Raw genomic sequence first — 230,686 nt, forward strand, 5'->3', positions numbered from 1 at the left:
CATGTTTTGGTTTAATAGCTATAATGAAATTATTCGGATAAATATTTTATAAAGAAAGTTGGTCTTAGATTGGGAAATCAAGTTGTTATCATTACAGGCGCAGGAAGTGGATTAGGAGCGTCATTAGCTAAAAAGTATTCTGAAAATGGAGCTCACATTTGTTTGTTAGGAAGAACTGAAAATAAACTTAGAGAAATTGGTAAACAATTACCTAACAATTATTCAATACATACTGTAGATGTTTCAGAACATGAAGATGTAAAAAGAGTCTTCGATACAATCATTCAAACATATGGAAAAGTTGATTTATTATTTAATAATGCAGGAGTTGGAATTTTTGATCTTGCAGAAGAATTAACTGATGAAGCAGTACATAAGATGATTGACATTAACCTAAAGGGAACTATTTTCTGTTCACAAGAAGTTTTAAAACAAATGAAAAAACAAGATAGTGGAACAATCGTCAATATTGTTTCTACTGCAGGTCTTATTGGAAAAGCAACAGAATCAGTTTATTGCGCAAGTAAGTTCGGAGTTAAAGGCTTTACCGAAAGTTTGGTGGTCGAATTAACAGGAACACCAATTTCAGTATTTGCAGCATATATGGGTGGAATGAATACAGACTTTTGGGACGGTATTTTTGATGAGGATAAAACTTCAAAAATGATGAATCCAGATGATATAGCTGAAATCATAATTGAAAATATAAAACCTCGTAAAAATCTATCCATTCCTGAAATTATCATAAAAAACATAAAATAAGTATTAACCAGGCCGTCTTTTACACAAACTAAAGCCAAATCATTAAGGATTAAGTGAGGTATAAAAGATGAGCAAATCAAAAAAGAACAAATCAATTGAGTCGAATCAAAATAATTTTGACGAATTATTACTTGAAGATCTTAATTCTGCAGATGATATACCAATTGATTGGTTACCAAAAAGTGAACCGATTACGGAAAAAATGTCATATAAAAATGGAGAAGATTAATTAGACTATGGTTTAAAAAGACTTATCGTTTGTTTGCAATAGGATGAGTAGGCTTAGCGACCTGAAACATAAGCGTTTTCAATTAGTCTTATTGACATGTTTTTTTGACTTTGTCCTCAAACTGTAAAGAATAGCCATTTTGGCTATTTTTTTTTATTTTGATATGGTATTATTATTGAAGCGTTTTATATTAGAGCCAATTCCTGGCAATAAAATACATAAACAAATGAAAAACAAGATATAGTTAGGAGAATTTTTGATGGAAAAAGTACTAGTTTTTGGTCACAAAAACCCAGACACAGATACAATTTGCTCTGCAATTGCATATGCAGAATTAAAAAAGGCTTTAGGTGAAAATGCTGAAGCAATTCGTTTAGGTGACGTAAGTGCAGAAACACAATTTGCACTTGATACATTTAAATCTGAAGCACCACGTTTAGTAGAAAAAGTTGCAGCTGAAACAAATAATGTAATTTTAGTTGACCATAATGAGCGTCAACAAAGTGCTGATGATATCGAACAAGTTCGTGTACTTGAAGTTATCGATCATCACCGTATTGCTAATTTTGAAACTAGCGATCCTTTATACTACCGTTGTGAGCCAGTTGGATGTACTGCTACAATTTTAAACAAATTGTATAAAGAAAATAATATCGAAATTAAGAAAGAAGTTGCTGGTCTAATGCTTTCAGCAATTATTTCTGATACATTATTATTCAAATCTCCAACTTGTACTGATCAAGATGTTGCTGCTGCAAAAGAACTTGCAGAAATCGCTGGTGTAAATGCAGAAGAATATGGTCTTGAAATGTTAAAAGCAGGTGCAAATCTAGCAGATAAATCAATTGAGTCTTTAGTTTCACTTGATGCTAAAGAATTCCAAATGGGTAACTATAAAGTAGAAATCGCACAAGTAAACGCAGTTGATACAAATGACGTACTTTCTCGTCAAGCTGAATTAGAAAATGTACTTGAAGGCATCGTTGCTAATAAAGGATTAGACTTATTCTTATTCGTTGTAACTGATATTTTAACAAATGACTCAATCGCAGTTGCAAAAGGTACTGCTACTAAAGCGGTAGAAAAAGCATACAATGTAACGTTAGAAAACAACACTGCTTTATTAAAAGGTGTTGTATCTCGTAAAAAACAAATCGTTCCAGTATTAACTGAAACATTTAATACACTTTAATTCGTAATTTAACAACAAAGTCTTTTGTAAGGCTTTGTTGTTTTTTTATAAATAGCTATTAAATGGGGGATTTGAAATGGAAAATTTAAAATATCCGATTGGCAGATTTACCTTGCCTTCAGATTACACTCATCAACAACGTAAAGAATTTATTAAAATACTAAAAAATGCTCCGTTTAAATTTAAAGAAGCAATCACATCACTTACAGAAGAACAATTAAACACACCTTATCGTGATGGTGGTTGGACACCAAAACAAGTTATTCATCATGTTGCTGATAGCCATATGAATAGCCTTATGAGAGTTAAACTAGCTTTAACTGAAGAAAATCCTACAATCAAAGCGTATGATGAAAATGCATGGATTTCATTAAGTGATTCGAATTTTGATTTTCATAGTTCATTAAAAATAATCGAAGGTATTCACGAACGTTACGTAGTTTTACTTGAATCACTAACAGAGGAAGAGTTTAATCGCACTTGTTATCACCCTGAGCTTAAAATTAATATTAGTATAGATTTCATCTTAGCTTTATACGCATGGCATAGCGAACATCATTTGGCTCATATTTATTTAGTGAAAAACAATTAATAGTAAGGTGTGAAGAACAATTAAATTATTATTTATTTGTAGTAAAAATCAATGGAGAAGTCCTACAGCAGAAAAAATTTTCCACTTATATAATGGTTATCAAGCAAGATCAGCAGGGACTGAAACTGGTGCCAGAATTAAAGTGACAGAGGGACATATTGGTTGGGCAGATATTATTTTTGTAATGGAGAAAAAACATTTAAGAAGAATTCGTGATAAATTCGGAGATTTACTCAATGAAAAAAAGATTGTCAATCTAGATATAGCTGATGACTATCAGTTTATGGACAAAGAACTAATTGAAATTCTCCAAAATAGAGTATCGGAAATAATTTAAGGTAAATGAGAAAGAAGCGAAAAAAATTTAAAAATTTATAAGATTTTAAGGAACCCACTCAACGAAAAGAGTGGGTTTAGTTCTTTTTACCTTATGAACGGTTAGGAATCTAAGTACTTCCTCATGATTATAAAAAATTTCCAAAATAATCCAATTTGTAACAGTGTCAAAGTCCATGTAGTACACATAAAAATAAAAATAGAGCAAAATAAGAAAAAGGTGTGAGCATGTACTACAAATTATTAAAGCAATATATTAAAAATTCAAATTTAAGTTTGACTGAAATAGCCAAAGAATTAAATAAATTAGGCTTTTCAAAAGATAAGAGCTATTTAAGCAAATTACAAAATGCGAAATTGACTCCACCTGAAGAAAAATTAACTAGAGCGATTGCAAAAGTTACTGGTGGAAATGCTGATGATTTAATTTGGTGTACTTATATTATTAATGCACCTGAAAGATTGAAAACTCCTTTACGAAATTTATCAGAAGAAGTATTCAATAGTTCACAGATAGAAATGAATAGTAGTCTAAAATTTGATGTGGTCTATAAAGAGCAAAATATTGAGAATCGTTCAAAAATGTTTGCTGAATTTATTAGACAGTTACGATTACAAAAAAATCTATCAATAAAGTGCCTTGCAACAAAAGCAAATGTATCCCATTCATATATTTCACAAATTGAAAATGGCAAAAGAGGTATTCCGTCAACAGAAATTATTCGAAAGTTGGCAGAACCACTCGGTGTTCCTGTTATTCAGTTGTACCAATTAGCTGGATATGTACCAATAGATGAAAATGATTGGATAGAAGGTATAAACCTCATAAGTAAAGCTAATTCAATGCTAAACAATGAAGAAAAAGAGAAATTATTGAGGTTAATAGAAGCTTTTCTAACATTGTCTTCTTTACGCTTTTTCTAATTATATAGAAAAAATAAAAATGCAGGATTCAGGACTACTCCTTTAACCTGCATTTTTTTATCACTCTATTATGCCTTTAATTAAGTAAACAACAATACACCAAATTATGATAGCCGATATTTTATTAACAACCAACATAAATTTTCCAGATTGATCAAGTTTTCCTGCCATTCTTCCTGCTATAGCGAGTGAGAAAAACCAGTTCCACGAAACTGCAATACAAGTTACCGAGAAAGCAATTTTTTGAATTCCGTCATATAGAAGAGAATTTGTTCCAATTCTCCTATATCAATTTTGAGTTGCACCTTGGTGAAAAATAAAGACGTTTTGTACTCCTAAAGGAAGAATTAATCCAAAAGATAATAAAGAAGCGTGTAAAATAGTTTGAATCATAGAACCACCTAACTAATCATATTTAAGTACATTTCAATTCTTTTTACGAATCATGACTAAATTTGTAAATTTTAGGAAAGGATAGTAAGAAACTGTAAAAGGAAGTGAAGAGTATGTCACAACAATTTGACAATATACCTGATTATGAATTATTAGCGAATAATCCAGCATTATCTTTACATGAATTGTCATATCACTATGATATGAGTTTTAATGATATTGCTGAAATTAGAGGAATCTCGGTAGAGGATTTAGTAAATTACTATCAGACAAATACTTCTCACGATTCATTATTTTATTTTGAATAAACTATCCATAAAGCTGAGCCAATATATATATTGGAATCGGCTTTTTTTGTAAACAAATCATCTTCTTATTTTATTGAAAAAATTGTGAGGATACTAGAATTATAGACCAAGTTACCATTGGGAAATAGTTTTAAAAAAAGTTAAGCCATTTTTAGACTTAACTTCATTTTTTCTTCTTTATCTTTAGTCGCCAATTATTACATACCATAAATTTACCTATTGGATATTCAAAATTACATTTTTTAATAAACTTGAAATTTAATTTTTCACATATTTTATTAGATGGAATGTTATTAGTAGAAGGAAAAGCGTGAATGTATTTATGCTTCGATTCTTTTTGGGCCTTCTTAATAGCTTTTTTTACTGCGATTGTTGCTATACCTTTTCGTTGAAATTGAGGTAAAATGCTCCAACCAATTTCATAAACAAGTTTACCATCCCATATGCGATCCCAGTAGCCAACAGTTCCTATTTTTGTTCTATACGGAAGCAAAATGATTACAAACATTTGTCCTGTACCTATTCGACTTATTTCAAGATAATGCTTGTGGCGACTCATAATTTGATTTAAACTTTCTAGACCACCAAGATATTTCATCATAATATTCGTATTCGATGACAGAAGTAAATTAAGATCTGCTTCGTTCCAAGGCTCAATTAGAATGTTTGATTCATCTATTTTTGACAATTAATACACTCCAAATTTATATTAAAAAGAATCATAATAAGATAGTATTCTGAAGTGAAGATGATATCTCTAATTAAATAACACAAATTAAATAGGTGAGATTCTTATCGCGATAACCTTTTATAGCAAATAATCATTTAAGTAAATAGAAAAGTTTAATAGGGTTGTTTGAAGTTGGAAAACTTCGATCAGCCCTTTTAATTATGTATTTTTAATTGAAAAATTAATCTGCTCAGTAATCTTTTAATATTTTGTCGATTTTAAAATTTCTTTACCGAAGATTTACATCACTTCTACAAGGCCTTAAAAAAACGTTTATATAATGTTTTTGTAAAGTCATTGTCCAATTATAATGAACTTTCAAAAAAGTTGAAGGCCTGCAACTTTTTGAAAACAGTTACAAAAAATTACTAGATTAAAAGAGCGGAGAGATAGAAGTTGAAAAAAATAAAATTAGTAGGTTACAGTTTAACACTAGCTTTAGCGTCATCAATTTTATCTAATAATGCTTTTGCTCAAGCAAAGGTTAATAATGGAGTGGAATTTCAACAACAACAAGAGACTGCACATGTTAACAATCATGGACTACTAAATGCAAAAGTAGTGAGAACTCAAGAAGGAAAATTGAATATTTCATGGGACGGTTCACTTAAAAATGATAAAATTCGCATCTTTTGGTCTACTTCTCCAGACAAAATCGGTAAATTACTTGTTAAAGTAAATTCAGGTACATCAATTACAATTGATGATCCAAGCCCAAATACTAGACCATATTTCCATCTAATTGGTGAAAATGGTAAACATACAACAGTTGCAGAAAGGAAAATAACATTGCAAGGAACTTTTAACTTCCGAGATATGGGTGGATATGAAACCGTAGATGGCAGAACAATTAAGTGGGGAAAACTGTACCGTTCAGATGCACTAGGAGGTTTAACTAAACACGATATTTCATACTTACAAAATACAGGTTTAAAAACGATTCTTGATTATCGTAGTGAGGATGAAATCACGAAAAGTCCAGATCCACTAATACCTGGTGTAAATAATGTCAATGATCCAGTCATAAAATCTGGGAGTACTAGTTTAGATATCTTTAATCTAGATATGGCAGGATTAGATAAAACTTTCCAACAGATGCAAAAAGAAATGGTCGAGGATCCAGATGTAGAAGCGTATCGAACGTTATTTCAGTTGCTTTTGAATTCAAAAAATGAAGCTGTTTTACAGCATTGTACAGCGGGCAAAGATCGAACTGGAGTTGGGTCGGCCCTAGTTTTATTAGCACTAGGAGTACCCGAAAACACTGTGCTTGATGATTACTTGCTAAGTAATAACCAAGCTTATATTGAGAAACAATTGGCTACCATGGAACCATTATTGAAAACAGATGAACAAAGACAAGTTGTTGCTGCAATATTCGGTGTGAAAAAAGAATGGCTACAAGCTTCATTGAATCAAATTAAAGAAAATTATGGATCATATGATAATTATTTCAAAAAAGTTATTGGATTGACTGCAAAAGATCGTCTAAAATTAAAGGATATGTATTTAAGTTAATACGAAAGATTGTACTAAAAGAATATAATAATTAAACCAAAAGGGCTGTTTGAAGTTAGAAAAAACTTCGGACAGCCCGATTAAATTTAATAAAGAGTAGTAAATAAGATTTAAATTTTCATTTGATAAGCTCTGACGATAATCCCATCATTTGCTGGTTCAAAGTCAAACTTTGGTAAACGTTTAAATCCAATTCTTTCATATAAACTTATGGCATTTTTCATAAATTCACCGGTATGTAATCCGATTGCATCGAATCCTTTTTCCTTCGTGCGATTAAAACATTCTGAAATTAGCGCAGAAGCAATTCCTTGACCGCGACAGTCTGATTCTACAGCAAGCATTCGGATCTCTGGATAATCAAGTTCGTCGATATAATCACCATAGGCATTTATTTTGGCTGGGAATAAAGCGACGCTACCAACAATTTTTCCTAAAACCGTGGCAACAATTAATTCTACCCCTTCTTGTTCATCAACATTCGATAAGAGGGACCTCTTTAAAGCATTCCAATGTTTTTCTGGTAACAAGTTGACGTATTCATAATAAGCGTTAATTCTTTGTTCTCGAATTAACTGAAACATCTCTTTTTCAGCATTACAAATTTCTATTTTTACCATTTAAATACATCTCCTTATGCCTTAATGAATGAGGAACTTTTCTTTTTGTCTACTTAAATCTTCGCGATTGTGCTTCGAATTCCAAATCGTAAGTTCTGGACCTTTTGGTAAGACTTTTGGTTCTTCTTTATCGGGTGATATGGTAATCGATAAATGGTAATGTCTCTTAATCGCATCAAAATCTGTCGTATCCCCAAAGCCTGGCGTTTGATATAAATCTCGTACATAGCCCCATAAGTTTTTAAACTCACGTATTAAATTTCGATTCGTATTAAATGCTGTAAAGTAAGCAGCATCGAACCGTACGAGTGTTGTATATAACCTAACATCAGTATCAGTAATTTTATCACCAAATAAAAAACGTTGTTTAGATAAGCGATGCTCTAGCTCATCTAATCTATTAAATAATGTTTCATAAGCGACTTCATAAGCATTCTGAGATTGTGCAAAACCACATTTGTATACACCATTGTTTACATCAGTAAATATGATTTCGTTTAGCGCATCAATTTCTTGTCGGATGGAAACTGGGTATAAATCTGGTGCCTTCTTTTTATGGTACGGCTTCCAAACTGTTTCGAAATAATTTGTTAACCTAAAATAGTCATTATTGACAACCTTACCAGAACTAATATCGATAATTGCGGGAACTGTCGGACGTCCTGAATAGTTTTTATCTGATTTATGATAGATTTCGCTCATATAACGAACGCCTAATATTGGATCAACTCCTCCTGAATCCAAAGAAAATTCCCAATCCACGTGAGGCAATCTTGGACGCATTGGACTGACGGTTCCTAAACTGATTGCATTTTCTAAGCCTAAAACTTTTCGTACAATAACAGACCGATGGGCCCATGGACATGCAGCTGACCAAATGAGACGATATCGACCTGCTTCAACAGGGAGTTCTCCTGGTTTATTTCCAAATGGTGTAGAAAAACGATTTAATTGACGTCTAAAGAAACCATCAACTGTTACTTCAGTTGGTTTAGTTTTATTCATACTTAAACTTCCTTTCTCACTACTTTGGATAATATTTTTTTGAAAAGAATTGTTGAAGGTGAACATAGGAGAAATTCTAATACTCTATTATACTCTTAAAATTCAGAAAATGTATTTTTTTCTAGTCATACTTAAGATAATAATACAATCTATTTAATTGCTTTAAACTACTTTGTTAGAAATTATCTCGAATTTGAGGTATATTTAAAATGTTTAATAAATATAGCAGCAGAACCTTATAAATCTACTCAAAATTTTCTTTAAAATTACAGAAATTCGGAGGAATAGTTTAATGGAAATAGGAATTAGTACTTTTGTAGAAACAACGCCTGATGCTAAGTCAGGAGATGTAATAAGCCATGCAGAACGATTACGTGAAGTGGTTGAAGAGATTATTCTGGCAGATCAAATTGGATTAGATGTATTTGGAGTAGGGGAACATCATCGTAATGATTTTGCAGCATCATCTCCAGCTGTCGTACTAGCAGCTGCTGCATCACAAACAAATCGTATTCGGCTAACAAGTGCCGTAACTGTCCTTTCATCAGCAGATCCAGTACGAGTATTTCAAGATTTTGCTACGCTTGATGGTATTTCGAATGGTCGAGCGGAAATCATGGCGGGACGTGGTTCATTCATCGAATCATTTCCTTTATTCGGCTATAATTTAAACGACTATGATGAACTTTTTGAAGAAAAACTGGATTTACTGTTAACCTTGCAAAAATCTGAATTCATAACATGGAGTGGAAAACATCGACCAGCCATTAATAATATAGGTATCTATCCACGTCCAGTTCAGGAGCCATTGCCAATTTGGATTGGAAGTGGCGGAAACAGTGAGTCAGTCGTTCGAGCTGGACTATTAGGACTTCCACTAGTACTTGCAATTATAGGTGGACGGCCAATTCAGTTCGCACCACTTGTCGAGCTTTATAAAAAAGCAGCAGCTCATGCCGGTCATGATGTAAACAAACTACAGGTTGCATCCCATTCACATGGGTTCATCGCAGAGGATACAATGACTGCAGCTGATAAATTTTTCCCATCAACACAGCAAGTTATGAATAAGCTTGGAAAGGAACGTGGTTGGGGAACTTATGACCGAGCTGCATTCGATGCGGCACGAAGCTTTGAAGGTGCACTTTATGTTGGTGATTCTGAAACTGTAGCACAAAAAATCATCCACCTTCGAAAAAATGTAGGTATTACAAGATTTATGCTACATGTACCAGTTGGTTCGATGCCACATGCAGACGTAATGAAAGCAATCGAACTATTAGGTAAGGAAGTTGCACCAATCGTTCGAGAAGAAATCAAAAAGTGGGAAGCAAATCAATAACTTGAAATAATGAAAAGCTGTTTTCTAAAAGAAGACAGCTTTTTTATATGATCAAATAAAAAAAATCGTGATAATATTCCATCAATTGGAAAAGAATATTGCATAGGAAAGGAGGGAATGCGAGTGTTAATAAAAAATTGGCTATCAGGACTAATTGTTTTTTTAGCAACGATTGTGTTAATGGCAGCACCAGGTAATTTCAAAGCTTTTGCTGAATCTGAGGTTTCAGATGCATATGATCGTGCACAAACAATCGTAGTAGAGTTGAATGATGATTACTTTAACCCGAAAAACATCACAATTCCAAATGGAACAAAAACAACTTTATTATTAAAAAATAAAGGGAGTAAACCACATACTTTTACAGTGAAAATGCTCAATATTGATGTAGAAGTTCAACCAAGAACTGAAAAAACCATTTCAGTGTTACCAAATCAAGCAAATACATATGATCTTACATGTAAATACCATTTTAATGTAGGTATGGTAGGAAAAGTAATCGTAAAATAAAGTCAAGGCCATTGAGCCTTGACTTTATTTATGTATTGATAATATTCCACAGTAAAGAAATGCGATCTGAAATTCTAACTTATAATGGTATTTCATTACTTTTTAGCAAAACCTCCTCATACAATTAGAATGAGGAGGGATATGGATGGAGAACATCGATTTTCATATACTTCAATGGTTTTTTGGTAGTACACCGATTCTAGGTTTAGCTTTAATGATGTTTATTGCTTCGTCGCTTGGGAAACGATTGACTATACCAATTATTACAGTTATCGTAACATCATGCTTGTGGTTTATTTGGAAAACGCTACCAAACGATATTTGGCATCGTATGGGAGCAGACGGTAATGTTGGGCTGTACCCACATATAACCTTTGCTCTAATCCTTGGTTTTGCCACATCAAGCATTCTCGGAATGTTGCAAAAAACTCGTCACGCTAAATAAGATTATCATAAGATATATGAACATTTTTAAAAATTTTATATAGACGGAAACTATGTATCAACTATGAGCTTCTCTAAAAAGAGGCTTTTTTTTATTTCACAGAAATAGATTAAAAACCTTATTTTAATAAAGAAAGCGAATTCATAAAAAAAGAATCAAAAATGATAAAAAAACTAATTGACTCTCCCCTCGGAGGAGGCTTTACATTATGTTTTGTAGAGTTTTAAAAGGAGTTGAATTAAGATGAAAAAACAAAACATAATGTTATCTTTAGTATTAATGAATTTATTCATTATTTTTTTAGGAATTGGGTTAGTTATTCCAGTCACACCTTCAATTATGAATGAGTTAAATATATCGGGTACGATTGTAGGCTATATGGTAGCTGCATTTGCTATTACACAATTATTTTTTTCACCAATTGCAGGTCGCTGGGTAGACCAGTTCGGACGTAAAAAAATGATTATAACTGGATTATTAATCTTTAGTATCTCAGAGTTTTTATTCGGAATGGGTAAAACAATTGAGGTTCTTTTTATTTCACGTATGCTAGGCGGAATAAGTGCGGCATTCATAATGCCAGCTGTAACAGCATTTATAGCAGATGTTACAACGGTCGATACAAGAGCAAAAGCACTCGGCTATATGTCGGCAGCAATTTCAACAGGTTTTATTGTTGGACCAGGTGTTGGAGGTTTTTTAGCAGAATATGGCCCACGCATACCATTTTTCTCCGCAGCTGGATTGGCGATTTTCGCAGGCGTTTTATCTATTACAGTCCTTCCTGAGCCAGAACGAAATCAAGAAAGTATTGAGAACAAAGGACAAAAACCAGGATTTAAACGTATTTTTGCTCCGATGTATTTTATCTCGTTTATGGTTATATTGATCTCACAATTTGGCTTGTCAGCTTTTGAATCACTATTTTCATTGTTCACTAATCATAAATTTGGTTTTACACCGAAAGACATAGCAATCATGATTACTGGCGGAGGGATTGTTGGCGCGATTGCTCAAGTAGCATTGTTTGATCGTTTAACAAAATGGATGGGAGAAATTCGATTAATTCGATATAGTTTAATCCTTTCAACTATACTGGTGTTTATGATGACAATTGTGAACTCATATTTTATGATTTTACTAGTGACGATTACAGTATTTTTAGGCTTTGATTTAATGCGTCCAGCTGTAACAACCTATTTATCTAAAATTGCAGGTAATGAACAAGGCTTTGTAGGTGGAATGAATTCAATGTTTACTAGTTTTGGGAATGTAATAGGACCAATAATAGGTGGAATCCTATTTGATATCGACTTAAACTATCCATTTTATTTTGCAACAGTCTTATTAGCGAGTGGTGTTGGTTTAACAATTGCTTGGAAAATGCCAGTATATCGAACAGCATAATAATTCAAAAAAGCATATTCTATATTTTCGAATAAAGAATATGCTTCTTTTGCTAAAATAAGAATGTGGAGGTGATTGAAGTGAAGGAAAAACTTTATACAATAGGTGAGGTATCTAAATTAGTTAATATTTCGATTAAAGCACTCCGATATTATGATAAAATCAACTTATTTAAACCAGCGTATGTCGATCCAGATACGAATTATCGATATTACAAAGACTCACAAATTCATCTTCTCGATTTAATCAAATCACTCAAATATATTGGTACTCCATTAGAAGAGATGAAAGAAGTACAGGGGCTACACAGAGATGAATTTTTCTCCTTTTTAACAGAACAAGAAAAAATTGTCAGAGAAAAAATAGATTCATTAATCGAAATTGAAAAAATCATCGCAAATGCAAAAAGGGGATTACAAAAACAAAAGGATTATCCACAATTTGGTGAAGTGTTTTTTTCGTATGAAGAAGAAATGCAAATCATTCAGACGAAAGCTAATGGGATCGATCCGAAAAATATTTTAAATGCTTCATACAGTAAATTGAAGAAATTTGCGGCATCTACAGAAGGTTTTAGGAACAATGGTTATGGAGCCATAGTGCCATATAAGTCTTATAAACATGTTAGTGAAGTAACCTATCAATATTTATTTACACCCGTTTTAACAAAAAAACAAACTACACTACTATTACCGGGTACCGAGCTTTCAACCATCCAAGAAGGAAAATACATATGCATTACTTATAAAAGCGTATCATCTGATGATTATTTTACAAACTTACAAAGACTTATTAATTATATAGACAAACATCAAATAACGATTAAAAGCGATATATATGAATCATTAATACATAATAATTATTCACCGAATCAAAAAGAAGAATTTTTGATTGAAATGAGAGTATTGGTCGATAATGAAAAAGAATAGGCAGAAAATATGATACTTTAAAGCTCATAGAAGATTTTAGAAAGACTCCTTAAAGGGTCTTTTTTTATTTTTATGATCCAAGAATAAATTTATTTAATATACAAATTGAATTATTGAATAAAAAGATAAATATTTATATGGAAATTAAACTTTACCGTTCTTCGAATCAATATATTTAATATAAATATTTAATAATTTAATTAAAATATAAATTTTTATAAATAAATTTAAATTTTTGTTTGAAAAATTAAATATATAGTGTATGATATGATTAAATAAAAGAAAGGAGAACAGTATGTCGTATCCTTTACTCACTAATTGCCCTGTTTGCAGCAAGGCACTTAAAATTACTAAGCTACATTGTAATCATTGTCAGACAACGATTGAAAATGAATTTGAAGTATCAAGATTAGCAGCTCTTGGACAAGAACAACTCCATTTTATTGAGATTTTTCTTAAATGCCGTGGAAATATCAAAGAGGTCGAAAAGGAACTTGGAATATCTTATCCGACAGTCAGAGGAAAATTAGATGAAATTATCTCTACACTTGGATATTCCACTCAAAAGAAACCAGAAATAGATAAATCAAAAATTGTTACAATGTTAGAAAAAGGCGAAATTTCGGCTGAGAAAGCCATTCAATTATTAAAAGAGGGGGACTTATAATGAAGGATGAGATTTCAAGAATCTTAACGTTGATGGAAGAAGGAAAGATTGATAAGGATAAGGCAAGTGAATTAATTAATATTTTACAAGATAAAGATCAGCCGGAACGCGTATCTTTAAAAAAAGAACCGTATGGAAATAAAATATTAAAAATTCGTGTGAACTCTGAAGTAGGAGATAATGTTAATGTAAATGTACCGATTAATCTTGTAAAAGCACTTTTAAAAGTAGGTACAAATATTGCTGAAAAAATTCCTGAGGCAGAAAAATATGTAAAAGATATTAACGTTGATTTGCTAATCGAAGCAATCGAAAACGAAATGGTCGGACAAATCGTTGATATCACTTCATCAAACGGTGATAAAGTTTTTGTTGTGATTGAGTAGATTATGTTAAAGGTCAAGGTGAAAATAGAAGGGAAACGATTCTCCATTCCTGTTCCTTATGCGGTTTTAAATTTAGCTAGTTTGATCATCACATCAAAATTGCTTAATCGTTTAATAAATAAAGCAATAAAAAAAAATGGCAGTAACTTCATTTTCCCTGAAATTGAAAGAAAGGATTTGAAGCCGTTAATACATGGACTTTCAAAAAACAGTGGACTAATCCTTGTTGATACAAAATTAAAAGATGGAACAGAGGTAGTAGTAAAGCTTTAAAGTTCAATCTTTTAGATACGGATTTATATTTTCCTATTTTCCAAATTGTTTCAAGTGGATTGCTTATAATAATATTATGTAAACTGATTATAAATATAAAAAAAACCCCTATTTTAAAAAATGGGGTTTTTCTTATTAATAATTTTCATCATCCCAAACATTACTTGCATTTTGAGTTCGATTCATCATTTTAGCTAAATAAAGTTCAGTCGTTTGAATACTTTCATGACCTAAACTTCGACTAACTTGATAAATGCTCGCACCTTTTTCAATTGAACGACATGCATAATGATGTCGAAAGAAGTGAGGACTAATATTATTCGATCGATTATGTTCTTTTACAAAAGGTAACTCCGAATCTTTTATCATTCCAATTACATATTTTGATAAATATTTAAACGAGTAATGTTGATTCAGTTTATTTGGAAAGAATGGACTTGAATCTGTTTTCGAAATGAGATTTGATAGACCACGTCGACTCCTTAGTTTACATAAATCTACAAATACATGATTTAATAATTTAACTTCACGTTTTTTATTTCCTTTTCCAACAATCTCTAGCCAATAACCGTTTGAATCCTTTGTAACTTTGCCCCAATTTGCCTCTGCTAGTTCCCGAATTCGCATACCAGTTGTAGCTAATAATTTGATTATAGTCGCTTTTAAAATATTTCCATTATAAAAATTCAGTAATGCTTTAACTTCACTCTCTTCTAAATCGCGATTTGGTAAATCATCCTTTGTAATTTTTGCATTCAGCATTCGAGTATACAAAGGTACTTGAACATAATGACTATCAAATAAAAACTTGAAAAAGCTTTTTAATATGACAAGTTTTCTCGAAAGAGTTGTAACACGATATTGTTGCTTGTTCGAACCATATTGATAAGTAGATAGCCATTGTTGATATGAATCGATATGTCTTTGTTTTAAATTTTTGAAAAATGAAGTTTCTATATAAGAGCCTACATCCTGTCGCAAAAACTCTTCACTCTTAATCAAGTATCGAAAAAACTGCATTAACTCTCGTATGTATTCCATCTTTGTACTATCTTTTCGTTGTTTCGATTTTTGTATATCTTTTCTCTGATGGACAAAGTAGTAGATCATATCCAAATCAGAAAACCCTTCATAAATCATTCGATGATTTTTTTCATTTTCAAATTTTGTTTGTAGAAGAATAGGAAAGTATGTTTCATCTATTAAATACTCAATTATGTTGGATTCATTTAGATTCGTACTTGGTAAATGCACTGAATTTGTAATAAGTAGGCTTGATTTTACTAACATATTACTCACCTCTTAATCTATTATACATAAATCATTCTATTTATAGTAATAATTCGGATACTTTTTCCAGTTAAATATTTAACTTTCATTTTTTATATATATTAAATTGCATAAATTGATTAAGGTAGAAAAATACACTATTATTCTACTTTAAACAAATTATGTATAATTTATTATTTATAAATAAATTGATTTAATTGTATCAGTTTAATTACTTTTTAACAATTTGTTGGAAATAATTATGATATAATAGGTCTATAAAACAATAAAAAAGGAAGAATTAAAATGTTAGAACAAGATCATAAAATGAAAGAGATTGTTACAACAAATGAGGCTGTAGAACTGTTAGGTGTTTCTAAACAAACGATCTATAATTATGTAAAGACTGGGAAACTGAATCTTGTTTATGAAGATTGGCAAATCGATGGGACAATGAGGTTTTATCTTGAGGATCTTAATCAGTTAAAGTCCCAAACTGTAAAACCGGTAGGACTAACTGTTCTTGAAACAGCTAATTTATTAGGAGTATCGAAAGCAACAATTCATCAATATATAAAAAATGGGAAAATTAACGCAAATAAAGTAAATTTTAAAGGTAGACTAACTGTATTTATTCCAGAAGAAGAAATTGAAAATCTAAAATTCTCACAAAAAAATGCATCAAGAAAAAAGTCTTTTTTTACAAAAGACTTAGAGTTTTACCTATTCGGACTTTATGAAATTCCAAACTCAAACGAAAAAGCCCGAATTATCGAACTTGATGAGAACTCTGAAATCGTAGCAAAAACGAATATGGGTGAACTTTTAAATAAAGAAGAACTTACAAGCCGTGGTTTTAGAAAAGCTTATGAAATGAAGAAAGCCAGTCATAGTACGAAAAGAGGTATGATTTCATTTCAATTTCCAATCCCTCAGTCAATTAGTGCTCCGATTTTTGGCATTATCGATTCTTTTTATAAACACATTGGACATCAAAATATGAATCTATATATTATGAACAACTCAATTAAGATCGACATAAAGCCAATTAAACTACCATATCTTGATGCTCAAATTGAACAAGATTTTGAAATTTTACAAAACTGTTTAATTGATGGTAAGCTTTCTACTAGACCAGGTTTTATTGTGTTTACGAGTAATCAAGAACAACTGACTATTTTTGTAAAAGATTCAATAAAAGAAAAGATTAAACAAATTGCAGTAGAACATCATACTGGAATTGAGGATATTACTGAGAAACTTTTGCTCATGGGTTTAAAGGAATTTGAAAAAAACAACACATTTAATGACTAAATTCACCCGCCAATTTCCGACAACGAGATGGATACTTGTATTAGAAACCAAATCTCGATGCGTCTATTAAACTAGTTTAGATAATTCTGAAAACAGTAAAAAAGGGGAATGAAAATGAAGTTTATTGATTTAAGAAGTGACACTGTAACAAATCCTACAGATGAAATGAGACAAGCCATGTTTTTAGCCGAAGTCGGCGATGATGTTTATGGGGATGACCCAACTGTACAAAAATTAGAAAGTCTAGCTGCTTCTATGGTTGGGAAAGAAGCAGCATTATTTGTACCAAGTGGAACATTTGGTAACCAGCTTGCTTTGTTTACACATTGTGATCGTGGTACTGAAGTTATACTTGGAGAGGATTGTCATATTTTCGAACATGAAGTAGGAGCAGCTTCAATTATTGCCGGGGTTCACTTAAGAACATTACAAACAACTCATGGCATGATGGATATTAAACGAATCAAACATTCGATCCGACCTGATGACATCCATTACCCAGAAACTTCATTAATCTGTTTAGAAAATGCTTATTCAAATGGTTCTGTAGTTGATATCGACTATATGAAGCAAGTATATAGCATTGCAAAAGATGCAAATATTCCTGTGCATTTAGATGGCGCAAGAATTTTCAATGCTGCAACTTATTTAAAAACAGACGTTAAAGAATTATCTCAATATAGTGACTCATTAATGTTTTGTTTATCAAAAGGGCTTTGTGCACCTGTAGGTTCAATACTTGCTGGAAGTAAAGAATTTATTGAAAAAGCAAAAAAGAAACGTAAATTACTAGGTGGAGGCTGGAGACAATCTGGATTTTTAGCAGCCGCTGGTCTAATCGCATTAGAAAAAATGACGAAACGATTACATGAAGATCATGAAAATGCTCAATATTTAGCTAATAGACTTAGTGAAATCCCTGGAATTCATCTTGACACATCTCAGCTTCATATTAATTTAGTATTCTTCCAAATGACTGAAATGAGAAGAAGTCCTGAAGAAATTGAACAAATTTTTAAAGAGAACGGAATTATCATCTTTGCCCCAGAAGAAGACGGCATGATGCGTTTTGCTATACATTATTGGATTACGAAAAATGATATTGAAAAAGTAATTGAAGTGATGAAAGCAATATAAATTTCGGGTGTGAAATTTAAAAAAGAGGAAAATTCCTCTTTTTTATTTTGGAGACTTATAAAGAAGAGCTGTAACCTCCTGTGAAGATAGAGAAAGTTAAGTACATGAATTATATTACATCTCTTTATAAAACTTTAAACGGTAATAACTGTTATATCCAAGGAAAAACATATATGCAATAACTAATAGTAACAACATTGTTAAATCTATATCCATCAAGGAAAATGATAAAATTAAGGCTCCAAATACAATAACCATCATGTCATATGCTTTCGCCTTTGCTTGATTAGCGATTGCCAAATTACGTTCATCTTTTTGGTCAATCTCTAGCCGCTTTGCTGCGACAGGATTTTTCTTCATAGCCAAACGGGTTAATATTTCTCCCATACCATGACCAAAAATACTACAGCCAAGGCCAACACAGATATAAGGCAACACTCGCAACAAACCTTGTGGATTTCCATTAGTTTTGATGAAGTATATACCAACTACTAGTAGTACTAAGGCTACTACGGTCAGATAATAAATCGAATTATTTTTTTTCATATACTTTCATCCTCCTCATAAATAAAGATTTCTTCGATGCTCATACCGAAAAAACGAGCAATCTTAAACGCTAAAAGAATGGATGGGTTATAACGCCCGTTTTCTAATGAACCGATAGTTTGCCTTGACACTTCAAGAGCTGTTGCTAATTCCTCTTGCTTAATTCCGCGTTGTTTGCGGATTTCTTCTAAACGGTTTAGCAACGTGTTCCCCCCTTTTTTATGGAAAGTTAACTTTCCGTAGAGTAAGTTTATCGTGCAACAAAAGTAATGTCAAGCATACTTTCCATTTGAGGGAAGCTTTTAATTCACACTGGTAAAAATTGTGTTTCTCTTCTAAAAGAGAGTAATTGTCGGCTATCTTTGTGAAGTAATTACTGAATCGGGTATTAATAAAAACTGATATTCTTATTACACTACCCATGCCATAGTTGATCAACCTTTAAGCTGTTCAGGTACCTTTTCTTTGACAAGTAAATAGCAGTTTAGTTTATGAAGGATTTATATATGCATTAATAGAATATTGATATAAAAAGTTGAACTCTAGGAGAATGTGAAATGGAATCATTTAACACTAAAGCTAGAAAAGAGTAGCTAGGTCTATAGTATAAAACGGAAACTCTCTTCGACTGAACAAATATATATCTTTTCCTTGGGGGGAATCTCATGAAAAAAATCATTCTATCTTTCTTGTTCGTTGTCTTACTAAGCGGCTGTAATCATCATGCTGCAGAAGACAAACTATTCGGAAAGTGGTCTTACCATACAAAAACAACGAAATCGAATGAAGACGTTGATTATCTGATTGAATTTAAAGAAGACAAAAAAACGCATGTAGTTCTTATGCGGTACACTACGAAAATGGGTTCTTTCAACCAAACGCTCGAACGACACTACAAAATCGTCTCGTCAACCGACAAACAAGTGAAGCTGAAAATAAAAGGGACATCAAACATTTTAACGGTGAAGGTGACAGACAAAACCATAACGTTTTTGAATCAAACATTTAACCGAGTTGACGAATAAGTGTAAAGGAACAGGAGATCGTTAAGCTTTTTTAACAAATTCCACTTCAATAAGCATGCATTAGTTGAGCAACATGATCGGCTGTTTAGTCGAGTTTTCATTGAAATAAAAGGTAGTTTAGGTGGATAAGAATTACCTAAATTAGTATGATATATTAATAATAAAACTAAATTTTGAGGGATCATTATGGATGCAGAATTATTTGAAAGTGCTCTAAAATTAAAAGAAGAATTAGTTAAATCTGAACCAATTAGTGAAGAAACACTAAGGTTTTTTACTGAATTTCAAATACCAAAAGACATATTGTTATTTATGTCTAAATTTTCTTTTTCACAAAACCTAATAATTAATCACGTATATTTTGATAAAGTCAATGACATTCCAGACAATAATATATGGGAAGAAAATAAAAGATGTATTGATGAAGGACTTCTAATAATTGGTTCAGGCTTAAATGGCGATTTTATTGTAATTGATGTACATACGTTAAAAGTCGGTTATGTTTTTCATGATGAAATCTGGGAAGATGAAGATGCAATAGTAAGAGGAAATTATATCAATTTGAATTGGTCAATCGGTCAGTTCTATTATAATGCTCTTACTTTGCAAGAATTTCCAGTTGATGGCTATCAAGCAGAAGAGTACCTGGAACAGATGTAATCACTTATTCAAATAACGCATAGTGTTAGTTGAACTACATGAGTTGTTTTGGCAGCTCATTTTTTTATTAACAAAATGGCAGATTAGTTCAGCAAGGAATGTTATTATTGGAATAGACGAGAATGATTTAAAAAGGAGTTTTTATGGATATAAAGGAGTTCAAAAAATTAGTTGATGAAGCTCTTTTAGCTAAAGGAATGAAAAAAAGAAGAAGTGATTATTACTATGTCAATGAAGAAATTATTTCTGTATTAGGTTTACAAAAAACAAGTTATACAAACGGATATTATCTTAATTTGGGCTATTTTATTAAAGATTTGAACACTAAGGAATTCCCTAAATACACGGACGGAAATATACGACTCCGTTTCGAATTTAAAATTAATAGAAAGTTAACTGATCTTATCGACTTTCATAATGTGGATAAAGAACGATTAATTGAGCAATTTCAAATGAATATTAACAATTACATACTTCCGATAAAGAGAATATCAGATTTACAAAAGTTACTTAAAAAAGAACCTAAACTCTTATTACAAACTACACTTGAAACCAAAAAATTCCTAAATATTGATTAATTCTTATTCAAAACCAAGTAAAAACGAATATTTCTTTCATCCACTGTTGTGAATCCTGGATTCAAGGTTGGCTAACGTATGCTTTATTTAAATTACTTATTTTGAGGTGAACCTTACCAAAAGTAAATGAGGTTTATAATCTTAGGCATTGATATCACTTATCTAGGGCTATATATTATTTAAAATAGTGTTTTTTTAAATTCAATCACTTTAACGAAAAAATACTGAAAAATTTGTGGAGGTAAAAATGGGACTGTTTAATATTTTTAAAATAAAGGAAAATAATTATCATTTAACATTGCAACTTAATGCACGATTACTACCCATTGACCGTGGCGAGTTTTATGAGGAGCCTATTAGCGAAGCTTTAGAGGCAAGTAAATGCGGAACCACAGACGGAGGCGGGACGATGCAACAGGCAACAGGAGAAATAGAGTTCTGTGATATAGAAATACTTCTTAAAGATAACAAAATGGAAAACGTTGATAAACTACTACAAATTATTGATGGAATTGGTGTACCAAAGGGTTCCATTCTAAGAGCCGATGGTTTCGAACAATCTGTTGGAACTCTTGAAGGTCTAGCACTTTATTTAAATGGTACAGAATTGTCAGAAGAAGTTTATCAAAACTGTGATATAAATTATGTGATCGAAAAAATTGATGAAATGCTTGATGGTACCGGACGATTTTATAGCTATTGGGAAGGTCCTGAAAAGACAGCTTTATATTATTACGGTATTTCATTTGGGGAAATGAAGCAAAGAATGATTTCTTTTTTATCTGAATATCCACTTTGTCAAAAGTGTAAAGTAGAACAAATTGCTTAGTAAAAAAATCATTAATTTATTCTGGAAGAATGTCCTGACTGGAAGGAAATTTGTTGAACTAACGTATACTATATTGATATTTTGCCCTAAAAACGATACTTGGTTCAATTATTTTTAATTTAATATCGTAAAATTATAATTTTATAAGTAAGTGATGTAATAGAAAAAAGAAGTACTAACAAAAAAGTTTTGTTAGTACTTTTTTTATTTTAAAGCCGTATTTTTTAATTTAATTCTTCAAGTATTTGAAGTGTTATTTTATTAAGCTTTTGAGCAAGTTCTTTATCAAAAGTTTTCATTGTTAGACTCACTTCTTTATCCATTTTAAAAGCGGCAAAAGAAGCTTTTGGCGGATTTTCTAATAATTTTATGATTGGCTTAATTCCTTCTTCTACCGGTTTTCCAATTATTTTATAAGATAATTTCATCAAATTTTTCATCAAACGATTTTCAACCATGTCAAAAACTCCAGAAGTTTGTACAGCCCAAGGATTATAAAGAACATATTTTATTTTACCAAAAGGATCATTTTCAGCAAATGCAACGCCTAACAAATCGTTTAAACGGCTGCCATGAAATGAAACATTTTTATAGCTTTTTTTATGCTGTAAGTCCTCCCAATTTACTTCTCCCTTCATCCCGGGTGCACAAACATTTATTATTACAGGATTTTCAGATGATTCTAAATACTCTTTCAACCCATAGCTGAGAATAAATCTACTCAAATAATACAGCGCAAAAGTAAGTTCAAATCCCTCTTGTGTTTCAATATAAGTGTTATTATGTTTTGTCGCACATAAGACTACCAAATCCAATGAATTAAACCGCTCTTTTATTACTTGGATTATTCGCAGATTTTCTTGCACCAAGCTTAGATTTGCTTGTAGAAAAATTGCTCTTTCTTCTGCACCTAACTGTTTAGCTTCATTATTGAAAATTTCGCCTTTTACAGTTGAACTACCCACAACAATTACTCGGTCTCCTTTTTTTAAGTAATGCATAGCAACACCTTTTCCGATTCCATCTGTTCCACCAGTTACCAGTATTGTTTTCATTTGTCACCATTCTCCTCAAGTACTATATTTAAAAAATCTTTTGATTTTAAATTATTAATTACAGATATATACTAAATCCACAGACACAATAATAAAAGTAGGCATTTTTATATGACATAGTCACAAAAATAGTACCATTATGAAAGAGAGGTAATTAAAATTAATGGCTCGATTTAATTTTCAAGAAGATCATCCTCCTGAAGAACAAGATGTAGTTTGTCCATTGACACTTACTCAAAATGTAATAGCTGGAAGATGGAAAATCATAATACTATGGCACTTAAGCCAGCGTACAAGAAGGTTTAACGAACTCCAAAGGTTGTTACCGGGTATTTCAAAAGGAATATTGACGAGACAACTGAGAGAATTAGAAGAGGATGGAATGGTTCACAGAGAAGTCTATAAGGAAATTCCACCTAAAGTGGAATACTCTCTGACAGAACTAGGTAAAAAATTTAACACTGTACTCGATGCTATGAAGGATTGGGGGACGGGATTTATGAAGAAAAAAATAGAGGAGCATAACTATACTATACAAGATGAAGAATTATAGAAAAACGTATGAAGGACTTCTAAACAAGTATGGCGGTTTAGCCGTAAATAGATTGCCAGTTACGCATGATCGTTTTACCGTTATTCAAGATATACCTGGTCATTTCACTACTTATTCTCATTTCTGTAATGATTACCGAACTTTAGATGGTGTGGATTATGGCGACGGAAAGACGTTAAGTTACCCAAATGAAATAGAAGACGCAGTTGCCGGGGACATAAACAAAGATAACGTCATTGATATAAAAGATGCTTTCGTAGCTGCAGAAAGCTTTGGAGCTCAAGTAGCCGATCAAAAATTCAACCGTAATGCAGATATCAACTGGGATGGTGTAATCGATTCGAAAGATTTTGCTAATGTTGAAGAAAATTTCGGTATGCAGAACCCAACCGTTATAAACTCTCCAAAACCAGTGAATCAATTGAAAGGAAAAACTTTTGACGATATTAAGAAAGAAATAGGATTGTAAGAACTATTTGCCGGCAGCAATTTTCGCTGACGGCATTTTTAAGTGTAAAAATGATTTTGATCTTCCTATTTTAGACTAATCATTTTGTGTTGCTTTTCCTCTTGAGCGGAAAAATTGGAGAATTAATCGGGAATGAAGGATATATAAATAACATAGTTATTCAAAATGCTAAACATTATTTTTTTGTTGATTAGGGGATGAATTCAATTTTTGAAACCATAAAGTGCATTAGGAAAAATGCCTAAAGCTATTAAAGAACTACTTGAATCGATGAATCGTAGTTGGCATTTCCAATAATTGAAATGAGGTGAAATTGTGGAATTAATAGAAAAGCTGATTAATAGATTGAAAAAGTATAGCGGACAAAGCTTTTGGATTACTTTCGAAACAAGTAAAGGTTTTTTATCTCATTCAGTAATTGAATGCGGTGACGTTTATGTACGAGAAGAAATAAAAAATCTCGATGAAGATTGTGTTTATTTTCTTGATGATGTAATTAATATTGTTCGTAGAGATACAATGCTTTCTTTTATTTTAAAAGATAAAGGGATAAAATCAGTTAAAGATTATCCAGATATAATAGAAGATGCAGAATGTCTTGATAAATTTGATATTGAATATGAAAGTGGAATAACAATCAGTATTGTAATTTTAGAATATTATGATTTAAACGAGGAAACAGTTAACGACGAAACAGATCGTGAGGAAGTACAAACTGACCAATTTAATCGAAATGAATATATAAAGGAATTGCTTTTAAGAAATTACTTTGAAAAGGATAACGAAACATTGATTAATGTCTTGACCACATTAAAAAGTCTTGAAGGTAAAGATTTATTCATTGAACATTCGGGTAATATTTTTAGTTACAATAATGAAATTCATGATATGGTTTTTGAAGAAGTAATTGGTAAGGATATTTTTTCAGATGGGATAAAATTAAAGGATTTAAATTACTTAAATGGTATTTGTATTAATGAAAAAAAAATAGTAGGTTTCAACACTTTTGATAATTCTCTAACTGAAGAAGCAAATATAAGATATGAGATTGAATTTGATGATGGTTCAGTTACAATTATTAAAATATTTAATGATATTTTAATTTCTGGAATAACAACAATATCTTCTCCACTTGTTACTAAATATAGTGCGGTGTCAGATTTTTATGAGCCGAACCAAATCAAAAAATTTGAGGAACAGTTATCAAAATATTTAATTGAATACGGCTTAAAGGAAGATAAATTTATATTTGACTGGTCAAATAGTTTTGCCGCATCGAGAAGAACATATGATAATATAAATTTGATAGATTTCTCATATATTAAAGTACTTAATGTGAGCAATAAAATTATTGCAGAAGGTTGGATGGAAACTATTCATGACAACAGTGAGAACTTCATAATTGCTTTTTGGGAGTTTTTATCTTTCAACATTGACGGTAAAGAAGTAAGCGCAAAAAAGGAATGTGGCGTACCAAAATATGTATTAAATAAGTTACCATTATCTACACGAGAGAAAATAGAAAAATATTTAACTTAAGAAAAGCAATTATTCTATAATTTATACATTCTTCTTTAGATAAACAATTGTAACTAAAAATATTAGCCCTCCAAATATCGGGTGCTTTAATAGAACAAATCTAGGAGTCGATGATAATCGACTCCTTTTTAATTATTTGGAAGGCTAGTGGAAAACAAGGTAAAATATACTTATTCTAATATATTGAGTGGCAAATTATAAAATGATTAACTACCCATGTAATTGTTGAACAAACTTTTAAACTGCTCAGATAGTTTTATATTTTTTCTTATTCAATTAAATAATGCAATGTTGATGAAGAAGAACATATATAAATGACAGAGGAGATCATCAGATGAAAAATACAGAAGATTTATATTTAGAGATGTCTGATAAAATCAATGAAAAAGAAAGCATAAAAGGATTTGAAGAATTAAGTCAAAATATAAGAAATTTTTATTTAGTCGATAGTCTCATAATGGAATTGAATAACGGTGGATTTGATTAATATTTCTTAAATTGGACTGGCGAACATTGGCAAGAAACTGTTGCGATTTTAGATAAATTAGGAATAAGTTTCTTATCTAATTTAGTTAACAAAGCTAATGAAATCTATCGAAGTAATAAATCAGAAGATGATATTCTTGATGAACTTAATGAATTAAATAATAAATTTTATAATAATTTGAACTATGAAGATACTTATGAAAAAGTAATGAAATTGTTCAACTAATTTAATCCGAAAAATGAAATTATCTATAATACAAAAAGAAGTTGCTCCGCCAGTAATTCTCTGTGTACATAATTTTTAGTTAATTGTAAGCTTGAAAAGTATTACTCTACTTTAAAAGTATAGTTAATATTAACGGAATTATCAGGTAACTATTGTACATAAGTAAGACCTTGTATATATTTAAAGTACAATATGACCGAACGATTGTTCATATTATGATGAATTTTATTTAAAAACTTTTTAAGGAGGATGAATGATGGAAGAAGTAATTGAAAAAGCAATTCAAGATATCTATCCTGATGATTTCGCTTGGTGTTATGGATGTGGTCGATTAAATAAAGATGGTCATCATCTTCGCACTGGATGGCAAGGTGATAAAACAGTTACAATCTTTACACCTGAATCAAAGTACATGGGAATTCCGGGTTTTATTTATGGTGGATTAATAGCTTCGTTAATTGATTGTCATGGGACAGGTTCTGCCTCACTCGCTTTACACCGTAAGAATGGAAACGAAGTAGGAGATGGCTCAGTACCTCCTAGATTTGTAACCGCTTCCCTTAATGTGGAATATCTTAAACCAACTCCACAAGAGGTTCCACTAAAAGCAATCGGCTCTGTTGAAGAAATCCATCCTAAAAAATGGAAAGTTCATACAGAATTATTCGCAAATGATATTCTTTGCGCTCGTGGAGAGGTAGTTCTTGTTGTAATGCCTAGCACATTTTTAAAATAAAATCTTTAAATAAATATCTACTTCGTTCCAAGTCTAAGAGAAAATTTCTTAGCCATTTTAAGTAGGTGATTTAATGTGTAAAGAAATAAAGAAATATGAAGTTATGAATTTATTAATCCATGCATGTCCTTCTTATAAAAAAAGATGGGAAAATTACCTTAAAAACAATTATGAGGAAAATGAAGATCAATTATTATATAATGATTTATCAGATTTTGCTCGTCATTTGGCGGATTTGTATTCTAAAGGAAATTTTGAAGAATTCCCTAAAGTATTTGATGTTATCGAACGATTACATACAGACGGAGACGAATACGTGCAAGAAGCAGCAACGATCGGGTTATTGGAAGACCTTCAAAATCTTGGAATAAACCCAAACCCAGTTGGAATGAAGAAGTATTTACATTCTGTATCTTTAAAGTGGTGGAATGACTTAGAAGATTTTTGGAATGGATACACTGAATATGTTGGTGGTCCCAAAAAATAGTTCTTAAACAAATTTAACTAAAATGTCGATTAGTATGTTTAGTAGTGTTATTTTTGGTAATATAAAGGATATTGAATTAACTGCCGAATTGATTTTACTCAAGGTACAGATAAAGATCTCAAAATGAAGGAAACTCGCCAGTATTGTAGCGAGTTCCCTTCATTTTTATATGCCAATTGCTATGTCAAAACGGGGTTTAAATATCTGAAGAGCACTTCAAAAAAAACCCTTAGGTCTCAACATATTTTATCAACAGACTCTTTTATTTAGGCTCTTTAAGTATTTTGCTAATTCCTCTTTTTGTAGGCTTATCTCTGCTTATCAACCAGCGTACTAATGGAACTGCAACCAGCAACATGATAAAAAGACGGAATGTTTGCATCTCAAATATTAAAGTTGTATCGGCTCCGCTACCAAAGGCGATGGCCAACACAGTTGCTTAAAGTAAAAAATTTTAGAAAAAGCTTCCGAACACTCAAATGTTGTGTTCGGAAGCTTTTTTCTATGGCCTATATTCAATTTCATATACACATTTTTTCATGGTCAATCAGTTAACCACTAAGTTTTGAGATTTTTTATTAACTTTTTCTTTATTGTGCAAGAAAGATTCCATTGCTTGATCCACATAAACCCATCCCTTTAAACTTAAATGAAGTGAATCTCTGAAAAAATATTTATCATATTCATGGTTCGATAAGTCTTCAACTTCGAATCCAGAATCACGAATTTCTTTAGATACTTTTTTATAATACAAAGTACGCTCTTCTTTTTTAAAACCAACGTAATCATAAAAGTACCCATTTACTGGAATAGATATGAAAAGTGGTTTTGCGCCAGCACTTTTTAATAAATCTAATTCCAGTTGTAGGTCCTTATATTCAGGTGATTCTTTATAGGAAGCTGTGGATCTAGAGTTCTTTAATTGATTAATTTTATTAGCAAAATGCAATGTATAAATACTGTTTCTAATATAAAATGGATTATTGGTTGCTGTTTTCTTTCCTTCTTTTTCTGCAATTGCCATCAGTTCTTTATATGATTTATTTTTTGAAGTTGAGTAATAATTTCTTTCAAAATTACTGATAAAATTAAATTTCGATGTAAGAACATCTTGTTTATTAATAATTGATAAATAAGGATTGACTAAATTATTAGTAATTAGTTTATTAGTTAGTTTTTCTGTTTTCATTCCAAGTGCCTGGCTCATCAAAGTCGCAAGCATTTTGTCATTTCTTACTATTGAATAATCAAGTAATCGATTAATTGCTCTTTCTTTTATATCCATAGGGATTTTATTATTTTTTGCAAATTCAATTGCTTGTAACTTCGAAAAATTTGGGTCAAAACGTTGTTCATCTAATCCTCTTTTATTAAACCATTGTGGTGAAATTATAAAAATTATCTGTTTCCCTTTTAAACTTGAATAGTTAGCAGATAAACTTAGGAAATGTATTAAAGATTGAGTTCCTCCTCTTCCAATAAGGAAAGGTGTATATTTTGGATCATATGCCTTAAAAAAATTTGAAGGATGAAACTGATCAAATCTTGAAAGTTCAGACGAACCATAGATTGGTATAATGGTAGGATCTTTCATAACTTGTTTTTGTACTGTAATACCTTGGAAGATAGCAGGACTAAGTGAGCTAGATTGATGCCTAGCTGTTTGATTTGTAACTAGTGGAGTTAACCATTGCTTTGGAATGGTAATTATTAATATAACAACTATAACAGCCAAAAACATTGGACCGAAAGTAGTTTTTTTCATATCTAATCCCTCATTTGATGTCTAATTATTTGTTTTAGAATAATGTTCCTGAAAAAATTAAAAAACCAAAACAAATAAAGTGAAATGTAATAATTATTGAAAGTATATCAGTGAATTTTGTTCGCGGAATTAATTTCTTTTCTTTGTTTTTCCTTTCAAATAGATCGTAACAAATAATTAAAATAGCATGGTAAATACCATAAACAATGAAATGCAATGCAAGTCCATGCCAAAGACCCATTAAAAAAAATAAGGTAAAGTAAGAAATATACGAAATAACATATCGATTTTTTATTATTTTCTTTTTTTGTAAGAAAAAAACTAGCCTCATATAAACATAATCTCTAAACCAAAAAGACAATGTCATATGCCAACGATTCCAAAAATCTTTAATATTTCTACTCAAAAATGGTTTATTAAAGTTCTGTGGTGTTTGAACACCTAATAAATAGCTAACTCCGACTGCAAAAGCACTATAACCTGCAAAATCAAAGAACAAATAAAAACTGTATGCATACATGTATAGAAGTTTTAAGACAAATAGGTCTTCATGTAAATAGACATTTGAAATAATATACAAATTGATAGCATGGGCAATAATATACTTGTAAAGAAAACCTCGAAAAATTAAGTTTATACCATTAAATAAAAGAACTTTATATTCCCCAGGTTCAAAGCTATTCTTGAAATCCTTCTCAAATCTTCGATATCGATCAATCGGACCAGACGTAAAAGTTGGGAAGAATAAAAAGAACTGTAGAAACTCAAATACTGTTAACGTTTTGATTAATCCATCCCTTATTTCGATTAGTAATTGGATTGATTTGAAAGTTACATAGGAAATACCCAAAAATCCAATTATTGAATTTGGTATAAAAAGTGGCTGAACCTTAGTTAAAATTAACGGAAATAACGTTAATACTATTAAAAAATAAAAAACACGAGGATTATTGTATTTCTCACGATACTTTCTATAGTTAATGACCAATACTGATTGGAAAATAGTAAAACATATAAAAAATAACAACTGTTTTATATCGTCTTTAAAAATAAGTAAAATAAGTGTCCAGCCAACAAGCGTATTGTAAAATGTTATCTTTTTTCCATTTAACCCAAAAATAATAATTGGTAGGAATAATAACATCAATAATAAAAAATATAGTAAATTTTCGTATGGTGTCATTTGAATACCTCTATAAATATTAGTTAATAAAATTAAAATTCATTATAAATAAATGTTGATGAGCCAGAGGAATTACAAATGTAAAAATATATTAGTAATATGATGATCATCAAATAATAACTTGTTTTTAAAAACCATTGAAAAATCATTACATTTTTATAAACTAGTTTTGTTTTCTTTTCTTTCATAGTTAATTCTCCCTTTAATTTCTAAGTTTAAAATTGAATGTTTAATTTGTTTATAAGTACGTGAAATGTATAGCATTGCTATATAATAGCACAGTAAAAAAGCAAAAAAGATTATATTTTTTTAATCAATTTCACTATAATTTAATGATTGACTATAAAATTCATTATTGGTTTTTTTTAGGCATTTTTTTGATTGTATAATTGGTTATTAATTAAATTGTTTTAATGAAATTTATAGTGAATTTTCATAATAGAATCTGCGAAATTTAACATAATCAGGCAAGAAGTTTCCTTTCTCAAGCGTGTAAAGACTTTACTCTAACGGTAGGTGGGAGATGAATTGCCTTTTATCGATAGAACTTGAAAAGTCATATTATTAATTTAGAATGAAAATATCTCTAATGAATTTATATAAAGGTCTTAGTTCTCAGTTAATCGTAAACGATATTTTTGAAGGAATATCATAATATTAAGCAAATGAAAAAGAGAGAGTAACGGTACTCTCTCTTTTTTGTTTGCTTAATAAAAGGCTTCTTTAATCAATCTGAACAAATTTAAAATTCCTTTTTTTACTATAAGTAATAAAATCTTCAAGCGCATTGTTTTCGTTCATATTGCTTTTCTTTATAACGCTGATAATACCAAATTGCAATACTAATCCAAAATCCTCCAGTAAAGTAGCCAGCAATTACATCGCTTGGAAAATGAACACCTAAATAAATTCTGCTTATACCAATTAAAAGAATCATTATTAAACTTATTAATATCAATAGAGAACGTCCAGATTTTGTACGAATATTTCTCCACAATATAAATGCTAGGATTCCATAAACTGTCATAGCGTTGGTTGCATGTCCACTCGGAAAACTAAATCCACTTATTTCAATTAAACGGTGTAAATCAGGTCTCGCCCTATGAAAGAAGAGTTTTAATAAAATACAAAGAATATTTGAGCCAATAAGAGCGGCAATAAATAATATTAATTCAGAACGGTGATCTAAAACTTTATAAAGAAAATATAGAATACTTATAGAAAGTAGAATTATAAATACGCTTGAACCTAAAAAAGTTATTAATTTCATAAAAGATGTCATGACGGGTGATTCAAACCCTTGTATAAAGTTAATAACTGTACTATCAAAATGATATATACTATGATTGCTTACTAGTAATGCCATGAGTCCGAAACCAAAAAGTGACAAAAGACTAATTAAAAAAGCAATCGACAAAAAATACTTTAAATTCATTTAAAATACCTCAAATTTACAAAGTTGAAATTGGATCTTACTAACGATAAAGGAAAATATTTGGAGTTCTTTTAATACTCTTTCGTAACACTCAGCTAATGTTAGTAGAATGAAATATTTCATTGAATGATTATATAAAAATATAGATTATAAATCCATCATAGCACTCCGATCCATATTAAATTAATATTATTTCTTGTTGTCTAAATGGTGCGTTTGTTTGGAAATGGCTTATATTGTTGTATGAGACGAAGTATTTCAAGTAGTAATAAGTTTAAAAATAACCATGCTGCTCCAAATGTGTATCCTGCTATAAGGTCACTTGGAATTTGAATTGAGAAATAAATATTTGCTACACCAATTAATATTAAAAGAAATAAAAGTATAATTGGAGAGATCAATTTGATTCGAGTAAAGATATCGTTTTTTAAATGGCGTATCAATACAAAAACAAAATAACCATAGACGACAATTGACATATAAGATTGTTCATTTGGAAACTCAAAGTGTAATAAAGAGCCGGCATTAGGTTTTAAATAATGAAATACATGCGTAATAATTTCTTTGAATATCACACCACCAACAATAGATGTTATAAAAAATAAGAATTCCAATATTAAGTTTCTCTTATTAACAAATAGTAAGATTAATGAAACCATTGAAATAACAAGCAAAATTAAAGGTATTTGAAGAACAAGTAATCCCTTCATTATGAAACTCCAGTTGTCTCCAAAGAGTTCATTTATGATATATATACTAACTTCATTTAACTCTTTAAACTCATTATGTAAATATTGTTCACTCAATCCTAAAGTAAAAATAAGCATACTTAAAAACAAAACAGCAAGGCAAATAATAAAAATTTCAATTCTTTTTAATGATAAAAAAAACGAGTTGAAAATGAAGTTATATAATTATTTAAAAAGTATTTTAAGGATGTTTTGTATCTCCTTAACAAGAATAAAATTACAATAAAGCTTAAAAGACCAACTATTCCTATTCCAAGGTATTTACTTGCAGAATGATGAAATTTCTCCCACTGAGGACCAAGAACCTTACCAAGAGTGACAAAGGTAATAGACCAAAGAATCGCACCAATATATACATTTCGTGCAAATATTTTAAAAGGTAATCGGGAAATCCCACTAAAATACCCGGTAAAATGGCGAATTCCAGGTATAAAAAAAGCAAATACCAAGAGTTTATTACCATGATGATCAAACCATTTTGCGGTTTTATTATATCTTTCGGGACCAAAGTGTATATATTTTCCGTACTTTAGAATAAGATTATAACCGAATCTATTACCAATTAAATAAGATACAGTAATTCCAATAACAGCACCCAAAGTTGCTAAGAAAATAGAAAGTATATAACTCATTTTACCTTGGTATATTAGATACCCCGTATAACTCATAGTGATTTCTCCTGAAATAGGTAATGCAATAAGTTCAAGTAGATTCACTGAAAATAATAATAGATAACGATGGTGTACTATTAAGGTAAGGAGTATGGACAAAGTATTTTTCCTTTCTAATTATATAAGTATTTATTTATACTCGTTGCTATATAGAAGTTCTTGATTATTAGAAACTATACAAATATTAGAAATGAAAACTATAATATAAATCAATTTTGTTTTGGTTTTCAAGCATTCTCATTTTTATTACAACTATATTAGTATGGTTAAGATATAAACTTAAGTCCGTGAATATCTATATTTAGGTTAACCAAAATGAGATATTAAATGTACTGGTTACATTAGTTTCAATTGTTTTAATCAAGTGTATATGGTAAATTAAGGTCATCAACTTATTAAAGGCGTTTAATAAGTTTTTTAAGGCGGTGAATTTAGTGAATGAATTTTTAGCAACTCCAAGCAATATGAAGAAAATGGTTCTTTGTGGTATTCGTACAACGCTCTTAAAATTAGGCAGTGCAACTAAAGTTGAATTAAGTCAAAGGTTAGAAATTAGTTTTCCGACAATTAGTAAGTTTCTAACAGAAATGGAAAAAGAAGGAGAAGTTCTTTTAGTCGGATTAGATCATTCTAGTGGTGGAAGAAGGGCAAAAAGATACTCTTACAATCCTGAACATATGTTAGGTTTAGTAATATTCTTAGAGGGAACTGAAACGAACTATATCATTTTTAATTGTGTTGGTGAAGTAAAGGAACAAGGCAAAGCACCGAGTGCATTAATAGATAAAAGTTTGCATTTTTTAACGATGACCATTGAAAAGATCATAACTAAATATCCAAAAATCAGTTCAATGTCGATTGGAGTACCAGCGGCGGTTGATAATGGAAAAATCTTTTATATCCCAGGATACGAACAGTTTCAAAACATTAATTTAAAAGAATATTATGAAGAACATTTTTCGATTCCTGTCATAGTAGAGAACGATATGAATGCAGCTGTTTTAGGTTTTCACAATAATAGAGGGATAAAGGATAAACAATCCCTTGTTTATTTGTATTCAGGTCAAAACGGTCCAGGTGCAGGAATTATGGTAAATGGAGATGTTGTAAGAGGAAGTACATTTTTCTCAGGTGAGGTTTCATTCGTACCTCAATATGATGAAAGAAATTTTGGACAGGCATTAGAAATTAGAAGAGGACTTAAAAACCTAATAATAAGTGAGGACTATGAAATTGATGCAATCAGCAGATTAGTCGCCTCATTTGTAGCGATCATTAATCCTCATATCATCATTTTTTGTAAAGATGAAGTTGAAAACGAAATATTAGATAAAATTAGAATTGCTAGCTCAAATTATATTCCGTCCGAACATCTTCCTGTGCTTTCGACGAGTGATTGGAAAAAAGACTATTTAATTGGATTACAGAGTCTTTGTCTTAAACTTATGATCGATTGAATAATAAAAAGATATTAATATATGGTGGTGATCTTCATTTAACATAAAATTTTAGAAGAAAATACGATTGGGGAGGATAAAAATAAATGAAAATTGAACATGTTGCTATATGGGTTAAGGATTTGGAAAGGATGAGGGAGTTTTACGAAACATTTTTTAATTGTAAGTCTAACAATAAATATCATAATAGCGAAAAGAAATTTGAATCTTATTTTCTTACCTTTGAATCTGGCGTACGATTAGAAATTATGCGTAAAGAGGGTATTGTTAAGAGTAATCCCGGTGATCAATTTGGTTGGGCTCATATAGCAATCTCCTTAGGAAGTGAAGACGCTGTCAATCAGATGAGTGCCAAAATTAAAAATAGTGGTTATTCCCTCGTTAATGGTCCTCGTTTGACTGGTGATGGGTACTATGAGAGTGTTATAAAAGACCCTGAAGGAAACTTGATTGAGTTGACTGTATAATTAATACCGCTAGAATGTTGGAAAAAATGACAACAATATTCGATTAAGTATTATGAAAGAGTTTGAATAAGTAAGTGATTCGATACTTATTAAACACCTTTAATAAGTATGTCTCACTTCACTTTTTAAACATATTTAAAAAGTTTTGAAACTAAAACTAGGAGGTCAAGTATGCACTATTCATTAACTAGCCGTCAAATTCAACTATGGCGGGTCGCCATTTATTTCATTTTTGCTCTGACCGGATTTGCATTCGCATCATGGGTATCTCGTACGCCTGCAATTAGGGATGCACTAGGTTCTACAACAGCAGAGATGGGTGTAATCATTTTTGGGCTTTCGGTAGGATCAATAATCGGACTGATAAGTGCCAGTATGCTTATTGCTCAAAAGGGCGGACGTTTTGTTATGGTTTTTGGGCTATCTGTGGTTTCTATTGGACTCTTAATTGTTGGAATCAGTGGTTCATGGCTGACAAATAGTATTATGGTATTTTTAGGGCTTGTCATTTTTGGTTTTGGGCAAGGAATATGTGATGTAGCGATGAATGTAGAAGGAACCACAGTTGAGAGAGCAACAAAAAAGTCGCTCTTAACCGGTTTTCATGCAGCGTTCAGTTTGGGTACGCTTCTTGGAGCATTGGTTGGTTCGACATTGACTAAGTCGGGAATCTCTGTACCTATTCACTTGTCACTTACAGCCTTGGTTATCGTTTTGACTGTTTTTTCTTTATACCGTTTCATACCTGCTGACACAGGTAAAGAAGTTGCTAGTGACGCTGTTAAAGTAAATAGAACGAAGGAATATATGGCTGTATGGAAAGAACGACGCACAATCATGATCGGTATTATTGTACTTGGAATGGCTTTCGTTGAAGGATCAGCAAATGACTGGTTACCACTTATTATGGTTGATGGTTATAATGTTACCCCAGCTATGGGTTCCATTGCATATGGGATATTTGTAGGTTCAATGACTATTGGACGTGCAATAGGAGATAAAATATTAGACCGTTTCGGTAGAGTGATTGTTTTGCGTTCATCTGCACTTTTGGCTTTTGTAGGACTGATTATTGTTATATTGAGCCAAAGTTTTGAGATAGCAACGATTGGTATTGTATTTTGGGGACTTGGGGCGGCATTTGGTTTTCCAGTTGGACTGTCCGCTGCAGGAGACGATCCAAACAGAGTAGCTGCAAGAGTAAGTGCAGTATCCACGGCCGGTTACCTAGCATTCCTAGTAGGACCACCATTTTTAGGAATTATCGGTGAACATATAGGGTTACTTCGTGCTCTAATTTTCGTACTTATTGCTGTAACGATCTCTGGACTGCTTTCAAAAGCTGCGAAACCAATTCGAAACCATAATAATTTAGAAATGGAATCTAAAGTATCTAATTCCCTAAAATTGTAGTTTTGAAAGTATTGTTCTACCAATCTGAAATATTTAAACAACGTGTAGAGGATAATCATTAAACGATTATCCTCTATTTCTTTTGATTAGTTAAAGTAGGGAAATTCTATTAAAAAGGTTGAAAATTCCCCTAACCATTAAGCAAAATAGGGAAGATATTTTTTTAAAACTTAACTCTAAGAATTCAAAATTTTAACCAATCATTTTTTGAAATAGTGACCCATTTCAAGATTCGAAATCAAACTTGATTGTGTTGGTCGCCATCCTAATAGTTCTTGAGTCTTTTCGCTTGACCTTGGAATATCTTGCGAAGCGATCATACCTAGAAAACCAAAGTGCTCGAATGCTTTTTCTTTAGGAATGCTGACAATAGGCAAATTAAGGTGCTTACCGATGACACTCGCTATGTCATGAAACGGTACTGCTTCATCTGCGACACCATCTAAATATGAAGCAGCAGGAGCTTTTTCCAAAGCAAGGCGGTACAATTTTGCAGCGTCAAGTCGATGTATTGCCGTCCAGCGGTTAGAACCTTCATCAATATATGCAGAAAAACCTTTTTCACGTGCAATATTTATGAGTGCCGGAACAAAGCCCTTATCACCAGGCCCATGCACAGATGGAGCAAGCGACACAATTGAAGTTCGAACTCCACGTTGCCCAAGTTCTATTACTGCGTTATCAGATGCTGTTCCATTGTAGTGAGCAGTGGTCACAAATGGCTTACCAGTTCCTTCCAAAGCTCTACCAATCGTCTCGATGACGTTTAAATCGGTTTTTAATGAGTTCGCAAAATCAGAGAAGTCATTATTAAACGCTAGATGGATAACGCCGTCAGCAGCCTTTGTACCATTATATATACTCTCGAGTTCATTAAGATTTCCTAGATGTACTTCAGCCCCGACTTCTCTTAGTTTCTCAGCACTACTGTCAGAGCGAGTAAGCCCGATTACTTTATGTTCTGCATTAATGAGTTCTTGCACTACGGCAGTACCTACATAACCAGTTGCACCTGTTACAAATATTCGCATAATTTTATCCTCCTGAAACTGTTTAATTGTTTAGTTGCTTGAACAATTGTAGTATAAACTATAGAGTTGACTCTAAGGCAATGCGTTTTAGGAGGAATTTTTTTGAAGATTAATGAGTTAGCGAAAAAGATGGGTTTATCAGTCCACACTATTCGCTTTTATGAAAAAGAAGGCTTGTTGGACAGTCGTCACGTTCAAAGAGAGGAAAATAACTATCGTAACTATTCAGAAGAAGCGGTTGAACGCCTGAAACTCATCAAAAAATTTCAGGACATAGGATGTTCTTTAACTGAACTAAAAGAGATCTTAGAAGACAAAGACAAAAATACCCGAACTAATCAACAGGTAATTGAATGGATTTCTCAAAAAATGACTGAAATCGAACGGATGAGAAATGAATATGATCAAATGCTTGTAACTCTTAAAATCATGTTAGAATACAGGAAGACATTAGATAATGATTAATTTACTAACGATTTTCTTTTAGTAGAAATTTGTATATCCATTTTTTATAAGCTATAATACTTTAAACCATTTCTTTACCTGAGCTCCACGATTAAATTTCCCCCTATTCTTAAATGAATAGGGGGTTTTTTTTTATTAGATAAAAAAAGTCAGATTCTAATATTAGAATCCGACTTTTTAATTTTTTTATTATGCTTTTTTAACGTTAGTTGCTTGTGGTCCGCGTTGTCCTTGTTCTACATCAAATGTAACTGCTTGACCTTCATCTAAAGATTTAAATCCGTCAGTTTGAATTGCTGAGAAGTGAACGAACACATCATCACCATTTTCACGCTCGATGAATCCGAAACCTTTTTCTGCATTAAACCATTTTACTTTACCTTGTTCCATTCTTGTTTCCTCCTAGTGCGCTTTACACACATTGTAATAATTCAATCATAACATTAAATGTAAAGATAATCAAATTCACCTATATATTGGTGAATAACATATTTATTATGATCAATCTTTACTTAATTCTTAGTCATAAATTTTAAAAATAAAAACACTAGCTAAAAAAATCCATTTACTTATTGACATGTCTTATTTATTACTGGTAAAATATTTGTTTTGACAAAAAAACGATAAATGTTATGCTTATATATGTTCATAATTAAATGGGGGTGTAGATAATGTTTGAAGTTGGTGATAACATCTTTTATCCAATGCAAGGAGCAGGTGTAATCGAATCTATTCAAGAAAAAGAAGTACAAGGTGAAATACAGCAGTATTTTATTATAAAATTACTAATTAAAGAGATGGAAGTAATGATTCCAATTTCAAAAATGAGTAATTCAAGAATTCGAATGGTCGTTGATTCAAATACACTCGACAATATATTAATAAATTTTCATAATGGTGAATCTGATCGTTCTCTATCATACAAACAAAGATTTAAGCTAAATACTGAGAAAATGAAAACAGGTAATATTGAAGAAGGCGCAGAAGTAGTACGTGATTTAATGCGTATAGATAATGAAAAATCTCTTAATTCAAGTGAAAAACAAATGTTAGGTAACGCAATTAAAATTTTTATAAGCGAACTTGAATTAGTTAGAGGGATATCAGAAAGCCAAGCCAAAGAACTATTATTCGGGTAAAAAATCTTTAACTCAACTTACAAAGGAAGATTACACAGAATTTCAAATTTTCAAATCATGTATGAAACGAAACCCCTTATATAAGACAATAGCCCCGTTCAATTTATGCTATTGTTCCTACTTTTAAATTCCATTTAGAATATAATGTTGCTAATTTAAAATTAATCCATTATATATTGAAAAACTGAAATCGAGTATCTATTTCGTATATAATTTGTTCAACGATAAAAAAACATCCAATTTATTTGGATGCATATTTAAGTATTCCGCTTAAAAAGAGTGAATCTTCTAACTGTGTGCACTCTTTTAGTTTGATTAATCCATCTAGTTCTAGTTCCTTAGCTAGTTTTTCAATTATATTTGTATCATTTTCCAAGGAATTTTTAATGTCGATTATAAAGAAATTTCCTCTTGTTGCAAGTCGAAGGTTCTTTAATAGATTTTCCTTACTCATTTTCACATCTCCCTTCTAAATTATATAATTCGACACAGAAGAGGTGTTGTCCTGTAAATTCAATTAAGATACAAATTATTTGTAGGATGATATTTTATCTTAAGAGTATAACATTAATAATTATCCTACACTTTCAATATACAAAAACACATAGTATTTAGAATAAAATTAGCTTTATAAAGGTATAAAATGAATGTTGTGTATTCATTTTTTATAAGCTATAATACTCTAAACCATTTCTTTACCCGATTTCCACGTTTATAAAACCCCCTATTCAATGAATAGGGGGTTTTTATTTTATTTGATAAAAAAAAGTCAGATTCTACAATAGAATCCGACTTTTTTAATTATGCTTTTTTAACATTAGTAGCTTGTGGTCCGCGTTGTCCTTGTTCTACATCAAAAGTAACTGCTTGACCTTCATCTAATGATTTGAATCCTTCAGATTGAATTGCTGAGAAGTGAACGAATACGTCATCACCATTTTCACGCTCGATGAAACCAAAACCTTTTTCTGCATTAAACCATTTTACTTTACCATGTTCCATTTTCTATTTCCTCCTTATGTGCTTGAACACATTTAATGTTTATATAATAACAATTTAAATTAAGATAATCAAATTGTTTTACTAAAAAATAGGTCTTTTCACTTATTTAATTGGAAATTATAGGATTTTCTTTAATTTTTAATTAGAAATCATTAATTTAGATCCAGTTGAATTTACGAGAGTTTGTATTGAAACTGCAAAAGAAGCAGGTCTTTTTTAAGGATACTTACTTGAAATCGAGTGACTAAAATTATATAGAGTAAATAAACAATAATAAAAAGCAAATGGACAGTTCAACCCAGATCCGTTTGCTTTTTTATTTCATTCTCTTTTTTCAACAGCTACGTCACGAATTTTGTTTAGGGAGTACTGCGAGCATCGGATAATATTCCGTAGTCATAATCCTAGCTATCACGGCTGGATCTTCTTCGATAAGTTTTGGGACTTGCGCTTCATTTTCAACTTCAATTATTGCAATTCCATGAGGTGAAGAAGGATTTCGAACCGGTCCAAACACTAGAGCTATTCCCTGGTTTTGTTTTTCTGTCCAATAAGCAATATGTTTTCCCATAATATTCCGTTCTTCATCTGTCATGTCCTGTTGAAATGTTGTTCTTGGGGGAATAGATTTTAGCATAAAGTGTATCTTTACTGAATCATTAATTAATGTGTTATCTGCCATCCTTATTTTACCTCCATTCATTCTGATGATCTTTACCTTTAATTATTTCACAAATCCCTTTTGAATACACTTTACAATTTAAGATAAATGAAACTGCTGAATAATTTAAGAGATGCAGTAGAAAATATCCTATTGTCTTTTTTATTAATAATTTTTAATTGTACAAATGAACAATAAAGATTTATTATTAGTTTACAATGTAAACAGTTTATAAAGTAAACTAATGTAAGGGGTGATATGATGCCAGATTTTCAACAAGCAATAGATTTAACAAATTCGTTTATTTCAATTGCGCGCCAACTAAAAAGAATAAACTTACAAACTGCAACTAAACTTGGGATAACCTTCCAACAGTTAATTATCCTCAATTCAATTCGAAATAAAGAAGGGCTATCACAAAAAGAACTAACTGAACGAATTAGAACTGCTAAAAGCAGAGTGAGTCTTAGTATTGATGAGTTGGAGAAGAAAAATTATGTAAAAAGAGAAACGTCAGTTATTGATCGCAGAGAAACTCAATTATTTTTAACGCCCGATGGTGAAGAATTATGTCAACGCTATCGCGAGGAATCAGAAGCATATAAGAGTTTAGCAAATTCACTGGAACAATTTACTCAGGATGAGCTTAATATACTTATAGACATGCAAAAAAAAATTTTAACTGATTTATCAAATGAACAAACTAATTGTTCGAAATAAGGAGGACGTTTAATTATGTCAGGATGGGGTGGTGGACCTCCGATGGGTCCCCATGGTTTTGGGCGAATGAAATATGATAAAAACGCACAAAAACCTAATATATCAAAGGCAATACTACTTAGAATTGCAAAATATTTTATTCCGTATTGGAAGCAAACAACACTTGTTGTGCTTATTTTATTAGTTACTTCAGTACTAGGCATTTTACCGCCTATCATCATTCAACATATTGTTGATACAGCCTTACCAAATAAAGATTTAAGTCTCCTAATCTATCTCGTACTTGCCTCACTTAGTACTACGATTATTTCAGAGTTATTGGGTGTGTGGCAAAATTATTTAAATGCATATGTTGCCCAAAAAATTATTTACGATATGAGAAACCAAATGTATCTTCATTTACAACAAATGCCATACCAATTTTATTCGAACGTAAAGCAAGGTGAAGTAATCACCCGAATGACGGCTGATATTTCTGGTGTTAAAGCTGTTTTTGATAGTACGATTGTGAGTTTCGCTAATAATCTATTCATTCTTATTTCTACCGCTACCACATTGTTAATAGTGAACTGGAGGCTTGGAATACTAGGATTAATCATTGTACCATTATTTATTCTACCGACTCGTAAAATGGGGAATGTTCGTTGGAGTATTGCAAAACAGACACAGGAAAAAACAAGTGAGCAAAATCATATTATACAAGAAACATTAAATATTAGTGGTTATTTATTAATGAAGCTTTTTACAAAGGAACAAAGGGAATTTAAAAATTTTGATGACATTAATGTACAGGCTACTAAACTTAAAATAAAGGAATCTATGGCAGGCCGCTGGTTTATGATGATTTTATCAACCTTTACTAGCATCGGCCCAATGCTCATCTATTTATATGGTGGATATTTATTTATTCACGATCAGATTACAATTGGGGCTATTATTAGCTTTGTTGCTTTACTTGGCCGTTTATACGGGCCAGTTGGACAATTAACAAATCTTTATGTAAATATTACAAGTTCGATCGCTTTATTCGAACGTATTTTTGAATATTTCGATATGAAATTAACGATAAAAGATCGTGATGATGCGACTGAAATGAATGTTACTCATTTAGATATTGAATTTAACGATGTATCATTTTCTTATCAGAAAGATAAAACGGCTTTACAAAATATTTCCTTTATTGCCCCATCCGGTACAATGACTGCATTAGTTGGACCTAGTGGCGCTGGTAAAACAACCATTACCAATTTAATTCCTCGTTTGTATGATTTCACTTCAGGTTCAATCAAAATTGGCGGACGTGATATTAGAGAATTTACCCTAGAATCATTACGGTCTCATATTGGACTTGTTACACAGGATAGCTATTTATTTAATGGAACGATTAAAGAAAATTTATTATATGCAAGCCCTGATGCTTCAGATGAAGAAATTACGAATGCTTGTAAGGCAGCATATATTCATGATTTCATAATGGACTTACCAAATGGTTATGAGACAATTGTAGGAAATCGAGGTATCAAACTTTCAGGAGGGGAAAAACAAAGAATTTCAATCGCCCGTGTATTATTGAAAAATCCTGAAATCATTATTCTTGATGAAGCAACTTCCTCATTAGATACTTTATCTGAATTTTATATTCAAAGTGCAATACAAGGATTATTAAAAAATAAAACGTCCATTGTAATTGCTCACAGACTTTCAACTATTATGGCTGCGGATCACATCATTGTGTTAAAGGATGGTCAAATTGTTGAGGAAGGCAAAAATGAAGAATTGTTAATGCAAAATGGGTTATATAAAGAATTGTATAATAAACAGTTTGGTAGAAAACCAATCGCATCTATTGAATAGAAAAAAAGCACAGATTAATTTCTGTGCTTTTTTCATTATATATAGTAGTTAATACATTTTTTGTTGATTCGGTTTTGTTACATATTCTTCCTAATTTAATTATACCATAAAAAAAATGCTCAAAATAGACTTTATCTTCTTATTTTCTACTGATAAAATCAATAGACATTAAAGGTTAGGAGAGATGTGGAATGAATTCTTTAGTTCTCGATTTCCAGGAGATTGATAAAAACCAACTTTTACTCGTTGGCGGAAAAGGGGGAAATTTAGGTGAATTATCAAAAATTCAAGATATAAAAGTACCAGAAGGATTTTGTATCACAACAGAGGCATTTCAAAATGCCATCGAACAAAATCAATCCTATCATGCTTTATTAGATCAACTAACAATGTTAAATATACAAGATCGAGATCAAATTCGTGAGATTAGCAGAAAGATTCGAGACATTATTTTGGAAGTAGTAATCCCTACCGATGTTGTAAATGCAGTTTCTAACTATCTCTCCAAATTCGGCGAAGAACTTGCATATGCTGTGCGTTCTAGTGCAACTGCTGAAGATTTGCCCCATGCCTCTTTTGCGGGCCAACAAGACACCTATTTAAATATTATTGGAAAAGAAAATATTTTGAAACATATTAGTAAATGTTGGGCTTCTTTATTTACGGATCGTGCGGTTATCTACCGAATGCAAAATGAATTTGATCATAGTCAAGTTTATTTATCCGTTGTAATTCAAAAAATGGTTTTCCCACACGCTTCTGGAATATTATTTACTGCTGATCCCATTACTTCTAATCGAAAGGTACTATCAATCGATGCAAGTTTCGGACTTGGAGAAGCTCTAGTTTCTGGTTTAGTATCGGCCGATTGTTATAAGGTACAAGGTAATGAAATCGTCGATAAAAGAATCGCAACAAAAAAATTAGCTATTTATGGTCGAAAAGAAGGCGGAACAGAGTCTCAGCAAATTGATCCCCAAAAACAAATCACTCAAACACTTTCTGAACAACAAATTTTACAACTCGCACAAATTGGCAGACATATAGAAGCTTATTTCCGTTGTCCACAAGATATCGAATGGTGTTTAGTAGAAGATACATTTTATATTGTCCAAAGTCGTCCAATCACAACTTTATATCCGATTCCTGAAGTGGATGACAAAGAAAATCACGTCTATCTATCTGTCGGCCACCAACAAATGATGACCGATCCAATCAAACCGTTGGGATTGTCGTTTTGGATGTTAACGTCTAGGGCACCTATGCGAAAAGCTGGAGGAAGATTATTTGTTGATATCTCACAAAATCTTGCTTCACCTGACAGCAGAAAAATGTTTATAGAGGCTATAGGAAAATCCGATCCGCTCTTAAAAGACGCTCTTTTAAAGGTTGTAGGACGAGAAGATTTTATGGAATCACCTGTGAATCAAGCACCGACCCCAACTCGAAATGATCAAACACAATCGTCGTCGAGTTTTAAAGCACTGATCGAAAACGATCCAACAATTGTATCTGAATTGATTAAGAAAAACGAAACATCAATTGAAGAATTAAAACAAACCATTCAAATGAAATCAGGATCAGATTTAATGGATTTTATTTTAGAAGATCTTCAAAAATTACGAGAGTTATTATTTGACCCGCGAAGTTCGGCAGTGTTTATGTCTGCTATGAATGCTACAGAATGGATCAATGAAAGAATATACGAATGGTTAGATGAAAAGAATGTAGGAGATACACTTTCGCAATCTGTACCAAATAATATTACTTCAGAAATGGGTCTAGAACTTCTGGATGTCGCCGATGTAATTCGCCCTTATCCAGAAGTAATAGAATTTTTACAACAAGTAGAAGATGATAACTTTTTGGATGAATTGATTAAATTTGAGGGTGGACAGGAAACTAAAGACGTAATCGATGATTATCTGAGAAAATATGGAATGCGATGTACTGGTGAAATTGATCTAACTAGAACTCGTTGGAGCGAAAAACCATCTACACTCTTACCAATGATTCTTAGTAACATCAAAAACTTTAAGCCGCATGAAAGTAGACGGAAATTTGAGCAAGGGCTAGAAAAAGCATTGCAAAAAGAACAAGAGCTTGTAGAACGATTATTGGAATTACCAGATGGTAAACAAAAAGCGGAAGAGATAAAGGAAGTAATTAATCTAATCAGGAATTTCATTGGATACCGTGAATATCCAAAGTATGGAATGATTAGTCGCTATTATGTGTATAAGCTAGCTTTATTGAAAGAAGCTGAACAACTCGTTAAAACGAATGTCATTTTTGAAGTGGAAGATCTATTCTATCTCACATTCGAAGAACTTCAAAAAGTCGTTCGCACAAAAAAACTAGATTACCAAATCATTAACAAACGAAAAGACGAGTACAAATTATATCATAAACTAACTCCTCCACGAGTTATAACATCTGATGGTGAAATTATTGTAGGTGAATACAAACGGGAAAAACTTCCACCTGAAGCGATTGTAGGTTTAGCTGTTTCTTCAGGTGTAATCGAAGGAAGAGCACGTGTTATTTTAAATATGGAAGATGCAAATCTAGCAGAAGGTGACATATTAGTTACTTCATTTACTGACCCAAGCTGGACACCATTATTTGTAGCAATAAAAGGACTGGTCACTGAAGTTGGTGGACTGATGACACACGGAGCGGTTATTGCTCGAGAATATGGCTTACCAGCAGTTGTCGGTGTAGAGAATGCTACAAAACTGATAAAAGATGGGCAAAGAATTCGTGTACACGGTACTGATGGGTATATTGAAATATTATAATTGTTGAATGCATAGGCCGTTTTTCCAAATGTGGAAAGCGGCTTATTTTTTATTGAAATATATAATAGTTTAGGCAATTACTGCAAAATATTGTTGTATAATAGTCTAAATATAAAGTAACGAGAGAGGAGATGAACATCATGCTTTCATTTATTTTAGTTGTATTAACGCTATTTTTAATACCGGGACCCGCTGTACTTTTAACATTATCCCAAACAATGAAAGGTGGGAAATGGAATGGTATCTTAACAGGCATTGGTATTGCTGTCGGTGATTTAATTCACACATGTGCATCTGTATTTGGACTTTCTGCAATTTTAATGACTTCAGCATTTGCTTTTGAAATCGTTAAATATTTAGGTGCAGCTTATTTATTTTATTTAGGAATCATGGCAATCATTAAAAAATCAAAAAACAGTAAAAAATCAACTGATCAAAAAGAAGTAAATAGTAAACTTTCATTCCGTCAAGCAGTGCTGATCGAAGTATTAAACCCTAAAACTGCACTATTTTTCTTAGCTCTTTTACCTCAATTTGTTCAACATAATGGACATCCGGTATTCCTTCAACTTTTAACTCTTGGTTTGACATTTGTATTACTTAGTATTTTGTACACAACTTTATTAGTACTTTTATCAAGTGTAATCGGTAAAAAAATCTTTAGTAAAAAAACAAAAGGAACAAAATGGATGGGGAAAGCGATTGGGTTAGTCTACATTGGGTTAGGTTTAAGAGTTGCTCTTCAAACGCAATCATAATAGTTAAATATTATTCTATATTAAAAAAAGGAGGCCGACTGGCATCCTTTTTTATTGTTCTTATATTAGTGAAGTTCCAAATTTTGTATTCTTATCAATTCACTTAAAATACAAATGGTAATGGTTTTTACACCCTGGATTAAAGTCAGATTCACATTTAGGACATTTGTAGTGACAATCTTGATATTCTTGAATTGTTAATTCCTCATGACAGTTACCACAAAGAATTGCTTTTGTTTGCCATTCATCTTTGCCCCAGACTTTTGGTTCATGGTTAGTACTTTCCTCATGGCAAAAATAACATCCATAGTATGTATCACAACACTTGAATTTGATGGCAATGATATCTCTTGATGTATGGTAATGTTGACAGCGTGTATGCTTGTCGATTGAACCGATTACTTTCATATTTTTACCTCTCTTTATACTTCTTACTACTTTATGATTTATTAATTTTGTTTTACGATTTCGAATAAGACAGCTAATCCAATTCCACCACCACTTCCAATTGCAGCCAAAACATAATTTGATTCAAAGTTTTTTCTTCTTTGAACTTCATAAAAAAGTCTCGTGACCATGATACTTCCAGATGCTCCATACGGATGGCCGATCGTTAATGCTCCACCACAACTATTTAACTTGGAAGTAGGGATGGAAAGCTCCTTAGAACAGGCTAGTACTTTTGAAGAAAAAGCCTCATTTATTTCAAAAAGTTCAATATCTGCAACTGTTAGTTTGTTTCTATTTAATAATTCTTGAATAGCAGGGATCGGTGCCGCACCTGGATAATTAGGATGAACACCAGAAACTTGACTATCCACAAATCGTAAAACTGGTTTTAAACCGTATTTTATTGCTTCATTTTCTTCCATGATTAGAACAGCAGAGGCTCCATCATGAATTCCACAACTATTTGCAACAGTGACTGTACCGTTCTTTTTAAATACAGGTTTTGCTCTTTTTAAAAGTTCGTCCATTTTCCTTTTTTTGAAAAATACTTCATCTTGGCCGAAATCTCCAACTGGAATAATTTCTTGATTGAAGAGTCCATTTTGTTGAGAGTCCCAGCTTCGAGTATAACTTAATAAAGCATATTGATCTTGAGCTTCTTTTGAGATACTGTATTTTTCAGCTACATTTTCCGCTGCAATTCCCATTTCAGGATCACCAATTTTGCTAGGTGCAAATCTAGCTCTAGCAGGAAATGGGGAAGTACTAGTACTTTCAACTCCTCCAGCAAGATAACAATTTCCAGCACCACCTTGAACTAAGTAACAAGCCATTCGAATCGCTTCTAATCCAGCGCTACATTGGCGATCAATTGTGATTCCTGGGATTTTAAGAGGTAGATCCGCTTCTAACGCGGAAACTCGAGCGACATTTCCACCTGGTCCTACAACATTGCCTAAAATGATGTCCTCAATTTTGTCTTCTAAACCATTTGCCAAATGCTTGAGCAATGGGGCAGCAAGCTCATGCGGTTGAAAATCTCGTAAAATTCCACCTTTTTTTCCGATAGGTGTTCGCTTTGCTTTGACAATGACAGCTCTCTTAATTTTTAGTCACCTGCATTTCAATTTGTTTAATTAGCTCTGCCCGTGCGATTTTTCCACTAGTCGTATACGGCATTTCATTTTGAAAAAACCATTTACGAGGTATTTTATAAGCTGATAAGTGTGTCTTACAAAATCTTTTTAAGTCAAACGAATTAGATTTACCTTTGACCACTGCTGCAACAATCTGACCCCAGTACGGGTTTGAAAGACCAACAACTGCAACTTCCTCAACATCTGGATGAAGAGAAATAACCTTTTCGATTTCTTCAGGAAATATATTAATACCTCCGTATAGAATCATATTTTTTTCACGTCCGTTTATTGTTAAAAAACCGTCTTCATCAATAAAGCCCATATCATGAACTGTAGCCCAGCCGTCATCATCTTGAATTGAATGAATGGTTTTTTCATTTTCTTCAAAGTAACCATTTATTAAATACTTACTTTTCACATATATTTTTCCAGTTTCATTCGGTTTAGCTAACTCTTGGTCTGGTCGACGAATTTGTAACTCCACACCATAACAAGGTTTTCCGACAGTTTTTGCCTTATGGACACCATCTTTATCCGACAAAACGGTAATGAAGCTTAATTCACTAGCCCCAAAAAATTCGTAAATCGTCATAGCAGGAAACAAATGACGAAATTCGATTTTAGATTTTTCGGTCCACTTTGCACCAGACGAAAGTATTTTCATCGCATGATCGACTTGAATACCTTCTTTAATTAATGCTTCAATCATTGTCGGAACAACATAAATTGTCGTAATAGGAAAAGAATTGATTCGTGATATTACGTTTATAGGAGAAAACTTTTCTAAAAGAATAACTGTTCCACCTAAATATAATGTACTAATTGCACCATATAAAAAATGTGAATGGATCAAAGCTCCAGGTATAAGAGTTTGATCTGCTTCATCTAATCCAAAGTCAAAGCGATTGCAATCAAAGCTAGCAACCCATGAATCTTGAGAACGGATAAATGCTTTCGGGCTACCGGTTGTACCTGAAGTAAATCCGACATAGAATGGTAGGTTCTCATTTATCTCCATTGAAGATAATGTAGCAAATTGAGCAATTTCTAGTAAGATATCATCTAAAACCTTCACATTTGGATGGATCGAATAAATCTTATTGTACATTTCTTTTGTTGTAACAATAATCGAAGGATTCGAAAGTCTTACCCTTTTTTCCAAATCCGCTAGATTCCATTTCATATCATATGGAACAGCAATCCAACCTGCTTTAGAAGCTCCCGTAAACATCTGCAAGAACGAGATACCATTCGGTAAAAGAATACCAATTGTTTTCGAATTTGATCGATAAGAGTGTAGCCAATTAGCCGTTTGATTAATTAATTGATTCCATTCCTTATAACTGATTTGTTCATTACTCGTATGTATCGCAATTTTGTCAGGCGACAATATAGCGTTTTTCTGATAGGTTTCTGTAATATTTGCCATTTTAAATCACCTCTATAAAAAAGAGACACAACAAGCGTGTCCCAAAGATTTACATATTTTCTGTTGATTGATTTGAATAGTTTTTTGTCAATGTGCTTGAAAAAACTGGTTGCTGTCTTAGTTTGAAAACTAAAATTGAAGCAAGAATCGCTTTTAATACATCTCCTGGAATATAAACTAAACTTAATTTAGCCGCTGTCAAAACTGGAATTCCCATCATTACCGCTTGAATTGGGATACCGATTAAGTAGATTAATAGAATTCCAACAGTCAAGTTAATCATTAAGACATGTTTTAATTTTAACGTTTTAAAACGAGATAATAAAAACCCAATTACAAAAGCCGTGATAGGCCATGAAATTAAATAACCAACACTTGGTCCTGCAAATACACTAAAACCGCCACGACCACCAGATAGAAGCGGCATTCCAACTGCAACTAGTAATAAAAAGATAGTTTGGCTTAGTGCACCTAATCTTGCACCTAAAACACCACCGGTTAGAAGAACACCAAGAGTTTGTAAAGTAATTGGAACTGGTGTAAAGGATAACATAATCGGAGGAACTTGTCCAAGGACACCCATAACTGCTGCAAACATTGCTACAAATGTAATTTCTTTGATTTTCATTTTAATTCTCCTACTGTCAATTTTCTAATAACTTCTTTCATATTAATGAAACTTAAAATATATGTCAACTAAATATTTTAGTTGGTTAACATATGTTATAGTAAGATAGAAAACTAGAAAAAACGAAGAAGACAGACTTAAAGTTGAGAGTAGAAATTGGAAGTCTTTATAGATGGGTGGAGTAACTAAAATTATAGTAATTGATTCACAGGGAGCGTGTAATTCTACTTTTGCTAAAAATTTAGAAAACACGCTATAAATAGATGTAATAAGACTTCATCAAGTATCAGATAGTAACCTTGTAGTTATTTTAAAATCTCCGAAAGAAGTTAAACGATATTTACAGGAAAGTAGATAATTAATGTAACTGATGATTATGGGGCGCTTTTGGTGGCTCCTTTTTTTGTAGTCAAGCATAATAGTTTACCAAAAAATAACCATAGTAATTTAAACGAATTTTCGACATTTTATTCAAAACTGTTCCAAATTTGTAATAAATTGTTAGGATTTGAAGTGTTATATTAATAAAAACAGAAGGAGAGGTTATTTAATGAAAAATCTAAAATCGATATTTTTTTCAACAATAGCTGTATCATTTTTGAGTCTTGTTTTTATTATTCCTGCATTTGCTAGTACAAGTATCTTCAATCTCAAGATGAATAAAGTTTATTTAGATGGAAGAGTGGATGGCGCTTATCATAAATTGGATGCAGGTAAGGTATTAATTAATGGTTCTACTTATGTTTACAGTAAAGATGCAGGTGCTAAAAACACCCCAACTCAATTATTGTTTAGTCTTTGGAATTCAACTTCTGGTAACAGCTTTGGATCTGTTCAAGCAAAAGTAGGTAGTAATTTTTCAGGAACGTTTAAAACAGTAGGTGGAGGAACTAAATATTATTTAATAATAACAAGAGTGGATGGAAAAGACGATGGGAATAATATCAAAGGTTCTGGAACACTAAAAAATTAGAAATATAAATTTAAAATTATTAAAATAACACAAAAATATGTCTTTTGTAGGTTTGATTTTGATTTGAAGGAGATTTTCTTATATGGAAAAGGCGTTTTTTTTTAATGGCTGGATATTATATGGATCTATAATTATATTATTATTGATGTTAATTGTTTTAAAGATAAAATTCAAAAAAGATATAGTGCATTTATTCTTTTTCACTATTATGTATATCTATTTATGCTTTGTTCTTAATTATACTCAATTTCCAATCTATGTATCCCAGACTTTCAGGAACATGATTGGACTACATACATGGAAAAACTTGAATCTAGTTCCTCTTGTTAACCTTACAATGCAGGACCTTGAGACTTCTTTATTGAATGTTTTAATGACAATACCATTTGGCTTTGGACTTCCTTTTATCACAAAATGTACATTTAAAAAAATAGTCATAGCTGGATTAATAATCGGAGTCATAATTGAGTCTTTGCAAGGGGGTATTGGACTACTTAATGGTTACACCTTTAGAGTTGTTGATATAAATGACATCATATTTAATTTTACAGGAACGTTAATTGGATATAGTATATTTAAATTGTTTTCTTATTTATTTAAGTTAACAGTTAAAAAAAGTAATGTAAAATTAAACTCGCTATTAAAACATATATTTGATGCTTAAGAAATGATTTAATTTGAAAAAAGACTAGAATGTTTTTACCAACTTTCTAAAGGTATTCACTTAGAAGTTGACGCCCTAAAGCAACCTAGTTGTAATCAAAAAGACAGCAAGCTAGTAATAGCCAACTGTCTTTTATTTTTTACTACATTCGTTATTTTTTAATTGAGTTATTCTATCGATCAATATCCTGGAATATTTACTTTCTGGCCAATTCTCTCAATTACATCATCCAATTCGTCCGGTTTCAAAAACTCAATCGGAGAAAAACCCTTCTCAAATTGCAATACATCAGCTTCTAAAATTACGACATATCGACCGTTTACTTTCGCAATATGGAGGTTATCACCGAAATCAGCTAGTAAACCTTTAACTGAAAAGTGATCCGCTTTAAATGATAATTCAATTTCTGGTGTATGTTCCACGATTTGTGCCGCTGCTTCGATTACTTCATTGGGTGTAAAATGCTCTTGAATTTCACGTTTAGGACTTGCTGCCCAGACTTCCATTGCTGCATCGAATTGTTGTCTTTCAACGCTTTCCTCTTCAAATACATCTTCAATTTTGTCATATACCATTTCCATTACTTGAGATTTTACAATTTCAGGCATTGATTCAGAATAGGAAACAAATTTTAAAAAGTCTTCAAAATATCTTGCGTGAGATGCTTGATGGATTTTTAATTCACTTTCTGAGATCATCCCTAATTCTTCCATATAAGGGTATTGAATCGATTTCATATTTTTCGTTGTAATTGCCATTTCAACTGTTTTAATGAGAGTAGATTCATCTGAAATGGAGGCAACTTTTGGTTCAAAATCGCATTTTAGTACAAATAAGAAGGGATCATCAAAATATTTCCTTAGTTTCGCTTGAATAACTAGAAATGCTCCTCCGCGAACGGCACTAGTATCAATGTAATTAATGACTAAAGTTTCATTTTCAGCTTTAAAATCTTCAATTGATTTAGCATCACGTATACGCTGGAATAAATTATAATTTGGATTTGAGTCTAAGGAGTGGCCTTCTTCGACAATAAAGTGACCTAATTTTGTAGGTACAGAATCAGATTTTGGATGTTTTTCAACTTTTCGATTTACAATTCTTTCAAGTTCACCTTCTAAAAAACCTTTCAATGCGCTTTCTTCAAACATTGATTCATCTAATGTTTGGAAATGTTTATATCGTTTATCGGATTGTTCACCTTTACCTTCAACAGTAACAACATAAAACGATAAATATGTAATTTCAAAATCCATCCAATCACCTTTTCCTATTTTTCTGTATTTAAGTATATTGATGAGGATTCGTTGAGTCAATCAAGAACTAATCAAGTTTTGGGCAAAATTTCCATAAAAACTATCATAAGATAGAGAAATTTTACAGTTATGAGACAAATTCATTACACACTATGATAAAATAAAGATATAATTTAATGTGGAACCAATAAAATTTAAAGTACTTGGATGTGGGAATATCACATCTTTTTTTCGTTAAGTGGGAATAAATTGGCAGCAATGAAGTGATTTCAACGTAGTCGCCAATTAGGCTCGTCAATCAACGAGTTTTCTTTACTTGCAATTTTATGGGACCAACTTATATGGAGAGGGGATGAGAGACCTGAGAATAGATAGAATAGCTACCATCTCATTAATTATCGTAACATTACTTTGGGGTACAACATTTGTAGTAGTCCAAAATGCGATTGCTTACGTTGAACCGTTTGCATTTAACGCATTTCGATTTATCCTCGCAACTTTAGTCCTTTTGCCATTTTTAGTTAAAAGAAAACAAAAAACTAAATTAACGGTTAAACAAATCGTTATTACTAGTGGTATTGGATTCATGTTGTTTTTAGGGTATTTACTACAAACATTTGGATTGAAGTATACAACTTCATCAAAATCAGGTTTTATTACTGGTCTATGTGTTGTATTAGTACCTGTTCTTTTATATTTAGTCTATAAAGAACGGTCCAACTGGTCTACCGTAATCGCATGTTTAATTGCATTACTAGGATTAAGTTTCTTAACTTTAGGTGATTCATTTTCTGTAAATCTTGGAGATGTTCTTACACTAATTGGGTCGGTTGCATTTGCATTCCATATTATTTTATCAGGAAAGTATACGAAGCAAATGGATCCAATTACCTTTACAACGATTCAACTAGCAACAGTCGGCATTAGTAGTACGATTTTCTCCCTAATTTTTGAAGATACTTCCGTTTCTTTTTCTAAGGAACTTTGGGTCAACCCGACATTCATTTTTGCAGTGATTGTGACTGCAGTATTCTGTACGAGTATCGCATTTTGGGTCCAAATGTTTGCTCAACAACATATTTCTTCAACGAAAGCTGCATTAATTTTTATTTTTGAACCTGTTTTTGCCGCATTTACTGCTGTACTTTTTGCAAATGAAACATTATCGATCGAAACAATTATCGGTGGGACATTTATTGTAGGTGGCATGTTGTTATCTGAAATACCTTTACCAAAGAAACGAGCAAAAGAAGTAAAAAATGAGGTAATATAGTAAGAAATGTAAGAAATTTTAAAAAAATGGTTATACTACACATTGACAGATACTATTTGTTCACGTATTATAACTTTAAATTAATAAACGACTTAGAAAAGGAATAGTAAGTTTATAAGCTTTTAAGAGAGGGAATGGTCGGTGCAAATTCCTAAAGCAAGTATTCTGAACCAGCCTTGGAGTCTCTGTACCGAAATTATAGTAGGCTACAGCGGTTTTCCCGTTAAAGATGTTAAGAGATTATGTAGAGCTTTTACATAATAAGTAGGGTGGTAACGCCATGAATGGTCCCTTTTGATCATTCATGGCGTTTTTTTGTTTATAATCCGCTTATTTTGTTTTTCTATATAGTAATTAGGGTGGTAACGCCGAGAATGGTCCCTTATAGATTATTCTCGCGCGTTTTTTATTTTCTAAAAAATGATTAGGAGTAGAGAAAATGACTACAAAAAAATTTGTTGAAGCAATTACAGATATGGATGTTGATTTTGCACAATGGTACACAGATATCGTAAAAAAAGCAGAATTAGTCGATTACTCAAGTGTTAAAGGTTGTATGATTTTAAGACCTTATGGTTATGCATTATGGGAAAATATCCAAAAAGAATTAGATTTTCAATTCAAACAAACAGAACATGAAAACGTATATATGCCATTATTTATCCCTAAATCTTTATTACAAAAAGAAGCAGAACATGTAGAAGGATTTGCACCTGAAGTTGCTTGGGTAACACATGGTGGACATGACGAATTAGCTGAACCATTAGCTATACGTCCAACATCAGAAACACTATTTTGTGAGCATTTTTCTAAAACAGTTGAAAGTTATAATGACCTACCAAAATTATATAATCAATGGTGCTCAGTAGTTCGTTGGGAAAAAACAACAAGACCATTCTTAAGAACGACTGAATTCTTATGGCAAGAAGGTCATACAGCTCATGCAACCGCTGAAGAAGCACAAGCAGAAACGATTCAAATGCTAAATGTTTATGCTAATTTCTTAGAAGACTTCTTAGCAATTCCTGTTATTAAAGGGCAAAAAACAGAAAAAGAAAAATTCGCAGGTGCAAAAGCTACTTATACAATTGAAAGCTTAATGCACGATGGGAAAGCATTACAAAGTGGTACATCTCATAACTTTGGGGATGGATTTGCAAGAGCATTTGATATTCAATACACAGATAAAAACTCTAAAAGACAATATGTACATCAAACTTCTTGGGGTATGACAACAAGAGTAATCGGCGCTTTAATTATGGTTCACGGTGATAACAGCGGATTAGTATTACCTCCAAAAGTGGCACCAACTCAAGTCATGGTCATTCCAATTGCTCAACATAAAGAAGGCGTCATCCAAAAGGCTACTGAATTAAAAAATCGTATTTCAAAGATTGCTCGAGTTAAAATTGATACTTCTGATAAAATGCCAGGCTGGAAATTTAACGAATATGAAATGAAAGGAATTCCAGTTCGTGTTGAAATTGGGCCAAAAGATATTGAAAAAAATCAAGCAGTTTTAGTAAGACGTGACACGCGAGAAAAAACGATTGTTTCATTAGACGTTTTAGAAGAAAATATTACAAAATTACTTGAAGAAATCCAAACATCTCTTTATGAAAAGGCATTAAACAATCGTACAGAAAAAACATATGAAGCTACTTCAATGGAAGAGCTAAAACAAATCAGTGACGAAAAACAAGGCTTTATTAAAGCAATGTGGTGTCAGGATCTAGCTTGTGAAGAACAAATTAAAGAAGAAGCTGGCTTAACTTCAAGATGTATCCCATTTGAACAAGAACAACTTGCTGATACATGTGTATGTTGTGGAAAGAAAACGGATGTAATGGTCTATTGGGGTAAAGCATACTAAATTAAAATCAATCTAAATAAAACTAAGAGGGTGAACGAATGATGGAAAGTTTAGAATTTTTAAAAGAGCATCTTTGTATGTTAGAAGAAAAATTACTTAGACCAGAAATTCGTACCTCACAAATTGAATTAAAAAACCTACTAGCCGATGAATTTTTTGAATTTGGGAGTTCAGGTAGGGTTTTATATAAAGATGATCAATTCGAAAATGGAATTGGAATCGTAAAAATGACTTTAAGTGATTTTGAAATACATCCATTATCAGACGAAATTACACTAGTGACCTATCGAATATTTAATGAAATTAAAAAACAACATTCCTTACGTAGTTCCATTTGGAAGTTTAAAGATGGTCAATGGAAAATGTGTTTTCACCAAGGCACACCAACAGAGTTTTAGGTAATTGTATAAGTATAACAAACAAAAGAACATATTCAAAAAATAGTAAGATAATGTAAGAATGAGTAGGTAAGGAGAACAAAATGTATTTAACAATTAAAGAAACAGCGGAATACTTAGATCTTGATGAATCCTATATTAACCAATTAATTCAAGAACGAAAAATAAGAGCAGTCCATGATGGTGAACAATATTTAATCTACAAAGAGCAATTTAATAATCATCTAGAACAAATGGAAAAAGCAAAAAAAATGATTGCTGATTACTATAACGAACCAATTCCTGAAGATATAGATGTAAAGGACGAAGACTAAATAAAATCAGATTATAATAGGTTGCTATAACGGAGGGATAAAATGGATTCGCAAGTACTCATATCAATTTCAATTTACTTTATTTTTATGTTAGCTATAGGTTTTTACGCTTATAAAAAATCTACTGATAGTTTATCCGAGTATATGCTTGGTGATCGTGGTCTTGGACCTGCAGTTACTGCTCTTTCAGCTGGTGCAGCCGATATGAGCGGATGGATGTTAATGGGATTACCTGGTGCAATGTACGCAACTGGTATCTCATCTGCATGGATTGCTATTGGATTAACGCTTGGAGCATATTTAAACTATTTACTTTTAGCACCCCGACTACGTGTATTTACTGAAGTAGCCGATAATTCAATCACAATACCAAATTTCTTTGAAAAAAGATTCCAAGATTCAACTCGAATTTTAAGAATTACTTCAGCTGTTGTTATTATCATTTTCTTTACACTTTATTGCTCAGCTGGTTTTGTATCTGGAGGTACATTATTTGAATCAGCTTTCGGGATCGATTATAAAGTAGGATTAATTATTACAGCTGCGGTTGTAATTGCCTATACATTATTTGGTGGGTTCTTAGCTGTAAGTTTAACAGATTTCGTTCAAGGTCTAATTATGTTTATTGCATTAATTTTGGTACCACTTGTTGCTTTTACAGATGTAGGTGGAGTAAAGCCTGCTTTCGATGAAATTAAAAATATAGACCCTAAGTTATTAAATATATTTACTGGAACTTCATTTATTGGAATTGTTTCTTTACTTGCTTGGGGATTAGGTTATTTTGGACAACCTCATATTATTGTTCGATTTATGGCGATTTCAACTGTAAAGGAATTAAAGCCAGCGCGTCGTATTGGAATGGGATGGATGATTTTTACGATTGTTGGTGCAACATTAACAGGACTAGTTGGAATTGCATACATTTCAGTTAACAACTTAACATTAGATGATCCAGAAACAATTTTTATCTATTTCTCAGAAACATTATTTCATCCACTAATTACTGGATTCTTGTTATCTGCTATACTTGCTGCGATTATGAGTACTATTTCATCTCAACTTTTAGTAACTGCGAGTGCTTTAACAGAAGATCTTTATCGTATATTTGGTAAAAAGAATGCATCTGATAAAGAGCTTGTTCGTATTGGTAGAATAGCTGTATTAGTCGTTGCGCTCGTATCATTACTTTTATCGTTAACACCGAATGATACGATTCTAAATCTTGTTGGTAATGCCTGGGCAGGCTTTGGTGCTGCATTTGGTCCAGCTATATTATTAAGTTTATTCTGGAAAAGAATGACTAGCTGGGGTGCACTTGCAGGCATGGTAGTAGGGGCATCAACTGTTATCATTTGGATCAGCTTCGATGCGATTAAAGAAGCGATTAACTTATATGAAATGGTTCCAGGTTTCTTTTTCAGCTTACTAGCAGTTATTGTAGTTAGTCTATTAACTTCAAATTCAAATCCAAAAGTAGAAAAGCAATTTGAGGAAATGGAAAAAAGAATAGCATAAAAATAAAAATACATTTTCTAAATGTTTAATCAGTAGAAATAGGGGCGTGCTATGCACACTCCTTTTTTTTTTTGACTATTTGCAAATATGTCACTTAAAACCAGACGATGCAAATTAGTAAATATCTTCAGGTTCAAGTTTTTAAAGATTAAAATAAAATCAGATTGTAGTGGTTGCTAAAGCAAGCTACTTCTTACAATCTGATTTTTTATATAGTTCAAAATAATAATTCTTATTGGAAATAATTCACAATTGAATAATACATACACATTGTATACAATTTCTATATAAGTTAGAAAATTAAAAATCAAATGTGACGTTAAGGGGTGTTGTATATATGAAAAAGGAAGTAATGATTATAGTCCCCATCCTTATTATTATATCAGTTGCATTAAGCATGAATAATGCTTATCACCAGATGGTTTTTACAGGTGTAGGAGAAGGTTTTACTGATTTTTTGAAATATATTGTTCATGGACTTTTCTAATAGTTTTTATAAAGACAATATCGTAAAAAACCCCTGTCTCCTTATTTGGATACAGGGGTTTTTTAATCAAATAAAATAGGATAGAGGTATTCAAACTCGTAAATTAGCACTTAGAAAAAATGATGTAGTTAATTTTATAGAACCTTACGCAATACATTTCCTAATTTTTCTATGTGCATTGTAATATCAGAAACTTTTTCTATATTAAAATTTGTCGGTCATCATCATTAAATTGTATAGCTTTTTTTTGACAAAGTAAGTTTAATCCATTAACGTTTATTCAAATTCTCCTGCGCCATTCTAACTAATTCTTTTACCATATTCCCACCGATCCGGCCTCCAACTTTACCGTTTTGATGAGACGTTAAATTGCCATTATATCCTTTCGTTAAAGGAACTCCAACTTCCTCAGCAGCTTCGAATTTAGCATCTTCAGGATTTGTTGTATGCATGACTTTAGCTTTTAGAGCATCGAGTGCTTTTCTAGATTCAGGAACTAAGATTTTATTCTTTCTACTCATCAAACCCACTCCTTTTAGTTGTAGATTTCCCGTTTATTGATTTTTTTAATTATGGAAATAATTGCTATAAAATAGGGAATGTTACATAATGAAGACATGCGTTGATCAATCGATATAAAAGGAGAATGATGATGAAATCTTTTAATGTAACATTTCACAAAGAAGATAATGTAGATAATATGTTAATCCAAAAATTGAATGACGAGGAATACCATAAGTCAACTGAAGGTGGAACTAGACATTTATTCGAAATCGATACGAATATAGGCTTTTTTGTGTTTTTAGATTCAGAGGATAATGAAGGAAATGTATCTCATTTAGTCCTTCAATATAATGAAGAAGATGAAGAACCAGTTGCTTGCTATTCATTTGCAATGAAAGATTTTTATGAATTCATGGCTTTATATTTAAATGATTTAGAATTCGTTGATGAAACATCTGAAGAAGAGGAAGTTGAACTGGATGCTTCTAGTTCAATTCATCATTTAGTTCATCTATTATTCCATGTAATTGAAGAAGGCGAAGATTTAGAAGTATAAATTACCAAATAAATGTATATTCTTCCAAAAATACCGGGTTTATATCTTGGGAATTGGATATTTATTCAAAAAATGGAAGTTTCACTAATTTAGTTTGATTATCAATTTAAGACAATGATTTCAGAAAAGCTCTTGATATTTTATCGGGAGCTTTTTTTATTTTAAAGATTCTACTTTGTCTATCATAAATAACTTTCGACTCAATAGAATTTATACAAGGATATTTACAGAGGAGCTAGTTTTAAAAAAATAAAAAGTAGAATAGGAGTCGATATATTGAACTTGCCACAGTCTGTATTTATAAAAGAAATTGGACCTCGTATTAATTTTCAATATGGATCACGATTATCTATCGACCAAAAATTACAATGGATTAACCATCTAATTGATAGTGGATTAAATCATATCGAAGTATCCACGTTAATGAATTTTCCGAATAAACAACAGTTTAGTGAAGCTACCGAATTAGTATTGAAGTTAAAGAGAGAACATCACATAACATATGGAGTATTAGTACCAAATAAAAGAAGTCTAATGAGAGCATTTGTTGTAGATGCAGATGAAATTAACTTTTTTATCTCAACAAGTGAGTCATATAATTTTAAAGTTAAAAATTGCTCGATCAATCAATCATTGAAAGATATAAAGGAGATGACAAAAGTAACGAAAGATTATGAAAAGCAAACGCGTGCTTATATTACAACGGTATTTGGCTGTCACGATGAAAAAGTAAGTCATCAAAAAGGAATCGACTTGGCATCGCAATTATTAGATGATGGAGTAGATGAGATATCATTTGTTGATACGCTAGGCAAAGTAACGCCTCTTCAAGTTAAGTTATTTTTGGAGGATTTATTAATAAAAATACCTAAAGAGCGTTGTTCAATGCAATTTTATAATACTTTTGGGAATGGCATTTCTAATATCTATACATCACTTTCATATGGGATTCAGCGGTTTGAATCAGCAAATGGAGGGTTCGGAGGTTGTTTTCCATCTAATGAGCAAAATAGAATGATTGAAACGGAAGATTTAATTTCATTTTTACATCGACTTGAGATTACTACTGATGTCGACGAAGTAAAACTACTAGCCGCTACAAACTATATTTCAAAACAATTAAATGAAAAGGCTACTAGTAAGTTATTTTCAAGATTACCATCCAAAAAGCATCTAACATGATGCTTTTTTATATTGTTTTAAATAAATTGGACAAGAATTGCATTTTTTTGAATATAATTTACTAATTTGAATGAAAGGAGAATTGATTATGTCTAACTTTGAAGCAATAATACTAGGCATCATTCAAGGGTTAACTGAATTTCTCCCTATCAGTAGTACCGGCCATTTATATATTGGTAGACATTTATTCGGCTTAGATGAGGCAGGCTTATTATTAGATACGTTAATGCATATTGGTACTTTATTAGCGGTGTTTGTTTTTTACAGTAAAGAATGGAAAGGTTTGATCAAAAAACCTTTTTCCAAATTAACCTTATTACTTTTTGTAGGAACATTACCCGCTGTCATTGTAGGCTTATTATTTAAAGATTTTTTCGATGAGATATCTGTTTCGGGTAAGACGATTGGGTGGGAGTTTATTTTTACTGGTATTATTTTATTTATTGCTGATAAAAGGAGAAAAGGGAAGAAAACAATGGAGGAGCTAACATGGGTCGATGCGTTATTCATCGGCTCATTTCAAGCCCTTGCTATATTTCCAGCGGTTTCCCGTTCAGGATTAACAATCGCTGCAGCATTATTTAAAGGAATGGAGCGAAAAAGCGCTGCTTATTTTTCATTCTTATTATCTACCCCTGCAATTTTAGGTGGAATCGTATTCCAAGGAAAAGATCTCCTTGGTGGAAACACGGAACAAATTGCATTTTTCCCGCTATTTCTTGGTACATTAGCCGCAGCTTTATTCGGTTATTTAGCTATTAGTTGGATGATCAATTTATTAAAAAAACAATCACTAAATATTTTTGGCTATTATGTTATTTTTTTAGGGGTTAGTATCGTAGTTCTACAATATTTGAAGATATTTTAATACAATTCATTTATAAACTAACTTAAAAAAGCACAGGTAATAATTAACCTGTGCTTTTTTTTAATTTCTTACAGTTTTTTAACTTTTTCTTCATCACCAGTCGTTGAATTAATAAAGATATCATATGTATCGTGATTATATGTACCTAAAAATTCATACGTCAGGACTTCTTTATTAAAATCATTTAAGATGACCGCTAGACGTTCTTCCTCAACTTTAACATTTTTATTAAGCTTTGCTCTTGCTTGCTCAAGTGTAAGCTTAGGAGTAGGGACTTTACGTACGTGGTTTGAAGTAATATAGTTTTTAGCATTAAATCCGATGATTTGACCGTTATCTAATGCAACCTTTAATTGAATTGCTTCTGGATAGATGCGTACGTCATCAATTGATTTAACCATTTGAAGTACGCCAATCGTATCGTATTGTGAACTATCATATAACTCCATGTTCTTATAGTTTTTTGAATTTAAATAACTTAAACCTTTTTTCACTGCATCGTCTAAACTGATTTGCTGTTTAGCTATTGGTCTATTTGTAATAAAGAAGATAGGCAATCCAGCAGTTTCAGTTATTTCCATATACGTATCAGCTACTGGGTTATTGTGTGCCATAGTAACTGAGTAAAAAGGTTCAAATCGATCATTATCGCTTTTACTTCTAGTAACTTGAATTTTCGTAACGTTTTTGAGCGGTACAGCGTCTTCAGCAATTTTTTTAGCTTCATTTTCATTAATTTTTTTACCGGTTAACTTCTTTAAGCCTTTAGATTCTTCTTGACCATTCGAAAACGTAGGACCAAAATCATTATCTGTAGTTGCTTTTACTTGTTCAATATGTTTAAAACCATCCACAATACTATTGTCTCGTGGTGCTTTTTTTTCTTCGGACATTTGGCCAACATCCATCCATGTTAAGTTTTTATTCATGATGTTTGTTTGTACATTCCGTAGTCCATCTTGAATTTTTTCAGCTGTTGAATATATATTACGTAAATTACTATATTCCTTTGCAGTTAAGGGTTCTTTATTTAAATCACGGACTGCAGTTTTATAGCTAAAGTTTCCAACTCCAGTTAAAAAAGCCTGTGTTTTGTCAAAAGGCACAAATTTTAGTGGAAGCTGTGCAATGTCAGATTTAGCTTGAATCGAAAGACGCCAAACATCTGCTAAAGCAGGGGAGAGAGACGTTCTTGAATTCATTGCTAATGTCGTACCGATTTTATCGTGTAATAAGTCCATATCAAATGTTAGTTCATTGAAAGCTCTTTGATAATTATTTTCTGCTTTTAAATTCATTTCTTTCAGATCGCGATTTTGCGTATAACCCCAATAACCAGTTCCGATTAGAGCGGCTGCTAAAGCACCTGCAACAATCCAACTACCTTTCATAATTACACCTCACTACAATTATTTACAAAAAATATGTTGACCAATTGTAAGAATAATAGGGCGACCACGAATCCATTGGTTTGTTGCTGTTTTAGGATTGTAATAATAAATACATCCAGTGGTTGGATCCCAGCCATTTATTGCATCAATTACGGCTTTTTTAGCCTGAGCATTAGGTGTTAAATTAATTTGCCCGTCAGCTACTGCCGTAAAAGCACCTGGTTGATAAATAACACCAGCGATTGAATTTGGAAAAGACGCATTTGTTAAACGGTTTAAAATGACTGCTGCAACAGCAACTTGACCGATATATGGTTCACCACGTGATTCTCCATAAACAGCATTTGCCATTAATTTAATGTCGTTATCTGTATAACCGTTTGGTGCGTTTGCAATCGGTTTATTATTTGGTTTTGCATTCGAATTATTAGGTTTATTTGTATTTGGTTTTGCCGGCTTATTGTTGTTATTAGAAGTATTATTATTTGCCGTATTATTGGATGTGCTACCCTTATAATTCTTAGTTGCTTTTGTCAGCTTTTCTTTTAATTTTGTTCCTGCGACACCATCAACCTTCATACCAAATTCCTTTTGAAAATTACGAAGAGCCCAGTAAGTATTCCAGCCGAAAACGCCATCAGCTTTATCATCTAGAAAACCTATAAATATAAGTCGTTCTTGAAGTTCCTTAACATCCTGACCTGTTGAACCACGGCTAAGCACTTGACTACTAAATGCATCAACTTGTTTTTTAGGTAAGTAAATATTTAAAGTAATCAGCGAAATACTTATTATGCATAAGATAACAAATGCAGTTTTATAGTAAAAATTTTTTTGCAAAATAAATCCTCCTTAATCAAATACATATAGGATTACTATTTGTAAAAAATTTCTTTTTATTAGTAAAAAGCGTAAAAACTGATATAAATTGCACAAACAAGAAGCGGATAGATTGAGTAGAGAGGTCGAATAGTAAGGATAGGAGCAAAAAGGAGGAGGTATTTTGAAAAGAACATACAGAGCCATTTTCATTTTCTCATTCTTATTTTGTATTTTTTGCAATGTAAACCCAGCTGCTTCAGAACCTGTTTATGAGCCTCCATATGCAAAATGGGGGAAAATTGCAGTTGAAAAAACAATCCAAAGATACCCACAATCGGATGTTATAGATTATTTACACATAGGAAGAGAACAAAAAACTCCAACTGTATCAGTAGAAAAATTCAAGTTATGGTTAAGATTAAAAGATGGAAGTAGGGAATTCGGTGTATATGTAAATGTTGAATTTGAACCAAGAACTGAAAGGTACCTAGGAATTACATATACTGAGACGGATCGATAAGAAACTAACTTTAAAAAACATCGCTTAAAACGTGATGTTTTTTATTGAGATCTATATTGTGAGGGAAATCACATGAGGAGAATATTAGTTTGAAATATGATTTTAAAAATAGAATATATTGGGTTTAAACATTGATTTTTAATGATGGAACGGTAATTGAAATCAAATAAAAAAATTAGCTAAATCAGTAAGTGTAATTAAACAAAATGAAATTTGAATTTTTGTAGAACCTTAAACAAATTAATAAACACATTTAAACTTTTTTATTGGAGAATTTTTATTAATTTTTATTACTCAAGTTTTAATTGATTAGATTACTATATAAATTTGAGTTTTATTAAATTAGTTAATATTTAAACTGAATTGATTTTTTTGATCTAATTATTCAAATTGATGATTTTTTCCGTTTTATCTCAAAACACTAAGAATACTTGCTAATTGAGACGGATTATAGTGATTTCACTTCAACTTCCTATAATATATATTATGTAAACTAGCGAATGAACATAATCATAAGTAGCTTCATTGTACTGTGTTGACATAAAAAATGCTATGGTCAACTTCTCTTTTTTTTGTTGACTATAATAATTAATTTACCAATTTTTTTAGGAGGTTTTTATATTGAACTTAATCGATGTTTTTGATGAGTTTCTATTATATTTACAAGTTGAAAGGAATTACATATGTACTATAGATAGTTACCACCATGATTTTAAATGTTTATTACATTTCTTGAATGCAAATAGCCGCTCTACTAAGCTCGAAGATATGTCTCCTGCATTATTACGTCGCTTTATTCAAGATCAAGTAACTCGCCATAATGTGAAACCTAGAACTGTTCAAAGACGGATTTCAAGCTTGAAGTCATTTAATCGTTTTTGTTTAAAAGTTCAATTTACTACGAAGGATTTTACCGCTGGAATCGAAGCGCCAAAACATGATAAATTACTTCCTGTTTACATGTCGTTAAATGAATTGAAAATGCTTTTTAAATATTTAGAAGATGATGTTCGCCCTTCCTCTTTAAGAAATGAATTAATATTTAAGCTTTTTGCAACTAGTGGGATGAGACGCCAGGAATTGGTTGAACTTACGTGGCAGCAGATTGATTTTCATCATCAAACAATAAGAATCTTTGGTAAGGGTAAAAAAGAGCGTCTTCTCCCCCTTCACCCAATTGTCATTCCGCTTATATCTAAATATCGTGATATTTTAAACGAAATTGAATTGCACGGTTCCGAGCCAATTTTTTTAAATTCAAGAAAAGAAAAATTTAATCCTCGTGGTTTACACATATTGTTCAAAAGATCTCTAGAAGCCGCTGGTCTACCGCCTTCTCGATTTTCACTTCATCATTTAAGACACCCTGTATTACATGTTTTGTAGGAATTCGTTTATCCTCAGATTCATATATTTTATCTTCAAATACCAGACAAATATTATTATTTAATCTCCACCATGGATCAGGTGCAGTATTACCTTCAGAATTTCCTGATTGATATCCTAATAGTAAACCAAGTTTTTCATGTCCTTTTTCAAATTCGTTACCATCAGATGAATTTAAATTTGTTAAGATTTCTGAAACAGCTTTTTCAAATTTTCTATTTGACTGAAGACCTAATGAATTTAACGAGTTCTCTAATCCTTCAATTAATAACGATAAATAATTATCTTCTTGAAAATCTGCGTTTTCAGTTGAAATTACTGCTAACTTATTTAACCAAGCAATTGTATTAGTACATCTAACCGCATTTAAATAATTTGAAAATATTTGATCTCTAAAAACAATTAGTCCACTTTTCAAAGCCAACCATGCAGTACTTCCTGCTAAATAATACCAAAAACTTCTAAAACCCTTTACATCATCCCCAGATAAACATCTTGTTATATCCTGAATACTCTTCATAGCTACGGAGTAATCTTGATTCCAAATAGAATATATGTATTTAATTTCATAATTCACCGATTCGAATAGCTTTGTCGATGCTGGCAACTGTTCTTGGAACGTTTTATCAAATATAAACAAATAATCCTTTGTTTCACTTTAATAACAAAATACTAAACAAATTGATATACCAATAATTTGAAAATCTCCCCATTTTATTGAGTTTTAATAATAACAATCAATCCTTATCGTTAATGTTATACCTTCTAACTTCAGACGATTTTCCCTTTTCTGTCATACCCTTCCAAACTGTTTTATTGTAACGATCAATTCCTATTCGTTCCCACTTTTTATTTTCTTTTGACATTCCAATAGTAGCTTTTGAATGTTCTTCAAATTTTTTTCTAGTAACTTTTGCTTGTTCTGTTTCTTCTTTTTCGTTGTTTAATGCTTTTAATTCTTTTTCTTTATTTAGAAGATTTCTAGCCTTCAATTTTTCTTGTCGCTGTGCTACTTTTCTAGCTTTTTTCTGTCTTAATCTTTCCATTGTTATTTTATCTTTTTTATGTTTCTTTCGTTTTTCTTCTTTTTTCTTGCGACCTTCATCAAATGAATTAGTTGCTTTCCGTCTAAAATCCATTTAATTTCCCCCTACCAATTAAGATCACTATATTTACCTTCAATAAATTCTTTTAATTCACGATCAATTTTTGTTTTAGGTGCAGGATTCACTTTTGCTATACTTTTATATGATCCATCAATTAATAACTGAGGTGTTCCAAATGAATACCCTTACCCACTTTTAAAAACCCTGCATTCCTGTATTTCAAATTTAAGTCCGTAACTATCTTTAAAAATCATATTAAAATAACCTATATAACTGAATTATATTTTTTTAGGATTAGCTTTCAATATTTTTACATCTGATAATAAAAAAATTTAATTAATCCTTTTTTTTAATTGATTTTATATTTAGAATTATATTATAAATAATATTTTTATGAGGTGAGTTAAATGAAGAATTTTAAAATTAACTATTTAAGTATCAAAACTGGTAATGAAGTACCTTGTATCATTTCTATTGAATATGATTATGAAACTAATATTTGTCATATTCTTGATATGTACAATGACCAAACGCTTTCATGTACATTGACAACTACAGTAAATGACGAAATTTTAAAAAAGATTATTGAAAAAATTGATTTTGATGATATCACATATATTAGTTATGATGACATTGTAAAAGATATGAAATTTTGGCTATATGGTACAGATGGAGTTGTTTCTTCTTATAATAATGATACCTTTAAAAATATCCCATTAAGTGATAAAATGCCAAAAGATTTTCATTTTGAAATGAAAAAACGATTGGATTTTTATAGCACTTTAAACGGTTAATAAAGAGTTACTAATCCTGAGATTTAGCAATGGAGGGGTTTAAAAATGATTGGTTCTCCGAATAAAACAAATGATTATTTTTATAGTTTATTTAAAACAGCTAGAGCAAGAGAAATGGCAAAAGAAATAAATGACTATCTTACGAAAGATAGTCCCTTTAACGATGAAGTTGAGGATTACCATGACAAATTCAAAAATGGTGTAAGAACAGATTGCATAGGGTATGTGAGTAGTCAATGCAAATATAAATTTGCAACCATGACGATGGTTAGGAAGGTCTGTTTTGTATTACATCTTGGAGCAAAATTACATAAAAATAATGCAGTAGCCATGCAAAATGAAATTGACAAGATGTTAAAACGAAACTATAAAGATACAGATCATACGAAACTTACTCCTGGAGAAGTTTATGTTCGATTAGAGTGGGTTGATAATTTAGATCAAATAAAACCATTTATTAATGAAGCTTATTATTTAAGAAAAAAAAAATAATAGAATATCTCTCGTATTAATTTGGAATGAGTAAACACACCCACTCATCAGATTATATATTGAGTGGGTGTGTATTTTCTTCTAGTGATATACTTGATCTTATTTGTAATGACACTCGAATCCATTGCCAAACTAACAATCTTTTAATCTAATAAAAAAGTGCAAGAAATTTTTACATCCCTACACTTTTCTTAATTGATTAATTATTTTTGTGATACAGTTATTGTTTTTGGACTTATCGTAACTTTAAAGCCTTGTTTACTAACCACTTCGGCTGATACTGTGTTCGTACCATTAGGGTGGTATTGTAAAAGGCTACCTTTTTTTACACATATTAGGCTTTTATTTTTGATGAAGATTCATATAAATCTACCGCTTCATTTACTGTGAATCCTTTATGAACGATAGAATGTATCGCTTGGATCATTGCAAGAGGATGCTGAGATTGCCAAATATTTCTTCCCATATCCACACCAGCTGCACCTTGCTCCATAGCATTATACGTAATTTCTAGTGCTTCACGAATTGTATCAAATTTTGGGCCACCTGCAATAACTATTGGAACCGGGCACTTACTCGTTACCTGTTCAAAGTTGTCACAGTAATAAGTCTTAACAATATCGGTTCCCATTTCAGCTAGAACTCTTGAAGCTAATGCTAAGAACCTGGCATCCCGTTTTTCAAGCTCTTTTCCGACTGCGGTAATTCCAAGTACAGGTATTCCGTAATCATGTGCATCAGTTACAACTTGAGCTAGATTCGTTACTGTTTGAGTTTCATAGTCAGAACCGATAAATACCGAAACCCCTACACCAACAACATTATGACGAATTGCTTCTTTTATTGAAGTAACAATCCTTTCATTCGCTAGATCCTTCCCTAACGTTGTAGGACCGCCTGAAACACGAAGTACCATTGGTTTTTCCGTATTTTTCGGAATACATGCTGCAAGTGTACCTCTTGTTAAATATAGCGAATCCGTGTATGGAAGTAAGTCTCTGACAGTTTCCTCAGGCTTTTCTAAACCTCTTATTGGCCCTAAGAAATAGCCATGATCTATCGCAAGCATTACTGCCCTCTTATTTGGTAATATTTTGTTTAATCGATTTTGAAATCCCCAGCTCACTATCTATTCACTCCTTAACTTGATTTCTGGATTCTTTATATTAACAACATCTCTTTCCAAAATATGCGGAGATTTAATGAAGAGGGCTTTAAAGGTTTTGTCAGTTTGATTGATAAGGTAATGAGTATCGCCTGGTCGGCATTGTATCATATCACCTGGTATTGTAGGAACTTTATTACCATTAATATAGAAATCTATCTGCCCTTCGAGGATATAGAAAATTTCTTCGCAGACTGTATGATAATGGTTTTGGAAGTCTTGACCTGGTTTCAATACAACCACACCAAGATCTACGTTCGGACCTTTTGTTAAATATTTCGGCCCGTTGTCGCCAAACCGATAAACGAAGTCATTTTCGTGAACTTTCTTCATCCCTTCACTCCCTTTCACATTATTCCAAACCAGGTGCCTTCCACATATGAGTCGTTATACCACGATCAGCAAGTTGAAGCTGTTCTAGATATACACTTCTCCATTTTTCATAGATTTCTAGGTATTGGTTATGGTTTTCATTGTTAGGTATATGTGTCCTATCCCACTTTACAACTTGGTTAACTGCTTGATGGATATTCTCATAAATTCCTATACCAATCCCCGCAAATAATGCGGTGCCCAGTGCTGCTGCTTCTTTAACTACAGGTACTTTCACTGGTACTCCAAGGACATCTGCAAGGGTTTGACTCCAAAGCTTTCCTTTCGAAGCACCACCTGTGAAAATAACTTCACTAGGATAATAACCAGTTTCTTCTTCTATAATCTTTAAGTTTCCTAGTGTAATAAGTGCAGCATTTTCTTGAATAGATTTAAACATTTCTTTTTTACCAGTCATTAGTGGGTCTAGAGTGAGGTTAATAAAAGACGGAGATGCGTGGCGCCAAGCGCTATAATTCATCGTATCTGAAAATATAGAAATAATCCCATTTGCCCCGATTGGAACATTTTTTGACTTTTCCTCTAAAATTTCATACGGGTCTCTACCGGTCACTATTGCCTCTGCTTTTTCCAAATCACAAAATGCATCACGAAACCATCTCATTACAAGCCCAGGGAAAAAAGCAATGGTTTCTATCTGCCATAATTCAGGCACGGCATGGCAGTTAACCCGGATACGGCCACTTTTGTCAACTAAAGGCTGTCTCACATTGACTTCCTGCTGCCAAAATGATCCACCTGACACAACAGTCTGCCCCGCTTTTACCGCACCGACGCCAACAGAAGCCATTTGAGCATCTCCGCCTCCACAAATAACCGGAGTTCCTGAATTCAAACCTGTATACGCTGCTACTCCATCCGTCACGTAACCGATAACGGTACCAGCTTCATTTACCGGTGGAAATAAAATATTTTTTAGTCCGCACATTTTTGCTACATCACTTTCCCATTTCCTTTTCTCAATATCAAATATCCCTGTAGTACATCCATTTGAAGGATCCACTTGTAGTTTCCCTGACAATTTATAAAGAATCCAATCATTAATCATAGTCATGTCCGTAGCTTTTTCATAAATCCCCGGTAAATGATTTTTTATCCACAAAAGCCTAGGCAATGCCCCTAATGCAAACATTTGACCTGATAACCTATAAATCTTGTATTCTAATTCAGGATCTAGTTCCTTTAAAGCTTTGACCTCATCCGAAGCTCGAGCATCTACATTTGCACAAGCCCAGATTTCCTTACCCGTTTCATCATAAAGGACAATTCCTTCCCTCATACTCGTAGCACTTATCGCTTTTATTTTTTTTGCGTCAACTCCTGTTTCTTCAATAACAGACTTTACACACTGAACGACTAACCTCCAGTTTGTTTCCCAATCAAAATCCATAGATCCTGGATACTTTTCATTTGATAAATGGTTCCATTCTATTTGTGAAAACCCAACTTGATTTCCTAATTGATCAAACAAAACAGCGCGAATACTACCAGTACCAGCATCAAATGCTAGAATGTACGCCATTAATTTATTTCACCTCCATATTGTGTAATGAAATAGCTGTAGCTTCATCAGTTATTAACGTCGTAATATACTTACCTTTTAAAGCTCCGTAGATGGCATCAATTTTTTTCTCTCCACCGGCCACGGCTATAACATTTAAGACCTTTAGACTCTTCAAGTCCGTTCCGATTAACATTTTATGATTTATAAAACATCAGAATGCAGTCGGCGATATTTTAGGTCAATTTTACGATCGAAATGGCAAAATTATTGATTTGCCACCCGCTCCAGCATTCTAACAACCTTGGACCTTGACAATTCTAGTAAATCAGCTATCTCATTTTGAGTTAAGTTCTCTTTATAGTAGTACCAGGCTACTTTCATCAGCATATTTTCCGTATAATGATCTTGGCTCATCTACTACTACACCCCTTAACAAAAGTTCCCCATGAAAAAAATTGTTCACCTTCATATTAGAAATATATCCGTAATTTAAATAATAAGACCTGACAAAATAAGTTTCCGAACATTCAAAATTTCATTTCCGACTGGTAATACTTTTGTAATTTTTACTGTAATAATTAACTACAGTTGTCTTCAAATATTGAAGAATTAAATCGTAATTTTTTTCGGATAGTTTGTAAACGTTTCTGAACTTTTTATTGGGGTGGTGACAAAAGTCCAATGAATCGCACCGAAGTGACTCTACTAGAATTAGATCAGGTAAATGAAATAGGAGCTGATCAATTGATCAGCTCCTAAATACTTATTTAATTAAAGAACTGCGTTAGTTCAACTACTCTCCTCTATGATCTGCCACACCTTGGTCCATAGTAAAATAACTCCATAAAATCATAAATGCCAAGAACACTAAAATAGTTTGAATACATATTCCTACAATGGTTAAAGTCTTACCTGATATAGCTAACGATCTTCATTTTTGATTTGAATTGTCAATTTTTTCATGCTTTTAGATGATAAAACAGTACCTATAATGCCGATTATTAAACCTATATAAGGTATAAAAACTCTTTCAATTACGCAATAATTGTTACCCTAATCAAAACAATATCGTTTATAAAGGTAAAAGAAATATATAACCGTTTATAAAATCTTTCAAAGACATTTATAGAATTGATTTTTCCCAGTTCGGGATTTCGACTCGATGGACTGGATGAGGTTGGTAGGTACCATTTTGAAGGGATTGTTTTAGTTCATCCCAGTGATTGACGATATACGAACGCAGGTCTTTGGTCGACATATTGTCTACACCATGACTCCCCTTATTCCTTTCAACTCTTTTCAGAGCGCTTAAATAGCCGCTCTACATCATTAAAAAGACCATCCCCTATCTCTTCAATTCCTTTCTTTATCCTTTTTAAATTGAATTACAAATGAATTAATACATCATTATATAAAATATTTCAGTTTCTTCATATTTTAATTAACTTCCTAAAGTAAAATGCATTCTTAAATTATTTACAACTTTGAAACAAGTTGTGCCTAAATTTGAAACATCCAGTTCTTATCATTCTCTTATATAGTTCGAGTTTTTTAGACAATAATATGAGGGAGATTTAAAAATGAGCAAGATTTTTATCATACATCCACTGAGTAGTAGACAAAGCCTTATCTGGGGGTACTTTCTTTTATGAAATATTTAGTTCTTTCAATTATGATTAGCTTACTATTATCTTTAAGTAGTTGTTTTTCAAAAAACCAAAATCATAATGATTCTAGTGCAAAAAAAGAGAATCACCAAATAAATATAGAAAACGCTAATAAAAAGAAAAACGCAACATCAGATGTACCTGAAAATGTAATTAATAAAACTAAGCAAAGTAATTCAATTAGAACGGTTTCACACCCTGATGTAATTACAGTTTTAGTAAACAAAAAATATTTTTTACCTAAAAATTATGTTCCAAAGGATCTAGTTTTTCCGAATGTTTCATTCATTTTTAAGGAAAAGCTTGAAAAACGAAAAATGAGAAAAGAAGCAGCGATAGCATTAAAGAAATTATTTGCTGGAGCAAAAAAAGATCATATATATTTAAGTGGTGTTTCAGGATATCGCTCTTATGCGACTCAGAAAGTTATTTTTAATCGATATGTAAAAGAAGATGGCTATGTTAATGCAAGAAAGTATAGTGCATTACCCGGTTCAAGTGAACACCAATCAGGATTAGCAATTGATGTAAGTAGTAGCACTGGAAAGTGTGCGGCTACAAGTTGTTTTGCTAATACAAAAGAAGCCAAATGGCTTGATAAAAATAGCTCTAATTATGGTTTTATTATTCGATATCCAAAAGGTAAAGAGCAGATCACAGGTTACAAATACGAACCTTGGCATATTCGGTATGTTGGCGTAACAACAGCAAAACAAATAAAAAAAAGAAACTTAACCTTAGAAGAATATTTAAACGTCTATCCAGTTTCAAAATAAAAAAATCTAAGAACTCTAAGAACATAGTATCTCTTATTGATAAAAGGCTATGATTAAAATACATAGCCTCTTTATGTATTCATTTTTATTAATTCTTTCGTTAATTAGTTTAGAATACTATTTTGTCTGAATTAATCTCAATTAATAACTTCCGTTCATTTAAAATGAGCTATTTGCTTTAACATTAGTCTCCTCACAATTATTCAGATAATCTTCTACTGCGAGTTGGCCGTCCCTTTGTAATTTTTAGTCCTTAATGTCTTTTAAAATAGATTAGGTTTACCTACATTATTTTCATTTATTATCGATGTTACAATGTGTAGTGAATCCCATTCTCCACCTGAAAATTTTATAATTGGGTATCTTTTTGGAAATAGCTTATTACGGATAATTTCAGCTGAATTCCCTTCTTTATGTAAAGTTAATACTTTATGTTTAATAGCTAATAAATAGTCTTGTTTTCGTTCAAGCGCTGCACGACCATCTTCTACAAACCCTGCATGGCTGCAAAATACATCTTGAAAATCATAAGTTAATACTCGCTCTAATGAGTTAATAATTGAAGGGATACATTCTTCTGCTAATACGACTTTTGTCCGTTCACTTACAAATAAATCTCCCGTAAATAATTGACCAGTCTCCTGATTTAATAATGCTTTATGATCAAAAGCATGACCAGGTGTATCGATTACTGTCCATGTCGCATTTCTGGACTTAACCGTTTCAGGCATAGCCTTAGCATGAAACGGTTTTCTCCTCCCCCAAAAGAGTTGCCTATATAAAGGATAATCTGCACGTCGTGCGCAATAATCAATTGTTTTTTCACTTAAATAAATTGGTAGATTCTTTGTTTTTTCAATATAAGCAGCACAACCTGAATGATCTTCATGAGAATGAGTTATCATTACTTGATCAAAATCTGCTTGGTCAATAAAAGATTCGAAATATCTATGTAAGGACTGCGATCCTGTATCAATTAATACTCCATCTACTAAATAACTGTAAACATTTAATGAAACACTTAGAAATTTAACTTCTCCATTCAAGTAAGAGACACCATTTTTCTCTCCTAAGTTTGATTTTTTCTTTAAAAACATCACCTTTCATCTCCTTAGTATTAAATAGTAAAGATATATAATACGTAAAAAATTTTTATACTTTAAATATTCTGATTTTAAATTTTATCATTTAAATGAATGAATAGCCACTCATTTTTTGTTTTGAATTGAACTGTCATTTAGTGTATTAAAAAAGGACTTGAATTAGCTCATTGCTAATTCGGGGTATTTTCAAAAAAATGAAGATTATAAATTTATGACAAGCCCCAAGAGGGCTTGTCATGTATCTACTCCTAACCTCAGATTTCTTTCCCCATAACTCGCGGCATTGGATAAAGCATAGGTTGGTGTGAAATAAAGATAAAGTTTTTAGACTGATTCATTATAAAGAAACTGCGTTAGTTAACGATCTTAAAAAGAAAGTCCTAGACTGACGCTGTTTCAACCTATTATAAATTCAAATTCAATCCGCTTCAGCCGAACGGTCTAACCACGTATTGACCTCTTCAAGACGCTTGTTATAAGCTTCTCGGATTGTATATGCAGCATGTGAACCAACAGGAAGTCGCAGTGGTACATTATCGCTTTTTATAACGGAAATGATATATTGCACCGCTTTTGTTGGGTCACCAATCTTGATGTTCGTCATACCTTGCTCAATTGCTTCATACAAAGGAGTATATTCTTGTTTCTTTTCAGCATGTTGCATAGACCCGCCTAAAAACTCTGTTGCATACACGGAAGGTTCAACAATCGTCGTCTTGATTCCAAAGCTTGCGAACTCTTGAGCGAACGCTTCAGAAAAGCCTTCAACTGCAAACTTAGATGCAGCGTACAGACTGTATGGAGGCATTGACCAATTTCCGAAAAAGGATGAAAAATTAACGTAATGTCCAGAACCTTGACGTTTAAAGACAGGTAATGTCTCTCGAATAACATCTAGTACACCGAACACGTTGACGTCAAACTGATTTCGGATTTGTTCATCAGTGTACTCCTCTAGCATACCGAAAAGTCCATATCCGGCATTATTCACGACAATATCAATTTTCCCGAAAACGTTAACGGCTTCTTGGACAGCAGATTGGATTTGCTCCTTGTTTGTCACGTCTAAAGCAGCAAGGTGAACACGATCCGGTGCCAGTTCTTTAAAATCCTGTATAGCATTAAGATTTCGCGCTGTAGCGACCACTTTGTCTCCTGCATCTAGCAGCTGTTGCACAAATTCTCTACCGAATCCTGTCGAAGTTCCTGTAATAAACCATACTTTACTCATCTTTATCATTTCTCCCTTTTTTTTTATTCGGATCTGATCCTCTGCTTTATAACAAAACTTGACAGTGATCGATCAATAACCTATCTTAATTTGATACTTTTTAATAGAATCCCTCAAAAATTTTCTATTTATATGAAACTTTTAAGTTGATAGCAAAATCATATTAGGGATTCTCCTTCTATAAGACCATATTTGCAGTTGCTTTGATCGCAACTAATAGCTGAAGAAATTATTTAAGAACATTCATTCTCAAATATTCAAATAAAAATTAAAGTTTAATTTGCCCCTTTCAGTTCTTTACTACATATCATCTTGATGCTCCTTGATTTGGAACTGCTGTACTATATGTCTCACGTTTAAATTTTACTGAATACAAAAATATATAGGCAACAATTATCGTTGCAAACAAATTAAGAAATACAAGTGCTAAGTTTAAATTGAAAAATTTTGTAAGTACTCCTACTCCTATAACAGGAACAATAAATCCAATATAAGCAACAAAATAAAAAGCTGAAATTACACGAGGTCTAGACTCAGGTTCTGGCAATTTACCTGCAAAAAATAACGCATTCTGAAAAGTCCATCCGCCACCTAGAGCTTGTGTGAATACACCTATCCAGAGCAATGCTAAACTTGATGTTTGACCAGAGATGACAATTAGCCACGTACCAACAAGTAGAAACAATATACCTAATCTAATTCGAGTAATTGGATGATTCGGTCTAGGTATGAACTGAGCAGTTGCTGATCCACTTAATAGTACGAAAAATATTAAACCTGCAATAAAGTGATTAGACGTATGAATTATATTTTTGACAAAAGTAGGAATTAGTGCAAACGCAATCCCTTGTAACGTGAAAACTGTAAAAATAGGAAGTGCTGACATTGCCCAAAAATGTGAACGAATCTTTTTGGGAACACCTAGTGATATCTTGTTTTTAGCACGCTTTTGCTCAGGTGAAACAATATCTTTTGACAAAGTTTCAAGGGTTAAAATTGATATGATTAAGAAAACAATCAGAATGTAAAAAGGTAATTTTAACGGTTGAACTGGGATATATTGCAACATGAAAGCAGCAATTAATGGTCCAAGTCCAAAACCAACGAGAACTGTAACTCCTGATAGTTTGAGTGCTGTACTTGTGTCTTTTGGAGAAGTATGTCTCATTAAGAAAGCAACTGCAGTACCTGTAAAGGCACCGTATGCAATTCCTTCTAATATTCTTCCAGCATATAACATCCACACTCCAGTATTACTTAGCAATAAAATAGTAGAAACAATGGAAAACAGGATACTAATACGGATTACTTTCTTTAATCCCCAAACGTTCCCTTTTGCTCCTACAATAAGTAAAGTTGGTAATAGAAAAACAGCATAAATAGCAAATAAAATTGTAATTTGCAAACTACTTAATTGATAATATTCGCTATACAATGAAAACATTGGAGTAACAAAAGTTGCACCACATGACATCAATAATATAATTAATAACATTCTTTTCATGTTTACATTCCTTTCATTTTTTTACTGTTCGTTCTCAAAAAGCCATAAAGATAGTTGTGCTAAACGTTATCGTGTTCAAAGATTTGTATAAGCACAAACATTTTATCTGTTTCTCTTTTGAGAATGTTCGTTCTAGAATGAGCTGTCCCTCCTCCTATATTAATAAAAATGGATGATCTTAGTTATGTTCTATGATTACAAATAAAGCAATTATTTCTACCTCGCGAATATATTTATAACATATTGAGAACGAACGGTAAATAATTATTTTTTACCATTCGTTCTCAAATGGTCATCAAAATTTAACCACTTTAAATAATTAACTATTATTACTCTCTCCTTTCGCAGTAAAATTAAATAGTTAATCTAATATAGAAAGTGTTATATCAACAATATTTTTTAGCTTATTTTTATCATTAGTTGTTTTTGCTAATACTCGTAATCCTATAAAAGAATTATGAATAAACTGAGATAATTTTTCTATATCATGGTGCTTTGGGATTTCACCTGAATTTTGTCCACGCTCTAGTAGTTCAAATATAATTTCTTCTGTTTTAGAAAAAATTTGTTCAATTTTTTCGGCTACATTTTCATCATGTAAAGACAATTCAACTGCACTATTCACTGTTAAACAACCAACTGATTTTTTATTATCTTTAGAAATAGGCATTTCTAATATACTTCTAATAGTATCCTTCACAGATAATGATTTCTTAGCTTGTAAATTCATTTCTTTTTTCATTTTGTTATCATAAAGTTCTAATGATTTTATAAACAAAGAATGTTTGACACCAAATGTATCATATAAACTTCTTCTATGAATCCCCATATGAGAAACAAGATCCTGCAATGAAGTTTTTTCGTATCCTTGATACCTAAAAAGTTCCATCGCTTTTTGTAACACTTCTTTTTCATCATATTCTTTATGTCTAGCCACTGTTATTCCCTCCTTATAAAAGATTATAGCATTAAAAAGGGACTGAAGATAACTTACTTCAATCCCTCTTTTCTTCTCTATCTAGTTTTTTAAAATTAAAATTGCTAAAAATATATTTAGTTTCTATACAAAATTTCTTAAACTGTTACTGACTTCTTTGTTACGTATTTTACATATTCAGCAGCATTTTGAGCCAATTGCTCATCGGTTATGTTACTAACCCCGTTCAAAATAAACGGCGTCATAAATGACTCAAATAAAGGTGCATATTTTAAATTCATGAAATCTTTTCTCCTCATTCGATTAATTATGCATTCTATGCTTGCATTGATATTAATTCAACTAAGACTGATTTTGGTTTTGAATCCTCAATCCATGATGAAGCGTTGTCAACATCAAGATAATTTAACAAAAATCACATAATTTCTTTTACTTTCACTTTTCTTTTACTACCTGAATATTTTCTATGGATAAAATTAGCAATTAATCGAGCTAATAGATTAAATAATAGGACCATAACGATTAACACTGCAGCCGACTTTGCAGCAATTTCGTGAGCGTCTGGAACAATACCTTCAGAATTCAGTTTCCAAATATGAACTGCTAATGTTTCCGCAGGCCGGAAAATATTAAATGGATTCATTTGACTATTTATTGGAGCAACCGAATTTAATACCGGAGATGTTAATCCTGCAGTATAGATAAGAGCTGCTGCTTCTCCAAATATTCTGCCTGCTGATAGAATAATCCCAGTGATGAGTTGTGGAATTGCTGTAGGAATACTTATTTTAACAATTGTTTGCCATTTTGTGGCCCCTAAACCAAAACTACCTTCTTTAATATTTTTCGGAACATCTAGTAGTGCTGTTTCTGATACACGAGTAAGACTTGGTAGATTTAAAATTGTAATTGCTAGAGAACCTCCAATTAATGAATAGCCCCAACCAGTCATTGTAACAAATACAAGTAATCCGAATAATCCAACTACAATTGATGGTAAAGAAGCTAAAGTTTCTATACAAAGTCTGACAAAACTTAGAAATTTACCTGGCTTTGCATATTCTGCCAAATAAATTCCTGATCCTAACCCTAGAGGTATAGAAATAAGCAATGTTAATACTAAAATATAAAATGAATTAAATAATTGAGGACCAATGCCACCCCCTGCTTGGATATTGCTTGGTCTTCCAAATAAAAAATTTGGGTCCCAAAATCCCCATCCTTTTGAAATTATTTCCCATAGTAGATAAATAAGTAGTAAAACAACTAATAATGAAACGGTATAGAGAATCATCGTCCATATTTTATCAATACTTCGAGCATTCATTATGTTTGTCGCCCCCTATCTTTTACCTATTAATCGAATAATTAAAATAAAGAAAAATGAAATGAATAGTAAAATCATTGCCAATGACCATAATGCATTGTTCCATGGGGTTCCATTCATCGTATTCGCCATATCCATTGTTAATATACCAGTTAATGTGACCGTGGGATCAAAGATGCTTTTAGGGAATTGAAGTGTATTACCAATAACCATCTGAACTGCTAAAGCTTCGCCAAAAGCTCTAGCTAAACCTAGTACTACACCAGTCAATACATTAGTAATAGCAGCAGGAACAATAGCTTTGCTAATTGCTTGCCACCTAGTGGAACCTAAGCCATATGAAGCCTCTAAATAATCTTTTGGAACTGCTCTAATAGCATCCGATGCTATGCTTGCAATTGTTGGAAGAATCATGATACTCAAAACTATTATTCCTGCAATTAAACTAAAACCAACTCCACCAATATAATTACGAATAATCGGAACTAGAATTGTTACACCCAGAAATCCGTAGACAACTGAAGGGATACCTACTAGTATTTCTAAAACAGGTTTTAATATTTTATCTCCAAAAATTGGTGAAATATAATTCATAAAAATAGCTAAAGCAATTGCAATTGGTGCTGCAATAATAACTGCCCCAATTGATACCACGATTGAACCAGTAATAAATTTTAATGCTCCAAACCTAGGATTTTGTGCGTCATTTGGGCTCCAATTAGGAGAAAATAACATTTCAAATAATGAAATATTACTATGAATAAATGATTGTATTCCTTTACCTACAATAAAAATAATAATCAAAATCGTGGTAAGTACCATTAAAATACCGCAAAATGTTACTAATGTTCTTCCTAAGTATTCGTTTGCAAAGTAATTTTTTTTTCTTGTTTTCATAAATAACTCCTAATAATAATTTAAGTGCTAATAAAGGGTGCCTAATCAAACTTAATTTGAAATAGTACACCCTTTAGAGTTAGATCATTATTTTAAATTACCCATTTTAGACATCGGTATATATCCCATTTCTTCGACTTTCGCCGAAAAATCATCGCCTTTAACAAAATCTATATAACTTTTCCCTGGTTCCTTTAAATCACCTTTTGTAATCATGTATTCATATGAGTAAAATGGATATTTTCCAGATGTAATATTATCTATTGAAGAATCATTTCCATCAATTTGAACAATTGTTAAAGCATTCTTTTTATCTCCAACAAGATATGAATTTGCTAAATAAGAAATCGTCCCTGGAGTACTGTTAATTGCTTGTTCTACAGCTCCATTTGAATCTTGAACTGTACCCACTGAATCGTTTATTTTTACACCACTCATAACTGTTTTTTCGAAAGCTGCTCTTGTTCCAGAAGCAGCTGGACGATTAATCACATTTATTTTCTCGTCTTTGCCGCCAACATCTTTCCAATTTGTGACTGCCCCTGAGAAGATATCTTGAATTTGTTTTAACGTTAATGAAGTAACAGTAACATCTTTATTAACAATAATCGAATACCCGATACCTGCAACTTTTGTTTCAACTAAATCCTTGGCAAGAGCTGGATCACTAAGTTTTTCAGCAGCTGGTACATCAGAATTCCCGATTTGAACTGCTCCTGATGTTACTTGGTTCACCCCAGTTCCACTTCCACCACCTTGAATAGTAATCGAAACACTTGGATTATTACTCATGAATTCTGTAGCAGCTTCCTCGGCTAAAGGTTGCAATGCAGTTGAACCAGCCGCTGTAATCGTACCGCTTAATTTTCCGCCGCTAGTTTGATTCTTTTTATTCGTATTTTTTTGAGTGTTACATCCTACTAAAATGACTGCTACTAAAAAAAATGCAAAAATCAGTTTAATATTACGTTTCATCAAATACCTCCAAAGTAAAAATAGTTGACCTTTATACTATTGCAATTTAAGTTTACAAAAATAGTTTGTGCCAAATATAAACTGCTATGCAATGTAGATTCATTCGCATCATAGATTCAGTTTTCATAATTTTTATTAGTTCACTTTTATTGATTCAAGAAATAATGTTTACCTTTTACAAGATAATAAATATTTTCAGCAATATTTGTTGCATAGTCTGCAATTCTTTCTAGATATCTGCAAATAAATGCCATCTGCATTAAATTTGTAACGTGATCAGGTGAATCGGCGATACTATTCATTAAAAATTTAACAGTTTCTCCATATAAATCATCTACTTGATCATCGATTTCACCAATTTCTTTAGCCGCATATAAATCCTCTGAGCGATAAGCATCCACCGCTCTAGATAACATATCAATTCCTAGTTCATGCATTTTTTCAATATTTTCTAATGGTAAATTTTCTTGTCGATCACGTATCCTTATCGTCGACTTCGCGATATTTACAGCGTAATCGGCAACCCGTTCTAGGTCATGTGAAATTTTAATTGCTGTTAAATTCCTTCTTAAGTCTACGGCTACAGGTTGCTGTCTAGTAATGATTACAACGATTAGTTCGTTTATCTCTTCTTCTAATTTATTAATGCGCTCATCTTCATCAATTACTTCTAAAGCTTTTTCAATATCTTCAGCTCGAAATGCATCCATACTTTTAATTACAGCCTTTTTTGTTTTCTCAGCTAATTCGATGATTAATTCTTGTAAGGTTCTTAAATCTTCTTCAAATTTATGTCTCATCAATGATCACCTCTAAATTCTTCTATTAACCGAAACGCCCAGTGATATAATCCTCGGTACGTTTATCTTTTGGTGTAGAAAATAATTTATTTGTATCAGAGTATTCAACTACTTCACCACTTAAGAAAAAAGCAGTTCGATCAGATACACGAGCAGCCTGTTGCATATTGTGAGTAACGATAATAATACTGAATTCTTCTTTCAGATGATGAATAAGCTCTTCTACTTTTAATGTAGATATAGGATCTAATGCAGATGTTGGCTCATCCATTAAAATAACGTCTGGTTCAATTGCTAAACATCGTGCTATACATAATCGTTGCTGTTGACCTCCTGAAAGACCAAATGCATTTTCATGTATACGATCCTTCACCTCTTCCCAAATCGCAGCACCCTTTAAACTTTTCTCAACTATTTGATTTAGCTCTTTTTTATCTTTAATACCTTGAATTTTTGGTCCATAAGCTACATTTTCCCAAATTGATTTAGGAAAGACGTTTGGTTTTTGAAATACCATACCAACATGGGTTCGTAATTCTTCAACTGGGTAATTTTTATCAAAAATATTTTGATCTCGATAAAATATCTTTCCCTCAGTTCTAACGGTTGGTACTAATTCAACCATTCTATTTAACGTTTTTAAATAGGTGGATTTACCACAACCACTTGGTCCGATGATTGCTGTCACTTCATTTTCATATATACTTAAATTGATATCTTTTAACGCTTTATCTTGACCATACCAAAGAGATAAATTCTGTGTATCATAAACAATTAAATTTTTAAAATCAGAATGCGCTTCGATCTTATCATTTATTTTATGTTTTTCTTTAATCATTGTATTAGTCATTTATTTCGAAACCCTTCCATTTTGAAGTTTAAACAAGATTCTTAATTCAACTCTTAAATACCATATCTCCTCCAGTCACTAATGTCATTTATTTTTACTACATTCATTTTAATAACTTCATCTTGACTTATTGCTTAACAAGCGTTAATTCTATAAACCTATAAATATTACTTAGATTCCCCTATTAACGAAGTATCATTCAAGTCAGAATTGTAAAGAATCCCTCACTACACTAGTTGTTACAGGAAGTGCAAAGAGGCAGCGCCTTATTCGAGCAATCTGCCAATTTCATTTTTATTATCTTAATTAGGAAAAAATAATGAGTTAAAATCCAAAATTTGCTATTAATATAGGAGCTAATCGGCTCTTATATTTTGAGTTTTATACAAAATAATCGGACAGTTATCTAATTGATTGATTTCCAATCTTACTACCTTTTATGTTCTCCTTTTCCTTCAATGAAACGATAGAAACCTAAGTGACTTGATTGTTTTGTGTGCCATTGTAATATAATTATAAAATAATCGGTAATTTGTTTATGTTATTAATTCTTTGATAAGTAGATACTAAAATATGCAGCATTAGTCCAGCTGCATATTTTTATATTTTGAAAATACTTTTGGATTTGTTATTATCTAGTAAAAAAACTATAGTGTTTTACATACTTTGCCCCTGGTTATATGTCAACTCATGATGAAGAGGCGATGAAAACCCAAAGTACAGTCCCGACCGCAACGCCTGTATTTTGATCTTGGACCGATTTCTTTCAAATTCAATCCCCTTCAGGAACTAATAGAGTAATTGTTTCTACTTCCTTCGGCGACAAACGAATGTTGGTAGCTGCAAGATTCTCTTTAAGGTGCTCGATACTTGTTGTCCCAGGAATCGGCAGCATCCGCGGAGAACGATGCAACTGCCATGCTAGAGCGAGTTGTTGGATTGTGACGTGATGTTTCTCCGCAATCGGGACAAGAACATCTCGGAATTTTTTGCCTTCCTCGCCCGACGGCACAGCAGCTGGGTGCCAAGGTGAGTATATTATACCTGCTTCATCTGCCACTTTGAGCAACGCTGCACCGAGTCGGTTTCCGATGTTGTATTGAGCTGTTACAGCGGCGATCTCGGTAATACTCATTGCAATTCGAAGCTGATCTGCACTAACATTGGACAGTCCAATATGTCGGATTAAACCATGTTTTCGCATGCCTGCTAGTGTTTCGATAACCTCCTCGAAAGGCACGTCGGTCATCGTCGGCGTGTGCAAATAGTAGAGGTCGATGTGGTCGACACCTAAACGTCGCATACTCATATAAGCACATTGGCGTAAGTAAGATCGATTACCCACAGCGCTCATGTCGGTGAATTCAGGACCGCCCCGAACGAAACCACCCTTGGTAGCGATCACCTGATCCTCACCATAAGGGTGAAGAGCTTCGCGGATTAATTCTTCGTTTGAATGCGGACCGTATACGTCGGCGGTATCAATGAAGTTGACCCCTTGATCAATTACCTCGCGCAGCAACACGATCCCTTTATTGTGGTCAGGATATTCACCCCAGACCTTTGGACCAGTCAATTGCATTGCGCCGTATCCGATTCTGTTTACAGTAAGCTCACCACCGATCGTGACCGTAGTGGGGATCTCATTAAATGCTGTTTTCATAGCTCATCTTCCTTTCAAAAAATCTTGATATTTGTAGACTCCTTCGTACACCGAATATCTAATTGTAGCGATATTATAATGAAAATCTATTGATAAAGAGTTTAATCGATCATTTGTTGAGCAGTGACATCATGCCTTCTGAATAACGTTCACCCGATGCGACTCCGGCAGGGGCTACTTTGTCGAGCTTGGCTAGCTCATCTTTCGACAGAATAATCTCCGTTGCAGCAACATTTTCTTCGAGATAAACAATCCGTCTAGTGCCGGGGATTGGGACGCCACCCTGTGCCATGGTCCAAGCCAATGCCAGTTGGGAAGGCTTAACTCCTTTCTCTTTAGCGATGCAGCTGATCGCCTCGACGATATGCAAGTTGGCCTCTAAATTCTTTCCACCTAGCCGAGGGTCATAGTTACGAAAGTCAGTAGGATCGAGCTGATCGACCTTAAGCTGACCAGTCAGGAACCCGCGTCCTAGCGGTGAGTAAGGAACAAAGCCAATGCCCAACTCGAGAACCGTCTCTAATACGCCGTTTAACTCGACACCACGCTCGAACAGTGAATACTCAGTCTGAACAGCAGTGATAGGGTGAACAGCGTGAGCACGTCGGATTGTGTCAGCTGATGCTTCGGACAGACCAATGTGGCCTATCTTACCGCCCATGACCAATTTACTCATCGCCACGATTGTTTCTTCGATAGGTACCGTAGGATCGATTCGGTGAAGATATACAAGATCGATGTAATCCGTCTTCAACCTTCTCAGTGACCCTTCGATTGACTTGACGATATGCTCTGGTCTACCATCCACGACAGGTTTGCCGTCAACGATTTTGAGCTGGCCGTCATCCGTGAAGCCGAATCCGACCTTAGTTGAAATGACTACTTGGTCACGATAGCTTGCGAATGCGCGTCCAAGCAGTTCCTCGTTGTGGAAAGGCCCATAAGTTTGTGCTGTGTCGAAGTACGTGATACCGAGCTCGATGGCACGACGAAGCGTAGCTAAACTCTCCTCGTCGTTACTCGGGCCATAGGTAGTACTCATGCCCATGCAGCCTAAGCCTTCTACGGTCACTTTTAGTCCCTGTGATCCTAATTCGACTGTTTTCATATTTAGTTCCCTCCATCTACTAATTTTAATTTTCCACTTACACATTTTAGACGATATTCATAAAATGTCTACGTGTCCATAATATACAGTTAGACATTTATCGTCAAGTGTCTAAAGTTGATATATGCACAATAAATGAACGTCTCTAAATGCAGGAAATAATATCGTAAAAATGAGGAAATCCACAATTGGGTCGCGTCTTTTGGTTAAAATAAAGTTAGACAATATTAAAAAAACATCTACCTGTCTATAGTGTGTATATAGACATTAGGTATAAATATGTATAAAATGGGGATATAGACGATATGAAGAATCTACATATTATTTCGGCGACACTAGTGTTGTTCTTCAAGTACGGTTATAAACGAAATTGCAGAGGCTACAGACATTTCGCGCGCCGGGCTCTATCTGTATTTTAAAAATAAGGAGGAATGAAAATTATGGACGATAAAAAGAAGCTGCATATTGTTTCTACTGCACTAGAGATGTTCTACAAGTATGGATACAAACGGGTGTCTATGAACGATATTGCAGAGGCAGCAGGCATTTCGCGCGCCGGTCTCTATCTATATTTTAAAAATAAAGAGGAAATTTTTAATGCCGCGATTGTTCACCACGGTATCATGCTTATAGATGAGATTAAGAATGGTTTGTTGTCCCATAAAACGACTGAAGACAAAATTTCATACGCCTTCGAAGTGTGGGCGATCCGTAATTTCGACGATTCACTAAACTCACCGGAACATAAAGAAATAACGGAGAGCTCTTATCAGTTTGCCCAAGAGGCAATCAACACGTGTTTTGGAAAATTTGAGACCTTGCTTGCCGCCTTACTGGAAGTACACCCAGGGGCCACAAAGAGTGGTATTTCTCCAGTAAGATTAGCACAACTGATTACAGGCGCGTTACGCGGCTATAAAATTGTAGCCAAAAGTTCGGACGAGCTTCGCCATATGATTCAAGACATACTCCAGATTGTCTTTGCCAGTCAATAGGAGATAGTAATAATAGGAAAATCATGAACTTGATATCCATCGATTTAATTCATTTCAGTCTCTACATTCAATAATTTCCCTGTATTCTAAAATAAAAATATGGACCAAACATCTGGTCCATATCAACATCTTAGTATTTAGGTGTAAATGGTTGGTATAGGTGTTGCTTTACCGACCCTTATTGAACTACCCTGCAATTATGTTTAATTAGAACTTTGAGATTTTACTTAAATAGCAACGCTATTTCAAATATTTTATAGTTTATTGACCACCTGTTACCTATAAACCTATATACTTTCCTGCTTTAAAGCATCAATAATATTTTCTTTCTTTATCTTTGCACTAGAGTATAGCATTGCCGAACTTACAATGATAAACACAGTAGCAATACAATAGAAGATATTCATCCATGGCAGTGTAAAGTCATAACTAAAGGTATTCATCATGGCTAGATGAATTAAATACATGATGACGATGCTAATAGGAAGACCAAAAAGCAAGGACTTAATCCCATAGAAGATGCTTTCGTAATGAATCATTTTATTAAAGCCTTTTGGTGTCATGCCAACAGACTTCAGCATGGCAAATTCCCGTTTTCGCAGAGAGACAGATGTTGAAATTGTATTAAAAATATTGGCAACGGATATCAGAGTAATGAGCGTAATAAATCCATACGTAAAAATCGTCATCAGCATGAGCAGCTGTTCTTGCTGTTGTCTCGTTTGAAATCGATTATTAACCTGCATTTTACTGGATTTCATATTCTCAATATCCTGCTGAGTTTTCATTGGGTCCTTGCTTTTTAGGTAATAATACAAGTTGACTTCACCATTAGGATAAAGCGAAATAAGTTTATTCATTACAGGTTCAGAGACAATTAAATTTAAGCCTCCTAACCCTACTGACGATACACCTGTTGGAAAGTGATCAGTTAAATTCGCAATGGTAACATTGGTTAATGCATTTTCTTTGCCTGAACCAGAATCTGTATAGACTAGTTCTAAACTTTGACCGGGCTTTTTATAAATAGTCTTCATTTCTGTAATCTTATGTGATTTTGGATTCTTACTGATGTACCTGTCAATCACAATACCATTTAATTTCTCCGCGTTCATCAGCTGTTTATAATCTGCACCAATTGCTTCTGAATATTTTTTTAAGCTTGTCGAGTCTAAAGAATAGACATTTATATAGTAAGACATTTTCCCATTTTTAAAATTACCTTTAGAAACATCTTCCTTTAATTCATCTGCGACTGCTTCTTTTTCAATCCAGGATTGCAACGATAAAGTTCTTTCCTCGGTCGTATCAGTGACATCACCAACCTTCTTAAATGATTTTAGAAGCCCGTTTAAATCATCACTTTTTTGGCCATTAATCCTTACTTGTAAATCATAATTTGCCTGATCCTGCGTAAGTAAAAGTGATTTCTTTAAGTTAGTAGTGAAAAATGTTACAGATAAAAATAAAACAATACTAATAACAAGTGAAAATACAGTTGATTGATAGCGGCGTTTGTTTCTTTTTAAATTCTTCAATCCAATTTCCGCCTCAAATCCGAAAATCTTTCGGACTAACTTTGAAGTTTTTACCGTTTTGCTTGTAAGTTTCACTTCGGTTGACTGGCGGATCGCGTCAATGGCTGAAATTTTTGATGCTTTTATTGCCGGAATATAGGTTGAAATGAATATGGTCAGCATTGAAACCATACAGGTAACAATGATGGATAATGGTGTAACCATCAAGACCAACTGCTCTTCAAGCCCTAATGCACTTTTTAGGATTGAATTAATAAACAGTAAGGTTATTCTAATGCCGCCTAGCCCGCATAGAATGCCGATTGGGATACTAATGAGACCGATGATGACACCTTCAAAAAACACAGAGTTCCGCTTCTGCCTCTTTGTTGCTCCGACACTAACCAGCATCCCCAAATGACGAGAACGTTCGGATACGGATATCGCAAAGGCATTATAAATAAGTGAAACAGAACCGATTATGATAACCGCTATAATGATGACTGATAACCAAAAAAATGTACTGCTAAGACCAGCATTACTGGTTACACCATAATAGCGTAACAAAGCACTATTAAATTGAAACTGTTTAATTTTATTTATTTTCGCTAAATTCTTCGCATGATTGTAAAGGTTATTGTTAGCCTTATTTAAAACAACCGATGCATTTACCCGATCATTTGAACCCATCTTATTTTCATCTAAAAAACTAAGAACCGTATACCAAGAAGCCCATGATGGTTCCCATTTAGGGCGTTTAATAAAACCTACCACCGTATAAGTTTTCTTCCCTTTACTGATTAATGTTTCGGAAATCTTACCATTTTCCTCTTGTAACGGAGTGTTCTTGTCAAATGTAAACAACTGTCCGAGGTTATTTTTCAATGTCCGTTCTCCAACCTCGAGGTTTAAACGGTCACCTATTTTGTAGTTTACCCCTCCATTTTTAGTAATCTCTTCGGAGAGAACAACTTCATTCTCGGATTTTGGTAGTCGCCCTTTAATCAATTCAATAGGGAAATTCTTAAAACCCTGTTTATTATAATCCTTGATAAATAAATACGGTTTATAATCATTTTTACTGTTCTCTAGAAAGGCATAGCCAACATCCCTTGAAATTACAACCTCTTTTGTATCTTTATCATTTTTAATTGCACTCAGTTGTTCCTTATTCACATCGTTATAAAGAACATGCCATTTTCCACCTTGGTCAATTTCTTTTCTTTGCATTAAATCCAGAAAAGAAACAAATAGAGTTGCAACTGCTGTTACCATTGCAACGGAAATAATCACACCTATTATGGTCACAAGTGTCCGGTGCTTGTTTTGCTTCAAATGGCTAATAGTCAACTTATTGACGATATTCACGGACGAATCACCTCATCCTTGGCAATTCTTCCATCTTCAATGACAATTACCCTGTCCGCTTGCAGCGCTATTCTTTCATCATGAGTGATGACAATTAACGTCTGTTGTAAAGTTTTATTAAATAGCTTTAATAAATCAATAATTTCACTACTATTCTTACTATCTAAATTACCAGTCGGTTCATCTGCAAGCATGATTGCAGGGTTTGAAATTAATGCCCTTCCGATGGATACCCTTTGCTGCTGTCCACCGGAAAGCTGATTCGGCAGATGGTTTAATCGGTTTTCCAGGTTTAGTGCTCTGACAATATCCGCAAATTGTTTTTTATTCACTTTATGCCCATCCAATAAAAGGGGAAGAGTAATATTTTCCTCCACAGTTAAAACAGGAATCAAATTGTAAAATTGATAGATTAAGCCAATTTGCCTGCGCCGAAAGATGGCTAATTGCGTTTCATTTAAGTTATAGATGCTTGTGTTATCAACAATTACTTTTCCGCTTGTAGGTTGGTCCACTCCGCCAATCATATGAAGAAGTGTAGACTTGCCAGAACCAGAAGGACCAATAATGGCTACAAATTCGCCCTTATTCACAGAAAACGAAACATTATCCAGTGCGTTAACTGTTGTTTCCCCTTTGCCGTACACTTTAGACAGATGTTCAATTTTTAAAATTTCCAATAGAAAAACCTCCATTTAATGTTAATAATGATAGTTTATCTGCCTAAAATGACTTGTCAGTGACTGTAAAGTGACAATTTAGTCATAAAGTATTAAAACACTTGTTTGTAAAACTTAATTCGAAACTGTGTTCCTTCACCCAGCTTACTTTTGACCTCGATTGTCCCATTTTGGTTTTTGATAATACTATAAGACATTGCAAGACCAATACCGATGCTCCCTTCGCTGGCATTTTTCCCTTTATAAAAGCGTTTAAAAATATAACGTAAATCATCGTTTGCAATGCCGATCCCATTATCCGTAATTACAATTTCCGTAAATAGCGGATTTTCAGAAAGAAAAATTTCAATTTGACCGCCATTAGGAGTATGCTCCACACAGTTTTTCAAAATATTTATTAAAGCCTCGGTTGTCCAATTGAAATCACCCCAAAAAGAGATATTTTCATCTTTATGAATCGAAACGTTTAGATCCTTAATATCAATTGGAATCAGTAAAGGCTCAAGAGCTTTTTGGATCAGTTTGTTTAAAATAACTGGCTCCTGTTTGAACAGTTCCGTCCCCGCATCGATTTTTGAAAGCTTTAATAAAGACGAAACAAGCCAATCAATTCGTTCAAGTTGAAGTCTAATATTATTAGTAAACTCCGATCTTTTATCCATTGGAAGCCTGTCTTCGCTTAACAAATCAGACATGATCATCATCGAAGTAAGCGGCGTTTTAAGCTGATGAGATATATCCGATATTGCATTAGTCAGCTTTATTTTATCTTTTTTTAATAGCTCACTCTGCTCAGATAGTTTAATGGTTACTTTATAAATTTCGTTTTTTAAAATACTAAGTTCACCTTCACGATTTTCCCTGACATCGAGCGAAAAATTACCTGCACTAATTCTCCTCAAGTATTCTGATAGCTTTTCAATCTGGCTATATCTCCATTTTGTATAAATGAAGCAACTACTTATTAATAATGTGGATACTAGAATTGTCAGGACAAGTGCAGTTGGCGCGACGAATATGGCTACGGTGGCAACTGTCAAACTAATAAAAACCATCGTGAAGAGGAGAATTTGAATTTCTCGATTTCGGAGCATGTTTAATCACCAACCTTATAGCCCAAACCTCGAATAGTTTTAATGATTGTTGGATTTTGCGGTGTATCTTCCACCTTTTCCCTCAACCGCTTAATGTACACCGTTAAAGTATTATCATTAACAAAGTCCCCAGCTACATCCCACATTTGCTCTAAAAGCTGATTTCTAGATAGAACCTGTCCGATATGATTAGCAAAAATAAGGAATAGACGGTACTCCATTGCTGTTAATAGAATTTCTTCTCCGTTTTTATACACCTTTCCCTCAAGGGTATTAATCAAAATGTTTTTGATTTCTATATTTACTTTTAATGACTGTTTTTGATAGCGTCTTAGAACAGTCTTAATCCTGGAAATGAGTTCACGTATACGAAAGGGCTTTGTAATATAATCATCTGCCCCCATATCAAGTCCCATCACCACATTCACCTCATCGTCAATCGCTGTTAAAAAAATGACAGGGATATCTTTTTGAGCTTTAACTAGCCGGCACAAATCATAACCACTTCCATCAGGTAGTGATAAATCAAATAAACATAAATCAATCTGAGCCATTTGTTCTTGCAGTATCTTTTTCGCAGACGATACATCATAGCAGAGAATGGTCGAAAATTGTTCGTTCTGAAGCGAATACTCAAGTCCTGTGGCGATTATTTTATCATCTTCTACTAGCAAAATTTTCATCTATGGAACTCACCAACCTTGTTTTCTATAAAACCAATAACTAATTACCCTTTTTGCTACACTGTTGTATAATTAGTTAAACAATTCATTTTATATAATGAATCATTTTACCAATCTATTTAAAAATCATAGGATACTGTGCATCTTCAAATAATTATTTTGAGCAAGAAAAGAGACTGTCAAATTGACAGTCCTTAAAGAAATCTTTATAACTAATGAAGAACACGAAAAAAATTTCCATTTTTTGAGATAACTTACAATTACAGTGTATGAAATTAAAAACAAAAATTTTGTGACTTTTTCATTTATGCTTAAACGATATTTAATCTAAAATAGATAATGTCATAACAAGTATGTTTTTAAGTTTATTTTTATCATTAGTTGTTTGTGTTAATACTCGTAAACCTACAAAAGAATTAAGAATAAACTGGGATAATTTTTCTATATCAATATGTTTAGAAATTTCACCTGAATTTTGTCCAAATTCTAATAATTCGAATATAATTTTTTCAGTTTTAGAAAAATTTAGTTTGATTTTTTCGGCTACATCTTGATTCTCTAAATACAACTCAATTGCACTATTCACAGTTAAACAATCACTTGATTTTTTATTATCTTCTGAAATAGCCATTTTTAATATACTTCTAATAGTATCTTTCACAAATTCATTTTTTCTCATAATTATAGTTACTCACTTCTGAAAAATACTTTATTAGATGATTCCTCGGGAATTTTTTAATACTCCTGTTTCTGTTTCATCCTGTTATTCTAAAAGACCAATATTATTATTCAACAGCTAAATAACATATACAATTTATATTCGGCCATCGATACATGGTTAGTTACATTAAATAATTTTATAAAAGTATTCTTTAATATTTAATGGAATTATAGTTTGGATTTTCAGAAAAAATTTGAACAGCTGAGCTAGTACCAATTCTTGTTGCCCCTGCTTCCACCATAGCTTTTATATCATCAATGCTGCGAACACCACCAGACGCTTTAACTCCAACCGATTCTCCAACCGTTTCTCTCATTAGGGCAACATCTTTAAGTGTTGCTCCATGTAAAGAAAAGCCCGTAGATGTTTTTACATAGTCAGCCCCTGCTTTTACAGATAATTCACATGCTAATTGTATTTCTTTATCTGTTAAAAGACACGCTTCTATAATAACTTTGACTAAAGCTTTTCCACTTGCAGCTTCCACTACAGCGTTAATATCTTTTTCGACTAGATCATAATTTTCACTTTTCAAAGCACCAATATTTATGACCATATCTACTTCTATAGCACCATTTTCAATAGCATTTTTAGTTTCAAATATTTTGGTTTCGATTGTATTAGCACCTAATGGAAATCCGATAACAGTACATACGTTAACATCAGATTGTCTTACTAGTTTTGAGGCTAATTTTACCCAAGTAGGATTTACTACTACTGAAGCAAATCCGAATTCCATCGCTTCATTACATAACTTGATAATAGCTACATCATCAGTCTCTGGCGATAATAATGTGTGATCAATAATATTTGCATATTCCATGTTTTACTCCACCTTATAAATTATTTTGTGTTAAACTCTATGCTGATTCCATTGAATCTGCTAAATTTTTGAAACTTTATATCGACTTCATTTTTTTAGTATGTTAGAAAGTGAAAGATAATTGTGAATCAATTCACTCAATAATATATCTTGTACCGTTATGAATTCGTGGATTGTTTCCACCTATTCATTATAAAAAATCTGTAAAAAATTAAACCATCCATTGTAGTACTTTTTACCCCATCCACTTAAAAAATGAATGAAAAAGGTATCATGATTAGTACATGATTACTAGTTCATATCGATTTTAGTGCTTTAGAAAATCTTTTTATCCCTTCATCTATTGACTCTTCGTCTTCTCTTGCAAAGGTAAAACGAACATACCCTTTTTTAGACCCCATTGTTGAACCCGGTGCAAATATTACCCCTCTTTTAATTGATTCTTCTAGTAATTGTACTTCATTAACATCTCTTTTTAATTTGCACCAAATATGGATACCTCCTTGTGGCTGAGTAAATTCTACCTGATCCATTAAATAAAATTGAAGACTTTTAACAATTTGATTTCTTCTTTTTTCTAGTTGCTTCACTAAATTTTTAATATGCAAATGAAAATCTTCTGCTTCTAAAAAATCATTTGCAATCCACTGTGTAAATCCAGAGTGACCAAAATCAATTTGTTGTTTAGCATCAGATAATCTCTCAATTACAGGTTTTGGACCAATAATCCAACCAATTCTTAATCCAGAAGCTACAATCTTTGACAATGAACTTATATATAATACATTTCCATTTTCATCTAATGATTTTAATGTAGAGATCGTTTCTCCATTATAAGACGTCAAACTATACGGATCGTCTTCAATAACTGGAATTCCAAGTTCTGAAGAAATATCTAATACGGCCTTACGACGTTCATGGCTAAGATTGGTTCCTGTTGGGTTTTGATAGGTCGGATTTAAGAATACCATTCTAATTCTATGTTTTTTATGTAATTCGATAATATCGGTCGGGTTTACTCCATTATTATCTACTGTTAATAAATAGGTCTTGATTCCTGCTGATTTAAAAATTGGTAGATTGTATGCATATGAAGGGTCTTCAATAGCTACTGAATCTCCAGGGTTTAGCAAACATTGAACAACTAAATATAAAGCTTGTTGAGCACCAGATGTGATTAAAATTGATGAAAAATCCGTTTCAATTTTTCGATATTGTTTAACATGCTTTGCGATCGTTTCTCTTAATATTTTGTAACCTTGTGGATGATCATATCCAAGACTTCCAATAAATGATCTAGTTGAAGTAATTTCTCGTAATGATTTTATCGGAAAAAGATCTTCCGACAACTCTCCACTCGCTAAATTAATTAGCTTATCTTCAGCGGTCTTTTGACGAATTCTTTGAGTAACAGGTAAGTTTGGTAGAAAAGAGCCAGCTTCAACATACCTGTTCCAACTTGGTATTCGCTTTTTAGTTATCCCCCAAATATCTTTACTTATTGTGGTTCCGCTTCCTCTATTTCTTTCAATTAGCCCATTTGATTCCAATTCATCATAAGCAGCAACTACTGTGCTTCGATTAATGTTAAATTCTTTTGCTAAATGCCTTTCGGAAGGAAGCGGTTTATCTAGTGGAAAAGTACCGTTAACGATTCCTTCTTCTATGTACTCGGCAAGTTGTTTATAGATAGCTTTTTTCGCTTCACGATCGGGTTTCCATTCCATTGACAATATTCCTCGCATTAAAGTTATATTTAATTCTTATTTTTAAACTATTATGTTATCTATTTAAACGAATTATTAATAATAAAATAATTCATCTATTATAGATTAATTCTCTTCTTTCCTACTCATCCAATTACCCAATAGTTTTACCATCCACTTCACAAAAAAACAAAATTCCCATCAAAAATTGTTACTTAAACGTTCTGCAGAAAGCCAGAATTATCAACTGATGATAAGTGATTTTGAAAACAAAAATCACTTCAAATACTAGTAAATTAACTTTTTTTTTATTGTGAACATTTATTGACAGAATTTCTGATTTCGTTGACTTTCAAAATTTATGGCTCTATATTTTAACCAATTGTGAATCAAATTTACTCAATAAATACGTTATGAAAATAAAAATTGAAAAGGATTTTGTTTATGAAGATTAAATGGACCTTACAAACTTTTTTAATTTCTATTCTCTTTTTGTTATCAGGGTGCGAACCACTAAAGGTGTTGGATCCTAAAGGACCACAAGCTCAGACTCAAGCTAAAGATATTATGTTATCTATTTGGATTATGTCTTTTATAGTCTTAGTCGTTTTCCTTATTTTAGGTTTTATGCTATTTAAATATCGTTCATCTAAGCAAAGTAGTGATTATGAACCTCCTAAGATTAAAGGTAGTGTATTGGTTGAATTAATTTGTGTCGGGATTCCAGTATTAATCATTATTTTTCTTTCAATCGTTTCGGTTCAAAGCAACAATAAGGTCGAGTCTGCCCCGACTGGATATGCAAATAAGAAACCATTAATAATTTACGCTACATCATCTAATTGGAAATGGCATTTCAGCTATCCTGAAGAAGATATTGAGACCGTAAACTATTTATATATTCCTACAAATAGACCATTGGAATTTAAATTATATTCAGACGGACCAATCACAAGTTTTTGGATTCCACAATTGGGGGGACAAAAATACGCGATGTCAGACATGGTCAATACTTTATACTTAGCTGCTGATGTTCCAGGTGAATATATGGGACGTAATGCAAATTTCAGTGGTAAAGGATTTGCAGAAAATACGTTTAATGTCGAAGCGGTACCTGAAAACAAATTTAATGAATGGGTCAAAGATGTTAAGAAAACCGCTTCACCTCTAACGAAAGAAAAGTTCACACAGTTGTTAAAACCAGGTCACCTTGGAGAATTAACGTTTACTGGAACTCATTTGGAGTACTTACCACCAAATGAAGGAGGTCATAAACATCACTCTAGTGAAAATGAAATGGACTCTGAAATGGATATGCATTCAAAACACTCTAGTCATTAATCTTTCGGTCATTTTCAAATTTAAATGTAGTTAAAGGAGTTCATATATTATGGAATTTTTCGATCGATTTGCGATTCCACATCCAAACCCTGCTATTTATGCATCGATGATCGCTATTGGGGTAACAGTAATTGCTATTGTAGCTGGTTTAACCTATTTCAAAAAATGGGGTTATTTATGGAGAGAATGGTTAACAACTGTTGATCATAAACGAATTGGGATTATGTACCTACTATCTGCCCTGCTAATGCTTTTCCGTGGTGGTGTCGATGCCATTTTGATGCGGGCTCAGACGGCCGTTCCCGAAAATACGCTATTAGATGCACAGCATTATAATGAAATATTTACGACTCATGGCCTTGTCATGATTATTTTTATGGCTATGCCATTTATCTATGCTCTTATGAACTTTGTTGTACCGCTTCAAATTGGTGCACGTGATGTAGCATTCCCACGATTAAATGCACTAAGCTTTTGGTTGTTTTTTATGGGGGCGATGTTATTAAACATCTCATTTGTAATTGGTGGCTCTCCGGATGCAGGATGGACATCATATTTCCCACTAGCTGGAAATGAACTGAGTAAATCCGTTGGTACAAACTATTATATGATTGCACTGCAAATTGCTGGACTTGGTACTTTACTATCTGGAATTAATTTTGTCACAACGATTTTAAAAATGAGAGCACCCGGTATTACACTCTTTAAAATGCCAATTTTCACTTGGTCTGCTCTAACGACAAATGTGATTGTAATATTTGCATTTCCTGTTTTAACAGTGGCTCTTTTGATGGGTACGATGGACAGACTATTCGGTACAAATTTCTTTACAACGACAAATGGTGGCATGGACATGCTTTGGGCAAATCTTTTTTGGATATGGGGACACCCAGAAGTATACATCCTAGTTTTACCCGCTTTTGGTGTCTATAGTGAAATCATCTCCACATTTGCACGTCGAAATTTGTACGGATACAAATCAATGGTCTATTCCATGATAATTATCTCGTTTCTATCATTCTTAGTTTGGACTCATCACTTCTTTACAATGGGTCAAGGTGCATTAACGAATAGTATATTTTCGATTACAACAATGGCAATTGCCATTCCAACTGGAATTAAAATCTTTAATTGGCTGTTTACCCTTTGGAGAGGTAAAATCGTTTTTACTGTTCCAATGTTATATTCAGTAGGTTTCATTCCGATCTTCACGATTGGTGGTGTTACTGGCGTAATGCTAGGGATGTCTGCTGCAGATTACCAATACCATAATACGATGTTTTTAGTAGCACACTTCCATTACACGATCATTCCCGGTGTCGTTTTTGCCATGATTGCTGGACTTACCTACTGGTGGCCTAAAATGTTTGGTTTTATGTTAAATGAACGAATTGGAAAATGGGCATTCTGGTTTATCGCTATTAGCTTTAACGTAACATTTTTCCCAATGTTCTTTACAGGATTAAATGGGCAAGCTCGTCGTATGTATACTTATTCAGAGTCTACAGGATTTGGTCCATTGAATTTATTATCTTTTATCGGAGCAATCGGTTTGGCAATAGGGTTTATCTTACTAGTGTATAACATTTATTACAGTATTCGTTATGCATCAAGAAATATTAGCTCAGACCCATGGGATGCTCGTACTTTAGAATGGGCTACTCATAGTCCTGTTCCTTCTTATAACTTTGCCATTACCCCTGAAGTACATTCAATTGAAGCGTTTTGGGATGCGAAGAAATTAGGAATACCGATCTTTAAAGGGAACTATGATAAAATTCATATGCCAAATAATAGTGGCGTACCTTTTATTATGAGCTGCATCATATTTGTTTTTGGATTTTCATTTATCTTTTCATTGTGGATTCCAGTTATTGTTTCTGCAATAGGAATATTTGTTTTAATGGGGTATCGATCTTTTGAAATTGATAAGGGCCACTATATTCCTGTAGAAACAATTAAAGAAAACGAAAATGAATATAGAGGTGCCTAAACGATGAAACTAATAAAATCACTTCCATTAGAATATAGTACTGAGCAAAATCAAATAAACATATTAGGTTTTTGGATCTTTTTAGGTGCAGAAATCATGCTTTTCGGAACTCTTTTTGCATCTTATTTTACATTAGTCAATCGTACAGGGCATGGACCTACTGGTGCAGAAATTTTCGAGATTACACCGGTATTAATCGAAACATTGGTTCTTTTATCTAGTAGCTTTGTTATAGGACTAGCTATTCATGCGATGCGTATTGGTCGAAAAACAGCAGTAATCTCATTTATGGCGATTACTCTGATTCTTGGTTTAGTATTTTTAAGTTTTGAGATTTCAGAGTTCGTTCATTATGTGCATATAGGTGCAGGATTACAAACAAGTGCATTTACTGCAATTTTATTAACAACTTTAGGTACACATGGAGCCCATGTAACACTTGGATTTTTTTGGGGATTGTTTATCATATTACAAATTCGAAAAAGAGGAATCACTCCAGAAATTGCTAATAAAGCATTTATCTTTTCGCTTTATTGGCATTTCTTAGACGTAGTATGGATCTTCATTTTTAGCTTTGTTTATCTGAAAGGATTGATGTAATATGAAAGAATTATTTCCTCTTAAACAAGTTAAAGGCTTTGCTTTTTCAATGATTCTAACTGGCATTGCACTTGTAGTATACTTCTTTAACTTGTCCTTTGCAGTTGGAATGACAATATTGCTAGTAACAGCATTTATACAAGCAGGTCTTCAATTAGTAGTGTTTATGCATGCAGGTGAAACAAGAGAAAAAGGAGCTATTTATACAAATATCTTTTACGCATTATCAATCGCACTAGTTACCGTATTCGGTACCTTACTCTGTATGGTTTGGGGATATGCCTAATACATTATAAATGATTAATTATCTGGAGCGTTTAAATAAACTTGGAGGTAATTTTATGTCAATGACAGCTGTATATGTTATAGGTGGAATCATTATTTTTGTTGTATTCGGTGCTTTTGTTTTGACAGTAAATAAAGGTTATGGGGTAAAACACAAAGTCGATAAAATTGATGATATAAATATTAATAACATTAATAAAGATAAAAATAATAAATAATTATAACCAATAAATGAGAGTATTTGTTTGATGTTTTCTATTCAACAGTTCGATCATAACTAGAATATAATTGAATAATGCTTTTAATAAAGAAAAAGGTTTGATTTAACTAAGATTATTTCAAACCTTTTTCTTTATTTTTTAAAATGTTTATTTCGGTAAGATTTAGTTTTATTATCACTGAAATAATTGAATCATTTTGTAATAAATCCCCTTTATATCTTTTTAAAGAAATACAATTTTTCATCTCCTTTAGTTTAAGCTTCTATCAATTATTTCTTTTTAGACTAATTATGCTTATACCTATTTTTATAATTATAAAAACGTAAAATATCCATACTAACTTTAAGAGAAACTTTTAGAGGTGTTTATTTTGTTTCGATTAATATATCAAGTCATCTTAATCGGTTTATGCTCCATACTTTTTGGATTTGCCTATAACACTTTTCTGATCCCTCATAAATTGGCATCCGGTGGAGTTACCGGGATTGCATTTATGATTCATCATTTTTTACATGTAAATACGGGTTGGATTGTTTTCATTATTAATATTCCTTTATTCATATTAGGTATTAAAAATCTTGGAAAAAGATTTATCCTATTTACGATCTATTCAGTTGCTGTTTTATCTTTTAGTTTAAAAATAATACCTATCCATGCAATAACAAATGATATCTTACTTTCTTCTATTATAGGAGGCGCTCTTTATGGAATTTCTGTCGGACTGATCATCAAGCATGGTGGTTCAACAGGTGGGACGGATATAGTTAGCCTGATTCTTTCTCAAAAAAAGAATATGCAGGTAGGATTTTTGAGTGCATGTATGAATTTAATTGTAGTTTGTGCTTCTGGGTTTATATTTGGATGGAATATCACTTTATATACCATTATCACTATCTATGTAGCTGGTCGTGCAGTCGATATGGTCTATACAACACAAAACAAATTAACCTTAAGAATTGTCACTGAGAAGGGAGACGAATTAATAGACGCCCTAATCCATTTACATCTAAGAGGGATTACAGTACATAATGCTGAAGGTGCCTACTCACATAAACCAAAAAAAGTCCTTACAACTGTCATTACAAGATTCGAATTGAATGAAACAAAACATGCCATCAGAATGATTGATCCAAATGCTTTTGTAAACATTTCACAAACCCTTGAAGTGATGGGACGGTTCAGGAAAACATAAGGATTGTTTCTCCTATTTCAGTAAATTTGGAGAGTGTAATACAGCAAAATAAAAGAAAATTTTTCAAAATGAGAGTAGTAAAAATAATAAAATCCATTTGAAAAAGACGGAGATTACGAAAAAGGAACTGATTAATCATCAGCTCCTTTACTTTATTTAACTTTTGTAAGATTACCGAATTGATTAAGCTCCCTTACCTACTGTAATATCTTGATTGCCTACCTTTTTATTTAAGAAGCGTGATAATCCAAATGTTGTAAAACTTGCAAATACAACACTTACTGCACTAAACCAAACAATTGAAGATAATGATATTTGCCCCACAATTACTCCACCTAAACCTGCACCAACGGCAAAACCTAATTGCATCATTGATTGATTAAGACCTAACATCACATCTGATGATTCAGGTGAGATTGTTGCTAAATTATATTGTTGAGTTGCACCTAATGACCAGCCTGAAAATGACCATACTATCAATAGTATTAATACTACGATAATTGAATGTGAAACGAATGAAAGAGCTACTAATGATGCTATGTTTACAAGTAACCCTCTTTTTAAGGTGAATATTACCCCCCTTTTATCTGCACTTAAACCACCTATTTTAGAACCAAATAAGCTTGCAACTCCAAGAACCAATAAAGTAATGCTTAAAAGATGTTCACTCATTCCTACTGTTTTTACAAGGTATGGTGATAAATAAGTAAAAATAATTCCGTAGCCTGTCATATTGAAAAAGGTGATTGATAATGCTAAAGCATTTTTTGGTTTTTTGAACAATGCAATTTGTTTCGTTAATGGGATTGTAACACCACCATTCATTTTTGGTATTGTATTTAAAACAATAAGAATAACAAGTAAAACTAATAATGCGATACCAATAAATACAAATTTCCATCCATAAGTTGATGCAATAAAACGTCCGATAGGAACACCAATGATTAATGACGCTGTAAATCCCATGACAACTGTTGCAATTGAACTTGCTTTCTTATTAGAGGGTGCAATCTTTGCAGCAATACTTAATACTGTAACGACCGCTACTCCTGTACTTAATGCCATAATAATGCGAGCAATCATAAATAACCAATAACCTGGAACAATGACTGAAAGTAAATTCCCTACGATAAAAACTAATAATGTATAAATCAGTAATTTACGTCTTTCCATTTTTGCTGTTAATACCATTAAGATAGGCGTACCGATTGCATATGCTAATGAATAAACAGTTATTAATTGACCAGCTGCACCAATTGACACACCTAGAGCATCAGCCATTTTATCCAAAATACCTGAAATAATATATTGAGAAGTTCCAACTAAAAAACTTATTAATGCTAAAATATAAACTTTTGCTGTATTCGACATGCAATATTTCCTCCTAAATATTATTAATTTATATATTTCTATAAACACCGAAATAATACTCAAAATGAAAGAAGCCATTTAAGCTCCTTTCTATTTTAATACTTAATAATAGTTTTTCTGTATTTCTATAAATACTGAAATTATAATTATACAACTTTAAATTAAATCGACAGATATTGTTATTTTACCCTCGCTTTTTCAGATAGATTACTCCTTAAAGTCTCGGACTGACGGACGGGTATGACGTATAAAAGAAGAGTGAATAACGAGATAATGCATACTACAATTAAAACGCCATATACATTCTCATAGTTACTGACCAGCGGATTCTTTTTTTGAAACGCGATTAACATACCGGAAACCGCAACTGAAAAAGCACCTCCAAAAAACTGCATCAACTGCATGAGTCCCATGCCAGAACCGATCAACTTAGAAGGCAAAATACGTGTCGTTTCGTAGTTTAACGATGCTAACGTAATAGAAAGCGCTGGCGAGAAAAATAAATACCCAAACAAGATGACAGTCGGTGATTGACCGAGGTCCGCCCAAAAGATTATTAATACAAGTGCTAAAATGCCATGGCCGAGAAATAAAAACCGTAGGCTTCCGAACTTGTCGATCCAGCGTCCGACGAAGAGCATGAGTAAAGCTGATAAAACGGCTCCGGGTGCGATTGTAAGTCCGATAGCCAACGGAGTTTTTCCAAATAAGTTAGCAAGTGCCAGAGGCATTAAAAACAAGTTACCAAGATTTAGAACCAGAATGCTGAAACCAACAATAAGTAGTTTTCGGTACGTTGGCTTTGTAAAAAGTTCCGAATTGATAAATGATTCTTTCTTGTGTTTAAGGTGCCAGGTATGGGTGGCGATGGATATCAATCCGGTTATCAACCAAGTAGTTGAGCGCTGCGTAACAGCGGTCAGAAGAGACACCGCATTAACGACTGTCAGGCTAGCACCAGTCAAGTCAAACTGGAACGGTTTTTGCTCCTCTTTAGGGATAAGGCGAAACAAAATTGGGAGAAGAAGAAATACAATACAAGAAACAGTAAATAACTCGTTCCATCCGATGTACTCGCTTATCAACCCACCGACAATTGGCCCTAGTCCAAATGCCATTGCAGATCCAGCCGAAATCATTGATATTGCTCTGCCTCGCTTTTCAAAAGGAATATACCTGCTAACTATAACAAGTCCAAGTCCTGGCATTACACCGGCTCCGGCGGACTGAACAATCCGAACAATAAGCAAAGCTTGAAAATTTGTTGCGAAGATGCCGAAGATGGATGAAAGTCCCATTATCATGAGACCTACTGTCAGCATCTTTCGAATGGTCAATACATCTGATAGCCTGCTGTAAATCAGTGTTGATAATGCATATCCTATTGAGTAACTTGAAACAATCCAAGATCCAAGAGACGTCGAAACCCCGATATCGTTAATTATGCTTGGAACAGAGACGTTAAACATTGTTGTGTTCATAACGACGATGAACAATCCAAACGTCCATAACGGCATTACGATTTTGTCTTTCATGGTGTTAACTCCTATCCAAGGCTATGCTCCAATCATTGTTAGATTGGTGGTCTAAGCCCATTAATTTTACAGTATTAGTCTGATTTCATATCTGCTTCGTTACAACCGACCACTAAACGTCCCTTTGCAGTTCAAAAGAAATTTGATTCAAATAATCTTTTGCGTTTTACTCTCATATTCGAAGACTTACCAATGCTTATTTATTGTTTAAATAATTGTGGGTATATCGCTTTTACACCACCAGATAAATTTTGCTGTACCATGTGACTTAATTCATCTGCTAAAATTTCATATTTATCAGCTTCTATACCGTCTATGGCTATCTTTGCAATTTTAATAGGATTAGCCTTTGGTACCTTTATGTTCGCTGTCATGTCTGTATCCATATACGCTACATGCAACCCAGAAACATGTATATTTTTAGGAGCTAAGACCAAGCGGAATGTATTCGTCATACTCCATTCTGCAGATTTCGCTGCTTGATAAGCTCCTCCTCCGTTCAAGCTCAACCAAGATAAAACGGATAGAATATTAAGAATTGTTCCTCCTCCATTCTTCTCCATTTTCGGAGCAAATGCTCTTATCATCGAAAGAGTGCCGAAAAAATGAGTGTCCATCTCTAATCGAATTTTATCCATTGACCCATCTAGTAATGTACCCTCAGTATTCGATCCAGCATTATTGATTAGTAATGTAACATCATTAGCAATTTCAGCTGCTGCAGCGATTGATTTTTCATCAGTAATATCGATCTGTATTGGAATGACTCCAGGAAGATTAATTAATTCAGGATTTCTAGCCGCTGCATAAACCTTTGCTCCTCTACCTAGTAATTCCTGTGCAAGATGACGCCCTAGGCCCCTATTTGCTCCTGTAATTAATGCTATTTGTTTCGAAATTTCCATTTTTGTAATCTCCTCATTTTGTATTTTTGTTTAGATAGTAATAATTAATTTTATCTATTTAAGAACAATCATTCTCAAATAAACAAAAAAATAAAATTAAATTAAATTAAATTTAATTAAATAGTTTGTTTGATTCTAACAACTCTAAAATAAGCGATAATCTATATTTTTCTAAACGTTATAATTTATTTTCTACTCATGTATATAAAGATAACATATTGAGAACGAACGATAAATAATCATTTTTTACCATTCGTTCTAAAATTTTCATTGCAAACTGAATAATGAAAAAGAATTAACTTGCGATTAGTTAACTCTTTTTATACACTTTTAAATTTGAGAATTAATCTAATATAGATAGTGTTATATCAATTATATTTTTCAACTTATTTTTATCCTTAGTTGTTTTTGTTAATACTCTTAATCCCACAAAAGAATTATGAATAAACTGAGATAATTTTTCTAAATCATGATGTTTAGCTATTTCACCTGAATTTTGTCCAAGAACTAGTAAATCAAAAAAAATTTCTTCAGTTTTAGAAAAATTTTGTTCTATAATTTCAGCTACAACTTGATCATGTAAGCACAACTCAACTGCACTATTCACTGTTAAACAACCTACAGAATTTTTATCATCTTTAGTAATTACTATTTCTAATATACTTCTAATAGCATCTTTAACAGATAATGATTCCTTAACCTGTAAATTCATATTTTTCATTACATTGTTATTATAAAGTTCTAATGCTTTGATAAACAATGTATGTTTATCACCAAATGTATCATATAAACTTCTTCTATGAATCCCCATATGAGAAACAAGATCTTGCAATGAGGTTTTTTCGTAACCTTGATACCTAAATAGCTCCATTGCTTTTTGTAAAACTTCTTTTTCGTCATATTCTCTATGTCTGGCCACGTTCGTACCTCCTTTTGGAAGATTATAACATATTTTAAAATAATCTTTGTCTATTCAATAAAACCATATTTAATTTTTATAACTAATTACTAATTGTTTTTTAGTAAAATGCTTACTATTTTTGATAATACTAGATGAAAATACATGATGTAAGTGGAAATATCTTAAATAAAAACTTAGACAAAAGTAACATGTAAATCTTAATCAGTCAATTAGCACTTATTCTTATGTGAATAAAAAATTGAATTTAGAAAAAAGAACTTTAATTAAAAAGTTCTTCACTAAAATATTTATCATCAATTTATAAAAATTTTATCGAATCCAAAATTCATTTAATAATATTTTTTCTGTTGTGGCATTGTTATCCCTATATGCCAGCACCCTAATCCAGCCAATTTAAAATTTTTTACTAGCTGAAATTTTGCAAGTAAACTTCGAGGATCTTCAAACCATACTACATGTTGTGTTCCTTTATTATCCATATAACGAAATGCCGGTGCCGATGCATCTTGATCATAGTAGACTTGGCTTTCATATTTCTTATATATATTTATCGCGTTTTGTGTGGAAATCGCGCTCCCTGTTCGTATGTCACCTGTTATTGGCCAATCGTATGCATATTGAGGAATTCCAAGTAATAATTTTGACCTTGGAACAACACTTATAGTGTATTGTAGAGATTTTCTCACATTTTGTATCGGAGCTATAGGACCGGATGTACTGCTTGACCAATGCCAGTTATACGCCATTATAAACATCTTATCAACATATTTTCCAAATGTTTTGTAATCATAAGCATTATAATAACTTGGAATATTATCTGCTTCTTTTGGAGGCATCGCTATCAGAGGTTCCATTTTAGAACGATGCAGCTTAACTGATAATTCTTTGATAAATTGATTAAGGTATACTCGGTCATAAGGTTTAACCATTTCTAAATCTAAATTGATTCCTTTAAGATCATTTCGATCTAATAATGTATAGATATTTGAAATTAGATTTTTACGTAAAGTTTTATTACTTAAGATTATGTAATAAATTTGGATCAAAACCTTTATCGCTAATATTAGTAAAGGTCGCATAAGGTGTTACACCTTTTTTCCAAGCTTGCTTAATCGCACCATTTTCTTTTACTTTTATCAAATTACCTTGTTTAGTTGAATGATATTCAAAAATAAAAATACTAGTTAACGTTTTTTTATAATGGTCCAGCATCCAATTATTCGTTTTTTTATTTTTGGGTATAAAAAAAGTTCCTGTCCATATTTTCTTTTTAGTACTTGATGGAATAAACAATTTTTGTCCAGGATTTATTACATCATTTGTTAACTTATTTTTGGATTTCAATAATTGAACACTAATCGAATGTATTTCGCTATAAAATTTTTTTTGATAAGAAAAATAAAAGAGTTATTCGATAGCTTATCGAATAGCTCTTTTGCCTACGTTCATTCTAGTGACCTGAATACTATTAAATTATAATAATGATTACTTATCTACTATAACCTCTTGTTCTATATTAAAAAGTTTTCTTAATAAATTGATATCCACATTGGACTCTTTTGAGGAAGCTAAATCTTTCATTCCTCTAATTGGGGCCTTTAAAAATTGATTTATAATACTACCTAAATGTTTATTTATTACTTTTAAGTCATGTTCCGATAGATTTGGAAGTTTATTCTTAATACTTTCTTGAATTTCCAATTGAATAAACGATGCTTTTTTGTTTAGTGCTGAAATAATAGGAACAATTTCTAATAAATTGACCCAATTTTTATGTTCATTGATTTCTCCCTCTATCATGTTCATAATTTTTTTGGTAGCTTTTTTCCGTTCCATAATATTTGAATTAACAATATTTTGAAGATCATCAATGTTATATAAAAAAATATTTGCGAATTCACATATTGTAGGATTAATATTTCGTGGTACAGAGATATCAATAAAGTATAAAGGCTTCACTTTTCGAAACTTATTAACCTCAATAATCATCTCTCGTGTAATCACATATTCCTCTGCAGAAGTTGTGCTAATTATTAAATCAGATTCCAACATTGTATTCAGTAATTCATCCCATGGCTTAACTTCAACAGAATAACGATTTGCTAGTAGTTTAGCATTTTCAAATGAGCGGTTAATAACGGTAACTCTGTTTGCACCATTACCTTGTAGATTTTTACATGCTAGCTCCGCCATATGTCCAGCCCCAAGAATTAAAATCGATGTATTATTAAGACCCTTAAAAATCTTCTTTGCTAATTCTACTGCGGCATAGCTAACAGATACCGCTTTCGATCCAATTTCTGTTTCAGTATGGGCTCGTTTTCCAAGTGTAACTGCTTTTTTAAAAGAATGATTAAATATCATACCCGTTGTATTTTCTCTTTGAGCTAACAAAAAACTCGTACGGACCTGTCCTAAAATCTGAGTTTCACCTAAGATTAAGGAGTCTAAGCCGCATGTTACTTTAAATAGATGTTCAATCGCTACATCTTGTTCATAAAAAAACAAACAAGAAAGTAGTTCGTTTTTTTCTATGTTAAACCATTCCGCAATAAATTCTGTCACTTCATTTTTTCCGGAATTCAATTCACTAACTACCGCGTATATTTCAGTACGGTTGCAAGTTGATAAAATAACATTTTCAATGATACTTGACTTTTCTTGTAAAGATTTCATTGCAATTGCGGAATCTGAAGGATTAAACGTAAGTTTTTCCCTAATTTCAATAGGAGCTGTTCGATAGTTTAAACTAACAACTAAAATATGCATTGTTATCCCCTTTTTATATGCTTTCGTTAATTGCTATGAGATTACCAATAGTTTAATAAGAATTAAAGAAGAGCGATTCTTTCATGGTTAAACATGATCCGCCGCTCTTCCATATCTATTATTGATTTGCTTTTTTAACCCATTCAGCTACAGTAATTGTGCGTTTTGCCTGATGTTTTACAGCGGCTTCTACATCCTCAATCATTTTTCCATCTTGGCCGACAGTTACACTAGTTCCATATGGATTACCGCCTGCTCCAAATGTTACAGGATCAGTGTATCCAGGAGCAGCGACAATTGCACCCCAATGATACATTGTTGTATAAAGTGATAGAATTGTTGCTTCTTGACCTCCATGTGGATTTTGAGCAGAAGTCATTGCACTTACAACCTTATTAACAAGTTTTCCATTAAACCATAACCCACCAGTTGTATCTAAAAACTGTTTCATTTGTGCTGGCATATTACCAAATCTAGTAGGTACACTAAAAATAATCGCGTCTGCCCATTCTAAATCATCTAACTTTACTTCTTGTACATCTTTAGTAGCCTCAACATGGGCTTTCCATGCTGCATTGCCTTCAATAACTGATTGAGGAGCAAGTTCTGGAACTTTTAAAACTCTTACTTCTGCCCCGACTTCTCTAGCTGCTTCTTCAGCCCATTTCGAAAGTTGATAATTTGTACCACCCATACTGTAATAAATCACTGCTAATTTTACATTCGTCATTTCTTTAGTCTCCTTTTCAGATGAATTTCCAAATAATTTGGTTAATAAACCCATTTTTACATCACCTATTCTTTCTTTTTTTTTAAGCTACATTCATTTATTTGAATTTAATTTCTGATACCAACTTGCCGCAGCCTCGACTTCTTTCATTGTTAATTGATGACCTCTATCTTCCCAATGAACTTCAACATTTGCATTAGCCTTTTCTAATAGTGATTGTAATTCATTCGATTCCATTGGTGAGCAAATCGGATCATTTGTTCCAGCAGCTATAAATACTGACTTACCTGACAAGTCCGGAAGTTCAATTCCTCTTCTTGGAACCATTGGATGATGAAGAATTGCACCTTTTAAAGCATTTTGATAATGGAACAATAAACTTGCAGCTATATTCGCTCCGTTTGAGTATCCTATTGCGATAATATTATCTCGATCGAAACCATACTTTTTTGCTGCATCATCAAGAAACTCATTTAATTCTTTTGTACGGAAGATAAGGTCTTCTTCATCAAAAACCCCTTCTGCTAATCTTCTAAAAAATCTTGGCATTCCATTTTCTAAGATGTTCCCACGAACACTTAGCACTGAAGCTTCGTCGTCGATTCTTCCAGCTAGTGGTAATAAGTTTAATTCATTACCACCAGTACCATGAAGCATTAAAAATGTTGGTTTTGTAGAATCTTGGCCTTTATTGAATATATGTTTCATCGGATATCCTCCTTAAGATTACGAACCTCTACATGTGGTAAGGTTGCTTTTAATTTTTCTCTTTTTGACTCTAATCAAGATATCAGGATAAGTTTTTTTCCAAGTTCGTCAATTGATTATCAACCGTAAATCCTTATGAATCTGTTGCGATTTCAGAGAGCTTTGAAATAGGTCTAGGAATAATGCTACCGATTAGAAATTTATAATTTTTTCATTGAGACAATGAATCTGTATCGATAGGTAGCAAAATCATTTCTTTTTATAGTATTAGTCAAGCTCTTTTACCTGTATTGGGATTAAAAATTGCTCTATTTTTTCTCTATGAACTTCATACTGTGATGGCAACATCAATTTTTCACCCATCGTTTCCTGTGATTCATCATGATCAAATCCAGGAGGATCAGTCGCGATTTCAAAGAGAATTTCTCCATGTTCTCTAAAGTAAATAGCATTAAAATAATTTCGGTCTTGTACAGGAGTGACACCATATCCGTTTAAAGCTACGTATTTTTGCCATTCCAATTGATCATTGTCATCAATAGCTCTCCATGCAATGTGATGAACTGTACCAACTCCCATTTTTCCACGTCCGATAGAAGTTAATTTCACATCGATAATATTTCCAATATCCGCAGTTGAACGGTATCGAGCAAAATCTCCTTCTTTTCCGACTAATTCAAGTCCCATTACCTTTTCTAATAATTCAGTTGTTTTGTCAGGTTGGGTCGATAATAAAGTTGCACCACCAAAACCTTTGATAGCAACCTCAGGTGTTACCTCACCTATTGACCATGAATTGATTTCTCCTTCTTCCCTTTCAACAATTTCCAAGTGAAGACCGTGTGGATCATCAAATTCTACAAACTGTTCTCCAAAGCGTTCCATGGTTGTATAAGGAATATTGAATTTTTCTAATCTTTTTTTCCAAAAATCCATAGCGCCTTTTGGAACTACATATGAAGTAACTCCGACTTGACCATCTCCTATAGTTCCTTTAAAAGCTCCTGGCCATGGAAAGAATGTAATGATTGTTCCAGGTTTTCCACCTTCATTACCAAAATAAAGATGATAGGTACCTGGATCATCAAAATTGACTGTTTTTTTTACTAAACGTAAACCTAAGACGCCAGCATAAAAATCTAAATTTTCTTGAGGATGGCCAACTATCGCTGTAATATGGTGTATTCCCATTGTTTTCTTACTCATTTTCAACACTCCTATTTATATTTTTTAATTAAAAATGATTCATTTTTTTAATTTTTAAACGAATAGTTATTTAAAATATACGAAAATCCATTATCTTGAATTCGAGATATTATATAAAAAAAATAAAGGTAATTTAGACTTTACTTTTTACTTTTCTCAAGAGTTTTACGAATGTCTCGTTTTCATTAAAATCTAGTGAATCAAACATATTTTTAATTAATTCATTGTATTTTGGCATGATTTCATTCATAAAATTATTTCCATCATCAGTTAATGACACATGGATCGCTCGACGGTCATTTGGACAATCACTTCGGCATAATAAACCTCTTTGTTCTAGCTTATCAATAACATAAGTCATCGAACCACTTGAGACCAAAATGCTATTTCCAATTTGTTGAATTGTTTGTTTCCCTTTTTGATACAGTACCTCTAAAACCGAAAATTCCGTAATACCTAACTTGTATTTTGACATTTCTTCCTTTATTCGATCATGAATTGCTTTTGATGTTTGCATTAATATAAGAAAAGGCAAATTTTCGCATTTTTTCTCCAATAATATCAACTCCCAAAAATTTCAAATTGAAATATCTTGAATATGAGATAACATTAATACTAATAAGTTTTATTGTCAATAACCTTCTTTATTTAATTTCTCTCACTTAATTAGACTAACTTTCTAATTTAAATGTGTATATATAGAGTTAATTAATCCCTTTATTCTTTATGATTATTCAGTTTGCAATTAAAATTCAAGAACGAGTGGTAAAAAATAATTATTTATCGTTCATTCTCAATATGTTATATATATGAGGAGGAAATAAATTAATAACGAATAGAAAAATAGAGATTATCGCTTTTTTTATAGAGGAGTTAGGGAAGATTCCCTATTTTATAACGAATATTCTCAAAAATCTATAGAATAGCTAAATTAGCTAAATTAGCTAAATTAGGGGTTCGTTTATTTGATCGCTTAGGTAAAAAATTGCCTCTACTGAAGCGAGAAAAATTAAAGTGAAGAATCCGATAAAATATTTTCCAATTTAAAGTTTAACTATATCATTTGTCTACAATGGATATTGTTGAATTTGAAAAGATCAATGACATTCCAATTGTTTTATGTCCTAAGAACTACAATCGCCGAATATAAGTGGATGGGGTAAAAAGTTCTAAAATGGATGTTTTAAATTTTCACATCATTTTTATAATGAAAATGTGGAAACCATCTACGAATTCATAACGTTATATGACGGTTTATCGAATGTGTATCTTGAATATGAGATAGAAATACTAGTAAGTTTATTGTCAATAACCTACTTCGTTTTTTCTTTCACTTTATTTTAGAAATATTTATAAAACCTAATACATTAAAAAACTAATGAGGAGTAAATTAATGGAATTAAGGGAAATAGAATACTTTTTGGCTATTTGTGATGAATTACATTTTACAAGAGCAGCAGAAAAATTAGGAATATCACAACCTGCTTTAAGCCGTCAAATGAGAGCCCTTGAAGATAAATTAGGTGTTCGTTTATTTGATCGCTTAGGTAAAAAAATTGCTATTACTGAAGCGGGAAAAATTCTAAAAGAAGAATCCGATAAAATATTTTCCAATATAGAATTTATCTATGAACAAATTGGAGAGCTTCAAAAAGTAAAAAGAGGAAAATTGGTTGTCGGAGTAATGTCTGGGGAGTTAAGTAAGTTGGCTTCTCTAGTATTCTTAGAGCTTCACAGAATGTATCCTTATTTACAAATGAAGATCATTAAGTTAGATAATATTGAAGAAAAAGTTATTCAAAATGAAATCGATATAGCTTTGACATTCTTGCCTTTAGAGAATGAACAGTTAAAAAGTATTCCTTTATATAATGAAGAATTATATTTAGCAGTTTCTTTTGACCATCATTTGGCAAAAAGGGATATTGTTGAATTTGAAGAAATCAAAGACATTCCACTTGTTTTATGTCCAAATAACTACAATTGCCGAAGATTTATTGATGAACTCGCTACGTCTAAAGGATTTGACATTCAGCCAATCATAGAATTAAATGATGCTCATTCTATATTGAGTATAGTGAAAGAAGGTATTGGAGCTACCATACTTCCTAATACTCTTCTCGCTTCGGAGAATACTGATTCACTTAAAGTTATTAAAATAGTAAATCCTATAATTAATAAGGAAGTTGCTATTGTACATCATAAAGAAAAGTATATTGGAGCTGCAGCTAGAAATTTTATAGACATGTTGCTTTCACATGTGAATGAGAAAAGTCTGTATGTAGGGGAAACTGAAGATTCCTTAATATATTCATGATTAGCTTATACAAAAAAACATTCCCCACTTCATGAAGAGAATGGGGAATGTTTTTTAATGTATTTTCTTAATGTTGATTTTTTGGTAATTTCAATCTCTGAACACTGCCACCTTGTGTGCCGACAAATAAATATTCCTCGTCAGGAGAAAGTTGAAGTGATATAGCATTTCTATTCTCGAGATCTTTGGAAAGATTTGTCCAAGTTTTTCCTCCATCTATGCTTGTTAACACACCTCGTCCACCCTTAAGTAGTCCTGATTCATAAAAAGAACCTGAGGCTGCATAAACAATATTATGGTGAGTAGGTGAAACGATGATATCGTTTACATACATGTTGAGTTCAGCAGTACCCGCACCCTTTGCCATTTCTAAAGTTTTTCCACCGTCATTACTAATATATAGATGGTTTCCTCCGAGCAATAGATGGTTTGGATTGTGTGAATCAATTGCAATACTGCTTACAGGAACGTTTTGAATTTTTTCGAATGTTTGACCCATATCTTTAGACAAGTATAGACCATCGTTTCCGCCTGCCCAAATTTGGTTAGGATCCTGTGGATTAGCAGATGCTAAAGCTGTAAATTTGTGTTCCTGCTTAATATTTTTCCAATTCTCCCCAGCATCTTTACTAATATAGATCCCTTTTTCATTAGTTCCTGGAATGGTATAAGAGATCACGATTTGGTTAGAGTCTGCCGGGTTAATCAGCAAAGCAGTCGGGACTCCACTATTTTCAAATTTTTGATCCCATTTCTCTCCGCCATCTTTACTTTGATATACAAACATAGTCCCAATCGCACTAGAGCGTATTTTGTAAACTACATTAGATTCTGTTGGAGAAGTAGCAATTTTAAACACTTGTTCTCCAAATCTACCTTCTCCTTCTGCCGCACCCCATTCTAAAGCCCGTGAATCAATCTTGTTTTGAAGAGGTAATGCTGTCATGTACGTGTTGGAGTCAGTTCCAGCAAGTAACTGATATCCTTTAGAATTCCGCGTAATAGCCAAGTCATAAACCGTTGCCCCAGGAATACCGATTCGTTTATATGATTCACCTTTATCCTGAGTTCCATATATCCCTGCTTGTTCAGAAGATACATAAATTGGTCGGATACCTTTAGGAGAAGATTTACCACCTAACGCAAAATCGATTTCGAATGAGTTATACCCAGGAAGAGGTTTTTTCCATGTTTCCCAAGTTTTTCCTTTATCGTGACTAACCAATATTCCATCATAGGCTGTCCCTACATAAATATCACCCTCAAGAATTTCTAAACGAGATACATTATTAAATGGTAGATCGGAGTGTGTTAGTTCCTTCCAATCTTTCCCATTATTATATGAAGCATACAATCCACCACCGAAAGTACTAGTAACTAAGAGATTTCCATCTCCTACTATCTCTTTTGTAGTTCTATAAGGAAATGGTGGCTGATACAATAGTTCAGATGTAGCTGAACCAGAGAATACATCTTTAAATACGTAAAGCCCTTCATAACCTGCTGAAATATATAAGTCGTTATTTAGAAGTTTTGCTTTAGTAAGAAATCCCCACCATCCAGGTAGCTGCACCCAATTTAATCCTTTGTCCGTGCTGACATAAACTTCATTACGCGAAATAGCAACTAATTTCTGCCCACTATTATCAATAGCTAAATCGGAAATCTCTATGTTCGGAAATGATAAGCTCTTCCATGTTTTTCCACCGTCTTTGCTAGCCACTATCTTACCAATATAAGTTGGATCTTGATCTGTAGAATTAATTGCCACAAATATATTTTTTTCATCTGTTGGGTCAGCCACTATATCAGTTGCTCTCCCTGCAGCAACAGGGAAATTCCGATACTCATGCCAAGTTTCTGCCCTATCTTCAGACCGGAAAAATGATAAAGTCGATGACGGTAAAACTGTCATGTTCTTAGAATTTTTCGAGTCAAAATTCATCATTCCTGCATTAGAGTATGGCCCAATAGATTTCCAATTTGAAGCGTTTTCATTTTCTGTTGGTAATTTTTCAAAAAAACCAGAACCTATTATTGTCGATTCGTCATTAGTGGAATTTTTGACAATTGTACTTGCTTCAATCCGATATAATCCTACTTCACTTGTTTGAACGTTTGCCTTCCACCAACGATCATGATCTAAAACAGCTGTCACTTCATTTGTTTTCCCACTTGGAGTTTTTACTGTGACTTTAGGAGCCTGTGTCAGATTAACTGGGCTATAAATAAAAGCTGTTGTATTATCAACCGTAGATCCAACTGGATCAGGTGATGCAGTAATTCGGAAATGTCTAGCAATTAACTTGTAAGGCACGCGTATATGCTGTGATCCTTTTGCAGATTGGATATTTCCTTCTACCCAACCTAAGATATTTGTATCTTGATCCGGACGCTTCATATTAATATTCACCTCAACATTAACATGTTGACCTGGTTCAATATGAATATGAGAAGGATTTACAGTTACGGTTGCTCCGGATTTTGTATCTTGTTTAATGGAGAAATCCATATCAACTGGTACATCTCCTGGATTATTTAAAGTTAATGAAGCGTTTCTATTAATCTCCGAATCTTTTAAATCAGCTAATCCCAAATTTAAAACATTAGGAGAGGCTATTACATTGGTTTCCGCTGCCGCCTTTACATCCAGTCTTCCTGTCCCTTGTGTAAGCACATCATATGATGCAAGTGGCTTAGCAGTCTCTTTTAATGCGTTGGAAATTTCACTAGCATTCCATGACGGTTTAAGTTGTTTCAGAAGTGCAGCTGCACCCGCCACATGAGGAGCTGCCATACTTGTCCCGCTTAATCTTGTATAACCCGAATCATTACTATCAGTCTTAATGTAAGTCGAGTTGATTTCGACGCCTGGAGCTACTAAATCAGGTTTAGCTCGTAATTCAGAATCTCCGCGCGAACTAAAGTTTGCAATTTGATCCGTTATGTCTTTTCCTGAAATCGTAATTTTAACAGGTCCTTTTGCCAAATATGACTTTAATTCACCAGCTTTTGTTCCATCAATTTTCATAGCAACTAACGATTCTAACTGACCGTCTACACTTGAACTTGTAAGAAATTGATGTTGTGCTTGTAACTCTTCATAAGAGTTTGATGTATATTGAGCTGGAATTGTATCTCCTAATTTAAAAACAGGCCCAACTTGCTCGGGTTGGAAAAAGATCGCAGCGGCTGCCCCTTTTTCTTGTGCAGTAATCGCTTCTGTACGTCCATCTGAACCTAGTGGTGGTTGAATTAAGACAATCTTTCCTTTTACATCTAACCCATTATAATTTTCGGTTCCACCATCTCCAACATCTATCAAATCACTTGTAATTGCTGTTTCAGGTGGATTAGCTGTAAACCCAAGGCGAGTTACGGATAAATTCTCGTCAATTGGTGTTACCATCTTCGCATCAGGTACTTTGATACCACTTACACTTGCACCAACAGCAAGTACACCTTCAGCCATTGCTGGGGCACCTATAGTTCCATATTCAGGTCCTGCATTCCCTGCTGCAGCGACAACAACTACACCGGCATCAACAGCATTTTGAGCAGCTTGTGAGATTGGATCACTTCCATCACCAGGTCCACTTAAGCTCATATTAATGACATCAGCCGGATATGGATTGTCGGGTGATATAGCAGCTTCAATTCCTGCAATAATATTGGATGTAGTTCCAGATCCGTTATTGTCTAAGACTTTATATGCTGTAATCGAGGCGTCAGGTGCCACACCCTTCAATTTTCCATTCGCAGCAATGATGCCTGCGACATGGGTACCATGTCCGTAGTCGTCCATAGGATCATTATCATTATTGACAAAATCATATCCACCAACTACTTTATGCCCTAGACCAAACGCTCCGCCAAGGTCTGGATGATCATAGTCCACACCTGTGTCAATCACAGCGACTGTGACACCTTTTCCAGTAACTTCTTGATTATTCTGGTCGTGCTTGGACCAAACATCAGGAGCACCAATCAAAGGGACACTTTTGGCTAAGTCTGCGTGATATTGTTGATCCTGATATACTGCTTTTACTCCAGGAAGCGTACGCAATTTATCAATTTTGTTTTTAGGTACTTGTAACGAAACTCCATTGAATGTGAACGTATAGTCGTTAGTCTTTTTGAATGGAATCATTTTTTCCTTTATTTCGTCTAACACTTTCCCATGTGACTGTTTTAAACTTTCAATTTGATCTTTTAACTTTCTTTCTGTTGTTCTGGATAAAGCGCTTATATGATCTGATTTCTGCATAATTTGAATCGCAGGGGTACCTTCCATTTCAACTATAACGCGTGTCATCGCATCATCTGGATTAGTCTCTTGCGCCTTACCGATTTTAGGATCAAAAGCAAATTGGGAATTTAGGACTAATAAAGCGGAAGCAAAAATACAAGTTGAAGTTCTTACCTTAAACGACCTAGTTCTTTGTTTCATCGATTGCATCACCTCTAACAAAAATTTCATTTTAGGATAGCGGAATTAAACCTATAAAAAATAGGGGAATTTAGACTATTTAAAATGTTAAGATAATTATATAGTGATATATTTTTATGGTAAATGACATTATCGTTATCATAATGATTCATTTTAGTTATCAATAAATAGGAAGGAACGGCAATAAAACTATTTCAGTAAAACAAAAAAATCTGCTCCGATTTAGGAACAGATTTAAAGATTGTTAGTTTTATATGAAAATTGAGATTTAGTTACTCATATTATTATTAACATTTTTTGGATTATAAATCGAATAATGATCCAATACGATTTGTTTTTTTAAAGGAAAAACAAACTTAAGCTTATTTGATCCTATTGAATAAGTTATTATTTTTTCTTTATTTGAAGTAGTAATTTCTGAACTAGGTGAACCAAAATAATATTTTATATTATTAATAGATAAAGATTTTAACTGAGGATCAAAAGAGCGTAATTCAAATATTATATGGCCTTTTTGATATCCAACTACTACATTTCTCTTTGTATATGTGTTGTATGTTCCTTTAGCAGCCGCCACATATACACTTCTGTCTTCTTTTCCCCATTTTTCTCTTACCTGGTCAATATTGGAATTCATTACATTAAATTCTGCATTGATTATTTTTCCTCCATTAGCCTTCGTCGAAATATTTTTTAAAAGTAAGTACTGCTTATTACTAGTTTCATTGTTATAAGTAACAGCTTTCTTAATTTGTTTATTTAAATTTGTCACATTTACAGTTTGAACTTTATTATTGTTAAGTTTATATTTTTGTTTTAAAGATAGAATTTTATAGACACTTTTATTGATTGTGTCTTCTGATATTTTATGATTTTTAACGGCTGTATAGATGCTATTGTAAATGGTTTTAACATTTTCATTTCCATGTCCTATCAATATAATATTACTTCCGGCATTAATAGAAGTTACTGCTGCATTACTTAAGTTATAGTGTTTAGCTATAGCGCCCATTGACATATCATCAGTTATGACAACCCCATTATAACCATATTGTTTTCGTAACAGATCAGTTATCACCGATTTTGACATAGAAGCTGGATACTTAGAGTCTACTTTCTTTACTAATATATGAGCTACCATCACCATATCTGCATGATTTTTGATAGCATTATTGAATGGAATTAACTCAAACTTTTTTAAACTTGCTAGGTCTTTATTCACTATTGGAAGTTCTAAATGAGAATCTACTGAAGTATCCCCATGCCCAGGAAAATGTTTAATAACAGGAATTGTGTTTCCTTTATGAATTCCATCCATCATTCCAATACCAATGTTTGAAACGACACTTGAATTTGTACCAAAAGAACGGTCTCCAATTACTGTATTTTTAGGATTACTTTGTATATCGAATACAGGTGAAAAATCAGTATTGAATCCAAAGGATGATAACTCTTTGGAAATCATATTACCTATATTATATGCGTATTGCATATTATTTTTATTTCCAATCGTTCTGGCAGAAGGTGTATTTAAAACCACTGAAGGCATTCGATTTACCCTACCGCCTTCTTGATCGACAGAGATAAATAAAGGAACCTTGTTATTTTTATTGTAAGTTTTTATTCCATTTGTTAAATTAACTAACTGACTTGGACTTTTTATATTCGTTCCAAATAGTATTACGCCGCCTAATTTATAATTTTTTAAAAGAGTATCTGCATTACTTGATGTTGTTCCGTCAAAACCAGCGATAATCATTTGTCCAATTTTTTCTTTAAGAGTTAGTTTATTTAGTTCATTAAGTATAGGATCAGATTTTGAAACATTTACAGTGTTCTTTATATTAGATATGGTATTATTATTATCAGTGATCATATTGTTATTAACTTTAGATACTGTATTATTATTATTTGCAGTGGTCACATTGTTCTTAATTGATACAGTATTATCATGATTTTTAATGGCTGTACTATCATTATTATTAGCTTTAACTTCAATACAACCAGATAATAATATGAAACTACTAATAGCAATCACCGATAATTTTTTAATATTGTTTTTCAAAATTTCACCTCTAAGTTTTTTTATTTAAATGTCAATATTGTCTTCGAAAAAATAATAGATATGTTTTAAAACTATAAACAATAAATATCAAATATACTGATTTAATCTAAGTTTAATATTAAGTAGTTATGAGGTTTTTCTTATTCCGGTTAAAATAACTAGGTTTTTAAAAATTTTTATGACGGTAAAGAAGTGAAAAAGATACACCACTTAAATTAAGATTGTACTTACAAACTGGTTGATAACGATTATAAGTATTAAAGCGGAAATAAGAGATTCGACATTCTTTTTGAGCAATATTCAAGAATGTTCATTCTTGAAAAATTATTTCTTGGCTATTTTAAGTATAATTAATACTTCCTCACCACCTCTCGCATACATTTATAACACATTGAGAACGAACGGTAAATAATTATTTTTTACCGTTCGTTCTTATATAAGAATATCGAAAATTCAATATCTTGAATGCAAGATAAGGTTAATACTGATTAACTATATAGTCAATAACATTTACCTATATAAAATAGATAGTAATGATATTATTAACGAAGTGAAATAAAATTTACACTTTTTTTACTTTTGATTATTTTTAACTAATCCCCTCACTCAACTATATTTTAGTTCACAAAAGTTTATGTGAAGGGATTGTATTCATAGTAAAAAATTAAACAAATAAAAATTCATTATTCTTTTTCTTCTCGATCAGTGACTGTAATTTTTACTTTAATAGTACCTAAAGAATCGGACGTTAGTGGAAATTTATTATTTTTTTTAATTGATTTCCAGGATTTATAGTTATTTCTAAACATTTCTTCTTCTAAATGAAATACATCTAAATCCTTACTTAATCCTTTCAAATAAGTCGTACGGATTTCCTTTTTAATTTCATTTTCAGCTTTATTTTGTAGTGCTCTATTGCTGATTTTGGAATTTAACTGAGATACAGATGCATGAGCTTTAATAGTCAAATTAAACTTTGGAACACCTGATTTGCTAACTTTAGACTGAATCTTTATATTTGGCTTCTTAATTGGAAGCAATGCTTTTAGTTTTCCGTTATTTTCATTTAAAGAGAGTGGCGTCATCACAGTATTCTGATCAATCCAACGTAAACCTATCAAATCGTCTTTTGAAATCCATTGTGTTTTTTTGGCATTATGAAACACAAAAGCTCCATTTACATTCAACATCGGCATTTTTTCGTCATCTTTTTTCCACAATTCTTCATTTAGCCCAACTGTTGGAACGATAATTGATGAACTAGGTTCATTATAAAGTGCAGCGAATTCGACCATTTTCATCGGTGAAATGATTGAATGTTCTTCATAATTTACATTAGGTAAATGTAATAAGGTCATAATTGGTGAACTTGGTAACATTGGTTGTACTGCAAAAATTTTATCAATTGGTTCTTTTGTTGTGTAAATCCAAGGTGTAATTCTTGCATCTATAAACCTCTCAAATGTATCTAATGATTCGTCTATTTGTTCTTTACCCAAGGCAGAATCCTTAAACACAACCGAACTAATTTGACCAAATAATGTCCCTTGTTGGATACTATTATACAAGTCGTTCCAGGCCAGTGAAAATGTTGTTCCTTTTCCTTTACCGACCCAAATGTTAGGGCCTTCTGCTCCACTACTTCCTTGCTCAGATTTACCAATTGTTGAAAAATCCAATACTTGGACATATAAAACATATTCATTATTTACATAATCTACTCCTAAAGCTGAGACAAATGTTACTTGATTTATTTGTTTTTGATCCCAACATCCGGTTAAAAGTAAGATTGGAACAATTAGTAAAATAAGCTTCAGTTTCAATTTGACTCTTCTCCTTGTTTTCGCGCATGTTTCGTATATAAAAATTTTGGTGTCTTTCTCATAAATGGTTTGGGCAGTTGAATAATATCTTTTAAGTAGTCACTGTCACTTGGATTTTTATATGACGACATGATTGATACTCCGAAAGATTTTAAAGTGGAGAGATAGATTAATATGATAAAAAGAGCAAGCATTAAACCAGGCAATCCTAATAAACACGCCATTAAAATACATATACCTCTCATTAAAATAACAGCACTTCCAAAAGTCTGGTTTACAATTAAGAATTGAGCCATCAGTGTAATTGCAACAACAACAACTACATTCGGAGATGCAAGTCCTGATCGAATCATTGTATCTCCTACTATTAACCCACCTACCACCGTAACAGTTTGGCCTGTTGATTTTGGCAAGCGCAAACCTGCCTCACGAAGTATTTCAAAAAGAATGACCAATAAAATTAACTCCATCCCTGGAGAAAATGGTATACCAATACAATTTAGTGAAATTGTTGCAAGGGCTGGAAAAGGAATCTGGTCTAAATGATAAGTAGTCATTGCAATGTAAATACCAGGTAGTAATACTGAAATTAACAATCCAAAATATCTTAATATTCTTTGAAGTGTAACAAAGTAATAAGGCATGTAAATATCTTCAGCAGATTTTAGTAAAAAATTTAAATTAATTGGCGCAATCAATGCTGCTGGAGCACCATCTATTAAGATACAAAACCGTCCTCTTTGGAGTGACTCGATGATCATATCTGGTCTAGTACTATATGTTAAAGATGGAATAAATGTATATGGCGAGTCTGATAGCAATTCTTCAAGAGGAGAAACTCCATTTAGTATTTCTACTTCAACTGACTTAAGTCTCTTTCTTGCTTCAGCGATAATATTCTCATTTATAACATCTGATAGATAGAGTAAAGAAACGCTAGTTTGACTTCGTGTACCAATCTTAAATAATTCATTACATAAAGAATTACTAGGTATTCTTTTTCTAAGTAATGCCACATTTGTTTCTAGAGATTCTGTAAAACCATCACGAGCACCTTTAATTGAAACCTCGTAAGTTGATTCCTCAGTTTGACGTTGTGGAATATTTGATATATTTACAGAAAAAATTTCATTCGTATTTTCAAATATTAAAATTAATTCACCAGTAAAAACTTTTAGAGTGATTTGCTGTTCAGTATCCTTTTCACTACTATTTATCGGTATTAGTTGTAAAGTATTATTTTGCAGATTAGGTAATACAAACTGGTTCATATGAATGGTATCAATCATTCCACTAGAATAGACAAAAAGCACACGTTTATTTCTCGGATTATTATTTAAGTGATGTACTTTTATTTGCACATCTGCACAATTTTTGAAAAATTTTCTTATTTTTTGTTCATTTATTTTAGATATGGGACTCATCCCCTTTTAGATTTACCTTAATTTTCAAGAAAAAGAGTACTAATAAAATTGAAATAAAAAAGATAACAGGTACAAATATAGGTACATAATGATGTTTCATAAATGAATGCAGTTTTAAATCTGTTACTGGTATACATACGGCTACTAATAACACAAAACTTAAAGCCCAAAACATTTTTTTAAACATGCTTTTTGATCTAATATTTAAAATATCTACAAATATGTATAAAGTTAAGGAGATTCTTAAAAAGGAACATGACATAAATTGAAAAACAGAGAAAAAGTCTACGTGTTCAATAAAATGACCAATACCTAGAAGGCGCCATTGTTCATAAACGGGGTAGCGCATTTTTCCTGATAATTGAGGACCAAATAATGAAATTGAATAAAATAATGGAAAAATTGAAGATATTAGCATCAAAATTCCTAAAAAAAATATTTGCCAAAATCTAATTTGATTTTTAATTCGATGCTGAATTAATAATAAAAACAAAAGTTCGATATAACCTCCAGCAATAAAAAAACTACCTTTAATAATTGGATTCCAACCATTCTGTAACATCGGTTTCATCCAATTTATATGCATAAATTGGATATTCGCTCCATTAAGAAAAAAATCAAAAATTAGAACAAAAGGAATAAAAAATACTGATATGACCGCAATGGATGATAGTCCTGCATAAGCACAATAAGTGCAGATCATTAATAAACATACTTCAATTACAATTGTTGGTGTTTTCGGTAAATAGATTACTGTGATCCAATATGAAATGGACTTTAAAGTAATATAAGTATTTATCAATAAAAAAGCTAATAATGGAATAACTATTATAGAAAAGGCTAAACTTCCATAGTTCTGTTTTATCAGTAGGGTAACAGACTTTTGTTTCGTTTTTCTCATGATGTAATATAAAATACAAATCCAGACTAACAGAACTGGGAGAGCAATAACTACTGATAACCAAGCATCTCTTCCTGCTATGTCAAGTAATGCTGAAATCATTATAAAATGGTTCATAAATAAACTGGAAAGTAGTACGAGGATTAATGCTGCACTAATGAAAATTTTTTCATTATTCATTTTTTGAGCAAGACCTCCTTTTCTACTTTTAATTTATTGTATATATTTTCCATTGAAACATCAGTCTATTCATAAAAAAAGTTGTAGCTATTACATACCAATAACTGATTAAGAAATTAGATAATTTAAAAATAATATATAATAGTAGAAATTAGATCGACTTTAATTTTTTTTTAGGGATATTTTCTTTTCCTTTTAACTTCTTTCATAATATTCCCCATAAAGATACCCCGTAATGTTAGATTATTGCTAACTTACGGGGGTGGGGTGAACATAAAAACCAGACTATTTTATATCTTAAAGGTATAGTTTATCTAAACATCAATTATACAAAGTATTCTTTATGGTTTACCGATAACAGGAATAATAATTTTAAATCCGTCATATTCCGCAATTATTACTGCGGCTCCTTCAGACTTCGCTACGATCTTATGATCAGCGGTCACTTCCGCTACTTCCGGATTGGAACTTATCAATTTGACATCAGCTGTAACGTCTTTTATCGTTCCATCGCTTGACATAGCATTAATGACTACCTCATTTGTTGAGCCTACTGAATTTACGATATAACCAGGTGCGGAACTTATCCCCCTAGTAAATGTAGGATACTTTGCTACAACTTCAACATCAATTGTCTTTGACATTCCAAAAACAGTAGCAGTTATTGTCGTTTTTCCAACAGAGTGAGCGATGACATGTCCATCAGCAGAAATCGTTGCAACCGATTCGTCTGCTACCGTGAATTTTGCTTTATAATTAAGATTATAAGTATCAGTTCTTCCATCACGAAAATGTTTACCAAAATCTCCATTAATTGAGATGTTAGTGGACTTATTAGGTTCTAACATTATATTGCTATTTGTCCATTTATCGTTTTCAGCCCAATATAAATCTACAGGCTTAGTGTTTCTTACCCAAATAGCATCTCTCATATTTTCATAAATGAACCAGATGTATGCTTCACCAGGGCCGACCCATTTAATGACCCCGTTTTGGTCAACAGTTGCTACACTTTCGTCGGAAGATTCCCATTTCCCTTCTGTATCAACCTGAACGATATTATGATCTGTATATTCAGCAAACGCGTTCGCATCAATAGTTCCTGCTTCAGGGTGTAATATCATCCCATGGTGCATATTAGTTATCGCAGCTACTAGAGATCCTGCTTCAGGCTGTAATACCATCCCCGCGCTAACAATTCCTACTAAATTTACTGGTCCAGCTTGATCTTGTACTTTTACTGGAATTTTAATAGAAGAGAAACCTGCAATTGTTGCACTAACCGTCGTTTTTCCAGTATTCATTCCAATAAATTTCCCGTCTTTAACACTTACAACTGTAGGATCCTCTGTTGTCCACTGGATTGAGTTCGATAACTCCCTTGAAGTTCCATCACTGTATTGAGCAATAACATGTACTGGATAAAGCTTATCTTTTTGAACAACAACATCCAATGAGGAAACAAGTAAGGACTCAATTTTTAAATCTTTAATTGATGCATCATTCCCAGAAAGGATTGAAACATTCAAGATTTTTGTTCTTGTGCCGTAATCGATAAGTACCTGTGTTGTTCCTGCTGCTACTGCTGTAAGAACACCATTCTTAACTGTAACTTTGTCTGGGTCTAATGATGTGAATCTTGTGTCTGATGTAACGTCAGCTGTTGAACCATCCTTATATTTTGTTTTTACAGAGAACGAATGCGTGTGCTCAGATAAACTAAAGGAGATGTCATTTTCACTAGGAACTAGATCAACAATTTTATTTACAAAATCGTTAGAAGGTTCATTTGAAACGACAATTGAAACCTGCTTTGAGTATCCAGAGCTATCTACGGTAATGATTGCTGTACCAGTGCCTTCAGCAGTAAGCAGGCCATTCTTATTTACTTTAACAACATCAGGATTAGATGATTTATATACGGCATATGAAGTTGAATTTGATCTGTCTGAATAGGTCGTTTTTACCTCTAATTGCTGCTGTTGATTTACTACCATATTTTTCATATCTGATGTAACAGAAATTGATTCAGGGATTGGTGCCTGCTTCTGACCGTCTTGATCCTTGACTGCCACCGGGATATCTACAGTGTATCGACCATTATCATAGATAGCATGCAAAACGGTTGTGCCACTCAATTGACCTACCGCCATTGGTGGACCACCAAAATTTCTGTCAACTGTAGCTACTTTGATATTGTCAGAATACACTTCACAGGAAGCTGAGACATCCTTCGTACTCCCATCACTGTAAATTGCCGTTATTGCAACTGGCGCTTCAAAATCATCTGCACTTGTACCTAAAGAGAGATTTGATGGTGAAGCTGTCAAACCAATCACTCTCGGAGTAGCAAGCTTATTAGTAACATTAACCTCAATCTTAACAGGTGGAAGAACATCTGATCGATAGGAAGCTGTCACAAACGTTTTACCTGTTTTACGTCCAATGATATATCCTGAATCAGTAACCGTTGCAATGCTGTTATCATCGACGGTCCATTTAACATCATAAGGATTTACATTTTCACTTAAATTAAAACCACCTTCTGATATACCGTTAGTGAATACTTCGGTTAAATTAACAGGCCAATTTGAACCTGGCAATAATTCAACTGTAGGTTCATCAGTTATAAGCTTTGTAGGCTTAACAACATTAACTTGCACAGCACCAACCAATTTATCGTATTTAAAATAGATATATGCTTGGCCTATTCCAACTGGGGTAATCTGACCATCTTTACTTACCGTAGCAACATTACGATTTGTCGTTGTCCAACTTCCTGTAGAAGTAACATCTTTCCATGAATATGCTCCATTCCCCCAGGTGTTCTTTATATTGGCACTTACTTGAACCGGCTTATCAGAGGTTTCTAACTTAAACATGTCAGCTGAAAGGTACAACTCATCACCATGAGGAATACCTCTTATCGAAGCAAAGAAGTTTATTTGTGGAAAATTTGCGTAAGTTACTTTCATTGCAACATCCCCATTTGATAACCCTTTTAATACCCCTTTTTCAACCGATGCAATTGAAGGATCTTGTGATTCCCATTTAGCTAATTTCGTTACGTCTTCCATCGAACCATCGTTATAAAGCGCTTTCAATGCAATCGGACGCTCTTGCCCTTCATCTATGTAAGTAATTTGTTGAGCTTCTAAAACAAGCGATACAATTTTTTTACTATCTGAAGGAGTTGATAATTGTCTTAAAACTTGTGTACTTTTCTTAATATTTACTTCAATGTTTAAAACTGCATTATCAAGACTGAATTGTACATTTGTAGACCCAGCATTTACTGCTGTTAGTTTTCCAGTTTCAACAGTTACAACTTTTTCATCTTCTGATGTCCATTTTCCTTCCGCTGTAACATCTGCTTTACTACCATCCTTATACTCTGCTTCAACCTTTAGATTGTGATGACCATTAGAAAGAGAGAGCGAGACTGTTGATTCACTTGGAATAAGTTTTACGATCTCCTTCGATTTTGGGACCTTTGTTACTTTTACTGACTCTTTTGTTGAGGCAAAAGCTAAACTACTAAATAGTGACAGGAATAAAGTTAGTACGAGTGTTAAAGAAGTAATCCGTTTTGTCATCTTTGTTCTCATTTGTTACCCTCCATAATTTTTTATATTGAACAATCTGTAAATCCAGATTGATAATACCCTTCTTCTTTTCATTGCTTTTAGTAAATCGTTTACTTATTCCTCTTTTAAGTGGTATGGAAGACTAGTCATAATTTGATAAGTATTCGAACACATCATCTCAAAAATAAATTACATTTAGGATAGCGGGATTTAAACATAATGAAATGCCAAATTTAGATTATTTGAAATGTTAAGTTTATTATATGGTGATATATTTTTGGGGTAAATGACATTATAGTTATCAAAATGATTCATTTCAGTTATCAATAAATAGGATTGGAAATCAAAACTATGGCATGAAAATAATAAAAAATTAAAAAACCTGCTCCGATTTGGGAACAGGTTTTTCATAGAAAAAATCAAAGGTTTAATAACTAATATTATCTTAGTATATTAAAATTTTAATTAACTTAAAGGATTTCACTAGAATAGCAATATTTTTTGTTTCAAAAAAATACCTACGCGACTCATAAAAGCGTCTTCATTAATAAGTTTATTTCAACCATCGTTGTCTCCTTCTCTTTTAATCTCTTCTGAAACAGCTTGGATTAGTTGTAATAAGTCAAAAAGTTGGAATACATTTTCCCAATACATCTAGTAACTCTCTTTAAAAATATAAAAAACCGCTGCTAAAAAAGTTTATTAACAGCGGTTTTTTATTAGTTCAACATATTAAATTAAATTTTAGATCGTCCTTTTCATTAAATTCTTCCATAATTTTAGGCATCTCTCCCAATTATCTTCCTGGCTAACTTGTTTATAGAAGTATTGCTCATAATAGATAGTTAATTCGGTCATTTCGCTTGTAGCAAAAAGAGAATCAATATATTTTGCATAATTTCTAAGTGTTTCGTTTTCGTTACGCTTTAATCCATAACGAGCTAATTGATGTAATAAAGTAAGGTAAGCTGATTCTAGTCTATCGTCTTTTTTACTAAAACGGTAAATTAACATGAAAAAGTAAGGAAGCCATTTTATACGATTTAAATAAATGATACCTATAACAGCAAGGATCAGTCCTAGAGAAAGAAAAATCTCTTTCGAACCACTCATAATTGATTGTTTAATCTTATACCAGAGATCAGAAAAGTAATTAGTTTTTTCAGTTTTCTTTGATTCTTCACCATTTACTCCATTTACTTCTTCAAGTTCAGGCATCGGTTTATTTTTAATTACATTTGTAGGTAAATCTTGCTGTTGGGTGGTAGATAAATTTTCGTTGCTGTTATTGATATTTTGTTCATTTGAAAAGCCTTTAGTAGGTTCAAATGCCACCCAGCCTTGATTTGGTAAAAATACCTCAACCCATGAGTGAGCATCGTTAGCATTCACTTCGTAAATTTGTTTTGATGAGTCTTCTTTACTATTTCTAACAAAATTACCGTCAGAGAATCCTTTAACCCAACGTGTTGGTATCCCCAGCGTTCTAAGCATTACTGCCATCGATGTTGAAAAATTATTACAATAACCACTTTTCGTGTCAAATAAAAATTGGTCCACATAATCAACATTCTTACCTGGAAAAGCTACATTCTTTTGAGTATATATGTATTCATCCCTATCAAAGTAATTCTCTATTGCTTTCGCTTTGTCATACCAATTTGTTTTTCCTATTGTTATTTGCTGCGCCAACTCACCTATTCTCTTAGGTAAATTTGCTGGTAATTGAGTATAATTTTGGTAAAAGGCAGCATTGATCAAATTTGAATCAAGTTTTACTGTTTTGATTAAATCTTTTGCTTTATATCTAGGTATTTCATATTCTACTTCAAAACTGGCTGGAATTTCTGGAATGCTATTATTGAAATAGCTTATTCTGTCAATGGTTGTATCAAGTTTGAAAACATTTCGATCGGGGTTAAAAGGTAGAATTTTTACTACTTTTTTAATTCCTTCAGGATACATAATATAGTTATACTGATAGTTATCATTGATTGTGATCCTTGCTGTTTCGATTTTGGTCTCAATCGGATCTGCATAAGTATTTAACATTACAAAATCTTCTTTTTTCATAGGACGCTGCGTCGATGCAGAATCAACCCAACCTCGACCTGTATAGGTGTCTTTAGTCTCCATTTTCCAATATATACTTTGATTTGATTCATATTTAAAAATCGGATCATCATTATCTTTTATAGGTCCACCTAGTTTTGAATCATCGGTGTCGTACCCCACCGTTTTTGTTCCTCCACCGGAACCAACATTGTCATCCTGGTTAAATACTTGGAAAAACCAGTTTGAGGAAATCCAAATTGGTGAAGGCTTAGGGGCCAAAGATCCAATTAGGACAAAAAGAGTAATCATACTAACGAGTGGAACCATCCATTTTTTTACATATTCTGAATAATAATGAACTCTTCCTTTATCCATTAGATTTTCAAAAGTTAATAAACCCATTGTTGTAAAACCAAGTATTACTGTTCGAACAATGACAGGTTTGCCAACGTAATCGGTAAGCGAATCTAAAAGAGAAATATATAAAACTGTCAAAAGGAATAAGAAAAAGATCCAATTGCGGTTTAAAAAGAAATTGATGAAATAGACTATTATAGAAAGTGAAAGTAAGAATAATAATGTCTTGAATTCGTTAGTCAATTCATTAAAATGGCCAGTTGTAAGCCAAATAATGTTCTCAACTACATGTTTAATGAAAATTAATATCCATCGAAAATGAAAAAAACCTAAATCGTAATGGAACCGATTAACGAAGATTAAAACTAAGAATATGTTTATAATCCATTGAAGGATCCTTTTTACTTTAAAAAAAGATAATGTAAAAACGATTAACATGTATAACGTGAAGACTTTCATATGATACGTATTTGTTAAATGATCAATGGGCCTTATCCATTCCAATAACAATAAACAGCCATATGAATACAACAAAAATAAGGTGAAATTACTTTTTTTCATTGTATATCTCCCCCTGTAAAGGCTGCATTAAAATTACCTTCACGTACAATGATTGTTCTCACCCCGTGTGCATTGGCGATTGAAATGAGTGATTTTTCACTTTCCGTTATGCTCATAGACTCTGCCTTAATAACAAATATTGTAAATGAACCTTTTCTATTTTTAATAAAACTAGCATTTTCGACCAATTTTTTAGATAAACGAGTGGTTATTAACATATAAGATACACTTTGTTGAATGAAACGAAGTTCTTTTTCTAAAACCATCTCAATTGGTGAAGTATTATTTGTCTCTATTTTCGCAAGGTGGTAAAAAAGCTTTTGAAAATGTCCTTCTCCCCCTCTAATTGGAAAACAATCTAGTTTTTTGTTATTTGTTAAAAGGCCTATCTGAATACCCTTTTTCAGGACAGTATGTAGAAAAGATGCTGTAAACGACACAATTGATTCGAAAAGTTCATTTTGAGCACAATCCATTATGACAAACAGATCATTAGATTGTAATTCTTCAAACTCTTTTGTCATCATCTCATTTCGTTTAGCGGAAGTTTTCCAATTAATCCAGGAAAACCTATCTCCAGACCGATATTCTCTTATACCTACAGCCATTGATATATCCCGTTGAATATGATGACTATACATTGTTGAGCCTTGATTATTTTGATGCTCAAGTGGACGATAATAAAGCTCCGAATACTGAGGATATACTACGAATCTATTAATAATGGTGAATTTTATTTTCGATTCGAAAATACCAAGAGGATCACCAACCTTTATTGTTAAGGAATTAAAAATGTACTCCCCTCGTGGTAATTTGTGAATCATATAATCAAAGGAACATTCCTTTTTAAAGCCAGTTAAGATCAGCTCCTTTGTAAATTTTTGTTGATCAGTAGTTTGTAAATTATTTGAGTAATTTTCTTCAATTAAAAAATAAAATACAGGAAAAAAATTTGACTTTTTCACGGTTAAAATAACTTTTATCGGATCATCGGCCTTGAAACCGTTTTTAGGAAGTTCTCTAGTCACTTTCAAATTTTCCAACGGATAAAAAGATAATGCAATACAGTATAAGATAAATGGAAGAAAACTATAGAATAAAAACCAACTTACAAATCCTCCTTGAAACAAAGCATTCAAAAACAGTACAGGTAATAGAAAATATAACAATAGGTACTTCCTGACTTTTTTGAGGACACGTAATTGTATTTTCATTATAATTTCACTTTCCTTTTAACAGGTACAGAAATCTTTTTAACAATATTTTTAATAATTTTTTCAGCAGTAATTCCTTCAAATTTTGATTCTGAATTTAAAATAATTCGGTGGGACAATACAAATGGAGCTAGAAATTGTATATCATCAGGTAAAACGTAATCACGTCCGTACATGAATGCATATGCTTGTCCCGCTTTCATAAGTGCGATTGAACCTCTTGGGCTTGCTCCCAAATAAACATTTCTGTCCTGTCTCGTACTATTAACAATACTCACAATATAATGCTTAATCGATTCATCGATAAAAACATTCTTCATTTCCTTTTGAAGCGACAGTAAACCATCAATTTCAATAACAGGTTTTAACTCTTCAATTGGAGGGATATTTTGCAACCTATTTAATATTTCTAGTTCTTCCTCAATTGTCGGATATCCCATTGTCATCTTTAACAAAAATCGATCTAGCTGTGCTTCAGGAAGTGGATATGTACCTTCATATTCAATTGGATTTTGTGTCGCCATAACGAAAAAGGGCTTGGCTAGTTCATAGGTTATCCCATCAATTGTTATACTTGCTTCCTCCAAACCTTCTAATAGTGCAGACTGTGTTTTTGGAGAAGTTCGGTTAATTTCATCAGCAAGGATAATATTTCCCATCAAAGGTCCAGGATGGAACTGAAACTCCATCTCTTTTGGATTATAAATTGAAACCCCTGTTACATCTGAAGGCAACAAGTCAGGGGTAAATTGAATTCTTCGGAAATTTGCATTAACGGATTTAGCAAGTGCTTTTACCATCATTGTTTTCCCAACACCCGGAACATCTTCCAATAAAACATGCCCTCCTGCAAGAAGGGCTACCAAACTAAGTTCGACTTCATTTCTTTTTCCAATCATTACATTTTCGATATTTGTAATTATATTTTTGATTTCAGGATGCATTTTTTCAATGACCACGTTTTTAATCCTCCTTAAAGTGTAGTAGTTTGTTAAAATATTACAATTTTCTACTCCAAATAATGATCATGTTGACTATGAGAATCGTTATCTTAAGTATAGTATAATTTCAATAAAATTTCGATAATTTAAAATATTCACATAGGAAATAATTCCTATTTAATTGTTTTCAAATATTATTAATCCATTTTTTTAAGAATATTTTTTAAACACATTTATGTCACCCTTTTCGCAGTAAACACATTTGTGTCGTTGGACACGTATTATCTAATTTCATCCTTCTAAAGAATCCATATCTCTTTATGCGATAAACATCACTCACATATCTTTCAAAAATCAAAAAACAGCCTAGCTAAAAATAGGCTGTTTAAAATGTTGAAATATTGATGAATCACTACATAGAAATACGGACAGTTTGTGTTCTTGGATTGATAAGAGAAAAATGTGGATCGAAAAGTTTTATAAAAGCTTAAAAGTTAATATACTTTGCTGGATCAACAGCGTTTGATTTTGCTTCATTCCATTGTCCATCATGTAATTCAAAGTGAAGATGTTGACCAAAAGAATGACCCGTATTTCCCATCGTTCCGATTTTTTGTCCTTTTGAAACAGTTTGCCCTGTTGAGACTTGATACTTTTGCATGTGAGCATAAACTGATGTAAATACTTTTCCTTTAATATTATGTGTAATAAAGACAACATTACCATAACTAGATGAATGGTAAGCTCGTATTACAACGCCATTTGCTATTGAGACAATCGGTGTACTTCCTTTTTTTGCAATATCTACGCCAAAATGCGTTTCATGATCAAATGATCGATATCCGAAACCTGAAGATACATACCCTTCCGCTGGTCTTGTAAAATTACTACCTAAATTATTTGAAGCAGCTTTTATTGCTTTTTCTTGTTCTTTTAATAGGTTTTCTTGTTCTTCTAAACTCAAAATATCCTGTTCTTTTTCATTTACATCATCCTTAAGCTTGCTAAGTATAGCCTTCATTTGAGTTTTTTGATTAACAAGTGTAAGTTCTAAATTTTGAAGATCTTTTTTATCATTTTCCAACTTATTTTGTGTCAATATTATGTCTTTCTTTTTTAATTCAACTTTTTCAAGATCATTCTGTTGTTCCTTAACAATGTCTTGATCAGCATTCATAAATTTACCAATTGCATTTATTCGTTGAACTAAATCACCAATACTTTTCGCATCAAAAATAACGTCTAAATATGAGTTATTTCCACCCGATTTTTGTATTGTAATTAAGCGATTATTTATGATTACTTGACGCTGATCTAACCGTTTTTTAAATCCTTTTATTTCAGCTTGTAATTCTTCTATTTCTTTTTTACCATTTATTATTTCTGCCTCTTTTTGGCTCATCTTTATTTTTGCATTCTCAATTGAAGAGTAAATTGTATCTAAAGAGTTTACTAACAATTCTTGCTGATCTTTTAATTGATCCATCTCATTTTTCGCTTTTTGTGCTTCTTCTTGAACTTTTACTCGTTTGTCTTGGATACTCTTAATCTTTGTATTTGGTAAAGTCTCTGCAAGTACACCATTTGGAAGGATCGTAAATGATAAACTTGCAGCTACTAAAATTAGTTTATTAATAATTCGTTTCATCTTTATCTCCCTAAGCTTGACATATACTTATATATGTTAACTTAGAAATGTAACAATTTTATGCAAATTGGACTACACTCTTTTTACAAGTTTTTTACAAGCTCATTGCAACCCTATAAAAAAGAATCAGTAAATTATGTAGTCATTGTGTACTCAACCAGAGTTATTGAGGTCTTAAAGATGTCTAGAAACATATAAAAAAAGCGTCAAACCGCTATCGTTCCACGAATTTGACGCTAATATGTAAAGGGCTTACCTTTAATAGATTATTGGAATTTCCAATAACCTTTTAACATTTCAAAGAAGTGATTTTGATTCGTATTAGTAAGGTTCACTAAAAAAGGTGTCTCCCCTTTTTCTTTTAATACCTTAGCAGCCAGACCATCTCCAATTGGTGTACAAAATAATAAATTAGTTCCGTTCAATTTTAATATTCTACAACGTGCATTGATTTCGGAATCAATATACTCCTTGCCTTGTTTAAGTCCAAACAAATTCTTCCAAATTTCTAAAGTCTCATCCAAATTATTTATGGCAAAACCGATGCTTTCCAACTTTGGTTGTCCTAATATGTGCGAGCCAATAAGTCCTTGATCCTCAAATTCCGAATACCTTTCTTCATCTGATTTTTCCCATTCAATAAAAAATGGTAACTTAACTTTTTTTTCCGTGTATTCAGGGAATAACAATGACCATCTGATTATTTGACCATCAGCACGTACTCTCTCCCCAGTAAGCGGTCCATATACTGTAAGTCCTTTTGCTTTAAGTTTAATTGCAAGTTCTTCAATATTATTTGTTCGGATCGCTACTGTAGCAGGACCTTCCTGAGTTTCTTTTACTAGCTGTTCTACGATTAGAGTAATTAATCGATTTTCATAATGTTTTTCTGCTATTGATAAATTTTCAATTCCTAAAAATTCAATATAACTTAAGCCAAAATAAGTTAGGGTATTATATGTTCCCCAAGATTCATGACGGCCTCCCTTCACAACTTGAATTCCTCTTTGTTTTAAGGGTATGATGGCTTTCTCTGGTTTCTTAAAGAACCAAACAAGGTGATCAAAGAATAAATCCATTATCGTACTCCTTTCACTATGTTTTCTTGAGGAGATTAAGCCTGCAAAATCCTCGTTTCCGTCATATAAATAGATTACCTACCGCTTATATACCATGTTATTAGATACTTAAATAAGAGTAAACACATTTGAGTCGGTGTACACCAATTAAACGTTGAACCAATTATTCTCCAACTCATCTGTATTACTTTTCGAAAACTTGTCAAAATTTGTCTCCTCAATGACCAATATAAAAACTCCTCAACTAAGCAAGGAGTTGTTTCTTCATTTATTTCGTTCCAGAAAATCTTTAACTCCTTCGAAATGATTCTTCATTTTTCCATCGATTTTCTCAAGGATAAAATGCCCGTCTTTTGCCAGCGGACTACTTTGTGTTTGATGTGCATCAATCGAAACAATATAGTGACCCGAACTGATCTTTATTGATGTTAAGTTGTGAATATGTTGTCCAGCATCATAATGCAACCAATCGATTGCATGGAGGTAAGCATTTTCTATGATCATGCTTACCGGGTAAAGGAAAAGTTTACTCGTTGGATTCAGTAATACTAATACACCTAAGCCAAACCCTACAAGTACCACTTTCTTACCTATTTCTTTGGCCAAATGAGCGATCTTGAATCTTGAATCAACAATCGATTGTCCATTTTTCGTTTCCCCTTGAATGAGTTTGTGATGACCCTCGATTAATAATTTTTGTTCATATGGATAATATGTTGCAAATCGTTTCATCATCCAGCATCCTCTCCCATATAACACTATTCATTCATCACGTGTCCCTCTATTAAACGATATGAGACAACTGCTAAAGTATACTAACGAATGTATGTACTTTGCATTCTAAAAGAAAAATTCGCAAATCAAAAAAGAGCATTAATATGCAAATAAATTTTATTAGCTTCAATAATCGCCACATCATATTTTTAAAAGAAAAAACGTCACTACTTATAGTAGGAACGCGTAATTTTGGAACGATCAACTAAAATTTATTTAAAATGCATTTTCCTTTTCTGCTGAAATCATTAAAAACATCGGTCTTCGAGTTTAATCCTTCATTCCAGGTACTCTCTTTATCATTTCTTCAGAAGGAACAGGTTCTTTTACTGCTTTAATACGAAAACCGGCACCAATTAAGTCATTTATATAAGTCGAGATTGTGCGGTGATATTTAATTACATTATCAGTTAAAAATGAAGTCTCACGTAATCCTTCAGATTGATAATGATCAACTGGCCAATGCCTTATGGTATAATATGGAAATAAAAAAACAATTGTAATACTTTCTCTAACTTTAGTCAAACTAATCTAAATATTTCAAAAAGGAGTAACTTTATGAAAACATTGAGCTATTTAAGTTTCTCACTTCTTTATATCTTAGGATTATTTTTATTGTTAGACTTCATATTCAGGTTTCAAAACACAACCTTTGACAATACTTATTACACTGTTTTGTACCCTTTTTTAGGACTTTTTTTGATCGGTATATATGCTTCATTGCCAAAATTCGCAAGTAAGATTACAAAGGCGGGGTTATCTTATAGGTCTAATAATAAATTAAAGTGGTATGTTTTATTAATTTTCATTATCATTATTTCCTTAATTGTTTTAATACGATTTAATACTTACCAAAATATTTTAGTAACTATTCTATCTTTTTTGGGTTATGTACTCTCATTAATTACAGGATATAAATTAATAAGGTTTATAAATAAAAGCACAGAATAAAAGAAGCGGCCATATATAGGCCCCTTTAAATTGAATCGATTGTAAAATTTACAGATGATTTTAAAACTTTATTTGTAAATCTAGAATCTTTTAAAATTTGCATTTACGGTTTTTAAATCTAATCGAAACGTATTCGTTAACTTCATTTCGCTGATTTTGTTGCTTTAAGAGAGTGAAAAAAATGTTTGTCCATAACATTGTCTCCTCTATCATACTCAGTTCTTTATTTAATTCTAAATAAATACATGAACAAATTCCAATACTAGTCTTAAGAGGTGATATTAATGAGTAAATGGAACAAGCAAGCTGCAGCGAATAATAATTTACCATCTAGCACAATCCGTACATCTGAGCTTCTGTTAGGCAAGAAGGCAGACCATGAATTTTCAGAAGACCTTTCTGATGGCGGAGAAAGAAATCAAAATATAGAGATTCTAAATAAAAATCCTAAGCTGAAATAATTCTCTGTATGCTTCAATTAACAGAAACAAGAGCTAATCGAATTTCTGACGATTAGTTCTTAACAATAATTGTAAATAATTACTCTTTGAAGAGAAGTATAACTAGATGAAATGAAGTTGAGATAAAGATAAAATAAATTTAAGTAAATATGTAAAATTAAAAAAGCTAACTAATTTGTTAGCTTTTTTGCTTCTATGAAAGTCCTAATCCAATGATGGCTCAAAAATCATTATTTATGTTTAACTTTTATCCTATTTAGTTTCATTAATTCAATAGATTTTCATAGAATAGATCCATTTGTTCCTGCTTTTCCCCTTATTTGAAGACACAATAAATAATGAATTATCTTTACAAATTAGTTGCATATGATATACTCTTTTTTGGTTTAACTAGATTAGTTTTCAAAGGAGTAACTTCATGAGTATTCAAAACGTGTATCTTTCTATAAAACAAGGAGAAACAGCCACAAATCAGAATAGAATTCCTATTTCCTTTAATGAAACGTTGCTAGGTCGTACGTGGGGTGATGATTTCCCAGATATTCCTTTTACAAGTCAATATATTTCAAGAAAACATGCTTTAATTAGTTTCGATAAAGAAGAAAATTACACCATTGTTGATCTCATGAGTAAACATGGAACACAAGTAAATCATATTTTAATAGAAAAAAATAAACCATATTTCCTTCGTGATGGCGATTGTATAAGTCTTGCAAGTGGTGCCGCTGTACTTATTTTTCATAATTTATCAGAGCAGAACCTTGGAGACACACTTGATATGCCATTAGCTTTAGATAAATACATAAACGATTTCAATGGATTAACTGTGAATGTAGTTAAGAGAGAAATTTTAATTGATGGTGTAAGAATCCATCTAACTAGTAAAGATACAGAATTATTTTTATTGTTATATCAAAGAGCCAACAGCGCAGTAAGCTATAACGAAATTAAAATAAATGTTTGGCCGGAACGAATGACTAAAGATATTGAGCAACCTGATGTAGGACGTGAAGAAATTAATACCCTTATATATAGATTACGTAAGAAATTAGGTAAGTACGGTCAAAAGATTGTTTCAGTCCCTCGATATGGTTATATGTTTGATCTAGAGGATATTTAATAGTGTAAATAAATAAAAACTAATGAAAAAGAGTGTAGATTTTTTAAAAATTCTACACTCTTTTTAGCAAATAATAGTATTTGTTATAATAATTAACTAAAAACATTTACTTATTTATCGATAAATTATATAGCTTATAATAAATTAGCTCTTACTTTTCTCTCTAAAATAGTTAATTCAATATAAATTGCAATAAAAGAACACAATGAACCCACTACAAGAATTATTGCACATACATATACAGGTAGAATTAACAGAATGTACCCTAATATAGTTCCAACAACTAATAATAAATAAAACATTACAGTTCACCCTTTTTCACATTAATCAAATTAAATCGAAATCGTCTATAAAAAATTATGTACTCATGTAAAGGTAATACTTCATGCATTCTTACTCAATATCACATTGATAACAAAACACTAACATTTTAAAATTAATAATATTTTAGACTCACAAATGGATAAAGTAATGATTCATTTTAGTTATTAATAATGATGAAAAAACAATTTCAGTAAAATAAAAAACCTGTTCCGATATAGGAACAGGTTTAAAGTTGGTTATTTCATGTAATAAATCAACTATTAAATTAATCATACTATTTATTAACTATCTCCTTCTTGGTCCACAGAGATAAACAAATATATATCAAACTAATTTCTCCCTAAACGATCGGCTTTCTTAAAAGCTTGAAAGACCAAATAAATAATAAACAAAATTGGTATATAAAAATAAAGAAAGCTAGAAGTGGCATATGTCATAAAAGTCCCTATTTTCTCCACATCCAATTTACTTTTGAGACTGATCACCATGATATGAACAATAATTATTGAGAACCATAAAGTCTTTTTAGTTTTAAATTTAAACGATTCTTTTAATATTCGTAACGCTCCCCACAATCCCATACAACAAGGAGGAAGAATTACTAAGAGCCATAAAAATATATAAACATATTCAAATCTTTCGATAAACGGATAGCGAATAATTTTTGACATCATAAGGGTTGGCCAAGTTATATGTTTAAGTTGACCATGACTAAAATAACCAAATGAAACGAATGTAATAAATAAGTATAAAATGATTGTATACGCTTGTGAAATATGTGCCCATTTTTGAGATTTCTGATTATTTTTTATGAACGGAAAGTAAATAAGCAAAAATTCAGGCCCAGAGTACATCAGAATACAATACTTTGCTGAAACATAATAGTCACTTATACTATGATTAAACACTGGTAATAAATTCGTCCAATAAGCATATTTCAATGGAAAGTAAAATGTTAACAATAAAAGAGAAGGAATTATTACTCCCCAAAAACATATTCCTGTAATGACTCTAAATCCTCCGATGACCAAATATGTGATAACAAAAAGCATAATAAATGATAAGAGCCAAATTGGAAAATATGGAAAAACCCAAGTAATAAGAACTGCTATATAGGACCGAATGATTGTTGTAATGACTAAAAGCATGTAAATATAAAAAAAAGTATTTAATATATTTCCTATCCATTTTCCAAATAATTGTTGGTGTAACGACATAATATCTCCATTATTAGATTTCTTTAGCAAGTAATACATTAACCAAATAATAATATGTAAAGAGATACCAACTAATAAAACCGAAACCCATGCATCTTGTCCGGCTCCTTTTACTATATTACTTTGAAAATTCAGCAAGCCAATACCTGTTTGAGTACTATGAATAAGAAATAATAAAAAAAAGGGAGATACTGTCAGACTTTCTTTTAATTGTTTACTCATAGACAATCTCCTCCACTTTTTACTCGCCAATCCCAGATTGAAATAATACTACTTTTACATTCACATCAAATTTAATAGTTGGATACACCTTTTGATAAAATTCCTTTTCGTTCCATTTTCTCGAATGTGCTCGTGCTAAATCACCAATACCTAAAGGATCGACTTGATGTTTTTGAAAGGTTAATAATAGTTTTTCAAAATCTTCTTTCATCTGTTTTTCCAATTGATTGTTTAAAAATAGATTATTTTTTCTTTTCATTAAATCTAGCCATTCTGGATAATCTTTTACCATCCCATTTAGTGTAATATCAAATTTCATTTTTGTTTTATTCTTATTGGTTTTAATTAATCTTTTTTCATCCCCATTTAAAATCGTTAATATTGCAGAATCAATTTTATCTCCCTTCTGAATATTAAATTCTGTTTGTCCTCTCATTACTCTTCCTCTTAATATTTTATACAGTAAGCTTTCTTTTGGGTTTAAGATCAGAGCAAGTTTGTCCTTCTTAAATACAGCTAGTCCGTTCACTTCAATATTCTCGTTTTGATTTATCTTAATATAGGGTACTGAAGCATCTCTACCTTCTCCATAGTAATCAAATAAAAAACTATGAAATGTTGGAAGCGGTACAAATTGGTTCTTAAAATTTTGTTCAACCAATTTATAGATATAGTTGCTGTCTTTCTCTTTGTTTTTCTTTAATAATTCTCCTGCTGGTTCTTCTGAAACAGCCAATAGTGCATTGCTTCCAAGTAATGGATCCCTACAAACCGCCTTAACAAAATATGACACCCCATTTTCAGCTAGTTCTTTTCCAAAAATAAGAAGGTTCAACTTTCCAATTTCTATCGGTTTTGGGGATTGTTCATTTAAAGATTGTTTAATTAAAAGGGATTTCTTTCCGCTACCTTGGAGAATAGAGCTCCCTTTATTTCCTACATCGGTATAATCAGAATAAAGTGCCGTTCCAACATAATGATCATCAACCTTATCAAAACCATAAACTGATAGAATTTGTACTTCATCAATAATTTTTTGTCGTGGAAAAGAGCAGCCTGATACTAACAAGGTTAGTAGAAAAAAAGCACAAAATGCGCATAAATTTTTTCGATTTATACTATTCATTTTCATTATTACGATCATCCTTAACTTTATTAGGATTATATCTTTTTAATGAAAGAGGTCTTAAAAATCTACTTCGAGTCGATGTAAATTGATATGATGACCGAATAAAACTATCGCCGAAGCTTTTTATTCTAAAAGGATACAAAGGAACCATATACGGATTTCCCAATGATTTAAGCTTTAATAAATGCCCTAACAAAAGAACAAATCCTATTATTATTCCAAAACCTCCCATATATGCTGCAAGTAAAATAAGAGGAAACCGCAAAAGTCGAATGGCATTTGACATTTTAAATATAGGTGTTGTGAAAGAAGCAAGTGCAGACAGTGATACAATGATCAGTAAAATATTGCTCGTTAGTGCAGCTTGAACAGATGCCTGTCCGATTACAATACCACCTACAATTCCCAGTGTTTGTCCAATTTTTGTTGGTAAGCGAGCTCCAGCCTCTCTCAACAGTTCAATGGTAGTTTCCAAAAAAATGGCTTCCCATATTGGAGGAAATGGAACATGAGCTCTTGAACTAATGAGAGGTTGCAATAAATCATCAGGTAAAACTTCATAATGGTATGTTAAGATTGCTACGTAAATTGGTGTAGCAAACAATGAGAAAATAACACTCATTATACGAATGATTCGAAAAAACGATCCAAGCACCCAATTTAGATAATAATCTTCAGGAGAAATGAAAAAATCCAATATAGTAGTTGGTCCAGTAATAATGTAAGGCGATCCATTTGATAGGATTGCAACTTGCCCATTAACCATTGCATATACAACCCGATCAGTCCGTTCAGTTGATAAAAAAATTGGAAATGGCGTATTTGAGTTATCTGAAATAATTTGATCAATTTGAGAATTATCAAAAATAACATCGAAGTCGATGTCTTCCAATCGTTGACGAACAGTTTGTACATATTCTGGATTCGTAATTCCATCCAAATATGCAATAACTACTTCTGTTTTAGACATCGAACCTATTTTAATTTCCTCAAAAACTAACTCAGGTACAGCTAATTGTTTTCGAAGTAAATGAAGATTAGTACTTAGATTTTCAACAAATCCAACTTTTGGACCGATAACACTAAATTCATTTTCTGTATCATTATTCTCACGATAACCAAGATTTGCATTTTCTACGCTTATCGTCAAAAAGCGTTTGAAATACTTGAACTCAAGAATAACATATCCTTTTATTAATTTTTTTTCGATATCTAGTGGGTTATTTGTAAATTGGACATCCTCAAAAGGAATCGACTTCTTCACATCATTAATTGTACTAATTTTCTTAATATGCTCTTGTAATGACGGAAGTAAAAGGTTATTTATTTTATCGGCATCTACCATACTTTTAAAGTAGCTAATGGTTAGATCCTGTTCTTCAGATAATGAAAATTGGTAGAAATCACTCGATTTAGCAGCCTGTTGAAATATGGACGTTATTGACTTTTTTTCTTTCTCGCACTCTTGATTATTTAAATTTCGATCACCTGATTTTAAACGCATTTAGACCACCCAATCGAGTTTGTTTACTTATTACTATGTATTAAATATAGTCTACCTAGAATTTCCATTTTATTTCCTACTTTATTTTTTCGTACTTTCTAATTTATATACAATAAAAGCATTCAATTTATATTTAAATTAATTCTCTAATACATCCTTCCAATGCTTTAAACATTGAATTCCAACTATAAAACAGTAATTCTCGTCAACAAATTACTTAAAATTACTAATATGAGTAACCTTTAGTACAACAGGCTGAATTGTAATGAATTGTTTTTCATTGAATTGATTTACTTTAATTATTTAATTGTTATCACATTTGCAGTTATTTTTTTCTATTCCCTACTCATTAATCTTCAATAAATCTATACACTGAGTTTACTAGGTTTTAATATTCAGATGATATGATGGGTTTAACTTCAAATGAGGGGGCAGAATAAATGAATATTCGTGCATTATTTATCGATATGGATGGTACACTCTTAACAGTCTCAAACTACATTTCTCGCCGAAATATGGAAGCTATTAATAAGCTCATGGATCAAGGAGTCATGGTTTTTCTAGCAACTGGTCGACACTTTGAAGTGACCGCTCCCTACCATAAAGAAATTGGATTACAAACTCCGATGATTTGTTTGAACGGTGCCGCCATTCATGATGGTGAGACAGGAAAAATGATTCAAATGGAAACAGTCAAAGTGAACGAAGAACTACTCCATCATTTGACAGCTGAAAACCATTGTAATGTTATTATCCATACAGCTAATGGCCTTTACTGTAAAGAAACAAATGAAGAAATTGATTATTGGTCAAAAGTTGGGCAAATTCCGCCACGATACATTGGTGACTTAAGAATGGTTAATTATAATGATGTTCTTAAATATAGTGTTCGAACAAATGAACAAAATATTGAATTATCTGCTTTGTTTAAAAAGGAAGCAGAAGTCATAAATTGGAATGACGGTTTTGAAATGGTTGCTCCAAATGTTTCAAAATGGTCTGCTATAAAAAAACTACTTCGTGCATATCGAATTAATCCAAATGAAGTAGTAGCTATAGGAGACGGACCGAATGATATTGAAATGCTTCGTCATGTTGGCACAGGTGTGGCAATGGGGAACGCTTGCGAAGAAGTTAAAGCTGCATCTGACTTTGTAACTGCACATCATGAAAATGATGGATTAGCTGAATTTATAGAACGTTATCTTCTTAAATCAAAAGAAACATTTGCGATTTAGTATTTTTATATAAAATATGAAAATGTAATTCTAACAAGTTCAGTGAATAGGAGTAAATCCTAAAACAGCAATCAGAACAAAGGCTCAGATAAAATGTCTGGGCTTTTTTTGCTTTGGAATAGAATTTTATTAAATTAGAAATAAAAAAAAGGGGAAATTCTCCCCTTTTATTCTTTCCTTTCTATTATAATGCCTGATCCTTCACTCGACTAATATCTTGAATGTTTTTTCTATTCCTAGTCCCTACCCACCTAAAAGAAACAATACTACTAATTAGTAGTACGAATGCTCCAAACAAATAAGGAAGATTGATATGTATATCGAATAAAAACCCCGCAAGAATTGGTCCGAAAATTTGACCTAGGCTCATATAGGCATTGTTCAATCCTGCTACAAATCCTTGTTCATTTCCAGCTTCCCTCGAAAGCAATGTGTTAATCGTTGGACGTAAAATGTTATTAAATGTGAAATACAACATTGTTATGACCATTACATAAAAGAAATTTCCTGAGAATAGCAAGAACACAAGGGAAACTCCGGACAACAAGAGCATACTGCTAATAATAAGCTTTTCTCCAAACCTTTGTGTAAGGCGATTCGTCAGTACCAATTGGTTGAAAGTACCAATCAGTGAACAAACCATAAACAAGATCGATATTTCTCTTGTTGTAAATCCATAACTTTGAGTAACGAACAATGGATAGATTGCTTCAAAGTGAGTAAGTCCGAAACTAAGAGCAAATATCAATAACAATAAGATAAAATAACGAGATTTAACTGATTGTGCAAGTTGACGAAAAATATTTTCTTTCTTCGGTTTTGATTTTAAATGATTTAGACGTTCCTCTACAGTTTTGGATTCCGATAATAATGGTATGCAACTAATTACAGCTAAAAGACCGATAATTGCAGATGCGAAGAAAGGAGTCCTTGTGCCAAACTCAGCAAGTAACCCACCTAAACCCGGACCAACAATAAAACCAGATGACATGGAAGCACCTAGAAATGACATTGCTCTTGGCCTCTGTTCTTCAGTCGTGATATCAACCACATAAGCCATGATGGATGGAATCAATGCAGCAGCGCCCATCCCACCAATTAATCTTGAAACAAGAAAAATTGAAAAATGATCTGCAGTTGCAGCCAATAGGTTTGAAATAACGAATAGACACAGTCCAACGATAATCATCGGCTTCCGTCCGTATTTATCTGAGAAATCGCCAGCAATTGGCGAGAACAAAAACTGTGTTAAGCCAAAGGCAGATACTAAATATCCTGCTGCTTTTCCACCTGCTCCAAAATCGATAAGAAGCTCAGGAAGAATTGGAATGACAAGACCAATTCCAAGCATTGCAAGAAACATATAAGTTAGTAATAACGGTAAAGCAGATTTTGTTGACATGGATTTTTCCCTCTTTTACTTGTAAAAACAAATGTAATTGTACTAATTTGAAACAGAAATGCCTGCTTTTGCATAATGTAAAACCGCTTCTTCTAAAACATCAATTCCAATTAAAATATCATCAAGTTCAGTAAATTCATCAGGATGATGGCTTAGACCATCCTCAGATGGAACAAAAATGAGACCTACTGGGGCAAGTCTTGTCATATTCATTGCATCATGTCCTGCGCCACTTTGCATTACTTGAAAAGGAAGATCCTTTTTAATACAAATGGATTGTAGTCCATCAATCAGTTCAGGCGAAAGCAATACAGGCTCTTCGGAACTAATAATATTGGTTTCTATGTCTAACTTTCTATTTTTTTTAACATTTTCGATCGTTTTTAATAAATGCTCCAAAACGAACTTTCTTGATTGTACTGAGGAAGATCGAATGTCAATTTTCATAAGTACTTCTCCTGGGACTACGTTCATTGCACCAGAGTGGATATCCAATACGCCAACTGTAGCAACAGTACCATGTTCTTGTTCATGAATTGCAACTTTCTCTAGCTCTAATGCAATCTCAGAAGCTCCAAGAAGAGCGTCTTTTCTCATATTCATGGGAGTAGTTCCAGAATGAGACGCTTTTCCGTTTATTTTTACAAGAAGTCTAATAGGTGCTGCAATTCCAGTAACAATCCCAATTTTTTTATGATTATTTATTAATATTGGACCTTGCTCGACATGAAGCTCAAAAAACGCCTTAAATTCTTCATCTACTCTGCTTGCTTCATCAATACTATTAAAATCAAGGGCACAGTGAGCAAATGCTTTTTCCATCGTAATACCTTTACGATCTTCTAAATGACGGTATTTCTCTTTTTCAATTAGTCCCGCCATCGCTTTACTTCCTACAGTAGATACCCCAAAACGAGATGACTCTTCACAGGCAAATGAGATAATTTCGATTGGATGATCAGTTACAATATTTTTTTCATTTAATCGACTTATAACTTCGAGTGCCGCAATGACGCCTACTACTCCGTCATATTTCCCACCTTCGTACACTGAATCTAAATGAGATCCCATAGCAACAGGAGCCAGCCCCTCAACTTTTCCTTCTCTTCTTGCGATAACATTTCCACATTGATCCATTCGGATATCTAATTTTTCTGCTTTACACATACGTATAAATGCGTGTGTACAAGTTTGTTCCATATTTGAATAAGCTAGTCTTGTAATTCCTTTTTCCCCAGTGTTATACTGACTAATTTTATTAAAAAGTGTTAAATATCTTTCTTTACGATCCATGAGATATCTCCTGTCCTGTTATTTATCTTTTTTCCTACACTTAACGGGAAGTAAACCTCCACTAATAGAAATTTCATTTTATTAAAGGGAAGAGAAAACAATTCTATAACCATATTGGTAGCAAGATGTTCCTCATGAAAAGTTTGATTTTGAAATGTTAAAATCCGACTCCAATAACGAAAGAGCCGGATCGTGTTTTTATTCGTAAATGAACCAGTAGTAAAGCTTTCGATTATGCATGCTTTACTTGAAAAGGTAGTGTAAAAAAATATTATTTATTTATTTTGTGAAAATGTTCAAATAAATTATCACATTCTTCTCTTTTCTCCACCTTAACCATGTCAAGAACGCTTTTATCTTCACCTGTTAAATATTTACGAAGATGTAAATCAGAGAAACCATGAACATCTGCGTCTTCTGAAGTGTTGCAATAATAAACTTTCTTTATCCCAGACCAAATAATTGCAGCGACACACATAGGGCATGGTTCACAGGTTGCATAAATTTCACAATCAGATAAGTCCATAGTGTCTAACTTTTTGCAAGCCTCTCTGATTGCAACCATTTCCGCGTGCGCAGATGGGTCAGTATCTCTCATCATCGTGTTGCTAACAACTGCGATAATCTCGTCGCCTTTAACAATTGTTGCACCAAATGGTCCACCGACTTTATTATTCATTCCTTCAATTGTTTTTTCTGCTGCCATTTTCATGTAATCCATTATTAAACCCCTCCTAATATAAAATGGATATGTTTTTATTTTATGTTGCCCATCAACCTATGAATCTATAAAGCTTTTTTTACTTCGCTTTGCTTATTTTTCCAAAAAATGAATATAAAATAAACGATATAATTAATCCACTAAAGAAAGCAAATTCATTCATTTTTACTAAAAAAGGAATGTTCTTTAGTAGTGCACCTGACATTGGAAGTATAAAGCTTATTGCTAAAATAATCATAGCTTTAGGATTGTAACCATTCTTATATTCTCCATCGTTGCCTTTTGGTACATATATATGATCTAAATTCATTTGTCTTTTGCGGTGAATATAGAAGCTCGAAAGCATAATACCTGTAATAGGTCCGAAAATAGAACCAATAAAGCTATAAAAGTAAAATAATGTCGTCGGGCTAGATACAAGTTTCCAAGGTAAAATAATCGTTCCTATAATAGCTGTTAAAATTCCTGCCGATTTTATAGTAAACAATTTTGGGAAAAGTGCTGTCATTTGTAAACCTGATGGCAAAAGATTAGCAAAGACAACAAACGCTATCGCACCAACGTTTAATGCTAATATTAAGACGATAACTGAGAACGTATTTTCAATTTTATTAATTGCATGAACAATATTGAAGATTGGTTCACCGAAAGCGATTTCAGTACCTGCAATTAATGAGACACATGTGATTGCAAAAAGAATATAGGATAGGATAAAGCCTAAAGGTAATCCAATAATGAAATCCTTTGGAGTTTTAGCTCGATGTGTAAAATCAGAAATATTTACGACTGGGCCTGCCCAGTTAGATACTAAAGCACTCACACAGGCAATAAATACTAGTGGACTACTAGTCGGGGCCTTTGGAACATAATCAAAAATTGGTCCAAAACCTCCAGCCATATTAATCGCCCAAACAGCCGCACCAATGATAAATACGTAAACGACTGGTGAAGACCAACTACCAAATTTGTTTAATACATTCATTCCACCTAAGAAAAGTAAAACTGTAACTGTCCAGAGTATTGCGTATGATATCATCGTTGGGACTGTTAATCCAAGTAGATTAAAATCCCCACCTAGAGACAGATAGTTCGGCATAAATCTTGTAAAAATAACATTCAAAGATTCCGCTCCAACAACGGTTGTAGTACCAAAAAATACAATTCCAGCAATTAGACCACGACATATTGCTGGAATAATCGCTCCTTTTACACCAAACGTATCACGAAGTAACATTGTAAATGGCAAACCATATTTTGATGCAGCATAACCATTAAGACAATATAATGTTGCGACAATAATGGCTGACATTAAAACAGCTAAGATAACTTGCTTCGTATTAAGGCCGAGAACAAAAAATCCTGCTACTGTCATATAAGACATGATATTATGAACAGCACCCATCCAAACGGTAATAAAGTTGGACATTCCCCAATCTCTTTGATTTGGCGATTTGGGTAACAGTTCTTCTGAATATCCATAAGATTTATATAGTTCTTGATCACTAGTTGCTAATTTAGCTTCTTCCATCATTAACACCTCTTACTCTTCTAAATAGTAAGGAAAAATTCCATGCTATTTTGTAATCAACATTAGATAATGCCATTAATTTACAATATGAGTACCTGCTTGTTCATTTATTGCTTCTTTCAAGCTTTCAGGATTCGTTATAATGACTCTCTTTCCATTATTTTGTAAGAAACTTAAACTAGCCTCAATTTTTGGTAGCATACTTCCTGGAGGAAAATGATTTTCAAGGACATATTGTTTCGTCTCTTCTACAGTAATTGTTTCAAGTGCTTTTTGATTTGGTTTCCCAAAATTAATACATACCCTTGGTACACCAGTTGTGACAATTAACGTCTCCGCATGAATTTGTTCTGCTAATAGACTTGTAGCAAAATCTTTATCGATAACTGCGTCAATACCCTCGTATGTTTTATCATCCTTTTTCACGACCGGAATTCCACCGCCACCTACGGCAATTACCACGTAACCATCCTCAATTAATGAATAAATAACCTCTTTTTCAACAATATCGGTTGGTCTTGGTGATGGAACAACTCTACGATATCCACGTCCAGAATCTTCAACAAAAACCCAGTTTGGGTGATCTTTTTTCATTTCTTCAGCTTGTTCGAGTGTAAAGAATGAGCCAACTGGTTTTGTAGGATTTTTGAAATTAGGATCATCAGCACTAACTTCAACTTGAGTTATAACAGTAGCTACTTTCTTGTTGATTCCTCTTTTTGCAAATTCGTTAGTTAACGCCTGTTGTATTTGGTAACCGATACCACCTTGTGTATCTGCCACGTTGTTAACGAGAGGTACGGTTGGCATACCTGCTACTTCACTAGCAATCTCAGATCTTTGTAAAGCAAATCCAACTTGTGGACCATTACCATGTGTTACGACAATTTCATAGCCTTCTTGTACCATATCTGCTATATTTACAACCGTTTCTTGTACGGCTTCATATTGGTCTTGAGTCGTGTTGCGGCCATTTTCTCTTACTAGAGCATTGCCTCCGATCGCAACGATCACTAATTTCCCCATTATTTACCTCCTAAGTTTTTAAACTCTTTAATACTTAGCAAATTGAGAGATTGCTCTTTATGAAGATGATATAATGAATTAGTTGGATCATTTTCAATAGCATTTTCAATTGCTTCTACAGCTTCTTCATGTCTCTCTAGCGATCTAAGACTATTCGCTTTATGAAACGAAAAATCATATCTTTTTGGCTGAAGAGCTAGAAGATTATTCATTGCTTGAACAGCTTCTTTATGTCTTCCAAGTTCTCTTAAATAATTTGATTTATGATAAAGATAAAAAGTTTCATTAGGATCAAGTAAGACAGCTTTATCATATTCGCCTAAAGCTTCATCCGGTTTATTCATTAATCTTAAGCAATTTGCAGTGTAAAAATAAAATTCAAGATTTTCTGGATCAATAGCTAGGGCATTGTTGTATTGTACGAGGGCTTCTTCGTATTGTTTTAATTCTTGTAAGAAATACCCTTTGTAGTAGATTAAATCAATGTTTTTACTGTCTATTTCAAGCGCACTATTTATGACTAAAATAGCTTCCTCGTATCTATTTGCCTTTGCCATTTGTTTGGCTTTCTTAATCGATTCATTCTTTTCGACATACTCTTTATTAAGGATTTTTACAACCTTATGCTGATTTAGATCAATAGCATGTTGTAAAGATGATTTTCCATCACGATCTACTAAGTAACCATCTGCACCGGCATCAACAAGTAGTTCGATTACATCAGAATACAAAAGACCACCATTTCCTAAAATAACTGCTTCAAGTAAAGCCGACCAACCTAATTTATTTGTATGATTAACGGGTACTCCTGCCTCTAAACAAATTTGTACAGTTTTTAGGTAGCCTTTTTCACTGGATGGTAATAAAGCAGTTCCACCAAATCGATTCACGCTATTTAAATCAGCCCCATACTTTAACATCATGCTTAAGATTTCATGAAATCCGTTTGCTCCAGAACAAATAAACGGTGTTAATTGCGTAATATCTCTTGTGTTAACGTCACTACCAGCTTCCAATAACCGTTTTACAATTTCGATTTGATTTTTTTGGGTAGCCGCCATTAATGCTGTACGACCATCAGAATCCTTATACTCAACACTTGCTCCTTTTGATAAAAACCGTTCAACTCCCTCTAAATCTCCTCGCTGACTTGCGAGAATTAATTCTGAATTTAAGGATTGATTTTCCATAACTTTCCTCTCCCTCTGTTGTTTTCTTATATGAAATGGCTGGCCGCATTTAAAATTCCAAAGATTGAATTTTAGGGCCTGACGCTTACTTTTTTGGTCAGACCCTAAGAATTAACTAAGACAATCTGCTTGGACTACTCCCCTACAAAGACAACAGTTGGAGAGCGGTTTAAAATTCGAATAATTCAAAGTACGTTTTCCTTTAAATCACACGAGTATACCGTATTATTTAATGTTTTCACTTAAAGTTAATAAAGCCTTTTCAAACGCTTCAACTGGTGGATACGTGATCCCTGCACCAATCATGCCAATACCTGCTTCTTTATGGGCAATAGCCGTATTAATAACTGGCATGATTCCTGTTTGAATTACTTTTCTTACATCAATTCCTGTTGAAATACCCATGAAATCTAGTAAAGGAATCGTGACATTTGGATTTTCATCCGTTGTAATTTCTTTCATTTTTGTCGAAAAGCCAATTGCTTCATCTACTGTTCCACCTACAAGTGCGACAATCGCTGGAGCTGTTGCCATTGCAAATCCACCGATTCCGTATGTTTCTGTAATTGCACTATCTCCAATATCTAGACCTGAATCTTCTGGTTTATATCCTGCAAACATTGGTCCTACAACTTTTTGCGCTGGTCCAGTAAACCAAGTATTTCCTGCCATACCACTTACTCGAATACCGAATTCTACCCCATTACGTGCCATCGTTGTGACTATCGTACTATTTTCAATACCATGAGCAGCATCAAGTGCACACTTACAAAGCGCCATCCAAGTTGGACCTGAGAAATAATCACTGCTAGCTACGAAATCAAATACTTCACGTTTTTGTTCTGTTGTAAAATCTGTTTCCAAAATATAAGGGGTCAAAGCTTGAATTAACAAAGCTGTACCTGCATTGTTTCGATTGTGACACTCATCTCCCATATGAAGAGCTTGTGCAAGCATTAATCGTAAATCAATTCCATCTTTATTTAGCTTCATCGCATCTCTTAAAATTGGACCAAATACATCGCGCATCCAGATTAAACGATCAACGACACTTTGATCATTTGCACCCATTCTTAAGATTTTTGCCATCTGTTCACTTAAGTTTGTATAAGCAATATTGCCGTAAGTTTTATTTTCAACAATGTGCATAAACATAGAAGCTGATGTTACACCAGCCATAGAGCCTACACAATTGTGCTCATGACATGGTGAGAATGTAATTGCACCAGAAGCCGCAACTTCATATGCTTCCTCTAAATTATTTGCTAAACCTTCATACACAATTGCCCCTGTAACTGCGCCTTTCATCGGACCGCTCATTTTATCCCAAGTAATTGGTGGGCCAGCATGGAGAATTGTATGTTTCGTCATACCTGGCACACAATTGATTGCTTGGTCAAAACCAATTAATACTGGTTGAGAATTAATAATACGTTCTACAGCTAATTTATTTGCTGCTTCAATCTTTTCCATTACACTGGAATCTTCTAACTTATCAAGAGCTGCAATTAATTCGGGATTTCCTCCACCTGGTGGTGTCCATTCTAAATGAGTTGCACTTGCATTTTGCTTTAAAATATCATCTTTAAAGAATTCAATCCCTACGTTAATAGCAGAAATTTTACTATTAAAAAGTTCGTTAATTTTATTCATGACTATTCTCCTTTCACAACGAATTCTCTAGCTAACAGACCTGCATTTGTACTGCTACTAGCGTGTGTTACCCCTACAGCCAATAATTTGTTTACTTGATCATCAAAGTTTTGTGGGTCTAAGTCTGTTCCAAGAACGTATCCAATTATCTCTAAGTGTCTACCTTCTTTTTCAGCTAACTCCTTCGCTTCGATAATAGCAGGAAGCATTACGCCAACTGGATCTTCGTGAGAACCATAGCCTAAAACAAAGTCCATAACGATAACACCAACCGAAGAATCCTTCGCTTCTTGTAAAAATCTAGCGATTCGAGTTGACGGATCAATCATTGGATGAGGTTTTCCTTGTGTAAAATCATCATCACCTAAGTCAATGAAAGTATGTTCTTGACTAACATTAATGTCTTTTAATAGGTAATCAGGATTTTTCTGGATATTGCTATACACATTGTCAAATTTATCAATCGCTGCGTACATCGCTTCGTCACATAATGTACCGCCACAAAATAATCCACGGATATATTTTTGTTCTGGCGTTAATTTTGCACGGACCTCTTCAATAAGTGGAATATTTAAAGCACGCTTGTTTATACTGCCTTCATCAGCTCCAGCTAAAAGTACTGCTTTAAGCGCAGCTTCTTTTGACATTTTCGCAAAATGTCCTCCTGCTTGAACTACTTTTTCTTCATCTCCACCAATGAACCAAACAACAACTGGCTTTTTGCATTGCTTAATTTGAGCTAGCACTTTTTCTTCTACACTTGGTGCAGGTGGCTTAGAAACTAGTACGATTACCTTTGTAGCTTCATCTTCGTCTAACGCTTTAATCGCATCTAACATCATAATTCCGCCAACTTCTTCACTTAAATCACGACCGCCAGTACCGATTAATTGAGTAATTCCACCACCAAAGTCATGGATTCGAACACTAACCTCTTGACTACCAGTTCCTGATGCACCTACGATTCCGATATTTCCTTTTCTTACAGCATTTGAGAATGCTAATCCTACATTACTGATAATCGCTGTTCCACAATCAGGTCCCATCATTAATAAGCCTTTTTCATGAGCCAGCTTTTTCAGTTCGATTTCTTCTACAACGCTTACATTATCGCTAAATAGCATGACATGTAGATTATTTTCAAGTGCTTTTCTTGCTTCTCTAGCAGCAAATGCACCATTAACTGAAATAACTGCTAAATTTGCTTCGGGTATACTCTTTGCAGCGGAAGTAATCGTTGAATAAACGATCTCGCTTTTCACTTTAGATGCATTTTTATTTGTTAATAATTCATCAATTTCAATGAAAGCGTTTTCACACGATTCATCAGTTTCTGCTTTTACAACAATAATCAAATCACTATTTTTTGCTTCTTCAACTTCGGGAGTATTCAAACCTACATTTTTAATTACTCCTTTATTCATTTCAGTACCCATTGCAATGATCGCTTGGTCTATTCCTTCAATTTGGTTCGCTTTCGTTGATAAAGACATTAAAGAAACTGAATCAAAAAATGTATTTGGCTTTACCACAACTTGTACAGTCATATTTTTCCTCCACCTTTCATTTTCGCTTCCAACCCACAGACAAGTCCTAATGCTATATCTGTTCCGGATGAAGATCCGATGTTTAATACTTTCGTTAAAGCGAGAATCAAGTCATCTTCATTTCCGTTTACTAAAGAATGAATTAAACGAATAAGAGACTCTCTCACTTTACCAATTGATGCTTTTTTTAAAGCCATATAGCTTATTTCGTTCGTTAAACCTTTTGCTTTTTTAACCACTTCCTCACAAAATGCTTTTTGAGTAAAGCATTGATTCATATTGAAAATGGTTAATAATCCAACTAAAAAATCATCACCAGATGGCGTTAATCCTGGACCAAGACCTATTAGTGAAATGGCATGCTGTAAGGCACTAGTCATCCGGTTGTTTAATAAATCGTTCAATAGCAAACTCGTTCGTGCCTGAAGAATTTTCGACATTTCATTTTCAAAAATGGTCGGATATGAAAGGGCTTCTTTTATTCCACCACTTTTTCCATGAAGGTCGATGAATTGCTTCATGAATGCGAGACTAACTTTTAAACCATCTAAATTTTTTGGTAATAAAGGAAGGATGCTCTCCCATTGTTCAACATTCACAATGTGGATGGAAAATTTATTTGCAATTTGTAAAATTTGATTTTCTACAAAAACAGTATCGTTTATTTTTAGATCCATCTTTTCAAAACAATCGACATCAATAACAAGTGTATTTGGCCCGTTATCCATTTCTCTGCAAGCGATCGTGAACAATTCACCATTTTCACATTGAATATTGAATGTCCGATTAAATATACTGTGGACAAAACCACTCAAATTTGAATTTTTAATTTTTAGGATAAAATCAACATCACCAGATTTTGCTGCAAATATCATTAGAGTCACCTCACCAATCTGGAAGAAATCCTATTCTCTATCCATGTCACACCCATTTTTATTTCCTGTAAAACCATAAGTGGTTTACCCATGATAAGATTTGTTAGATTGTTACAAAATAAGCTAGTAAAAAACATCTTTTAGTCATTTTGATTAATAACTTTCTTTGTCATTGAATTAAAAAAACAAAGATTTTCTACAAAATATTTGACGATTAGCTAACCTTACGTGATTATTTTAGTATGAATACCTTATACCGTCATCGTTTAGAAAAACCAAAAAACAAGGATATCATTTAGGCATATTGCACAAATATATGTGATTAAATTATGTCAAAGGAGTTGTGAAAAATTGCTAACAATAAAGAATCTATTAGAAATTAAAGCGATTGATGGAATTAAAATTGTTGGTGGAGAAAAGGGGATTAATAACGTTATTTCTCTTGTTAATATTATGGAAAACCCCGATGCATTTGACTGGTTGTCGTCAAATGAATTACTGCTATCAACTGGTTATATATTTAAAGATCAAGAAGAACTGCAAAATAGAATTATTAAGGAACTTTCAGAAATAAACTGTTCTGGTCTCATTATTAAAATGAAGCGATACTTTGATCAAATTCCCCAAAATATGATCGATCAAGCAAATAAGTATGGATTACCTCTATTAGAGCTACCTTTCGAATACACGTTATCAAATGTAATATCGATTATTAATGAAAAGGCATCAGGAAGATATGATTTGCTAAATAGAAAAACGCTAGACATGCATAATACACTCTTCAGTATTGCATTAGAAGGAGGAGGAATTGAGAGGATTTCATCTACGTTATCTGAAACTGTAAATAATCCCATTCTGATTGTAGACGAAAATTGGGATTTGATTCATTACTCAGAACACAAAGATAATCCGAACTATTTAGCCTATTGTCTTAATCTCGTAAAAGATCGCCAAGTTTTCCATAAAGAATTTATCGATTCGATTCCCCACAGTATTAGTCAAATGAGAAAGTTAATAAAGCGTATCTATTATTTAGAGAATTTAGAAATTAAATGTAGAATCCTCCCTATTGGCGTTGCAAACGATATTTTTGGCTATATCGTTGTTTGGCAAACTGTACATGAACTAACGGAATTTGACTATATTGCAATCGAACAGGCTTCTACAATCATAGCGCTTGAGATGATAAAGCAAAGGGAAATTGAAGGAGTAAAACTAAAAATAAGAAATGATTTCTTTGATGATTTATTAAATGGAAAAATAACGTCAAAAGAATCAATCAAAACTCTTTGCGACTTACATGGACTGAATCCAAATTATATGTACTACTGTATGGTTATTAATATAGAATCTGATGAACTTACGATCATTGAAGATATGGTTGACAGGAGATACAAACTAGAAAATAAAGCAAGAAAATGTGTGGATTTAGTTTATGAGTGTTCGAGTCAAATAGATGGAGAAATTACATGCTTCCATCGAAACAACCGTCTAATTATTTTGATCGGACAAAATGAAAACAAACCTTCGATCTCCTTAAATGAAACAAAATTATATGCCAACACAATTCTTGAAGTTCTTCATAAAAATATTAACAAAACTACTTTTTTAATTGGAATAGGCCGTCAGTTTAAGACGATTAGTTCAATTCACAAAAGTTTTTCTGAAGCTCACGAAGCTATTAGACTGATGCAAAAATTTGATAAAAATGAAGGAATATCTCATTTTGAGGATTATGCTGTGTATCACTTTCTAGATTCAAATATAAAAGATTCGCAGTTAGAAAGCTTTTTCATGAAATCACTCGGAAAGGTATTAGAACATGATACCCTTCACGAAACTGGCTATATTCAAACGCTAGAAAACTATTTCAATCACAACCAAAATTTAAGTGAAACAGCAAAGGCAATGTTTTTGCATAGAAACACTCTTATATACAGAATTGAAAAAATCAAGGAAATACTAAATACAGATTTAAAGAATCCAGAAGATTTGCTACAAATCCAGTTAGCCTTAAAGATTTTTCGCCTTTTACATAAAAATCTTCCACACTTCAACAATGAAATATAATTAATTTATCCCTTCTATTGGACGTGAACGAATGAAAAAAACAGTTATTTATAAAAAAAATGTACATTTTTCTCTTAAAGCAGACTTTTATGAAACAAATCGTGAAAAGGCTCCTGTCGTAATATATATTCACGGAGGTGGCCTTATTTGGGGTTCGAGAGAAGATATTTCAAAAGAAATGGTCCAGTTTTACACAAGTAACGGATTTTCGTTGTTTTCAATTGATTATAGGCTTGCTCCAGAAACTAAGCTACCAGACATCCTTGAAGATGTTCAAGATGCAATTCTCTGGATTGCGACGGAAGGACCAAAACAATTCTCAATTGATCCAAATAAAATCGTCATAATAGGAGGTTCTGCTGGCGGTTTTCTTGCTCTATGCTCTGGAACATTTAAATTAAAACCCCAAGCAATCGTCTCCTTTTATGGTTATGGAGATATTAGTGCAAGTTGGGCCACCATTCCAAGTTCTTATTATTTACAAAAGGATTTAGTTCCAAATGAAATTGCTGAAATGCTTCAATCTACTAATGTCATTACAGAAGAATCGATTGAAAAGCGATTTTTAATTTATGTACACGCAAGACAACAAGGTGTATGGGTTCAAAAGATAACAGGTGTTGATCCATTGCCAAATAAAGAACAGCTTTTTAAATTTTGTCCTATTAAACAGGTTACACAAGATTACCCGCCAACATTATTTTTACATGGTACGAAAGACACGGATGTTCCGTACGAACAATCTGTCTTTATGAGAGGTGCCCTTTTACAAAAAGGAGTGAAAACAAAGTTCATTACAATTCCAAACGGAGAACATGTATTTGATAAAGATTTCTATCTCCCAATCGTTCAAGATTCATTAACACAGATGATTGCATTTCTCCGACAGTATGTATGAGAATATGGTGAAATCAGAAGACTAATGGGTTCTCTTTGGATCGAAAACATAAAATAAAAAAAGATGTCTCTTTGTCAAAAAATCCGACTATGAGACATCCTTTTTTTTTACTTACGCGATTGAAAAACCATAAGAACTGGCAATATTCCCATTAGAATTTGAAGAATTCGCAATAATGACAGTTGTTCCTACGTTAACTTGCTCAAAAAGCCATTGGATTTCACTATTATGCATTCGAACACAGCCGGAACTTACTGATTGTCCAATGGAACTTTCTTTATTATTTCCATGGATTCCATATGCTGCACCAACGCTTAATCCTAGCCAGCGGTTACCAAGTGGATTTCTAGGATCGCCTCCAGGAATATTTCCCTTATACCAAGGTCGGTTCTTAACTTTGTTTGAAATGACAAATTTCCCAGTAGGTGTAGGTGTTGACGACTTACCTGTTGCAACCGTAAATGTTTTTACAATATTACCATTTCGATAAAAAGTTAGTTTATTCGTCCTTGTATTGATAATCATCAATTGGCCAACTGATAACGATGAGCTATTTTTAACTGTACTTCCCACTGGTGAAGTATAATGTGATACACGAAATGTATGTGGTGAACTTTGATTATTACTCTGATCTAAGACAATTACTTTGAGAAGTGAATTCGCTTTTTGTTTACCAATTTTTACAGTGAACTTTCCTGTTGAGCTAACTGTATTATCACCGATTAGATTTTCGTTCATATATACTTTGACAGTTGCGAAAGGTTCAGATATTCCAGTTACATTCTGTGATTGATCAGATATAGAAGAAAGAGAAGTAATCGATGGTGCGACTGAATCTTTTACACTAACTATAATTGGTTTACTTTTTAATCCTTCAATAACCCCAATGACGCTTATTTTAGTAAATTCTTTCAATGGTTTTATTGCGTCATTAAATTCACCTTTATCATTTGTTTGCACGGTATTAATTAATTTAGAATCATGATACACTTCTACCTGACTATTTGAAAGAAATAAACCTTTAATAGCTGTTGATTGATTTGTTACTTGATCAATTGTTGGGGTCGGTAAATCTAAAATTGTGAAATTGATTTTTTTATCAGAGATTACTAGATTTTCATGATTAAATTTAATTGAATCAAGTTTATATTCTCCTTTTGCAAATGAACTTGTAATGTTCATTTTTCCAGAAAAAGAGTTTTTAGATGTTTTAATTAAAGAAATTTCTTTTCGATTCGTACCATTTGAAAATGTTAATGAAACTTTTTCACCTTTTTTTTTCGTTTTTAAACCAATCTCAATCGTTTGACCATAAGTAGCCTTTGTTGTGTTTAAGTTCACTTGATCTATATAATTAGAGAACTCATTATTGTTAAAATTTAACTTAAATGTAGTTGCATTCGCTTTCGGTATGAGGATAAGGATTACTAACATTCCCAAAAGTATCCAAATAATCTTATTAGACATAAGCTCTCTCCTTATTTATATAAATTACTTAACTAAAAGCATTGAAATTTTAAAATTCATTTTTGTTAAGTATTAGTAACGTTACATTTAGCAATTTTTATTTTGCATGTATCACACTCCAGAAAACTTATATATGTATCATAGTTTTTAAATGTTTCATTTTTTGTCACAGGTTGTTTCAAAGTTGTAAACATTTCGTTAGTTGGGTTAAAACAAGATAGATAAATTAATAATAAAAAAGCCAAGAAAAAATTCTTGGCTTTTTTTTGATCTATTCTTTTTGGGGGGCATATGTAAAAAAGAAACCCTATTAGTACTTTTCGTTTTTTACAAGTTACTTACGATAAATGGTATAGTGATTACTGTTATTAACATTAAAATCCAATTGTGTTTTTTAAGTTTATCTTCAAATTTTTGCATCTCTTCTGCTGAAATTGTTTTAATGGGCTTCAATTAATCCGCCTTCTTTCTGTTTAAATAATATTTAAGGATAAAGTGATTATAATGTATTGATGTGAACTTAATGTGAATTTATGATAATTTTTTTAATATTTATATAAAAATCCTGATGGCTTTAAAGTGGCCATCAGGATTTTTTTTGATTCTATATAGTATTAAAAATCTAACTAAATCATATTTTCAGGTCTAACAATTCGATCAAATTCTTCTTCCGATAAATAACCCGTTTTTAAAGCAGCTTCTTTAAGTGTCAAATTTTCGTTAAATGCTAACTTTGCTATTGTTGCTGCTTTTTCATAACCAATATGAGGATTTAATGCGGTTACGAGCATTAGTGATCGATTTAGATTTTGTTCAATCACTTCTATATTTGCTTCTATGCCTTTTGCACAGTGGTCATCAAATGAACTGATTGCGTCTGAAAGTAATCTAACTGACTGCAGAAAATTATAAATAATGACTGGTTTGAACACATTCAATTCAAAATTTCCTTGACTAGCAGCAAAGCTTATTGTCATATCATTTCCCATAATTTGTGTTACAACCATTGTCAGCGCTTCAGATTGTGTCGGATTTACCTTCCCTGGCATGATTGAACTTCCTGGTTCGTTTGAAGGAATTGTTATTTCACCTATACCACTTCTAGGACCGCTTGCCATCCAACGGACATCATTCGCTATTTTCATTAAATCTGCCGCCAATGCTTTTAAAGCACCATGAGTATAAACAATCTCATCATGACTTGTTAATGCTTGGAATTTATTTTCTGCAGAAATAAAATGTAGTCCAGTTAACGAACTAATTTCTTCAGCCATCATCGTTCCAAAACTCGGATGCGCATTGATTCCTGTACCAACAGCAGTCCCACCAATAGCTAATTCAGCAATAAACCTCATACTATCTACTAGCATTTCTTCATTTTTTTCAAGCATTCGATGCCAACCACTTATCTCTTGACCTAGTGTTATTGGCGTTGCATCTTGTAAATGTGTTCGGCCAATTTTTATAATCTGTTTAAATTTATTCATCTTTTCTTTAAATGTCATTTTTAAATTTTTTAATGCAGGGAGCAATTGCTCATTTACTGCAAGTGCACTTGAAATATGCATTGCTGTTGGAAATGTATCATTGGAACTTTGAGACATATTAACATCATCATTTGGATGAATTTTTTTATTGTTTCCTTTTTCTGCTAAAAACTCATTCCCACGATGAGCGATTACTTCATTAACATTCATATTTGTTTGTGTACCACTTCCTGTTTGCCAAACAACAAGTGGAAAGTGATTGTCAAGCTTACCATTTAATATTTCATCTACAGCACCAATGATTGCATCTGCTTTTTCACTATCCAATTTTCCTAGTTTTTTATTTGTAATTGCTGCACTTTTTTTAATTAATGCCAAACCATAAATTAATTGAATAGGCATTTTTTCAGTACCGATTTTAAAGTTCTCAAAACTTCGCTGCGTTTGAGCTCCCCAAAGTTTATTTACGGGTACTTTTATCTCACCAATTGAATCTTTTTCAATTCGATAATCCAATTTTATTGCCTCCTAGATTTTAATTACTAAATCATATGTAAATTGATGGAATCAAAGTAATAATTTTTTACTTAAGAAACAGTAAAGTTTGTTTATGTATCATTCGAAATTTATTAAAAATCTTTCTAAAAAAGTAGTACATTTAAATTTTATATTAAAAAAATTGCTATACATTCATATTTATTTAAAATGCAAGTGAGCTAATCGAACAAAGCTCGATTAGCTCACTAATATTTGTCTTACATTTTCTATTATTTCATTTTTTTATGAACAGATTCATTTTTTAACAGCACTTTTATACTAATTAATGTTTACTTTGTAAAATCAAATTCTAAAGTGACCATTTAGAATAAAATTGCATCTAACGCATATTTACCAGGACCAATTAAAGCTATACCAATAGCAACTGAAAGTAATGTTAAGTTATATTCATATCCATTAGCTGTTGCCCATAAACCATTTGGACCATGAACTTTTATAATTGCCATCACCATTGTACCGGCAATCATAATTCCTGCAAGTGGAGTTAGTAGTCCCAAAGCTAACAAAATTCCACCAATAAGTTCTGCTAACCCTGCGAAAAGTGCAACAGTTACTCCTGGTTTCATGCCAATTGATTCAAACCATCCACCTGTACCTTTCAATCCATAACCACCGAACCAACCGAATAATTTTTGAGCACCATGACCCACAAAAAGTAAACCGATAACTAAACGAATAATTAATAAACCAATATTTATCATCTTAAAATCCTCCTAAATGTTTTTTATCTCTAATTCGAGATATTTTTTAAAAAAATATTGAATTAAATGTTTTTTATACATGATTTCTATGACAGAAATTGCTTAATATTTATGTTTTTTTTTTATCAATCTTGATTCAACTCATCATAAACTTCATTATATTATTGCTTTAAAAGTAAAACGAAAGATTTTAGCATTCATTCTCCATAATTGACACCTCCAAGTTATTTCAAATTCAAATATCTTTAATATGAGATAATAATAGTATGAAAAAACTTGGTTGTCAATAATTACAGGAAAAATAAATTTTCTAATAGATAAGAATACTGCATTTTAATTTAAGTCTAAACAAATAATGATTTTTTCCCGTTATTAATACTAAAATCAATACGCATTATTTTCCTCTCATTAACCTAAATAACATTTCTTTTTTCTGTACAAGTTTACATTAAACATTCCAGGTTCTTTCTAAAAAATTTTTGAATAAATCATAATAGGTGTTAATTACTTGATGTCTTTAGTTTGATCGCTTAATGATACGTTTTTTGCTCAAATCAAATTACAATAAAAAGTAATGGGGGTAAATCGCGTTGAAAACAAGTGTATTTTACTACATGAAGGAAAGTAGAGTTCAATGACCTTTCAAATGTGGAGTCCATTCCATTTTTTATTTATGGCGAGCCCATTTCTATTTGTAACTTTGTTTTATTTTCTATTTAGGCGCTTTAACAATCAGACGTTACGATTGATTGGTATGGGTTTCTCACTTATTGGGATTGCTCTTTTAATTGGTCGTAATATTGAAATTTATCACAAAGTGAATCAAATTTCACCTGAAGAAATCCCTTTACAAATTTGTCATTTTGCTAATTTTATTTTATTTTTTGCTTTTTTATATGAAAGTGAATTGCTATTTTCAATTGCGTTTTGTTTTAACCTTCCTGCTGCTTTAGTAAGCATTATATTTGCTAACGGTCTTTCAAACTATCAATCTCTCCTAACATGGCAAGGAATGGCATATCTTTGGGGGCATATGCTAATCGTAGGTATTGTATTGTGGGCGTATTTCAATAATATGGTTGTAATTAATTTAAAAATTTTGCGAAAAACAATGTCGCTCATTATTTTATTGTACATTTTATCAATCTTTGTAAATAATTTGTTTATGAAATGGATGGAGCCCTTTACATCTAATTACTTTTACACAATGGCTCCTGAAAAAGGAACACCATTAGCCTATTTTTACAAACTGGGTAAAGAAACAACAACTTTAGGACTTCATTACAATCCAATTTACTTACTAATCCTACTTTTAGTTGGGCTTTTTGTTGTATTCCTCTTTTATTTAATCTATCTATTTTTGAATTGGTTTAAAAACAGTGCAGTGAAGTATCTTAATGAACAGAATCATATGAATTAGGAAGAGCATTTGGGTCTCTTAAAAATAAAGCCTCTTACTAAAAAGAGGCTTTTAGAGTGTTAATATATAACAATTAGGATTTATCTTAAACGTATTTTTTCAATACAATGGCAGAATTATGACCACCAAAGCCGAATGAGTTTGAAATACCTATGTTTAATTCTTTTTTCCTTGCCCTTTCCGATACATAGTCTAAGTCACAATTAGGATCCGGCTGACTTAAGTTGATTGTTGGCGGAATAATACCTTCTTGAAGACTTTTCACTAAAGCGATCGCCTCTACTCCTCCTGCTGCGCCAAGCATATGACCAAGCATTGATTTATTTGCTGTAACTGGAATTTTATAAGCGTGTTCGCCAAACAGATTTTTTATTGCCATCGTTTCAGATTGATCGCCTAATGGGGTACTTGTTGCATGTGCACTAATAACATCCACATCTTGTAATGCTATTTCAGCTCTATTTAAAGCATTTCTCATGGCTAAAAACGCTCCTCGTCCTTCTGGGTGAGTTGCAACCATATGATATGCATCCGAACTTGCTCCATAACCAATTATCTCACATAAGATTGGCGCATTTCTTTTAACTGCGTGTTCCAATGATTCTAACACTAAAACCCCCGCACCTTCACTCATTACAAATCCGTCTCTATTTGCATCAAAAGGTCTACTTGATGAGGTAGGTTCAGTATTGCTGGACAATGCCTTAGCGTTACTAAAACTCGCTAAAGATAATTGAGTTATAGCTGCCTCTGTACCACCCGCAAAAATAACATCCGCTTCTCCGTTACGAATTGTATTGAATGCCTCTCCAATAGATGAATTTCCTATAGAGCATGCGGTTACTGGTGATAAAGATGGACCAAGTGCACCTAATCTTATACTTATTTGAGCTGCTGCCGCATTTGATATCATCATCGGTACTAAACTTGGACTAACTCTCCCAGGTCCTCTCTCGTTTAATAAATTTACATTTTCGATAAAGGTATTAATCCCACCAATTCCTGATCCTACATAAACTCCTAATCGTTCAAGATCGATTTTTTCTAATTGTAATTCTGAACTTTCTAAAGCTTGTTCAGCAGCAGCTAAAGCAAATTGACAAAAACGATCTAATTTTCTTGCTTCCTTTCTTCCCCATCTTTCTTCGGCATCAAAATCACGAACATTTCCTGCTACTTTCGTTTTTATATTTGATACATCAATTGTATCAATAGATGTGATACCTGATTTTCCGTTAATTAAGTTATTCCATACCGTATCTACATCATTTCCTAGAGGGGAGATAACACCCATACCTGTAATAACAATTCTTCTCATCATAAGTTCTCCAATCGTTTTTTCTTTATTTTAACTCGTATTTATCCTATTACAAGTTGTAGTTTATCCTAGTATAATTTATACTACGTTCAGAAGGGAGTTATAAAATGAATCGAGAAACCCGACTTCAAGCACTGTCAGAATTTCTAAAAACGCAGCGGTCTAAAATAAATCCGCAAATGGTTGGATTACCAGTTGGAACCCGTAGAAGAACTCCGGGCCTTCGTAGAGAAGAGGTTGCGCAGTTAGCAGGAGTAAGTACAACTTGGTATACATGGCTAGAACAAGGAAGAGATATAACAGTTTCTAATTCCGTATTAGATGCCATTTCAGATGCATTACAATTAAATAAGGATGAGCGAAATTATTTATATGCACTTGCATTACCAGAAGCTGAAAAACGCTCATTTCCAAATGAAGAAGAAACAGTCATTAGTCCAGCCTTGACTAAAATATTAAATGAACTTCGGAACTGTCCGATCATTATTTCAGATCGAAGGTGCCATATCGTTGGATGGAATCCGGCAGCAGCACACGTATTTTTAGATTTCGAACAAATTCCAAAAGAGGAACGAAATCTTATTCAATTGCTGTTCTCTAGAAAAGAATTTAAAAGTTTAGCCGTGAATTGGGAGCATTTTGTGAAAGGCTTTTTAGCAATTTTTCGAACTTATTACGGACAATATGTGGGCGATCAATGGTACACTTCCTTTATTAATGAAATGGAACAAAATTTCCCAGAATTTCATGAACTCTGGAATGAGAGCGAAGTAAGTTCGGCCCCAGATGTATTAATTGAGTTTCGACACGCAAAAGCAGGAAAAATGCTCTTTAACTTAACATCCTTACAAGTTCAAGGAAACATTGATTTAAGATGTAGTGTTTACACTCCTGTTGAAAATACAAATACAGAATCTAAATTAAGAAAATTGATGAATAATGAGTAGATTTTTAATGTGCAAAAGCTTGGCAACCATGTTTTTTAGACTTTTGTAAACTTGGGGTTGTCAATTAGTGTCTAGAATGATTATTGATCTATTTCTAATGAAGCAGCTATGGGTTACTAATTTTCCTATTTTTGCTTTTTTACTTACTTATGTGGTTCTTATGAGGTACTACTTTTCTTATTTATGTCTTTCTACTTCCTCATGAAGTACTCATGAGGTACTATTTTTCATATGTATGTCTTTCTACTTCCTCATGAAGCACTCATGAGGTATTACTTTTCTTATTTATACCTTTATACTTCCTCATGAAGCACTCATGAGGTACTACTTTTCTTATTTATGTCTTTCTACTGCTCTCATAAGGTACTACTTTTCTTATTTATGTCTTTCTACTTCCTCATGGAGCACTCATGAGGTACTATTTTTCATATTTATGTCTTTCTACTTCCTCATGAGCACTTATGAGCTACTAATTTTCATCTACTTGCTTTTTTCACATTCAAGTTCCTAAAATGGTAGATTTTAAAAAAAACAAATTTAAAAACAAAAAAAGGTAACTAATTTAGTCACCCTTTTGTTTTAATATGCTTTCATTTGATCTGGAGTTCCGTATTCTGCTTTGCGACGAAGAACGACAATTCCTCTTTCAGTTTTACCATTAAAATCAGCAAGTCCTTTTTGGCCAATACCTTTTTCAACTTTTGGATAGAAATCTTTCTTGAATTCCTTTTTAGCATCATTTAAGTTGATATACCTAGTCATACAGAAACACCTCCAAAAAGTTCGTTTATTGTTTTCATTAATCTTTTATTTCTTCCTAAAAGGAAGTCTTTTTCATCTTCAGTTAGATCGATTGCTTCATACTCTTCACTTGAAAAAGTGACAGATAGTACCATACTATTTTCAATAGGATAGCATATTAAGTATGTATTGTAAAATTCACTTTTTTTAATGAAAATAATTTCGCTATTTAGATAACTATCGATCACAAAGATTGGCTCATCAACAATACCATCATTCACACCAAAATGATAAAAATCGATTCTAGATTTTTTTCCGGCAACATGTTTTAAACCGTCGGACCCTTCTACTTTCCATACACCTACATCAGCAATTTCATATCCTTCGGGTACACTATGAGCCCTTTTTAAATTATCTGATAAGAAGATTGCAACTTTATTTCGGTCTGATTTTAAAAGTTCTAGTGTTAGAAGTGTACTAAATTTAGCAACTACTTCACTTTCTTTTTTTTGTACAATTAAATCATCAATTTTATTTTGAAGATTAGGGAATAAACCTTTTTCTCTAATCTTTCTCTTTATTTTAATACAAGCACCAGCCACTTCTTGAACGATATCCTTATCATCACGTATATCATATTTTAATGAATTAAGTCCGGTTAAATCCGAAAGTAAATGATAGTTCAGCGGTTCTATAGAGTTTTTATGTACTATACCTTTAGTATCATTTGGCATAATGTAAAAAACTCGTCCTCTTTTTAAACACCCCCAAAATAGACCCATTTCAAACATTGTATTATCTCTTGTTGCTAAATATTTCTCATTTCGAATCTCAATAATATCGTCTGGAGTAAATATGAATACTGCAAAGTCATTTGTATCTAGTTGCTTTTCTAAATCATCCATCGTGTACTCTAGTTCTTCAAAAGCATTCATCCACATCGTGACTTCCGCATCCCTTTTTAGTCCCTCAAATACGGCTTCAACATAATGAATAGCTTCCGCTGATGAACCAATAAACACTCTTGGTTTCCTCTCCATAAATCCTAGATCCTCCACATTTCATTCACTAATAATGACAAAATAATTAGGTTGGTCAACGGAATGACCAACATATTTTTGCTTAATTTTACCAAATATAAAGATAAAACGTCTATATTATTCAAAATATTTCACAAAATTTGTTACCTTTTTATTTCCTTTTGTAAAGGTAATTAAACTAGTCTAAATTTGAAAAAAAATCCCGATATACTCAAAAGAGCAATCAGGATTTTTTGTTTTGCAAATGCTTCGCTTATTATTTAACTAAAGAAAACTGAGTTAATTTAAACGAATCAACATTTATTAACTTGTTTGTTGCAGCACTAGATTTTGTACCAGTAGCAACAATTTTAATAGTGTGAGCTTTATTTGCTAGATTTTGTATATCGAATACATTTACTTTATATTTACGACTTGAAGAGTAAAGATCAATCTGCTTTATTTTTTTACCATCAATATAAATATCTGCTTTACCCATATTCTTATCTTTTAAAGCAAATACAGTTATACCTGTACCACTAAAATTGTATTGAAGCGATCCAGTAGATCCTTTTGTTTGATTAATCGTGCCACCAGAAGCGCTCTTATAATTTACCTTACTCCAAGTTCCAGAGTATTTAACATTGGTATCACTGTTCTCTACTGTTTTCGCTGTTTGAACTGAAATATTTATACTATATTGGCCTGAGCCTTTTACATTAGAAGGAACAGAAGGAACGATATAGTACATTCCAGTTTTTGTTGGTTTAAAGAGAATTTTTTCAGCTGACGTTTTACTAGAAGACTTTTTCAATTCTTTCGTACCATAAATAGTTGATGTACCAATGTTGTATAATGAAAGATCAAAGTTTGCATTAGTAGGGCCAGTTAATGAAATTTCATATGTTTTGCCCGCTACTAAATTTTTAGCCCAAACATCATTAAAGTCGTTTCCGTCAGTATTAAGACTTCCTTTTGCAGTACCTGTTATATATTGTCTACCATTAATATCATCATCGTAAACGTACGTAATTGCTGATGAAAAAGGTGTCTCTTTACTATTTGTATTAATTGATACAACATAGTCGTATTTTTTGCCTGGTTTTGCTGTCTTATCCACATAAGACGCTGTCTTGATGGTATTTATTTTTGCATAGTTTTTTTCCGTAGACTCTTTACGGTAAATATTATATGCGTCAGCCCAGTTCCTAGCTGTCCATGAAATAACAGGATATTTCATTTTAGTGTCAAATGATGTTTTCAATGAAATAGGATTTTCTTTTACAACAAATTTATCTAAATTAATCCCTGTAGCTGATTTTCTTGCCGCTGGATCACTTTTTCCTGCCCATACAATTCTTATTGAGTGATTGCCATAAGAATCAAATTCATATTTCAATAAACTTTGCTTTGATTTGAACGAGCTATCATAAAGCGATATTGATGACTTTTTGCCGTCTATATATACATCTGCAATTCCTTGGGAAGGATCTTTAAAACCTTGCCATTCAATACTAGACCCAACAAATGAAAAACTAACTTCTCCTTTAGAATTTAGTACTCCTGCCATTTCTTCTGAAAATTGTGGATTAATTACTGGCATCCAATCTCCATCTAAAGTCACAAGGCTAGAATCATCTTCATACGAACCATCGAAATTACCAGTGTAAAGTTTATAGTTTCCTGTACCTTTGTAGTCGTAAACATTTACAAAATAAATGCCAGTTCTAGGAGCGATAAAGTTTATCTTTTCATTAGATGAATTAATGTTCTCTGAATATGCAACCATACCATTTTTATTATTTACGCTCGCAGTTGATTCATTATATACGTACAAGTCAAAATCGGTTCCTGCTTGACCATTCAATGATAATGTGATGCCTTGTCCTTCTTTTAATGATAATGCATAAACATCGTTTTTATCACCAGCGTTATTATCTGTTTTTTCTTCTAATTTGCCATCTTTAACAAATTTATCTAGTGGTACTCCAGGAGTATCATTATCATCAAATTTATCAATATCCGAAGCTCTAACTATATTTCCAGTGCCTACAAGACCTTTTAGTGAAGCTAAATTCGTTCCTTTTGCACTAGTATATAGTTTAAGCATCTCTGGTGACATGTTCGGTTGTAAACCTAATAAAATAGCAGCAGCACCTGTAGTATGTGGAGTTGCCATAGATGTTCCACTATAATAATCATATGCTTGTGAATAATCAGAAACATATTCTGAATTTATGACTGTCTTTGAATTATTAGATTGAAGAAAATCAGCGAAATAGTATGGAAAATCATACCTATTTACATTTAAATTAGTATTTTCATAGATTCCACCAGATAATCCTTTTACATTCAAACTTGGTCCCATATCCGGGTATACATTTAAACCTAAAGTATCCTTAACAAATGTTGATTTCTCTTGTCCAGATAAGGCGTTTACACCTGATAATAATAATTTACCACCACTGGAAAGGTAATTTTTTAACATGTCAGTATCAGTTTTAGTTAAAGTTGTACCTTCCTCAGAGAAAAATCCAAGTCCGTTACCCGTATACCAAACTACAGCATCGTAAGAGGATAAATCGTTACTGCTCTTGTAATCTGATAGAGAAGATTGAGAACTTATTGTTACTTTATCTACTGAATAGTTAATCAACAGTTCATTATATATATCAGAATAGTCTTTAAATATCTTTGAAAGTTCTGGCTCGTCATTGAATATTTGAGCAAGATCATGTTCATCATCTTGAACAAGTAAAATTTTCTTATTTTCTGTTATATCTAAATAGTTTAAAGCTTTTTCAAAAGCATCTTTTCTCTCGTCTGTAATTTTTTCGTAGCCTATACCATCAAAAATTGCCTTGTAATTTTCTCCAGCAATTTGTGCTGATGCTCCAGCTTTAATATCCAATTTTGTTGTAATTTCATCAATTGGATATTTTGGAACTGAACTTAAAATGTCGACTCCAGGAGCAGCAACATCAACAGATTCAGCACCATAGTTTGAGAAAGGTGCTAAGTTACCCTTGTTATCAACAGCCGCAACTGATAATATATTAGAACTTTCGTAGCTAGCAGGATAGGCCCCTTCTTCATCATTATCCATTCCGTCATTACCCGCAGCAGCTACAAATAAGCTATTTGAATTTTCAATTGCTTCTTCAAGTAATGGATCGTATTCTCCGCCACCCCAGCTGTTATTTGTGATTTTAATTCCCTTATTCTTGGCATACTCAATCGCATCAATAGCATCTGCAGTTGTTCCACCATAAGGACCAAGGAACTTTAGCGGTACTATTTTTACATTTGGAGCGACACCAACGATACCTTTATTATCATTTGTTAACTCTGCAGCAATTGTCCCAGAAACATGTGTACCATGCTCATCTCCATCAAGTGGATCATAAACACTGTTATCATCGTTATAAAAATCCCAGCCATGGACATCGTCAACATACCCATCGTTATCATTGTCGATCCCATCATTTTCTTTACCATTCCCTGTCTCACCAGGGTTCGTCCAAATTTTTCCTTTTAAGTCTGGGTGAGTTATATCCACACCAGTATCAATTACACCTACTAATACCTCCGATAGCTTAGAACCATATTGTTTCCAGCTTTCAGGTGCGTTAACATCAATATCTTCTTTTCCTATACTATCGTTAATCTTTTGTCCCTTGTTATCCAGTCCCCATAATTGACCTTCATCATAATAGTTAAGCGTATTTTTAAAGTCAGAAGCGTAATATTTATAGTTCGGTTGTACAGATTCAACATTTGGATCCTTTTTTAGTTTCGTTATGTATTCTGAAGTACTCTCGCCTGTTGGAATTTTTACTAACTCAGCATTTAAACTCTTTAATTTCTTTGAAGACTTTAAAGAATACTTTTTCTGAAGTGTAGTGATTTCACCTGTAGTCACTTTCTTTTTATATTTAACGATTAATTCACCTGTTTGTTCATTATGTTTCGTTACTGTTTGTTTATTTTTTAATTTATCTCTTAATTTTGTTTCAATTTTAGATTCTGCCTTCTTAGGGAGTACTTTACCACTTGCTTTTGGTATTTCCTTCATTTGGCTTTTTCTAAGGTTTTTACCAGAATTCACCTGATTAGCAACTGTATTATTAGCGCCTGTTACTGAAGCAGCTTGAACTGTCCCAGAATAAATACTTGAAAATAAAAGGATTGTAGATACAGGTAAAGCTAAATAATTTTTTTTCTTCATTGTAGAGCCCCTTTTTTAATAGATTCAAAGAAATTTAACTAGACACACTAATGTAACATTTAAACATTAATCCACATTTAATTGAAAGATTTGAATTTATTAATGAATGAAAACAAATGGATTAAATTTTATAAGTAGTTACATCTGTTCCAAATCAAAACTGTCAAACCCCTCCTTTCTCTTGGAATTATTTTCTAGTAAACACTTAATAATACCTTTTAGATTACTCAAAAATAGAACTTTTGGAATTGATAATTTAAATTTCCAATATTTTTCAAGGTCTATTTACCTACAAACCCTATTAACGAAACTAGTGTTTTTACTCACTTTCGATAGAATAAGAGATATAATTGTAACAAACTCTTATTAATTGTAAGGTATTTAAAACAAAATTAATATACAATTAATTATCTTTTAAGATAAATAGTAAAATCTTCCTTATTCATATTTTGCCATAATTGTTTAAACAAAAAAAATGGGGTAAAAACTAACCAATCAACAAAATAAAGAAATATAATTCAAATTTTACATACACCATAATTTAGAGTAAATTGGGGGATTAAAGCATAATAGAATGAACATAAAAAAGGGCATTTCAATTAAAAACATTGTCATAAAAACAAAATTTAAATAGAATTACAAGTTAATTTGAAGAAATATTTGTATGATTTATTAAAAACCATAAATTTTTTATGGTAATTTTTTCTTATAATTGGGGAAATTAATAATTAAATGTTTATTTTGTGAAGCAACTAAAATTATATGTCGAAATGTATTTTTAATTCTTTGTTCTAAAATAAAAAAAGTGGTAGCAAAAAGCTACCCTCTTTACAAAAATAGGAAACCAAAAAAGTAATTATAAATACAAAATAAAAAGAGTCTCCAAAAATTTGGAGACTCTCGCTTTTTAATATTGATCACTAAAAATTCGTTGGTCCAAAATGGAATGAAAAAATGATTCAATTTCTTTGATGTCTTCAGCTGCAATTCCAAGTTTTTGGTCCCAGTGTTCTGGATGGTCAATGTCTTCTCTGCAAAGTAATACCATTCTTCCACTTTGAATAGAGACAACCATTGCTTTCCCTAGAAATTTTTCCGAAAAGATAACAGCAAAGTCGTAGCGATGGCTACCTGCAGCGATACAGTAATAATGAATGTTTTGGTTTTCTTTCTCTTCCGATATAATGTAGAAATTCATCCCTACCACTCCTTTTTTTTCACCATAGTTTTTACTTTGAGCATCTTACACTTAAATTGAATTGATGCTTCGATTATTAAATAGAAAAGAGAGTATGAACTCCCTTTCTTATTAATTAGCTAAAATATGCCAATTTTCCTTTATTTTTATTGATAAAATTTTATGACAAATTAAAAATTATGTCGTAATGCATCTAAATTATTTTCAAACTACTGTAAAAGTGAACTTTTTATATAGTTATTCAAATTATTTTCCATAAGACACTGTTAAAATTTAAATGTTGATTTTAGAGCATATAAAAAGACCACACAAAAAAATGTAGTCTTGCTTTCCTTTATATAACAAAATTATACGTTAGTTGTATAAGGTAAGCTGATATTAAGCATCAATTAATACGTGAATTACCTTTGTTTGAAAAATTCTACATATTTCTTATCTTCATCAATAAAACATCTTCCCTCAGATTTTGCATCTGCTATCTTAAAGTACTGGGTTGCAGCACTTATATCTCCAATTTTTTTAGTTTAATTTCTAATAAAAGAAAAATCTCTTATTTCTCTTTTTACTAAGTCTATATTTAAATTCATATTACCACGTCTTGTGGTACTAAAATTAAGGAACTAAAACTAATACATGCGTTAGTTCAAATAAACAAGGACATTACATATAAAAATATGTAATGTCCTTTTATTTATCATTTTAGATTTAGGTCTTGATAATATTCATTACAGAAGGGAAAGCTAAATTTTAATGTTTTATTTTACTGTTTTTTAGGAGAAATAAATTATGCAAATTGAAGAGAATTCATTAACAAGGAAAATTTATACCAATATAAAATTAATCAAAGAACAATTACATGATTCTCCAGAATTGCTAGTACGGCTTATTAACTTAGATCCTCATCAAATCTATTGTGCATTATTATTTATTGATGGGCTTGCTAATACACAGTTGATTCGTGAGAGCATTATTGAACCTTTATTGGAGATACGTAATATAAAAAATAAGTCACTAATGGATACAATTTCCATTCGTTATATTCGTTCAGAATCAGTTGAAGAGGTTACTTCAATTTCTTCTATAATTGACGGAATTGTTAGAGGGAAGACATTGGTACTGATTGACGGCTTTGATAGTGCCATACTTGTGGATACAACAGAATGGCAACAACGAGCACTTGAACAGAGTACTAAGCAACGAAATTTTCAAGGTCCATTAATAGCATTTACAGAAGAATTAAAAGTGAATTTAAATATATTACATAATATGATTCCTTCTCCGATATTAAAGGTTGAGAAAAAACAAATTGGAAGAATTGTTAAAACAGATATTGCGATTGTATATCTAACTGATTTTGTGGATGAAACTGTTTTAGAGGAAGTACGTCATCGAATTGATTTATTAGAAGTTAATTTTGTAATGGAATCAAGAATAATTGAGGAAGCGATTGAGGGAGATCAAAAAACAATTTTCCCACTTGCTTTTAATAGCGAGTTACCAGATGCAGTAACAGCTGCTTTGTATGAAGGAAGAATAGCAGTATTTACAAATGGAACGCCGACAGCATCCATTGTGCCTAACTTATTCATTCAATACTTCCAAACACCTAATGATTATAACACTAAAGCAAAATATGCTTTACGTATCCTTACATTTCTTAGTTTTTTCATAACTAGTTTGTTACCTGGATTTTATCTTACATTGATTTATCATCATAAAAATTGGATACCTCAAAAAATTCAAGATGAATTCTTTCAACACATGTTAATTCCTTTTTGGCTAGAAATTTTCTCAACATTAATTTTTTTACAAATACTAGGTTATAGTTCTTATAAAATTTCAAAAGAAATGATAATACTTGTTTCATTAGTTTCAACTATAACCATTGGCTCAACCGCAATTGAAGCTAAAGTAATTCACCCTTTAAGTCTTATAGTTATTGGTATTGCTTATCTTACTAGTACAATGCTTACAATTGGAAAATTACCAGATTCGATTGTAACTCTTCGTTATGTATTTTTATTTTTGGGGCTTTTTTTCGGGATAACAGGATTAAGTATTGGAATGATAATCTTAATAATACATTTATCACGGTTACGCTCAGTAGGTGTTCCATATTTAGCACCTATTATCCCGTTTAATTATAAAGAATTTAAAGATGTCTTTTATCGTGGAGATTTACGAAAATTAACAAATAGTCCTCATAAATTTCCAAATGAAAATAAAAAATAATATAATGTAAGGCAATCAAAATCAGCGATCAGATCTTGATTGCTTTTTTAATAGATATATTCGGTAAAAAGGGGCAAGGTTAATTAGAAAAATAATTTTCTTTTTTAACTAAAGCATGCTTTAGTTGAAGAAGAACAGTTTTAATCTTGCTTTAATTTACGGTCCGAAAATCCCAAAAATTGAGAACCATAATATTGGGATAACTACTAGGAAATTAAAACAAATCCCTACAATGCAACAAATTTTGCCTGCATAACCTATCTTTTGAGCATTTTGATTATGAATATCTTTTCCTTTTATACCTATTCTTGAAAAATAAAGACCCAATACAGCAATAACTAAGCCAATACTTAGCACAGAAAAATAAAATAAAGGGTTTAAGTAAAGTAAATTTGCTAGAACTGGCACAACTGGAGTACAAACAATCGATAATATCCCTAATATGAGAGAAATAATGGGTTTATTAGCACTTTGCATCTTAAGCCTCCTATAAGTCTATTTACTACACACCTATAACCTATAAATCAGATTATTCCATTGACAGAGCCTTCCATAAAAAAAGATAAACAGCAAACTGTCTATCTTAAATTAAACAAAATATTTATTTTACTAAATTAGCTTTGTGCAACCTTCTCTGCAAATTCTTCTTCTAAGATTGCCAAACAAACATGATCATACCACTGATCTCTAATTTTTAAGTTTTTTCGATAATATCCTTCCTTCACAAATCCAACCTTTTCAAGAACGCGTAAAGAACCTAAGTTTTCTGGATTAACTTCTGAAGTCACTCGGTGGAACTTCAAATCTTCAAATGCAATTTTCAGAGCAAGTTTTAAAGCTTTCGTCATATATCCTTGGCCATTAAATTTTTCCCCAATATGGTAACCAACCATACAACTTTGTTTAGGTCCTCGTGTAACAAAAATGAACTGTACTTCTCCAATTAAAGTAATTTCATTGTCTTCTTTAACAAAGATCGCAAAATCATATCTACTATCTTCTGCACTTTTTTCCATAAACTCTTTAATACTATTCATTTGTCCTTCTACTGTATAAAAGTCATCTTTCCTAAACGTAGGAGACCATTTTTCAAAATGTTCTTTATTTTCTACATGTAATTGTAACTTAGCCTCTGCATCTTCAAATGTATATGGGCGTACTATAACTTCTTTCAAATTAACCCCTCCAATAAACTTTTCTATATCTACTATTCGTTATCCATCAACTCATTAATAACAGTTGATTTGATTATACGGAAAATTGTTAATAATGAAATTTTACCATAAAAATTTACAAAAATGCTATTTCTTAAACATTTATGGACAAATTAAAAAGAGGTGATTTGATGGAAGTAAAACCGCTATTAGAAGTAGAAAAGTTAGCCTTAAAGAAACAAAGAATATTTGACCAAAGCCATCTCCGCTACGTATTAAGAAGTATGCTTGCAAGTATGTTTATTGGTTTCGGTGTAATGGTAGCTTTTAAAACAGGGAATGGCTTTTTCTTAGTGAATTCTCCTGTTGCTTACCCAATTGCCGCATTAACATTTGGAGCAGCTATTGTGTTGATTTGGTATGGAGGTGGAGATCTCTTTACTGGGAATACATTTTATTACACTTATGCTGCATTGAGAGATAAAATGAAATGGCCTAAAGTTTTTGAGCTCCTGGTATATAGTTATGTAGGAAATGTATTAGGGGCATGTCTGTTTGCTTTTATCATTTATACTACTGGACTTTTTGATGCTCCTGACTCCAGTGCATTTCTATTATCAGTTGTCGAACATAAAATAGATAATTCTATTTTTCATTTATTCGCAAGAGGTATCTTGTGTAATTGGCTCGTGTGTCTTGCCTTTTTCATACCAATGTCTTTTGGTGAAACTGAAAATCTAACAAAAATTACTGCGATGATGTTATTTGTATTTTGTTTCTTTATGTCCGGTTACGAGCATAGTATTGCCAATATGTGCTCCTTTGCAATTGCACTTGTAATTGATCATCCTACCACTATTTCTATATCAGGTATTATTCGAAATCTAATTCCTGTAACAATTGGAAATCTTATTGGTGGAGAATTTATGATGGCAGTTATGTACTATTTTGCGAACAAACCATTTTTTGATGAAGTAAATTCTAAATAAAGTCTAGTTAGAAACTATCCAAGTTTTTTATAGCCTCATTAAAAAAGTACGCGGATTAATCAGCGTACTTTTCTACTATTTTATTCTTAATATGCTCTCTCATAAGGTTTTGGAGTCAAAGGTTTTCCATCAAGAAGGATTGAAGCTTCATTAGCCCAATAAGGATTGCTTAGCATCCCACGACCAACAGCGATTAAATCCGCTTCTTGATTGCCAAGTACAGATTCTGCAAGATTTGCATCATCTAATTTCCCAACTGCAATGACAGGGATTTCTACTTCTTTCTTTATTTGTTCAGCCAATTTGACTTGATATCCAGGATGAGATCCAGGTCTGCCTCCCGAACCGATTGGACCTTCACCACCGGATGAAATGTGGAAGATATCGACACCCGCATCACGGAATGCTTTAGCCATTTCGACAGAATAATCTAGTCCATAGCCTCCATCCACGTATTCTAACGCAGAAATGCGCATAATAAGTGGCATGTCAGCTGGCATTACACTTTTAGCTGCTTTAATGGCTTCTTTTCCAAATAAAAATTTATCTTGTCCATATTCATCTGTTCTTTGATTCGTATAAGCAGATGCAAATTGGTGAATGAGATAGCCATGTGCTCCATGAAGTTCAATCGTATCTACTCCTGCAAGAACCGCGCGCTCTACACCTTTTTTGAACTTTTCAACCATTTCTTTCACTTCTAAAGTTGTTAACTCATGTGGAGTTTTTGATTTCTCGTTAAATGTGTTCGGTGAAGAGGACACTGGAATTGGAGCATCTTCAGCTTTACGTCCTGCATGAGCAATTTGAATCGCAACTTTTGCACCATATTTATGACATTCATCGATAATTCGCTTAAATGCCGGTATATGTTCATCACTCCAAATTCCTAGGCAATAATCTGAAATGCGGCCTCGATCTTCAACATTTGTCATTTCAATAATGATTAAACCCGTACCTCCGATTGCACGACAAGTATAGTGAACGAAATGCCAATCTGTTGGAATCCCATCTTTTAAATGGACTGAATATTGACACATAGGTGGCATTACAACACGATTTTTTAATTCTAATCCTTTGTATTTGAATGGTTTGAATAAATTAGACATAGTCAACGTCCTCTCACAAACTTTTTATAAGTTACAATCCCATATTATCCCAATCATTTTAAAAATTCTATTTAATTGCTCAACTCACTCATTTATCATACCCAAGAAATAAAATATAAAAAGTAGAAAGCATTGTGCCTTCTACTTTTTAAGTAATAAATAATAATCTACATTTCTTCGTTTCAAAAATTCCAAATCGTTTTATAAGCTTGCTTCCATGAAAAGAAAGTCACAATAATTAGCAAGACTAAGTAAATCATTACTCCAAATGGAATAAATGTTATCCCCCAATGAATTAATGCCAATATGCCCCCTAATACTAAGGCAATCATTATTTTGATACCAGAATTTTGGCTGGCATCCTCAAACGACTCTGAAAATGGAAGTGATCCTTTAAGATAGTTTGAGCAAATAACTGTATATAAAATCGAGCTTACAAAGACAACTAATAGATCAGGAATTATTTTAATACCAAAGATTCCGATAAAAATTAAACTTAAAATAAAATAGACAGGAAAATAGAGATTTGCGATAAATACTTTTAAAGTTGCACTATATAATGGTGCGAGGTTTGATACTGGCGCTGTTTTATAGATCCAGGCTCCTTTATATTTCCCGGAATATTTTAGCATTGCAATGGCATTCGGAATTATTAAACAGGACGAATAAATCGTTAAATAACTCTTACTTGAAACGATATGATGATAGGAAGAAATTTGTAATTGATTAAATAGAAAAACAAATGGGAGAACGAGTGATAATCCCAATGATGGATAAACCTTTAAACGGAATTCCCTCTCGTTTCGCATCATATTATCTGCAAATCTAAAAAATACCTTTTCTTCATTATTACTGCAAAATACTCTAGACAGCCAATTCTTCCACTTACTGTCTTTTTTTCTATTAATGCCACTATTATTTGATAATTTTTGAAGATTTTTCTCAAAGGATGGGATCAATAAACTATAGAACATGATTGCAATAATAGGGATTATTACTGCTAAAATAGAAAATCCAATAAGATATGTACTTGTGTTACGATTTAAAATCAACTCAAATGGCGCACCGAACCAAATAGGTGGAATCAGAAAATGATACCAAGTTGGCGAAAATGACATATCTAGATTTACAAGACTAAATGCTCTACCAACAAGTTGATAACCTACAGCGATCGAAATTGATAGTCCGATTTGAACGTAATTGATAATATCTTTTAACTTTTCACCATCAAAAAATCTTAATATGAAATAATAGACAATCGATGTTAATACAACAATAAATAAATTGACGAGAAGTAACTCTACAATCGCCAATATTAAGAATAAAAATCCATGTCTAAATGTCCCAACTATTACTGGTAAAGCTGTAATTGATGTAGTTATTAATAAAAGATAGATTGATATGTGTACCATTTTTGCAGCAGTTATCGTCTTTTTTCCAATTGGTTTTGTATGAAGAATCCCCTTGTCCTTCACATCAAGTAAGACATTTGAAAAATCCGAGATCATTGATGTCATAATGAGGAACATAATAATGCCAAAAAAAGCGCTCATTTCATATACATAACTTTTTCCAAAAAGCACTAATGGAATGAGCATCAGACTAAGCAAAGCATAAATTCCTAAAGATTTTGTAATTCCGTTTTCTTCTTCTTTGTTTTTTTTCTTGTTGTTTTGATTAAAAATGGTCGGTGTCCTACGACTATCCATTGTTAATTTCACTGCTAGAATTTTACGCATGATTGGATATTCAACACCAAACAATTCAAATAGTGGACGAAAAAAATCTAAGATTTTTAACATAGGGTAATCCTTCATAATTATCCCCCTTTAACAATGGATACGAATTCCTCAGCTAAAGCTTGATGTTCATTAAATCCTGTAAGTTGATTGAAAATCTGTTCCAATGATCCTTCTTCATTTTGCTCCTTTAATTCTTTAAAACTACCATCTGCTACGATTTTACCATCATTGATCAAAATAATTCGATTACTTATTTTCTCTACTACATCCATAATATGAGATGAATAAAAAATCGTTTTTCCATTGGCAGCTAAAATGTCTAGAATTTCTTTAAATACCATTACACTATTTGCATCAAGCCCACTAAGTGGCTCATCCAAAAACAATAGGTCAGGATTATGTATTAAACTTGAAATGATTAGGACTTTTTGCCTCATCCCCTTTGAAAAAGAAGCAATTCGCGATAAGTAAACTTCCTCCAAACCAAATACCTTCATTAACTTCATAGCCTTCTCATCAGCTTCATCAAATTCCATTCCGTATAACTCGCCAACGAATGTTAAATACTCTCTAGCTGTAAGATTATCGTATAGTTCAGCAATTTCTGGAACATACCCAATTTTTTTCTTGTAATCAACATTCTGATCTGAAATTTTTTCCCCAAAAATCTCAACATTCCCAGAGTAATTTCCTTCTAGTCCTAATAAAATTTTTATAGTCGTGCTTTTACCTGCACCATTTGGTCCAATATAACCAATAATTTGTCCACGATGAACAGTTAAATCAATTCCTTTTAAAACCGATTTTGCACCATAGTCCTTTTTTAAATCCTTCAAACACAATACGACTTCTTGTTTTGTCTCGATGATGATCACCTACTTTTTATTTAATACTTCAATATTAATAGACTACTAATCTTGTTGAAATGAGCAAGATTTACCATATTTTAGGAAATTCATTGCCAAAAACAGAAGGATTTTCTATCTGTTTTAATAAATTATGAGTCTAGAGTTTTAGAAAGTTCATTCTAGTCAATATAAAAAAGCATCGATCTGTATAATCGATGCTCATTTGTAAATTTGCATTAAATAATTGAATTAAAATAATAAACATTGAATTTAAACAGTCTGAAGTGGTGATTTTCCAATTAGTGGAGATTTGTTTCCAGAATATAATACGATCAAATTGTGAAGTGCTCGAGTACATCCAACATAAAGTAACTTAGCGTCTTGTTTCGTTTGTTCATAATGTATATCATCTACATCGACAAGAAGTACCGCATCAAATTCAAGTCCTTTAGAAAGATACACTGGTACTACTGAAATTCCACCTTCGTATTTTCTCTGTTTTGAATGAATAAAGGATACTTCTTCTCCAGCTGTAGATAATTCACTATGTAAAATTGCACACTCATCCTCTGTACGGCCAATAATTGCAATTGTATCCATTTTATCCTTTTTTAATTGATGGATGGACTTAATGATTACTTGAATTCGATTTGTATAATCTACTTCTTGTATTTTAACTTGTTCTCCACTTCGAAATACTGGATTTGCTAAGCTAACTGGTATATTTGCTTTTTTTATTATCTCATTCGCAAAATGAATGATTTCCATTGTAGAACGATAGCTTCTATTTAACTCGTAATAGGTTACTTCTTTTTCATTAAATACCTCTAAAAATTCATCCCAAGTATTAATCCCTTGATACTCGTGAATGGCTTGAGATAAATCGCCGAGAATGGTAAACGAATTTCCAACCGTCATTTGCTTTAATAATGCAATTTGGAAAGGTGAAAAATCCTGCGCTTCGTCTACTATTACATGATGGAACTTTTGCTTTGACTCAATTCCAAAAAGACGATTGTGAATATAGACTAGCGGAGCCAAATCCTCCTGATCCATCTCTTTCTTTTTACAATTTAAAGATGTAGATTTAGTAATATCTGCTGGTATTTCGTCTACAATAGAAGCACCCTTTGTTGTAGTGAATAGAGATTTATAGAAAGAAAGTGCAGTATGCTTTGGCCATTGTTTCATATAAGAATTTAAATATTGAGTAGCTTTTTTCTTTTTCTCTTTTCTTTTATTTGTTTCTTCTATAATCTTTAGCTCATTATCAATCCATTTCTTAAGCCTTGCAACAATGCGTTCTCTCCGTTTAGCAAGTGGATAATGTTTATATTCAATACTAAACCAATGTTTAAGTGTTTCTTTATCAATCATTTTGTTTTTCCATGGTTTGAAATCATTTTCAGGTACTGCGGAGGCTTCATACATATCCAAACATCGATCAATATATGACATAAAATGAGTTGAGCCTTTCCATTTCCCTGGACTATTATGATTGATTTCAAGACGGTTAGCACCAGTTGCGAACCATTTGTTTAGGTTTTCTGATGAATCCTTTAGTTTTACTTCATGGTCGAGGGTATTTAATGCCCAATCCGAAAATGTTGTTTGTTGAATGCCACCTACACCTAATTCTGGAAGAACGTTTGAAATATAATCTAGAAACATATTATTAGGTGCAAAAATAATCATTTTATCAGCCTTTAATGTTTCACGGTATTGGTAAATCAGAAATGCAAGTCGATGAAGCGCAACAGTCGTTTTTCCGCTTCCTGCAACTCCTTGAATGACTAAAGGTGTATTTTTGGATGAACGAATAATATCATTTTGTTCAGATTGAATAGTAGATACAATATCTTTCAAGCGATTATCTTTGTTTTCACTTAATCGATAAAGAAGAAAATCATCAGTAGTTGATACATCTTGATCACCTTTTACATATGTATCTACAACACGTTGGAGATTTTTTTTGCGGATTACTATATTTCGTTTTAAATAGATTATACCTTCGATAATACCTTCAGGCGATTCGTAATAAGCAGGATCGTCCCCTCCTGTAAACGAATAAAACATACTAGCAATTGGAGCACGCCAATCAATTATCAATGGATTTTCAGTAGCTTGTTCTGATATTCCTACTTTTCCTATGTATACTGGTACCGACTCTTTATGTTCCTCTTGAAAATCCATTCTACCAAAATAAGGTTCGTTTTTAGCTAAGCGAAGATTTCTTCGATTTGTTTCTCGAATTCCTTCAAGTACTTGTTCGGTTACATCACTTCCAGTGTAAACGGGAATCCCTTCTAGTTTCGATAGCTGCCGTTCCATTTCAGATAAAATTGTGTTTAAATACTGAAGTTCTTCTTTAAATTGTTGTGTAGACATTTTTCTACCCCCTTTTTGTAAATAAATAGCCGAATTTTCAGACGGAAAGCTATTGTATCAAGAAGTATATTAAAAAGTAAAGAGAATTAAAAAATAAAATATTTAAAGTTTAGCATTTGGTTTTACTTCAAAAAAAATTAAATAATAGCTAAATAAAAGCTCAAAGTTTCTAAATGGAGTTGTGTAAAATAAAAAAGATGAACCTGTAGAATACAAAATTCATCTTCTTTCTGAGACTTAACGTAATCTTATGTTTTCCTCTTATAGGCACTTTCTTCATCCAGATTATTTAATTGTAAATAGATAAAATACCTAAAATCCTTTTTTACTTAACTTCTTCACAAAAAATGATTTTTTCATTATTCATTCTTTTTTTATTATAAATCCTTACATTGATATCCCTTTATCAACCAAAATAACCTTAACCTTAAGCTTTATTTTTGATTGTTGAAATGCACCAGCCCAATTATCCTCTATTTTTTTCCATTCAGAGTATTTAAAGGATCTAGCAAAAAGACCGAGGCCAATTGGATCCACCTTGTCATTTTGGAGGGATTTAACGAAAAAATTTAGTTCTTTTTGTAAATCATTTTCTATTTCTTTTATTAACTTTCCTTCCGAATTGTCAGTTAATTTTATTGGAGATTCTGTAATAACAATCGGTAGTTTGAGATTTAGATTAAATTCGTATTTACCATCATGAAATTTCTTTTTAACATTCCTTTTTATATCATTAATATAAAAACTGATACTGTTATTCGAAATTGTATTTTCATTTTTTTTATATTGATTTCCATTTAACCACATAGTTAATTGACCTACAATTTTATCCTGTAAAATTATTAATAGCATTGTTTCCTTTAATGATAGAGTCCTTCGATATTCATTTTGATTGTTTAATAATATAGTACCACTGACTTCCAAAGCGTTATCTTTTAAAGTCAATTCTGGAACAAAAGGAGTTATACCTTTTTCTAAATTCATTTTGTAAAAATACCGCAATGAAGTTCGCACAGAGACGTTTCTAAAATTTGCTGTTTTTATTAACTGCGCAATAAATATTGATAATCTTGGTTTATCTTTTGGTCTAAATTCAAAAATATCTGAAACAGAACCGTTAACAACTACTAGATCAGCATTAAGACGCATCTTTGGATCTCGGTAAAATAAATCTAATAAGGAATACCAGTTTTTTTGTTCAATTACTTTTTTACCGATTAATACAGTTTGTACCTTTCCACCAGATGTGATTCCTACTGCTTTTGTGTCTATAAAATCTCTAGCTTCCCTTAATGATAAACTTTTAACTTTAAAATGTTCATTTTTTTCTTTAGCATCTTTACTAAAAACAGGACTTGCCATATAAATAATAACTTCACCTTGCTGATCTATATCGATCCCCCATAAGAGTGCTATTGTAATATCTTCAATATTAATTTTATCATTACAACCAGTTAATCCAATTAATAACATAACTATTAACAAACATTTGGCAAACTTTTTCACTTTGTTGTCACCCTAAACTTATCTTTATTTACTATTCCACCTACCCATAAAATTAAAGGTAATCCTATAATAACGATAAGCCCTGTGTAAGATAGTATTTTTAATTGAAAACCAATTACTTTAAAGGTTGGAATGAATAGATAAGAACTAATGGTGACTATGCCAAAAATAATCAAAACAAAAAGTGGAAATTTTTTTATTTTAAATAGCTTATTAAATCCGTCCAATCCGGCCCAAAAATATGTAACCCATGTTTTTGAAATGACCATAAATAATAATGATAATAGGATTACATCCATTCGCTCTAAAAATTGAAACTCTATAATACTTAACATAGCAATAACTGGTGAAAAAATAGTTAATATTTCATCTGGGCTAGCATTCACAAAACTAATGATTGTTACAAATAAGTATGTAAACGTAGTCATCGTATTTGCAATAATTACGCCTTTCATTGCTTTTTCCTTTTTATCTAAATATGGATAGATTAAGAATATTATTTCAATACCTAAAAATGACATTGTCGTTGTAGGTACAGCTTTTAAAATAGGAAGCCAACCTTCTTTTATAATAGGTAATAGATTTTTTACGTTTGGCTCTTTTAATGTTAAAAATAGCATAACTATGAAAAAAATAATTAGTGGAAAGATCGTTTCAATATATTTTGCAATTAAATGAATACCTCCAATTACTAATTGATAAGTCGGGATCAGAAATAAGAACAATATGATATAAGCACTAGTATGTTGAAGTAAATATGATTGAACAAATAATACAGATAACATTAAAACTAAATAAGCAGCATATAAGAAAAAGATTGATAGTATTAATAGACATATCTTTCCAAGTATTTTCCCTAAATAAATAGTAATTAAAGACGAAAGATCTTCGTGTGGAACTTTTTGGTTTAATTTTATATAGAACATACTAAGTAATGAAGAGATTAAACCTCCGAATAAGATTGAAATCCAGCTGCTAGATCCTGCTTTTTCAGCTAAATTTCGTGGGAGAGATAACATCCCAATTCCTACTTGTACACCAAATATTATTAGAACAAATTGATAGTATGAAATTTTCAATTTTGTACCATTCATATACTAATCACATCCAATTTTCACTTAACCCTTTTTAACGTTCTTATTTTGATTTTTCCAAAGATAGTTTAATGGCATTCGTATAAATGTATCCTTTAGCTGATTAAATATAAGCGGTGATAGTGGTGAAGTATACGAAGTATTGTAACTCTTTAATGATAAACCGTGTACGAGTAGAATCATCGTACTTATTACAAGCCCAAAAATACCAAATAATGATGCCATTACCATAATTGGAAATCTTAATATACGTAAACTTGATGCCATTTCGTATTTAGGAATAATAAAAGAAGAGATAGCTGTCAATGCAACAACGATAACCATAATATTACTTACAATACCCGCTTGAACCGCAGCTTGGCCAATTACAATTCCTCCAACCACTCCTACTGTTGTACTAATTGGTGCAGGTAATCGTATTCCAGCTTCTCTAAGCATTTCTAATGTAATTTCCATAATAATTGCTTCAAAAAGAGGATCAAATGGGACCTGTGCACGTGATTCACCAATTGAGAAAAGTAATTTCAATGGAATTACTTCATAGTCGAACGATACAATTGCGATATAAAGTCCAGGTAGATAGAGTGTTATAAGGAATGCCACTATTCTAAGTAGACGATTAAATGAAGCCACTAAAGTTCTAGAAGAATAATCATCAATACTTGTGAAAAAAGATATGAACTCAGAAGGTAAAATAATGACTTCAGATGAACGATCTAATATTAGAACGACTTTTCCTTTTAAAATAGCTGAAGCCGCTTCATCTGGTCTTTCCGTCGTTAAGATTTGTGGGAATGGTGAGAATTGATTTCTCTCCATTAATTGAGCCAACTGATTTGCATTTAACACTGAATCTACTTTTATTTCTGAAATTCTATTCTCTACAGATAATAAGAGATTCTCATCAACTACATGATCTAAATAAGCAATTGACACGATACTTTTATTCTCATTTCCTATTTCAGTTTGTTTTGTTCGAAAATCTCTATTTTGAATAAATCTGCGGAGTAAAGCAATGTTAGTTTGATACGTTTCAACAAAAGAAATTCTTGAACCTTTCAGCGAATTATCGATATTTGGTGGCATGAATGACCTTTGAGGTGGATTCTCTGTGGAATAAATAAAAGCAGATGAGACACCATCTAAAAATAAAACACTCTTACCATCTAATACTGATTTTTCGATTTTAGCAATTCGAATCGTACTTTCTGTATTATTATTTACGAATATCTCGAAATCTTTTTTTTCCGAAATAATATTATCAATAAATGAATCAATTTTTTGAACATTTACTAGACCAGATAAATAAATTAAAAGTGCAGGCTTGCCATCAATCATTAAGATTTTTTTTACAAGGTCAGAAGTAGGAAAGATTGATTCTATGATTTCCAAGTTTTCATTAATGTTTCCTTTGGGATTTATCGTGAAATTATGGATATTATTTTTCTTATTTTTTTCGTTTCTTCTATTTAAATAATCCACAAAATTTTTCATCCCTTCGCTAAAAACTTGAATTATTTTAGATAAATCTTCTATTCTAAAATTATCTTGATTAGTATGCACTTCTTTGTTTCTTTTCATTATTGTGAGTTTAAATAAATAAAGCGTAAAAAGTAATTTATAATAAAAAAATATTGCAAAATGTGAGAATTTCTTAATCATTATTTATGTCTGTACTAATTTATCCAAAAGAATTCGATCGTTTGGTACGTTAGATGAGAATTCGGTAATCAACCTCAAACAAATAAAAAGGCATGAATCAGATTAATTTTCTGATTCATGCCTAAGATACAGCTTTATATTTTATGTTTTTTTGTTAAGGTATTACATTTTTTTCAATCTTATTTCTCTAATGTGCAGTTTGCCTTTTTGTTGGAGAAACTAGAATTTCTTTATTTTTCACATCATATAAACCACTTGGAGTTAATCGAATAAATGGTAAATGAGTTGCGGAAAAGAATAATAATGTAAACGCAGGATCGTCGTATTTATATCCTTTTTCTTTTAACAATCTGATCATTTTTTTCTCAATTTGGATTAAACTGTCCATATCTAAATCAGACATGCTACCTTTTAAAGCTAAAGATATTTCGTGAACAACTTTGTTCTCTTCAACTAGTACCATGCCACCACCTATTTCTTTCATTCTTTCAAAAGCTTTCAACATATCGGATTTTCTTTTCCCTAAGATTAAAATGTCTCCAGTACCAGAATAAGAACTTGCAAATCCACCCATATGTTGAGCAAATCCTTTTACTAGCGAGTTTAATCTCCAAGAACCATCTCTTCCAACCATTAAAAGAAAACATTCATCATTTTCGTATGATAATTCATCACATTCTACATCAATCATACTTTCATATGGTTTTGTAATAACATTATTTATTAAATTTATACCATATGAGCTTGAAAGACTCAGATCATCTTTTAGTAAAGTCCACTTTAAATCTAGTTTACAGAATTGATATTTCTCCCAATCGATCGGCAAATATTGATTGATAAGGTTCCCGTCTTTCTTGATCCATTTACCTTTTGCTAAAACACTTTTAGGTGTTGGGTTTTCTTTACTTTCTAGTAAATTAATATTTGCAATTCTTCCCGTGGCAATTGAACCATGTAAATGTTCCATATTATAATAGCAAGCTACATTATAACTTGCCATATTATATGCTTCAATTAACGGTATTTCATGACGGATTGCTATTTTTATTAGTTCATCAGTCATTCCTTTTTCATAAAAATAAGGATGTGAACCGTCAGTCGTAAAGAAAAAACGATCAAATTTTTGAATGCCGAGTTCATTAATTTCTTTTAGAAGCACTTCTAAATCAGGTCTTATTGAAGAATGTCTTAATGAAACCATATAGCCCTGCATTAAACGCGTAAGTACTTCTTTTCCTGTCATTGCTTCATGATCACAATCTGCACCTAATAACATTAACTTAGCTAAAGTTCGTTCTGAAGCTCCTGGAAAATGCCCTTCCACTTTCTTATTTAGCTTCTTCGTCTCCTGTATCCAGGTAAGCATTTGGTTGTCACCGTTTAATAGCTTTGGCCACGCAGTTAGTTCTCCACCTTGTAATACTAATTCATTTTCGAGCCAAGACAAAACATCTTTCGAATTAAATAACTCATCATTACTTGGAAATTCAGTTTGTGCGTCGAAACGGCACCACCAATACATGCTTGATGGGATATTTTTATAATCATTCAATAAATTAAACGCAGCATGACTAGGCAATTCTAAGAATAATTTTAAATTATCGTTTATTAATGTTGTTGTACCGAACTGTCCTGCATGCTTTGCTAAAGTAAGAGGATTATAGAGCTGATAAGGATGAGCATGAGGTTCAATATAACCTGGCACTAAGTATTGCCCTTCACAATCAACTACTTCAATTTCATTTAAATTTTCCGGAAGAGCTTCTCCTACATAAACAATCCGATCCTGATAAACCCAAATATTCGCAAGTAACCATTGGTTTAAATATGAATTTAAATACGTTGCATTTTTTAATATGATATGTGGATTAATTACTCCTTCAAGAACGCTTACTTGGTTTCTAATTTGTTCATTACTCCATCTATAATTTTTCATCATTTCCCCCCTATTTAGTTAAAAAACTAATTGTACAAGAATCATATAAACAATCGTACCTCCCGCGATCGAAAGAAGCATCATTCTCTTCCATAAATGGAGAATCGCAACAATAAATACTGAAATAAACTCTGGAATACCGTGAGTACCAGAAAGTACATTTACATTTTTAAAACAATAAATGACCAATAGTCCAATTACTGCAGACGGTAGGACTTTACCTAGATACTGTACATAAATCGGTGTAGTTTTCCCCGGTGGAAAAATGATAAATGGAAGAAATCTTGTAAGCATTGTGCCTAAAACAACCATTGATACTGTAATAATTTGCTGGGTTATATTCATCGTCATACCGACACCTCGACTTTCTTAGATGGTTTTCTAAGTACACTAAGTGTAACAAGAATTGAAAGCATCGCAGGAATAATGAAATGATCTCCACCAAAAATAATAAGACAAATAGATGAAAGACTAACCCCTGTTATTGCACTAATGTGTTTTGTCTCTTTTTTCCACTGCTCAATGAATATAACAACAAAAAGGGCAGTCATTACGAATTCAAGCCCTTTAGTATTGAATTTTACAAGTGATCCAAAAATTCCTCCAATTGATGCACCAATTACCCAATACAGATGATTAAGGAATGTAACAAAAAACATAAACCATCTCTTATCCACGCTTTCTGGTATATCAGCAGTATAATTTATTGAAAAAGTCTCATCACATAGACCGAAAATTAGATAGATTTTTTTCTTTCCAGTGCCTTTATATTTATCTAACATTGAGATTCCATAAAACAAATGTCGCGCGTTCACCATTAAAGTTAGTAACAGTGCGTTAATTGGATTAAAACTCATCAGTAATAAGTTTGCTGCAATAAATTCCATAGATCCAGCAAAAATTGTTAGCCCCATCAAAATTGGATAAATAGCACTAAATCCTAAAGAGTTCATAAAAATCCCATATGCTATCCCTAAAAATAAAAATCCTGCAAAAATGGGTATCGTGTGTGGGAAGGCAAAGCGAAATGCCATCCAAAGTTTGTTCCCCTTTTTCATAGTTTTCACATCCTGTATCGTTAAATTTATTATAATTTAACATACAGAATCCATACAAAAAATGAAATAATTGTATGGATTACAATTTTCTAAAAATTAAATCAAGTACAGTTTATAGTTAATTCACTTAAATTCCCACTCACCTGTAAGATAATCATATTTTTTTAATTCCATACAAAAATGATATAATTGTATGGAATTATAGATTAGAGGTGAACAATGCCCATATGCCAGTAAATTCATTTGAAAATTATCCGATGTCTTGGAAACCCGACAAAAAGACTTTAAAACGTCCTTTTTATCATTCGATTGCACTACAACTAGAACAAGATATTATAAATGGCTTTCTAGCACCAGGTACAAAGTTACCACCACAACGTGAATTAGCTGATTTTCTGGACTTAAACTTTACGACTATTACTCGAGCCTACAAAATATGTGAAGTAAAAGGTTTAATCTATGCGATTACAGGAAGTGGAACTTTTGTTGCTCCAAATGCAGCTCATTCAATAACGATTTCAACAGATAAAACAGCCAATAGTATTGATCTTGGCTTTGTAGCTTCTTTTGAACAAACGAATAATATTGTGACTGAAGCAATTCAGAAAGTAGTCAGTAAAAGTTATTTAGATCAATTATTAAATTACAATGATCCCACCGGTATCCCACATCAGAAAGCAGCAGCACTAAACTGGATGGAGGCTTTTGGTATTAAAGCAAAACAAGATAATATAGCAATTGCGTCTGGTACTCAAAATGCTTTGGTCCTTGCTTTGGCTAGTTTATTTGAGCCAGGTAATCGAATTGCAACCGATTTTTACACCTTTTCAAATTTTATTGAACTGGCAAAAACGTTGCACATTCAATTAATACCTATTCCTTGCGACCAGTTTGGAATGCTGCCGGATGAACTTGAAAAACAATGTAGCCAATTAAATATACATGGCATATTCCTAATGCCTTCTTGTAGTAACCCAACTACTATAATGATTTCTGACTTTCGAAAACTTGAACTAGCTTCCGTAATAAGGAAGCATCGTTTAATTTTAATCGAAGATGATATACATGCATTTATAACTGCAGGAATAATTTCTGACTATAAACAACCAATGTATAATCTACTTCCAGAACAAAGCGTATACATATGTGGTACATCAAAGTCCATCTGTTCTGGATTAAGAGTTGCTTACATGGTTTTTGGGGACGCATTACGCGAAAAAATTTTGAAGGCTATTTTTAATCTTAACGTAAAAACATCATCACTTGATGTGGAAGTAATTACTGAGTTGATCTTATCAGGAAAAGCGCATGAAATCGTTCAACAAAAGAAACAATTAGCTGAAACTGTAAACGATATTTATTCATCCTATTTCCCTGTAAATAAGATTGGTCATCCGCTTAGTTTTTACCGTTGGCTTCCAATTCATAGTCATAGTAATGGGGTAAACTTAGAAGCAGATTTGAAAAAACTAGGTGTACGTGTGTTTCATTCTGATCGTTTTCTAAGTGGACAATCTTCTTCTGAAAAGTATTTACGTATTGCACTTTCTTCTACCCAATCTTTTGATGATTTAAATTCTGGATTGAGGGTTCTATCTCAATATCTCGACAAACAGATTTAAATAATTACAGTACAACATTTGAAAAAAGGAGCTGAATGTCGATCAGCTCCTTTCAAACTTTTAATTTATTCTTTTAATTTTATTTAAAACGAGAAGTATTAACCTTTAAGTTATAATCAGTTATCTCAAATCCAAGTTGTTGATAGAGATTCAATGCTCCTTGATTATGACCAAAAACATGTAGCCATACGTCATCTACTCCTAATTCATTAATTTCTTTTATACACTTACTAATCGCTTCTTTACCATATCCCTGACCTCTATGCTCTGGATAAATAAGAATTTCATAGAAATAAGCATAATTTAGCTCTTGTTTTATGTTAATAGAATACCAAATATAACCAATCGTTTGTTCATTTAAAACAATGTTTTTCAAAAAGTTATTTTCAGTATTTTCACCTTCTGGCAATAAAGATTGAAAAGCTGCCTTAGATTGTTCTAAAGCTGTTTCTTCTTTCCAACTTCCATTTTTCACTTTATCATTCGCAAAATTCACAGTTGCTATTACTAGGAACCTCTGAAAATCTTGATTATTCATAAGTGTTAAATTTAAAGTCAAGATAGCTCATCCTTTTCATTTAAATAATTTTTAAGCTTAAAGTCCCATTTAAAGACTGAATATAGGAACCAAGATAAAAATGATTGGGTGTACACGATACAGCTAAAAATAGATTTATCTAAGACTGTTTACTTAAAATATTCACTCAATAAAAAAGGTTAAGTCCCAACCACGAAGAGGCTTAACCTTTAATCAAATATATTTTGTATCTTTAACTTTATCTCTAAAACCATTCACATTTCATATATAATCGATTCTCTCTAAACTCTGCAGTTAGATTTCCATTCATTTTCTCCATTAAACTTTTAGCAATCGGCAAACCAAGGCCTGTGCCTTTTCCGGTTCGAGTTTGATCTGCTTTATAAAAACGATCAAACATACGGTGTAAATCAGTTTCATTAAACTCGTCAACTGAATTACTAATTGATAATTGAATGGATTTACTTAATTTTTCAAGGTGGATATTTATATTTCCACTGGAGTGTTTTATCGCATTCATGATTAAATTTTCTATGACACGTTTTACTGCAGATGAATCAGCCATAATAATCATTTCAATATTCGGAATTTCGATAATTGGTTCTAAATTCCGATTATTAAATTCTTCGTAAAATCCTAATAATACTTCTAGAATCAATTGATTTAATTTTATTTTTTCAACTTTCATTGGATAATCAATTTGATCTATGATAGAGAGTTCAAAAAAGTCTTCTAGCAAGACCTTCAATCTTCGTGCACTATTTTTAACGATATTTGTATATTCTCTTCTTTTATCTGACGTTATTTCATCTGATTCTAAAAATTGAATATATCCTAAAATCGACGTCATTGGAGTTCGTATATCATGCGAGATGTATGAAATTGCCTGTTTTAATTCATTTTCACTTAAACGTTTTTCTGCTTTAGACTTTCTTGTTAGATCAATTTGCTTATTTATTTCTGCAGTAAGAATTTCAATGTCTTTATCAAAAAACTGAATGTCAATTTTCTTTTCAATTGTATTTTTATTAAGAGCTTGTAATTGCAGAGTAGTTCTTTTAATCTCTTTTTTTAACAAAAAATAACGGGTGAGAAAATATGAAAAAAGAATGATAACACTTATTGTTATATATTTCATAAAACTCACCCACTTTCGATCTTACTTAATTTCTTTTTTTCTAAATAGTAAACTTCCTAAAATACCTAGTACAATAAATGTCAAAATTGGAACAAAAATGAGGGTAAACACTTCTCTATGATCTAACTGATTGACTTTATATATGTTTGGAAATTGCATAAATACTGAATTTTTAATGATTGTTTTAAGAAAAGTTAATTTAGAACCTATAAAACTTAATAAAGAATTAATTAAAGCAAAAAACATCAATAAAAATCCGATTGTTTTACCATTGTCAGTAAAAATTGTAGCAATAATCGTCATGACTGAAGCAAATGCGGCGCCATAAATTATTAATAAACCGTATGTTTTAAAAATAAACATCCAATTAGTTGAACCATTAAAATCAAAATGAAGTGCTGCAGTCGTCATCATAAAAATTGGTAGTATTAATAAAATTATGACTGAACCAATAGAAAACACTGTCAACTTTGAAAAATAAATTCGTAATCTACTATTTCCCGAAGAAACAATCGATTTCATTGTTCCGTTAGAAAATTCACTTGTTATAAAGAAACCTGCAAAAATACACGGTAATAATTTTATAATATCGTTGTTTATACTTAAAATATTATAAGTATAATATTCATCTAATGAAAGTTTTGATGCTGAATCTATATTTGTTGTAAAAGGATACAATAAAGAGAATAGAATTAAAATTAAGAGTAATGTTCGAAATGAACGATCTTTTTTTAATTTATACAGTTCTGTTTTCAATAGATTACCCACGTTTTACACCCCCGATGCGAGTTGTAAAATACGCTTCTAAATCTTCTCCCATAGGCATAAATTGCTCGATTATTAAACCTTCACTAGTTAGTGCCTTCGATACCTCTCTTGGTCTATCAACATATTCAAATAACTTGATCGAGCCGTCCGGTAATACCTCAAAATTATAAGTATTAAAGTTTCTTTCAATCACAGTTGCAGCTTTGTTTGGGTTATCAACTTTAATATGCAAGAAGTGTTTACATTTTTCATCAAGTTCTTTAATTGAAAGTTCTTCTAATAGCTCTCCATTATGAATGATACCGTAATGAGTTGCTAATAAATGTAGTTCACTTAAAATATGACTGGAAATTAAAATCGTAATTCCATACTCTTGATTAAGCTTTTTAAGTAATTCGCGTATTTCCACAACGCCCATGGGATCAAGTCCATTTATTGGTTCGTCTAATATTAAAAATTCAGGATCCCCCAATAACGCGATTGCAAGTCCAAGTCTTTGCTTCATCCCTAGGGAAAAATTTTTCGCCTTCTTTTTACCTGTATCTTCTAAACCAACTAGTCTAAGTGTTTTTTTGATACATTCTTTCCCAGGAATTCCTTTTAAAAGTCTATGTGCTTCTAAATTTTCAGCTGCTGTTAAATGTGGATATAACGCAGGACCCTCAATAATTGTCCCAACTCTTTTTCTTGCTTCAATTAATCCTCGTTCATTGCTTTCTCCAAATAGTTCAAAGGAGCCAGATAACGAATACCCTAAACCTGTAATCAAGCGTATTAAAGTAGATTTTCCTGCACCGTTTTGTCCAATAAATCCATAAATAGATCCCTTTTTAATTGATAAATTAACATTATTAAGGGCCAATTTATTTTGATATTTCTTAGATAATTGATTTGTTTTAAGTACATATTCATTCATAAGTTACCCTCCTTATCATTAACTCTCATAGCTCGTCCAAACAGATATTTAATTTACAATCCAATTGAAATCACTTTATACTTGTAACTATAAGAAGGAAAACATAAGAATGTCTTAAGTCAATTCTTAAGAAAACCTTAAGTTTTAAGTCTGTAACCCATTCCCCAAATCGTTTCTATATACTCTTCATTTGGATTGGCTTTATTAAGCTTGCTTCTAATATTACTCATATGTACATTTATTGTATTATCATCTCCATAGAATTCCTCATTCCAAACACTTTCAAATAAATTAGCTTTTGTGAAAACCTTTTTAGGAGAAGTTACGAATAAACACAGTATCTCGTATTCAATGGCCGTTAATTTTAACTCATTTCCGCCAACAGACACCTTTTTTGAATCTGTATCTAAAACAAGATCTTTGTATTGAATTTGATTGATTATTGGTACATTAGCCAATCGACGATATCTTCTTAAGCAAGTTTCAATTCTTGCCGAAACCTCTTCTATATCAAATGGTTTCGTAATATAATCATCCGCTCCACCCCTTAAAATATCTACTTTTGTTTTCATTTCAAGCTTTGCTGAGATGATTATGACCGGGATATTACTTTCCTCTGTTATTTTTCTTAATAATTCTTCTCCAGACAATCCTGGAAGCATCAAATCTAATAAAACCAGATCCCACTTCTGACTTTCTAAATAAATAAGTGCTTCAGTCCCAGAATAGGCAGATTTTGGATTATATCTGTTTTTGTAGATAATATCACAAAGTAATCGATTAATATCTTCATCATCTTCAACAATTAATATATTTGTAGTTTCATTCATTTTTTTATCCTCACATACGACTCATTTTTTTAATACTATTTAATTCGATCTATATGTAATATATCATCTTAATTCTTATTGCCAAAATGTAAAAAAACGAGCTATATTTATAGCTCGTTTTCACGCTGTTGAAAAACAATCTTGTCAATTAATTTTCAAATTTCCTTGGAGTATAGTGATGTTGATTTCCATTTCAGGATGCTAGCTTTCCAAAGGGCGAGGTCTTGATCATTCGTCAAGTTCGTTTCTGTCGGGTTTTAAATAGAAATTTTAATTCTCAATATTTTGTGAAGCTCACCGACAATAAATCAACTACACAGACTGACTATGACCTGTCGATATTTCCATTTCCACATTGTTTTTTGATTTCCATAATATAAAGAGTGAACAAATTACAAACAATATACAAAGTAAATAAACATTTCGAAAACCTGCTAATTGTGCAAATAGACCTCCGCCTAAGTTTCCTACTAAACTTCCGATTGTCGAGCAATTCGCATAAATTGATGCAGAAAAGCCGGGTGAATTTGGTAATAGGTCGTTAAAATAGCTTATACCATTCCCCATAACGATCGCGATGTATGTTGCCTGTAGCAACTGTGCAATGATTAACTCCCATGTATGGGTAGAAATGCTTAAGATTAAGTAATAGAGTAAACCAATAAAGCAACCGTAGATCATCAATGCATGATTTGAGATTTTTTTAGAAAGTACTCCCAACACAAGCATGATTGGAATTTCTAAACCAGCACATAAGCTTACGACTAATCCAACATCTGTATTAGTACCATGTAACTCATTGACGATAAAAAGAGGTGTGTTGATCCAATTTATCGAACTAACTGCAAATAATAAGATAAAAGCTATAAATGGTAGTCTAAGTTGTTTGCGTTTAGTGGCCGTGACTTTTGTCTTGTTTTTCTTTTTTATATTGTTCTGAACTGGCTTTCTCTTTTCTAAGAAGAAGAATACTAGTAGTGTAATCATTACATAAATACTAGAAGTTCCCCAAAAAAGCCCATGATAACCTTTTGCTCTTAAAATTAAAGTACCTACTAATGGTCCGATTAAAAATCCTAAAGAAATAAGCGATCGTAAAGTTGATAATGCTAAAGTCTTATCTTTAGATAAACTTGCGTTTGCTGATTCCTGTGCGGATGCAAAAATTTGTGGCATAGCCGCTGCACCTAATCCATTAAATAAAGCAACAAAAACTAATAATAAATAGTAGTTATGAAATATTAAATACGATGCATAACCTATTGCTGATGATATCATTGCAATCATAATAATCCATTTTCTGTCAATCCCTCGATCAGAACGCTCAGCAATAAATGTATTAACTAAAACACCACTTAATGAAATCACAGCCATGAAGATACCGAATGCTCCAGAACTCATCCCTATATATTTTGTAGAATACAATGATAAATAAGGAGTTGTGATTGAAAGTCCTATCCCTACAAATAACAAACAGATGACAAATAAACTATACCCCTTAATGGAAAATAGATCTTTTATCCGTCTAACCAAAATTTCCTCCCCCTTACCTTTCTATATTTTAATCGATTGGTTTAAATAGACAAATAAAAACAACCTTGGAAAAAGTTATATACTCACACATTTAACCAAGGAAAACATTGCATATTTAGATGTATTTAGATTTCTTTACTATTATAGTACATTAGACTCTGTAAAAATATATTTTTTGAATGCATATGCAACACCATTTTCATCATTACTTAAAGTAATAACATCACTTGAGAGCTTTACTTCTTCTTCAGCATTCCCCATAGCTATTGATAATCCGGCTATATTTAACATCGGTAGATCATTTTTTTCCTCTCCAATAGCTACTGTATTTTCTAAAGGAATATTAAAATATGATGCCATTGCTTTTAAACCATACCCTTTATTTCCATTTATATGTGTAACCTCAAGATTAAAAGGTGAGGCACTCGTAACAAAAATCTCATCTATGAATCTTAATTTCTTTTCAAGTCGCTCCATTTGTTTTGGATCAAGAGTTAAAATAAGAAACTTTTGGATCGTAAAATCCTCATTATCAATTATTTCATGAACTTTGTTAAAAAACGAATGCCCATATACATTTGGAGGTGTAGTAAACATTTTGAAGTGTCTGTTTGCGAAGTATTCTTTAGGAACACACCCAGATGAAACAACTTGTTTAAATCGTTTATCCCAATTACTTGGGGCAAATATTCCCTTATTCGTAGAAATATTGTATGGTAAAACTTCTTCCTCAATTTCTAAGGCAATTTTTTGCACTTGAGGTCTCCCTATAGAATTTAATTCAATTAAATTACCATTCACATATAATGCAGTTCCGTTATGGCCTCCAATTGGACAATTTAAGCCATACTTTAAAAGTTCATCATTTACTGAGCTTGGTGAACGCCCGGATAAAATCATCACGATATGCCCTGCTGCCTGAGCTTTTTTAATCGAGTTTAACGTTTCTTCACTTATTATTTTTTTAGTGTTGAGTGTTGTACCATCTAAGTCTAATGCAATTAGTTTCATAACAATCTCTCCCTTTATGGGTTTTAAATTTTAGATAAAATGATAATATTATAGTTTTGAAGATATGTTTGATATACTTAATTATGCATTATAATAAGCAGTGTTCGTTAACTCATTCCTCCTAAATAATTGCCTAATCCTCTCACAATTACATATCCTATGAAAATTTTTTTCTTTTAATATAAAGTAAGCAAGGAGGACTATATGTCTGAAATGAACGTTTCCTATCTAAGCGAACTAATCCAAATTATTGATCGCAATACTAATCAAGAAGGTGTTAACGAAACCTCAATTAAGTCGTTATTTTTCATTCGGGAGTCTAATATTACTGATCCTAAATATAGGGTCTATAAACCGTCTCTATGTATAGTTGTTTCTGGTATAAAGGAATTATTACTAGGTAATGAAAGTTTTAAATATGGCCCTGGAAATTATTTAGTAGCATCCGTTGATTTACCAGTTACAGGTCAAGTTATTGAAGCTACACCAAGTGTTCCATATCTAGCTTTAAAACTTGAATTTAATCCAAGTCAAATCTTAGAAATTTTAACGGATACTGAAATTCCCACTAATTCAAAGGAAAATGCAAAACGAGCGATTTTTGTCAACGAATTAGAGGGTTCAATTTTAGATGCAGTGATTAGATTGGCTCGTTTATTAGATTCGCCTGAAGATATTCAAATTCTTTCACCTATTTTTACAAAAGAAATTCTCTACAGAGTATTGCGTGGACAAAATGGGAGTATATTACAACAAATTGCCATCGAAGGTAGCACTACTAATCGAATAAGTGAAGTTATTGAACAAATTAAAGCGAATTTTTACAAGTCTTTACGAATTGAAGAGCTTGCAGAAATAGCAAATATGAGTGTTTCTTCCCTTCATAGACACTTTAAAGATGTAACCGCAATGAGTCCTCTACAATTTCAGAAGCACTTAAGATTGCAGGAAGCTCGACTTTTATTACTGTCCGAATCTTCAGATGCACAAGAAGTAGCATTCCGAGTAGGATATGAGAGTCCTTCTCAGTTCAGTAGGGAATACTCTCGGTTATTCGGTTTTCCACCTAAAGAAGATCTTAAACGAATGAGAGCGAAATAAAATAAAAGTGTTATAAAGCAACTGAAATGTCCTAATGGTTTCTAAATTATTACAAATTTTAATCATGAATGTTCAAAGTGCATTAAATTTATTAATAAGATTGAAAAAGCAAAAAACTAAGATCAAAGGAATCTTAGTTTTTTCAATTCATCATACCTATAATCCGATTCGATCCCCTTTTTCAAGTCTTTGAATCTGTTGAGAACCAACTTCCGCTAATTCTTGAAATTGTAGGATTGTTTGACGCATTTTTGGCAAAGCTTCTTGCTTAAATGTACTAATCGATTCAAACGCTGATATGACGTTTGTGAATGAAGTTTTTAGTGTTTCAACAGAAACCGCTGACTCCATCGCTTGCTTTTGGATTGCAACTCCTTGCTCCTTTAATAATCTAGAAGTACCTTCAATAATCGTATTTGTTGTTTGATTTAAAGCAGTGATTTTTTGTAAAACGATTTTTTGATTATAAAGAGCACTTGCTACCGTTACAGCTGTATTTAGTGCAGAAATCGTTACCGTTTTTGCACGTTCAACACCACGAATTAATTCACGATTATTCCGTATAACAACCTCATATGACATATCTCCTTGGTGATTGACAACTAACATTTGCTGTAGGTCCATTACTCGTTGTCGTAACGGATAAAGAACTTCCTCTGTGATAAATTTAACCTTTTCTTGATCTTCTCCTTCGATTTTTGCTTTTTCAATCTGGTTTTCAATGGACTCATCCATTAATGTTCCAAGTTGAATTTCCTTTTCTAGCGTTTTTGACAGCATACGAAGTGATAATTGTTCATGCTCTAATGTCGTGTTATCATTTTCAAGAATTTTTTTCCCCTTATCAAGAGACTTTACGATATCTGCAATTGCGACATCTGCTTTTTCAAATCTTTGAAAATATGAACGAATAGGATTAAATAACTTACCTAAAAAACCCGACTTTGAAAAATTTATTACACTTGGATCTAAATCCTTTAATTGAACTTGGAGCTCTGATAATCCTTTTGCAACTTGCCCTCCTTCGTCTCCACTTTTAGCAAGTTGACCAAGTGAAACCTTTAGAAGAGAATTTTTATTCGAAGAAGATTTCATCGTCTGTAATCCAAATGATTCAATTGATTGAAGAATTTCCTTTCGTTTTTCGTATGTTTCTTTTGAAACAGTATCTATTTCCATAATCATCGCTACATTTGCATCCGCGGTTGCTTTTAATTTCATTATTTCCTCTGGAACAGGCTTTACTTGCTCTTCTATTACTGCCTTGATTTCCTCTTCATTTACAACTTGCATAGAAAATGACATTCTTAAATCCTCCTACTAATTAAAGTTGAACATTAAAGAGATTACGAATTTTATAGATTACGTCATCTGAATCAGCATTAATATTTGCAGCTTCGTTAATATTCGAAATACTTTCAAGCGCTTTAATATTGGCGTTATAACCAATCGTATAAATTGGAATTTTATATGCTTTTATAATTCCTTTTACATTCTTCAATGAATTCCCATGATTGGTCTCGCCATCGGTTAGGACAAAAATGAGCGGTCTAACATTTGGATTTTTTTTCATTTCATCTTTTAGCATATTAATTGCTACAAGGATTCCATCGTTTGTTGCTGTATCTCCGCTAGCATCGAGGCTAGATACTGCACCAACAAATTTTGACTGTTGATTTGCATCATATTTTGCAATTGGAAGATTAATCGTAACATCGGCAGAGTAAGAGATTAGACCAATACTATTATCTCTTCCTAAATATTTTTGACCTTTAAGTAGTGATTCTTTTAGCTCATTTAATGGTTTGCCATCCATACTACCTGAAACATCTGCTACAAAAACCGCAGCAATTGGATTTGAAGTATTTTTCTTACCTTTCCAAAGTTTCTGTGCAGCACTTAAAGTATCCCCATCGATCGTTTTAAGCTCTGATTTGTAGTTGTTCAACCCGTTAAACCCATCTTGTTTTGCAATTGATTGAAGATTATTTTGACCAGTAAATTCAGCAAATTTTTTCAAAATATCCATTTTCTCTTTTGGTAAATTCCCTAAAGCATAAAGTGGACTGTCGTGACGCACTCCAAATGGTATAAATTCGTAACTATTTTTCAAATCAGGTGAATTTACATATGTTTGATATTCTAAAACAAATGCATCTAGAACGCCTGATTCTGCTGCATCACTCATTTGTAGAGTCGTAGAAGCAGTGAATGGTACATTTGCTTGAAAGCTTTCAAACCCTCTCACAGCAGTATCGCTTAATACATCTTTTGAATCAAAGGAATTTAAAGTCGTAACTAAAAAATTTAATCCTGTTGAACTAGTAAATGGATCGGTATATCCCATTGATAGTTCGTTTTTGGTCATTGCCTCGATGACTGTTTTCGGATCGACTCTACTATACTTTTTCATTAACTCATTATATTTTGACTTTGAAATGACAATACCAGGAACATTTCCAACTAATCGCGAGGAGACGGTTTCTGTTTTAACACCACTTGACGTAATCATTTGACCCCAAAGTTCATTTGACGGTGTAAAAGCATCAGGAACATATTTACCTGATTTTATAAAGTCTGTTGCAGTACCAGATGCAATGTTTCTTATTTTTACAGATACTTGCTTACCATTTAGATTAAATTTTGCATCATTAAACTTATTTGCGACTTCGTTTAACCAACCATTTTTCCCATCACTTGATTTTTCAGTAGATGAAAAAATTTCAACAAAACTATCAGTCGTATTATCTACGGTTACAGGAAATTTAGATATATCAGGGAGTTCACTTGCCACATCAGCTGTACTTAAGTCAATTTGACCTTTAATTGGTTTTGCATTCGAAATATTTATTTTTGAGATCATTTTAGTTAATTGCTGATTTTTATTTTTATCAGTAATTTTCACAACTTTATCTTCTGAAGTCATATTAATTCCAATATAGACAAGAAGAAAAACTACAACGATCACTGCAATAGATGCAAAAAGAAACTTTCTCATTTTTATCATCCTTCCATTCATTGCCTATAATATTTTGTTTGTTGAATTAACGAATCGATTTCTTTCATACATTCCATTTTTTCAATATCATCGATTCCTATTTCATCTAGTCTTGAAATTTCTAAAATTAGTTTATCAATATTAACAAGAATCTCTTCATTCATTTCAATTGCCTTTTTTACGAATTTGATATATTCATTAAAAAGATTTGTTTTCTCTTGAATTAATGACTTTGAGTATCGTAATCCGTCTTTCCCCTTTATTTTTTTATATTCAAGTTCATCAAAAGTACTAATCTTGTTTAGGATGTTTCTTATTCTTAAATAAAATAATGTCTCAACCTCGTCCACAACAGATGCAAACTTGTTGTATGTAATTTCGGTTGGAGAAAATCGATCCGTTAATAAGTTATAAAATACGCCTTTTTTCTTTTTCATTCGTTCGATTTGTTCAATTGAAGTAATAATATCTTCTTTTAGTACTTTATTATTTTTATATCGACTTAAAGCAAGAACGAAATCTTCATTTGTTTTTAGCTGCTTAATTGGCTTATCTTTAACAGGCTTGAAATATAGTTGAAACATACTAAATAGAAGTACTAACAAATTCGCTATTATGAACGATACCCCAAATGCAGTTTGAAATGCACTCGCATTAATTAATTGGATTCCGATTAAACCTGGAGAGAATACAATCACATTTAAAATCGTAATGAAAGCGATTAGCCCCACTAATTTTAATCCCTTTATCATCCTTCACTCCTCCGCTATACTCTATTTATGCTCTATTACTCATTTATATTTATCATTCTGATTTTTTAGTTTAATAAAATTGCATAAATAATGACTTGGCTTAAATTTTTTTATATTTTATTTTTTTTAACAAACAAAAAAAAGACCGCTGAGCAGTCTTTAAGTTTGTGCTAAAAGCTTGTTAAACACCCTTTCTCTTCATTTCTCCCCAACCTTTTTTTTGTCCTAAGAATATGCTGATTGTTGCTACTACACGCCAATATGTCAAAATTGGACGATACCAAATCGCTTCTGTCAATGAATAGAAAAATAAACGGTTTAACTCACTAATTTTTTTATATTTTTCTAAACGCCATTCTTCTAAAAGCACTGCGCTTAATGAGAAAAATGAGCCATATATTATCATTAAAATTAAAAGTGCAATGGAATACATTATATTTATATTGTGTAAAGTAATATTTATAATTAACGATAAATATCCAAAAAACTCAATAATGGGTCCTAAAAATTCAACGAAGAAAAAATATGGCATTGCAATAAATCCGATTGAACGGTAATTTTTATTAAAAATCATTTTACGATGTGCCCACAAACTTTCAAATAATCCGCGGTGCCATCTTACCCTTTGTGTTTTTAAATATTTGAATGAATCCGGTGCTTCAGTATAACAAACAGGATCGGCTACATACTCGATTTTTGCTCCCCAATTTTCTTCTATGTTTTTACAGTGTAGACGAACGACGAGTTCCATATCCTCACCAATCGTATTTGTTAAATATCCTCCTACTTGAATGACTCTTGACTTTTTAAATACACCAAATGCTCCAGATATAATTAATAATAAATTCTTATTACTAAGTCCAATTCGTCCAATTAAAAAAGCTCTCATATATTCGATAACTTGCATTACTACAAGTGGATTTTTCGAGAGAAGCATTTCATTTACTTTACCATGCGATGTTTTACTCCCATTTGCAATTAATACGCTCCCACCAGTAGCAAGTATTTCGTCATCTGTATTTTCAATAATCGGTTTCATAATTTTAATAAATGAATCAGAATCAAGGATTGTATCGCCATCAATAGAAGCAAAATAAGGATACTTACTAAAATTAATTCCAGCATTTAATGCATCAGCTTTTCCACCATTAACTTTATCAATTAGAAATACGAAAGGATAAATAGCTGATTGATATACATTTTTAATTGGTTTCGTTTCAATCCCTTTATGTTTATGAAATACCTTATTTTTTACTACTTTCATCTCAAAACGATCGATCGTTTTTTGTAAAGTAGAATCTTTTGATCCATCGTTAATAACGATTACTTCAAATTCTGGGTAATCTAACCTACCACTTCCAGTCACTAAGGATAAAATCGTATTAATTACTCCTACTTCTTCATTATAAGCAGGGACTAGTATTGAAATTGGAGCAGTAAAGGCAGATTCTTTTAATCTTTTATATTGTTCAATTTGATGTAGACCTTTTTCTCTTTTTAATCGCATAAATGCTAATATAAATAAAATTAAATAAGTTGAACAAAGGAGCAACACGTAGATGATAATTACTTTATTAAGTATTAAAAAGAATATATTAATCATATTCCGCAGTCCTCTCCAACCATTCTTTTGATATATTTCTTGCATATGAATCTGGATGTTCTTCGATTATTTTATTAAGAATTACCTCTCCATTCTTATATTTTTTTATAGATTTAGCAGCTTCAGACCTTACCATATAAGCCTTGTCTGAAATTAATTCAATTAAATAAGACAAAAATAAATCATTGCGAATACTTCCCATTAAACTTACAATCATCAACTTTTCTTCATTAATTAGTTGAAGCTCTTTCTCTTTTGATTCTAAGTGTTGAATAATTAAATTTGGAGCAGAAATATATCCTAAAGATGATATTGTTTTTAAGGTGCGTATTCTTAATTCACTATTTTCTGATGACATTAATTTCTCAAGAAATAAATGGATTTGCTCAGATCGCAAATTTTTAATTCTGATCAAGTCCAAAATAGGATTTTTAAAATTCTCAGGTAATTCATCGAAGTCTTTAAGCAGTTCATGAATATTCTCTTCATTAACATGTAAATACAAAATTTCCGTGAGTAAAAAAGAAGGTATTTTTTTCTGGTCAACTAACAATTGCATTAATTTCTCATATTTAAAACTCCCTAAAATAAGAAATATATTAAATTTTTCTTCAAGAGAGCAATGTTTACAAGATAAATGTTGAATTAAATCTTCTTGCATCATTTTTATTTTAAATTGATTGATAAACAACAATGAATTCATCCGTTCACTCCAATTACCATGTTTAAGTTTATGTTTATATCTTGAGACAAAATATAAATTGACGATTGGCCTAATTGGATCGAATCCTTCTTCAAATTTGATTATACTCATAAAACTGCTAAAAATATTTTCTAAAGCTTCATACTCAATTTCTTTTCTTGGAATAAATGAAGCAGATATTTCTCCTTTGATTAAATAATTTTCAACAAATAAAATATTTCTATTTAACCATTCTTCAATTTGCTTATTTTTTTGTTGTTTAATAATTTTCTTATAAACTAAATAAATATAGATCGAAAATAGTAATAGAAAGAAAATTCCTGTTAGGTAAAGGATGATGGCTATATTCATTTAGTAGTTATACCTAACATTCTATTTAAACGAAGACGTAGTTCTTTCAGACTAAATGGTTTTTCCAAATAATCATTTGCACCACTTTGTAATGCGGTTGCAATATCATTCTCAGAGCTTTTATTACCAATCATTAAGCATAAATATTTTCTACGATCGTAGCTAGTACGCATTTTTCGTATTATTTCAAAGCCACCCATTTTAGGTAAAATACGATCGATTATTAATAGATATCTTTCATTTTGCTTATGCCAAGGATCATTTAAAAATTCTTCACCGTCTATATAAACTTTTATTTCAACGTCATATAATTTTCCACCCAAATCTGACAATTGATGTTTTAACATTTCACGTATGAGGCGATCTTCATTAATTACCGCTACTTTTAGTTTACGAATCATATTTTTATTCTTACTTGTTGAAGAATCAAATTGGTTCATTGAACCCATTTCATTAGTAGTGAGTAGTGTTAAACAATCGTCAGCGCTTATACTTGAATCTGGAATTTCAAGCACATTAAAATTAAATGACGAATAGTGAATTCGATTATCAAAAGAGATCGGTACCTCCGAAAATGATAACGATAAACGATTCATTAATTTAATGCCGTCTTCTTTAACCGTTTTTGGTAGCAATAATACAAATTCTTTTTTCTTGAAATGTGCTAGCAAATCGGACGATCTTAAACTTCTTTTTATAAATTGAATAAAACTTTTTTCGATTAAATTATTCAATAAATAGTCTTGTTTTTGTTCAATTTTTACGTGCACCAACGAAAATGATTCGTAGCTACGTTTTAAATCCTCTAATTGTTTTTTTACCTCATTTTTTAAATATCTAAAATTGTAAACACCAGTCAATGGATCAATTAAAACTTGTTCCTGTATTTGATTTCTACGCTGAACAAATTTATTAATATACTTGTGAAGTTCGATTCTAGCAACTGATTCACTAAGTACAGCATCAGGCATAAGAGCACTCATTGTCATTTGATCAGTCGTATTACATATACAAATTGTTGAAATATATCTTCTTTCACAAAAGTCCCTCAATTGATTGAATCTCTCTATATTAAATGTGCTTAGTATTTCTTCAATAAAAATAATTAGTACATCTGGATTAAATAAATCTATTTTTTCAGACAGAGCTAAACTATTCTGATTGGGCCTAACTAATTTAAAATGATCGTTATTTACATTACAAAAGTTTTGATAATTAAATTTCTCTTCACTTCCTATAAACATTACAATTGGATATTCAGTTTGAATATCAATCACCCTATCACCCGCTCACTTTAATCTAGTTGGACTTAATTGGTGAATATTTAGATACTATTTCTAACTTAATCGTTATATCTTTCTTCTCTGACTTAACCAAACAGTCTAATAACTAAACGTTAAAAGGTAAAATAAACTCTAAAATCAAGTTTACTTTATCTAATATTAACGTTAATTCAACATACAATCAACGTTATAACAGTTGGTAATTTAAGACATCATTTCCATTCCTCAAAACGATCAAATATATAGCAAAAACCACAATTCCGCTATTTTCGAATTGTGGTTTTATTATTTTTAAGATTCTTTTTTTAATTTTATAGTTAACTCTAAATAACCATTCTTAACTCCAGCATAATGGATATATCAAAAAATCGTCATCCTTAGACTAATCATTACATTTTTTCAATCAATTTATCTACGATTGTGTTAATTCTCTTATTTTGTTCCTCAATCATTTTTTGTTGTGTCTTTAAAGTTTCTCTATTCTCGTCAATTTTCTTTCTATTTTCATCAATTTTTTCTAGAGCATGGTTCAAAAGCTCCGTTCTTATATCTAAAATTTCAAACAAACGGTCTAAACTAGTTTTGATATCATGTAGTAATTGTACTTCTACTGGCTGTGATAAAGCAGTATTTTCATTCATTCCTCTGCTTTTTTGAAATTTATAAATCGAAGCTGACACATTTACTTCTTTGTTTTCTTCAATTACATTACTTTCTAACCATTGAAGCTTAATCATTATTACTCCATCTTTTAAGTAGCGATCTAATACCTTAAATTTCCCACTAGCAGTCTCATGTACAGTTCCATTAGCATATTTCCTTGAAGGTTTGATTCCGTCAGTATTATTCATCTTTTTTCCTCTCATTATTAAAAATATAACGATTTTCAATTTACTTAACGTTAATTTAACCACATTTTACTTTTTTTAACCAGCATCTGCAATAAATACAAAGTTTATTTTTAATCATTATGTTCTTAATTTAAACTTAATTTTTATTATTATAAAATCATTCTATGAGAGTTAACTTATACACTCCTAACGAATATAGGAAATTACCTTACAGCATACTAACCGAATAAGTTTCAAATGTTTTGGAGGATATAATGATGAAGGAAAATAAAAAAAAATGGCTCATTTTACTGATGCTTTGTCTAATGATTGGTGTGGCGTTAATACTATTCCATCAGACAAAGACTAGTAAAGTAAGTAAGAAAGTTAACACATATACCTATAAAACAAAAAACATTACAATTCCTGCTCAGATCGGAAAAAATTATTTTCAACTTTTTGATGAAGCAAAAACCCCACACGATCTCCTTCTAAAAGGTGTAAATCTTGGGATTGCTAAACCAGGACACTTTCCAGGTGAAACAGCAATAACAAAAGCCGAATATTTAAGGTGGCTCAAAGAGATTGGAAAGATGCACGCAAATGTTATTCGAGTATATACCCTTCATCCTCCAGCTTTTTATGATGCACTTTTTGAATACAATCAAAAAACTATACACCCTCTCTATTTAATTCACGGTGTTTGGCTTAATGAGGAGAAGATAAATTCATTAGGAGATATTTATAATGAGGGTCTTACAAAAGAGTTTCAACATGATATTCGTGAAACTGTTGATGTCATTCATGGGAAAGCACAAATTCCTCAAAAACTAGGTCATGCTTCTGGTAAATACCACTCAAATATTTCAAAATACGTTATTGGATGGATTTTAGGTATAGAGTGGGACCCGAATATGATGAAAACAACAAATGATAAACATAGAGGTACTGTTGACTTTAACGGTCAGTACTTTCAAACAAACCATGCATCTCCATTTGAAGTTTGGCTTGCAGGTATGTTAGACAATACCGTGAAATATGAAACAGAAAAATATGCTTGGCAGCGTCCAATTAGTTTTGCAAATTGGGTAACTACCGATCCGATTCATCATCCAAATGAACCGATGGGAAATGAAGATATGGTTTCATTAGATCCAAATCATGTCAAATCAAAGTCAACATTATTTTCTGGATATTTTGCTTCCTATCATGTATACCCATATTATCCTGAATTTTTAAATTATGAACTATCTTATACGAATTATATTGATTCCCGGGGTAAGAAGAATAGTTATGCTGGATATTTACATGACCTAAGAAAAGTACATACTATGCCAGTTTTAATTTCAGAATTTGGTGTTCCATCTTCAAGAGGTATGACTCATCGCAATCGTTATGGATGGAATCAAGGATTTCATAATGAAACTGAGCAGGGACAGATTAATTCTCACCTGTTTGAAGACATTCAAACTGAGCAAATGGCAGGTGGAATTGTATTTTCATGGCAAGATGAATGGTTTAAACGAACATGGAATAATATGAAATTAGATGATCCTGAACGCCGACCATTTTGGTCAAATGTACAAACGAGCGAACAGCAATTTGGTTTACTATCTTTTGATCCTAACAGTTCAAAAAATGTCATTACTGTAGATGGTGATCCAAATGATTGGAAAAAAAATAAAATTAAATCAGCAAATATGAAAAATGCTAATTTTATTAATTCTCTTGATCAAAACGACAATGAACGCAAATTAAAGAATTGGTCAATGTCAAGCGACGAGCGATCAATAAATTTCCTTTTAAATTTTGAAAAAACGAAACAACCTTTTGATTGGTCTAAAACGGGAGTTATGCTTTTACTTGATACGATTCCAGATCAAGGACAACATCAACTTCCATTTGATAAAGCGGTAAAAACTGAAAATGGCATTGATTTTGTAATTGATTTAAATGGACCTAATGATTCTCATGTTCTAGTGGATAGCTATTATGATCCATTTTATTTTGAATACGCCAATCTTTTACATTACGCGCCAATTGAACCGAATGTAAATATGAAAGATAACGGGATCTATCATAAAATCATGCTTGGATTAAATCGACCACTTGTCATTCCAAATTTAAACGGAAAATCACTAAATTTACCTTTGGAGTCATACGAAACAGGTAAATTAATGTTCGGAGATGGAAACCCACTACATAAAGATTTTAATTCTTTAACTGATGTTTCCCTCAACGAAAAAAATCATGTGTTAGAAATTCGTATCCCTTGGCAATTATTAAATGTGAGGGACCCAAGTACACAGGAAATAATGGGCGATATTTGGAAAAGTGGATTAGAAAGCCACAAAAAAATAAAGAAAATTCAAGTAGCTGTACTTACTTATCGCCCTACTGAATCAAATAAGGAATTATCCTATTCAACTGTAAGACAAAAGAATGGAACACTTTATATGAATGATTTTTATTCTTATACTTGGAATAAATGGGATAAGCCTACATATCATGAACGACTAAAACAATCTTATTACATCTTGAGGGATACTTTTCAAAAAGCTGACCCTATAAAATAACAAAGCCAAATTAATGCCCCCGACTTTTCGGGGGCATTAGCATTCTCATTTTTTGTAAATATTTGCATTAAGAATGTTCTTGCATTTTTTAATCTTTTGTTTGATTTGCATATTTTCAAAGAAATATACTTCTGTACCTGACCAAATAAATACCCAACATACTATGCTTAAAATGCCTCCGATATAGGCATGACTTTTTTGAAGCTTTAAGTATAACAAGCCAATGATAATACCAAAAACAAATAAAATAATTGTCTTTTTAATATTTCTAGCATAAATCCGTTCATCATTTTTCATGAGATTAGAAAAAGAGTTCAAGGTCGCAGTTTTTAAAGAATTTTCATCAAATTTATTTTGACCAACAAATAGTAGCTCTATATTTTTTCTTTTAGCACTAAATAGTTTAGATAATATAAAATCTTCTAAATCAGAGCTTAAGTGTAAATAGTCATCGCTATAATAACTGGCAAATGGATTATCCGACTCTTTTAAAAAAATATTAATACTTAATTGATCTTCCATTTAAAAAACTCCTTTAACATTATTCACTTGAAAAAACGCATTGATATTTTCACAATGCGTTTTTAATATTTAGATTTAATGCGGTTTTTTAGGATTAGGGACGATTGGATTTACAATATTACCATTCTCGTCTACTGTACCGGGCGTTTGATCACCAGGAGGCTTCGTACCTTCTCCTGTCCCGTTACCATTCCCTTGCCCATTCCCAGTACCCTGTCCATTTCCAGTTCCTTGTCCACCTTCATTTGCAGGTGGAGTAGTTGGTTGTTCCGTTGAAGATAAATCAACAGTAACTGCAACAGGTCCACTCTTACCTTCAGCACTTGTAGCAATAATCGTTATTTTTACAATATCTCCAGGGACAATTCCATTAATACTTGTTGCTGTACCCTGAATTTTTTGAGTTTGTCCCGCTGCACCATTTACAGTATAACCTACTTCAAAAGAGATTTTTTGAAGCAGATTTGCAGGATACGTCCAATTTAATGAAATATTACTTGTAACAGGGTCATAATTCGCCTTAACATTTTTTGCAGACTCAATCACAATATCTTTCGGAATATCATCTACTTTTTCTCCTCGAATGTATAATTCATTTCGAATTTCTTCAACTGATGAAGGTTTTCTAAATATTGCGTTTCGATCTCCATTGGCCGCTAACATATCTCTTGCAATGTATTTGGCAATATTCGTTGAACCTTTACCAAGAAAATTATTCTTTTTATTTTTTTCATACCCAGTCCAAACAGCCATTGTAACATCTGAAGAATATCCAATAAACCAACTATCACGAGTTGCGTTATCCGGAAATCCGTATTTTTGTTTTACTTCATCAGAGTAGTTTGTCGTACCTGTTTTACCTGCCATATCAAGACCTGGTACATTTGCCCTCTTACCAGTACCAAGTGGTGTTTTTACTACATCGCGAAGCATATCTGTTACCATATATGCAGTATAATCACTCATTACTTGTTTAGGCTCAGTTGCAAATACTTTTTCAGTTTTATCAGGATAAATAATTTTTTTAACGGAGTGAGGCTTATTATAAATTCCATCATTTCCAAATGCAGCATAAGCTCCTGCCATCTCCATTGCTGATACACCTGTGAATCCTCCTATAGAATAAGATTCATAATATGTATTTTTCGAAAAATTAAACCCTAATCCATTCCCAAATTCTCTAGAACGATCACTTCCTACAGCCTGGAAAGTCTTTAATGCAGGAATATTTCGAGAATCGACTAATGCTAATCGAATTGAAATATCACCTTTATATTTTCGATCCCAGTTTCTAATAGGTGTACCATTAGAATATGAATAAGGCTCGTCAAGAATTTGATGATAAGTTGACCATTTTAAATACTGAATAGCTGGACCGTAATCTAGTATAGGTTTAATTGAAGATCCTGGCTGTCTTTTAATATCAGTTGCAAAGTTTAAACCACCAGTACTTGTATTTCTACCTGCACCTACTGCTCGAATTTCACCCGATTTCGTATCTAATAATACAAAGCCAGTTTGAAATTCATCACTAGGATAGAAGCTTTTTCCTCTACTTAATATTTCATCTGCTTTATCTTGAGCTTTTGGATCTAATGTAGTTTCTATCGTTAGTCCATCTGTATAAACATTTGCATCACTGTTTTTTTCTACTTCATTTACGACTACATCGATAAACGAATTGTATTTTGTACCACCAGATTCATGAACCTTTACTAATGATTTCATTGGTATTGCTTTTGCAGTTGTATATTGTTCCTCTGTAATATAACCATATTTTTTCATTTGACTTAAAACCGTATTTCTACGATTTTGTGACTCAATAGGGTGCTTTGCAGGATTATAGCTATTTGGAGCCTTCACCATACCTGCTAAAGTTGCTGCTTCTGGTAAGGTAATTTTAGATAAATCTTTACTAAAATAAGTTTCACAAGCTTTGGCTACACCATATACTCCTCGCCCTTTAAGACCGTTTGAAAAGTAAACTTTATTTAAATACATTTCTAATATTTGATGTTTAGAGTATCTTTGTTCTAATTTAAATGCTAAGTACCATTCCTGAACTTTACGCTTAATTGTTTTTTGAGAAGATAAAAATGAGTTTTTTACTACTTGCTGGGTGATTGTACTTCCACCTTGCGATCCAAAACCTCCAGTAATATTCGCTAAAACTGCACCGAATACCCGTCGAATGTCTACGCCTTTATGTTTATAAAACCGCACATCTTCAGTAGCAATAAATGCGTCCTCTACAACCTTAGGAATTTCATTGTAGGACACTTTTGTTCGTTGTTCTCTACCTAATTCTGCTACTACTTTGCCATCCTTATCAACAATAGTCGAAGATAGAGGTACTTTAAGTTTTGATTCATCTAGTGCAGGTGCTCCGCTAACTAAATATGAAAATATTCCTACACCAATCAGTATGAAAACAATTACGATTGATAATAATGTTACAGTAATTTTTTTCCATAAGCCTTCAGACTTATTGGAAATTTTAGAAGGCTTTTCCAGCCGTTTACGTTCCTCTCGCGAACGATATTCATTTGCCATCTTAGTTCGCCTGCCTTTTTAGTAAAATAGAGCTTTTTGGGGCAAAAATTATACTTTTTATTTAAACCAATTTATAAATAATAGTATTTTCTACAGTCTCTACTTTCATGTACTGAAGAATATCTTTCTCAAATAAAAAAAACAGATAAACCGCTCTTTAAGGTTCATCTGTTTCACAAAATCTAATTAGTTATTTAATTTACTTTAGACGAAAACGTTTTTTCAATAAAATCAATTACTTTCTTCGTATATGGTTCTGGTTCTTCAATAAATGTTGTAATATGTCCATGTTCTGTTAGCCATAATGTTTTTTCGTTTTCATTAGGGATTTGTTCATAAATCATTTCACTACTACTGAATGGTACTTTAAGATCATTCTTTCCATGAATTAATAAATAATTTGTAGAATTTCCTTTTTGAACTGATATGACTGGAGACACTTCTTTTGGGTCAATCTTTAATAGATGTTTCATCGAACTTAAAATGATTGAAGTAAACGGTTTTTTAGGTAACTTTGACCAAACACTTAAATTATCTTCCAAATAAGTTTGTAAATCATGAAATGGACTATCTGCAATAACTCCTTTAATTTGCGGATGAAGACTACCAACTAGTAAACATGTCGCCCCACCCATACTCCATCCAAGCAAAACAATTTCTTGTTGATTTCGTTGGTTAATCACAAATTCCACTGCCGACGATAAATCATGCTGTTCATAATATCCAATTCCTGTTGTTCGTCCACCTGATTTACCACTATTACGGAAGTCAAACATCAATACATTATACCCTTGATCATGGATTGATTGCACAATTCGAAGACCATTAATCTTTTTTTGACTTCGTTCATCTGTGTACCCGTGTGCAGTTATGACAGTTTTTGATGTTGAATTTTTTGCTGGTATCCACCATCCTCTTAGCACAACTTGATCAAGATTACTCTTAAATTCAACCTCTTCAAATTGCAAATTGTAATCGGCAGGGGTTTGTTCGGTTTTTCGTCTAAATGGATGCGTTAAAATTAAACCGACTAATATCGGTATTAGGAAGAATAAAACCGGAGACAAAATTATCATCCAAATGAAAAGCTTATTTATTTTTTTCCGTTCCATCTTGCACACTCCTTTTGTCTGTTAGCCAAATAGAAGTTCTTCTATTTAAATTATGAATTATGTTAGACTTTGTTAGTCTTTATGAACTTTTATTTATGTATTAATTGTATCTTTTTAAGTTCCTGCTAATCAATAGATAAGGGGTGCCGAAATTTCAGTTATACCGGATTTTTAGGCACCCCATTTAATGAACTTTAGAACATAAGATTACCACACTTTTTTTTTGACTTTCACAAGTTAAATTTAAAATATAAAGTTTAGAGTAAATTCTCGATAATATGTATTTTTTGTGACAAGATTCACAAAGTTATATTTGAGATATGAAGGAGCATGAAACAATTAGTTAATGCTAGAAAGTGTAATGCAACGATTACGTTATTAGCTTAAAAGTCAAATGCACCATATAGAAAATATATAATATCTCTAAACACAAAAAATCCCCTCATATTTACCCAATTAACTTTAGGGAAATATAGAAGGACAAAGACTTAAACTAATGATATTTATACCTATATAATTAGAAATTATTTATCAATCTTATTTATCATCGCAATTGCTTTTTGGATCGAGCGTATAATTCCTGTATATCCAGTACACCTACATAGATTACCCGATAATGCTTCTTTTATTTCATCCTCCGTTGGATTTGAATTTGTGTCGATGAGTGCTTTTACAGCCATAATCATACCCGGAGTACAGTATCCACACTGATACCCTCCCTCTTCTAAGAAAGCTTTCTGTATAGGATGAAGTTCTACTTCTGCTATTCCTTCAATTGTACAAATTGATGTATTATTTACTTGATAAGCCATCATCAGACAAGAATTAACTAATTTATTATCCATATGGACAGCACATGCCCCGCACCGACCGATTTCACATGAGATTTTTGTTCCTGTCAGTTTTAATTCATCTCTTAAAATGTCAATTAGACGTTTGGTAGGTGAAACATATAGTTGCTTTTCTATATTATTTATTTTTAAATTTAGTTCAAGTAAATGAATAGGTTGATCTTGATCATATTTATTCATAACCATTGGCTCATCTCCTTGAATTGATTAATTTCAATAAATATTCTGGGGAAATTGGTAATTTATTGATCCAACATCCTGTTGCGTCAAAAATTGCACGAGCAATTGCAGGGGCAACAGCAACTGTACCGATTTCTCCAACTCCTCTTGGTCCATATGAATCTTTTTCATCAAGACTTTCTATTGGGACTACGTTTAATTTATATGGAACATCACAAATTGTTGGTATTAAATACGTATCAAAATTATCAGAAATGTATTTACCTTTTTCCATTATCGAATCTTCCATCAATGTATACCCTAATGCCATAACACCTCCACCCTCGATTTGACCTTTATAACCTAAAAGATTGACAACTGGCCCTGCAGCAACCACTTGGTCTAATCCAATGATCTTGGTTTTTCCAGTCAGGAGGTCTACTTCAACTTGTGCCAAAACGGATGCAAAAGAATAAAGATAGTGACTACCTCCAACAGTAGCATCAGGACTTATTGGAAAATCAAAAGATGTCTGAACGATTATATCTTGTTTTTGAGGTAATTTTTGAGCAAGCTCTTTATACGTCATAATAAATTTTTCTTCTCTATCGTTAACTTTTAGCCAAATCCCTTTAGGTCCCATTTTAAGAAAGTTTATCGGTATTCTAGTAACCTTTTGAGCTAGTTCAAGAACCTGGACCTTAAATGAAGCTTCCATTCTTTTTAAAGAGTGCCACACCATGCTTGTAGCTCTCGATGCTGTAGAAGAACCACTAATTGGCACCAGATTAGTATCACCAATAATAATATTAATATCTTGTACAGAACAATTGAATTCATCGATTAATAATGTTTCAATTACAGCAAGAATACCTTGACCGCATTCTTCAAATCCAAATGCTGCTTCTATTTTACCTTTTCTAGTAAACGATAACCGACCTCCAGATGGGTCTATTCTGTCAACCCCAAGTCCCCCACCATGCATTGTCATCGCAATACCTTTTCCATAAACCTTCCAATTCTGATTAAGCTCATTTTCATTTTGATTATTTAGTACAGGTGTATTACTTATTCGATTTAATACATCATAAGCACTGTTTGTTGGTACAATTTTTTGATCTAATGGCCCTAAATCATTTGTTTTTCTTAGATTTTTTAAACGAAATTCAATTGGATCCATATTAAGTTTTTCAGCAATTCGATCTATTTGGCCCTCAAGAGCAAACGTAATTTGATTTCCTCCAAATCCTCTAAATTCACCAGCAACTCCATTATTTGTAAATACTGAATACCCTTCAATCTCAATATTAGAAATGATATAAGGTCCTGATGCATGTTCAATTGCAAAATCTAATACTGCAGGACCTAATGTTGCGTATGCACCTGTATCAGCAATAATTTTTACTTTATGTGCTACAATTTCTCCAATTGCGTTTACACCTGTTTTCATTGTAATTTTCATTGGATGGCGCTTTAGACCGGACTTAACGGATTCACTTCTACTTTGGTGAATTTTTATAGGACATTTGGTTTTCAAAGCCAACAATGCACCGTATGGTTGAATATTTAATTCATCTTTTCCTCCAAATGAACCACCCATAGGACTGGAGATAATTCGTATACTTTCTTCTGGAATATTTAGGATTCTGGACAATTGAAAACGATCTTTAAAACCATGTTGTGTTCCAACATACACCGTTAAATTCCCGTTTGATTCAGGGACAATTATTCCTCCTTCTGTTTCCATGTAAGCATGCATTTGCCTAGGTAATTTATAAGTTTCTTCTATAATCGTACTACAATCTCGAAAGCCCTTGTCAACATCACCTTTTTGATATTTAGCCTGATGTAAAATATTTCCTTGTTCATGTAATTTAGGAGCATCAAGGCGAAGAGCCTTTTCAGGGCTATCTATAACAGGTAGCTTTTTATATTCGACTTTAATCAATTGTAATGCCTGTTCAGCGATTTCCTCTGTTTCAGCGGCGATCGCTACAATTGCATCACCGATATACCTTACCCGATCTTTACATAAAACGGGTTGGTCAGGAAAGATAAGACCAAAACCATTTAAACCAGGAATATCCTTATAAGTAACAATCGCTCTAACACCCGAAATTTTTTGAGCTTCTTCAATCGAAATTGATAAAATCTCTGCATGTGGCTCTGTGCTTCTTAATACTTTCCCATATAACATGTTTGGAAAAGAAAGGTCTGTTAGATATTTCATTTCACCGCTCACCTTGCTAAAACCATCAGGACGAACTCTTCTTTCTCTTTCTGTAGGAATCAGATTTTTACTCATTGTTCACCTCTTATCTACTAACTATTTTAGTAATCTCGGAAACAATAATATTAGTTGTAATCTCTTGTTTATAGTTTGAGGATGTAAAATTGTCAGAAGGGGGTTTGAATTCCTTTTTGATTGACTGAGCTATTTCCTTTAATTGACAAGATGGTAGGTATAACTTTTTAATAATCTCTTCAGTATCAACTAACCTTTGAGGTGAAAATGAGCTACCACTAACTGCTAAATGAACTTGTTCGATCATCTTTTTTTTGCCAATTTTGAAATAACCAGATATACTCACAATACTTAGACAAAAACTCTCTCTTAATCCTATTTTTTTATAGAAATAATTTTCACTAGATTTCATTTTTTGAACAGGTATTTGAACACTCACGAGAATGGAATTTGATAAATTTTCTTCTTCTTTTATACATTCTGTTAGTTTTTTTTGTCGCATATATCGGCCATCATATAATATGAGACTCGCATCCAATACTAATAATGCAGGAATGACATCACCATTACCATTTACAATATTCCCTCCGATTGTTGCTCTATTTCGAATAGCTGGTGATGCAATATTGCGAATGGCTTCAACTAAGATTGGGACATTTTCATGGAAAATTGGGTTACTCCTACAACAACTTAAAGTGGTTAATGCTCCAATTTGGATAAAGGTTTGACGATTTTTATTTAGCAACTTATATTCCTGCAATTCTTTTACGTTTTCAATGCTTATTAGATTTTTAGGACACTGTACTCCATGTTCCCAATAAGTTTGTAAAAGAGTTCCACCTGCTATTAAGCATGAGTCATTGTGGAATTGCTGTTTTAATTTATATGCTTTTTCAAGTGTATCTGGAAACCATACAGCAGGATAATGTGGGTTTGCATGTCCTTGTTTAATCACCATTAAGCTCAATTCCTTTCGCTACATCATACGCCTCTTTTGTATCGATATCGAAAAAATCCAACTTATTCTCAAATTCAACTAACAAACCTTCTAAATTAGTATGATTCCGAATAATTGTTCTTGCACCTTCATCTCCATTTAACATGAATAAACGAGGTATCGTGTTTGGCGATAGGATGATTGGGGGTCTGGGAACACCTTTATAGCTTGCTGCTAAAAAAGGAATTGTTGTATGCTCACTTAAACGTTTTAAATAATTTTGATGTAATTCATTTATGGTTTGAATCGATAGAAAAGGTTGGTCAGCAAGGAGGATCATGATCCCTAAAGGCTTTGTTTTTAGAGCATGAGTTAAACCACATTTTAAAGAGTATGATTGTCCCTTGTTAGCACTAGTACATTGAACTTGTGTCCAAAACTCTTTATAAGGTTTTTGAAAAAGTTCTTTGCTAATCCAGTCTAGTGAATCATTTTCTTTTGTAACGACAAAAATATGGTCAATATTAGAATTGATAAATTTACGTAAACCAAAATTTCCAATTGTAGAATTACCTAATGGAAGTGAAATTTTATTCAGTCCCATTCTTTTACTACTACCTGCAGCAAGTAAAATTGCAACAATTCTACTATTGTTCATGCTTAGATTTCTTCTTTATTCTTTGTCTCAGAATTAATTCACCAACAATACTGATTGCAATCTCTTCTGGACCTTCAGCACCAATTGGCAGGCCAGCTGGACTATTTATTTCTGTATCTACTTTTTTGCCTTCCAAAAGTCGTTGGATTCGTTTTTTTCCACCAAGAACTCCTAAATACTTAAGATTATTATTTAAAATATGATTTAATATTTCCTTGTCTTTTTGGAATTGATGAGTAATGATTATAGCAGAATCAGAAGAAGTCAATTGAAGTCTTGGTATGATTTCGCTCGGAAAACCAACAAGGATTTGTTCTGCGTCCGGAAAGGATTCTTTAGAGCATAGATCCGCACGCCAATCTGTTATAGTTACGAAGAATCCTGCTAATGATGCAAGTTTTACTAAAGGAATCGCATCCATACCTGCTCCAAAAACGAATAAGCGCGGCTTCGGATGAAAAGTATGTAAATACGTATTAATTTCAAGCGGTTCGATCGTTCGAAGCCCACTTTTTTGATTAGAATAATGTAATGCATTTAGAACGCATTTAAGCTGAACTAATTTTCGTTCATTACAATTTCCAAATAAGGTATTTTCATCCACTAAGAACAAAGTTTCAATGTCATTATTATCATCAGATAAAATTTTCATCATCGATACACTCGTACCATTTAATAAGAATTTTTTTAATTTAGTTAATAAATTAAACATGTACTCATCAATCGGCTCTAATAGCACTGTAATAATACCGTTACACCCTGCTCCATTACCCCACGTTAAATCATCCTCTGCACTCATATCGTAAGTAACAGTTTGTGGTGTTTTTCTTACCCTTGTTTCTTGAACTCGATATGCCAAATCTGCTTCAAGGCAACCGGCGCTTAATAAGCCAACTTCTTTCCCATTTCCTTTAAATAACATGGTAGTTCCTTCTTTCCGGTATGCAGAGCCTTCTACATGAATAATTGTAGCTAATACATCACCCTCTTTAGATGATGTAATCTCATTTAGTATCTCATGGATACTTTCCATTAGATCACTCCTAATATAAAATCAGTGATTCAAAATCCAAACGGCATTTTTAGTAAATATTAATATATAGTTCTATGATGAATGTGTTATGTCTCTATTCAAAATTAATTAACATAAGAAATAAGTACAATAAAAAAAGATTAACCATAATCTATGGTTAATCGATAATTATTAATAAGTTAAATTGAAAAATAAAAACTTAATAAAAAATTTTTATTTTTTTATACCGAGCGCGTTCCTACCGATATTAGCTAATACAGTTTGTCCATCAATAGTTGGATGTATATCTCCTTGTCTAACATACGTTGCTTGTTTTTCATCAAACGCAGAAAAAGCATCAGCTATTTTTACATTTTTGTATTTACCTGCTATGCTAGCAATTTTAGGATTAATGATGAATGATAATAATTGATTTGATAGTTTATGCATTGGTTGATTATTTACTTGAAATGGATTATAGAAATTATACAAAACAATCGAAGCATCGCTAAGTTCACGAATTTCCTTAATTATTTTATTTAAATTACCTGTTAATATCGGCATCATTGAAGCAATTTTTCCAGGAAGTTGTTCTAAATGATTACTTTTTTTCAAAGTATGTAACAAATCATTATTTCCAATATCCAAAGTAATATAGTCTGCATGTTTTATTGATTGTCTGAAATTGGTATCATATTTTATTGCTTGCAAAAGATTAGCTGTCGTCCAACCTGGAACGCCTAAATCACGAACTTCAAGGTTTGCGTTTTCACCAATTAGAAAAGGGAACGCATAGTCTGATGGTATATTATTATTAGTACCTAAATTGAAACCAAATGTTATGGAGTCTCCAAGACCTACAAGATCAATTTTTTCATAAGTATTAACTTTATCCTCTTTTGCAAGTGCTGTATTTGAAAACAAAGAACTTGCTAAAGCAAAAGTAAGAAATGTTATAACAATTTTTTTTCTTCTCAACAAATACGCCCCCTTAAATAAGTGTATTAAGATACTAAACTTCTTTTTATGATTAGTAAAAAGTAGTAATACAAGACTTAAGTTACCAATTTTCAGGATTATAATTATGCTTTTATTACCATTTTTATAGGTATTGTGTTTTATTAAATTATTTGTCTAAAAGAACAAAATCATGTAACCATTTAGATTAGATTTGATAATATTAGAAGGATTTGAGAAATAAAAAAAGCTAACTGTATTAGTTAGCTTTTTATCAAGTTGTTGAAAAACAAACTTGTCAATTAATCAGCAAATTTTCGTAAAAGGAGTAGAGTGATGTTGATTTCCANNGGGGTCTTTAGCCTTCCCGCATAACCCATAGGAGTCGAGCATCCTTCCGTTCCAATCAACTTATTCATCAAAAAAAGTCTAATATAAATCCTATCCAAATATCCTTTTCTTAGAATAATAACAGTTTATAAACAGTTCCAAGGTCTATTAAGATCGAACATTAGCTTAAACTAATTTTTGAATTTATAATTCTAAAAATTAGACCTTAATATTTCTAACTTCTGAAACAATAAACAATTACTAAAGTTTGTTGGTAATTTAAGAAGATTGCCAAAACATATTATTTTTTTAAAATCATTATAGTTCATCAAAAAATGCTCATTTTATCATTAATAATGTTCACTAATTTACGTTTTCTCTATAGACCGTTTTATATTTCAACACTCTGAAGCTAACTTAACTAGTTAGCTTTTTATGAATTAGCTTGATCCGATTTAAACTAATCTAAAACTTCTATTCTCGCTCTAAAATTTAAATCTCAGCAACCTTTGAAGGGTTATTTAGTTTATATTTAACTTCTTTGTTTAGTTTCTTATCAACTACTTTCCCATCAAATTGATAAGATTTACCTACCTCTAATTCAGCTGCTTTTAAAGTTTTGCTCAATGAACACCAAGCTTTTCCAATTACTAAATCCTGATCTCCTTTGACAGCTACGTTTTCCCAAATTACGATTTCTTCTTCGCTATCATTGAAATGATTATACTTTGTACTAAATTCATTAACTGTTCCGTTAAAATGTGATTTATCAGTTGGTAATGTAATTGTAACTTCCTCTTTCTTTTCTACTTTTTTCTTTGTAGTAGTTTTAGAAGTACTTTCTTTCGACTTTGTTACAGTTTCTGATTCTGTTTCTGTTTTCTTCTCTTCACTGTTCTTCGTATCACTTTCACTAACATTGTATACTTTCTTAAAGCTTGGAGATTGCATTTCTTTTAAATAAGCAGGATGAATACATGTTAAATTGCCATCTTCAAATTCAATAATAATTGTATGATAATCATCTGTAACCCCATAAGTTTCATAGCCAACAAGCTTTACATTTACTTGAAAGTCTTGCCCTTTAAATAAAAAATCATGTTTTGGATTTTTATTAAATAAACCCCAAGATCGTCCTTTTTCTAAATAATCCTCATCAGACAAAAATTTTGTAAATTCTCCTTTTGGAGGTATGTATTTTATTAACTCAGTTTTTTCATTTTGAACTATATTTTCTGTCATTTTTATTTACTCCTTTGGTGAATCTATTTTATTTCCAAATTTTAGTAGTAGTTTTATTCGTTATATGTAGAAATTATAGTTTAGTTTGGAACTTTTTGTCCATCTTATCGTTAAAAGAAATAATTTTAGGAATACATTACGGTACGTGAAATTTTTAAATTTGAATAACTGTTCATTTAGTTTTTATTTATTAATTTAAAGCTCTAAAATTGTTTTGTATATAAAATACGGTGAGTGAAATTTTTTCAACTCTCATGTAACTAAAATACAAAAAACGCCGATTTTTTTTAACCGACGTTTTTAAAAACTAAAATTCTACCTTATCAAAATGATAACAATTTGTTAAATATGACGTATTTGAATTTACGACTAGCTTTTGGCAATAGTCTTCTAATACTTTTGGTCCTGTAACAAATTTACTCATGGCAAATGTACCTTTTCGATATCGGTCTGTTCGATCCCTTGAACTATCAAATCGATAATAAATTAATTTTCCATTATATTGATATTCGGTAATCACTGGATCACCTTTTGAAGTAAATTCAACAAATCGAATAAAGTCAGGCTTCTTATTTTTTACGTTATTAATAAATTTTTGAATCCGTTCATTATGGTTAGTAGTTCTTCCTATTATTAATATATCTCCATTTTTTAGCGCATCTTCTTTACTATAGGATGCCGGGATTTTGTTAGTTGCTTTTTCTCCGTAATTCTCGATTTCTTTTTTTAACATTTCTTTCGTAAATACACTAGCCTCTGCCACCATGAAATGATCGAAGGAAAAACCAAGAAATATTAAAATCATAAGCGATACGATTGTTTTATACATATTGTCCTCCAATATTACATTTAATAATATTGGTTAGTTTTTCCATTCCATTATAACTTATGCAATTAACAAAAAAATTCACCTTTACGTAGAAAGGTGGATTTTTATTTAAGAAGAGTGAGAGCTATATGAACTTGAATGCCTGCGGTGGTGGCGTCTGGAAGATGAAGAATGTCTGTAATGATGCCTTGAAGATGAGTGTTCATGACGTCTTTTATATTTTCGGTGACGTCGATTGGAACTTCCAAATAAAGATTTAAAAAAGCCTAGCTGAAGAGTTTCTTCTTCAAGAAAAAATCGTCCGACGTCAACAATTCGAACTTCGCCATCATTTGATAACATTAAATTATGATTATGTATGTCGAATGCACTTAAACCTGCATTTTGAGCATCAAAAATCGCTTGATTAATTTCTGTTTTATATTGTTTACGCAAATTTTTACTGTGTCCATCTAATTGATAGAAAGTTTCCCCAAATATTCGATCACTTACCATAAAATCATTCGTATATGCATGGACTTTTGGATAGTATATACTCCGCTTTAGAAGGTGAAGTTTCATTCCGTCATCTCGACTTTTTCCATCTTCCTTAAATACTTTTATTACATAATTATCTCGAGTGTATACATCACCATCTTTTCCGCTTGCTAAGTATTCAAAATGATCTGCATGTTCACCAAATAAAGTAAAATCATGAATTTCTTGCAACAGCGATTGTTTCATTCATAAGCCCCTTTCAACTTGAAAATAAACTAAGTGATCAAGTTTAGAATTTTCTTTACAAATATATTCTTTAAAAACATTCTTTTTACCTACCAAACATTTGATTTACAAAAAAAGTTTTCTTTAGTGGAGTATTATGTATTAGCTATGATTTTTGGGGATAATACCCTATTAACAGAGATGATTAGCTATCAGCATCAATCCTAAAAAAGTGTTGAACAAAAAGGAGTTAGTAAATATGCATGAAATAATTATGAGCTTAATCGCAGGTTTAATTGTTGGAGTTGTATTTACTCTCATTAAATTACCAATTCCAGCACCACCTGTATTTTCAGCAATTTGTGGGATTATTGGTGTGTGGGGTGGTATGAAATTAGTTCAGCTATTTATATAAATAAACCTTACTTTATTTTAATGATATTTTTATATTGATTGGAAACAATAAGATTGCAAATTAGAAATTATTCTACGATTTTGTAGTTTGGAGGAAAATAAATGTCATATATTATCGCAATCATTGGCATTATCTTGATACTTATTATTTGTTGGCTAATGTCTAATGATAAAAAACACATTAACTATAAAGCTGTTGCAATTATGTTAGTGGTTCAATTGATTTTAGCTTGGTTTATGCTAAAAACCACAATTGGAAGAACAGTTTTACAAAAGATCGTCTCTTTCTTTAATAAAGTTTTATCATTTGGTAACGAAGGTATTTCATTTGTATTCGGTGATTTATCGACAAAGGGTTATTTCTGGATTAATGTTTTAATGATGATCATTTTCGTATCTTCATTATTATCAATTTTGACTTATACAAGAATCTTACCGTTAGCAATCAAATATATCGGTGGTGCAGTTGCAAAAGTTACAGGATTACCAAAGATTGAGTCATTCGTTGCTGTAAATAGTATGGTATTCGGTGATACAACAGCCATTCTTTCTGTTAAAACTGAATTACATAAACTTACACCTAACCGTTTATTTGTTGTCGTTACATCTTCGTTAGTAGCGGTATCATGTTCGATCTTAGGTGCATATATGCAAATGATTCCCCCTGAATATGTACTAGTTGCACTACCGATCAACGTGTTCTCGGGCTTAATTCTTTCTTCAATGGCATGTCCTGTTACATCAGAACAAGATGAGGATATTAATGTCAAAGAAATGATTAAAGAAAAGTCATTATTTGAAGCCATCGGTAACGGTGCTCTTGATGGTGGTAAGGTTGCCTTAATTGTAGGTGCAATGTTAATTACCTATATCGGTTTGCTTGCAATGATTAATTTCGTATTCAATTCGATTATCGGAATGACATTTACAGAAATTTTAGGATATGTTTTTGCACCTGTTGCTTTCATTATGGGTATCCCAACAGATGAATTAGTACGTTCAGGATCAATTATGGGTACAAAAGTTGCTGCAAATGAGTTTGTCGCAATGCTTGATTTCCAAAAAATCATTCCTAATTTAACAACAAAAACTGTAGCGATTGTGTCATCATTCTTAGTATCATTTGCTAACTTTTCATCAATTGGTATTATATATGGTGCGATTGCTGCAATTGATAAAAAACAATCAGAGCTTTTTGCTAAAATTGGTTTAAAAGTATTATTAGTTGCTACGCTTGGTTCAGTTTTAACAGGAACGATTGTAGGATTATTTGTAAGATAATACTTTAAACATTTAAAATTAATAAAACAGCCGAATCCTTTTATTAAGTTTTCGGCTGTTTTATTAATTAGCTTTATCAATTTCCCGAATTAGTTCGCCACTAATTCTCCTTTAATCCATTAATCACAACAATGAGTAGACATTAAACCACATTTTTACCTAAATGAAATATATTTTTTGCCATTACACTTCAAGGAAATACTTTAAAAACTATCTCATCTTCAATATAAAATCCCCCTTTTAAAGATTAGTCCAATTTTAAGCAATAACTGAATAGAGACTTTGCCTTTCTTTTTTTATCTAATCAAACATCTTAATTTAATTATAAATATAATACGGTATGTGAAATTCCAACTAATTTCTAAAACATTTTAATATTTGTATTGTTAGTATTCGTTTTGAAATAATTTGTTCAAAAAATAAAATATCAAACAAACTAAAATCTCGTTAAAATAATGGAAGTAGAAATCTAATTTTGTCATGACTGATTGATATTTATCTTTCATACTCATATATTGAAATTACGTAACAATACAAGTTTTAAGGAGATTAATTATGCAATTTGTTACAATACTCACCCTATTCTTATGTACTTTTTTCCCAATCTTACATATGATAAATGCTCTTCCAATCTTTTATAATGGTAAGAAACGAAAACAAAACATAGTACGATCTAATAAAAGCATTAGCATACTCATACCATGCTTTAACGAAGAAAGCATTATTGAAACAGCTATTAAAGGTATCAATAGATTAGATTACGCAGCAAAAGAAGTTATTTATATTAACGATGGATCTCAAGATGGAACCATGAAAATTTTACATAAACTTCTTCTTCTTTCACCGGAAGAGCGAAAAATATCAAATCAGTTAAAGAGTAATAAAATCAAAAACTTTTATAAATCGACTATTTACCCAAATGTATATGTAATAGACAAAGTAAATGGTGGAAAACATGATGCCTTAAACGCTGGAATCGAGTACGCTAAAAATGAATTAGTCGTAACTTTAGATGCAGATAGTATACTTGCAAACGACGCATTGCATGTTCTGAATGAAGTTTTCCAAGATCCTGATGTATTAGCAGCCGGAGGAATGGTGCACCCTCTTCAAGGTGTCCAATTTAATCAAAAAAATATTAAGCGAACTTTATCGGTTAATCATGTCATTCGATTTCAAATTTTTGAATTTATAAAAGGATTCTATATTAATAGAGTTTCTCTTGCGAAATTCGATGCACTCTCCGTTATTTCCGGAGCATTCGGGGTTTTTAATAGAGAAATTTTATTTAAAGTTGGTGGATATAGAAAGACTTTAGGAGAAGATATCGACATTACATTAAAATTTCAACAATACATTTTAAAAAATCCTGGCAAGAGAATGGTTTTTGTCCCAAATGCTGTCTGTTATACAGAGTGTCCAGAAACCTGGAAGGATTTATTTAAA

At 32.1% G+C, this 230,686-nt stretch carries 209 protein-coding genes, 6 pseudogenes and 1 other annotated feature (1 of these 216 only partly in view); of the genes and pseudogenes, 78 read left to right on the forward strand and 137 right to left on the reverse strand.

All coding sequences use genetic code 11. From position 1 onward, the window contains the following. Window positions 1–69 precede the first annotated feature (69 nt). The 6 genes from ABEY15_RS16435 to ABEY15_RS16460 all read left to right on the forward strand — a co-directional run bounded on the left by ABEY15_RS16435 (window position 70) and on the right by ABEY15_RS16460 (window position 4,035). Window positions 70–762 (forward strand): SDR family oxidoreductase, encoded by a 693-nt coding sequence (locus ABEY15_RS16435; protein ID WP_429891229.1) that lies wholly within the window; start codon window positions 70–72, stop codon window positions 760–762. A 67-nt stretch (window positions 763–829) separates the two neighbouring features. Next, window positions 830–991 carry a hypothetical protein gene (locus tag ABEY15_RS16440; RefSeq protein WP_429891230.1) on the forward strand — a complete coding sequence of 54 codons (162 nt, stop codon included), beginning with the start codon at window positions 830–832 and terminating at the stop codon, window positions 989–991. A gap of 259 nt (window positions 992–1,250) precedes the next feature. Further along, window positions 1,251–2,183, forward strand: a complete 933-nt coding sequence (locus tag ABEY15_RS16445; protein WP_429891231.1) for a manganese-dependent inorganic pyrophosphatase — start codon at window positions 1,251–1,253, stop codon at window positions 2,181–2,183. Between the two features lie 76 nt (window positions 2,184–2,259). Further along, a complete protein-coding gene (locus ABEY15_RS16450; protein ID WP_429891232.1) occupies window positions 2,260–2,775 on the forward strand; it encodes a YfiT family bacillithiol transferase in 516 nt (171 codons plus the stop codon). A gap of 142 nt (window positions 2,776–2,917) precedes the next feature. Next, window positions 2,918–3,112, forward strand: a complete 195-nt coding sequence (locus ABEY15_RS16455; RefSeq protein ID WP_429891233.1) for a protein tyrosine phosphatase — start codon at window positions 2,918–2,920, stop codon at window positions 3,110–3,112. 227 nt (window positions 3,113–3,339) lie between these two features. Beyond that, window positions 3,340–4,035 carry a helix-turn-helix transcriptional regulator gene (locus tag ABEY15_RS16460; protein WP_429891234.1) on the forward strand — a complete coding sequence of 232 codons (696 nt, stop codon included), beginning with the start codon at window positions 3,340–3,342 and terminating at the stop codon, window positions 4,033–4,035. 60 nt (window positions 4,036–4,095) lie between these two features. Here ABEY15_RS16460 and ABEY15_RS16465 read toward each other — a convergent pair. Beyond that, window positions 4,096–4,428: pseudogene (locus tag ABEY15_RS16465) on the reverse strand (hypothetical protein). A 113-nt stretch (window positions 4,429–4,541) separates the two neighbouring features. On the opposite strand from ABEY15_RS16465, the gene ABEY15_RS16470 reads away from it, so the two are divergent. Further along, window positions 4,542–4,736: a hypothetical protein gene (locus ABEY15_RS16470; protein WP_248265860.1), complete on the forward strand. Its 195-nt coding sequence runs from the start codon at window positions 4,542–4,544 to the stop codon at window positions 4,734–4,736. Between the two features lie 163 nt (window positions 4,737–4,899). On the opposite strand, the gene ABEY15_RS16475 is transcribed toward ABEY15_RS16470, so the two are convergent. Next, entirely contained in the window at window positions 4,900–5,424 is a 525-nt protein-coding gene (locus tag ABEY15_RS16475) for a GNAT family N-acetyltransferase (RefSeq protein ID WP_429891235.1), read from the reverse strand. Window positions 5,425–5,862: 438 nt separating this feature from the next. Between ABEY15_RS16475 and ABEY15_RS16480 the strand changes: the two genes are divergently transcribed. After that, window positions 5,863–6,984: a tyrosine-protein phosphatase gene (locus ABEY15_RS16480; protein ID WP_429891236.1), complete on the forward strand. Its 1,122-nt coding sequence runs from the start codon at window positions 5,863–5,865 to the stop codon at window positions 6,982–6,984. Between the two features lie 110 nt (window positions 6,985–7,094). Here the strand turns inward: ABEY15_RS16480 and ABEY15_RS16485 are convergent, their stop codons facing one another. Together ABEY15_RS16485 and ABEY15_RS16490 are read right to left on the reverse strand one after the other, a co-directional pair. Beyond that, window positions 7,095–7,604 (reverse strand): GNAT family N-acetyltransferase, encoded by a 510-nt coding sequence (locus ABEY15_RS16485; protein WP_429891237.1) that lies wholly within the window; start codon window positions 7,602–7,604, stop codon window positions 7,095–7,097. A 21-nt stretch (window positions 7,605–7,625) separates the two neighbouring features. After that, a complete protein-coding gene (locus ABEY15_RS16490; protein WP_429891238.1) occupies window positions 7,626–8,609 on the reverse strand; it encodes a glutathione S-transferase family protein in 984 nt (327 codons plus the stop codon). Between the two features lie 292 nt (window positions 8,610–8,901). On the opposite strand from ABEY15_RS16490, the gene ABEY15_RS16495 reads away from it, so the two are divergent. The 8 genes from ABEY15_RS16495 (at window position 8,902) to ABEY15_RS16530 (ending at window position 14,568) form a co-directional block, all read left to right on the forward strand. Then, window positions 8,902–9,951, forward strand: coding sequence for an LLM class flavin-dependent oxidoreductase (locus tag ABEY15_RS16495; protein ID WP_429891239.1), 1,050 nt, complete (start codon window positions 8,902–8,904; stop codon window positions 9,949–9,951). Between the two features lie 117 nt (window positions 9,952–10,068). Further along, on the forward strand, window positions 10,069–10,461 hold the full coding sequence (locus tag ABEY15_RS16500) for a cupredoxin domain-containing protein (protein WP_429891240.1): 393 nt from the start codon (window positions 10,069–10,071) through the stop codon (window positions 10,459–10,461). Window positions 10,462–10,606: 145 nt separating this feature from the next. Next, the gene (locus ABEY15_RS16505; RefSeq protein ID WP_429891241.1) at window positions 10,607–10,906 is read left to right on the forward strand and encodes a hypothetical protein; all 300 of its coding nucleotides are present in this window, start codon (window positions 10,607–10,609) and stop codon (window positions 10,904–10,906) included. 243 nt (window positions 10,907–11,149) lie between these two features. Continuing rightward, window positions 11,150–12,313: an MFS transporter gene (locus tag ABEY15_RS16510; protein WP_429891242.1), complete on the forward strand. Its 1,164-nt coding sequence runs from the start codon at window positions 11,150–11,152 to the stop codon at window positions 12,311–12,313. Between the two features lie 80 nt (window positions 12,314–12,393). Next, a complete protein-coding gene (locus ABEY15_RS16515; protein WP_429891243.1) occupies window positions 12,394–13,242 on the forward strand; it encodes a MerR family transcriptional regulator in 849 nt (282 codons plus the stop codon). A gap of 295 nt (window positions 13,243–13,537) precedes the next feature. After that, entirely contained in the window at window positions 13,538–13,909 is a 372-nt protein-coding gene (locus tag ABEY15_RS16520; RefSeq protein WP_429891244.1) for a DUF2089 domain-containing protein, read from the forward strand. Continuing rightward, window positions 13,909–14,295 (forward strand): hypothetical protein, encoded by a 387-nt coding sequence (locus tag ABEY15_RS16525; RefSeq protein WP_335416265.1) that lies wholly within the window; start codon window positions 13,909–13,911, stop codon window positions 14,293–14,295. Before ABEY15_RS16520 ends, ABEY15_RS16525 begins: the two co-directional genes overlap by 1 nt. Before the next feature lie 3 nt (window positions 14,296–14,298). Further along, window positions 14,299–14,568 (forward strand): hypothetical protein, encoded by a 270-nt coding sequence (locus tag ABEY15_RS16530; protein WP_429891245.1) that lies wholly within the window; start codon window positions 14,299–14,301, stop codon window positions 14,566–14,568. Between the two features lie 135 nt (window positions 14,569–14,703). Here ABEY15_RS16530 and ABEY15_RS16535 read toward each other — a convergent pair whose 3' ends face one another. Continuing rightward, on the reverse strand, window positions 14,704–15,858 hold the full coding sequence (locus ABEY15_RS16535; RefSeq protein ID WP_429891246.1) for a tyrosine-type recombinase/integrase: 1,155 nt from the start codon (window positions 15,856–15,858) through the stop codon (window positions 14,704–14,706). Window positions 15,859–16,143: 285 nt separating this feature from the next. Between ABEY15_RS16535 and ABEY15_RS16540 the strand changes: the two genes are divergently transcribed. Together ABEY15_RS16540 and ltaE are read left to right on the forward strand one after the other, a co-directional pair. After that, window positions 16,144–17,151 carry a helix-turn-helix domain-containing protein gene (locus tag ABEY15_RS16540; RefSeq protein ID WP_429891247.1) on the forward strand — a complete coding sequence of 336 codons (1,008 nt, stop codon included), beginning with the start codon at window positions 16,144–16,146 and terminating at the stop codon, window positions 17,149–17,151. Between the two features lie 114 nt (window positions 17,152–17,265). Continuing rightward, complete coding sequence (ltaE, locus tag ABEY15_RS16545; RefSeq protein ID WP_429891248.1) at window positions 17,266–18,288, forward strand: low-specificity L-threonine aldolase; 1,023 nt, start codon at window positions 17,266–17,268, stop codon at window positions 18,286–18,288. 114 nt (window positions 18,289–18,402) lie between these two features. Here the strand turns inward: ltaE and ABEY15_RS16550 are convergent, their stop codons facing one another. After that, on the reverse strand, window positions 18,403–18,834 hold the full coding sequence (locus tag ABEY15_RS16550; protein ID WP_429891249.1) for a hypothetical protein: 432 nt from the start codon (window positions 18,832–18,834) through the stop codon (window positions 18,403–18,405). Beyond that, window positions 18,831–19,037 (reverse strand): helix-turn-helix transcriptional regulator, encoded by a 207-nt coding sequence (locus ABEY15_RS16555; protein WP_129691592.1) that lies wholly within the window; start codon window positions 19,035–19,037, stop codon window positions 18,831–18,833. Before ABEY15_RS16555 ends, ABEY15_RS16550 begins: the two co-directional genes overlap by 4 nt. A 462-nt stretch (window positions 19,038–19,499) precedes the next feature. On the opposite strand from ABEY15_RS16555, the gene ABEY15_RS16560 reads away from it, so the two are divergent. The 4 genes from ABEY15_RS16560 (at window position 19,500) to ABEY15_RS16575 (ending at window position 21,926) form a co-directional block, all read left to right on the forward strand. Next, on the forward strand, window positions 19,500–19,859 hold the full coding sequence (locus ABEY15_RS16560; protein WP_429891250.1) for a membrane lipoprotein lipid attachment site-containing protein: 360 nt from the start codon (window positions 19,500–19,502) through the stop codon (window positions 19,857–19,859). A gap of 186 nt (window positions 19,860–20,045) precedes the next feature. After that, window positions 20,046–20,519: a hypothetical protein gene (locus ABEY15_RS16565; RefSeq protein WP_429891251.1), complete on the forward strand. Its 474-nt coding sequence runs from the start codon at window positions 20,046–20,048 to the stop codon at window positions 20,517–20,519. Between the two features lie 143 nt (window positions 20,520–20,662). Then, on the forward strand, window positions 20,663–21,097 hold the full coding sequence (locus ABEY15_RS16570) for a DUF4304 domain-containing protein (RefSeq protein WP_429891252.1): 435 nt from the start codon (window positions 20,663–20,665) through the stop codon (window positions 21,095–21,097). A 247-nt stretch (window positions 21,098–21,344) separates the two neighbouring features. After that, complete coding sequence (locus tag ABEY15_RS16575) at window positions 21,345–21,926, forward strand: hypothetical protein (RefSeq protein ID WP_429891253.1); 582 nt, start codon at window positions 21,345–21,347, stop codon at window positions 21,924–21,926. A gap of 224 nt (window positions 21,927–22,150) precedes the next feature. Here the strand turns inward: ABEY15_RS16575 and ABEY15_RS16580 are convergent, their stop codons facing one another. Beyond that, window positions 22,151–22,981 (reverse strand): SDR family NAD(P)-dependent oxidoreductase, encoded by an 831-nt coding sequence (locus ABEY15_RS16580; protein WP_429891254.1) that lies wholly within the window; start codon window positions 22,979–22,981, stop codon window positions 22,151–22,153. 163 nt (window positions 22,982–23,144) lie between these two features. On the opposite strand from ABEY15_RS16580, the gene ABEY15_RS16585 reads away from it, so the two are divergent. The 7 genes and pseudogenes from ABEY15_RS16585 (at window position 23,145) to ABEY15_RS16615 (ending at window position 27,477) form a co-directional block, all read left to right on the forward strand. Next, window positions 23,145–23,534: a winged helix-turn-helix transcriptional regulator gene (locus tag ABEY15_RS16585; RefSeq protein ID WP_429891255.1), complete on the forward strand. Its 390-nt coding sequence runs from the start codon at window positions 23,145–23,147 to the stop codon at window positions 23,532–23,534. Further along, a complete protein-coding gene (locus ABEY15_RS16590; protein ID WP_429891256.1) occupies window positions 23,521–24,003 on the forward strand; it encodes a dockerin type I domain-containing protein in 483 nt (160 codons plus the stop codon). The genes ABEY15_RS16585 and ABEY15_RS16590 overlap by 14 nt, the downstream gene beginning before the upstream one ends. Before the next feature lie 315 nt (window positions 24,004–24,318). Further along, window positions 24,319–25,542 carry a hypothetical protein gene (locus tag ABEY15_RS16595; protein WP_429891257.1) on the forward strand — a complete coding sequence of 408 codons (1,224 nt, stop codon included), beginning with the start codon at window positions 24,319–24,321 and terminating at the stop codon, window positions 25,540–25,542. A 334-nt stretch (window positions 25,543–25,876) separates the two neighbouring features. Then, window positions 25,877–26,029: a hypothetical protein gene (locus tag ABEY15_RS16600; protein ID WP_429891258.1), complete on the forward strand. Its 153-nt coding sequence runs from the start codon at window positions 25,877–25,879 to the stop codon at window positions 26,027–26,029. Window positions 26,030–26,041: 12 nt separating this feature from the next. Further along, window positions 26,042–26,254: pseudogene (locus tag ABEY15_RS16605) on the forward strand (DMP19 family protein); the annotation flags it as partial. 256 nt (window positions 26,255–26,510) lie between these two features. After that, window positions 26,511–26,990 (forward strand): PaaI family thioesterase, encoded by a 480-nt coding sequence (locus ABEY15_RS16610; protein WP_429891259.1) that lies wholly within the window; start codon window positions 26,511–26,513, stop codon window positions 26,988–26,990. 73 nt (window positions 26,991–27,063) lie between these two features. Then, on the forward strand, window positions 27,064–27,477 hold the full coding sequence (locus ABEY15_RS16615; RefSeq protein WP_429891260.1) for a DUF7674 family protein: 414 nt from the start codon (window positions 27,064–27,066) through the stop codon (window positions 27,475–27,477). A 547-nt stretch (window positions 27,478–28,024) separates the two neighbouring features. On the opposite strand, the gene dltD is transcribed toward ABEY15_RS16615, so the two are convergent. The 6 genes from dltD to ABEY15_RS16645 form a co-directional block, all read right to left on the reverse strand. Further along, window positions 28,025–29,242 carry a D-alanyl-lipoteichoic acid biosynthesis protein DltD gene (gene dltD, locus ABEY15_RS16620; protein ID WP_429891261.1) on the reverse strand — a complete coding sequence of 406 codons (1,218 nt, stop codon included), beginning with the start codon at window positions 29,240–29,242 and terminating at the stop codon, window positions 28,025–28,027. Between the two features lie 34 nt (window positions 29,243–29,276). Continuing rightward, a complete protein-coding gene (dltB, locus tag ABEY15_RS16625; RefSeq protein WP_429891262.1) occupies window positions 29,277–30,425 on the reverse strand; it encodes a D-alanyl-lipoteichoic acid biosynthesis protein DltB in 1,149 nt (382 codons plus the stop codon). Between the two features lie 32 nt (window positions 30,426–30,457). Next, window positions 30,458–30,613 (reverse strand): teichoic acid D-Ala incorporation-associated protein DltX, encoded by a 156-nt coding sequence (dltX, locus tag ABEY15_RS16630; RefSeq protein WP_429891263.1) that lies wholly within the window; start codon window positions 30,611–30,613, stop codon window positions 30,458–30,460. Between the two features lie 590 nt (window positions 30,614–31,203). Next, window positions 31,204–31,860, reverse strand: a complete 657-nt coding sequence (locus ABEY15_RS16635; RefSeq protein WP_429891264.1) for a phosphatase PAP2 family protein — start codon at window positions 31,858–31,860, stop codon at window positions 31,204–31,206. 203 nt (window positions 31,861–32,063) lie between these two features. Further along, window positions 32,064–32,570, reverse strand: coding sequence for a hypothetical protein (locus tag ABEY15_RS16640; RefSeq protein ID WP_429891265.1), 507 nt, complete (start codon window positions 32,568–32,570; stop codon window positions 32,064–32,066). A 164-nt stretch (window positions 32,571–32,734) separates the two neighbouring features. After that, on the reverse strand, window positions 32,735–33,277 hold the full coding sequence (locus tag ABEY15_RS16645; protein WP_429891266.1) for a DedA family protein: 543 nt from the start codon (window positions 33,275–33,277) through the stop codon (window positions 32,735–32,737). Window positions 33,278–33,714: 437 nt separating this feature from the next. On the opposite strand from ABEY15_RS16645, the gene ABEY15_RS16650 reads away from it, so the two are divergent. The 3 genes from ABEY15_RS16650 (at window position 33,715) to ABEY15_RS16660 (ending at window position 36,617) form a co-directional block, all read left to right on the forward strand. Next, window positions 33,715–34,737: an ROK family protein gene (locus ABEY15_RS16650; RefSeq protein ID WP_429891267.1), complete on the forward strand. Its 1,023-nt coding sequence runs from the start codon at window positions 33,715–33,717 to the stop codon at window positions 34,735–34,737. 86 nt (window positions 34,738–34,823) lie between these two features. Next, complete coding sequence (locus ABEY15_RS16655; protein WP_429891268.1) at window positions 34,824–35,204, forward strand: VOC family protein; 381 nt, start codon at window positions 34,824–34,826, stop codon at window positions 35,202–35,204. Window positions 35,205–35,375: 171 nt separating this feature from the next. Then, a complete protein-coding gene (locus ABEY15_RS16660) occupies window positions 35,376–36,617 on the forward strand; it encodes an MFS transporter (RefSeq protein ID WP_429891269.1) in 1,242 nt (413 codons plus the stop codon). A 200-nt stretch (window positions 36,618–36,817) separates the two neighbouring features. Here the strand turns inward: ABEY15_RS16660 and ABEY15_RS16665 are convergent, their stop codons facing one another. Then, entirely contained in the window at window positions 36,818–37,648 is an 831-nt protein-coding gene (locus ABEY15_RS16665; RefSeq protein WP_429891270.1) for an SDR family oxidoreductase, read from the reverse strand. 102 nt (window positions 37,649–37,750) lie between these two features. Here ABEY15_RS16665 and ABEY15_RS16670 point away from each other — a divergent pair, with 102 nt between their 5' ends. Continuing rightward, window positions 37,751–38,113 carry a MerR family transcriptional regulator gene (locus ABEY15_RS16670; protein WP_429891271.1) on the forward strand — a complete coding sequence of 121 codons (363 nt, stop codon included), beginning with the start codon at window positions 37,751–37,753 and terminating at the stop codon, window positions 38,111–38,113. 189 nt (window positions 38,114–38,302) lie between these two features. Here ABEY15_RS16670 and ABEY15_RS16675 read toward each other — a convergent pair whose 3' ends face one another. Then, a complete protein-coding gene (locus ABEY15_RS16675) occupies window positions 38,303–38,503 on the reverse strand; it encodes a cold-shock protein (RefSeq protein WP_025568369.1) in 201 nt (66 codons plus the stop codon). A 281-nt stretch (window positions 38,504–38,784) separates the two neighbouring features. Here ABEY15_RS16675 and ABEY15_RS16680 point away from each other — a divergent pair, with 281 nt between their 5' ends. Next, entirely contained in the window at window positions 38,785–39,252 is a 468-nt protein-coding gene (locus ABEY15_RS16680; RefSeq protein ID WP_429891272.1) for a CarD family transcriptional regulator, read from the forward strand. 241 nt (window positions 39,253–39,493) lie between these two features. Here the strand turns inward: ABEY15_RS16680 and ABEY15_RS16685 are convergent, their stop codons facing one another. From ABEY15_RS16685 to ABEY15_RS16695, 3 genes are all read right to left on the reverse strand, one after another. Beyond that, window positions 39,494–39,706 carry a hypothetical protein gene (locus tag ABEY15_RS16685; protein ID WP_025568371.1) on the reverse strand — a complete coding sequence of 71 codons (213 nt, stop codon included), beginning with the start codon at window positions 39,704–39,706 and terminating at the stop codon, window positions 39,494–39,496. Window positions 39,707–40,053: 347 nt separating this feature from the next. Further along, complete coding sequence (locus tag ABEY15_RS16690; protein ID WP_025568372.1) at window positions 40,054–40,254, reverse strand: cold-shock protein; 201 nt, start codon at window positions 40,252–40,254, stop codon at window positions 40,054–40,056. A gap of 346 nt (window positions 40,255–40,600) precedes the next feature. Further along, window positions 40,601–40,936 (reverse strand): YciI family protein, encoded by a 336-nt coding sequence (locus ABEY15_RS16695; RefSeq protein WP_429891273.1) that lies wholly within the window; start codon window positions 40,934–40,936, stop codon window positions 40,601–40,603. 240 nt (window positions 40,937–41,176) lie between these two features. On the opposite strand from ABEY15_RS16695, the gene ABEY15_RS16700 reads away from it, so the two are divergent. The 4 genes from ABEY15_RS16700 to ABEY15_RS16715 all read left to right on the forward strand — a co-directional run bounded on the left by ABEY15_RS16700 (window position 41,177) and on the right by ABEY15_RS16715 (window position 47,048). After that, window positions 41,177–41,635, forward strand: coding sequence for a MarR family winged helix-turn-helix transcriptional regulator (locus ABEY15_RS16700; RefSeq protein ID WP_429891274.1), 459 nt, complete (start codon window positions 41,177–41,179; stop codon window positions 41,633–41,635). A gap of 15 nt (window positions 41,636–41,650) precedes the next feature. Next, a complete protein-coding gene (locus ABEY15_RS16705) occupies window positions 41,651–43,489 on the forward strand; it encodes an ABC transporter ATP-binding protein (RefSeq protein ID WP_429891275.1) in 1,839 nt (612 codons plus the stop codon). A 191-nt stretch (window positions 43,490–43,680) separates the two neighbouring features. Beyond that, window positions 43,681–46,290 carry a phosphoenolpyruvate synthase gene (gene ppsA / locus ABEY15_RS16710; protein WP_429891276.1) on the forward strand — a complete coding sequence of 870 codons (2,610 nt, stop codon included), beginning with the start codon at window positions 43,681–43,683 and terminating at the stop codon, window positions 46,288–46,290. A 140-nt stretch (window positions 46,291–46,430) separates the two neighbouring features. Further along, the gene (locus tag ABEY15_RS16715; protein ID WP_429891277.1) at window positions 46,431–47,048 is read left to right on the forward strand and encodes a LysE family translocator; all 618 of its coding nucleotides are present in this window, start codon (window positions 46,431–46,433) and stop codon (window positions 47,046–47,048) included. A 99-nt stretch (window positions 47,049–47,147) separates the two neighbouring features. On the opposite strand, the gene ABEY15_RS16720 is transcribed toward ABEY15_RS16715, so the two are convergent. The 4 genes from ABEY15_RS16720 to ABEY15_RS16735 are packed head-to-tail and all read right to left on the reverse strand — an operon-like array spanning window position 47,148 to window position 50,694. Next, window positions 47,148–47,456: a CHY zinc finger protein gene (locus ABEY15_RS16720; protein ID WP_429891278.1), complete on the reverse strand. Its 309-nt coding sequence runs from the start codon at window positions 47,454–47,456 to the stop codon at window positions 47,148–47,150. Between the two features lie 41 nt (window positions 47,457–47,497). Then, complete coding sequence (locus tag ABEY15_RS16725) at window positions 47,498–48,604, reverse strand: acetyl-CoA C-acyltransferase (RefSeq protein WP_429891467.1); 1,107 nt, start codon at window positions 48,602–48,604, stop codon at window positions 47,498–47,500. Then, window positions 48,600–50,066: an AMP-binding protein gene (locus tag ABEY15_RS16730; RefSeq protein WP_429891279.1), complete on the reverse strand. Its 1,467-nt coding sequence runs from the start codon at window positions 50,064–50,066 to the stop codon at window positions 48,600–48,602. Before ABEY15_RS16730 ends, ABEY15_RS16725 begins: the two co-directional genes overlap by 5 nt. Before the next feature lie 49 nt (window positions 50,067–50,115). Continuing rightward, window positions 50,116–50,694: a biotin transporter BioY gene (locus ABEY15_RS16735; protein WP_429891280.1), complete on the reverse strand. Its 579-nt coding sequence runs from the start codon at window positions 50,692–50,694 to the stop codon at window positions 50,116–50,118. A gap of 550 nt (window positions 50,695–51,244) precedes the next feature. Between ABEY15_RS16735 and ABEY15_RS16740 the strand changes: the two genes are divergently transcribed. Then, the gene (locus ABEY15_RS16740) at window positions 51,245–51,667 is read left to right on the forward strand and encodes a hypothetical protein (RefSeq protein ID WP_429891281.1); all 423 of its coding nucleotides are present in this window, start codon (window positions 51,245–51,247) and stop codon (window positions 51,665–51,667) included. Window positions 51,668–51,749: 82 nt separating this feature from the next. Then, complete coding sequence (locus ABEY15_RS16745) at window positions 51,750–52,331, forward strand: VanZ family protein (protein WP_429891282.1); 582 nt, start codon at window positions 51,750–51,752, stop codon at window positions 52,329–52,331. A gap of 179 nt (window positions 52,332–52,510) precedes the next feature. Here the strand turns inward: ABEY15_RS16745 and ABEY15_RS16750 are convergent, their stop codons facing one another. Then, a complete protein-coding gene (locus ABEY15_RS16750; protein WP_429891283.1) occupies window positions 52,511–53,587 on the reverse strand; it encodes a DUF3900 domain-containing protein in 1,077 nt (358 codons plus the stop codon). Between the two features lie 352 nt (window positions 53,588–53,939). Between ABEY15_RS16750 and ABEY15_RS16755 the strand changes: the two genes are divergently transcribed. From ABEY15_RS16755 to ABEY15_RS16780, 6 genes are all read left to right on the forward strand, one after another. After that, window positions 53,940–54,860 carry a DMT family transporter gene (locus tag ABEY15_RS16755; protein ID WP_429891284.1) on the forward strand — a complete coding sequence of 307 codons (921 nt, stop codon included), beginning with the start codon at window positions 53,940–53,942 and terminating at the stop codon, window positions 54,858–54,860. An 84-nt stretch (window positions 54,861–54,944) separates the two neighbouring features. Continuing rightward, window positions 54,945–55,156: a binding site (T-box leader), on the forward strand. A 143-nt stretch (window positions 55,157–55,299) separates the two neighbouring features. Next, window positions 55,300–56,733 (forward strand): proline--tRNA ligase, encoded by a 1,434-nt coding sequence (proS, locus tag ABEY15_RS16760; protein ID WP_429891285.1) that lies wholly within the window; start codon window positions 55,300–55,302, stop codon window positions 56,731–56,733. Window positions 56,734–56,774: 41 nt separating this feature from the next. Further along, window positions 56,775–57,131 carry a DUF4440 domain-containing protein gene (locus ABEY15_RS16765; RefSeq protein WP_429891468.1) on the forward strand — a complete coding sequence of 119 codons (357 nt, stop codon included), beginning with the start codon at window positions 56,775–56,777 and terminating at the stop codon, window positions 57,129–57,131. 83 nt (window positions 57,132–57,214) lie between these two features. Continuing rightward, a complete protein-coding gene (locus tag ABEY15_RS16770; protein WP_025569189.1) occupies window positions 57,215–57,445 on the forward strand; it encodes an excisionase family DNA-binding protein in 231 nt (76 codons plus the stop codon). Window positions 57,446–57,487: 42 nt separating this feature from the next. Next, window positions 57,488–58,963 carry a sodium/proline symporter PutP gene (putP, locus tag ABEY15_RS16775; RefSeq protein WP_429891286.1) on the forward strand — a complete coding sequence of 492 codons (1,476 nt, stop codon included), beginning with the start codon at window positions 57,488–57,490 and terminating at the stop codon, window positions 58,961–58,963. A gap of 337 nt (window positions 58,964–59,300) precedes the next feature. Then, the gene (locus tag ABEY15_RS16780) at window positions 59,301–59,450 is read left to right on the forward strand and encodes a hypothetical protein (protein WP_429891287.1); all 150 of its coding nucleotides are present in this window, start codon (window positions 59,301–59,303) and stop codon (window positions 59,448–59,450) included. A gap of 269 nt (window positions 59,451–59,719) precedes the next feature. Here ABEY15_RS16780 and ABEY15_RS16785 read toward each other — a convergent pair whose 3' ends face one another. Next, on the reverse strand, window positions 59,720–59,971 hold the full coding sequence (locus ABEY15_RS16785; RefSeq protein WP_429891288.1) for a small, acid-soluble spore protein, alpha/beta type: 252 nt from the start codon (window positions 59,969–59,971) through the stop codon (window positions 59,720–59,722). 131 nt (window positions 59,972–60,102) lie between these two features. Between ABEY15_RS16785 and ABEY15_RS16790 the strand changes: the two genes are divergently transcribed. The 3 genes from ABEY15_RS16790 (at window position 60,103) to ABEY15_RS16800 (ending at window position 62,560) form a co-directional block, all read left to right on the forward strand. Then, a complete protein-coding gene (locus tag ABEY15_RS16790) occupies window positions 60,103–60,510 on the forward strand; it encodes a cytosolic protein (RefSeq protein ID WP_069033110.1) in 408 nt (135 codons plus the stop codon). 276 nt (window positions 60,511–60,786) lie between these two features. Then, window positions 60,787–61,692 (forward strand): hypothetical protein, encoded by a 906-nt coding sequence (locus tag ABEY15_RS16795; protein WP_429891289.1) that lies wholly within the window; start codon window positions 60,787–60,789, stop codon window positions 61,690–61,692. Between the two features lie 88 nt (window positions 61,693–61,780). Continuing rightward, entirely contained in the window at window positions 61,781–62,560 is a 780-nt protein-coding gene (locus tag ABEY15_RS16800) for an undecaprenyl-diphosphate phosphatase (RefSeq protein ID WP_429891290.1), read from the forward strand. Between the two features lie 68 nt (window positions 62,561–62,628). On the opposite strand, the gene ypeB is transcribed toward ABEY15_RS16800, so the two are convergent. After that, complete coding sequence (gene ypeB, locus ABEY15_RS16805; RefSeq protein WP_429891469.1) at window positions 62,629–63,954, reverse strand: germination protein YpeB; 1,326 nt, start codon at window positions 63,952–63,954, stop codon at window positions 62,629–62,631. 15 nt (window positions 63,955–63,969) lie between these two features. Further along, the gene (sleB, locus tag ABEY15_RS16810) at window positions 63,970–64,791 is read right to left on the reverse strand and encodes a spore cortex-lytic enzyme (RefSeq protein WP_429891291.1); all 822 of its coding nucleotides are present in this window, start codon (window positions 64,789–64,791) and stop codon (window positions 63,970–63,972) included. Between the two features lie 163 nt (window positions 64,792–64,954). On the opposite strand from sleB, the gene ABEY15_RS16815 reads away from it, so the two are divergent. Both ABEY15_RS16815 and ABEY15_RS16820 read left to right on the forward strand, forming a co-directional pair. After that, window positions 64,955–65,293: a DUF3889 domain-containing protein gene (locus tag ABEY15_RS16815; RefSeq protein ID WP_429891292.1), complete on the forward strand. Its 339-nt coding sequence runs from the start codon at window positions 64,955–64,957 to the stop codon at window positions 65,291–65,293. Window positions 65,294–65,914: 621 nt separating this feature from the next. Continuing rightward, window positions 65,915–66,679, forward strand: coding sequence for a tyrosine-type recombinase/integrase (locus ABEY15_RS16820; protein WP_429891293.1), 765 nt, complete (start codon window positions 65,915–65,917; stop codon window positions 66,677–66,679). Here ABEY15_RS16820 and ABEY15_RS16825 read toward each other — a convergent pair. Both ABEY15_RS16825 and ABEY15_RS16830 read right to left on the reverse strand, forming a co-directional pair. Then, entirely contained in the window at window positions 66,594–67,319 is a 726-nt protein-coding gene (locus ABEY15_RS16825) for a hypothetical protein (protein ID WP_429891294.1), read from the reverse strand. The genes ABEY15_RS16820 and ABEY15_RS16825 overlap by 86 nt on opposite strands. 97 nt (window positions 67,320–67,416) lie before the next feature. Beyond that, the gene (locus ABEY15_RS16830; protein WP_429891295.1) at window positions 67,417–67,818 is read right to left on the reverse strand and encodes a hypothetical protein; all 402 of its coding nucleotides are present in this window, start codon (window positions 67,816–67,818) and stop codon (window positions 67,417–67,419) included. 374 nt (window positions 67,819–68,192) lie between these two features. Here ABEY15_RS16830 and ABEY15_RS16835 point away from each other — a divergent pair, with 374 nt between their 5' ends. Together ABEY15_RS16835 and ABEY15_RS16840 are read left to right on the forward strand one after the other, a co-directional pair. Then, complete coding sequence (locus ABEY15_RS16835; protein WP_429891296.1) at window positions 68,193–68,579, forward strand: hypothetical protein; 387 nt, start codon at window positions 68,193–68,195, stop codon at window positions 68,577–68,579. A gap of 45 nt (window positions 68,580–68,624) precedes the next feature. After that, entirely contained in the window at window positions 68,625–69,071 is a 447-nt protein-coding gene (locus tag ABEY15_RS16840) for a hypothetical protein (RefSeq protein WP_429891297.1), read from the forward strand. 334 nt (window positions 69,072–69,405) lie between these two features. On the opposite strand, the gene lsrF is transcribed toward ABEY15_RS16840, so the two are convergent. The 6 genes and pseudogenes from lsrF to ABEY15_RS16870 all read right to left on the reverse strand — a co-directional run. Continuing rightward, on the reverse strand, window positions 69,406–70,197 hold the full coding sequence (gene lsrF, locus ABEY15_RS16845) for a 3-hydroxy-5-phosphonooxypentane-2,4-dione thiolase (protein WP_429891298.1): 792 nt from the start codon (window positions 70,195–70,197) through the stop codon (window positions 69,406–69,408). 3 nt (window positions 70,198–70,200) lie between these two features. Continuing rightward, on the reverse strand, window positions 70,201–70,569 hold the full coding sequence (locus ABEY15_RS16850; protein ID WP_429891299.1) for a cupin domain-containing protein: 369 nt from the start codon (window positions 70,567–70,569) through the stop codon (window positions 70,201–70,203). 19 nt (window positions 70,570–70,588) lie between these two features. Further along, on the reverse strand, window positions 70,589–72,151 hold the full coding sequence (lsrK, locus tag ABEY15_RS16855; RefSeq protein ID WP_429891300.1) for an autoinducer-2 kinase: 1,563 nt from the start codon (window positions 72,149–72,151) through the stop codon (window positions 70,589–70,591). Window positions 72,152–72,155: 4 nt separating this feature from the next. After that, window positions 72,156–72,335: pseudogene (locus ABEY15_RS16860) on the reverse strand (sugar-binding domain-containing protein); the annotation flags it as partial. 62 nt (window positions 72,336–72,397) lie between these two features. Beyond that, window positions 72,398–72,547, reverse strand: coding sequence for a hypothetical protein (locus tag ABEY15_RS16865; RefSeq protein WP_429891301.1), 150 nt, complete (start codon window positions 72,545–72,547; stop codon window positions 72,398–72,400). A gap of 733 nt (window positions 72,548–73,280) precedes the next feature. After that, window positions 73,281–73,436, reverse strand: a pseudogene (locus ABEY15_RS16870) (group II intron reverse transcriptase/maturase); the annotation flags it as partial. A gap of 345 nt (window positions 73,437–73,781) precedes the next feature. Here ABEY15_RS16870 and ABEY15_RS16875 point away from each other — a divergent pair. After that, on the forward strand, window positions 73,782–74,576 hold the full coding sequence (locus ABEY15_RS16875) for a M15 family metallopeptidase (protein ID WP_429891302.1): 795 nt from the start codon (window positions 73,782–73,784) through the stop codon (window positions 74,574–74,576). Between the two features lie 263 nt (window positions 74,577–74,839). Here the strand turns inward: ABEY15_RS16875 and ABEY15_RS16880 are convergent, their stop codons facing one another. The 12 genes from ABEY15_RS16880 to ABEY15_RS16935 all read right to left on the reverse strand — a co-directional run bounded on the left by ABEY15_RS16880 (window position 74,840) and on the right by ABEY15_RS16935 (window position 86,971). Then, the gene (locus ABEY15_RS16880; RefSeq protein ID WP_429891303.1) at window positions 74,840–75,673 is read right to left on the reverse strand and encodes an MBL fold metallo-hydrolase; all 834 of its coding nucleotides are present in this window, start codon (window positions 75,671–75,673) and stop codon (window positions 74,840–74,842) included. 424 nt (window positions 75,674–76,097) lie between these two features. Further along, on the reverse strand, window positions 76,098–76,910 hold the full coding sequence (locus ABEY15_RS16885) for an SDR family NAD(P)-dependent oxidoreductase (RefSeq protein ID WP_429891304.1): 813 nt from the start codon (window positions 76,908–76,910) through the stop codon (window positions 76,098–76,100). A gap of 307 nt (window positions 76,911–77,217) precedes the next feature. Continuing rightward, window positions 77,218–78,414: an MFS transporter gene (locus tag ABEY15_RS16890; RefSeq protein WP_429891305.1), complete on the reverse strand. Its 1,197-nt coding sequence runs from the start codon at window positions 78,412–78,414 to the stop codon at window positions 77,218–77,220. 361 nt (window positions 78,415–78,775) lie between these two features. Further along, window positions 78,776–79,351 carry a TetR/AcrR family transcriptional regulator gene (locus ABEY15_RS16895; RefSeq protein ID WP_429891306.1) on the reverse strand — a complete coding sequence of 192 codons (576 nt, stop codon included), beginning with the start codon at window positions 79,349–79,351 and terminating at the stop codon, window positions 78,776–78,778. A 137-nt stretch (window positions 79,352–79,488) separates the two neighbouring features. Then, entirely contained in the window at window positions 79,489–79,632 is a 144-nt protein-coding gene (locus tag ABEY15_RS16900; protein ID WP_429891307.1) for a hypothetical protein, read from the reverse strand. Window positions 79,633–79,766: 134 nt separating this feature from the next. Further along, the gene (pstA, locus tag ABEY15_RS16905) at window positions 79,767–80,678 is read right to left on the reverse strand and encodes a phosphate ABC transporter permease PstA (protein ID WP_429891308.1); all 912 of its coding nucleotides are present in this window, start codon (window positions 80,676–80,678) and stop codon (window positions 79,767–79,769) included. 15 nt (window positions 80,679–80,693) lie between these two features. Then, window positions 80,694–81,575, reverse strand: coding sequence for a phosphate ABC transporter permease subunit PstC (pstC, locus tag ABEY15_RS16910; protein WP_429891309.1), 882 nt, complete (start codon window positions 81,573–81,575; stop codon window positions 80,694–80,696). An 87-nt stretch (window positions 81,576–81,662) separates the two neighbouring features. After that, a complete protein-coding gene (locus ABEY15_RS16915) occupies window positions 81,663–82,550 on the reverse strand; it encodes a phosphate ABC transporter substrate-binding protein PstS family protein (RefSeq protein WP_429891310.1) in 888 nt (295 codons plus the stop codon). A gap of 146 nt (window positions 82,551–82,696) precedes the next feature. Next, window positions 82,697–83,353: a phosphate signaling complex protein PhoU gene (gene phoU / locus ABEY15_RS16920; protein ID WP_429891311.1), complete on the reverse strand. Its 657-nt coding sequence runs from the start codon at window positions 83,351–83,353 to the stop codon at window positions 82,697–82,699. A 22-nt stretch (window positions 83,354–83,375) separates the two neighbouring features. Beyond that, a complete protein-coding gene (pstB, locus tag ABEY15_RS16925) occupies window positions 83,376–84,200 on the reverse strand; it encodes a phosphate ABC transporter ATP-binding protein PstB (protein WP_429891312.1) in 825 nt (274 codons plus the stop codon). A gap of 772 nt (window positions 84,201–84,972) precedes the next feature. After that, on the reverse strand, window positions 84,973–85,863 hold the full coding sequence (locus ABEY15_RS16930; RefSeq protein WP_429891313.1) for an aldo/keto reductase: 891 nt from the start codon (window positions 85,861–85,863) through the stop codon (window positions 84,973–84,975). Window positions 85,864–85,972: 109 nt separating this feature from the next. Continuing rightward, window positions 85,973–86,971, reverse strand: a complete 999-nt coding sequence (locus ABEY15_RS16935; protein WP_429891314.1) for an aldo/keto reductase — start codon at window positions 86,969–86,971, stop codon at window positions 85,973–85,975. 360 nt (window positions 86,972–87,331) lie between these two features. On the opposite strand from ABEY15_RS16935, the gene ABEY15_RS16940 reads away from it, so the two are divergent. Continuing rightward, the gene (locus tag ABEY15_RS16940) at window positions 87,332–87,406 is read left to right on the forward strand and encodes a TetR family transcriptional regulator (protein WP_429891470.1); all 75 of its coding nucleotides are present in this window, start codon (window positions 87,332–87,334) and stop codon (window positions 87,404–87,406) included. Window positions 87,407–87,411: 5 nt separating this feature from the next. Then, window positions 87,412–87,966, forward strand: a complete 555-nt coding sequence (locus ABEY15_RS16945) for a TetR/AcrR family transcriptional regulator (protein WP_429891315.1) — start codon at window positions 87,412–87,414, stop codon at window positions 87,964–87,966. Between the two features lie 287 nt (window positions 87,967–88,253). On the opposite strand, the gene ABEY15_RS16950 is transcribed toward ABEY15_RS16945, so the two are convergent. The 7 genes from ABEY15_RS16950 to ABEY15_RS16980 form a co-directional block, all read right to left on the reverse strand. Further along, window positions 88,254–90,851: an ABC transporter permease gene (locus ABEY15_RS16950; protein ID WP_429891316.1), complete on the reverse strand. Its 2,598-nt coding sequence runs from the start codon at window positions 90,849–90,851 to the stop codon at window positions 88,254–88,256. Then, window positions 90,848–91,531: an ABC transporter ATP-binding protein gene (locus ABEY15_RS16955; protein ID WP_429891317.1), complete on the reverse strand. Its 684-nt coding sequence runs from the start codon at window positions 91,529–91,531 to the stop codon at window positions 90,848–90,850. The genes ABEY15_RS16950 and ABEY15_RS16955 overlap by 4 nt, the downstream gene beginning before the upstream one ends. Before the next feature lie 92 nt (window positions 91,532–91,623). After that, on the reverse strand, window positions 91,624–92,625 hold the full coding sequence (locus tag ABEY15_RS16960; RefSeq protein WP_429891318.1) for a HAMP domain-containing sensor histidine kinase: 1,002 nt from the start codon (window positions 92,623–92,625) through the stop codon (window positions 91,624–91,626). A gap of 2 nt (window positions 92,626–92,627) precedes the next feature. Next, window positions 92,628–93,308: a response regulator transcription factor gene (locus tag ABEY15_RS16965; RefSeq protein ID WP_429891319.1), complete on the reverse strand. Its 681-nt coding sequence runs from the start codon at window positions 93,306–93,308 to the stop codon at window positions 92,628–92,630. A gap of 322 nt (window positions 93,309–93,630) precedes the next feature. Further along, window positions 93,631–93,987 carry a TetR family transcriptional regulator C-terminal domain-containing protein gene (locus ABEY15_RS16970; RefSeq protein ID WP_429891320.1) on the reverse strand — a complete coding sequence of 119 codons (357 nt, stop codon included), beginning with the start codon at window positions 93,985–93,987 and terminating at the stop codon, window positions 93,631–93,633. 193 nt (window positions 93,988–94,180) lie between these two features. Beyond that, on the reverse strand, window positions 94,181–94,852 hold the full coding sequence (deoC, locus tag ABEY15_RS16975) for a deoxyribose-phosphate aldolase (protein WP_429891321.1): 672 nt from the start codon (window positions 94,850–94,852) through the stop codon (window positions 94,181–94,183). A gap of 296 nt (window positions 94,853–95,148) precedes the next feature. Further along, window positions 95,149–96,579 (reverse strand): PLP-dependent aminotransferase family protein, encoded by a 1,431-nt coding sequence (locus tag ABEY15_RS16980; protein ID WP_429891322.1) that lies wholly within the window; start codon window positions 96,577–96,579, stop codon window positions 95,149–95,151. 423 nt (window positions 96,580–97,002) lie between these two features. On the opposite strand from ABEY15_RS16980, the gene qoxA reads away from it, so the two are divergent. From qoxA to ABEY15_RS17010, 6 genes are all read left to right on the forward strand, one after another. Beyond that, entirely contained in the window at window positions 97,003–97,899 is an 897-nt protein-coding gene (qoxA, locus tag ABEY15_RS16985; RefSeq protein WP_429891323.1) for a cytochrome aa3 quinol oxidase subunit II, read from the forward strand. A gap of 49 nt (window positions 97,900–97,948) precedes the next feature. Continuing rightward, window positions 97,949–99,892 carry a cytochrome aa3 quinol oxidase subunit I gene (gene qoxB, locus ABEY15_RS16990; protein ID WP_429891324.1) on the forward strand — a complete coding sequence of 648 codons (1,944 nt, stop codon included), beginning with the start codon at window positions 97,949–97,951 and terminating at the stop codon, window positions 99,890–99,892. A 3-nt stretch (window positions 99,893–99,895) separates the two neighbouring features. Continuing rightward, window positions 99,896–100,492 carry a cytochrome aa3 quinol oxidase subunit III gene (gene qoxC / locus ABEY15_RS16995; protein WP_429891325.1) on the forward strand — a complete coding sequence of 199 codons (597 nt, stop codon included), beginning with the start codon at window positions 99,896–99,898 and terminating at the stop codon, window positions 100,490–100,492. Window position 100,493: 1 nt separating this feature from the next. Next, window positions 100,494–100,778 carry a cytochrome aa3 quinol oxidase subunit IV gene (gene qoxD / locus ABEY15_RS17000; protein WP_429891326.1) on the forward strand — a complete coding sequence of 95 codons (285 nt, stop codon included), beginning with the start codon at window positions 100,494–100,496 and terminating at the stop codon, window positions 100,776–100,778. A 55-nt stretch (window positions 100,779–100,833) separates the two neighbouring features. Continuing rightward, complete coding sequence (gene ytzI / locus ABEY15_RS17005) at window positions 100,834–100,995, forward strand: YtzI protein (RefSeq protein WP_094030738.1); 162 nt, start codon at window positions 100,834–100,836, stop codon at window positions 100,993–100,995. A 373-nt stretch (window positions 100,996–101,368) separates the two neighbouring features. Continuing rightward, window positions 101,369–102,190: a YitT family protein gene (locus tag ABEY15_RS17010; RefSeq protein ID WP_429891327.1), complete on the forward strand. Its 822-nt coding sequence runs from the start codon at window positions 101,369–101,371 to the stop codon at window positions 102,188–102,190. A 183-nt stretch (window positions 102,191–102,373) separates the two neighbouring features. Here ABEY15_RS17010 and ABEY15_RS17015 read toward each other — a convergent pair whose 3' ends face one another. From ABEY15_RS17015 to ABEY15_RS17065, 11 genes are all read right to left on the reverse strand, one after another. Then, window positions 102,374–103,561 carry an MFS transporter gene (locus ABEY15_RS17015; RefSeq protein WP_429891328.1) on the reverse strand — a complete coding sequence of 396 codons (1,188 nt, stop codon included), beginning with the start codon at window positions 103,559–103,561 and terminating at the stop codon, window positions 102,374–102,376. Between the two features lie 179 nt (window positions 103,562–103,740). Then, a complete protein-coding gene (locus tag ABEY15_RS17020) occupies window positions 103,741–105,096 on the reverse strand; it encodes an MFS transporter (protein WP_429891329.1) in 1,356 nt (451 codons plus the stop codon). A 200-nt stretch (window positions 105,097–105,296) separates the two neighbouring features. Next, window positions 105,297–106,001, reverse strand: a complete 705-nt coding sequence (locus ABEY15_RS17025; RefSeq protein ID WP_429891330.1) for an SDR family oxidoreductase — start codon at window positions 105,999–106,001, stop codon at window positions 105,297–105,299. 343 nt (window positions 106,002–106,344) lie between these two features. After that, on the reverse strand, window positions 106,345–106,920 hold the full coding sequence (locus tag ABEY15_RS17030; protein ID WP_429891331.1) for a TetR/AcrR family transcriptional regulator: 576 nt from the start codon (window positions 106,918–106,920) through the stop codon (window positions 106,345–106,347). A 332-nt stretch (window positions 106,921–107,252) separates the two neighbouring features. Then, window positions 107,253–108,002, reverse strand: a complete 750-nt coding sequence (locus tag ABEY15_RS17035) for a glycosyl hydrolase family 18 protein (protein WP_429891332.1) — start codon at window positions 108,000–108,002, stop codon at window positions 107,253–107,255. Further along, complete coding sequence (locus ABEY15_RS17040; protein WP_429891333.1) at window positions 107,938–108,267, reverse strand: hypothetical protein; 330 nt, start codon at window positions 108,265–108,267, stop codon at window positions 107,938–107,940. The genes ABEY15_RS17035 and ABEY15_RS17040 overlap by 65 nt, the downstream gene beginning before the upstream one ends. 141 nt (window positions 108,268–108,408) lie before the next feature. Then, a complete protein-coding gene (gene hemA / locus ABEY15_RS17045; RefSeq protein ID WP_429891334.1) occupies window positions 108,409–109,692 on the reverse strand; it encodes a glutamyl-tRNA reductase in 1,284 nt (427 codons plus the stop codon). A 118-nt stretch (window positions 109,693–109,810) separates the two neighbouring features. Continuing rightward, window positions 109,811–110,476 carry an NAD(P)H:quinone oxidoreductase gene (gene wrbA, locus ABEY15_RS17050; RefSeq protein ID WP_429891335.1) on the reverse strand — a complete coding sequence of 222 codons (666 nt, stop codon included), beginning with the start codon at window positions 110,474–110,476 and terminating at the stop codon, window positions 109,811–109,813. A 39-nt stretch (window positions 110,477–110,515) separates the two neighbouring features. Next, window positions 110,516–111,130 carry an alpha/beta hydrolase gene (locus tag ABEY15_RS17055; RefSeq protein WP_429891336.1) on the reverse strand — a complete coding sequence of 205 codons (615 nt, stop codon included), beginning with the start codon at window positions 111,128–111,130 and terminating at the stop codon, window positions 110,516–110,518. Between the two features lie 267 nt (window positions 111,131–111,397). Continuing rightward, window positions 111,398–112,336 carry a ring-cleaving dioxygenase gene (locus tag ABEY15_RS17060; RefSeq protein WP_429891337.1) on the reverse strand — a complete coding sequence of 313 codons (939 nt, stop codon included), beginning with the start codon at window positions 112,334–112,336 and terminating at the stop codon, window positions 111,398–111,400. Window positions 112,337–112,469: 133 nt separating this feature from the next. Beyond that, entirely contained in the window at window positions 112,470–112,892 is a 423-nt protein-coding gene (locus ABEY15_RS17065) for a MarR family winged helix-turn-helix transcriptional regulator (protein WP_429891338.1), read from the reverse strand. An 837-nt stretch (window positions 112,893–113,729) separates the two neighbouring features. Between ABEY15_RS17065 and ABEY15_RS17070 the strand changes: the two genes are divergently transcribed. After that, window positions 113,730–114,653 carry a LysR family transcriptional regulator gene (locus ABEY15_RS17070; RefSeq protein ID WP_429891339.1) on the forward strand — a complete coding sequence of 308 codons (924 nt, stop codon included), beginning with the start codon at window positions 113,730–113,732 and terminating at the stop codon, window positions 114,651–114,653. Between the two features lie 67 nt (window positions 114,654–114,720). Here ABEY15_RS17070 and ABEY15_RS17075 read toward each other — a convergent pair whose 3' ends face one another. The 13 genes and pseudogenes from ABEY15_RS17075 to ABEY15_RS17135 all read right to left on the reverse strand — a co-directional run. Next, window positions 114,721–119,103, reverse strand: a complete 4,383-nt coding sequence (locus tag ABEY15_RS17075) for a S8 family serine peptidase (protein WP_429891340.1) — start codon at window positions 119,101–119,103, stop codon at window positions 114,721–114,723. A 268-nt stretch (window positions 119,104–119,371) separates the two neighbouring features. After that, window positions 119,372–121,168 (reverse strand): beta-N-acetylhexosaminidase, encoded by a 1,797-nt coding sequence (gene nagZ / locus ABEY15_RS17080; protein ID WP_429891341.1) that lies wholly within the window; start codon window positions 121,166–121,168, stop codon window positions 119,372–119,374. A 683-nt stretch (window positions 121,169–121,851) separates the two neighbouring features. Beyond that, window positions 121,852–122,991 carry a Ger(x)C family spore germination protein gene (locus ABEY15_RS17085; RefSeq protein WP_429891342.1) on the reverse strand — a complete coding sequence of 380 codons (1,140 nt, stop codon included), beginning with the start codon at window positions 122,989–122,991 and terminating at the stop codon, window positions 121,852–121,854. Then, entirely contained in the window at window positions 122,988–124,415 is a 1,428-nt protein-coding gene (locus tag ABEY15_RS17090; RefSeq protein WP_429891343.1) for a spore germination protein, read from the reverse strand. The genes ABEY15_RS17085 and ABEY15_RS17090 overlap by 4 nt, the downstream gene beginning before the upstream one ends. Continuing rightward, the gene (locus tag ABEY15_RS17095; protein ID WP_429891344.1) at window positions 124,399–125,496 is read right to left on the reverse strand and encodes a GerAB/ArcD/ProY family transporter; all 1,098 of its coding nucleotides are present in this window, start codon (window positions 125,494–125,496) and stop codon (window positions 124,399–124,401) included. The genes ABEY15_RS17090 and ABEY15_RS17095 overlap by 17 nt, the downstream gene beginning before the upstream one ends. Window positions 125,497–125,837: 341 nt before the next feature. After that, window positions 125,838–129,104, reverse strand: coding sequence for an Ig-like domain-containing protein (locus ABEY15_RS17100; RefSeq protein ID WP_429891345.1), 3,267 nt, complete (start codon window positions 129,102–129,104; stop codon window positions 125,838–125,840). A gap of 723 nt (window positions 129,105–129,827) precedes the next feature. Beyond that, window positions 129,828–132,056, reverse strand: coding sequence for a transglutaminase TgpA family protein (locus tag ABEY15_RS17105; RefSeq protein WP_429891346.1), 2,229 nt, complete (start codon window positions 132,054–132,056; stop codon window positions 129,828–129,830). Next, on the reverse strand, window positions 132,053–133,225 hold the full coding sequence (locus ABEY15_RS17110; RefSeq protein ID WP_429891347.1) for a DUF58 domain-containing protein: 1,173 nt from the start codon (window positions 133,223–133,225) through the stop codon (window positions 132,053–132,055). Before ABEY15_RS17110 ends, ABEY15_RS17105 begins: the two co-directional genes overlap by 4 nt. A 44-nt stretch (window positions 133,226–133,269) precedes the next feature. Next, a complete protein-coding gene (locus tag ABEY15_RS17115) occupies window positions 133,270–134,214 on the reverse strand; it encodes an AAA family ATPase (RefSeq protein WP_429891471.1) in 945 nt (314 codons plus the stop codon). Window positions 134,215–134,698: 484 nt separating this feature from the next. Further along, complete coding sequence (locus ABEY15_RS17120) at window positions 134,699–135,859, reverse strand: murein hydrolase activator EnvC family protein (RefSeq protein WP_429891348.1); 1,161 nt, start codon at window positions 135,857–135,859, stop codon at window positions 134,699–134,701. Between the two features lie 266 nt (window positions 135,860–136,125). Continuing rightward, window positions 136,126–136,938 carry a VOC family protein gene (locus ABEY15_RS17125; RefSeq protein ID WP_429891349.1) on the reverse strand — a complete coding sequence of 271 codons (813 nt, stop codon included), beginning with the start codon at window positions 136,936–136,938 and terminating at the stop codon, window positions 136,126–136,128. 264 nt (window positions 136,939–137,202) lie between these two features. Continuing rightward, window positions 137,203–137,673: a hypothetical protein gene (locus ABEY15_RS17130; RefSeq protein WP_429891350.1), complete on the reverse strand. Its 471-nt coding sequence runs from the start codon at window positions 137,671–137,673 to the stop codon at window positions 137,203–137,205. 309 nt (window positions 137,674–137,982) lie between these two features. Further along, window positions 137,983–138,177, reverse strand: a pseudogene (locus ABEY15_RS17135) (class I SAM-dependent methyltransferase); the annotation flags it as partial. Between the two features lie 770 nt (window positions 138,178–138,947). On the opposite strand from ABEY15_RS17135, the gene ABEY15_RS17140 reads away from it, so the two are divergent. Beyond that, window positions 138,948–139,124 (forward strand): hypothetical protein, encoded by a 177-nt coding sequence (locus ABEY15_RS17140; RefSeq protein ID WP_429891351.1) that lies wholly within the window; start codon window positions 138,948–138,950, stop codon window positions 139,122–139,124. Between the two features lie 418 nt (window positions 139,125–139,542). Continuing rightward, window positions 139,543–140,244, forward strand: coding sequence for an FHA domain-containing protein (locus ABEY15_RS17145; protein WP_429891352.1), 702 nt, complete (start codon window positions 139,543–139,545; stop codon window positions 140,242–140,244). Window positions 140,245–140,378: 134 nt separating this feature from the next. Here the strand turns inward: ABEY15_RS17145 and ABEY15_RS17150 are convergent, their stop codons facing one another. The 4 genes from ABEY15_RS17150 to ABEY15_RS17165 all read right to left on the reverse strand — a co-directional run bounded on the left by ABEY15_RS17150 (window position 140,379) and on the right by ABEY15_RS17165 (window position 144,640). Beyond that, window positions 140,379–140,546 (reverse strand): hypothetical protein, encoded by a 168-nt coding sequence (locus tag ABEY15_RS17150; protein ID WP_429891353.1) that lies wholly within the window; start codon window positions 140,544–140,546, stop codon window positions 140,379–140,381. A gap of 351 nt (window positions 140,547–140,897) precedes the next feature. Further along, window positions 140,898–142,007, reverse strand: coding sequence for a GerAB/ArcD/ProY family transporter (locus ABEY15_RS17155; RefSeq protein ID WP_429891354.1), 1,110 nt, complete (start codon window positions 142,005–142,007; stop codon window positions 140,898–140,900). A 19-nt stretch (window positions 142,008–142,026) separates the two neighbouring features. Then, window positions 142,027–143,139: a Ger(x)C family spore germination protein gene (locus tag ABEY15_RS17160; protein ID WP_429891355.1), complete on the reverse strand. Its 1,113-nt coding sequence runs from the start codon at window positions 143,137–143,139 to the stop codon at window positions 142,027–142,029. Continuing rightward, window positions 143,126–144,640 carry a spore germination protein gene (locus tag ABEY15_RS17165; RefSeq protein ID WP_429891356.1) on the reverse strand — a complete coding sequence of 505 codons (1,515 nt, stop codon included), beginning with the start codon at window positions 144,638–144,640 and terminating at the stop codon, window positions 143,126–143,128. The genes ABEY15_RS17160 and ABEY15_RS17165 overlap by 14 nt, the downstream gene beginning before the upstream one ends. Window positions 144,641–145,080: 440 nt before the next feature. Between ABEY15_RS17165 and ABEY15_RS17170 the strand changes: the two genes are divergently transcribed. Then, window positions 145,081–145,878 carry an HAD family hydrolase gene (locus tag ABEY15_RS17170; RefSeq protein ID WP_429891357.1) on the forward strand — a complete coding sequence of 266 codons (798 nt, stop codon included), beginning with the start codon at window positions 145,081–145,083 and terminating at the stop codon, window positions 145,876–145,878. Window positions 145,879–146,062: 184 nt separating this feature from the next. Here ABEY15_RS17170 and ABEY15_RS17175 read toward each other — a convergent pair whose 3' ends face one another. The 9 genes from ABEY15_RS17175 to ABEY15_RS17215 form a co-directional block, all read right to left on the reverse strand. After that, complete coding sequence (locus ABEY15_RS17175; RefSeq protein WP_429891358.1) at window positions 146,063–147,280, reverse strand: MFS transporter; 1,218 nt, start codon at window positions 147,278–147,280, stop codon at window positions 146,063–146,065. 42 nt (window positions 147,281–147,322) lie between these two features. Then, a complete protein-coding gene (locus tag ABEY15_RS17180) occupies window positions 147,323–148,573 on the reverse strand; it encodes a Zn-dependent hydrolase (RefSeq protein ID WP_429891359.1) in 1,251 nt (416 codons plus the stop codon). Window positions 148,574–148,844: 271 nt separating this feature from the next. Continuing rightward, window positions 148,845–149,294: a nucleoside deaminase gene (locus ABEY15_RS17185; RefSeq protein WP_429891360.1), complete on the reverse strand. Its 450-nt coding sequence runs from the start codon at window positions 149,292–149,294 to the stop codon at window positions 148,845–148,847. Window positions 149,295–149,373: 79 nt separating this feature from the next. Then, entirely contained in the window at window positions 149,374–150,822 is a 1,449-nt protein-coding gene (locus ABEY15_RS17190; protein ID WP_429891361.1) for a cytosine permease, read from the reverse strand. Between the two features lie 75 nt (window positions 150,823–150,897). Next, window positions 150,898–151,848 (reverse strand): carbamate kinase, encoded by a 951-nt coding sequence (arcC, locus tag ABEY15_RS17195; RefSeq protein ID WP_429891362.1) that lies wholly within the window; start codon window positions 151,846–151,848, stop codon window positions 150,898–150,900. After that, window positions 151,848–153,038 (reverse strand): ankyrin repeat domain-containing protein, encoded by a 1,191-nt coding sequence (locus ABEY15_RS17200; protein ID WP_429891363.1) that lies wholly within the window; start codon window positions 153,036–153,038, stop codon window positions 151,848–151,850. Before ABEY15_RS17200 ends, arcC begins: the two co-directional genes overlap by 1 nt. A 225-nt stretch (window positions 153,039–153,263) precedes the next feature. Further along, complete coding sequence (locus tag ABEY15_RS17205; RefSeq protein ID WP_429891364.1) at window positions 153,264–154,691, reverse strand: DUF1116 domain-containing protein; 1,428 nt, start codon at window positions 154,689–154,691, stop codon at window positions 153,264–153,266. Between the two features lie 2 nt (window positions 154,692–154,693). Then, a complete protein-coding gene (gene fdrA, locus ABEY15_RS17210) occupies window positions 154,694–156,238 on the reverse strand; it encodes an acyl-CoA synthetase FdrA (protein WP_429891365.1) in 1,545 nt (514 codons plus the stop codon). Continuing rightward, entirely contained in the window at window positions 156,235–157,113 is an 879-nt protein-coding gene (locus ABEY15_RS17215; RefSeq protein WP_429891366.1) for a DUF2877 domain-containing protein, read from the reverse strand. The genes fdrA and ABEY15_RS17215 overlap by 4 nt, the downstream gene beginning before the upstream one ends. A gap of 351 nt (window positions 157,114–157,464) precedes the next feature. Here ABEY15_RS17215 and ABEY15_RS17220 point away from each other — a divergent pair, with 351 nt between their 5' ends. Further along, a complete protein-coding gene (locus tag ABEY15_RS17220) occupies window positions 157,465–159,183 on the forward strand; it encodes a PucR family transcriptional regulator (RefSeq protein WP_429891367.1) in 1,719 nt (572 codons plus the stop codon). A 31-nt stretch (window positions 159,184–159,214) separates the two neighbouring features. After that, on the forward strand, window positions 159,215–160,081 hold the full coding sequence (locus ABEY15_RS17225) for an alpha/beta hydrolase (protein WP_429891368.1): 867 nt from the start codon (window positions 159,215–159,217) through the stop codon (window positions 160,079–160,081). 111 nt (window positions 160,082–160,192) lie between these two features. Here ABEY15_RS17225 and ABEY15_RS17230 read toward each other — a convergent pair whose 3' ends face one another. The 3 genes from ABEY15_RS17230 to ABEY15_RS17240 all read right to left on the reverse strand — a co-directional run bounded on the left by ABEY15_RS17230 (window position 160,193) and on the right by ABEY15_RS17240 (window position 164,294). After that, complete coding sequence (locus ABEY15_RS17230) at window positions 160,193–161,548, reverse strand: L,D-transpeptidase family protein (protein WP_429891369.1); 1,356 nt, start codon at window positions 161,546–161,548, stop codon at window positions 160,193–160,195. A gap of 626 nt (window positions 161,549–162,174) precedes the next feature. Continuing rightward, on the reverse strand, window positions 162,175–163,551 hold the full coding sequence (gene fumC, locus ABEY15_RS17235; protein ID WP_429891370.1) for a class II fumarate hydratase: 1,377 nt from the start codon (window positions 163,549–163,551) through the stop codon (window positions 162,175–162,177). A 344-nt stretch (window positions 163,552–163,895) separates the two neighbouring features. After that, a complete protein-coding gene (locus ABEY15_RS17240) occupies window positions 163,896–164,294 on the reverse strand; it encodes a DoxX family protein (RefSeq protein WP_429891371.1) in 399 nt (132 codons plus the stop codon). A 634-nt stretch (window positions 164,295–164,928) separates the two neighbouring features. Here ABEY15_RS17240 and ABEY15_RS17245 point away from each other — a divergent pair. Next, a complete protein-coding gene (locus tag ABEY15_RS17245) occupies window positions 164,929–165,714 on the forward strand; it encodes a hypothetical protein (RefSeq protein WP_429891372.1) in 786 nt (261 codons plus the stop codon). A gap of 85 nt (window positions 165,715–165,799) precedes the next feature. Here ABEY15_RS17245 and fabF read toward each other — a convergent pair whose 3' ends face one another. Next, window positions 165,800–167,032: a beta-ketoacyl-ACP synthase II gene (gene fabF, locus ABEY15_RS17250; protein ID WP_429891373.1), complete on the reverse strand. Its 1,233-nt coding sequence runs from the start codon at window positions 167,030–167,032 to the stop codon at window positions 165,800–165,802. 107 nt (window positions 167,033–167,139) lie between these two features. Between fabF and ABEY15_RS17255 the strand changes: the two genes are divergently transcribed. Further along, window positions 167,140–167,979 (forward strand): helix-turn-helix transcriptional regulator, encoded by an 840-nt coding sequence (locus tag ABEY15_RS17255; protein ID WP_429891374.1) that lies wholly within the window; start codon window positions 167,140–167,142, stop codon window positions 167,977–167,979. A 579-nt stretch (window positions 167,980–168,558) separates the two neighbouring features. Here ABEY15_RS17255 and ABEY15_RS17260 read toward each other — a convergent pair. From ABEY15_RS17260 to ABEY15_RS17275, 4 genes are all read right to left on the reverse strand, one after another. Then, on the reverse strand, window positions 168,559–168,741 hold the full coding sequence (locus ABEY15_RS17260) for a hypothetical protein (RefSeq protein WP_098427971.1): 183 nt from the start codon (window positions 168,739–168,741) through the stop codon (window positions 168,559–168,561). Beyond that, entirely contained in the window at window positions 168,738–169,760 is a 1,023-nt protein-coding gene (locus tag ABEY15_RS17265) for a TIR domain-containing protein (RefSeq protein ID WP_429891375.1), read from the reverse strand. The genes ABEY15_RS17260 and ABEY15_RS17265 overlap by 4 nt, the downstream gene beginning before the upstream one ends. Before the next feature lie 256 nt (window positions 169,761–170,016). Then, window positions 170,017–173,967, reverse strand: a complete 3,951-nt coding sequence (locus ABEY15_RS17270) for a S8 family serine peptidase (protein WP_429891376.1) — start codon at window positions 173,965–173,967, stop codon at window positions 170,017–170,019. A gap of 907 nt (window positions 173,968–174,874) precedes the next feature. Beyond that, the gene (locus ABEY15_RS17275) at window positions 174,875–175,165 is read right to left on the reverse strand and encodes an SAV0927 family protein (protein ID WP_097977120.1); all 291 of its coding nucleotides are present in this window, start codon (window positions 175,163–175,165) and stop codon (window positions 174,875–174,877) included. A 786-nt stretch (window positions 175,166–175,951) separates the two neighbouring features. On the opposite strand from ABEY15_RS17275, the gene ABEY15_RS17280 reads away from it, so the two are divergent. Next, a complete protein-coding gene (locus ABEY15_RS17280) occupies window positions 175,952–177,397 on the forward strand; it encodes a spore germination protein (RefSeq protein WP_429891377.1) in 1,446 nt (481 codons plus the stop codon). 156 nt (window positions 177,398–177,553) lie between these two features. Here the strand turns inward: ABEY15_RS17280 and ABEY15_RS17285 are convergent, their stop codons facing one another. Together ABEY15_RS17285 and ABEY15_RS17290 are read right to left on the reverse strand one after the other, a co-directional pair. Next, window positions 177,554–177,874: a hypothetical protein gene (locus ABEY15_RS17285; protein WP_429891378.1), complete on the reverse strand. Its 321-nt coding sequence runs from the start codon at window positions 177,872–177,874 to the stop codon at window positions 177,554–177,556. A 137-nt stretch (window positions 177,875–178,011) separates the two neighbouring features. Then, window positions 178,012–178,572: a GNAT family N-acetyltransferase gene (locus tag ABEY15_RS17290; protein ID WP_429891379.1), complete on the reverse strand. Its 561-nt coding sequence runs from the start codon at window positions 178,570–178,572 to the stop codon at window positions 178,012–178,014. 170 nt (window positions 178,573–178,742) lie between these two features. On the opposite strand from ABEY15_RS17290, the gene ABEY15_RS17295 reads away from it, so the two are divergent. Then, window positions 178,743–179,540, forward strand: a complete 798-nt coding sequence (locus ABEY15_RS17295) for a formate/nitrite transporter family protein (protein WP_429891380.1) — start codon at window positions 178,743–178,745, stop codon at window positions 179,538–179,540. Window positions 179,541–179,626: 86 nt separating this feature from the next. On the opposite strand, the gene ABEY15_RS17300 is transcribed toward ABEY15_RS17295, so the two are convergent. The 10 genes from ABEY15_RS17300 to azlC all read right to left on the reverse strand — a co-directional run bounded on the left by ABEY15_RS17300 (window position 179,627) and on the right by azlC (window position 192,883). Beyond that, window positions 179,627–180,649, reverse strand: a complete 1,023-nt coding sequence (locus tag ABEY15_RS17300; RefSeq protein WP_429891381.1) for an NADH:flavin oxidoreductase/NADH oxidase — start codon at window positions 180,647–180,649, stop codon at window positions 179,627–179,629. 182 nt (window positions 180,650–180,831) lie between these two features. Further along, window positions 180,832–182,466 (reverse strand): hypothetical protein, encoded by a 1,635-nt coding sequence (locus ABEY15_RS17305; protein ID WP_429891382.1) that lies wholly within the window; start codon window positions 182,464–182,466, stop codon window positions 180,832–180,834. Between the two features lie 2 nt (window positions 182,467–182,468). Beyond that, the gene (locus tag ABEY15_RS17310; protein ID WP_429891383.1) at window positions 182,469–183,227 is read right to left on the reverse strand and encodes an ABC transporter ATP-binding protein; all 759 of its coding nucleotides are present in this window, start codon (window positions 183,225–183,227) and stop codon (window positions 182,469–182,471) included. A 282-nt stretch (window positions 183,228–183,509) separates the two neighbouring features. Next, window positions 183,510–185,627 carry a HelD family protein gene (locus tag ABEY15_RS17315; RefSeq protein WP_429891384.1) on the reverse strand — a complete coding sequence of 706 codons (2,118 nt, stop codon included), beginning with the start codon at window positions 185,625–185,627 and terminating at the stop codon, window positions 183,510–183,512. 387 nt (window positions 185,628–186,014) lie between these two features. Continuing rightward, window positions 186,015–187,133, reverse strand: coding sequence for a Ger(x)C family spore germination protein (locus ABEY15_RS17320; protein WP_429891385.1), 1,119 nt, complete (start codon window positions 187,131–187,133; stop codon window positions 186,015–186,017). Beyond that, window positions 187,130–188,227: a GerAB/ArcD/ProY family transporter gene (locus ABEY15_RS17325; protein ID WP_429891386.1), complete on the reverse strand. Its 1,098-nt coding sequence runs from the start codon at window positions 188,225–188,227 to the stop codon at window positions 187,130–187,132. The genes ABEY15_RS17320 and ABEY15_RS17325 overlap by 4 nt, the downstream gene beginning before the upstream one ends. Window positions 188,228–188,251: 24 nt before the next feature. Further along, on the reverse strand, window positions 188,252–189,709 hold the full coding sequence (locus ABEY15_RS17330) for a spore germination protein (RefSeq protein ID WP_429891387.1): 1,458 nt from the start codon (window positions 189,707–189,709) through the stop codon (window positions 188,252–188,254). A 367-nt stretch (window positions 189,710–190,076) separates the two neighbouring features. Next, window positions 190,077–191,825, reverse strand: a complete 1,749-nt coding sequence (locus ABEY15_RS17335) for an adenine deaminase C-terminal domain-containing protein (protein WP_429891388.1) — start codon at window positions 191,823–191,825, stop codon at window positions 190,077–190,079. An 18-nt stretch (window positions 191,826–191,843) separates the two neighbouring features. Continuing rightward, the gene (locus ABEY15_RS17340) at window positions 191,844–192,176 is read right to left on the reverse strand and encodes a branched-chain amino acid transporter permease (protein ID WP_429891389.1); all 333 of its coding nucleotides are present in this window, start codon (window positions 192,174–192,176) and stop codon (window positions 191,844–191,846) included. After that, window positions 192,173–192,883 (reverse strand): azaleucine resistance protein AzlC, encoded by a 711-nt coding sequence (gene azlC, locus ABEY15_RS17345; protein WP_429891390.1) that lies wholly within the window; start codon window positions 192,881–192,883, stop codon window positions 192,173–192,175. Before azlC ends, ABEY15_RS17340 begins: the two co-directional genes overlap by 4 nt. Before the next feature lie 227 nt (window positions 192,884–193,110). Here azlC and ABEY15_RS17350 point away from each other — a divergent pair, with 227 nt between their 5' ends. Further along, window positions 193,111–194,505 carry a PLP-dependent aminotransferase family protein gene (locus ABEY15_RS17350; RefSeq protein ID WP_429891391.1) on the forward strand — a complete coding sequence of 465 codons (1,395 nt, stop codon included), beginning with the start codon at window positions 193,111–193,113 and terminating at the stop codon, window positions 194,503–194,505. A 79-nt stretch (window positions 194,506–194,584) separates the two neighbouring features. Here the strand turns inward: ABEY15_RS17350 and ABEY15_RS17355 are convergent, their stop codons facing one another. The 7 genes from ABEY15_RS17355 to ABEY15_RS17385 form a co-directional block, all read right to left on the reverse strand. After that, window positions 194,585–195,064, reverse strand: a complete 480-nt coding sequence (locus ABEY15_RS17355) for a GNAT family N-acetyltransferase (protein WP_429891392.1) — start codon at window positions 195,062–195,064, stop codon at window positions 194,585–194,587. A gap of 223 nt (window positions 195,065–195,287) precedes the next feature. Beyond that, window positions 195,288–196,181, reverse strand: coding sequence for a sensor histidine kinase (locus ABEY15_RS17360; RefSeq protein ID WP_429891393.1), 894 nt, complete (start codon window positions 196,179–196,181; stop codon window positions 195,288–195,290). Between the two features lie 21 nt (window positions 196,182–196,202). Further along, window positions 196,203–196,949, reverse strand: a complete 747-nt coding sequence (locus ABEY15_RS17365; protein ID WP_429891394.1) for an ABC transporter permease — start codon at window positions 196,947–196,949, stop codon at window positions 196,203–196,205. Further along, a complete protein-coding gene (locus ABEY15_RS17370; RefSeq protein ID WP_429891395.1) occupies window positions 196,942–197,865 on the reverse strand; it encodes an ATP-binding cassette domain-containing protein in 924 nt (307 codons plus the stop codon). The genes ABEY15_RS17365 and ABEY15_RS17370 overlap by 8 nt, the downstream gene beginning before the upstream one ends. Before the next feature lie 137 nt (window positions 197,866–198,002). Next, window positions 198,003–198,695, reverse strand: a complete 693-nt coding sequence (locus ABEY15_RS17375; RefSeq protein WP_429891396.1) for a response regulator transcription factor — start codon at window positions 198,693–198,695, stop codon at window positions 198,003–198,005. Between the two features lie 312 nt (window positions 198,696–199,007). Then, window positions 199,008–200,228, reverse strand: a complete 1,221-nt coding sequence (locus ABEY15_RS17380; protein ID WP_429891397.1) for a sugar efflux transporter — start codon at window positions 200,226–200,228, stop codon at window positions 199,008–199,010. A 141-nt stretch (window positions 200,229–200,369) separates the two neighbouring features. Beyond that, the gene (locus ABEY15_RS17385) at window positions 200,370–201,239 is read right to left on the reverse strand and encodes a Cof-type HAD-IIB family hydrolase (protein ID WP_429891398.1); all 870 of its coding nucleotides are present in this window, start codon (window positions 201,237–201,239) and stop codon (window positions 200,370–200,372) included. A gap of 204 nt (window positions 201,240–201,443) precedes the next feature. On the opposite strand from ABEY15_RS17385, the gene ABEY15_RS17390 reads away from it, so the two are divergent. Continuing rightward, on the forward strand, window positions 201,444–202,340 hold the full coding sequence (locus ABEY15_RS17390) for an AraC family transcriptional regulator (RefSeq protein ID WP_429891399.1): 897 nt from the start codon (window positions 201,444–201,446) through the stop codon (window positions 202,338–202,340). Window positions 202,341–202,496: 156 nt separating this feature from the next. On the opposite strand, the gene ABEY15_RS17395 is transcribed toward ABEY15_RS17390, so the two are convergent. The 7 genes from ABEY15_RS17395 to ABEY15_RS17425 form a co-directional block, all read right to left on the reverse strand. Then, complete coding sequence (locus ABEY15_RS17395; RefSeq protein WP_429891400.1) at window positions 202,497–203,645, reverse strand: toxic anion resistance protein; 1,149 nt, start codon at window positions 203,643–203,645, stop codon at window positions 202,497–202,499. 19 nt (window positions 203,646–203,664) lie between these two features. Then, window positions 203,665–205,347, reverse strand: a complete 1,683-nt coding sequence (locus tag ABEY15_RS17400) for a VWA domain-containing protein (RefSeq protein ID WP_429891401.1) — start codon at window positions 205,345–205,347, stop codon at window positions 203,665–203,667. An 8-nt stretch (window positions 205,348–205,355) separates the two neighbouring features. Beyond that, on the reverse strand, window positions 205,356–206,090 hold the full coding sequence (locus ABEY15_RS17405; protein WP_429891402.1) for a hypothetical protein: 735 nt from the start codon (window positions 206,088–206,090) through the stop codon (window positions 205,356–205,358). A 181-nt stretch (window positions 206,091–206,271) separates the two neighbouring features. Beyond that, a complete protein-coding gene (locus tag ABEY15_RS17410) occupies window positions 206,272–207,693 on the reverse strand; it encodes a glycosyltransferase (RefSeq protein WP_429891403.1) in 1,422 nt (473 codons plus the stop codon). After that, window positions 207,686–208,747 (reverse strand): HEAT repeat domain-containing protein, encoded by a 1,062-nt coding sequence (locus tag ABEY15_RS17415; protein ID WP_429891404.1) that lies wholly within the window; start codon window positions 208,745–208,747, stop codon window positions 207,686–207,688. The genes ABEY15_RS17410 and ABEY15_RS17415 overlap by 8 nt, the downstream gene beginning before the upstream one ends. Next, entirely contained in the window at window positions 208,744–210,024 is a 1,281-nt protein-coding gene (locus tag ABEY15_RS17420) for a GGDEF domain-containing response regulator (protein WP_429891405.1), read from the reverse strand. Before ABEY15_RS17420 ends, ABEY15_RS17415 begins: the two co-directional genes overlap by 4 nt. Before the next feature lie 395 nt (window positions 210,025–210,419). After that, window positions 210,420–210,881 carry a hypothetical protein gene (locus ABEY15_RS17425; protein ID WP_429891406.1) on the reverse strand — a complete coding sequence of 154 codons (462 nt, stop codon included), beginning with the start codon at window positions 210,879–210,881 and terminating at the stop codon, window positions 210,420–210,422. A gap of 257 nt (window positions 210,882–211,138) precedes the next feature. Between ABEY15_RS17425 and ABEY15_RS17430 the strand changes: the two genes are divergently transcribed. Further along, entirely contained in the window at window positions 211,139–213,436 is a 2,298-nt protein-coding gene (locus ABEY15_RS17430) for a hypothetical protein (RefSeq protein WP_429891407.1), read from the forward strand. Window positions 213,437–213,481: 45 nt separating this feature from the next. On the opposite strand, the gene ABEY15_RS17435 is transcribed toward ABEY15_RS17430, so the two are convergent. The 12 genes and pseudogenes from ABEY15_RS17435 to ABEY15_RS17490 form a co-directional block, all read right to left on the reverse strand. Further along, the gene (locus ABEY15_RS17435; protein ID WP_429891408.1) at window positions 213,482–213,958 is read right to left on the reverse strand and encodes a hypothetical protein; all 477 of its coding nucleotides are present in this window, start codon (window positions 213,956–213,958) and stop codon (window positions 213,482–213,484) included. Between the two features lie 75 nt (window positions 213,959–214,033). Beyond that, a complete protein-coding gene (locus tag ABEY15_RS17440) occupies window positions 214,034–216,511 on the reverse strand; it encodes a transglycosylase domain-containing protein (RefSeq protein WP_429891409.1) in 2,478 nt (825 codons plus the stop codon). 194 nt (window positions 216,512–216,705) lie between these two features. Beyond that, window positions 216,706–217,623, reverse strand: a complete 918-nt coding sequence (locus ABEY15_RS17445; RefSeq protein ID WP_429891410.1) for an alpha/beta hydrolase — start codon at window positions 217,621–217,623, stop codon at window positions 216,706–216,708. Between the two features lie 524 nt (window positions 217,624–218,147). Further along, window positions 218,148–218,654, reverse strand: a complete 507-nt coding sequence (locus ABEY15_RS17450; protein WP_429891472.1) for a (2Fe-2S)-binding protein — start codon at window positions 218,652–218,654, stop codon at window positions 218,148–218,150. After that, a pseudogene (gene pucD / locus ABEY15_RS17455) lies at window positions 218,651–220,923 on the reverse strand (xanthine dehydrogenase subunit D). The gene ABEY15_RS17450 and the pseudogene pucD overlap by 4 nt, the downstream one beginning before the upstream one ends. A 25-nt stretch (window positions 220,924–220,948) precedes the next feature. Next, the gene (locus tag ABEY15_RS17460) at window positions 220,949–221,836 is read right to left on the reverse strand and encodes an FAD binding domain-containing protein (RefSeq protein WP_429891411.1); all 888 of its coding nucleotides are present in this window, start codon (window positions 221,834–221,836) and stop codon (window positions 220,949–220,951) included. Further along, on the reverse strand, window positions 221,826–222,473 hold the full coding sequence (locus ABEY15_RS17465; RefSeq protein WP_429891412.1) for an NTP transferase domain-containing protein: 648 nt from the start codon (window positions 222,471–222,473) through the stop codon (window positions 221,826–221,828). Before ABEY15_RS17465 ends, ABEY15_RS17460 begins: the two co-directional genes overlap by 11 nt. After that, complete coding sequence (locus ABEY15_RS17470) at window positions 222,463–223,506, reverse strand: XdhC family protein (protein ID WP_429891413.1); 1,044 nt, start codon at window positions 223,504–223,506, stop codon at window positions 222,463–222,465. The genes ABEY15_RS17465 and ABEY15_RS17470 overlap by 11 nt, the downstream gene beginning before the upstream one ends. A gap of 213 nt (window positions 223,507–223,719) precedes the next feature. Further along, entirely contained in the window at window positions 223,720–224,463 is a 744-nt protein-coding gene (locus tag ABEY15_RS17475; protein WP_429891414.1) for a GDSL-type esterase/lipase family protein, read from the reverse strand. Window positions 224,464–225,264: 801 nt separating this feature from the next. After that, window positions 225,265–226,014: a hypothetical protein gene (locus ABEY15_RS17480; protein ID WP_429891415.1), complete on the reverse strand. Its 750-nt coding sequence runs from the start codon at window positions 226,012–226,014 to the stop codon at window positions 225,265–225,267. A gap of 307 nt (window positions 226,015–226,321) precedes the next feature. Then, a complete protein-coding gene (locus ABEY15_RS17485) occupies window positions 226,322–226,843 on the reverse strand; it encodes a DUF4362 domain-containing protein (protein WP_429891416.1) in 522 nt (173 codons plus the stop codon). Window positions 226,844–226,951: 108 nt separating this feature from the next. Next, on the reverse strand, window positions 226,952–227,566 hold the full coding sequence (locus ABEY15_RS17490) for a hypothetical protein (protein WP_429891417.1): 615 nt from the start codon (window positions 227,564–227,566) through the stop codon (window positions 226,952–226,954). Window positions 227,567–227,804: 238 nt separating this feature from the next. Here ABEY15_RS17490 and ABEY15_RS17495 point away from each other — a divergent pair, with 238 nt between their 5' ends. The 3 genes from ABEY15_RS17495 to ABEY15_RS17505 all read left to right on the forward strand — a co-directional run. Further along, the gene (locus tag ABEY15_RS17495) at window positions 227,805–227,960 is read left to right on the forward strand and encodes a XapX domain-containing protein (protein ID WP_025671048.1); all 156 of its coding nucleotides are present in this window, start codon (window positions 227,805–227,807) and stop codon (window positions 227,958–227,960) included. A gap of 101 nt (window positions 227,961–228,061) precedes the next feature. Then, the gene (locus ABEY15_RS17500) at window positions 228,062–229,240 is read left to right on the forward strand and encodes a NupC/NupG family nucleoside CNT transporter (RefSeq protein WP_429891418.1); all 1,179 of its coding nucleotides are present in this window, start codon (window positions 228,062–228,064) and stop codon (window positions 229,238–229,240) included. Between the two features lie 555 nt (window positions 229,241–229,795). Continuing rightward, window positions 229,796–230,686 carry the 5' portion of a glycosyltransferase gene (locus tag ABEY15_RS17505; RefSeq protein WP_429891419.1) on the forward strand. Its footprint extends 480 nt past the window's final position, so the window shows 891 of its 1,371 coding nt (coding positions 1–891); it begins with the start codon at window positions 229,796–229,798; its stop codon lies beyond the right edge, outside the window.

The sequence above is a fragment of the Gottfriedia acidiceleris genome, assembly GCF_050457485.1.
Lineage (GTDB): Bacteria > Bacillota > Bacilli > Bacillales > Bacillaceae_G > Gottfriedia > Gottfriedia acidiceleris_D.

Excerpts from the sequence above, each read along its gene's own strand:
- ppsA (WP_429891276.1), top strand. The coding sequence starts at position 43,681 with ATGAATTCTTTAGTTCTCGATTTCCAGGAGATTGATAAAAACCAACTT.
- ABEY15_RS17225 (WP_429891368.1), top strand. The coding sequence starts at position 159,215 with ATGAAAAAAACAGTTATTTATAAAAAAAATGTACATTTTTCTCTTAAA.
- ABEY15_RS17440 (WP_429891409.1), bottom strand. The coding sequence starts at position 216,511 with ATGGCAAATGAATATCGTTCGCGAGAGGAACGTAAACGGCTGGAAAAG.
- ABEY15_RS16745 (WP_429891282.1), top strand. The coding sequence starts at position 51,750 with ATGGAAAAGGCGTTTTTTTTTAATGGCTGGATATTATATGGATCTATA.
- ABEY15_RS16565 (WP_429891251.1), top strand. The coding sequence starts at position 20,046 with ATGGATGCAGAATTATTTGAAAGTGCTCTAAAATTAAAAGAAGAATTA.
- ABEY15_RS16505 (WP_429891241.1), top strand. The coding sequence starts at position 10,607 with ATGGAGAACATCGATTTTCATATACTTCAATGGTTTTTTGGTAGTACA.
- ABEY15_RS16885 (WP_429891304.1), bottom strand. The coding sequence starts at position 76,910 with ATGAGTAAAGTATGGTTTATTACAGGAACTTCGACAGGATTCGGTAGA.
- ABEY15_RS17295 (WP_429891380.1), top strand. The coding sequence starts at position 178,743 with ATGGAAGTAAAACCGCTATTAGAAGTAGAAAAGTTAGCCTTAAAGAAA.
- ABEY15_RS16830 (WP_429891295.1), bottom strand. The coding sequence starts at position 67,818 with ATGGATTTTAGACGGAAAGCAACTAATTCATTTGATGAAGGTCGCAAG.
- ABEY15_RS17130 (WP_429891350.1), bottom strand. The coding sequence starts at position 137,673 with ATGATGAAACGATTTGCAACATATTATCCATATGAACAAAAATTATTA.
- ABEY15_RS17255 (WP_429891374.1), top strand. The coding sequence starts at position 167,140 with ATGAATCGAGAAACCCGACTTCAAGCACTGTCAGAATTTCTAAAAACG.
- ABEY15_RS16640 (WP_429891265.1), bottom strand. The coding sequence starts at position 32,570 with ATGAAGGGATTACTTGTTCTTCAAATACCTTTAATTTTGCTTGTTATT.
- pstA (WP_429891308.1), bottom strand. The coding sequence starts at position 80,678 with ATGAATGCTCGAAGTATTGATAAAATATGGACGATGATTCTCTATACC.
- proS (WP_429891285.1), top strand. The coding sequence starts at position 55,300 with ATGACTACAAAAAAATTTGTTGAAGCAATTACAGATATGGATGTTGAT.
- ABEY15_RS17495 (WP_025671048.1), top strand. The coding sequence starts at position 227,805 with ATGCATGAAATAATTATGAGCTTAATCGCAGGTTTAATTGTTGGAGTT.
- ABEY15_RS16890 (WP_429891305.1), bottom strand. The coding sequence starts at position 78,414 with ATGAAAAGAATGTTATTAATTATATTATTGATGTCATGTGGTGCAACT.
- ABEY15_RS17405 (WP_429891402.1), bottom strand. The coding sequence starts at position 206,090 with ATGATAAAGGGATTAAAATTAGTGGGGCTAATCGCTTTCATTACGATT.
- dltB (WP_429891262.1), bottom strand. The coding sequence starts at position 30,425 with ATGACACCATACGAAAATTTACTATATTTTTTATTATTGATGTTATTA.
- ABEY15_RS17155 (WP_429891354.1), bottom strand. The coding sequence starts at position 142,007 with ATGAGTAAACAATTAAAAGAAAGTCTGACAGTATCTCCCTTTTTTTTA.
- ABEY15_RS16840 (WP_429891297.1), top strand. The coding sequence starts at position 68,625 with ATGATTGGTTCTCCGAATAAAACAAATGATTATTTTTATAGTTTATTT.
- ABEY15_RS17385 (WP_429891398.1), bottom strand. The coding sequence starts at position 201,239 with ATGAAACTAATTGCATTAGACTTAGATGGTACAACACTCAACACTAAA.
- ABEY15_RS17305 (WP_429891382.1), bottom strand. The coding sequence starts at position 182,466 with ATGAAGGATTACCCTATGTTAAAAATCTTAGATTTTTTTCGTCCACTA.
- ABEY15_RS17125 (WP_429891349.1), bottom strand. The coding sequence starts at position 136,938 with ATGGATTTATTCTTTGATCACCTTGTTTGGTTCTTTAAGAAACCAGAG.
- ABEY15_RS16580 (WP_429891254.1), bottom strand. The coding sequence starts at position 22,981 with ATGAAAACAATACTGGTAACTGGTGGAACAGATGGAATCGGAAAAGGT.
- ABEY15_RS16550 (WP_429891249.1), bottom strand. The coding sequence starts at position 18,834 with ATGAAAAAAAATAATTCGATTTATTATCTGACCGTAGTAGCCTTAGTA.
- ABEY15_RS17145 (WP_429891352.1), top strand. The coding sequence starts at position 139,543 with ATGAGTATTCAAAACGTGTATCTTTCTATAAAACAAGGAGAAACAGCC.
- ABEY15_RS17025 (WP_429891330.1), bottom strand. The coding sequence starts at position 106,001 with ATGGAAATTTCGAAACAAATAGCATTAATTACAGGAGCAAATAGGGGC.
- ABEY15_RS16680 (WP_429891272.1), top strand. The coding sequence starts at position 38,785 with ATGTTTGAAGTTGGTGATAACATCTTTTATCCAATGCAAGGAGCAGGT.
- ABEY15_RS16655 (WP_429891268.1), top strand. The coding sequence starts at position 34,824 with ATGAAAATTGAACATGTTGCTATATGGGTTAAGGATTTGGAAAGGATG.
- hemA (WP_429891334.1), bottom strand. The coding sequence starts at position 109,692 with ATGCATATTTTAGTTGTTAGTTTAAACTATCGAACAGCTCCTATTGAA.
- pstB (WP_429891312.1), bottom strand. The coding sequence starts at position 84,200 with ATGACTAATACAATGATTAAAGAAAAACATAAAATAAATGATAAGATC.
- ABEY15_RS16835 (WP_429891296.1), top strand. The coding sequence starts at position 68,193 with ATGAAGAATTTTAAAATTAACTATTTAAGTATCAAAACTGGTAATGAA.
- ABEY15_RS17460 (WP_429891411.1), bottom strand. The coding sequence starts at position 221,836 with ATGGTGATTAAACAAGGACATGCAAACCCACATTATCCTGCTGTATGG.
- ABEY15_RS16875 (WP_429891302.1), top strand. The coding sequence starts at position 73,782 with ATGAAATATTTAGTTCTTTCAATTATGATTAGCTTACTATTATCTTTA.
- dltD (WP_429891261.1), bottom strand. The coding sequence starts at position 29,242 with ATGAAAAAAACTACTTTCGGTCCAATGTTTTTGGCTGTTATAGTTGTT.
- dltX (WP_429891263.1), bottom strand. The coding sequence starts at position 30,613 with ATGAAAGAAAAGAAAACAAAACTAGTTTATAAAAATGTAATGATTTTT.
- ABEY15_RS16720 (WP_429891278.1), bottom strand. The coding sequence starts at position 47,456 with ATGAAAGTAATCGGTTCAATCGACAAGCATACACGCTGTCAACATTAC.
- ABEY15_RS17245 (WP_429891372.1), top strand. The coding sequence starts at position 164,929 with ATGACCTTTCAAATGTGGAGTCCATTCCATTTTTTATTTATGGCGAGC.
- ABEY15_RS17480 (WP_429891415.1), bottom strand. The coding sequence starts at position 226,014 with ATGACAGAAAATATAGTTCAAAATGAAAAAACTGAGTTAATAAAATAC.
- ABEY15_RS17490 (WP_429891417.1), bottom strand. The coding sequence starts at position 227,566 with ATGAAACAATCGCTGTTGCAAGAAATTCATGATTTTACTTTATTTGGT.
- ABEY15_RS16690 (WP_025568372.1), bottom strand. The coding sequence starts at position 40,254 with ATGGAACATGGTAAAGTAAAATGGTTTAATGCAGAAAAAGGTTTTGGT.
- ABEY15_RS16660 (WP_429891269.1), top strand. The coding sequence starts at position 35,376 with ATGCACTATTCATTAACTAGCCGTCAAATTCAACTATGGCGGGTCGCC.
- ABEY15_RS17370 (WP_429891395.1), bottom strand. The coding sequence starts at position 197,865 with ATGAATGAATATGTACTTAAAACAAATCAATTATCTAAGAAATATCAA.
- ABEY15_RS16530 (WP_429891245.1), top strand. The coding sequence starts at position 14,299 with ATGTTAAAGGTCAAGGTGAAAATAGAAGGGAAACGATTCTCCATTCCT.
- qoxC (WP_429891325.1), top strand. The coding sequence starts at position 99,896 with ATGAAACTAATAAAATCACTTCCATTAGAATATAGTACTGAGCAAAAT.
- ABEY15_RS16750 (WP_429891283.1), bottom strand. The coding sequence starts at position 53,587 with ATGGATTTTGAAATTACATATTTATCGTTTTATGTTGTTACTGTTGAA.
- ABEY15_RS17140 (WP_429891351.1), top strand. The coding sequence starts at position 138,948 with ATGAGTAAATGGAACAAGCAAGCTGCAGCGAATAATAATTTACCATCT.
- ABEY15_RS17485 (WP_429891416.1), bottom strand. The coding sequence starts at position 226,843 with ATGTATAAAACAATCGTATCGCTTATGATTTTAATATTTCTTGGTTTT.
- ABEY15_RS16575 (WP_429891253.1), top strand. The coding sequence starts at position 21,345 with ATGGGACTGTTTAATATTTTTAAAATAAAGGAAAATAATTATCATTTA.
- ABEY15_RS17450 (WP_429891472.1), bottom strand. The coding sequence starts at position 218,654 with ATGAATAAATATGATCAAGATCAACCTATTCATTTACTTGAACTAAAT.
- lsrK (WP_429891300.1), bottom strand. The coding sequence starts at position 72,151 with ATGGCGTACATTCTAGCATTTGATGCTGGTACTGGTAGTATTCGCGCT.
- arcC (WP_429891362.1), bottom strand. The coding sequence starts at position 151,848 with ATGGGGAAATTAGTGATCGTTGCGATCGGAGGCAATGCTCTAGTAAGA.
- ABEY15_RS17410 (WP_429891403.1), bottom strand. The coding sequence starts at position 207,693 with ATGATTAATATATTCTTTTTAATACTTAATAAAGTAATTATCATCTAC.
- qoxD (WP_429891326.1), top strand. The coding sequence starts at position 100,494 with ATGAAAGAATTATTTCCTCTTAAACAAGTTAAAGGCTTTGCTTTTTCA.
- ABEY15_RS17170 (WP_429891357.1), top strand. The coding sequence starts at position 145,081 with ATGAATATTCGTGCATTATTTATCGATATGGATGGTACACTCTTAACA.
- ABEY15_RS17430 (WP_429891407.1), top strand. The coding sequence starts at position 211,139 with ATGAAGGAAAATAAAAAAAAATGGCTCATTTTACTGATGCTTTGTCTA.
- ABEY15_RS16970 (WP_429891320.1), bottom strand. The coding sequence starts at position 93,987 with ATGAGAAAAAATGAATTTGTGAAAGATACTATTAGAAGTATATTAAAA.
- ABEY15_RS16965 (WP_429891319.1), bottom strand. The coding sequence starts at position 93,308 with ATGAAAATTTTGCTAGTAGAAGATGATAAAATAATCGCCACAGGACTT.
- ABEY15_RS17075 (WP_429891340.1), bottom strand. The coding sequence starts at position 119,103 with ATGAAACAAAGAACTAGGTCGTTTAAGGTAAGAACTTCAACTTGTATT.
- ABEY15_RS16635 (WP_429891264.1), bottom strand. The coding sequence starts at position 31,860 with ATGAATTTAAAGTATTTTTTGTCGATTGCTTTTTTAATTAGTCTTTTG.
- ABEY15_RS16715 (WP_429891277.1), top strand. The coding sequence starts at position 46,431 with ATGCTTTCATTTATTTTAGTTGTATTAACGCTATTTTTAATACCGGGA.
- ABEY15_RS17205 (WP_429891364.1), bottom strand. The coding sequence starts at position 154,691 with ATGAATAAAATTAACGAACTTTTTAATAGTAAAATTTCTGCTATTAAC.
- ABEY15_RS16915 (WP_429891310.1), bottom strand. The coding sequence starts at position 82,550 with ATGAAACGTAATATTAAACTGATTTTTGCATTTTTTTTAGTAGCAGTC.
- ABEY15_RS16695 (WP_429891273.1), bottom strand. The coding sequence starts at position 40,936 with ATGGCAGATAACACATTAATTAATGATTCAGTAAAGATACACTTTATG.
- ABEY15_RS17175 (WP_429891358.1), bottom strand. The coding sequence starts at position 147,280 with ATGTCAACAAAATCTGCTTTACCGTTATTACTAACTTATATGTTTCTT.
- ABEY15_RS17055 (WP_429891336.1), bottom strand. The coding sequence starts at position 111,130 with ATGAAACATATATTCAATAAAGGCCAAGATTCTACAAAACCAACATTT.
- ABEY15_RS16460 (WP_429891234.1), top strand. The coding sequence starts at position 3,340 with ATGTACTACAAATTATTAAAGCAATATATTAAAAATTCAAATTTAAGT.
- ABEY15_RS17215 (WP_429891366.1), bottom strand. The coding sequence starts at position 157,113 with ATGATATTTGCAGCAAAATCTGGTGATGTTGATTTTATCCTAAAAATT.
- ABEY15_RS16730 (WP_429891279.1), bottom strand. The coding sequence starts at position 50,066 with ATGGCAAATATTACAGAAACCTATCAGAAAAACGCTATATTGTCGCCT.
- ABEY15_RS16935 (WP_429891314.1), bottom strand. The coding sequence starts at position 86,971 with ATGAAAACAGTCGAATTAGGATCACAGGGACTAAAAGTGACCGTAGAA.
- ABEY15_RS17060 (WP_429891337.1), bottom strand. The coding sequence starts at position 112,336 with ATGAGTAAGAAAACAATGGGAATACACCATATTACAGCGATAGTTGGC.
- ABEY15_RS16945 (WP_429891315.1), top strand. The coding sequence starts at position 87,412 with ATGGACGATAAAAAGAAGCTGCATATTGTTTCTACTGCACTAGAGATG.
- ABEY15_RS17095 (WP_429891344.1), bottom strand. The coding sequence starts at position 125,496 with ATGAATAATGAAAAAATTTTCATTAGTGCAGCATTAATCCTCGTACTA.
- azlC (WP_429891390.1), bottom strand. The coding sequence starts at position 192,883 with ATGAAAAAGGGGAACAAACTTTGGATGGCATTTCGCTTTGCCTTCCCA.
- ABEY15_RS16900 (WP_429891307.1), bottom strand. The coding sequence starts at position 79,632 with ATGAATTTAAAATATGCACCTTTATTTGAGTCATTTATGACGCCGTTT.
- ABEY15_RS16645 (WP_429891266.1), bottom strand. The coding sequence starts at position 33,277 with ATGAGTTATACGGGGTATCTAATATACCAAGGTAAAATGAGTTATATA.
- ABEY15_RS16755 (WP_429891284.1), top strand. The coding sequence starts at position 53,940 with ATGAGAGACCTGAGAATAGATAGAATAGCTACCATCTCATTAATTATC.
- ABEY15_RS17120 (WP_429891348.1), bottom strand. The coding sequence starts at position 135,859 with ATGAAACGAATTATTAATAAACTAATTTTAGTAGCTGCAAGTTTATCA.
- ABEY15_RS17240 (WP_429891371.1), bottom strand. The coding sequence starts at position 164,294 with ATGATAAATATTGGTTTATTAATTATTCGTTTAGTTATCGGTTTACTT.
- ABEY15_RS16665 (WP_429891270.1), bottom strand. The coding sequence starts at position 37,648 with ATGCGAATATTTGTAACAGGTGCAACTGGTTATGTAGGTACTGCCGTA.
- ABEY15_RS16850 (WP_429891299.1), bottom strand. The coding sequence starts at position 70,569 with ATGAAGAAAGTTCACGAAAATGACTTCGTTTATCGGTTTGGCGACAAC.
- ABEY15_RS16490 (WP_429891238.1), bottom strand. The coding sequence starts at position 8,609 with ATGAATAAAACTAAACCAACTGAAGTAACAGTTGATGGTTTCTTTAGA.
- ABEY15_RS16880 (WP_429891303.1), bottom strand. The coding sequence starts at position 75,673 with ATGTTTTTAAAGAAAAAATCAAACTTAGGAGAGAAAAATGGTGTCTCT.
- ABEY15_RS17375 (WP_429891396.1), bottom strand. The coding sequence starts at position 198,695 with ATGAATGAAACTACAAATATATTAATTGTTGAAGATGATGAAGATATT.
- ABEY15_RS17105 (WP_429891346.1), bottom strand. The coding sequence starts at position 132,056 with ATGAAAAAAAGTAATTTCACCTTATTTTTGTTGTATTCATATGGCTGT.
- ABEY15_RS16765 (WP_429891468.1), top strand. The coding sequence starts at position 56,775 with ATGGAAAGTTTAGAATTTTTAAAAGAGCATCTTTGTATGTTAGAAGAA.
- ABEY15_RS17470 (WP_429891413.1), bottom strand. The coding sequence starts at position 223,506 with ATGGAAAGTATCCATGAGATACTAAATGAGATTACATCATCTAAAGAG.
- ABEY15_RS17500 (WP_429891418.1), top strand. The coding sequence starts at position 228,062 with ATGTCATATATTATCGCAATCATTGGCATTATCTTGATACTTATTATT.
- ABEY15_RS16960 (WP_429891318.1), bottom strand. The coding sequence starts at position 92,625 with ATGCTCCGAAATCGAGAAATTCAAATTCTCCTCTTCACGATGGTTTTT.
- ABEY15_RS17020 (WP_429891329.1), bottom strand. The coding sequence starts at position 105,096 with ATGAAAGACAAAATCGTAATGCCGTTATGGACGTTTGGATTGTTCATC.
- deoC (WP_429891321.1), bottom strand. The coding sequence starts at position 94,852 with ATGGAATATGCAAATATTATTGATCACACATTATTATCGCCAGAGACT.
- ABEY15_RS17260 (WP_098427971.1), bottom strand. The coding sequence starts at position 168,741 with ATGACTAGGTATATCAACTTAAATGATGCTAAAAAGGAATTCAAGAAA.
- ABEY15_RS16520 (WP_429891244.1), top strand. The coding sequence starts at position 13,538 with ATGTCGTATCCTTTACTCACTAATTGCCCTGTTTGCAGCAAGGCACTT.
- putP (WP_429891286.1), top strand. The coding sequence starts at position 57,488 with ATGGATTCGCAAGTACTCATATCAATTTCAATTTACTTTATTTTTATG.
- fdrA (WP_429891365.1), bottom strand. The coding sequence starts at position 156,238 with ATGACTGTACAAGTTGTGGTAAAGCCAAATACATTTTTTGATTCAGTT.
- ABEY15_RS16700 (WP_429891274.1), top strand. The coding sequence starts at position 41,177 with ATGCCAGATTTTCAACAAGCAATAGATTTAACAAATTCGTTTATTTCA.
- qoxB (WP_429891324.1), top strand. The coding sequence starts at position 97,949 with ATGGAATTTTTCGATCGATTTGCGATTCCACATCCAAACCCTGCTATT.
- ABEY15_RS17280 (WP_429891377.1), top strand. The coding sequence starts at position 175,952 with ATGCAAATTGAAGAGAATTCATTAACAAGGAAAATTTATACCAATATA.
- pstC (WP_429891309.1), bottom strand. The coding sequence starts at position 81,575 with ATGAAAACAAGAAAAAAAAATTACTTTGCAAACGAATACTTAGGAAGA.
- ABEY15_RS17400 (WP_429891401.1), bottom strand. The coding sequence starts at position 205,347 with ATGATAAAAATGAGAAAGTTTCTTTTTGCATCTATTGCAGTGATCGTT.
- ABEY15_RS16930 (WP_429891313.1), bottom strand. The coding sequence starts at position 85,863 with ATGAAAACAGCATTTAATGAGATCCCCACTACGGTCACGATCGGTGGT.
- ABEY15_RS17285 (WP_429891378.1), bottom strand. The coding sequence starts at position 177,874 with ATGCAAAGTGCTAATAAACCCATTATTTCTCTCATATTAGGGATATTA.
- ABEY15_RS17185 (WP_429891360.1), bottom strand. The coding sequence starts at position 149,294 with ATGGATTACATGAAAATGGCAGCAGAAAAAACAATTGAAGGAATGAAT.
- ABEY15_RS17360 (WP_429891393.1), bottom strand. The coding sequence starts at position 196,181 with ATGAAATATATAACAATAAGTGTTATCATTCTTTTTTCATATTTTCTC.
- ABEY15_RS16705 (WP_429891275.1), top strand. The coding sequence starts at position 41,651 with ATGTCAGGATGGGGTGGTGGACCTCCGATGGGTCCCCATGGTTTTGGG.
- ABEY15_RS16610 (WP_429891259.1), top strand. The coding sequence starts at position 26,511 with ATGGAAGAAGTAATTGAAAAAGCAATTCAAGATATCTATCCTGATGAT.
- wrbA (WP_429891335.1), bottom strand. The coding sequence starts at position 110,476 with ATGGGTTTATTAACCAAATTATTTGGAAATTCATCTGAAAAGGAGACT.
- ABEY15_RS16560 (WP_429891250.1), top strand. The coding sequence starts at position 19,500 with ATGAAAAAAATCATTCTATCTTTCTTGTTCGTTGTCTTACTAAGCGGC.
- ABEY15_RS16445 (WP_429891231.1), top strand. The coding sequence starts at position 1,251 with ATGGAAAAAGTACTAGTTTTTGGTCACAAAAACCCAGACACAGATACA.
- ABEY15_RS16770 (WP_025569189.1), top strand. The coding sequence starts at position 57,215 with ATGTATTTAACAATTAAAGAAACAGCGGAATACTTAGATCTTGATGAA.
- ABEY15_RS17265 (WP_429891375.1), bottom strand. The coding sequence starts at position 169,760 with ATGGAGAGGAAACCAAGAGTGTTTATTGGTTCATCAGCGGAAGCTATT.
- ltaE (WP_429891248.1), top strand. The coding sequence starts at position 17,266 with ATGAAGTTTATTGATTTAAGAAGTGACACTGTAACAAATCCTACAGAT.
- ABEY15_RS17160 (WP_429891355.1), bottom strand. The coding sequence starts at position 143,139 with ATGAAAATGAATAGTATAAATCGAAAAAATTTATGCGCATTTTGTGCT.
- ABEY15_RS16485 (WP_429891237.1), bottom strand. The coding sequence starts at position 7,604 with ATGGTAAAAATAGAAATTTGTAATGCTGAAAAAGAGATGTTTCAGTTA.
- ABEY15_RS16525 (WP_335416265.1), top strand. The coding sequence starts at position 13,909 with ATGAAGGATGAGATTTCAAGAATCTTAACGTTGATGGAAGAAGGAAAG.
- ABEY15_RS17200 (WP_429891363.1), bottom strand. The coding sequence starts at position 153,038 with ATGGAAAATCAATCCTTAAATTCAGAATTAATTCTCGCAAGTCAGCGA.
- ABEY15_RS17445 (WP_429891410.1), bottom strand. The coding sequence starts at position 217,623 with ATGGAACGGAAAAAAATAAATAAGCTTTTCATTTGGATGATAATTTTG.
- ABEY15_RS16735 (WP_429891280.1), bottom strand. The coding sequence starts at position 50,694 with ATGAAAATCAAAGAAATTACATTTGTAGCAATGTTTGCAGCAGTTATG.
- ABEY15_RS16570 (WP_429891252.1), top strand. The coding sequence starts at position 20,663 with ATGGATATAAAGGAGTTCAAAAAATTAGTTGATGAAGCTCTTTTAGCT.
- ABEY15_RS16780 (WP_429891287.1), top strand. The coding sequence starts at position 59,301 with ATGAAAAAGGAAGTAATGATTATAGTCCCCATCCTTATTATTATATCA.
- ABEY15_RS17275 (WP_097977120.1), bottom strand. The coding sequence starts at position 175,165 with ATGAATTTCTACATTATATCGGAAGAGAAAGAAAACCAAAACATTCAT.
- ABEY15_RS16865 (WP_429891301.1), bottom strand. The coding sequence starts at position 72,547 with ATGAGCCAAGATCATTATACGGAAAATATGCTGATGAAAGTAGCCTGG.
- ABEY15_RS16800 (WP_429891290.1), top strand. The coding sequence starts at position 61,781 with ATGTCTAACTTTGAAGCAATAATACTAGGCATCATTCAAGGGTTAACT.
- ABEY15_RS16450 (WP_429891232.1), top strand. The coding sequence starts at position 2,260 with ATGGAAAATTTAAAATATCCGATTGGCAGATTTACCTTGCCTTCAGAT.
- ABEY15_RS16675 (WP_025568369.1), bottom strand. The coding sequence starts at position 38,503 with ATGGAACAAGGTAAAGTAAAATGGTTTAATGCAGAAAAAGGTTTCGGA.
- ABEY15_RS16500 (WP_429891240.1), top strand. The coding sequence starts at position 10,069 with ATGCGAGTGTTAATAAAAAATTGGCTATCAGGACTAATTGTTTTTTTA.
- ABEY15_RS16600 (WP_429891258.1), top strand. The coding sequence starts at position 25,877 with ATGAAAAATACAGAAGATTTATATTTAGAGATGTCTGATAAAATCAAT.
- ABEY15_RS17180 (WP_429891359.1), bottom strand. The coding sequence starts at position 148,573 with ATGGATCGTAAAGAAAGATATTTAACACTTTTTAATAAAATTAGTCAG.
- ytzI (WP_094030738.1), top strand. The coding sequence starts at position 100,834 with ATGTCAATGACAGCTGTATATGTTATAGGTGGAATCATTATTTTTGTT.
- ABEY15_RS17115 (WP_429891471.1), bottom strand. The coding sequence starts at position 134,214 with ATGCATCCTGAAATCAAAAATATAATTACAAATATCGAAAATGTAATG.
- ABEY15_RS17300 (WP_429891381.1), bottom strand. The coding sequence starts at position 180,649 with ATGTCTAATTTATTCAAACCATTCAAATACAAAGGATTAGAATTAAAA.
- ABEY15_RS17325 (WP_429891386.1), bottom strand. The coding sequence starts at position 188,227 with ATGAATGGTACAAAATTGAAAATTTCATACTATCAATTTGTTCTAATA.
- ABEY15_RS17395 (WP_429891400.1), bottom strand. The coding sequence starts at position 203,645 with ATGTCATTTTCTATGCAAGTTGTAAATGAAGAGGAAATCAAGGCAGTA.
- ABEY15_RS17270 (WP_429891376.1), bottom strand. The coding sequence starts at position 173,967 with ATGAAGAAAAAAAATTATTTAGCTTTACCTGTATCTACAATCCTTTTA.
- ABEY15_RS16790 (WP_069033110.1), top strand. The coding sequence starts at position 60,103 with ATGAAATCTTTTAATGTAACATTTCACAAAGAAGATAATGTAGATAAT.
- ABEY15_RS17425 (WP_429891406.1), bottom strand. The coding sequence starts at position 210,881 with ATGAATAATACTGACGGAATCAAACCTTCAAGGAAATATGCTAATGGA.
- ABEY15_RS16470 (WP_248265860.1), top strand. The coding sequence starts at position 4,542 with ATGTCACAACAATTTGACAATATACCTGATTATGAATTATTAGCGAAT.
- ABEY15_RS17150 (WP_429891353.1), bottom strand. The coding sequence starts at position 140,546 with ATGTTTTATTTATTATTAGTTGTTGGAACTATATTAGGGTACATTCTG.
- ABEY15_RS17335 (WP_429891388.1), bottom strand. The coding sequence starts at position 191,825 with ATGAAAAATTATAGATGGAGTAATGAACAAATTAGAAACCAAGTAAGC.
- fabF (WP_429891373.1), bottom strand. The coding sequence starts at position 167,032 with ATGAGAAGAATTGTTATTACAGGTATGGGTGTTATCTCCCCTCTAGGA.
- ABEY15_RS16615 (WP_429891260.1), top strand. The coding sequence starts at position 27,064 with ATGTGTAAAGAAATAAAGAAATATGAAGTTATGAATTTATTAATCCAT.
- ABEY15_RS17035 (WP_429891332.1), bottom strand. The coding sequence starts at position 108,002 with ATGCGACCTTTACTAATATTAGCGATAAAGGTTTTGATCCAAATTTAT.
- ABEY15_RS17435 (WP_429891408.1), bottom strand. The coding sequence starts at position 213,958 with ATGGAAGATCAATTAAGTATTAATATTTTTTTAAAAGAGTCGGATAAT.
- ABEY15_RS16540 (WP_429891247.1), top strand. The coding sequence starts at position 16,144 with ATGTTAGAACAAGATCATAAAATGAAAGAGATTGTTACAACAAATGAG.
- ABEY15_RS16535 (WP_429891246.1), bottom strand. The coding sequence starts at position 15,858 with ATGTTAGTAAAATCAAGCCTACTTATTACAAATTCAGTGCATTTACCA.
- ABEY15_RS16440 (WP_429891230.1), top strand. The coding sequence starts at position 830 with ATGAGCAAATCAAAAAAGAACAAATCAATTGAGTCGAATCAAAATAAT.
- ABEY15_RS16685 (WP_025568371.1), bottom strand. The coding sequence starts at position 39,706 with ATGAGTAAGGAAAATCTATTAAAGAACCTTCGACTTGCAACAAGAGGA.
- ABEY15_RS16495 (WP_429891239.1), top strand. The coding sequence starts at position 8,902 with ATGGAAATAGGAATTAGTACTTTTGTAGAAACAACGCCTGATGCTAAG.
- ABEY15_RS17100 (WP_429891345.1), bottom strand. The coding sequence starts at position 129,104 with ATGAGAACAAAGATGACAAAACGGATTACTTCTTTAACACTCGTACTA.
- ABEY15_RS17230 (WP_429891369.1), bottom strand. The coding sequence starts at position 161,548 with ATGTCTAATAAGATTATTTGGATACTTTTGGGAATGTTAGTAATCCTT.
- qoxA (WP_429891323.1), top strand. The coding sequence starts at position 97,003 with ATGAAGATTAAATGGACCTTACAAACTTTTTTAATTTCTATTCTCTTT.
- ABEY15_RS16590 (WP_429891256.1), top strand. The coding sequence starts at position 23,521 with ATGAAGAATTATAGAAAAACGTATGAAGGACTTCTAAACAAGTATGGC.
- ABEY15_RS16740 (WP_429891281.1), top strand. The coding sequence starts at position 51,245 with ATGAAAAATCTAAAATCGATATTTTTTTCAACAATAGCTGTATCATTT.
- ABEY15_RS17165 (WP_429891356.1), bottom strand. The coding sequence starts at position 144,640 with ATGCGTTTAAAATCAGGTGATCGAAATTTAAATAATCAAGAGTGCGAG.
- ABEY15_RS17350 (WP_429891391.1), top strand. The coding sequence starts at position 193,111 with ATGCCAGTAAATTCATTTGAAAATTATCCGATGTCTTGGAAACCCGAC.
- ABEY15_RS17340 (WP_429891389.1), bottom strand. The coding sequence starts at position 192,176 with ATGACGATGAATATAACCCAGCAAATTATTACAGTATCAATGGTTGTT.
- ABEY15_RS17070 (WP_429891339.1), top strand. The coding sequence starts at position 113,730 with ATGGAATTAAGGGAAATAGAATACTTTTTGGCTATTTGTGATGAATTA.
- ABEY15_RS16510 (WP_429891242.1), top strand. The coding sequence starts at position 11,150 with ATGAAAAAACAAAACATAATGTTATCTTTAGTATTAATGAATTTATTC.
- ABEY15_RS17090 (WP_429891343.1), bottom strand. The coding sequence starts at position 124,415 with ATGAGTCCCATATCTAAAATAAATGAACAAAAAATAAGAAAATTTTTC.
- ABEY15_RS17415 (WP_429891404.1), bottom strand. The coding sequence starts at position 208,747 with ATGAATATAGCCATCATCCTTTACCTAACAGGAATTTTCTTTCTATTA.
- ABEY15_RS16585 (WP_429891255.1), top strand. The coding sequence starts at position 23,145 with ATGGCTCGATTTAATTTTCAAGAAGATCATCCTCCTGAAGAACAAGAT.
- ABEY15_RS16785 (WP_429891288.1), bottom strand. The coding sequence starts at position 59,971 with ATGAGTAGAAAGAATAAAATCTTAGTTCCTGAATCTAGAAAAGCACTC.
- ABEY15_RS16980 (WP_429891322.1), bottom strand. The coding sequence starts at position 96,579 with ATGGAATGGAAACCCGATCGTGAAGCGAAAAAAGCTATCTATAAACAA.
- ABEY15_RS17190 (WP_429891361.1), bottom strand. The coding sequence starts at position 150,822 with ATGGAAGAAGCTAAATTAGCAACTAGTGATCAAGAACTATATAAATCT.
- ABEY15_RS17015 (WP_429891328.1), bottom strand. The coding sequence starts at position 103,561 with ATGTCGAATACAGCAAAAGTTTATATTTTAGCATTAATAAGTTTTTTA.
- ABEY15_RS17390 (WP_429891399.1), top strand. The coding sequence starts at position 201,444 with ATGTCTGAAATGAACGTTTCCTATCTAAGCGAACTAATCCAAATTATT.
- ABEY15_RS17315 (WP_429891384.1), bottom strand. The coding sequence starts at position 185,627 with ATGTCTACACAACAATTTAAAGAAGAACTTCAGTATTTAAACACAATT.
- ABEY15_RS17465 (WP_429891412.1), bottom strand. The coding sequence starts at position 222,473 with ATGAACAATAGTAGAATTGTTGCAATTTTACTTGCTGCAGGTAGTAGT.